Origin of the sequence: Ruegeria atlantica (genome assembly GCF_013032505.1) — a bacterium.
GTDB classification, from domain to species: Bacteria; Pseudomonadota; Alphaproteobacteria; order Rhodobacterales; family Rhodobacteraceae; genus Ruegeria; species Ruegeria atlantica_F.
The window spans coordinates 1-224054 of sequence record NZ_WQCG01000005.1; the positions used below are offsets into that span (position 1 = coordinate 1).

At 57.7% G+C, this 224054-nt stretch carries 232 protein-coding genes (1 of these 232 running past the window's edge); 128 read left to right on the forward strand and 104 right to left on the reverse strand.

Annotation, left to right across the window (positions count from 1 at the left end; all coding sequences use genetic code 11):
• Window positions 1-72 precede the first annotated feature (72 nt).
• The 5 genes from GOW92_RS17220 to glyA all read right to left on the reverse strand — a co-directional run bounded on the left by GOW92_RS17220 (window position 73) and on the right by glyA (window position 5577).
• Window positions 73-495, reverse strand: a complete 423-nt coding sequence (locus GOW92_RS17220; RefSeq protein ID WP_170562404.1) for a universal stress protein — start codon at window positions 493-495, stop codon at window positions 73-75.
• A 79-nt stretch (window positions 496-574) separates the two neighbouring features.
• Window positions 575-1945 (reverse strand): alanine/glycine:cation symporter family protein, encoded by a 1371-nt coding sequence (locus GOW92_RS17225; protein ID WP_170562406.1) that lies wholly within the window; start codon window positions 1943-1945, stop codon window positions 575-577.
• Between the two features lie 25 nt (window positions 1946-1970).
• Window positions 1971-2915 carry a lipoyl synthase gene (lipA, locus tag GOW92_RS17230; RefSeq protein ID WP_170562409.1) on the reverse strand — a complete coding sequence of 315 codons (945 nt, stop codon included), beginning with the start codon at window positions 2913-2915 and terminating at the stop codon, window positions 1971-1973.
• 14 nt (window positions 2916-2929) lie between these two features.
• The gene (gene lpdA, locus GOW92_RS17235) at window positions 2930-4312 is read right to left on the reverse strand and encodes a dihydrolipoyl dehydrogenase (protein ID WP_170562412.1); all 1383 of its coding nucleotides are present in this window, start codon (window positions 4310-4312) and stop codon (window positions 2930-2932) included.
• Window positions 4313-4323: 11 nt separating this feature from the next.
• Window positions 4324-5577 (reverse strand): serine hydroxymethyltransferase, encoded by a 1254-nt coding sequence (gene glyA, locus GOW92_RS17240; protein ID WP_170562415.1) that lies wholly within the window; start codon window positions 5575-5577, stop codon window positions 4324-4326.
• Between the two features lie 147 nt (window positions 5578-5724).
• On the opposite strand from glyA, the gene GOW92_RS17245 reads away from it, so the two are divergent.
• Window positions 5725-6327 (forward strand): helix-turn-helix domain-containing protein, encoded by a 603-nt coding sequence (locus GOW92_RS17245; protein ID WP_170562418.1) that lies wholly within the window; start codon window positions 5725-5727, stop codon window positions 6325-6327.
• A gap of 65 nt (window positions 6328-6392) precedes the next feature.
• On the opposite strand, the gene GOW92_RS17250 is transcribed toward GOW92_RS17245, so the two are convergent.
• The 5 genes from GOW92_RS17250 to GOW92_RS17270 are packed head-to-tail and all read right to left on the reverse strand — an operon-like array spanning window position 6393 to window position 10369.
• The gene (locus tag GOW92_RS17250; RefSeq protein WP_170562421.1) at window positions 6393-6776 is read right to left on the reverse strand and encodes a carboxymuconolactone decarboxylase family protein; all 384 of its coding nucleotides are present in this window, start codon (window positions 6774-6776) and stop codon (window positions 6393-6395) included.
• A gap of 17 nt (window positions 6777-6793) precedes the next feature.
• The gene (locus tag GOW92_RS17255; protein WP_170562424.1) at window positions 6794-7534 is read right to left on the reverse strand and encodes a sulfotransferase family protein; all 741 of its coding nucleotides are present in this window, start codon (window positions 7532-7534) and stop codon (window positions 6794-6796) included.
• 24 nt (window positions 7535-7558) lie between these two features.
• Complete coding sequence (locus GOW92_RS17260) at window positions 7559-8377, reverse strand: hypothetical protein (RefSeq protein WP_170562427.1); 819 nt, start codon at window positions 8375-8377, stop codon at window positions 7559-7561.
• Between the two features lie 19 nt (window positions 8378-8396).
• Window positions 8397-9485: an aromatic ring-hydroxylating oxygenase subunit alpha gene (locus GOW92_RS17265; protein WP_170562430.1), complete on the reverse strand. Its 1089-nt coding sequence runs from the start codon at window positions 9483-9485 to the stop codon at window positions 8397-8399.
• Entirely contained in the window at window positions 9482-10369 is an 888-nt protein-coding gene (locus tag GOW92_RS17270) for a MurR/RpiR family transcriptional regulator (RefSeq protein ID WP_170562433.1), read from the reverse strand. Before GOW92_RS17270 ends, GOW92_RS17265 begins: the two co-directional genes overlap by 4 nt.
• A 68-nt stretch (window positions 10370-10437) precedes the next feature.
• On the opposite strand from GOW92_RS17270, the gene GOW92_RS17275 reads away from it, so the two are divergent.
• From GOW92_RS17275 to GOW92_RS17310, 9 genes are read left to right on the forward strand one after another with little or no spacing between them, the layout of a single operon-like run.
• A complete protein-coding gene (locus GOW92_RS17275; protein ID WP_170562436.1) occupies window positions 10438-12891 on the forward strand; it encodes an FAD-dependent oxidoreductase in 2454 nt (817 codons plus the stop codon).
• Entirely contained in the window at window positions 12891-13973 is a 1083-nt protein-coding gene (locus GOW92_RS17280) for an alcohol dehydrogenase family protein (RefSeq protein ID WP_254453072.1), read from the forward strand. Before GOW92_RS17275 ends, GOW92_RS17280 begins: the two co-directional genes overlap by 1 nt.
• Window positions 13970-14548, forward strand: a complete 579-nt coding sequence (locus tag GOW92_RS17285; protein WP_170562439.1) for a dimethylsulfonioproprionate lyase family protein — start codon at window positions 13970-13972, stop codon at window positions 14546-14548. The genes GOW92_RS17280 and GOW92_RS17285 overlap by 4 nt, the downstream gene beginning before the upstream one ends.
• Window positions 14545-15651, forward strand: coding sequence for a mandelate racemase/muconate lactonizing enzyme family protein (locus GOW92_RS17290; RefSeq protein WP_170562442.1), 1107 nt, complete (start codon window positions 14545-14547; stop codon window positions 15649-15651). The genes GOW92_RS17285 and GOW92_RS17290 overlap by 4 nt, the downstream gene beginning before the upstream one ends.
• Complete coding sequence (locus GOW92_RS17295; RefSeq protein WP_254453073.1) at window positions 15648-15932, forward strand: cupin domain-containing protein; 285 nt, start codon at window positions 15648-15650, stop codon at window positions 15930-15932. Before GOW92_RS17290 ends, GOW92_RS17295 begins: the two co-directional genes overlap by 4 nt.
• On the forward strand, window positions 15929-17035 hold the full coding sequence (locus GOW92_RS17300) for a mandelate racemase/muconate lactonizing enzyme family protein (RefSeq protein ID WP_170562445.1): 1107 nt from the start codon (window positions 15929-15931) through the stop codon (window positions 17033-17035). Before GOW92_RS17295 ends, GOW92_RS17300 begins: the two co-directional genes overlap by 4 nt.
• Window positions 17032-17565, forward strand: a complete 534-nt coding sequence (locus GOW92_RS24995; protein WP_254453074.1) for a hypothetical protein — start codon at window positions 17032-17034, stop codon at window positions 17563-17565. The genes GOW92_RS17300 and GOW92_RS24995 overlap by 4 nt, the downstream gene beginning before the upstream one ends.
• Window positions 17466-18137: a mandelate racemase/muconate lactonizing enzyme family protein gene (locus GOW92_RS25000; protein WP_254453084.1), complete on the forward strand. Its 672-nt coding sequence runs from the start codon at window positions 17466-17468 to the stop codon at window positions 18135-18137. The genes GOW92_RS24995 and GOW92_RS25000 overlap by 100 nt, the downstream gene beginning before the upstream one ends.
• A 1-nt stretch (window position 18138) precedes the next feature.
• Window positions 18139-19416: an aspartate aminotransferase family protein gene (locus GOW92_RS17310; RefSeq protein WP_170562448.1), complete on the forward strand. Its 1278-nt coding sequence runs from the start codon at window positions 18139-18141 to the stop codon at window positions 19414-19416.
• 229 nt (window positions 19417-19645) lie between these two features.
• On the opposite strand, the gene hemC is transcribed toward GOW92_RS17310, so the two are convergent.
• A complete protein-coding gene (gene hemC / locus GOW92_RS17315) occupies window positions 19646-20605 on the reverse strand; it encodes a hydroxymethylbilane synthase (RefSeq protein ID WP_170562452.1) in 960 nt (319 codons plus the stop codon).
• A 108-nt stretch (window positions 20606-20713) separates the two neighbouring features.
• On the opposite strand from hemC, the gene hemE reads away from it, so the two are divergent.
• Window positions 20714-21757, forward strand: coding sequence for a uroporphyrinogen decarboxylase (gene hemE / locus GOW92_RS17320; protein WP_170562455.1), 1044 nt, complete (start codon window positions 20714-20716; stop codon window positions 21755-21757).
• Window positions 21758-21803: 46 nt separating this feature from the next.
• Here the strand turns inward: hemE and GOW92_RS17325 are convergent, their stop codons facing one another.
• Window positions 21804-22913, reverse strand: a complete 1110-nt coding sequence (locus tag GOW92_RS17325) for a CaiB/BaiF CoA transferase family protein (RefSeq protein WP_170562459.1) — start codon at window positions 22911-22913, stop codon at window positions 21804-21806.
• A gap of 66 nt (window positions 22914-22979) precedes the next feature.
• Here GOW92_RS17325 and GOW92_RS17330 point away from each other — a divergent pair, with 66 nt between their 5' ends.
• The 7 genes from GOW92_RS17330 to uvrC all read left to right on the forward strand — a co-directional run bounded on the left by GOW92_RS17330 (window position 22980) and on the right by uvrC (window position 31104).
• Window positions 22980-24302 carry a TAXI family TRAP transporter solute-binding subunit gene (locus GOW92_RS17330; RefSeq protein ID WP_170562462.1) on the forward strand — a complete coding sequence of 441 codons (1323 nt, stop codon included), beginning with the start codon at window positions 22980-22982 and terminating at the stop codon, window positions 24300-24302.
• Between the two features lie 101 nt (window positions 24303-24403).
• Window positions 24404-25333 (forward strand): ABC transporter ATP-binding protein, encoded by a 930-nt coding sequence (locus tag GOW92_RS17335; protein WP_170562465.1) that lies wholly within the window; start codon window positions 24404-24406, stop codon window positions 25331-25333.
• Entirely contained in the window at window positions 25330-26091 is a 762-nt protein-coding gene (locus GOW92_RS17340; RefSeq protein ID WP_170562468.1) for an ABC transporter permease, read from the forward strand. The genes GOW92_RS17335 and GOW92_RS17340 overlap by 4 nt, the downstream gene beginning before the upstream one ends.
• A gap of 119 nt (window positions 26092-26210) precedes the next feature.
• The gene (locus GOW92_RS17345; protein WP_170562471.1) at window positions 26211-27008 is read left to right on the forward strand and encodes a S49 family peptidase; all 798 of its coding nucleotides are present in this window, start codon (window positions 26211-26213) and stop codon (window positions 27006-27008) included.
• A gap of 168 nt (window positions 27009-27176) precedes the next feature.
• Window positions 27177-28139 carry a calcium/sodium antiporter gene (locus GOW92_RS17350; protein WP_170562475.1) on the forward strand — a complete coding sequence of 321 codons (963 nt, stop codon included), beginning with the start codon at window positions 27177-27179 and terminating at the stop codon, window positions 28137-28139.
• A gap of 20 nt (window positions 28140-28159) precedes the next feature.
• Window positions 28160-28939, forward strand: coding sequence for an SDR family oxidoreductase (locus GOW92_RS17355; RefSeq protein WP_170562480.1), 780 nt, complete (start codon window positions 28160-28162; stop codon window positions 28937-28939).
• Window positions 28940-29229: 290 nt separating this feature from the next.
• Entirely contained in the window at window positions 29230-31104 is a 1875-nt protein-coding gene (gene uvrC, locus GOW92_RS17360) for an excinuclease ABC subunit UvrC (RefSeq protein WP_170562483.1), read from the forward strand.
• On the opposite strand, the gene GOW92_RS17365 is transcribed toward uvrC, so the two are convergent.
• Window positions 31101-31985, reverse strand: coding sequence for a DMT family transporter (locus GOW92_RS17365; protein WP_170562485.1), 885 nt, complete (start codon window positions 31983-31985; stop codon window positions 31101-31103). The genes uvrC and GOW92_RS17365 overlap by 4 nt on opposite strands.
• Before the next feature lie 178 nt (window positions 31986-32163).
• On the opposite strand from GOW92_RS17365, the gene pgsA reads away from it, so the two are divergent.
• From pgsA to GOW92_RS17380, 3 genes are read left to right on the forward strand one after another with little or no spacing between them, the layout of a single operon-like run.
• A complete protein-coding gene (gene pgsA, locus GOW92_RS17370; protein ID WP_170562488.1) occupies window positions 32164-32832 on the forward strand; it encodes a CDP-diacylglycerol--glycerol-3-phosphate 3-phosphatidyltransferase in 669 nt (222 codons plus the stop codon).
• Between the two features lie 3 nt (window positions 32833-32835).
• Window positions 32836-33081 carry a molybdopterin converting factor subunit 1 gene (gene moaD, locus GOW92_RS17375; protein ID WP_109312976.1) on the forward strand — a complete coding sequence of 82 codons (246 nt, stop codon included), beginning with the start codon at window positions 32836-32838 and terminating at the stop codon, window positions 33079-33081.
• A gap of 4 nt (window positions 33082-33085) precedes the next feature.
• Window positions 33086-33529: a molybdenum cofactor biosynthesis protein MoaE gene (locus tag GOW92_RS17380; protein ID WP_170562491.1), complete on the forward strand. Its 444-nt coding sequence runs from the start codon at window positions 33086-33088 to the stop codon at window positions 33527-33529.
• A 51-nt stretch (window positions 33530-33580) separates the two neighbouring features.
• Here GOW92_RS17380 and GOW92_RS17385 read toward each other — a convergent pair whose 3' ends face one another.
• The 4 genes from GOW92_RS17385 to ubiA all read right to left on the reverse strand — a co-directional run bounded on the left by GOW92_RS17385 (window position 33581) and on the right by ubiA (window position 37562).
• Window positions 33581-34108, reverse strand: coding sequence for a hypothetical protein (locus GOW92_RS17385; RefSeq protein WP_170562494.1), 528 nt, complete (start codon window positions 34106-34108; stop codon window positions 33581-33583).
• 175 nt (window positions 34109-34283) lie between these two features.
• Window positions 34284-34604, reverse strand: a complete 321-nt coding sequence (locus GOW92_RS17390; protein WP_058273621.1) for a hypothetical protein — start codon at window positions 34602-34604, stop codon at window positions 34284-34286.
• 1 nt (window position 34605) lies between these two features.
• Window positions 34606-36534: an OmpA family protein gene (locus tag GOW92_RS17395; protein ID WP_170562497.1), complete on the reverse strand. Its 1929-nt coding sequence runs from the start codon at window positions 36532-36534 to the stop codon at window positions 34606-34608.
• A 65-nt stretch (window positions 36535-36599) separates the two neighbouring features.
• Window positions 36600-37562: a 4-hydroxybenzoate octaprenyltransferase gene (gene ubiA / locus GOW92_RS17400; protein ID WP_170562501.1), complete on the reverse strand. Its 963-nt coding sequence runs from the start codon at window positions 37560-37562 to the stop codon at window positions 36600-36602.
• A gap of 12 nt (window positions 37563-37574) precedes the next feature.
• Between ubiA and GOW92_RS17405 the strand changes: the two genes are divergently transcribed.
• The 12 genes from GOW92_RS17405 (at window position 37575) to GOW92_RS17460 (ending at window position 49866) form a co-directional block, all read left to right on the forward strand.
• Window positions 37575-38300 carry a 16S rRNA (uracil(1498)-N(3))-methyltransferase gene (locus GOW92_RS17405; protein ID WP_170562504.1) on the forward strand — a complete coding sequence of 242 codons (726 nt, stop codon included), beginning with the start codon at window positions 37575-37577 and terminating at the stop codon, window positions 38298-38300.
• Window positions 38297-39145: a GNAT family N-acetyltransferase gene (locus GOW92_RS17410; protein WP_368040302.1), complete on the forward strand. Its 849-nt coding sequence runs from the start codon at window positions 38297-38299 to the stop codon at window positions 39143-39145. The genes GOW92_RS17405 and GOW92_RS17410 overlap by 4 nt, the downstream gene beginning before the upstream one ends.
• Entirely contained in the window at window positions 39142-39669 is a 528-nt protein-coding gene (locus GOW92_RS17415) for a hypothetical protein (protein WP_170562507.1), read from the forward strand. Before GOW92_RS17410 ends, GOW92_RS17415 begins: the two co-directional genes overlap by 4 nt.
• 64 nt (window positions 39670-39733) lie before the next feature.
• A complete protein-coding gene (locus GOW92_RS17420; RefSeq protein ID WP_170562510.1) occupies window positions 39734-41104 on the forward strand; it encodes a glutamate--cysteine ligase in 1371 nt (456 codons plus the stop codon).
• A 119-nt stretch (window positions 41105-41223) separates the two neighbouring features.
• The gene (locus tag GOW92_RS17425) at window positions 41224-42291 is read left to right on the forward strand and encodes a Hint domain-containing protein (RefSeq protein ID WP_170562513.1); all 1068 of its coding nucleotides are present in this window, start codon (window positions 41224-41226) and stop codon (window positions 42289-42291) included.
• 65 nt (window positions 42292-42356) lie between these two features.
• The gene (gene pheS, locus GOW92_RS17430) at window positions 42357-43430 is read left to right on the forward strand and encodes a phenylalanine--tRNA ligase subunit alpha (RefSeq protein WP_170562516.1); all 1074 of its coding nucleotides are present in this window, start codon (window positions 42357-42359) and stop codon (window positions 43428-43430) included.
• Window positions 43431-43438: 8 nt separating this feature from the next.
• The gene (locus GOW92_RS17435; RefSeq protein ID WP_170562519.1) at window positions 43439-43750 is read left to right on the forward strand and encodes a hypothetical protein; all 312 of its coding nucleotides are present in this window, start codon (window positions 43439-43441) and stop codon (window positions 43748-43750) included.
• A 142-nt stretch (window positions 43751-43892) separates the two neighbouring features.
• Window positions 43893-44699 (forward strand): alpha/beta hydrolase family esterase, encoded by an 807-nt coding sequence (locus GOW92_RS17440; RefSeq protein WP_170562522.1) that lies wholly within the window; start codon window positions 43893-43895, stop codon window positions 44697-44699.
• Window positions 44700-44764: 65 nt separating this feature from the next.
• Window positions 44765-45172 (forward strand): cupin domain-containing protein, encoded by a 408-nt coding sequence (locus tag GOW92_RS17445; protein ID WP_170562524.1) that lies wholly within the window; start codon window positions 44765-44767, stop codon window positions 45170-45172.
• 88 nt (window positions 45173-45260) lie between these two features.
• Window positions 45261-47657: a phenylalanine--tRNA ligase subunit beta gene (pheT, locus tag GOW92_RS17450; protein WP_170562526.1), complete on the forward strand. Its 2397-nt coding sequence runs from the start codon at window positions 45261-45263 to the stop codon at window positions 47655-47657.
• Window positions 47658-47738: 81 nt separating this feature from the next.
• The gene (locus tag GOW92_RS17455; RefSeq protein ID WP_170562529.1) at window positions 47739-48185 is read left to right on the forward strand and encodes a YtoQ family protein; all 447 of its coding nucleotides are present in this window, start codon (window positions 47739-47741) and stop codon (window positions 48183-48185) included.
• A 73-nt stretch (window positions 48186-48258) separates the two neighbouring features.
• On the forward strand, window positions 48259-49866 hold the full coding sequence (locus GOW92_RS17460; RefSeq protein WP_170562531.1) for a GMC family oxidoreductase: 1608 nt from the start codon (window positions 48259-48261) through the stop codon (window positions 49864-49866).
• Here the strand turns inward: GOW92_RS17460 and GOW92_RS17465 are convergent.
• Window positions 49847-50545 carry a glutathione S-transferase family protein gene (locus GOW92_RS17465; protein ID WP_170562534.1) on the reverse strand — a complete coding sequence of 233 codons (699 nt, stop codon included), beginning with the start codon at window positions 50543-50545 and terminating at the stop codon, window positions 49847-49849. The two genes, GOW92_RS17460 and GOW92_RS17465, sit on opposite strands and share 20 nt — an antisense overlap.
• 210 nt (window positions 50546-50755) lie before the next feature.
• Between GOW92_RS17465 and GOW92_RS17470 the strand changes: the two genes are divergently transcribed.
• A complete protein-coding gene (locus tag GOW92_RS17470) occupies window positions 50756-51568 on the forward strand; it encodes a mechanosensitive ion channel family protein (protein ID WP_174822549.1) in 813 nt (270 codons plus the stop codon).
• A 194-nt stretch (window positions 51569-51762) separates the two neighbouring features.
• Here the strand turns inward: GOW92_RS17470 and ald are convergent, their stop codons facing one another.
• Window positions 51763-52881 (reverse strand): alanine dehydrogenase, encoded by a 1119-nt coding sequence (ald, locus tag GOW92_RS17475; protein ID WP_170562540.1) that lies wholly within the window; start codon window positions 52879-52881, stop codon window positions 51763-51765.
• A gap of 138 nt (window positions 52882-53019) precedes the next feature.
• Between ald and GOW92_RS17480 the strand changes: the two genes are divergently transcribed.
• Window positions 53020-53478, forward strand: a complete 459-nt coding sequence (locus GOW92_RS17480) for an Lrp/AsnC family transcriptional regulator (protein ID WP_170562543.1) — start codon at window positions 53020-53022, stop codon at window positions 53476-53478.
• A gap of 406 nt (window positions 53479-53884) precedes the next feature.
• Window positions 53885-54802, forward strand: a complete 918-nt coding sequence (gene ppk2, locus GOW92_RS17485) for a polyphosphate kinase 2 (RefSeq protein WP_170562548.1) — start codon at window positions 53885-53887, stop codon at window positions 54800-54802.
• Between the two features lie 58 nt (window positions 54803-54860).
• Here the strand turns inward: ppk2 and GOW92_RS17490 are convergent, their stop codons facing one another.
• Both GOW92_RS17490 and rpsU read right to left on the reverse strand, forming a co-directional pair.
• Entirely contained in the window at window positions 54861-56030 is a 1170-nt protein-coding gene (locus GOW92_RS17490) for a CAP domain-containing protein (RefSeq protein ID WP_170562551.1), read from the reverse strand.
• Between the two features lie 292 nt (window positions 56031-56322).
• Window positions 56323-56529 carry a 30S ribosomal protein S21 gene (rpsU, locus tag GOW92_RS17495; RefSeq protein WP_005614280.1) on the reverse strand — a complete coding sequence of 69 codons (207 nt, stop codon included), beginning with the start codon at window positions 56527-56529 and terminating at the stop codon, window positions 56323-56325.
• A 111-nt stretch (window positions 56530-56640) separates the two neighbouring features.
• On the opposite strand from rpsU, the gene GOW92_RS17500 reads away from it, so the two are divergent.
• Window positions 56641-57333, forward strand: coding sequence for a COQ9 family protein (locus tag GOW92_RS17500; RefSeq protein ID WP_170562554.1), 693 nt, complete (start codon window positions 56641-56643; stop codon window positions 57331-57333).
• A 55-nt stretch (window positions 57334-57388) separates the two neighbouring features.
• Entirely contained in the window at window positions 57389-58375 is a 987-nt protein-coding gene (locus tag GOW92_RS17505; protein ID WP_170562558.1) for an NAD(P)H-quinone oxidoreductase, read from the forward strand.
• A 34-nt stretch (window positions 58376-58409) separates the two neighbouring features.
• Here the strand turns inward: GOW92_RS17505 and GOW92_RS17510 are convergent, their stop codons facing one another.
• A complete protein-coding gene (locus tag GOW92_RS17510; protein ID WP_170562561.1) occupies window positions 58410-59267 on the reverse strand; it encodes a DUF2189 domain-containing protein in 858 nt (285 codons plus the stop codon).
• A 191-nt stretch (window positions 59268-59458) separates the two neighbouring features.
• On the opposite strand from GOW92_RS17510, the gene GOW92_RS17515 reads away from it, so the two are divergent.
• Complete coding sequence (locus GOW92_RS17515; RefSeq protein ID WP_170562564.1) at window positions 59459-60442, forward strand: quinone oxidoreductase family protein; 984 nt, start codon at window positions 59459-59461, stop codon at window positions 60440-60442.
• A 72-nt stretch (window positions 60443-60514) separates the two neighbouring features.
• On the opposite strand, the gene GOW92_RS17520 is transcribed toward GOW92_RS17515, so the two are convergent.
• From GOW92_RS17520 to GOW92_RS17550, 7 genes are all read right to left on the reverse strand, one after another.
• A complete protein-coding gene (locus GOW92_RS17520) occupies window positions 60515-60988 on the reverse strand; it encodes a YHS domain-containing (seleno)protein (protein WP_170562567.1) in 474 nt (157 codons plus the stop codon).
• A gap of 193 nt (window positions 60989-61181) precedes the next feature.
• A complete protein-coding gene (locus GOW92_RS17525) occupies window positions 61182-61457 on the reverse strand; it encodes a hypothetical protein (protein WP_368040303.1) in 276 nt (91 codons plus the stop codon).
• The gene (plsY, locus tag GOW92_RS17530; RefSeq protein WP_170562570.1) at window positions 61444-62049 is read right to left on the reverse strand and encodes a glycerol-3-phosphate 1-O-acyltransferase PlsY; all 606 of its coding nucleotides are present in this window, start codon (window positions 62047-62049) and stop codon (window positions 61444-61446) included. Before plsY ends, GOW92_RS17525 begins: the two co-directional genes overlap by 14 nt.
• Window positions 62049-63329, reverse strand: coding sequence for a dihydroorotase (gene pyrC / locus GOW92_RS17535; RefSeq protein WP_170562573.1), 1281 nt, complete (start codon window positions 63327-63329; stop codon window positions 62049-62051). The genes plsY and pyrC overlap by 1 nt, the downstream gene beginning before the upstream one ends.
• Window positions 63326-63712 carry a hypothetical protein gene (locus GOW92_RS17540; protein WP_368040304.1) on the reverse strand — a complete coding sequence of 129 codons (387 nt, stop codon included), beginning with the start codon at window positions 63710-63712 and terminating at the stop codon, window positions 63326-63328. Before GOW92_RS17540 ends, pyrC begins: the two co-directional genes overlap by 4 nt.
• The gene (locus GOW92_RS17545) at window positions 63697-64215 is read right to left on the reverse strand and encodes a hypothetical protein (protein WP_170562576.1); all 519 of its coding nucleotides are present in this window, start codon (window positions 64213-64215) and stop codon (window positions 63697-63699) included. Before GOW92_RS17545 ends, GOW92_RS17540 begins: the two co-directional genes overlap by 16 nt.
• Window positions 64212-65147 carry an aspartate carbamoyltransferase catalytic subunit gene (locus tag GOW92_RS17550; protein WP_170562579.1) on the reverse strand — a complete coding sequence of 312 codons (936 nt, stop codon included), beginning with the start codon at window positions 65145-65147 and terminating at the stop codon, window positions 64212-64214. The genes GOW92_RS17545 and GOW92_RS17550 overlap by 4 nt, the downstream gene beginning before the upstream one ends.
• A 759-nt stretch (window positions 65148-65906) precedes the next feature.
• On the opposite strand from GOW92_RS17550, the gene GOW92_RS17555 reads away from it, so the two are divergent.
• The 6 genes from GOW92_RS17555 (at window position 65907) to GOW92_RS17580 (ending at window position 73401) form a co-directional block, all read left to right on the forward strand.
• A complete protein-coding gene (locus GOW92_RS17555) occupies window positions 65907-66674 on the forward strand; it encodes a uracil-DNA glycosylase (protein ID WP_170563227.1) in 768 nt (255 codons plus the stop codon).
• Window positions 66671-67270, forward strand: a complete 600-nt coding sequence (locus GOW92_RS17560; RefSeq protein WP_170562582.1) for a metallophosphoesterase family protein — start codon at window positions 66671-66673, stop codon at window positions 67268-67270. The genes GOW92_RS17555 and GOW92_RS17560 overlap by 4 nt, the downstream gene beginning before the upstream one ends.
• On the forward strand, window positions 67267-67887 hold the full coding sequence (locus GOW92_RS17565; RefSeq protein ID WP_170562585.1) for a LysE family translocator: 621 nt from the start codon (window positions 67267-67269) through the stop codon (window positions 67885-67887). Before GOW92_RS17560 ends, GOW92_RS17565 begins: the two co-directional genes overlap by 4 nt.
• Window positions 67888-67893: 6 nt before the next feature.
• Window positions 67894-68436, forward strand: coding sequence for a molybdenum cofactor biosynthesis protein B (gene moaB, locus GOW92_RS17570; RefSeq protein ID WP_170562589.1), 543 nt, complete (start codon window positions 67894-67896; stop codon window positions 68434-68436).
• Window positions 68437-68542: 106 nt separating this feature from the next.
• Window positions 68543-69997, forward strand: a complete 1455-nt coding sequence (locus tag GOW92_RS17575; protein ID WP_170562592.1) for an efflux RND transporter periplasmic adaptor subunit — start codon at window positions 68543-68545, stop codon at window positions 69995-69997.
• Between the two features lie 5 nt (window positions 69998-70002).
• On the forward strand, window positions 70003-73401 hold the full coding sequence (locus GOW92_RS17580) for an efflux RND transporter permease subunit (protein WP_170562596.1): 3399 nt from the start codon (window positions 70003-70005) through the stop codon (window positions 73399-73401).
• On the opposite strand, the gene GOW92_RS17585 is transcribed toward GOW92_RS17580, so the two are convergent.
• Window positions 73398-73817, reverse strand: a complete 420-nt coding sequence (locus GOW92_RS17585) for an NUDIX hydrolase (RefSeq protein ID WP_170562598.1) — start codon at window positions 73815-73817, stop codon at window positions 73398-73400. The two genes, GOW92_RS17580 and GOW92_RS17585, sit on opposite strands and share 4 nt — an antisense overlap.
• Before the next feature lie 13 nt (window positions 73818-73830).
• On the reverse strand, window positions 73831-74637 hold the full coding sequence (locus tag GOW92_RS17590) for a protein-disulfide reductase DsbD domain-containing protein (protein ID WP_170562601.1): 807 nt from the start codon (window positions 74635-74637) through the stop codon (window positions 73831-73833).
• A 145-nt stretch (window positions 74638-74782) separates the two neighbouring features.
• Here GOW92_RS17590 and GOW92_RS17595 point away from each other — a divergent pair, with 145 nt between their 5' ends.
• Window positions 74783-75337, forward strand: coding sequence for a YqgE/AlgH family protein (locus tag GOW92_RS17595; protein WP_170562604.1), 555 nt, complete (start codon window positions 74783-74785; stop codon window positions 75335-75337).
• Here GOW92_RS17595 and GOW92_RS17600 read toward each other — a convergent pair whose 3' ends face one another.
• Complete coding sequence (locus tag GOW92_RS17600) at window positions 75338-76288, reverse strand: L-threonylcarbamoyladenylate synthase (protein WP_170563230.1); 951 nt, start codon at window positions 76286-76288, stop codon at window positions 75338-75340.
• Between the two features lie 137 nt (window positions 76289-76425).
• On the opposite strand from GOW92_RS17600, the gene GOW92_RS17605 reads away from it, so the two are divergent.
• The 7 genes from GOW92_RS17605 to GOW92_RS17635 all read left to right on the forward strand — a co-directional run bounded on the left by GOW92_RS17605 (window position 76426) and on the right by GOW92_RS17635 (window position 82936).
• A complete protein-coding gene (locus GOW92_RS17605) occupies window positions 76426-78129 on the forward strand; it encodes an acyl-CoA dehydrogenase (RefSeq protein ID WP_170562607.1) in 1704 nt (567 codons plus the stop codon).
• The gene (locus GOW92_RS17610; protein WP_170562610.1) at window positions 78129-79175 is read left to right on the forward strand and encodes an MBL fold metallo-hydrolase; all 1047 of its coding nucleotides are present in this window, start codon (window positions 78129-78131) and stop codon (window positions 79173-79175) included. The genes GOW92_RS17605 and GOW92_RS17610 overlap by 1 nt, the downstream gene beginning before the upstream one ends.
• Window positions 79176-79179: 4 nt before the next feature.
• A complete protein-coding gene (locus tag GOW92_RS17615; protein ID WP_170562613.1) occupies window positions 79180-79632 on the forward strand; it encodes a DUF6173 family protein in 453 nt (150 codons plus the stop codon).
• Between the two features lie 64 nt (window positions 79633-79696).
• Entirely contained in the window at window positions 79697-81535 is a 1839-nt protein-coding gene (locus GOW92_RS25380; protein ID WP_170562616.1) for a glycerophosphodiester phosphodiesterase, read from the forward strand.
• On the forward strand, window positions 81522-82082 hold the full coding sequence (locus tag GOW92_RS17625; RefSeq protein WP_170562619.1) for a hypothetical protein: 561 nt from the start codon (window positions 81522-81524) through the stop codon (window positions 82080-82082). Before GOW92_RS25380 ends, GOW92_RS17625 begins: the two co-directional genes overlap by 14 nt.
• A 68-nt stretch (window positions 82083-82150) precedes the next feature.
• A complete protein-coding gene (locus tag GOW92_RS17630) occupies window positions 82151-82285 on the forward strand; it encodes an aa3-type cytochrome c oxidase subunit IV (RefSeq protein ID WP_058273578.1) in 135 nt (44 codons plus the stop codon).
• Between the two features lie 18 nt (window positions 82286-82303).
• On the forward strand, window positions 82304-82936 hold the full coding sequence (locus GOW92_RS17635) for a hypothetical protein (RefSeq protein ID WP_170562622.1): 633 nt from the start codon (window positions 82304-82306) through the stop codon (window positions 82934-82936).
• Here the strand turns inward: GOW92_RS17635 and GOW92_RS17640 are convergent.
• Together GOW92_RS17640 and GOW92_RS17645 are read right to left on the reverse strand one after the other, a co-directional pair.
• On the reverse strand, window positions 82925-83257 hold the full coding sequence (locus tag GOW92_RS17640) for an AzlD domain-containing protein (protein WP_170562625.1): 333 nt from the start codon (window positions 83255-83257) through the stop codon (window positions 82925-82927). The two genes, GOW92_RS17635 and GOW92_RS17640, sit on opposite strands and share 12 nt — an antisense overlap.
• Window positions 83254-83970 (reverse strand): AzlC family ABC transporter permease, encoded by a 717-nt coding sequence (locus tag GOW92_RS17645; RefSeq protein WP_170562628.1) that lies wholly within the window; start codon window positions 83968-83970, stop codon window positions 83254-83256. Before GOW92_RS17645 ends, GOW92_RS17640 begins: the two co-directional genes overlap by 4 nt.
• On the opposite strand from GOW92_RS17645, the gene GOW92_RS17650 reads away from it, so the two are divergent.
• The 5 genes from GOW92_RS17650 (at window position 83969) to GOW92_RS17670 (ending at window position 88428) form a co-directional block, all read left to right on the forward strand.
• Window positions 83969-84910 (forward strand): formate dehydrogenase accessory sulfurtransferase FdhD, encoded by a 942-nt coding sequence (locus GOW92_RS17650; protein WP_254453076.1) that lies wholly within the window; start codon window positions 83969-83971, stop codon window positions 84908-84910. The genes GOW92_RS17645 and GOW92_RS17650 overlap by 2 nt on opposite strands.
• A gap of 110 nt (window positions 84911-85020) precedes the next feature.
• Window positions 85021-85974 (forward strand): AEC family transporter, encoded by a 954-nt coding sequence (locus GOW92_RS17655; RefSeq protein ID WP_170562631.1) that lies wholly within the window; start codon window positions 85021-85023, stop codon window positions 85972-85974.
• 59 nt (window positions 85975-86033) lie between these two features.
• A complete protein-coding gene (mobA, locus tag GOW92_RS17660) occupies window positions 86034-86678 on the forward strand; it encodes a molybdenum cofactor guanylyltransferase MobA (RefSeq protein WP_170562634.1) in 645 nt (214 codons plus the stop codon).
• Window positions 86675-87166, forward strand: coding sequence for a molybdopterin-guanine dinucleotide biosynthesis protein B (mobB, locus tag GOW92_RS17665; protein ID WP_170562637.1), 492 nt, complete (start codon window positions 86675-86677; stop codon window positions 87164-87166). The genes mobA and mobB overlap by 4 nt, the downstream gene beginning before the upstream one ends.
• The gene (locus GOW92_RS17670; RefSeq protein WP_170562639.1) at window positions 87163-88428 is read left to right on the forward strand and encodes a molybdopterin-binding protein; all 1266 of its coding nucleotides are present in this window, start codon (window positions 87163-87165) and stop codon (window positions 88426-88428) included. Before mobB ends, GOW92_RS17670 begins: the two co-directional genes overlap by 4 nt.
• On the opposite strand, the gene GOW92_RS17675 is transcribed toward GOW92_RS17670, so the two are convergent.
• From GOW92_RS17675 to GOW92_RS17685, 3 genes are all read right to left on the reverse strand, one after another.
• On the reverse strand, window positions 88429-89421 hold the full coding sequence (locus GOW92_RS17675; protein ID WP_170562642.1) for a hypothetical protein: 993 nt from the start codon (window positions 89419-89421) through the stop codon (window positions 88429-88431).
• 14 nt (window positions 89422-89435) lie between these two features.
• Window positions 89436-89906, reverse strand: coding sequence for a transcription elongation factor GreA (gene greA, locus GOW92_RS17680; protein WP_170562645.1), 471 nt, complete (start codon window positions 89904-89906; stop codon window positions 89436-89438).
• A 140-nt stretch (window positions 89907-90046) separates the two neighbouring features.
• Entirely contained in the window at window positions 90047-90427 is a 381-nt protein-coding gene (locus GOW92_RS17685) for a VOC family protein (protein ID WP_170562647.1), read from the reverse strand.
• An 88-nt stretch (window positions 90428-90515) separates the two neighbouring features.
• Between GOW92_RS17685 and soxR the strand changes: the two genes are divergently transcribed.
• The 4 genes from soxR to GOW92_RS17705 all read left to right on the forward strand — a co-directional run bounded on the left by soxR (window position 90516) and on the right by GOW92_RS17705 (window position 95381).
• The gene (gene soxR, locus GOW92_RS17690; protein ID WP_170562649.1) at window positions 90516-90971 is read left to right on the forward strand and encodes a redox-sensitive transcriptional activator SoxR; all 456 of its coding nucleotides are present in this window, start codon (window positions 90516-90518) and stop codon (window positions 90969-90971) included.
• 135 nt (window positions 90972-91106) lie between these two features.
• The gene (locus GOW92_RS17695) at window positions 91107-92753 is read left to right on the forward strand and encodes an electron transfer flavoprotein-ubiquinone oxidoreductase (RefSeq protein WP_170562651.1); all 1647 of its coding nucleotides are present in this window, start codon (window positions 91107-91109) and stop codon (window positions 92751-92753) included.
• Window positions 92754-92857: 104 nt separating this feature from the next.
• A complete protein-coding gene (locus GOW92_RS17700) occupies window positions 92858-94570 on the forward strand; it encodes a tetratricopeptide repeat protein (RefSeq protein WP_170562654.1) in 1713 nt (570 codons plus the stop codon).
• Window positions 94560-95381 (forward strand): 4-(cytidine 5'-diphospho)-2-C-methyl-D-erythritol kinase, encoded by an 822-nt coding sequence (locus tag GOW92_RS17705; RefSeq protein ID WP_170563237.1) that lies wholly within the window; start codon window positions 94560-94562, stop codon window positions 95379-95381. Before GOW92_RS17700 ends, GOW92_RS17705 begins: the two co-directional genes overlap by 11 nt.
• On the opposite strand, the gene GOW92_RS17710 is transcribed toward GOW92_RS17705, so the two are convergent.
• Window positions 95374-96372, reverse strand: a complete 999-nt coding sequence (locus GOW92_RS17710) for a polyprenyl synthetase family protein (protein ID WP_170562657.1) — start codon at window positions 96370-96372, stop codon at window positions 95374-95376. The two genes, GOW92_RS17705 and GOW92_RS17710, sit on opposite strands and share 8 nt — an antisense overlap.
• Window positions 96373-96428: 56 nt before the next feature.
• Between GOW92_RS17710 and GOW92_RS17715 the strand changes: the two genes are divergently transcribed.
• From GOW92_RS17715 to GOW92_RS17725, 3 genes are all read left to right on the forward strand, one after another.
• Window positions 96429-96644: a putative signal transducing protein gene (locus GOW92_RS17715; protein WP_037316655.1), complete on the forward strand. Its 216-nt coding sequence runs from the start codon at window positions 96429-96431 to the stop codon at window positions 96642-96644.
• Complete coding sequence (locus tag GOW92_RS17720; RefSeq protein WP_170562660.1) at window positions 96641-97414, forward strand: tRNA1(Val) (adenine(37)-N6)-methyltransferase; 774 nt, start codon at window positions 96641-96643, stop codon at window positions 97412-97414. The genes GOW92_RS17715 and GOW92_RS17720 overlap by 4 nt, the downstream gene beginning before the upstream one ends.
• 121 nt (window positions 97415-97535) lie before the next feature.
• Window positions 97536-97700, forward strand: coding sequence for a YdcH family protein (locus tag GOW92_RS17725; protein WP_170350663.1), 165 nt, complete (start codon window positions 97536-97538; stop codon window positions 97698-97700).
• On the opposite strand, the gene yddG is transcribed toward GOW92_RS17725, so the two are convergent.
• From yddG to GOW92_RS17775, 10 genes are all read right to left on the reverse strand, one after another.
• Complete coding sequence (gene yddG, locus GOW92_RS17730; RefSeq protein ID WP_170562664.1) at window positions 97697-98563, reverse strand: aromatic amino acid exporter YddG; 867 nt, start codon at window positions 98561-98563, stop codon at window positions 97697-97699. The two genes, GOW92_RS17725 and yddG, sit on opposite strands and share 4 nt — an antisense overlap.
• Complete coding sequence (locus GOW92_RS17735; protein ID WP_170562667.1) at window positions 98560-99507, reverse strand: transcriptional regulator GcvA; 948 nt, start codon at window positions 99505-99507, stop codon at window positions 98560-98562. The genes yddG and GOW92_RS17735 overlap by 4 nt, the downstream gene beginning before the upstream one ends.
• A 303-nt stretch (window positions 99508-99810) precedes the next feature.
• The gene (gene phbB, locus GOW92_RS17740; protein ID WP_170562670.1) at window positions 99811-100533 is read right to left on the reverse strand and encodes an acetoacetyl-CoA reductase; all 723 of its coding nucleotides are present in this window, start codon (window positions 100531-100533) and stop codon (window positions 99811-99813) included.
• A 187-nt stretch (window positions 100534-100720) separates the two neighbouring features.
• Complete coding sequence (locus GOW92_RS17745; RefSeq protein ID WP_170562673.1) at window positions 100721-101896, reverse strand: acetyl-CoA C-acetyltransferase; 1176 nt, start codon at window positions 101894-101896, stop codon at window positions 100721-100723.
• A 183-nt stretch (window positions 101897-102079) separates the two neighbouring features.
• Entirely contained in the window at window positions 102080-102913 is an 834-nt protein-coding gene (locus tag GOW92_RS17750; RefSeq protein ID WP_170562676.1) for an EAL domain-containing protein, read from the reverse strand.
• Window positions 102914-103015: 102 nt separating this feature from the next.
• Window positions 103016-103204: a hypothetical protein gene (locus GOW92_RS17755; protein WP_170562679.1), complete on the reverse strand. Its 189-nt coding sequence runs from the start codon at window positions 103202-103204 to the stop codon at window positions 103016-103018.
• Between the two features lie 91 nt (window positions 103205-103295).
• Window positions 103296-104267 (reverse strand): sterol desaturase family protein, encoded by a 972-nt coding sequence (locus GOW92_RS17760; protein ID WP_170562682.1) that lies wholly within the window; start codon window positions 104265-104267, stop codon window positions 103296-103298.
• On the reverse strand, window positions 104264-104650 hold the full coding sequence (locus GOW92_RS17765) for a hypothetical protein (protein ID WP_170562685.1): 387 nt from the start codon (window positions 104648-104650) through the stop codon (window positions 104264-104266). The genes GOW92_RS17760 and GOW92_RS17765 overlap by 4 nt, the downstream gene beginning before the upstream one ends.
• A 60-nt stretch (window positions 104651-104710) precedes the next feature.
• Window positions 104711-105040, reverse strand: coding sequence for a hypothetical protein (locus GOW92_RS17770; RefSeq protein ID WP_170562688.1), 330 nt, complete (start codon window positions 105038-105040; stop codon window positions 104711-104713).
• Window positions 105041-105371: 331 nt separating this feature from the next.
• The gene (locus GOW92_RS17775) at window positions 105372-105938 is read right to left on the reverse strand and encodes a TlpA disulfide reductase family protein (protein WP_170562691.1); all 567 of its coding nucleotides are present in this window, start codon (window positions 105936-105938) and stop codon (window positions 105372-105374) included.
• Between the two features lie 21 nt (window positions 105939-105959).
• Between GOW92_RS17775 and argH the strand changes: the two genes are divergently transcribed.
• From argH to GOW92_RS17800, 5 genes are all read left to right on the forward strand, one after another.
• Window positions 105960-107348, forward strand: a complete 1389-nt coding sequence (gene argH, locus GOW92_RS17780; protein ID WP_170562694.1) for an argininosuccinate lyase — start codon at window positions 105960-105962, stop codon at window positions 107346-107348.
• Entirely contained in the window at window positions 107348-107530 is a 183-nt protein-coding gene (locus GOW92_RS17785; protein ID WP_170562698.1) for an argininosuccinate lyase, read from the forward strand. The genes argH and GOW92_RS17785 overlap by 1 nt, the downstream gene beginning before the upstream one ends.
• A gap of 81 nt (window positions 107531-107611) precedes the next feature.
• Window positions 107612-107761 carry a hypothetical protein gene (locus GOW92_RS17790; protein ID WP_170562700.1) on the forward strand — a complete coding sequence of 50 codons (150 nt, stop codon included), beginning with the start codon at window positions 107612-107614 and terminating at the stop codon, window positions 107759-107761.
• Between the two features lie 53 nt (window positions 107762-107814).
• Window positions 107815-109080 carry a diaminopimelate decarboxylase gene (gene lysA, locus GOW92_RS17795; RefSeq protein ID WP_170562703.1) on the forward strand — a complete coding sequence of 422 codons (1266 nt, stop codon included), beginning with the start codon at window positions 107815-107817 and terminating at the stop codon, window positions 109078-109080.
• A 36-nt stretch (window positions 109081-109116) separates the two neighbouring features.
• The gene (locus GOW92_RS17800; RefSeq protein WP_368040305.1) at window positions 109117-111663 is read left to right on the forward strand and encodes a TIGR02302 family protein; all 2547 of its coding nucleotides are present in this window, start codon (window positions 109117-109119) and stop codon (window positions 111661-111663) included.
• 7 nt (window positions 111664-111670) lie between these two features.
• Here the strand turns inward: GOW92_RS17800 and GOW92_RS17805 are convergent, their stop codons facing one another.
• The gene (locus GOW92_RS17805) at window positions 111671-112408 is read right to left on the reverse strand and encodes a zinc-ribbon domain-containing protein (RefSeq protein WP_170562706.1); all 738 of its coding nucleotides are present in this window, start codon (window positions 112406-112408) and stop codon (window positions 111671-111673) included.
• A 184-nt stretch (window positions 112409-112592) separates the two neighbouring features.
• On the opposite strand from GOW92_RS17805, the gene GOW92_RS17810 reads away from it, so the two are divergent.
• The 4 genes from GOW92_RS17810 to GOW92_RS17825 are packed head-to-tail and all read left to right on the forward strand — an operon-like array spanning window position 112593 to window position 115501.
• Window positions 112593-113270 (forward strand): cell division ATP-binding protein FtsE, encoded by a 678-nt coding sequence (locus GOW92_RS17810; RefSeq protein ID WP_170562709.1) that lies wholly within the window; start codon window positions 112593-112595, stop codon window positions 113268-113270.
• A complete protein-coding gene (locus GOW92_RS17815) occupies window positions 113267-114166 on the forward strand; it encodes a cell division protein FtsX (protein ID WP_170562712.1) in 900 nt (299 codons plus the stop codon). Before GOW92_RS17810 ends, GOW92_RS17815 begins: the two co-directional genes overlap by 4 nt.
• On the forward strand, window positions 114166-114906 hold the full coding sequence (locus GOW92_RS17820; protein ID WP_170562715.1) for a lysophospholipid acyltransferase family protein: 741 nt from the start codon (window positions 114166-114168) through the stop codon (window positions 114904-114906). The genes GOW92_RS17815 and GOW92_RS17820 overlap by 1 nt, the downstream gene beginning before the upstream one ends.
• Entirely contained in the window at window positions 114893-115501 is a 609-nt protein-coding gene (locus tag GOW92_RS17825) for a pyridoxamine 5'-phosphate oxidase family protein (protein ID WP_170562717.1), read from the forward strand. Before GOW92_RS17820 ends, GOW92_RS17825 begins: the two co-directional genes overlap by 14 nt.
• An 8-nt stretch (window positions 115502-115509) precedes the next feature.
• Here the strand turns inward: GOW92_RS17825 and GOW92_RS17830 are convergent, their stop codons facing one another.
• Window positions 115510-116103 (reverse strand): NAD(P)H-dependent oxidoreductase, encoded by a 594-nt coding sequence (locus GOW92_RS17830; RefSeq protein WP_170562720.1) that lies wholly within the window; start codon window positions 116101-116103, stop codon window positions 115510-115512.
• A 102-nt stretch (window positions 116104-116205) separates the two neighbouring features.
• On the opposite strand from GOW92_RS17830, the gene GOW92_RS17835 reads away from it, so the two are divergent.
• A complete protein-coding gene (locus tag GOW92_RS17835) occupies window positions 116206-116772 on the forward strand; it encodes a TetR/AcrR family transcriptional regulator (RefSeq protein WP_254453077.1) in 567 nt (188 codons plus the stop codon).
• Between the two features lie 19 nt (window positions 116773-116791).
• Here GOW92_RS17835 and lpdA (GOW92_RS17840) read toward each other — a convergent pair whose 3' ends face one another.
• From lpdA (GOW92_RS17840) to mdh, 10 genes are all read right to left on the reverse strand, one after another.
• The gene (gene lpdA / locus GOW92_RS17840) at window positions 116792-118180 is read right to left on the reverse strand and encodes a dihydrolipoyl dehydrogenase (RefSeq protein ID WP_170562727.1); all 1389 of its coding nucleotides are present in this window, start codon (window positions 118178-118180) and stop codon (window positions 116792-116794) included.
• Between the two features lie 88 nt (window positions 118181-118268).
• Window positions 118269-118658, reverse strand: a complete 390-nt coding sequence (locus tag GOW92_RS17845) for an MAPEG family protein (protein WP_170562730.1) — start codon at window positions 118656-118658, stop codon at window positions 118269-118271.
• Between the two features lie 82 nt (window positions 118659-118740).
• On the reverse strand, window positions 118741-119010 hold the full coding sequence (locus GOW92_RS17850; RefSeq protein ID WP_170562733.1) for a hypothetical protein: 270 nt from the start codon (window positions 119008-119010) through the stop codon (window positions 118741-118743).
• Window positions 119011-119012: 2 nt separating this feature from the next.
• Entirely contained in the window at window positions 119013-120527 is a 1515-nt protein-coding gene (odhB, locus tag GOW92_RS17855) for a 2-oxoglutarate dehydrogenase complex dihydrolipoyllysine-residue succinyltransferase (RefSeq protein ID WP_170562736.1), read from the reverse strand.
• Window positions 120528-120530: 3 nt separating this feature from the next.
• On the reverse strand, window positions 120531-123488 hold the full coding sequence (locus GOW92_RS17860; protein WP_170562740.1) for a 2-oxoglutarate dehydrogenase E1 component: 2958 nt from the start codon (window positions 123486-123488) through the stop codon (window positions 120531-120533).
• Complete coding sequence (locus GOW92_RS17865; protein ID WP_170562743.1) at window positions 123485-124027, reverse strand: DUF805 domain-containing protein; 543 nt, start codon at window positions 124025-124027, stop codon at window positions 123485-123487. The genes GOW92_RS17860 and GOW92_RS17865 overlap by 4 nt, the downstream gene beginning before the upstream one ends.
• 41 nt (window positions 124028-124068) lie before the next feature.
• Window positions 124069-124950: a succinate--CoA ligase subunit alpha gene (gene sucD / locus GOW92_RS17870; protein WP_058278790.1), complete on the reverse strand. Its 882-nt coding sequence runs from the start codon at window positions 124948-124950 to the stop codon at window positions 124069-124071.
• A gap of 78 nt (window positions 124951-125028) precedes the next feature.
• On the reverse strand, window positions 125029-125691 hold the full coding sequence (locus GOW92_RS17875; protein ID WP_170562747.1) for a hypothetical protein: 663 nt from the start codon (window positions 125689-125691) through the stop codon (window positions 125029-125031).
• Window positions 125692-125736: 45 nt separating this feature from the next.
• Window positions 125737-126930, reverse strand: a complete 1194-nt coding sequence (gene sucC, locus GOW92_RS17880) for an ADP-forming succinate--CoA ligase subunit beta (protein ID WP_170562750.1) — start codon at window positions 126928-126930, stop codon at window positions 125737-125739.
• Between the two features lie 363 nt (window positions 126931-127293).
• Window positions 127294-128256: a malate dehydrogenase gene (mdh, locus tag GOW92_RS17885; RefSeq protein WP_058273532.1), complete on the reverse strand. Its 963-nt coding sequence runs from the start codon at window positions 128254-128256 to the stop codon at window positions 127294-127296.
• A 160-nt stretch (window positions 128257-128416) separates the two neighbouring features.
• Between mdh and GOW92_RS17890 the strand changes: the two genes are divergently transcribed.
• Window positions 128417-129172 carry a sulfite exporter TauE/SafE family protein gene (locus tag GOW92_RS17890; protein WP_170562753.1) on the forward strand — a complete coding sequence of 252 codons (756 nt, stop codon included), beginning with the start codon at window positions 128417-128419 and terminating at the stop codon, window positions 129170-129172.
• On the opposite strand, the gene GOW92_RS17895 is transcribed toward GOW92_RS17890, so the two are convergent.
• Window positions 129173-129472 (reverse strand): hypothetical protein, encoded by a 300-nt coding sequence (locus GOW92_RS17895; protein WP_170562756.1) that lies wholly within the window; start codon window positions 129470-129472, stop codon window positions 129173-129175.
• A 169-nt stretch (window positions 129473-129641) separates the two neighbouring features.
• Here GOW92_RS17895 and GOW92_RS17900 point away from each other — a divergent pair, with 169 nt between their 5' ends.
• The 13 genes from GOW92_RS17900 (at window position 129642) to GOW92_RS25210 (ending at window position 138736) form a co-directional block, all read left to right on the forward strand.
• Window positions 129642-130499, forward strand: coding sequence for an HpcH/HpaI aldolase/citrate lyase family protein (locus tag GOW92_RS17900; protein ID WP_170562759.1), 858 nt, complete (start codon window positions 129642-129644; stop codon window positions 130497-130499).
• A 6-nt stretch (window positions 130500-130505) separates the two neighbouring features.
• Complete coding sequence (locus tag GOW92_RS17905) at window positions 130506-131060, forward strand: NnrU family protein (RefSeq protein ID WP_170562762.1); 555 nt, start codon at window positions 130506-130508, stop codon at window positions 131058-131060.
• 12 nt (window positions 131061-131072) lie between these two features.
• The gene (locus GOW92_RS17910) at window positions 131073-131279 is read left to right on the forward strand and encodes a DUF1737 domain-containing protein (RefSeq protein WP_170562765.1); all 207 of its coding nucleotides are present in this window, start codon (window positions 131073-131075) and stop codon (window positions 131277-131279) included.
• Complete coding sequence (locus GOW92_RS17915) at window positions 131279-132307, forward strand: MaoC family dehydratase (protein ID WP_170562768.1); 1029 nt, start codon at window positions 131279-131281, stop codon at window positions 132305-132307. Before GOW92_RS17910 ends, GOW92_RS17915 begins: the two co-directional genes overlap by 1 nt.
• A gap of 57 nt (window positions 132308-132364) precedes the next feature.
• Entirely contained in the window at window positions 132365-133027 is a 663-nt protein-coding gene (locus GOW92_RS17920; RefSeq protein WP_170562771.1) for a DUF1194 domain-containing protein, read from the forward strand.
• Between the two features lie 200 nt (window positions 133028-133227).
• A complete protein-coding gene (sdhC, locus tag GOW92_RS17925; protein ID WP_170562774.1) occupies window positions 133228-133611 on the forward strand; it encodes a succinate dehydrogenase, cytochrome b556 subunit in 384 nt (127 codons plus the stop codon).
• A gap of 11 nt (window positions 133612-133622) precedes the next feature.
• Window positions 133623-133994 carry a succinate dehydrogenase, hydrophobic membrane anchor protein gene (sdhD, locus tag GOW92_RS17930; protein WP_170562777.1) on the forward strand — a complete coding sequence of 124 codons (372 nt, stop codon included), beginning with the start codon at window positions 133623-133625 and terminating at the stop codon, window positions 133992-133994.
• 24 nt (window positions 133995-134018) lie between these two features.
• Window positions 134019-135827, forward strand: coding sequence for a succinate dehydrogenase flavoprotein subunit (gene sdhA, locus GOW92_RS17935; protein WP_170562780.1), 1809 nt, complete (start codon window positions 134019-134021; stop codon window positions 135825-135827).
• A 133-nt stretch (window positions 135828-135960) separates the two neighbouring features.
• Window positions 135961-136572: a class I SAM-dependent methyltransferase gene (locus tag GOW92_RS17940; protein ID WP_170562783.1), complete on the forward strand. Its 612-nt coding sequence runs from the start codon at window positions 135961-135963 to the stop codon at window positions 136570-136572.
• Entirely contained in the window at window positions 136562-137263 is a 702-nt protein-coding gene (locus GOW92_RS17945) for a hypothetical protein (RefSeq protein WP_170562786.1), read from the forward strand. The genes GOW92_RS17940 and GOW92_RS17945 overlap by 11 nt, the downstream gene beginning before the upstream one ends.
• A gap of 73 nt (window positions 137264-137336) precedes the next feature.
• Complete coding sequence (locus GOW92_RS17950) at window positions 137337-138116, forward strand: succinate dehydrogenase iron-sulfur subunit (protein WP_170562789.1); 780 nt, start codon at window positions 137337-137339, stop codon at window positions 138114-138116.
• A gap of 88 nt (window positions 138117-138204) precedes the next feature.
• On the forward strand, window positions 138205-138453 hold the full coding sequence (locus GOW92_RS17955) for a hypothetical protein (protein WP_170562792.1): 249 nt from the start codon (window positions 138205-138207) through the stop codon (window positions 138451-138453).
• Window positions 138454-138604: 151 nt separating this feature from the next.
• On the forward strand, window positions 138605-138736 hold the full coding sequence (locus GOW92_RS25210; RefSeq protein WP_302477314.1) for a hypothetical protein: 132 nt from the start codon (window positions 138605-138607) through the stop codon (window positions 138734-138736).
• Window positions 138737-139016: 280 nt separating this feature from the next.
• Here the strand turns inward: GOW92_RS25210 and deoD are convergent, their stop codons facing one another.
• From deoD to GOW92_RS17970, 3 genes are all read right to left on the reverse strand, one after another.
• Complete coding sequence (gene deoD / locus GOW92_RS17960; protein WP_170562795.1) at window positions 139017-139727, reverse strand: purine-nucleoside phosphorylase; 711 nt, start codon at window positions 139725-139727, stop codon at window positions 139017-139019.
• 24 nt (window positions 139728-139751) lie between these two features.
• On the reverse strand, window positions 139752-140042 hold the full coding sequence (locus GOW92_RS17965) for an H-NS histone family protein (protein WP_254453078.1): 291 nt from the start codon (window positions 140040-140042) through the stop codon (window positions 139752-139754).
• 148 nt (window positions 140043-140190) lie between these two features.
• A complete protein-coding gene (locus GOW92_RS17970) occupies window positions 140191-142158 on the reverse strand; it encodes a protein meaA (RefSeq protein WP_170562801.1) in 1968 nt (655 codons plus the stop codon).
• 143 nt (window positions 142159-142301) lie between these two features.
• On the opposite strand from GOW92_RS17970, the gene GOW92_RS17975 reads away from it, so the two are divergent.
• From GOW92_RS17975 to GOW92_RS18005, 7 genes are all read left to right on the forward strand, one after another.
• Complete coding sequence (locus tag GOW92_RS17975; protein WP_170562804.1) at window positions 142302-143690, forward strand: 1-acyl-sn-glycerol-3-phosphate acyltransferase; 1389 nt, start codon at window positions 142302-142304, stop codon at window positions 143688-143690.
• A 112-nt stretch (window positions 143691-143802) separates the two neighbouring features.
• On the forward strand, window positions 143803-145089 hold the full coding sequence (gene ccrA / locus GOW92_RS17980) for a crotonyl-CoA carboxylase/reductase (RefSeq protein ID WP_170562807.1): 1287 nt from the start codon (window positions 143803-143805) through the stop codon (window positions 145087-145089).
• 206 nt (window positions 145090-145295) lie between these two features.
• Window positions 145296-145514, forward strand: coding sequence for a hypothetical protein (locus GOW92_RS17985; protein WP_170562398.1), 219 nt, complete (start codon window positions 145296-145298; stop codon window positions 145512-145514).
• Window positions 145453-146172 carry a helix-turn-helix transcriptional regulator gene (locus GOW92_RS17990; RefSeq protein ID WP_170562809.1) on the forward strand — a complete coding sequence of 240 codons (720 nt, stop codon included), beginning with the start codon at window positions 145453-145455 and terminating at the stop codon, window positions 146170-146172. The genes GOW92_RS17985 and GOW92_RS17990 overlap by 62 nt, the downstream gene beginning before the upstream one ends.
• 84 nt (window positions 146173-146256) lie before the next feature.
• Window positions 146257-146895 carry an acyl-homoserine-lactone synthase gene (locus GOW92_RS17995; RefSeq protein ID WP_170562812.1) on the forward strand — a complete coding sequence of 213 codons (639 nt, stop codon included), beginning with the start codon at window positions 146257-146259 and terminating at the stop codon, window positions 146893-146895.
• 60 nt (window positions 146896-146955) lie between these two features.
• Window positions 146956-148488, forward strand: coding sequence for an ATP-dependent DNA helicase (locus tag GOW92_RS18000; protein WP_170562815.1), 1533 nt, complete (start codon window positions 146956-146958; stop codon window positions 148486-148488).
• Entirely contained in the window at window positions 148485-149213 is a 729-nt protein-coding gene (locus GOW92_RS18005; RefSeq protein ID WP_170562818.1) for an SDR family oxidoreductase, read from the forward strand. Before GOW92_RS18000 ends, GOW92_RS18005 begins: the two co-directional genes overlap by 4 nt.
• A 7-nt stretch (window positions 149214-149220) precedes the next feature.
• Here the strand turns inward: GOW92_RS18005 and GOW92_RS18010 are convergent, their stop codons facing one another.
• The 13 genes from GOW92_RS18010 to trpS form a co-directional block, all read right to left on the reverse strand.
• Entirely contained in the window at window positions 149221-149985 is a 765-nt protein-coding gene (locus GOW92_RS18010; RefSeq protein ID WP_170562821.1) for a TIGR02186 family protein, read from the reverse strand.
• A 2-nt stretch (window positions 149986-149987) separates the two neighbouring features.
• Complete coding sequence (locus tag GOW92_RS18015; protein WP_170562824.1) at window positions 149988-150908, reverse strand: sulfite exporter TauE/SafE family protein; 921 nt, start codon at window positions 150906-150908, stop codon at window positions 149988-149990.
• A gap of 328 nt (window positions 150909-151236) precedes the next feature.
• Complete coding sequence (locus GOW92_RS18020) at window positions 151237-152205, reverse strand: ABC transporter permease (RefSeq protein ID WP_170562827.1); 969 nt, start codon at window positions 152203-152205, stop codon at window positions 151237-151239.
• Entirely contained in the window at window positions 152205-153299 is a 1095-nt protein-coding gene (locus tag GOW92_RS18025) for an ABC transporter permease (protein WP_170562830.1), read from the reverse strand. The genes GOW92_RS18020 and GOW92_RS18025 overlap by 1 nt, the downstream gene beginning before the upstream one ends.
• Before the next feature lies 1 nt (window position 153300).
• A complete protein-coding gene (locus tag GOW92_RS18030; protein WP_170562834.1) occupies window positions 153301-154830 on the reverse strand; it encodes an ABC transporter ATP-binding protein in 1530 nt (509 codons plus the stop codon).
• 89 nt (window positions 154831-154919) lie between these two features.
• Window positions 154920-155918, reverse strand: a complete 999-nt coding sequence (locus GOW92_RS18035) for a BMP family lipoprotein (protein ID WP_170562837.1) — start codon at window positions 155916-155918, stop codon at window positions 154920-154922.
• A gap of 159 nt (window positions 155919-156077) precedes the next feature.
• Window positions 156078-156491 carry a GNAT family N-acetyltransferase gene (locus tag GOW92_RS18040; RefSeq protein ID WP_170562841.1) on the reverse strand — a complete coding sequence of 138 codons (414 nt, stop codon included), beginning with the start codon at window positions 156489-156491 and terminating at the stop codon, window positions 156078-156080.
• The gene (tsaB, locus tag GOW92_RS18045; protein WP_170562845.1) at window positions 156491-157075 is read right to left on the reverse strand and encodes a tRNA (adenosine(37)-N6)-threonylcarbamoyltransferase complex dimerization subunit type 1 TsaB; all 585 of its coding nucleotides are present in this window, start codon (window positions 157073-157075) and stop codon (window positions 156491-156493) included. Before tsaB ends, GOW92_RS18040 begins: the two co-directional genes overlap by 1 nt.
• On the reverse strand, window positions 157065-157628 hold the full coding sequence (locus tag GOW92_RS18050; RefSeq protein ID WP_170562848.1) for a NifU family protein: 564 nt from the start codon (window positions 157626-157628) through the stop codon (window positions 157065-157067). Before GOW92_RS18050 ends, tsaB begins: the two co-directional genes overlap by 11 nt.
• 69 nt (window positions 157629-157697) lie before the next feature.
• Complete coding sequence (locus GOW92_RS18055; RefSeq protein WP_170562851.1) at window positions 157698-158291, reverse strand: 2-hydroxychromene-2-carboxylate isomerase; 594 nt, start codon at window positions 158289-158291, stop codon at window positions 157698-157700.
• A gap of 9 nt (window positions 158292-158300) precedes the next feature.
• Entirely contained in the window at window positions 158301-158756 is a 456-nt protein-coding gene (locus GOW92_RS18060; protein ID WP_170562854.1) for a universal stress protein, read from the reverse strand.
• A 65-nt stretch (window positions 158757-158821) separates the two neighbouring features.
• Entirely contained in the window at window positions 158822-159685 is an 864-nt protein-coding gene (locus GOW92_RS18065; RefSeq protein ID WP_170562856.1) for a branched-chain amino acid aminotransferase, read from the reverse strand.
• Window positions 159686-159744: 59 nt separating this feature from the next.
• Window positions 159745-160773, reverse strand: coding sequence for a tryptophan--tRNA ligase (gene trpS, locus GOW92_RS18070; protein WP_170562858.1), 1029 nt, complete (start codon window positions 160771-160773; stop codon window positions 159745-159747).
• An 86-nt stretch (window positions 160774-160859) separates the two neighbouring features.
• On the opposite strand from trpS, the gene GOW92_RS18075 reads away from it, so the two are divergent.
• Entirely contained in the window at window positions 160860-161546 is a 687-nt protein-coding gene (locus GOW92_RS18075; protein ID WP_170562860.1) for a rhomboid family intramembrane serine protease, read from the forward strand.
• On the opposite strand, the gene murJ is transcribed toward GOW92_RS18075, so the two are convergent.
• The 3 genes from murJ to GOW92_RS18090 are packed head-to-tail and all read right to left on the reverse strand — an operon-like array spanning window position 161547 to window position 167036.
• Window positions 161547-163088 carry a murein biosynthesis integral membrane protein MurJ gene (murJ, locus tag GOW92_RS18080; RefSeq protein WP_170562862.1) on the reverse strand — a complete coding sequence of 514 codons (1542 nt, stop codon included), beginning with the start codon at window positions 163086-163088 and terminating at the stop codon, window positions 161547-161549.
• Entirely contained in the window at window positions 163085-165904 is a 2820-nt protein-coding gene (locus tag GOW92_RS18085) for a [protein-PII] uridylyltransferase (RefSeq protein ID WP_170562864.1), read from the reverse strand. Before GOW92_RS18085 ends, murJ begins: the two co-directional genes overlap by 4 nt.
• Window positions 165864-167036 carry a penicillin-binding protein activator gene (locus GOW92_RS18090; RefSeq protein WP_170562865.1) on the reverse strand — a complete coding sequence of 391 codons (1173 nt, stop codon included), beginning with the start codon at window positions 167034-167036 and terminating at the stop codon, window positions 165864-165866. Before GOW92_RS18090 ends, GOW92_RS18085 begins: the two co-directional genes overlap by 41 nt.
• A gap of 88 nt (window positions 167037-167124) precedes the next feature.
• Here GOW92_RS18090 and rsmI point away from each other — a divergent pair, with 88 nt between their 5' ends.
• From rsmI to gshB, 3 genes are all read left to right on the forward strand, one after another.
• Complete coding sequence (rsmI, locus tag GOW92_RS18095) at window positions 167125-167982, forward strand: 16S rRNA (cytidine(1402)-2'-O)-methyltransferase (protein WP_170562868.1); 858 nt, start codon at window positions 167125-167127, stop codon at window positions 167980-167982.
• 1 nt (window position 167983) lies between these two features.
• Window positions 167984-168355, forward strand: a complete 372-nt coding sequence (locus GOW92_RS18100; RefSeq protein ID WP_170562871.1) for a YraN family protein — start codon at window positions 167984-167986, stop codon at window positions 168353-168355.
• Between the two features lie 61 nt (window positions 168356-168416).
• Entirely contained in the window at window positions 168417-169349 is a 933-nt protein-coding gene (gene gshB, locus GOW92_RS18105; RefSeq protein ID WP_170562874.1) for a glutathione synthase, read from the forward strand.
• Here gshB and GOW92_RS18110 read toward each other — a convergent pair.
• Genes GOW92_RS18110 through cobU form a run of 4 tightly spaced genes read right to left on the reverse strand, consistent with a single transcriptional unit; the run spans window position 169346 to window position 172945 of the window.
• Window positions 169346-170860 carry a YifB family Mg chelatase-like AAA ATPase gene (locus tag GOW92_RS18110; protein WP_170562878.1) on the reverse strand — a complete coding sequence of 505 codons (1515 nt, stop codon included), beginning with the start codon at window positions 170858-170860 and terminating at the stop codon, window positions 169346-169348. The genes gshB and GOW92_RS18110 overlap by 4 nt on opposite strands.
• A 45-nt stretch (window positions 170861-170905) precedes the next feature.
• Entirely contained in the window at window positions 170906-171790 is an 885-nt protein-coding gene (locus tag GOW92_RS18115; protein ID WP_170562882.1) for a glutathione S-transferase, read from the reverse strand.
• 58 nt (window positions 171791-171848) lie between these two features.
• Window positions 171849-172427 (reverse strand): histidine phosphatase family protein, encoded by a 579-nt coding sequence (locus GOW92_RS18120; RefSeq protein ID WP_170562885.1) that lies wholly within the window; start codon window positions 172425-172427, stop codon window positions 171849-171851.
• A complete protein-coding gene (gene cobU / locus GOW92_RS18125; protein ID WP_170562888.1) occupies window positions 172424-172945 on the reverse strand; it encodes a bifunctional adenosylcobinamide kinase/adenosylcobinamide-phosphate guanylyltransferase in 522 nt (173 codons plus the stop codon). Before cobU ends, GOW92_RS18120 begins: the two co-directional genes overlap by 4 nt.
• Window positions 172946-173045: 100 nt before the next feature.
• Between cobU and GOW92_RS18130 the strand changes: the two genes are divergently transcribed.
• The 6 genes from GOW92_RS18130 (at window position 173046) to GOW92_RS18155 (ending at window position 179636) form a co-directional block, all read left to right on the forward strand.
• On the forward strand, window positions 173046-173924 hold the full coding sequence (locus GOW92_RS18130; RefSeq protein ID WP_170562892.1) for an RNA polymerase factor sigma-32: 879 nt from the start codon (window positions 173046-173048) through the stop codon (window positions 173922-173924).
• Window positions 173921-174736: a ChaN family lipoprotein gene (locus GOW92_RS18135; RefSeq protein ID WP_170562895.1), complete on the forward strand. Its 816-nt coding sequence runs from the start codon at window positions 173921-173923 to the stop codon at window positions 174734-174736. Before GOW92_RS18130 ends, GOW92_RS18135 begins: the two co-directional genes overlap by 4 nt.
• A gap of 62 nt (window positions 174737-174798) precedes the next feature.
• A complete protein-coding gene (gene coaBC, locus GOW92_RS18140) occupies window positions 174799-175995 on the forward strand; it encodes a bifunctional phosphopantothenoylcysteine decarboxylase/phosphopantothenate--cysteine ligase CoaBC (protein WP_170562899.1) in 1197 nt (398 codons plus the stop codon).
• A 15-nt stretch (window positions 175996-176010) separates the two neighbouring features.
• A complete protein-coding gene (dut, locus tag GOW92_RS18145; protein ID WP_170562902.1) occupies window positions 176011-176466 on the forward strand; it encodes a dUTP diphosphatase in 456 nt (151 codons plus the stop codon).
• Window positions 176466-177515, forward strand: a complete 1050-nt coding sequence (locus tag GOW92_RS18150; protein WP_170562905.1) for a HesA/MoeB/ThiF family protein — start codon at window positions 176466-176468, stop codon at window positions 177513-177515. The genes dut and GOW92_RS18150 overlap by 1 nt, the downstream gene beginning before the upstream one ends.
• Before the next feature lie 105 nt (window positions 177516-177620).
• Window positions 177621-179636 (forward strand): M3 family metallopeptidase, encoded by a 2016-nt coding sequence (locus GOW92_RS18155; protein WP_170562908.1) that lies wholly within the window; start codon window positions 177621-177623, stop codon window positions 179634-179636.
• 5 nt (window positions 179637-179641) lie between these two features.
• Here GOW92_RS18155 and GOW92_RS18160 read toward each other — a convergent pair whose 3' ends face one another.
• Genes GOW92_RS18160 through GOW92_RS18185 form a run of 6 tightly spaced genes read right to left on the reverse strand, consistent with a single transcriptional unit; the run spans window position 179642 to window position 186209 of the window.
• The gene (locus GOW92_RS18160; RefSeq protein WP_170562912.1) at window positions 179642-180574 is read right to left on the reverse strand and encodes a 2-hydroxyacid dehydrogenase; all 933 of its coding nucleotides are present in this window, start codon (window positions 180572-180574) and stop codon (window positions 179642-179644) included.
• Between the two features lie 15 nt (window positions 180575-180589).
• Window positions 180590-181729, reverse strand: coding sequence for a rod shape-determining protein RodA (gene rodA / locus GOW92_RS18165; protein WP_170562915.1), 1140 nt, complete (start codon window positions 181727-181729; stop codon window positions 180590-180592).
• Window positions 181726-183675, reverse strand: a complete 1950-nt coding sequence (gene mrdA, locus GOW92_RS18170) for a penicillin-binding protein 2 (RefSeq protein ID WP_170562918.1) — start codon at window positions 183673-183675, stop codon at window positions 181726-181728. Before mrdA ends, rodA begins: the two co-directional genes overlap by 4 nt.
• Window positions 183672-184208: a rod shape-determining protein MreD gene (locus GOW92_RS18175; RefSeq protein WP_170562921.1), complete on the reverse strand. Its 537-nt coding sequence runs from the start codon at window positions 184206-184208 to the stop codon at window positions 183672-183674. Before GOW92_RS18175 ends, mrdA begins: the two co-directional genes overlap by 4 nt.
• On the reverse strand, window positions 184201-185103 hold the full coding sequence (mreC, locus tag GOW92_RS18180; RefSeq protein ID WP_170562925.1) for a rod shape-determining protein MreC: 903 nt from the start codon (window positions 185101-185103) through the stop codon (window positions 184201-184203). The genes GOW92_RS18175 and mreC overlap by 8 nt, the downstream gene beginning before the upstream one ends.
• Window positions 185104-185162: 59 nt before the next feature.
• Window positions 185163-186209 (reverse strand): rod shape-determining protein, encoded by a 1047-nt coding sequence (locus GOW92_RS18185; RefSeq protein ID WP_039523195.1) that lies wholly within the window; start codon window positions 186207-186209, stop codon window positions 185163-185165.
• A gap of 155 nt (window positions 186210-186364) precedes the next feature.
• Here GOW92_RS18185 and GOW92_RS18190 point away from each other — a divergent pair, with 155 nt between their 5' ends.
• The 3 genes from GOW92_RS18190 (at window position 186365) to GOW92_RS18200 (ending at window position 188750) form a co-directional block, all read left to right on the forward strand.
• The gene (locus GOW92_RS18190) at window positions 186365-187153 is read left to right on the forward strand and encodes a 23S rRNA (adenine(2030)-N(6))-methyltransferase RlmJ (protein ID WP_170562928.1); all 789 of its coding nucleotides are present in this window, start codon (window positions 186365-186367) and stop codon (window positions 187151-187153) included.
• Between the two features lie 181 nt (window positions 187154-187334).
• Window positions 187335-188234: a sterol desaturase family protein gene (locus GOW92_RS18195; protein WP_170562932.1), complete on the forward strand. Its 900-nt coding sequence runs from the start codon at window positions 187335-187337 to the stop codon at window positions 188232-188234.
• Between the two features lie 18 nt (window positions 188235-188252).
• Complete coding sequence (locus GOW92_RS18200; RefSeq protein WP_170562935.1) at window positions 188253-188750, forward strand: DUF2141 domain-containing protein; 498 nt, start codon at window positions 188253-188255, stop codon at window positions 188748-188750.
• Window positions 188751-188805: 55 nt separating this feature from the next.
• Here GOW92_RS18200 and GOW92_RS18205 read toward each other — a convergent pair whose 3' ends face one another.
• Window positions 188806-190380 carry a 2-isopropylmalate synthase gene (locus GOW92_RS18205; RefSeq protein WP_170562938.1) on the reverse strand — a complete coding sequence of 525 codons (1575 nt, stop codon included), beginning with the start codon at window positions 190378-190380 and terminating at the stop codon, window positions 188806-188808.
• A 287-nt stretch (window positions 190381-190667) separates the two neighbouring features.
• Between GOW92_RS18205 and GOW92_RS18210 the strand changes: the two genes are divergently transcribed.
• Window positions 190668-191333, forward strand: coding sequence for an SDR family NAD(P)-dependent oxidoreductase (locus GOW92_RS18210; RefSeq protein WP_170563243.1), 666 nt, complete (start codon window positions 190668-190670; stop codon window positions 191331-191333).
• 5 nt (window positions 191334-191338) lie between these two features.
• On the opposite strand, the gene GOW92_RS18215 is transcribed toward GOW92_RS18210, so the two are convergent.
• A complete protein-coding gene (locus tag GOW92_RS18215; RefSeq protein WP_170562941.1) occupies window positions 191339-192796 on the reverse strand; it encodes an MORN repeat-containing protein in 1458 nt (485 codons plus the stop codon).
• Between the two features lie 147 nt (window positions 192797-192943).
• On the opposite strand from GOW92_RS18215, the gene GOW92_RS18220 reads away from it, so the two are divergent.
• From GOW92_RS18220 to GOW92_RS18230, 3 genes are all read left to right on the forward strand, one after another.
• Window positions 192944-194602: an NAD+ synthase gene (locus GOW92_RS18220; RefSeq protein WP_170562944.1), complete on the forward strand. Its 1659-nt coding sequence runs from the start codon at window positions 192944-192946 to the stop codon at window positions 194600-194602.
• 333 nt (window positions 194603-194935) lie between these two features.
• Window positions 194936-195169 carry a hypothetical protein gene (locus GOW92_RS18225; RefSeq protein WP_170562947.1) on the forward strand — a complete coding sequence of 78 codons (234 nt, stop codon included), beginning with the start codon at window positions 194936-194938 and terminating at the stop codon, window positions 195167-195169.
• A 154-nt stretch (window positions 195170-195323) separates the two neighbouring features.
• Window positions 195324-196652, forward strand: a complete 1329-nt coding sequence (locus GOW92_RS18230) for an NAD(P)/FAD-dependent oxidoreductase (protein ID WP_170562950.1) — start codon at window positions 195324-195326, stop codon at window positions 196650-196652.
• 4 nt (window positions 196653-196656) lie between these two features.
• On the opposite strand, the gene GOW92_RS18235 is transcribed toward GOW92_RS18230, so the two are convergent.
• On the reverse strand, window positions 196657-197589 hold the full coding sequence (locus GOW92_RS18235; RefSeq protein WP_170562953.1) for an MBL fold metallo-hydrolase: 933 nt from the start codon (window positions 197587-197589) through the stop codon (window positions 196657-196659).
• 117 nt (window positions 197590-197706) lie between these two features.
• On the opposite strand from GOW92_RS18235, the gene GOW92_RS18240 reads away from it, so the two are divergent.
• Together GOW92_RS18240 and gltX are read left to right on the forward strand one after the other, a co-directional pair.
• Window positions 197707-198141 (forward strand): DUF1801 domain-containing protein, encoded by a 435-nt coding sequence (locus tag GOW92_RS18240; RefSeq protein WP_170562957.1) that lies wholly within the window; start codon window positions 197707-197709, stop codon window positions 198139-198141.
• A 60-nt stretch (window positions 198142-198201) separates the two neighbouring features.
• Window positions 198202-199527, forward strand: a complete 1326-nt coding sequence (gene gltX / locus GOW92_RS18245; protein WP_170562961.1) for a glutamate--tRNA ligase — start codon at window positions 198202-198204, stop codon at window positions 199525-199527.
• A 51-nt stretch (window positions 199528-199578) separates the two neighbouring features.
• On the opposite strand, the gene GOW92_RS18250 is transcribed toward gltX, so the two are convergent.
• A complete protein-coding gene (locus GOW92_RS18250; protein WP_170562963.1) occupies window positions 199579-200148 on the reverse strand; it encodes a gamma-glutamylcyclotransferase family protein in 570 nt (189 codons plus the stop codon).
• Window positions 200149-200243: 95 nt separating this feature from the next.
• Here GOW92_RS18250 and GOW92_RS18255 point away from each other — a divergent pair, with 95 nt between their 5' ends.
• Complete coding sequence (locus tag GOW92_RS18255; protein ID WP_170562965.1) at window positions 200244-200696, forward strand: RrF2 family transcriptional regulator; 453 nt, start codon at window positions 200244-200246, stop codon at window positions 200694-200696.
• On the opposite strand, the gene GOW92_RS18260 is transcribed toward GOW92_RS18255, so the two are convergent.
• Together GOW92_RS18260 and GOW92_RS18265 are read right to left on the reverse strand one after the other, a co-directional pair.
• Complete coding sequence (locus GOW92_RS18260) at window positions 200693-203221, reverse strand: ABC transporter permease (RefSeq protein WP_170562967.1); 2529 nt, start codon at window positions 203219-203221, stop codon at window positions 200693-200695. The two genes, GOW92_RS18255 and GOW92_RS18260, sit on opposite strands and share 4 nt — an antisense overlap.
• Window positions 203218-203913: an ABC transporter ATP-binding protein gene (locus GOW92_RS18265; protein ID WP_170562969.1), complete on the reverse strand. Its 696-nt coding sequence runs from the start codon at window positions 203911-203913 to the stop codon at window positions 203218-203220. Before GOW92_RS18265 ends, GOW92_RS18260 begins: the two co-directional genes overlap by 4 nt.
• 66 nt (window positions 203914-203979) lie before the next feature.
• Here GOW92_RS18265 and GOW92_RS18270 point away from each other — a divergent pair, with 66 nt between their 5' ends.
• Window positions 203980-204606: an arylesterase gene (locus tag GOW92_RS18270; RefSeq protein ID WP_254453079.1), complete on the forward strand. Its 627-nt coding sequence runs from the start codon at window positions 203980-203982 to the stop codon at window positions 204604-204606.
• 4 nt (window positions 204607-204610) lie between these two features.
• On the forward strand, window positions 204611-205225 hold the full coding sequence (locus tag GOW92_RS18275; protein WP_170562973.1) for an SOS response-associated peptidase: 615 nt from the start codon (window positions 204611-204613) through the stop codon (window positions 205223-205225).
• 5 nt (window positions 205226-205230) lie between these two features.
• Here the strand turns inward: GOW92_RS18275 and GOW92_RS18280 are convergent, their stop codons facing one another.
• The 3 genes from GOW92_RS18280 to ettA form a co-directional block, all read right to left on the reverse strand.
• Complete coding sequence (locus GOW92_RS18280) at window positions 205231-205791, reverse strand: L,D-transpeptidase family protein (RefSeq protein ID WP_170562975.1); 561 nt, start codon at window positions 205789-205791, stop codon at window positions 205231-205233.
• A gap of 179 nt (window positions 205792-205970) precedes the next feature.
• Window positions 205971-206177 (reverse strand): cold-shock protein, encoded by a 207-nt coding sequence (locus GOW92_RS18285; protein WP_039523244.1) that lies wholly within the window; start codon window positions 206175-206177, stop codon window positions 205971-205973.
• Window positions 206178-207190: 1013 nt separating this feature from the next.
• Complete coding sequence (ettA, locus tag GOW92_RS18290; protein WP_170562977.1) at window positions 207191-208858, reverse strand: energy-dependent translational throttle protein EttA; 1668 nt, start codon at window positions 208856-208858, stop codon at window positions 207191-207193.
• 138 nt (window positions 208859-208996) lie between these two features.
• Here ettA and GOW92_RS18295 point away from each other — a divergent pair, with 138 nt between their 5' ends.
• From GOW92_RS18295 to dacB, 3 genes are all read left to right on the forward strand, one after another.
• Window positions 208997-209467 carry an MOSC domain-containing protein gene (locus GOW92_RS18295; RefSeq protein ID WP_170562979.1) on the forward strand — a complete coding sequence of 157 codons (471 nt, stop codon included), beginning with the start codon at window positions 208997-208999 and terminating at the stop codon, window positions 209465-209467.
• Between the two features lie 32 nt (window positions 209468-209499).
• Window positions 209500-210120, forward strand: coding sequence for a nicotinate-nucleotide adenylyltransferase (locus GOW92_RS18300; RefSeq protein ID WP_438826359.1), 621 nt, complete (start codon window positions 209500-209502; stop codon window positions 210118-210120).
• A 65-nt stretch (window positions 210121-210185) separates the two neighbouring features.
• Window positions 210186-211664: a D-alanyl-D-alanine carboxypeptidase/D-alanyl-D-alanine endopeptidase gene (dacB, locus tag GOW92_RS18305; protein WP_170562981.1), complete on the forward strand. Its 1479-nt coding sequence runs from the start codon at window positions 210186-210188 to the stop codon at window positions 211662-211664.
• Window positions 211665-211666: 2 nt separating this feature from the next.
• Here the strand turns inward: dacB and GOW92_RS18310 are convergent, their stop codons facing one another.
• Both GOW92_RS18310 and GOW92_RS18315 read right to left on the reverse strand, forming a co-directional pair.
• Window positions 211667-212089, reverse strand: a complete 423-nt coding sequence (locus tag GOW92_RS18310) for a tellurite resistance TerB family protein (RefSeq protein ID WP_170562983.1) — start codon at window positions 212087-212089, stop codon at window positions 211667-211669.
• Between the two features lie 81 nt (window positions 212090-212170).
• Window positions 212171-212638, reverse strand: coding sequence for an Lrp/AsnC family transcriptional regulator (locus GOW92_RS18315; protein WP_170562985.1), 468 nt, complete (start codon window positions 212636-212638; stop codon window positions 212171-212173).
• 108 nt (window positions 212639-212746) lie between these two features.
• Between GOW92_RS18315 and GOW92_RS18320 the strand changes: the two genes are divergently transcribed.
• The 5 genes from GOW92_RS18320 (at window position 212747) to GOW92_RS18340 (ending at window position 218478) form a co-directional block, all read left to right on the forward strand.
• A complete protein-coding gene (locus tag GOW92_RS18320) occupies window positions 212747-213547 on the forward strand; it encodes a phenylalanine 4-monooxygenase (RefSeq protein WP_170562987.1) in 801 nt (266 codons plus the stop codon).
• A 7-nt stretch (window positions 213548-213554) separates the two neighbouring features.
• Window positions 213555-213908, forward strand: coding sequence for a 4a-hydroxytetrahydrobiopterin dehydratase (locus GOW92_RS18325; protein ID WP_170562990.1), 354 nt, complete (start codon window positions 213555-213557; stop codon window positions 213906-213908).
• A 121-nt stretch (window positions 213909-214029) separates the two neighbouring features.
• Window positions 214030-215604 carry a lysine--tRNA ligase gene (locus GOW92_RS18330; RefSeq protein ID WP_170562993.1) on the forward strand — a complete coding sequence of 525 codons (1575 nt, stop codon included), beginning with the start codon at window positions 214030-214032 and terminating at the stop codon, window positions 215602-215604.
• A gap of 48 nt (window positions 215605-215652) precedes the next feature.
• The gene (locus GOW92_RS18335) at window positions 215653-216054 is read left to right on the forward strand and encodes a DUF4864 domain-containing protein (RefSeq protein ID WP_170562996.1); all 402 of its coding nucleotides are present in this window, start codon (window positions 215653-215655) and stop codon (window positions 216052-216054) included.
• Window positions 216055-216189: 135 nt separating this feature from the next.
• The gene (locus GOW92_RS18340) at window positions 216190-218478 is read left to right on the forward strand and encodes a glycosyl hydrolase family 28-related protein (RefSeq protein WP_170562999.1); all 2289 of its coding nucleotides are present in this window, start codon (window positions 216190-216192) and stop codon (window positions 218476-218478) included.
• A gap of 21 nt (window positions 218479-218499) precedes the next feature.
• Here the strand turns inward: GOW92_RS18340 and GOW92_RS18345 are convergent, their stop codons facing one another.
• A complete protein-coding gene (locus GOW92_RS18345) occupies window positions 218500-219183 on the reverse strand; it encodes a hypothetical protein (protein ID WP_254453080.1) in 684 nt (227 codons plus the stop codon).
• A gap of 122 nt (window positions 219184-219305) precedes the next feature.
• On the opposite strand from GOW92_RS18345, the gene GOW92_RS18350 reads away from it, so the two are divergent.
• Together GOW92_RS18350 and GOW92_RS18355 are read left to right on the forward strand one after the other, a co-directional pair.
• Window positions 219306-219632 carry an antibiotic biosynthesis monooxygenase family protein gene (locus GOW92_RS18350; RefSeq protein ID WP_170563002.1) on the forward strand — a complete coding sequence of 109 codons (327 nt, stop codon included), beginning with the start codon at window positions 219306-219308 and terminating at the stop codon, window positions 219630-219632.
• 65 nt (window positions 219633-219697) lie between these two features.
• Window positions 219698-220105: a universal stress protein gene (locus tag GOW92_RS18355; protein WP_170563005.1), complete on the forward strand. Its 408-nt coding sequence runs from the start codon at window positions 219698-219700 to the stop codon at window positions 220103-220105.
• Between the two features lie 151 nt (window positions 220106-220256).
• On the opposite strand, the gene GOW92_RS18360 is transcribed toward GOW92_RS18355, so the two are convergent.
• Window positions 220257-220901, reverse strand: coding sequence for a DUF4376 domain-containing protein (locus GOW92_RS18360; protein WP_170563007.1), 645 nt, complete (start codon window positions 220899-220901; stop codon window positions 220257-220259).
• A gap of 12 nt (window positions 220902-220913) precedes the next feature.
• Window positions 220914-224054, reverse strand: the 3' portion of a protein-coding gene (locus tag GOW92_RS18365) for a host specificity factor TipJ family phage tail protein (RefSeq protein ID WP_170563009.1). It continues 2139 nt past the right edge of the window; 3141 of the gene's 5280 nt are visible here — the last part of the coding sequence; the start codon falls outside the window, past its right edge; the stop codon is at window positions 220914-220916.

A 224054-nucleotide genomic window follows, 5' to 3' on the forward strand; every position in this document is an offset into this window, starting at 1 on the left:
TACCTCCCAACTCAACATGAAGATCGTAAAGTGGCGTGCGTTTCAATTCGGTCATAATTCTCAACCTTTCAATCAGCGGGACTGGTCACGAACGACCATGACGGTGCAATGCGCGTTGCGCACGACCCGGGCCAAGTTCGGGCCAATTTCATAATTCGGGAAATCGCCTTTGGTCGACGCCATGACGATCAGATCAAAGCCGTCCTTGTAGGCCAGCTTCAGGATTTCGCGGTACACGCTGCCTTCTTCGACGTGAATTGTAACGTTGGAGGCTTTGGCATGATCCAGAATGGCCTGAACCGCATTGCGCACGTGATCTTTAGCGCCTGCACCATAATTGGCGGGCAGGTTCGGCAACTGGATGATCTCGGGGATGACGGCAACCGCATGCAGTTCGGCACCGTAGAATTTCGCTTGTTCCAGTGCGACCGGCAGGGCCAGTTTCCACGAGCGGTCGTCGGTGTGATCAATAGGCAGCAGGATTTTCGTGGCCATCACGTCTCTCCTCGAGATATGGAATTCTGTTTCAAAGGCGGGGGGCCGGGCTGGCCCCCCGTTTTTGTCGGTTCCGGGATTATTCGGCAGGTGAGCCGCCCGGTTCTTCTGACTTGCCGCCTGAGGCGAAGAACTCTTTCGTCAGTTTGAAGACGATCGGGCTCAACAGGGCCAGAGCGATCAGGTTCGGGATGGCCATCATGGCGTTCAGCGTATCCGCCAACAGCCAGACAAAGCCCAGATCCGCAGTTGCGCCGAAGTAGATCGCAACGATCCAAAGAACGCGGTACGGAAGCAAGGATTTGACGCCCAACAGGAACTCGACGCATTTCTCGCCGTAGAACGACCAGCCAAGGATTGTGGTGAAGGCAAAGATCGACAGCGCGATTGCGATCAGGTGACCGCCACCCGGCAGAGAAGTCGCAAACGCCAGCGAGGTCAGGGCAGCGCCCGATTCACCCGAGGTCCATGCGCCGGTCGAGATGATTGCCAGACCGGTAATCGAGCAGACGATGATGGTGTCGATGAACGTACCCAGCATCGCAATCAGGCCCTGGTTGACCGGACCCTTGGTTTCGGCTGCTGCGTGCGCGATCGGAGCCGATCCCAGACCGGCTTCGTTCGAGAACACGCCCCGTGCCACACCAAAGCGGATCGCGGCCCATACGGCTGCACCTGCGAAACCACCTTCGGCCGCCGAAGGAGTGAAGGCATAGGTGAAGACCAGCGACAGCGCGTTGCCAATCTCGCCGATGTTGATGATCAGAACCAGCAGGCCAGCGATGATGTAGGCAATTGCCATGGCTGGAACCAATTTGCCGGCAACCGCACCGATGCGGGTAATGCCACCCAAAATTACGGCCGCGGTCAGCACCATCAAGATAACGCCAGTGACCGAGGTGTTCACGCCGAAGTTCGATTCCAAAACCTGAGCAACACCGTTGGCCTGTACGCCGTTACCGATGCCGAAGGCCGCGATTGCACCGAACAGGGCAAATGCAACGCCCAGCCAGGCCCATTTTGCGCCGAGGCCGTTTTTGATGTAGTACATCGGGCCGCCTACAAAGTTACCGAGCTCGTCTTTTTCACGGTATTTCACCGCACAGACGGCTTCGGCATATTTGGTGGCCATGCCCACCAGGGCGGTCATCCACATCCAGAACAAAGCGCCCGGACCGCCCAGGAAGACAGCAGTGGCCACACCGGCGATGTTGCCGGTACCGATGGTCGCCGACAGAGAGGTCATCAGCGCGTTGAACGGGCTGATTTGCCCATCGCCCTGACCCTCACGGCCTGCAAACAAAAGCTTGAAGCCTGTGCCAATGCGCAGGATCGGCATGAATTTCAGCCCTACCTGCAGGAAGAAGCCGACGCCAAGGATGAGGACCAGCATCAGCGGCCCCCATACGACGCCATTGATGGCTCCTACGATTGAATTTAACGCTTCCATGGTTTCCCTCCCATTTGCGTTTGGTTTATGCCCCGTTGGCGATGGCCCGCTGGCGGGCTTGCTTGAGGGCGGTAAAGTCTTCGTCGGCGTGGAACGACGAACGTGTCAGCGGTGTTGCGGACACATGCAAAAAGCCCTTGGACCTTGCGATCTGTTCCAATTGGGCGAACTCTTCCGGTGACCAGAACCGGTCAATCGGGTGGTGTTTTGGTGTCGGCTGCAGGTACTGACCCACGGTCAGAAAATCGACCTTTGCTGCGCGCAGGTCGTCCATCACCTGTCGAACGTCGTTCAGGCTTTCGCCCAGGCCCACCATCAGGCCGGATTTAGTGAAAATCTCGGGTTTGGCACGTTTTGCATCGTCCAGGAGGCGCAGAGATGTGTAGTAGCGCGCGCCAGGGCGCACCGTTGGATACAAATGCGGGACGGTTTCCAGATTGTGGTTGAACACATCCGGTGCGGCGTCGAAAACCACGTCGGCAGCGCTGCCTTTGCCCAGAAAGTCGGGGGTCAGAACCTCGACCGTGGTTTCGGGGTTTTGATGACGCACAGCGCGGATTGTCTGGGCGATATGTTCGGCTCCGCCATCCGCCAGATCGTCGCGGTCGACAGATGTAATGACCACATGGCGCAAGGCCAGCTTCTTGACAGCTGCCGCGACGCGGCCCGGCTCGAACACGTCAAGTGCATCGGGGCGTCCTGTGGAGACGTTGCAGAAGGAACAGCCGCGCGTGCAGACCTCGCCCATGATCATCATGGTGGCGTGACGTTTGGACCAGCATTCGCCAATATTGGGGCAGGCGGCCTCTTCGCAGACCGTTGCCAGATTGTGGTCGCGCATCAGGCGACGGGTCTCGTAATACTCGGGCCCGTCGATCTTTTTCTTGCGAATCCACTTCGGTTTTCGCGGGATGACACTGTCAGCCTTCTTGGCTTTTTCCGGGTGACGGGTGCGAAGCTGGATGGTCATCTGGCTGTTCCCTCTCAGGCGTGGATTGCGCGGCCCATGGCATCGAGACAGGCTTCCTTGACGGCCTCGCCCATTGCCGGGTGAGCGTGACAGGTTGAGGCGACTTCAGCGACGGTGGCGCCCTTGGCCATGGCCAGAACCAATTCAGCGATCAGGTCACCACCGTGTGCACCGCAGATATGCGCCCCTAGGATGTTGCCTTTCGGGTCGGCCAGAACCTTGACCGCGCCGTCTGTCTCACCGGTCGAGCGCGCGCGTGAGTTGGCCATGAAGGCAAACTTGCCGACGGCGTATTCGGTCCCAGCCTCTTTCAGCGCTTCCTCGGTCAGACCGACCGAGGCGACCTCGGGGTCCGTGTACACAACGCCAGGAACGGTATTGTAGTCCACGTGACCGGATTCACCTGCCAGCATCTCGACACAGGCGACACCGTCTTCTTCAGCCTTGTGGGCAAGCATCGGGCCGGAAACACAATCGCCGATCGCATAGATGCCGGGGACCGAAGTCCGGAACGACTTGTCCACCTGGATAAAGCCGCGCGGGTCAAAGGCTATCCCCAGATCTTCCAGCCCAAGCCCGCGCGTTACGGGGCGGCGTCCGACGGCGATCAGGACCTTGTCAGCCTCGATCACCTCTTCCTTGTCTTTGCCGACCCGGTCCAATTTCAGCGTCAGTCCAACGTTGGTCTTGTCGATGGTTTTCAATGCGCGTCCCAGTTGGAACTTCAAGCCACGCTTGGACAACGCGCGCTGCGCGAGCTTCGCGATCTCGCCATCAATTCCGGGCAGGACGCGGTCCAGATATTCAACTACCGTCACCCTGGCGCCCAGTCGGGACCAGACCTGGCCAAGCTCCAACCCGATAACCCCGGCACCGACGACAACCAGATGTTCGGGTACAGCGTCCAGCGCGATTGCTCCGGTCGAGCTCAGGATGTCCTGCTCGTCAATCTCGATCCCGTTTAGCGGTGCTGGCTCGGAACCGGTGGCGATCAGGATGTTTTTGGCTTCATAAACATCGTCGCCAACTTTGACCTGCCCGTCAGAGGGGATACTGGCCCAGCCCTCGATCAGATCGACGCCGTTTTTCTTGAACAGAAACGCAATACCCTTGGTCAGATCGCCGACGATCTTGTCCTTGCGCCCCATCATAGAACTCAGATCGATGCTGGCCCCCTCGACAGCAATGCCATGGGAGGAGAGATGTGCAAGCTCGGCATATTTGGCCGAGGAGGTCAGCAACGCTTTGGAGGGTATGCACCCCACATTCAGACAGGTTCCGCCAAGCGAACCGCGGCCTTCAACGCAAGCCACTTTCAGTCCCAACTGTGCAGCGCGGATCGCTGCAACGTATCCGCCGGGTCCGCCCCCGATGACGATTAGGTCGTAGATGCTCATTTCGTGGTCTTTCAGTAGATCGGATAACTGGCGCAGAGCGCGCGGACTTTTTCGCGGGTTTCGGATTCGATCGTCGCGTCGCCTTCCGGCGACTGGGCCAGAGCGTCCAGCACATCACCGATCAGGTGACCAATCTGTTTGAACTCTTCCGGTCCAAAGCCGCGGCTGCAGCCTGCAGCGGTTCCCAAACGGATGCCGCTGGTCACGGTAGGTTTTTCCGGATCGCCCGGCACGCTGTTCTTGTTGCAGGTGAACCCGGCACGCTCCAACGCGGCTTCCGCGTCTTTGCCTGTCACGCCCAGCGGGCGTAGGTCGACCAGCATCAGGTGGTTTTCGGTGCCACCCGAAACGATGTCACATCCCCGTGCCATCATAACGTTTGCCAGCTCCGAGGCGCTGTCCACGACGCGCTGCATGTAGCTCTTAAAGTCTGGCTTCAGCGCTTCGCCAAATGCGACCGCTTTGCCGGCGATCACGTGCATCAGGGGGCCGCCCTGAAGGCCGGGGAAGACGGCTGAATTGATCTTTTTTGCCAGCGCTTCATCGTTGGTTAGGATGATCCCACCGCGCGGACCGCGCAGGGTTTTATGCGTGGTCGATGTGACCACATGTGCATGACCGACGGGCGAGGGGTGCAGGCCCGTTGCAACCAAACCAGCGATATGGGCCATGTCAGCCAGCAGCCAAGCGCCAACTTCGTCTGCAATGGCGCGGAAACGGGCGAAATCGATCTTCTGAGAATAGGCCGACGCACCTGCGATGATCAGTTTTGGCTTTTCAGCCTTGGCCAATTCCTCGACCTGATCATAGTCGATCAGACCTGCGTCCGTCAGACCGTACTGGATCGGTCGGAACCACTTGCCGGATTGCGCAGGTTTGGCTCCGTGCGTCAGGTGGCCACCTGCATCCAGCGACATGCCCAAAATCGTGTCACCGGGGCTGAGCAGGGCCAGTTTAACGGCGCCGTTTGCTTGTGCACCCGAATGCGGCTGAACGTTTGCGTATTCGCAGCCAAACAGCTGTTTCAGACGATCAATGGCCTCGGATTCAACTTCGTCCACGTATTCGCAGCCGCCATAATAGCGACGGCCCGGATAGCCTTCGGCGTATTTGTTGGTCAGGACGGACCCCTGCGCATCGATCACAGCCTGCGAGACAATGTTCTCGGATGCGATCAGTTCGATCTGTTCAGCCTGGCGTTTGCCTTCTCGCGCAATTGACGCTGCGACAACCGGATCAGCTTCGGTGAGCGACGTTTTGAACATGATTTCCTCCTCCAGCACCGAATCCTCAGTACGAAATTTTTTTTCCTATAGTGGAAATCGTGCAGCTAAAGCAACATATATCTCACATTTGTGAAGTTGTGCGCGGTGGGGGAAGTCAGTAACCTCTGATAAAACAGGGAGATTTTTATGGGCGACGAGACCCGTGGTGATGTTTCCTCACCGGAAGATCTGGATGAAGGTGAGGTTCTGGGGCGTTCCATTCGTGATGCACGCCGTGCAAAAGGCTGGACTTTGGAGGAGGCCGGACGCGCCGCGGGAATCGGCCGGTCCACCCTGTCGAAGATCGAGAACAACCAGACGCGACCAAGTTTTGATATTGTGCGCAGGCTGACGCAGGCGCTGGATATGAGCACGCCGCAGCTGTTTCTGCAGTCAGGGCAATCCGGAATCTCGGGCCGGCGGGATTTTACCCCCAAAGGAGAGGGCGAAGTCAAAAACACGCCGACCTATATGCACGAATTGCTGTGTCCGGAACTGACCAGCAAGCGGATGCTGCCCTATATCGCGACGATCAAAGCTCGCGACCTGTCAGAGTTCGAAACCTGGATCCGGCATACGGGCGAAGAATTCATGTATGTCATCAGCGGAGAGCTGATTTTTGTGTCAGAGCATTACCGCCCGCTGCCGATGAAGGCCGGAGATTCACTTTATTACGACAGTGGAATGGGGCACGGGTGTATTTCGACCAGTGAGGAAGACGCCAAAGTCTTGTGGGTTTCGCTCGAATAACCTTGGCGCCCAAGGCAGAAAAAAGCGGCCCAACGGGCCGCTTTTTGGGTTGGGTGTTGCTTGGGTTAGGTGTGGCCCAGAACCTTACGCGCAACGCGGAAACACTCCAGCGCCTGTGGGACACCGCAATAGATTCCGATGACGTGGATGATGGCCCGGATTTCCTCGGGCGAGACGCCGTTGTTGATCGCGCCTTTGCAGTGGATTTCCCATTCATGCATTTTCCCCAACGCGCCGATCATGGACAAGTTCATCATCGACCGCGTCTTGGCGTCGATCACGTCATCGCCCCAGCCAAATCCCCAGCACCAGGCGGTCATCGCCTCTTGGAACGGACGGGTAAAGTCATCTGCCGCCGCCAGGTTCTTTTCCACGTATTCCGCGCCTAGCATGTTCTTGCGCTGCTCAAGACCTTTCAGGAATAGGTCTTCGTCAAAAATGTCTGCCATGTCTTCTCTCCGGTGTATCAGCCCGTCAGGCGATGTTTGTACAGGTGGTCGTAGTGGGGTTTCATCCGGCGGTACACCTGTTTGACCCGATCCGGCGCGTCCGTGATCGAGATATGTTTACGGGGCTGCGGGGCCAACCCTGTCGAATTGGCCAGATTGGCGTGGAACGACCCGCCATCCCACCAAGAGTGCGCGGATGGGTCGCCACCGGGTTCCCAACTCAACGCGTCTTCCAGAAACGGGATGCCGACCGCTTCGCAAAAGCGTTCGGTCATGGCGTGCGGGTTTTCCAGCAGGTCATCACTGTCGATGACGGGCGGCGGCGTGCCGTTCAGGGCTGCAATCAGATCGAACAGGGCGCGCTGTTCAGGAAAGCCGACTTCCCCTTCGGCGAAGTCGGGCCACTGTTTGTACATCGAGGTGATCGTTTTTGCCGGATCGCGGATCAGGAAGGCGTGGTTGAAGTTCGACAGGAACTCGGCATTCCATATGTGATTGATGTAATGCGGGAAGTCCTTGATGAAGACAGGCCCCTTTTGCGCACGAGCTTGAATGTCGGACCACACTGTCTCCAGTGTTAGGCCCGGCGTCGTCACATCCCCCGGTTTGAACCTGTGCCACAGCGGGTCCTCCCCCTGATACCAAGCCTCGCCAAAAGGTTCGTGCAGACAGTCCAGATCTCCGCGCTGTCGCATCATCCATTCAAAAGCAGTGGACGTAGAGCGGGGCACCGCCCAGAGCGCGAGGATTTTGGTCATGGCGATGTTCCTTTGAAATGTGGTCTATAGCCGTCGGAGAAGTTCCCCGTGCGGTATTTCCGGCGCGAGGTTGAGAGATTTGAAGATACGCCAGTACAGCGCGATGTCGTGACCGATCACCGGTTTGCCAAGCGCGGCCTCAAGCGTATCCGCAAGATGCAGGGGGCGCTGTGGCAGACCGTTCGGCCCGGTGCGGAAATTGCACATGCCATTGATCAGGATCGCATCGGCCTGCGGGGCCTGTTCGGCCACGTATTCGAAACTTTTCATCGCGAGATCACCGTCAAACACCCATCTGTATGAATTGACCTCTTCCTGATTGTCGAACCATCCCTGATCGTGGAAATTACCGGCATACAGTACGTCGAACCCGGCTTCCTTCAGAAACCCAGCCGTGCCCTGCCACCATTCAGGCCAGTGATAGGCCGCGTTCAGTGCAACTTTTTCAACATTCATTTCGCGCAGCGCTTCGACCATGGCGTAACCGGCCATGTGGAACTGTGTGCCGTACTTGTCCGACAGATCCGCGCAATGCTGCCGGACCCCTTCGACGCCTAATCCACAGGCGTGGACCCAATTCGAACCGACCTGACCGCAGACATCGACACCGTTGCGGGACATGCAATGCACAAAGTCCTCGAGCATGCCAAAGTTCTGTTTGCGCTGGTCCAGCCCGTGCACGTAGTTCGGGACGTGCAGCATCCAGCCATGCACGCCAACCGTTTCTGAGCACATGCGCAGGAAGTCTGACGGGGCCGCATCGAAATCAAAAGGTGGGCTAGTAAACCCAACTTGATGGGGGAATAGCTTGTGTTCCGGGCGCCAGTCTTCGGGCATCAACATGGGTGGGTCACCTCGATCATTAATCCACAGCTTCGCGCATCCATTGCTGAAGTCGCGCGATCGAATGCTCCGACATCACGCCGCAGCCCGGGTCCAGTACCAGCGGCCCGGGGCGGTAGCCGCGGGATTTCAGGCCGCGGTGAACGCTTTCGACAAGATGGATGTCCTCCTCGACCGTGGTTTCGCGGTCCTGCACCGCCAGTTGCCGGATCACCGCGCTTTCCGATCCGCCCTCGGTGTACCAGCCACGCCAGACGGTGCAGTGGTCCGAGTCCACGGCGCGCCAGTGATAAGTGTTCAGCACATTCCCCGGATAGCACTGGAACGAGAACATCGGCCACAGGAACCACGATTGGTAATCGCCCGCGTGCGGCACCGACAGGTCGATGGGATAGGTCATCTTGTCGAGGCTCTGACACTCGGTCGTATGGCGCAGCACATAGCCACCGCCTGCGTCGGGTTGAATGTCATAGGTCTCGGGCTTGACCACGCCTTCGGCAAAGGTCGGGTGGTTGGTCGGGCAGTGATAGCATTCCGAGTAGTTCTCGATACTGACCTTCCAGTTGCAGTTTTCCGGAATCTCGACCCATTCCAGCGGTTCCAGATCGTCGATATGCGGAACAAAGGCGCGGATTTCCTCGCGTACGCCGGGGTACCATTCGTCCATCGGCGCGGCGTCGTCATCGAGGTTGACGAAGATGAAACCGTTGAACACCTCGGTGCGGACCGAGGTCAGACAGATGGCGCTGCGGTCGAAACCGGGGACAGATTTGATGTTGGGCCCGGCGCGCAGTTGGCCGGACAGCTCATAGGTCCAGGCGTGGTAGGGGCAGACGACGACTCGGGTGTTGCCCGCACCGGTCACCATCTCATGCGCGCGGTGCTGGCAGACGTTGTAGAAGGTGCGGATTTCCCCGTCGCGGCCGCGAATGCAGAACAGGTTCTGACCGGCGATCTCAAAGGCGAAATAGTCCCCCGATTCCCGCACCTGAGCCACATGACCTGCAAATTGCCATGTCCGGGCCAGAAGGCCCTGCATTTCCTGCGCGAAAACCGCCGGATCAGTGTAATAGCGCGCGTCCAATGAGTGGGTCAGGGGTGCGTTCATTCGGGCTCCTCCGCGTAGAGGCCAAGTTGGTGTCTGCGTTGGTGAAACCGTTCCACCCGCTCGACGATCTCATCGCTGGATACTGCGATCACGAAGGACAGCAGCGTTTCCAGCAACGCGATGGTCGAAACGGATGACGGAAAGAATTGCGGTGTGTCGGCGGCGACGACAAAGCCGTGATGGGCGTTCAGGATCACCGGGCTGGCCGGGCTGTCGGAAATGCCGACAACGGTCAGACCCTGTTGCCGCGCCAACTTGATCGCCTCAATGACCTCGGTGCGATAGGGGTGGCAAGTGATCGCGATCAGCACGTCCTGCTGGTCAGCCCAAGCCAGATCATCCACCGGAGTCGATCCGGGACGCGGGATGGCATGAAACTGCTTCATTCCCGTTGAGGCAAGGTAAGTGAAGTTGCGTGCATTCGAATTGTTGACGCCCACGCCCAGCGTGAAAATCTGGCGGCAGTTCCAGATATCTTCAGCAGCTGCTTTCAGGGATGTGGCGTCAATCCCTGCAAAGGTCTCTTCGATATTGCGGATCGCCGCGCCAATCATATCGGCATAAAGACCGCCCAGATCCCCTGACTTGCCAATGTCCTGCAGCCAGCGGGCGCGGTCAGGAAACGACACGGTGCCCCGCCGAATCGCATCGCGGAACGGGGCGCGGAAATCCTCGTACCCTTCGAAGCCCACCTGACGTGCCATCCGAACAAAAGTGTTGGGTTTGACCTTGGCCGCCTCGGCAATCTCGCGCACTGTTGAAACCCCAACGTCCGTTGGGTTTTCCAGCACGTATCGTGCGGCTTTCTGCGCCTCAGGGGTGAGGGCGTCCCACTCTTCGGTGAGGCGGTCGAGAACGATTGATGATACATTTGTGTCATTCATGATTGACGATGGTACATTTGTGGAATTAGCCTGTCGAGCAGAAACGCGACTCGGGAAGAGGAAAAATCATGTCCGAGAAGAATCTGCCGTCACATGCCCGCGTGGTCATCGTGGGCGGAGGTGTCATGGGGGTCGGTCTGGCCTATCACCTGGCGCATGAAGGGTGGGGCGGTGACACTGTCCTGCTGGAAAAGGCTGAGCTGACCAGTGGCAGCACATGGCACGCGGCAGGCCAGATCACGCATTCGACTTCGAGCTTTGGGCTGGGGAAATGCGTGGATTACAACATCGGCCTGTATTCCGGTCAGTTGGAGGCGGAGACCGGCCAGCCCGTCACATGGCATGGCTGCGGTTCGTTCCGTCTGGCTTATACCGAGGATGAAATGGACTGGCTGCGTCATACCCTGTCGGTGGGCTGTTCGCTTGGATTCAACATCGAACTGGTCGGGCCTGAAAAGGTGGCCGAACTGCACCCGTTCTATAATCTCGAAGGTGTTTTGGGGGCGTTGCACACGCCGGATGACGGCCATGTGGATCCGACCAACGTGACCATGGCGATGGCCACGGGGGCGCGTCAGAAGGACGTGCGCATCTTCCGCAATTGCCGCGCGACCAACATCACACAGGCTGACAATGGCGAGTGGGTGGTCGAATCCGAAATGGGCACCATTACTTGCGAGCATGTGGTGAACGCTGGCGGCACCTATGCCCGTCAGATGGGCGAATGGTCAGGGCTGCAATTGCCTATGACCTCGATGACCCACCACTACTTCGTGACCGAGCCGGTGCCCGAGTTCCAGAACCTGGACAAAGAACTGCCGGTGATCCGCGATGACCGCAAGGTCTCGGGCTATATCCGGATGGAGCAGCAGCGCGGGCTGATTGGAATCTATGAGAAAGAGAACCCGAACTCGGTTTGGCACGACCATTGCCCTTGGGAGTACGAAAACTGGCTGTTCGACGCGGATTATGATCGGGTGATGCCGTGGCTTGAGGAAAGCCTCAACCGCATGCCGATTTTCGCCGAGCTGGGTATTCAGCGCGACGTTCACGGGGCAATTTCGCACCCGCCGGATGGCAACCCGCTGATCGGTCCCGCGCCGGGCGTTCGCAACTACTGGTGTTGCTGTGGTACGCAAATCGGCATCGGCTGGGGGCCGGGCCTAACCCGCGAGTTGGCGCGCTGGATGGTTCACGGGGCAGCGGATATCTCGATGCGCGAATACGATCCGCGCCGGTTCGGCAGCTATGCGACCAAGGACTGGCAGGTGGTCAAGGCCGAGGAAGACTACTGCCTGCGCCACGAAATTCCCTTCCCGCATTTCAACCGTCTGGAAGGGCGCCCGATCAAGCCGTCGCCGCTCTATGAGTTGCTGAATTCCAAAGGCGCGGTGCATGAGGAAGTTTATGGTTTCGAACGCCCGCGCTGGTTCGCGCGGGACGGTGTGGAGCAGCGCGATCATTACTCCTTCCGCCGGACCCCTGCCGACGACATGGTCGCGGCTGAGGTAAAAGCGGTGCGCGAAGGCGTTGGCATCATGGATGTCACCGCCTTCACCAAGGTCGAGGTTTCGGGGCCAGATGCCTATGCCCTGCTGGATCGATTGACAGCCAACCGGATGCCGCAGAAAGTTGGCTCGATCACCCTGACCCACATGCTGAACCGCCGTGGCCGGATCGAGTTGGAGACCACGATTGTCCGCATGGCCGACGACCGGTTCTATCTGGTTTGTGCGGCCTTCTTTGAACAGCGCCTGCTGGATCATCTGGCGCAGCAGTGCGCGGATGAGGACGTGCAGATCACCGCTATGTCCTCTGACTGGTCCGCCCTGTCGCTGAATGGCCCTCGGTCACGGGATGTGCTGGCGCGCTGTACCGATGCTGATCTGAGCAATGCCGGGTTCCGTTGGCTATCCGCGCAGGAGATCACCATCGCAGGCCGCAAGGTTTGGGCCTTCCGTATGTCCTATGCCGGTGAGTTGGGCTGGGAGTTGCACATGCCCAACGCCGCCTGCCTCGACGTTTACAACGCGCTTTGGGCGGCGGGTGAGGCGTATGGCATCACCGACTATGGCAGCTTTGCCATGAACGTGATGCGGATGGAGAAGGGTTTCAAAGGCGCAGGTGAGCTGACCAACGAGGTTACTTTGGCCGAAGCCGATGTGCTGCGCTTTGCCCGCACCGACAAAGAGTATCTGGGCAAGGACAAGACCCTGAACACTGATCTGCCGTGGGTGTGTGCTTACCTCGAGATCGAGCCGGATGGTGAGATTGACGGGCATGGTGGCGAAGCTGTCATGTTAAACGGGAGGGTCGTGGGCTCGACCGCCTCGGTTGCTTATGGCCATACCGTCGGCAAGATCCTCGCCTTTGCCTACATCAAACCCGAGGCGGCCACTGCCGGGACCGAGTTGCAAGTTGTAATTCACGGCAAACCGCGCGCAGCCCGCGTTCTGGGGGAACCAGCCTATGATCCCGAGAGCCTGCTGCCACGCACCGACGCTGTATTGGAGACCGCCTGATGAGCCTGCCCGACAAAATGAAAGCCATGGTTACAATGGGCCATGGCGGCCTGGAACAGATGGTGCTGCACAAAGACTGGCCGCGTCCTGAACCCGCCGCCGGAGAGGTTCTGATCAAAGTTGCGGCCTGCGGTCTGAATAACACGGACGTGAACACGCGATCGGGCTGGTATTCCAAAACGGTCACCGACGCGACCACCGGCGGAGCGTTCGAAGAGGTTGGCGAAGAGGACCCCACTTGGGGCGGCAATCCTATCACCTTCCCTCGTATTCAGGGCGCTGACATCTGCGGTCACATCGTAGCCGTAGGCGAAGGTGTTGATCCCAGGATGATCGGCGAACGTGTCATCACCGATGGTTGGCTGCGCGACCCGTCGGACCCGGGCAACATGGATAAGACCGGGTATTTCGGCTCGGAGCGGGACGGCGGGTTTGCCGAATACGCCACAACTCTGGCTGTAAATGCCGTTCCGATCCAGTCCGACCTGTCGGACGCCGAACTTGCCACGTTCTCGTGTTCCTATTCGACGGCTGAGGGCATGCTGACCCGCGCCAATGTTAACGACGCCGATACAGTTCTGGTGCCAGGAGCCTCGGGCGGGGTCGGCGGCGCGTTGGTACAACTTGCCAAACGCCGGGGTGCACGGGTCGTCGCAATGGCATCGGAAGCGAAGCATGCGGATGTGGCGGACTTGGGGCCGGACGTTATCCTGCCGCGTGGGCCAGAAAACCTGCGGGCTGCGCTGGGCGACGAGAAAATCACGGTCGTCGCGGATGTCGTGGGTGGACCCTACTGGCCACACCTGATCGACATTCTGGAACGCGGTGGCCGGTATACATGCTCAGGCGCGATTGCCGGTCCGATGGTCGAATTCGACCTGCGTACGTTCTATTTGCGCGATCTGACCTTCACTGGATCGACCGTGATTGACCCTCAGGTGATGCGGAACCTTGTGAAATACATCGAGGCCGGAGAGATCAAGCCTGCGCTGGCAGCTACTTATCCTTTGGAAGAACTGCGCGAGGCTCAGGCCGCGTTCATTGCCAAACAACACACCGGCAACATCGTGGTGACCCCATGACGATAGACGACGTTCTCGAGGCTGTTCGACAACTGCACCAATCGCATGCCGAGCTATCAGCTTTTGGTGCCTGGCCTGACGACCTCATGGCCTTGGAATTGGAGCCGAACCAAATTCCAGCGGTGGAGCTGGTTCAGCAAACCGAGTTCCCGACCGAGGGTGCAACGAAATCCTTAACCGACGCGATCAGGGCAACCGCCCATCTGGCGCAATGGAAACACACTTATACCGAGGAAGAGGTGGGTGCCGATTTCCTCAATCGCTACGGTTACTACGAGTTGTTCGGCCCGAACGGTCATTTCCACTCGACCCAATTGCGCGGCTATGTCGCCTATTGGGGGGCGGGCCTGCATTATGATTGGCACAGCCATGAGGCTGAGGAGCTTTACCTGATCGTGGGCGGAGGAGCGACGTTCCGGGTTGAAGGGAACGAAGCCTATGTCGGCCCAAACCAGACACGCCATCACGAAAGCTGGCAAAGCCATGCGATGACCACAACCGAAGAGCCGATCCTGACCTTCGTTCTCTGGCGTGGTGAGGGAATGGGCGATTTGCCAAAAATGGATGCCGCATGAAAATCACCCGTATCCGCGTCTTTCAGACCGGCCTTCCTTATGTCGGCGGGGCCTATGTCTGGGGCGCGGGCAACGCGATAGAAACGGCCATCGCCTCGGTAGTTGTCATCGATACGGATGCCGGTCTGCAGGGTTGCGGCGAATTCACGCCCTGTGGTGAGAACTACATGGTTGCGCATTCCGAGGGCGTGGCGGCGCTGGCACGATTGGTTGCGCCTAAGTTACTGGGCGAAGATCCGCGACAGGTGGGGCGGATAGAACAGTTGATGGACCATTTGGTTCAGGGGCATGGATACGCCAAAGCTCCGTTCGATGCGGCGTGCTGGGACATTCTGGGCAAGGCCTGTGATCAGCCAGTCTGGATGCTGCTCGGCGGCAAGCTGACGGACGGCGCGCCGATGTACCGGGTCGCGCCACAGAAATCGGTGAATGAGACGGTGACCGAAATGGACCGATACCGTGCGCAGGGGTATCGACAGTTTCAGGTCAAAGTCGGTGGTGACTGGACCACCGACATTGACCGCATTCGTACAACTGTACCGCTGCTAAATCCGGGCGAGAAGGCGATGGCCGATGCAAATCAGGGATGGCGCGTCGACAACGCGATCCGGGTAGCGCGGGCAACGCGGGATCTGGATTACATCCTGGAACAGCCCTGCCGGACTTATGAGGAATGTCAGCAGGTGCGCCGTGTCGCCGAGCAACCGATGAAGCTGGATGAATGCCTCACTGGCATGCATATGGCACAGCGCATCGTCGCGGATCGCGGGGCCGAGATCTGCTGTCTCAAGATTTCGAACCTTGGCGGGCTCAGCAAGGCGCGGCGGGTGCGGGATTATCTGACCGAAAACCGCATACCGGTGGTCAGCGAAGACACATGGGGCGGAGAAATCGCAACCTCGGCTGTCGCCCATTTTGCGGCCTCGACACGGCCCGAATACCTGCAAAACACCACCGACCTGATGAACTACAGCACGCGATCTACCGGAATCGGCGGACCAATGTCGCGGAATGGCAAGCTCTATGCCTCAGATACACCAGGAATGGGCGTAGTGCCTGATTTCGAAAGCCTCGGTGCACCGATTGAGGAGTTCAGCCTATGAGACCGCAAGCCATTGCAACCCAGATGATCGATGACGCCCGCGTTCGGGTGACGCGATTTGACTTTGCGCCCGATGCCGAAACGGGGTGGCACCGTCACGCAATGGATTACGTCATCACGGCGGTCACCGATTGCCATATGCGGCTGGAATTGCCCGACGGCTCGGTCAACGAGGTTACGGTTCCTGCGGGAACCGCCTATCGCCGAGACGAGGGTGTCGAGCACAACGTGATCAATGCCGGGGACGAACCGATGTCCTTTGTTGAAGTGGAACTGAAATGAAAATTACCCGAATCTCGGTCTATCATGTCGATCTCCCGCTCGAGCATCCGTATTGGTTGTCCGGTGGCCGGCTAAAGTTCGAAGTGCTGGATGCGACGCTGGTCAAGGTCGAAACGGATAGTGGCCTGACCGGTTGGGGCGAAGGTACGCCTTGGGGGCACACATATGTTCCCGCGCATGGCCCAGGCATTCGCGCGGGGATCGAAACGATGGCACCGTTCACTCTGGGCCTTGATCCGCGTCGGGTGCTGGATGTCGAGCGGGCGATGGATATCGCCTTGCCCGGCCACCTTTATGCCAAAAGCCCGATCGATATGGCCTGCTGGGATATTGCCGGGCAAGCGGCGGGAATGCCGATTGCAGATCTGATGGGCGGCGGGTCGCGGACACCGCGTCCGATTGCATCCTCGGTGGGGGCCAAGACAGTGGATGAAACCCGAGAGGTGATGGAGCGCTATCGCAGCCGGGGCTATGTCGCCCATTCGGTTAAGATCGGCGGCGATGTGGAACGTGCTATTGCCCGCGTGCGGGATGTGGAAAGCATCCGGCGACCGGGAGAGATCGTCCTCTATGACGTCAACCGAGGCTGGACCCGGCAACAGGCCCTGCGCGTGATGAGTGCCTGCGAGGACCTGAACGTCACATTCGAACAACCCGGCGAGTCTCTGGACGATATCGCTGCCATTTCGGGCCGCCATGCCTCGCCCGTTTCCGTGGATGAGAGCCTTGTGACACTGCAGGACGCCGCGCGGATTGCCCGCGACGGGCTGGCCGAAGTGTTCGGGATCAAGCTGAACCGCGTCGGCGGTCTGACCAAGGCCGCCCGGATGCGGGATATCGCGCTGGCGCATGGGATCGATATGTTCGTGATGGCCACAGGCGGATCGGTTCTGGCCGATACCGAAGCGTTGCATCTGGCGGCCACCATCCCGGATGACAATTGCCACGCCGTCTGGGCCTGCCAGGACATGATCACCGTCGATATCGCTGGCGGTCGGGGTCCACGCAACATCGACGGCCACCTGCACCTGCCGGAAACGCCGGGGCTTGGCGTACACCCGGACGAGGATGCGCTGGGCGATCCGGTTGGAGTCTACCAATGAGGATCACCAAGATAACGCTTTGGTCCGTCGACCTGACCAGTCACGAAACCTATCATATGGCCGAAGGCAAATCCTGCGCGACGGTCAAAAGCCACATCCTGTGCCTGGAAACCGATACTGGTCTGAAGGGTTGGGGCGAGGTTTGCCCGATCCCACATTACTTGCCCGCCTACGCCGATGGCGTTCCTGCGGCCGTGACTGAGATGGGGCCGGAAATCCTTGGCATGTCGCCCTTCGGTGTCGATGCGCCAATGCGCAAGCTGGACGGGTTTTTGCTTGGGCATCGCTATGCCAAGTCCATGGTCGATATCGCCCTTTGGGACCTGTTTGGGCAGGCCTCGGGCCAGCCGGTGTATGCGTTGCTGGGGGGGGGCGGACGCGCAAGGACATGCCGCTTTATCATTCGATCACCTGCATCGCGCCGGATGACATGGCGCGGATCGCCAAGACAGCCTATCAGACCGGCATTCGTCAGTTTCAGGTTAAGCTGGGGGTCGAAGGCGACTGGCAGGCCGATGCGGAACGGCTGATCAAAGTGCGCGGGGCCGTAGGGCCGGGTCCGCTTGTTTATGGCGACTGGAACTGCGGCGCCTCGCGGCTGCAGGCTACGCGCACAGGACGGGCTGTGGCGCATCTGGATGTTATGCTGGAACAGCCCAGCAAAACGCTCGAGGATTGCGCGGCCGTCCGGCAGGCCACCGGCCTGCCGATGAAGATCGATGAAAATGCTCATGATCTGGCCTCGCTGCTAAGGGCGCATGAACTAGGCTGCATGGACGCCGTTGCGTTGAAGCTGTCGAAGTTCGGCGGCTTGTCGGCCATGCGCCGCGCGCGGGATCTGACCGTACATCTGGGCGCTGAGATATGCGCCGAATGCACATGGGGGTCGGATATCGTAACAGCCGCATCGCTGCACTTTGCGGCCTCGACCCCGCATGGGTCGTTGATGAACACCTGCGACTTGTCCTCTTATGTGTCTCCGCGCATCTGCCCGGACGCACCAAACCGTGACAACGGCCGGATTGCTCCGCCCGAAGGTCCGGGGTTAGGTGTTGTGCCAGACCCCGAAGTGCTTGGCCTGCCAATATTGGAGATCGTTTGACATGCTGAAAATCAACACCCAATCCGAATGGATCGCCCGCGCAAACGAGGTTCTGCCTGCCGGAGGATTCGGTAACTTCGATCCGGGTATCATCATCGCGCGTGGCGAAGGCAGTCATGTCTGGGATGAGGATGGCAACGAATACATCGATTACCTGATCGGGTCCGGCCCGATGCTGCTGGGTCATGGCCATCCCGAAGTGATGGAAGCCGTTTTGGAACAACTGCCCAAGGGCATGACGTTCTTTGCCAACAACGCCAGGGGCATCGAACTAGCTGAGGCCATCATCGATGCTGTACCGTGTTGCGAGCAGGTCCGCTTCGTGGCCTCGGGCGGTGAGGCGGACATGTACGCGATCCGTTTGGCGCGGGCTTACACCGGTCGAAGTAAGATCCTGAAATTCGAAGGTGGTTATCACGGCATGAGCGCGGAGGCACAGATGAGCTTGGCCCCCAGTCGTCAGGTCAACTTCCCGCAAGCTGTTCCAGACAGCGCTGGCATTCCCGACAGCGTGGCCGAGCAGATGCTCATTGCGCCTTTCAACGACCTGGAGGCCGTCGCCAACCTGCTGGCCGAGCATGATAATATTGCCGCAATCATGGTCGAGCCGTTGCAACGGATCATCCCTCCGGAGCCCGGCTACCTGCAGGGATTGCGCGATCTGTGCGACAAACACAGTGTTCTGATGATTTTCGATGAAATCGTCACCGGATTTCGCCTTGCTTATGGCGGTGCGCAAGAGAAGTATGGCGTGACGCCGGACATTTGCACTCTGGGTAAAATCACCGGTGGTGGCTTCCCCCTGGCCGCGACGGGGGCAAGTGCCGAGATTATGAAGCATTTCGACAAGGGGCAGGTTGGCGAGGAAGGCTGGCTGATGCAGCTGGGAACCTTGTCCGGCAATCCTGTCGCCTCGGTCGCCGGGCTGAAGACGATGGAAATCCTGCGGCGCGATGGCGTCTATGACCAACTGCGCGGGATCGGGTCGCAGTTGCAGCAGATGCAGGTGGACGAACTGAACAAGGCCGGTATCCCGCATCAGATCTGCGGCGACGAGACCCTTTTTGACGTCTATTTTACCGACAGGGATTGTCGCGATTACCGCAGTGCCAAACACGACGATCCGCAACGCAATGTCCTCTATAACGGTGCATTGCGCGCGAACGGGATCTTCAAGGCTCCGGGTAAACTCTATCCCTCGCTGGCTGTTACCCAGGCCGATCTGGATCAAACGCGGATGGCGGTCGAAAAGGCAGTTCAGGCGATCTGCGCTGAATAAGCGCCAAAACGTCATAAAAATAAAGTGGGCCGCTGTCTAATATGACAGCGGCCCTAACTGATTGGACTTCTGGGTCTGGTCTCGCCCCCTCGAATACCACTTAAAAGAGAACGATTTAAAAAAACTTTCGACTTCTTCGAGACCGACCCGACTTCTCAATCGGTATGAATTCTTTATGTACCATCTGCGGCACTGCCTCAGTGAAGTAGTTCACTTTTCATAAACTTTTTTATTTTTTCCAATCAAAAAACCCGGGTCCCGCCTGTTTCAAAAGGGATTCTGCCATGACGCGACCTATTTCCGGGCCGTCTTTGACCGAACCGGTGATGTCTTCGGATATGGATTCGGACCCATCGGGGCGCAAAACTTCACCGCGTAGACGCAATTGGTCACCTTGAATTTCAGCCAAACCCGCGATTGGTGTTTCGCACGACCCATCCAGTGCGGCCAGCAATGCGCGTTCCGCAGCCAGCCGTTTGCCGGTTGTATCGTGGTGGATGGCCTCAAGCATATTGGCAGCCCGAGAATCGTCGCTGCGGCGTTCGATGCCGATCGTGCCCTGTGCAATGGCTGGCAGCATGTCTTCGACGGCGATGGCAGTCGCTGGGACTTCATCCATATTCAGACGCCGGATGCCGGCCATCGCCAGAAACGTGCAATCGGCCACCCCATCCGCCAGCTTCTTGAGACGGGTTTGCACATTGCCCCGAAATTCGACCACGTTCAGGTCCGGGCGACGGTTCAGCAATTGCGCGCGCCGCCGTAGCGACGACGTGCCGACCACCGCGCCCTCTGCAAGGTCGTGGATCGAATTCAGACTGGGTGAGATAAAGGCGTCGCGCACATCTTCACGCAGCAGGAAAGTATCCAATACCAGCCCCTTGGGCTGTTCAACCGGCATGTCCTTGGTCGAATGCACAGCGATGTCGATATCTCCGCGCAGCATCGCCTCTTCGATTTCTTTGGTGAACAGGCCCTTGTTGCCAATCTCTTTCAATGGACGGTCTGCATCAATCATGGCGCGGTTGTCGCCGGTGGTTTTGATCACCACGATCTCGAACGCGTCTTCGAGCAGATCAAAGGCTTTGCCCAGTCGCTCACGGGTTTCATAAGCTTGCGCCAGCGCCAGCGGTGAGCCACGAGTGCCGATCTTGAGCGGTGATGCGGGGGTTGGCAGGGTCAGTGTCATATGCACAGCTTTAGTCGCGTCACATTGCCCTGACAATGGGGGCAGACCTTGACAAATTGACGCCGAAGGCAGACCCGTTTGCCGCAAACCAGACGAGTGGGGACAAAGATGGCCGAGACAAAGAAACTGCTGCGGGCGCTGGCTGGCGAACTACAGGACGTGCCACCGATCTGGATGATGCGGCAGGCGGGGCGTTATTTGCCGGAGTACCGCGCAACCCGGGCGCAGGCCGGGGACTTTTTGTCTTTGTGCTATAACCCCGAGTTGGCGGCTGAGGTGACGTTACAACCGATCCGCCGCTATGACTTTGACGCGGCTATTCTGTTTGCTGACATTCTGTTGGTGCCGCAAGCGCTGGGTGCGGATCTGTGGTTTGTCACAGGTGAGGGGCCGCGGTTGTCGACGATCACTCGGCAATCCGATTTCGATGCGCTGAAACCGGTATCGGATATCCATGAAACCTTGTCGCCGGTGTACGAAACAGTGCGAATCCTTTCGCGAGAATTGCCACCCGAGACCACCCTTATCGGGTTTGCAGGCGCGCCGTGGACGGTTGCGACCTACATGATCGCCGGGCGCGGCACGCCGGATCAAGGCCCGGCGCATGCGCTGCGCGAAGAAAACACGGCGTTGTTTGAGGCATTGTTGGAACGGATCACGCTTGCGACAATCGAATACCTTTCGGCGCAGATCGAGGCCGGTGCAGAAGCTGTCAAAATTTTTGACAGCTGGGCGGGGTCGTTGAAAGGCGTGGCGTTTCAGAAATATGCCGTCGAACCTTGCCGTGTCATTACGCAAGCCATCAAGGAACGCCATCCTGGAATCCCTGTAATCGGGTTCCCGCGCGAGGCGGGCGAAGGTTATGTCGGCTTTGCCAAGGCCACTGGCGTAGACTGTGTTGCACTGGACAATTCGGTTTCGCCGGAATGGGCAGCCAAGAATGTGCAAGCGGATGGCTGTGTACAGGGCAATCTGGCATCTTCACACATGGTGACAGGTGGCCAGGCGCTGGTGGATGAAACGCTTCAGATTGTTGAGGCGTTTTCGAAAGGACCGCATATCTTTAACCTGGGTCACGGGATCACACCCGATGCCGATCCTGACAACGTTCAGTTGATGATCGACACGGTGCGTTCGTGGCGGGACGGGTAGAGGGGTCAGCCCTTCTTGGCCTTCGGCCAATTCAACCCAGGTTTTTTCAGCCGGGTGAAGGTCTGGCGCGTGCGCTTCCGGAAAGCTGATCAAGAATGTCCTGCCTGTGTTCGCCCCGGCGGGGGCTGGGTTTGGGGCGCCAGGTTTCGGTTGAAAAGCGGGGCGCCGCAGCAGCTTGCAGTGCCCCGTGATGGTCGATCCAGGTTTGACGTTCGGTGTTCATGGGGTGAGCCTGTGCCTCGATCGGGTCGAGCACGGGTGCAACACAAGCGTCAGATCCCCAGAATATCTCGGCCCAGTGGGCGCGCGGTTTGGCTGCAAAAACCTCAGAGAGGCGCTGTGTGAGGTCCGGCCACAGTGCCGGGACAAATTGTTTTTGGAAATCGGGATCGTCGGTTAGCCCCAGTTTTTCCAGGAATTCGCTGTAGAACTTTGGTTCAAGACACTGAACTGTGATGAAGCCCCTGTCCAAGCACGTGTAGGTGCGGCTCCAATGCGGACCATCCAGCAGGCTTTGACCGCGGGTTTCGGATAGATTGCCGGTTTGCCGCAAACTCATCAGCAGGTTCATCATATGCGCCGAGCCGTCATAGATGGCGGCATCGACAATGGTGCCCTGTCCGGTGCGCTGTGCGTTGAGAATTCCGGCCAGAATGCCTGCGACAAGGTACATCGCGCCTCCGCCGATATCCCCGACCAGAGTTGCAGGTGTCTGCGGGGGGTGGCCTGCTGCTGACGCGTACCACAGTGCCCCGGACAGCGAGATGTAATTCAGATCGTGCCCAGCAGTGTCCGATAGCGGGCCGTCCTGGCCCCAGCCGGTCATGCGGCCATAGACCAATTTGGGGTTCGAAGCATTGAAGGTTTCGGGACCCAGACCCAATTTTTCCATCACGCCGGGGCGGAACCCTTCGATCAGCGCGTCGGCGGAATCGATCAGGCGTTTGGCGATGTCCAAATCAGCGGCATCCTTCAGATTCAAATCAATCGAGCGTTTGCCGCGGTCCAGGACAGACTGCTCGGGCATACCCGGTACAGCGGGCTGTCCCTTACGATGAATCGTGATGACGTCCGCCCCCAGATCGGCCAGTAACATGGCTGCAAAAGGGCCCGGGCCCAAACCTTCGATTTCAATAATCCGTAATCCGCTGAGCATGGGCCTTCTCCTTTCGGGGCAGGTTTTCGGGGATGCACAAGGATTGCAAGACTGGATTCTGCTTACTTGCCAGATGGTCACGCGGTCCTTAGCGTTCTGAACGGGATGGAGAGCGAGGCTCGGATGCGGTTGTGGGTCATTTTTGGTAGCGCCGTTGCGCTGGCTGTGTTGGTGGGCGTTTTGGCGCGCCTGCATCCGCCGGGCAGTTTGAAGTTGGCGGCGGGGCCTGACGGCGGCGCATATGCGGCGGTCGCGCAGGACTATGCGGCGATTTTGGCACGCGACAATGTTCAACTTGAGATCCTTGATACTGCAGGTTCTGTTGAGAATGCTGAACTGATGAACGCGGGTGAAGTCGATGCTGCGTTTCTACAAGGCGGTATCCGCGTTGACCCCAACAAGGCCGAGGCCATCGGGGCGGTGTTTTTTGAACCCGTTATTTTTCTGGTTAACGAAGGGGCTGACATACCGCGGAATCCGGCACTTTGGTCCGGTCTTAGGATCAACAGCGGCGAGCCGGGTTCTGGCACCGCTGCGGCCTTTCGGGACTTTGAAAAGGCGGTGGGTTTGAGTGAGGCGGATAACAGGCATCTATCGATCCCCTATGCCGATGCGGCAGCGGCCTTGTTAGCCGGAGACCTGGATATCGCTGTCTATGTTGCCCCCATCGAAGCCCCCTATTTGAAAGCGGCATATGAGGAACCAGGGCTGCGCGTGATGGCACTGGATCACGTTCAGGCAATCTCACGCCGGTTGGAATATGCCACGGTGGTAACGGTGCCGGCAGGAGGAATGTCGCTGGCCCCGGTTCTTCCGCCACGACCGGTGGAGCTGATCGCAATTGAGGCCCGTTTGGTCGTGCGGCCGGATTTGCACCCCGCGTTGATCAACCGCCTGACGATGGCGGCAATCGAACTGCACAGCACACGCGGAATTATCGCCGATCCGGGGGCGTTCCCCAATCTTGAAGGAGCGGGAATGACGGTAAGCAATACGGCCCGGCAGCTGATTCTTGATGGTCCTTCGACCTGGCATGACTGGCTTCCCTATTGGGTCGCGGCCCAGATCAACCGGGTTCTGCTGTTGTTGCTGCCATTTTTCTTTATCGTAGTGCCTCTGATCCGGCTCGTGCCATTGGCTTATGCCTATGCGATGCGGTGGCGGGTTTGGCAGCATTACCCCGAAATCCGGGACATTGAGGAAGAGCTGGCCAATAACCCCGATGTCAAAAAGCTGAGCGAGATGCAGGCGCATCTGAACGACCTGGACGAGCGCCTCGCGACGTTGAGGCTGCCTGCAGCTTATCGGCAAGGGCAATATGATGCACGATTGCATGTCGAACTTGTGCAAAAGCGGATCGCTGAATTGCAGCAGCACAGCGAGGCCTGATACAGTCGCGTATCCACAAAAAAGCGCAGAACAATGTGCGGAATTGACCTGTTCTGTAGTGATCTGTCGGGGTAGTGTCCCCGCCAGAACAGGGAACGTGCATGACGACAATTCTTTCCATCAGGGATTTACGCAAATCTTACGCCGGTGGGTTTGAGGCCCTGAAAGGTGTTTCGCTTGATATCGAGCAAGGCGAAATTCTGGCGTTACTGGGCCCAAACGGCGCCGGTAAAACGACCCTGATTTCCACCGTTTGTGGAATTACCACACCGACTTCGGGCACTGTTACCGTCGGTGGGCATGACATCCAGACTGAGTTCCGTGCCGCGCGCCGTATGATAGGTTTGGTGCCGCAGGAGATCGCACTTGAGCCTTTTGAGAAGGTCTGGAACACAGTTCGGTTTTCGCGTGGTCTGTTCGGATACAGCAGCGACAATGCCCGGATAGAAGAGATCCTGCGCAAGTTGTCGCTGTGGGACAAGCGTAAGAACGCGATCAAGGAACTCTCCGGCGGCATGAAACGCCGTGTGCTGATCGCCAAGGCCCTGGCGCATGAGCCGCGCGTATTGTTTCTGGATGAGCCAACTGCCGGCGTGGATGTCGAACTGCGTAAGGACATGTGGGAGATCGTGGCCGAACTGAAACAGGCCGGGGTCACCATCATTCTGACCACGCACTACATCGAAGAGGCCGAGGCCATTGCCGACAGGGTGGGCGTCATTGACAAGGGTGAGCTACGGCTGGTGCAGGATAAGGACACCCTGATGGCCCAGATGGGCAAGAAACAGATCGAGGTTATGCTGACCGATCCCATCCAGGTCATTCCCGATAGTCTGGCAGCGCATAACCTGACGCTGAACGGCAATGGTGATGCGCTGGTCTATACATATGACACCCATGCGGACCGTACCGGGATCACCACTTTGCTGAACGATGTGGCGCAGGCCGGTCTGGTGTTGCGCGACGTGCAGACCCGGCAGTCGAGTCTGGAAGAGATTTTCGTAAACCTCGTGTCCGGAGAACCCGCATGAACTGGTCTGCCATCGCCGCCATCTACCGTTTCGAAATGGCTAGGTTCTTCCGCACCATGGCGCAGAGTTTTCTGTCGCCCGTTCTGTCGACCTCGTTGTATTTTGTCGTCTTCGGCACTGCTATTGGCAGCCGCATTCAAGAGGTTGAGGGTGTGTCTTACGGCGCGTTTATCGTGCCGGGCCTGATCATGTTGTCGGTTGTGATGCTAGCGATTTCCAACGCGTCATTCGGGATCTATTTCCCCAAGTTTCTCGGCACGATTTACGAGCTGTTATCAGCACCCGTAAATTTCATCGAAATTGTAATCGGTTACGTTGGGGCTGCCGCCACTAAGTCGCTGTTTGTGGGGTTGGTGATCCTTGTGACGGCCACGTTCTTCGTAGACATACGCATCGAACATCCCTTTGCGATGGCGGCGTTTCTGATCCTGTCCTGCCTTAGTTTTTCACTGTTGGGCTTTATCATCGGGATATGGGCCAGCAATTTTGAGCAGATGTCTTTGGTACCTCAACTGGTGGTCACGCCGCTGATCTTTTTGGGCGGCACTTTCTATTCTATCTCGATGCTGCCGCCGCTTTGGCAAACAATCACCCTGTTCAATCCGGTCGTTTATCTGATTTCGGGCTTTCGCTGGTCGTTCTATGGGTTGGCAGATGTGCCGATTGGTTTCAGCCTGCTGGCGATTCTGGCGTTTACGGGGATTTGTTTGGCCGTGATCGGATGGATATTCAAAACCGGCTGGCGCATTCGCAGCTAGGGTTTGAGGCGAGGGGGCGTTGCATTTTTGCCCTTCATGTGTGGGAATTTGGTTCACGTCGCGTTTTAGGCCCGAACAGTCCCTTGTTTAGCGCAGACCCGCACTCTACATCGGCACCCATGAAACTCAGCCTGCCGTTTGTCAAAAAACAGCCCCTCGTGGCCGTGGTCCGTTTGTCGGGCGCCATCGGAATGGCGGGGCGTGGGTCGTTGAACGACACCGCACTCGCCCCCGTTTTGGAAAAAGCGTTTCGCAAAGGTAAGCCCGCGGCCGTTGCGCTTGAGATTAATTCGCCCGGCGGCTCGCCCGTGCAAAGCTCTCTGATCGGATCGCGTATTCGGCGGCTGTCAGACGAGCTTGACGTGCCTGTCATCGCCTTCGTCGAAGATGTCGCCGCATCGGGTGGATATTGGCTGGCCGCGGCCGCTGACGAGATCTGGGCTGATGACAGCTCGGTCCTGGGGTCGATTGGTGTGATTTCGGCCGGGTTCGGCGCCCACGTTTTTCTGGCGCGACAAGGTATTGAACGGCGGGTACATACCGCAGGCAAATCAAAGTCGATGCTTGACCCGTTTGCACCGGAAAAAGAAGAGGATGTCGCGCGGCTTCAGGGCTTGCTGGGCGATATCCACGAGAATTTCATCACCCATGTCAAAGACCGCCGCGGCGATAAGCTTGATACCAGTGCGGATCTGTTCACGGGTGAGGTCTGGCTGGCCAGACGTGCGCAGGAACTGGGCTTGATCGAGGGCATAGCCCATCTCAAGCCCATGATGCAGGACCGGTTCGGTGATAAGGTGAAGTTCCGCCGCTATGGCCTGCGCAAACCGTTCTGGTCGCGGTTTGGAGCTTCGCTGACCCAGGACGCAATAACCGGGCTTGAGGAGCGGGCGGCCTACGCGCGCTTTGGTCTGTGACGTGATTATCAAGATTGTAACCCTTTTCCTGATCGCTATGGGTGTCCTGGCGATGTTCGGCAAGCTGCGCTTTCCGGGGCAGAAAAGGCTGCAATCTGCAAGATGCCCACGCTGTGGACGGTTCAGGATCGGTAAAGGCCCCTGCGCCTGCGAAAAAGGAGGCCGTACATGACGGCATGGCTGTTATCCGGCCTTGGATTGCTGATCTTGCTGCTGGCGGGTGATGCTTTGGTGCGCGGCGCAGTTAACTTGAGCCTGCGTCTGGGCGTGCCTGCCTTGATTGTCAGCCTGACCATTGTGGCCTTTGGAACCTCGGCCCCCGAGCTGTTGATCGCAATCAGCGCGATCCAGGAAAACGCGCCGGGGATCGCACTGGGTAATGTTGTCGGTTCGAACACGGCAAACATCCTGTTGGTTTTGGGATTGCCGGCCTTGCTGGCCACGCTGCACACCAGCGAATGCAACACTCGAAGAAACTATGTGTTCATGCTGCTGGCCACAGTGTTGTTCATCGGTCTTGCATTCTGCGGCGTGTTCAATCTGGCCAGCGGCGCAATTTTGCTGGCTGCTCTGGGATTGGTCCTGTTCAACGCATTCCGAGATGCGCGCGCACATCGCAAAGCCTGTGGTGAAGCCTGCGCGGAAGAAGATGAGCTGGAAGGTCTGGAAGAAGCCGACCCGGACATGCCGTATTGGAAGCTGTCGATTTATCTGGTCCTGGGTCTTATCGGCCTGCCGATGGGTGCGCATCTTCTGGTCGACAACGCCACGATTATTGCCCGAACCTATGGCGTCAGCGAAACAATTATTGGCCTGACACTGATCGCGGTCGGAACCTCTCTGCCAGAATTGGCAACGACCGTGATGGCGGCCCTGCGCAGACAGGCTGACGTTGCCTTGGGCAACGTGATCGGGTCGAATATGTTCAACCTGCTGGCCATTGTCGGCATAGCCACGCTGTTTGGGCGCATCCCGGTTGACCCGGAATTCTTGCAATTCGATCTGTGGGTCATGCTTGGCGCATCGCTTCTTTTGATACCGTTTGTGTTCCTGAAGAAAGACATCACGCGCGGCTGGGGTCTGCTGTTGACCCTGCTGTATGCGGTCTACATTGTCTCGCTGTTGGCGTAACCGGAAGATAGGGGAAATCCATGGCCCGAGCGTTGGTGACCGGTGCAGGTATCCGTCTTGGCCGAGCAATGACCCTGTATTTGGCAAGGCGGGGGTATGACGTCGCTGTACACTACGCGACGTCCGAACAACCTGCTGCTGAGACTGTGGCTGAGGTGCAGGCGCTTGGGCGTAAAGCGGTTGCCCTGCAGGCTGATCTGCTGGACGAAGCACAGGTCGAAGCCTTGTTGCCCCGCGCGGCGGAGGCGCTTGGAGGGCCGATCACCTGTCTGGTGAACAACGCGTCGATTTTTGAATATGACAACCTTCGATCCGCCACGCGACAAAGCTGGGACCGGCATCTCGACAGCAACCTACGCGCGCCATTTGTTCTGACGCAGGCCATGGCCGCGCAGGGGCTGAAGCCAGGCACGGACGAGGCGGGCGAACCTGTTGCCACCGGTCTGATCGTTAACATGGTAGATATGCGGGTGCGCAAGCTCACGCCAGAGTTCATGACTTATACGATTGCCAAGATGGGTCTGTGGGCGTTGACCCGAACCTCGGCACAGGCGCTCACGCCAGCGATCCGCGTCAATGCGATCGGCCCGGGACCAACAATGCAGGGCCACCGGCAAAGCGAAGAACACTTTCAGGCGCAGCGTGCAAACACGGTTCTGGAACGTGGGTCGAACCCGTCAGATATCACTGCCGCCTTGGGCTATTTCCTGGATGCGCATGCGGTCACGGGGCAGCTTTTATGCGTCGACGGTGGGCAGCATCTGGGGTGGAAAACGCCGGACGTTCTGGGCCTTGAATAGGTAAAACTGCTGCAAGTTTTGCACCGCTCTCGTTTCTGTTACATGCGCGTTACAAAAATGTCTTTTTTTTCATACACTTGCCTTGTGAATGAAAATATTTACAATAAAAACAACAGGTTAAATATTTGCTTATTTTTTGTGCAAATCAAGGATTCCTTAATGAAACAAGGGAAATTCGCCAAGCTCAGAAACTTATCTTCACACTTATCCACAGAAACCGTGGATTTGTTTTCTCTTGATCTGAAGGCCACAAGATTGCAGCCATGGTCAGAGAATCATATCTCAGGCAAATGACAACAGACAGCGACCCGACCCAAGACACTCAAAAGACCGGCTATGCCTGCATTCAGCGGTATGTGAAAACGCTGGACAGCTCACCTGGTGTATATCGGATGTTGGATGCGGACAGCCGGGTTCTCTACGTGGGCAAAGCGCGTAATCTCAAGGCGCGTGTGTCGAACTATGCGCGGCCGGGGCATTCGGGGCGGATCGAACGGATGATCGCGGCGACAGCCTCGATGATGTTCCTGACCACAAGGACTGAGACCGAGGCGCTGTTGCTGGAACAGAACCTGATCAAGCAGCTCAAGCCTAAATACAACGTCCTACTGCGCGACGACAAAAGCTTTCCCAATATTCTGGTCGCCAAAGAGCACACCTATCCGCAGATCAAAAAGCATCGCGGTGCAAAGAAAGAGAAGGGGACCTATTTTGGCCCGTTCGCCAGCGCGGGTGCGGTGAATCGGACGCTGAACCAGTTGCAAAAAGCGTTTCTGTTGCGCAATTGCTCGGACTCCATGTTCGATAGCCGGACGCGTCCCTGTCTTCTTTTTCAGATCAAGCGCTGTTCCGGGCCTTGCGTGAACCTGATCTCGGAAGAAGAGTACAGCGAAAGCGTCAAAGATGCCGAGCGGTTCCTGTCTGGCCGGTCGACCAAAGTGCAGGAAGAACTGGCTGAACAGATGATGGCCGCGTCCGAGGCAATGGAGTTCGAGCGTGCAGCCGGACTGCGTGATCGCATTCGCGCGCTGACGCAGGTGCAGACATCTCAGGGCATCAACCCGCGTGGCGTAGCCGAGGCGGATGTGATCGGCCTGTATATGGACAGCGGGCAGGCTTGTGTTCAGGTGTTCTTTATCCGCGCCAATCAAAACTGGGGAAACAAGGATTTCTATCCACGTGTCGGTGCGGATGTGTCTGCGGCTGAGGTGATGGAGGCTTTCCTTGGCCAGTTCTACGACAACAAGGAACCGCCGCGGCAACTGATCCTTTCAGATGCCGTCGAAAACGCTGACCTGATGCAAGAAGCACTAAGCGAGAAGGCGGGGCGCAAGGTCGAAATTTTGGTGCCTCAACGGGGTGAAAAACAGGAACTGATCGCGGGTGCGTTGCGCAACGCGCGGGAGTCTCTGGCCCGACGGATGTCAGAGAGTGCCACGCAAGCCAAGCTTCTGCGCGGAGTGGCGGAGGCGTTTGATCTGGACAGCCCGCCGAACCGGATTGAGGTTTACGATAACTCTCATATTCAGGGCACCAACGCTGTCGGCGGGATGATAGTAGCAGGCCCGGACGGGTTTATGAAAAACGCCTATCGAAAGTTCAACATTCGGGGCGACGACCTGACCCCTGGTGACGATTTCGGGATGATGAAAGAGGTTCTGACCCGCCGCTTTACCCGCCTGCAAAAAGAGGATCCAGATCGTGACAAGGGGATGTGGCCCGACCTTTTGCTGATTGACGGGGGCGCGGGGCAGGTGAGTGCCGTGCGTGAAATCATGGTCGAGCATGGGGTCGAAGACATCCCCATGGTTGGCGTGGCTAAGGGCGTTGATCGCGATCACGGCAAGGAAGAATTCCACCGTACCGGGCAACGCCCATTTGCGCTAAAGCGCAACGATCCGGTGCTATACTTCATTCAGCGCCTGCGGGACGAAGCACACCGTTTTGCAATCGGCACCCACCGCGCGAAACGTGCCAAGGCCGTCGGAGCAACGCCGTTGGACGAAATCCCCGGAGTTGGTGCCGCGCGTAAGCGTGCCTTGCTGGCGCATTTTGGCAGTGCCAAAGCGGTCAGCCGGGCTAATCTGGCGGATCTGAAAGCGGTCGAGGGGATCTCAGCCGGGTTGGCGCAAAAGGTCTATGACTTCTTCCACGACAAAGGCTAGGCCTTGCGCCCGCGCCACAAGATGTACAGGCCCGAAGCCACGATCAGCGAGCTGCCGATCCACATCGTCTGGTCGAGATCCTCGCCAAAGAAGACCACGCCCAGGGCGACACCGAACAGCAGGCGGGAATAGCGGAATGGCGTGACGGCGGAAACCTCTCCCGTCCGCATGGCTTTCATCAAGGAAGCGTATGCGATTGCGCCAAGACCTACCGCTCCGGCGACATGCAGCCATGTTTGGAAGGGCACTGGTGCAATGGGGGCCTGTTCCCAAAAGCTGTAGGCGAGACCAGCGACAATCACGCTGACAAAGCCGTAGAACCCCAACACCTCGGTTCCAAGACTGGCGGGGGCAACCCGGCTGGCCAGATCGCGACCGGCAAATCCCAACATCCCGAGCACGGCCAGCAGGGACAGAATGGTAAAACTGTCTCCTGTCGGTTGAATGATGATCACTACGCCGATCAGGCCGACGAGAATTGCGCTCCAACGTCTCCAGCCCACGGTCTCGCCGAAAAGAAGCGCGGCGAAGGCAACGACCACAAGCGGCGTGGCCTGAAGAATGACGGTCGCGGATGATAGCGGTGTCAGTGTGATGGCCAGAACGTAGAACAACCGCCCGAGAATTTCGAAAACCGCGCGGATTTTCATTGCCGGCGACAGCACATCGGAGTGCAGCAACCGCGTGCCCCGCGCGATGGCGACACAGGCAAAGATCATCGCGCCGCCCGCTCCGAACAGGACCAGAATTTGCCAGATGGGTAAGGCAATTGCCGCCGCTTTCAGCAGCGCGTCTTCCAGAGCAAAACATGCCATCGCTCCGATCATCCACGCGCTGCCGATCAGGTTTGCGCGCGCGTCGGTCTTTATATTCGGGGTCATCCGGTCGTCTTCGCCATTGGGCCTTTTTGGCGGCACTCTGACGACAATCCGGTCCGAGGCCAAGGCCAATATCCGGTGCCGATCTAGGCTGCGGCGCTTTGACCAAGCCTCTGTGATCGGAGCAGTTTTTTTCCGCCTTGTCTTTTCTGTCCCTGACTGGCGATGTAGGGTCCGCTTCATGAAGTGGAACCTGCCGAATACCCTGACCGTCTTGCGCCTGCTGGCCGCGCCCGGTCTGGCCGTAATGTTTCTGTATTTCACCAGACCCTATGCGGACTGGTTTGCGTTGATCCTGTTCTTGTCTGCCGCGATTACCGACTGGTTTGATGGATACCTGGCGCGCGCGTGGAAACAGGAAACCAAGATCGGCGCCATGTTGGACCCGATTGCGGACAAGGCGATGGTGGTGATCGCGCTGATGATCCTCGTGGGTTACTCCGCTGAGCACTGGACGCCCTGGTTGGTGTTGCCTGCCACAGTGATCCTGTTCCGTGAAGTTTTTGTCTCGGGCCTGCGGGAATATCTGGGCGATACAGCTGGAACGCTGAAGGTCACGAAGCTGGCGAAATGGAAAACAACCGCGCAGATGGTGGCGATTGCCATTCTGTTTTCGCAGGGGATTTTCGAACACTACTTTGTGATGGCTACGTTCGGTATGGATGCCGCAACGATGGATCAGGTTCTGACAGGTCAATTGGAAGACCTGAATCACATGCGCTGGCACCTCGAGGCGATGTTCTGGTCCGGTCGCATTGGGCTGTGGCTGTTGTGGATCGCGGCGGCCCTGACATTGATCACCGGCTATGACTACCTACGTAAAGCCATGCCCCATCTGAAGGAGAGCTAAGGGATGGACGTGCTGTATTTTGCATGGGTACGCGAACGGATTGGCCTGCCGAAAGAGCGGATCGAAACCGAAGCCGCAACTGTATCCGATCTGGTCGCCGAGCTCAGTGCGCGGGAAGACCGCTATGCTGCCGCTTTTGCGGACCTATCCGCATTGCGTGTTGCACTGGACCAAGAGCTGTCTGACTTTGACGCATCCCTTACTGGCGTGCGCGAAGTGGCATTTTTCCCGCCGATGACTGGCGGCTGAAACGATGCGTATTTCGGTTCAGCAGGAAGAGTTCGATCTTGGGGCCGAAGCCAATGCCTTTGCCGCCGGAGACGATGCCAACGGCGCCATCGTGACCTTTACCGGCGTGGTGCGCGATCTGGCATCGGGTGATCTGGATGTGATGGAAATCGAACATTACCCCGGCATGACCGAACGTGCGTTGACCAAAATCGCGGAAGAGGCGCAGAGCCGCTGGTCGCTAGGCGATGTTCTGGTGATCCACCGGCACGGGCGTCTGGCTCCGGGTGATCGGATCATGATGGTCGCCACGGCTGCAAGACATCGCAAGGACGCGTTCGAGGCGGCCGAGTATCTGATGGATTATCTGAAATCCCGCGCCCCGTTCTGGAAAAAGGAAATCACGTCGTCGGGCGCGGAATGGGTTGATGCCAAGGATGAAGACGAAAACGCACTGAACCGGTGGTAGGTGCGTTGCCCGGCACCGGGTCAAACAGGTGCCGGGGCTGTTCAAAGCAGGTTAGGTGCTTTGTTCCGTGTTACATTGCCGTGCTGCTTCGATGGCTTTTTTGGTCCCATCAAGGCTTACGGTGAATGCGAACTCTTTTTTCGGAAACACCGTCATTTCGTATTTGTTCATGACGTCATCTACAAACTGGGCGTTATTCGCAAGGATGTACCCGCCGGTATAACCGTCAGCGAGATGCTTGGTCTTCTTGTGCGCTTCAGCTTCGTAGACGTTGCCGTCGAGTGACAGAAATATCTTTTCTTTCTTACCCTTCAGGCCAATGTCGTTCTTCGTGAAGACACCAAGATAGCCCATCTCGTGGTCCTTGGTCAGACCCATCTGAACGACGTTCTGGTTTTCGTCCATACGCTCGATCAGGCAGGACCCACGGGAGTCATCCACAAAGATTGTCCAGCCGGATTCTTCGCCCCAGTTGGTGAAGGTGTCATTCTCTGACGGGATTACATCACTTGACGCCCAGGCGGCAGCAGTGAAGATGCTTAGAGTTGCAGCAGCAGTTAATGATGATTTGAAATTCATAGTACACTCCAATTTTCTGGATAGTGAACAGTGATGTGCGTAGGCAAAAAACGCACCAATTCATAGTATTGAATTTGTTTTGAAAATTGAAGGCGACCGCCTGTGATCGGCTAATTTGTGCCGACGTATTCATTTGTCATAACCAAGCACAGGCCGCCTAAGACAGCAGTTGCGTTCAGTCCGCGTTGTTGATGCGACCGCGCAACTCTTCAGCCTCTTGCCGGGCAGCGCGCAGACCGTCCATTGCCGCGGCCAGTTCCGCTTCGGTCTGGGTCAGTTGGTTCGTCAGCTCTGCCTCTCGCTGCTGGAGGTATGTGATCGCTTGATCGCGCGTTTCCTCGGCCTCGTGCAGTTCCTGGCTCATGCGGTCCAGATCGGCCACGTCGCTTTGGCGGACGCGCGACAGGCGATGTGCCAGCCAGTTGGCGAACCAACCCATGCAAAAGGCGGCAAACAGTATGACGGCGGTGGCGATGATAAATTCAATTCTGTTCAACTTACTGGTCCCCTGCGCCCGAGTCTGTTTCCGTTTCTGTGGCTTCAGCCTCTGGCTCTGCGTCTTGTGACGTCTCTGTTTCGTCTTCCATCGCTTCCAGCGCGGTTTCGGAATCCGCAATGGGTTCGGGCCGGATCAGACGGAATTCGATGCGCCTGTTTTCTTCACGTCCGGCCTCGGTATCATTGTCGGCGATTGGCTGGGTTTCGCCATAGCCCATCGCGGTAAAGCTAGCTGTGGGCACGCGCCGCGCGCGCAGCTCATTTAAGATGGATTGCGCCCGCGACTGGCTGAGCTGCTGGTTCATCTCTTCGCGGCCCTGGCTGTCAGTGTGGCCCTGAATCTCCAGTCGGATGGGTCCGCATTCCCGCAGGATGTCGGCGATCTGATTGACCGTATCGCGCGATTCGGCGGCGACCGTGGCAGAACCTGGTTCAAACGCGATTTTGGAACCTGCCTGAACCTCGGCGATGCGCTCTTCGCAAACACCCGGGTCGGGCAGCTTGTCTGCGGGCTCGGGTGGTTTTTGATAGGTGATCGACAAGTTGAAATCCTGTGCTTCGCCCAACTTGTCCGACAGCAACCCCGAAATATAAGCTCTGGTTTTGGGATCATGGCTTATGCCACTCAGGGCCACTTCGTCCGGCGTCACGGTCAGCGCTCCGTTGTGCAGTTGCGACAGTGCCTCAAGCCCGCTCAGGACGCGAATGGGCCAATCTGCCGGTAAGTCGGGGGCGATGCGGGTAGCTGTATGGACGTGTTCATAACCAAATGCAGCACGTGCATAGCTGTCGACCATGTCGCGCAGAGTTTCATCACCCAATCGGCCTCGCATTTGCACCAGCCCTTCGGGGCTCCGCGTAGCTGAGAATTCGGGAGGGCCGGATTGGTCTTCCGTCTCGGGTTCCGGCAGAACCGCGTGCAGGGCAAAGACCTCGGGCAGTGCGTTTTCCAGTTCGCCGATCACCTGGTCGAACACCGCGGTACTTGTACCTTCAGCCGCGACCAAGGTGATATCGGCGTCTGATAACGTAACAGTACCCTGACCGATGTCCGACAAGGCCCGAATGCTGAGCACAGCGGCATCAGGCCAACGTGGAGACGGTTCGCCCAGACCGATGGTGCAGGAGTACGGGCCATGCAGACCTGCATCCTGAGCGGCCGCGACGATCCGATCCCGCGCCTTTTCATCCTGGGCTGAGCAGGCGTCGAAACGCCCGCCATTTTCATCGATCAGATAGCGCAGCGTAAAGGGCGTAATGACCGGGCGAGGTGCCGAGATCGACAGGCCAATGCGCAGGCTCGGCGGTGCCGCACGGGTCAACTCTTGCTCGAGCCGCTCTTTTTCCTGCTGGCTGTCGGCAATTGCGGTCACCTTCACAAGACCGGGGCTGGCCGAGATTTTGGCCCTGGGCAAACGGGTCAGCGCCTCGACCGCAAAAGTAATCGCTTCGTCCCATCCTTTCGGCTTTGGATAATCGGCGGTTTCCAACAAATCTGAGACCGGCCCGTCATTCAGCCTGCGCAATCTCTCTGTCAGCGCGTCGCGATCTTCGCTGACCGGGATCAGGCCAATAACCGATATTCCGCTGTCGTTGCGCAGAATCTCGGCTGAAAAGCGTGGCGAGGCCAGCTGCGTCGTGGGTGCGACTTCCATTTCGTCAATGACGCGCGAGGTGTCGACCTCGGTCCCTGCCGCTGTCAGAGCGTTGAATCGTGTGGCCTCATCCGAAGCCGTACCAGTCAGAACGACCCGCAGCCCGTCCGATTGGACCTCGGCCCAGTCATGGCCCTTCAGGTCCAGCGCACGTCGCACGGCGAACTCCGAGGCCTCTTCGACTTTTGTCACGGCAAAACTTGCCGCCAAAAGAGACAGCCCTGCGGACACAAGGAAGACAAATGCAACGACGAAGACATAAGGCAGGCGCATGTGCGGACTATCGACTCCTCGGGTGAGTGTTCGGAACTCTTACAGAGGGCTAGGCCAAGGTGCAATCAGAGCAACAAGGCGACGCAGAGGAAGATCAGCGGAATAAGGCCGGTGTCGCGGTTGGCGCGGAACAATTGCAGCAGTTTGGCGTTGTCCTCAATATCAAGTCCACGCAGTTGCCAGGCCATGTGCCACCCCATCGCCCATGGCCCGGCAAGGGCCACCACCAAGGCTATGATTGATGCCTGTGTCGTTGCCGCGTCGATTATTGCCAGCCCCATAAGCGCCACGGTGGCGACCAGGAAATACTTCAACCATCGTGCAGTGTCGGTTCCAAACAGGCGGGCTGTGGACTTGATTCCGATCAGCTCGTCATCCTCGGCGTCCTGATGGGCATAGATCGTGTCATAGAACAGCGTCCATGCAATTCCGGCCACGTACAGCGTGATTGCGGGTACACCTACGGTTCCCGTGTGCGCAGCCCAGGCCAGCAGGATGCCCCAGTTGAAGGCCAAGCCCAGAAATACCTGCGGCCACCAGGTGAACCGCTTGGCATAGGGGTAAATTGTCACCGGCAACAGCGACAGCACGCCCATTGCAATCGCGGCTTGGTTGAACGTCAGAAGAATCATCAGCGCCAGCAGGCATTGCAGCCCCATCCAAATCACGGCCTGACGCACGCTGACCTGACCGGATGGGATTGGGCGGGATCGGGTGCGTTCCACCTGCCCATCGAACTCGCGGTCGGTAATGTCGTTCCATGTGCAGCCTGCGCCGCGCATCAGAAATGCGCCGAAAGCGCAACCGATGGCGATCCAAAGGTCCTCCCATCTGGGGTTACCGTCACTGAGGATGGACAACGCCAATCCCCACCAACAGGGAATCAGCAGCAGCCAGGTGCCGATAGGACGATCCGCACGGCTGAGGCGCAGATAAGGGCGGGTGAACGCGGGCGCATAGGTGTCGACCCAGTTGCCGCCGACGGCGTCGGCAACTTGTCCGTCTGGTGTTGGCGCATTGCCTTGCATATGTAAGGTCTCATGAGTGCAAAGATTAGACTGTATGTAGAGCACCCTCTGGGGCAGGGGCAATCGGTTCCTTTGACGCGTGATCAGGCCCATTACCTGTTCGGCGTCATGCGTCTGTCCGTCGGCGGACAGGTCGCGTTGTTCAATGGGCAGGACGGAGAGTGGCTGACCGAGGTGACCGAGGCAGGTAAGCGGGGTGGCGTTTTAACGTGTTTGGAACAGACCAAACCGCTGCAGTTGCCACCCGATTTGTGGTTCCTGTTTGCGCCGATTAAAAAGGCGCGCACGGACTTCATCGTTGAAAAAGCAGCCGAAATGGGCGTGGCGCAGATCATGCCCGTGCAGACCGAATTCACCAATTCTGAACGCATCCGGCAGGACCGCTTGCAGGCTCATGCCGTCGAGGCGGCCGAGCAATGCGGCGGGACTTTTGTGCCCGGAGTTGCCACATTGCAGCGACTGGACCGCGTGTTTGACAGCTGGCCCGAGGACCGCCAGCTCATGTTCTGCGACGAGGCCGAGGTCGGATCGGCCCTGCGTCTGGCCGCGAATGAAAAGGGTCAACCTTGGGCTATTTTGATCGGCCCTGAGGGCGGCTTTTCCGATCGCGAGCGCGCTAGGTTGTCGGCTTTGCCTTTTGCCCATGTTGTCAGCCTCGGTCCGCGCATCTTGCGCGCTGACACTGCCGCTGTCGCGGCGCTGACCATGTGGCAGCAGGCCTTGGGGGATTGGTCGTGACGTGGCGGTTGGCGCAGGAAGAGGATGTGCCAGAAATCGACGGCTTCCTTTTCCGGCACATCCAGACCTCGATGTTCCCATTGGCCAACCTGCGGGATTTTGGCTTGCGCGGTTCCGACCCGCGCGCGGTCAATATGTGGGTTCTGGGCGATGGGCCGCGCGCGGTTTTTGGGATCACGAATGAAGGTATGGTCCTGCCGCAGTGTCCCGAATGCACGGACGAGGAACTCAGCCAAGCGATTCGCCTAATCCGGGGGCGCAAATTGTTCGGTCTGGCGGCAGAGGCCGGCCAGGCGCGCCGGGTTCTTCAACTTGCTGGCTGGGAAAACCGGCCTGCGACCCTGAACAGTGATGAGCCGGGTTTCTCGCTGGATCTAAAAGACCTTGTTATGCCGGACATCACTGGCGCGGAACTTGTATCGCTAGAGGATCTGGACCGGTCTACTGCAGTGGGTTGGCGGCAAGACTACCTGATCGAAGCAATGGGATTTGACCCTGAGCGGGCGGAACCACAGGCGCAAAAAGACATCGCAGCCTATATCGGACGTGATACCCATCGGGCTTTGCTGGTGGACGGTCAACCAGTTGGGATGACGGGGTTCAACTCGCGGTTAGCCCAAGTCGTCCAAATTGGGGGTGTCTACACGCCGCCGGACTTGCGTGGGCATGGCTATGCGCGACTGGCTGTCGCGTTGCATCTGCGCGAGGCGCGCAGCAACGGCGCAACCCGCGCTGTTCTGTTTGCCGCTAGCGATGCTGCTGCGCGTGCCTATATAGCTATTGGGTTCAGGCCAGCCGGCCACTATTCCCTGATTTTGTTCAAAAAACCTGAGGATACGGCATGAGTTTCATCCGACCCGAAGCCAAATTGGCCCTGTGGCGCTGGCGCGAAGTGCTTGCTGCTGGTGCTGTCCTGCTGGTTGGCCTTAGTTGGATCGGCGGACCCGGTGGGCTGCTGGGTTGGTTGGGTTGGGTTCTTATTGTCGTTTCGATTGCCCTGGCCATCGTTGGCGTTCAGCGTGCCCGCTTTCGTTCGGGCGCCGGTGGTCCCGGTCTGGTGACAATCGACGAGGGCCAGATCACCTATCTTGGCCCTTTGGACGGCGGAATCGTTGCCGCGCGGGAAATCGAACGCCTTGCGCTGGATCCGACTTCGTCCCCGGCGCATTGGGTTCTGGATCAACCGGGGCAGCCTGCGCTTCACATTCCTGTGAATGCGGAGGGGGCCGAAGCACTGTTCGACGTCTTCTCGGCCTTGCCTGGGTTAAAAACCGAACAAATGCTGTCGGAACTGAACGGTGGCGCGACGCACCCGGTGGTTATCTGGGAGCGCACTCCCTCGCGCCCGGCCCATTTGCGGTTGCATTGACACTGGCGCGGTTTAAGACCACGACTGACCAAACGACAGACACAGCAGGATCGGAGCACGGTTCATGTCCATCCCCCAGTCCGGCGGCGGACCGATCGAACGCCATGAGCAACTGGCCGAATATCTAGAATCGGGCTGCAAGCCCAAACAGGATTGGCGTATCGGAACCGAGCATGAAAAGTTCGGCTATTGTAAAGACACGCTGAAGCCACTGCCCTTTGAAGGCGAGCGTTCCATTCTTGCGGTACTTCAGGGCCTGCGTGATCTGCATGGCTGGGCCCCAGTGGAAGAGGCCGGCAAGCTGATCGGGCTGGAAAAAGACGGGGCGAACGTCTCGTTGGAACCCGGCGGGCAGCTGGAGCTGTCGGGCGCGCCGTTGGAGACCATTCACGAAACCTGTGACGAGGTGAACGCGCATCTGCGCGACGTGAAGGATATCGCGGACAAGATCGGTGTTGGGTTCATTGGTCTTGGGGCCGCCCCGATCTGGACGCATGAGGAAATGCCGCTGATGCCCAAGGGGCGCTATCGGCTGATGAACGACTACATGGAAAAGGTCGGCACAATGGGCCGGTCGATGATGCGCCGGACTTGCACGGTTCAGGTCAATATCGACTTTGGGTCCGAGGCCGACATGGTGCAGAAACTGCGCGTTGCACTGGCGTTGCAGCCGGTGGCAACCGCTCTGTTTGCCAATTCACCGTTCTTCGAAGGCAAGCCCAACGGCCAGAAAAGCTGGCGCAGCTATATCTGGCGGCATCTGGATGATGCACGCACCGGCATGCTGCCCTTCGTGTTCGAGGACGGATTCGGGTTTGAAGCCTGGGTGGAATACGCCTTGGATGTGCCGATGTATTTCGTCTATCGCGACGGTAAATATATCGACGCGCTGGGCCAGTCCTTCCGGGACTTTTTGCAAGGCAAACTGCCTGCGTTGCCAGGCGAAACGCCGACGCTGTCTGATTGGGCAGATCACCTGACGACAGCCTTCCCCGAGGCGCGGATCAAAAAGTTCATGGAAATGCGCGGGGCAGATGGTGGACCGTGGCGGCGCCTGTGCGCCTTACCCGCATTCTGGGTCGGTCTGACCTATGATCAGGGCGCGCTCGACGCGGCTTGGGATCTGGTAAAAGGCTGGGATGCTGAAACCCGCGAAGCGCTTCGGGTCGCTGCAGCTCAGGACGGTTTGCAGGCGCAGGTCGGCAAAATCAACATGCACGATCTTGCCGGCGAGGTCGTTTCAATTGCTGAGGCTGGCCTGAAATCCCGCGCCTTCCCCGGTGCCGGTGGGCTGGTGCCGGATGAGACACATTTCTTGAACGCGCTGAAAGACAGTATCGAAACCGGTAAGGTTCCGGCGGATGAGTTGCTGGATCACTACAATGGCGACTGGAACGGCGATCTGACCAGGATTTATCCCGATTTCAGTTACTGAGCCGTCTCTGGGTTCTGTTGCTCTTAAGTGAACTTTTGCCAATTAATTCGATGTGACCTTGCCAATCGGCGGGGTTCATCGGGTATTGTGGGCAAGGTTTTCCCGAGCGTGATGGCATAATGGCCCGTATCAGCGAACTGCACTATTCCAATGCTTACGCCGCGCAAAGCGGTGTGTCGGAGTTTCTTGAGGTCGCGCTGAGATCCGATGAGGATCCGGCTAATTTCACAGTGTCATTCTATCAGGCGAATGGCCAGGTTGGTATCGAGATCCCACTGGACCACCCGTCGGTTCAAGTCTCGATAGACCCCGACAATAATGAACGGGTCTTTGTGATATCCGCGGATTTCTTTCCGATCCTGCTGACAGATCCCAATGGCGGCGGTTCTAACAACTACGAAGCTTACGCGCTGACCAATACGTCCACAGGCGAGGTCATTGATTTCTATGATATCGGCGGTGGAACCACGAATATCGTAGCCCAAAACGGGTTGGCCGCAGGGGAAACATCGGAAAATCTGCCGGTTCTTGTGGGGCCGAACCAGACTACGACGACCTTGCAATTCAACCAGCCTGATCCCGACACACTGGTATATGCGCCGCTTTCGCCCGGCGATAGCGGCGCACAGTGTTTCGCAGCCGGTACATTGGTCGACACGCCGGATGGTCCGCGCAGGGTTGAAACTCTGATCCCCGGTGATCTTGTGGTGACGCAGGACGATGGTGCCTGCGCCATACGCTGGACTGGTGGCCGCACCGTATCCGGGCGGGGTCGTTTTGCGCCGGTTCGCATCCACGCCGGGGCGTTGGGGGCGGAAAGAGATGTGTACGTCTCGCCGCAACATCGTCTGCTGGTGGCGGGGTGGCAAGCGCAACTGCTGTTTGGAGAAGATGAAGTGCTTGTCCCAGCCAAGTCGCTGATCAATGACACCTTCATCACATCCGCGCCTTGCGACATTGTCCACTATGTCCATCTGTTCTTTGACCGGCATCAACTGGTGTCGACCTCCGGCCTGATCTCGGAGAGCTTCTTCCCTGGCGCGCAGGCTTTATCCAGCCTTGATCGTGACGCTGCTGACGAACTGTTCGCCTTGTTCCCCGAGCTTCTGGAACAACCTCAAACCTATGGCCCGACCATTCGCCCCGTGCAGTGCGGCCCGCAAGCGGCAATGCTGCGGGCGATCTGATCCGCCCCTCTTGCTTTCGCGGACTGCTGTGATAGCAGAGCCTCAACAGCATTCAGGGAACCGTCATGGACGATCTTAAGGCAAAATATCTGGGTCAGATCGCCGATGCAGGCGACGAAAACGCACTCGAAGCGATCCGTGTCGCGGCTGTCGGCAAAAAGGGTGAGGTCGCGCTGAAGATGCGCGAGTTAGGTAAGATGACACCCGAAGAACGCCAGGTTGCAGGTCCTGCGCTGAACGCCCTGAAGGATGAGATCAACTCGGCCCTGTCAGCCAAGAAAGCCGCTTTGGCCGATGCCGCGCTGGACGAACGCCTGCGCACAGAATGGCTGGATGTGACTCTGCCAACCCGCGCGCGCCGTCAGGGCTCCATCCACCCGGTCAGCCAGGCGACCGAGGAACTGACCGCGATCTTTGCCGAACTGGGCTTTTCGGTGGCCGAAGGGCCGCGGATCGAAGACGACTGGTACAACTTTGACGCCCTGAACATCCCCGGCCACCACCCTGCACGGGCCGAGATGGACACGTTCTACATGCACCGCGCCGAGGGCGACAATCGCCCGCCGCATGTGCTGCGCACCCATACCTCGCCAGTGCAGATCCGCTCGATGGAGAAACAGGGCGCGCCGATCCGCGTGATCTGCCCGGGTGGAGTGTACCGCGCCGACTATGACCAGACCCACACGCCGATGTTCCATCAGGTCGAAGGGCTGGCCATCGACCAGGACATCTCGATGGCGAACCTGAAATGGGTTCTCGAAGAGTTCGTGAAGGCGTTCTTCGAGGTCGACGATGTCGAACTTCGCTTCCGCGCCTCGCACTTCCCCTTCACCGAACCGTCGGCCGAGGTCGATATCCGCTGTTCATGGGATAACGGCCAGCTGAAGATTGGCGAGGGCGACGACTGGATGGAGATTCTGGGCTCCGGCATGGTCCACCCCAAAGTGATCGCCGCCGGTGGGATTGATCCGGACGTCTATCAGGGCTTTGCCTTTGGCATCGGTATCGACCGTCTGGCGATGCTGAAATACGGCATTCCCGATTTGCGGGCGTTCTTTGATAGCGACCTGCGCTGGCTGCGCCACTACGGGTTTGCAGCGCTGGATATGCCGAACCTGCATGGTGGTTTGAGCCGTTAGAGAAATGATTGGACGACTGGCTAACAGCATATCGCGATTGGTGGAAACTTAGGGTTTCCAAACTTCCACTGCTTTGGCTGTTATGTTTGTTTCTCGCGCTGTTTGTGTTGCCAACGCTCGCATCGCGGATTTGGGAAAGTGACTCGACTGCCGTCGTGATCGCTTTCCTTATGTCCGCGCTTCTGTTTCTACCGGGCATTCTTATTGCTGGGCTGGAGTTCGTGCGGACAGGAAGTTTCTTCCTGCGCGAAAGAACCCAAAGAGAGAAAACTCAAGACCAGATCAATAGACGGAACAGCGGTTTTTGGAAGTGGTGGTAGATAGTGTTTCTACTGGTGGTAAACCTTTCGAATTGATCGTTTCAAAGAGCATGCGCGGAGCAAAGCCCGATAGCGCGGCTTGTCACAATCTCGCACGGGGTTGTGACGTGACAGCGGGCGCAGTCTCGCTAGGGTTCGGCAGATGATTTACCGACTGCTCTGCCTTATCTTGCTGACCGTCACACCCACCTTTGCCATGGGGCCATGGAACACCGACTGCCACGGCGATACCGCCTGTGAGCTCGGTGACCGCTCATACCATGTGCTGGAACCTGAGGGTTGGGACGGGGAAACCCCTTTGCCGGTGTTGCTGCATTTCCACGGTTGGGCGCGGCAGGGGACCGTAGTGGTGAATCATGAGCGAATCGCAGGCGCGACCAAGCTGCGCGGTGTGTTGTTGGTGGCCCCGAACGGGTTGGGCAAAAGCTGGGATTTCTGGACCTCGGACACCGGCGACGTGCCTTTTGCCGACCGGGTGTTGGAGGACGTCGCCAAACGCTATCCGATTGACCCGGACCGCATCTATGTCTCTGGCTATTCGTTCGGCGGCGCGATGGCGTGGCGTTATGTCTGTCAGTCGGGAAATGACACGGCCGCTTTGCTGGCGGTCGCAGGCTCGATCCGCCAGACCGAGGACTGCCCGCAGGCCCCGGCCGAGGTGCGCCATGTGCACGGGACCAGCGATACCGTGATGGATTTCCCTTTTGGGCCGGGCGGGGATACGACCTATCCGGTGGCACTGTGGCGGCAGAAGTTCGGGTGTGAAACAGCGACGCCGCGCGGGGATTGGAGCGTGGTGCCGATCCTGACGCTCAGCCGGGTGGAATGGACCGATTGCGCCCGGGGGCAGGTTTCGCTGGATACGCATCCGGGCGGGCATTTCATCCCGCACGGCTGGATTGGGCGGCAGTTGGATGAGCTGCTGGGGCGTGAACCGACATACCCCTGATCATTTGACTTGGACGGGTATTTCCAGCTTGGTTGCCCGGAATGATCCGAAAATGGAACTGCCCGATGAAAGCCTTGCTCCTAAGCGCCCTGATCCTTGCCGCCACACCTGTTCTGGCGCGAGATACTTATCCGCCGGTTGAGGTTCTGTTGCAGACCGATAAATCCGTGATTGGCGAACCGCTGGAATACCCCGAAGGCAAGGCGCAGATAACCATGGCCATCGTGACCATGCAGCCCGGCCAAAAAACTGGCTGGCACCGGCACGAGACCCCATTGGCGGCTTACATGCTAGAGGGTGAAATCACCGTGGACTACGGGGATGCCGGGACCAAAACCTACAAAACCGGTGACGCGCTGGTCGAGGCATTCCGCTCACCTCATGCCGGGGTGAACTCAGGTGGTGAAATTGCACGGATTCTGGCCGTGTTTGCCGGTGCAGAGGGCGTTTCCAACACGGTCGCGGAAGAGTAGGCGCCCAAGCCCCCCCCACCCTCTTTCCCCTGTCCGCAATATCCGCTAAACGCGGTCTGACCCTAGATTTACTGGCGGATACCGACCGATGAAATTCACTCTTTCCTGGCTGAAAGACCACCTCGACACCGATGCGTCGGTGGATGAGATTGCAGAGACGCTGACCGATCTTGGACTGGAAGTCGAAGAGATCGTGAACCCTGCGGACCGTCTGGCAGGCTTTACGCTGGGCTATGTGAAGCACGCGGAAAAACATCCTGATGCCGACAAGCTGCGTGTGTGCACGGTCGCGACCGACGAGGGCGATCTGCAGATCATCTGCGGCGCGCCGAATGCGCGCGAAGGGATCACTGTCGTTGTCTGTAAACCCGGCATGTATATCCCCGGTCTGGACCTGACCATCAGCGTCGGCAAAATCCGCGGTGTCGAAAGCTATGGCATGATGGCCTCTGAGCGCGAGCTGGAGCTGTCGGACGAGCATGACGGCATCATCGAGCTACCCTCGGGCGAAGTGGGCGACAAGTTCGTCGACTGGCTGGCCGAAAACGAACCCGCGAAGGTCGATCCGATGATCGAAATCGCGATCACGCCGAACCGCCCTGATGCGCTGGGCGTGGCCGGGATCGCCCGCGACCTGGCTGCGCGCGGTGTTGGCACGCTAAAAGAGCGTGATTATGTGCCGGTGCCGGGTGATTTCGAAAGCCCGATCAAGGTGACAATTGATGAGGATACGCTGGACGACGCGCCGCATTTCACCGGTCGTCTGATCAAGGGCGTCAAAAACGGCCCCAGCCCGCAATGGCTGCAGGATCAGTTGAAGGCAATTGGTCTGCGTCCGATCTCGGCGTTGGTCGATATCACCAACTACATGACCTTCGACCAGAACCGTCCGTTGCACGTGTTCGACGCCGATAAGGTTCAGGGCAACCTGCGCGTTCACCGTGCCAATGGTGGCGAAAAGCTGGTGGCGTTGGACGAGAAGGAATACACCATGCAGCCCGGCATGATGGTGATTTCGGACGAAAAAGGTCCGGAATCTATTGCCGGCGTCATGGGTGGTGAGGAAACGGGCTGCACTGATGACACTGTGAATGTCTTCCTCGAAAGCGCATTCTGGGATTATGTGCAGATCGCTCTGACGGGCCGTGCACTCAAGATCAACTCGGACGCGCGTTACCGGTTCGAACGTGGCGTGGACCCGGAATACACGCTGGAAGGGTTAGAACACGCGACGCAGATGATCCTGGATATCTGCGGTGGTGAAGCCTCGAAAGTGGTCGAAGCTGGCAAGGTGCCGGATCATTCGCGTGCCTATAAGCTGGACGCTGAGCGTGTTAAGTCGCTGGTCGGCATGGACATTCCCGAGGCCGAGCAGCGCCAGACTCTGACGCGTTTGGGCTTCCGCCTTGAGGGTGAGATGGCGCATGTCCCCAGCTGGCGTCCCGATGTTATGGGTGAGGCCGATTTGGTGGAAGAGGTCGCCCGGATTGCATCTCTGACCAAACTGCAGGGTAAGCCGCTGCCGCGTATTACGGATGGTATTCCCAAGGCGGTGATGACCCCGTCGCAGCGGCGTCAGTCGATGGCACGTCGCACTTGTGCGGCGCTGGGGTACAACGAATGTGTCAGCTATACCTTCATCGATCAGGCCTCGGCCGCGTTGTTCGGTGGCGGGGATGAGGCGACGCAGCTTGAAAACCCGATCTCGTCCGAGATGAGCCATATGCGCCCCGATTTGCTGCCCGGCCTGTTGCAGGCTGCGGCACGAAATCAAGCGCGTGGCTATACCGATGTCGCGCTGTTCGAGGTTGGCCCGGTGTTTCACGATGGCGAGCCTGGCGATCAAAAAACCCAGATCACTGGCCTTTTGGTTGGGCGCAGCGGTCCCAAGGATGTGCACGGTGCTTCGCGCCCTGTCGATGTGTTTGACGCCAAAGCAGATGCCGAGGCTGTGCTGGCCGCAATCGGTGCGCCCGCTAAAGTGCAGGTCCTGCGCGACGGTGATGCGTGGTGGCATCCTGGCCGTCACGGCAAGATCTGTCTTGGCCCGAAAAAGGTGTTGGGCGTCTTTGGTGAGCTGCACCCGCGCGTGTTGCAGGCGATGGATATCAAAGGCCCTGCGATGGCTTTCACCATCTGGCCGGAAGAGGTGCCACTGCCACGTAAGTCCGGTGCCACCCGAGCGGCGCTGGAATTGCGCGATCTTCAGGCGGTCGAGCGTGACTTTGCCTTTGTCGTCGACGAGGGCGTCGAAGCGCTGACACTGGTGAACGCCGCAGCGGGTGCTGACAAGGCACTGATCGAGGACGTCCGGGTCTTTGACGAGTTTATCGGCGGTAGCCTGGGTGAGGGTAAGAAATCTCTGGCCATCACTGTTCGCCTCCAGCCGACGGATGCGACGCTAAAGGAAAAAGACATCGAAGCGGTGGCTGAGAAAATCATCGCGAAGGTCACCAAGGCGACTGGCGGCGTTCTGCGCGGGTGATGCCTGGCCGCATCCGGCTGGAGTTTTTTGAAAAGATGAAAGGGCGGCGGCGCCCTTTCTGTTTTTGCGGAGGAGCAAAAGATGCTGAACGTTTACCTATCCGGCGAAATCCATACCGATTGGCGGGAACAGATCATCGAGGGCGCTCAGGGTCTGGACATCACGTTCAACAGTCCTGTGACTGATCACGCGGCCAGCGATGACTGCGGTGTGGCCATTCTGGGGGCCGAGCCAAACAAGTATTGGCACGACCACAAAGGCGCAATGGTCAACGCGATCCGCACGCGCAAGGGCATCGCGGATGCCGATGTGGTCGTGGTCCGGTTCGGTGAAAAATACAAACAGTGGAACGCTGCATTTGACGCGGGTTACGCCGCGGCTCTGGGGAAATCACTGATTGTGCTGCACGGCCCTGATCACCAACACGCGTTGAAAGAGGTGGATGCGGCGGCGCTGGCCGTGGCCGAGCAACCGGGCCAAGTCGTTGATGTACTGCGCTATGTTCTGACGGGCGCGCTGCCAAAATAACTCACGCGACGTTTTCCTTGCGTGAATTCAGAGTGCTTTCTACCGTCTGCTTGGGCAGTACGGGGAGACATTCATGGAATTCGACTATGTCATCGTGGGCGGTGGGTCCGCCGGATGTGTTATGGCCGCGCGGCTGAGCGAAGATCCAGACACAAGCGTTTGCCTGCTTGAAGCGGGCGGAGCTGGCGAGGATCTGGTGATCCGGGCTCCGGCTCTTGTAGCAGCCATGGTTTCGGGGCGACCCAAGCTGAATAATTGGGCCTTTGAAACCGTGCGTCAGCCCGGGTTGAATGGTCGCAAAGGGTTTCAGCCGCGGGGCAAGGCATTGGGCGGGTCGTCGGCGATCAATGCGATGCTGTACGTGCGCGGTCACCCCAGCGACTATGATGAATGGGCGGATCTGGGATGCGAGGGTTGGGATTGGGAAAACGTCCTGCCCTACTTTCGAAAGTCCGAAGGCAATGAGCGCGGCGCGGATGACCTTCATGGCGGCGATGGTCCGTTGCAAGTGTCGAACCAGTCCGAGCCGCGCTCGATCTCACATGCCTTTGTGGAAGCCTGCGGCCAGCAGCAAATTCGCGAGACAGACGACTTCAACGGGCCGGAACAGGAAGGGGCGGGCTTGTATCAGGTCACGCAGTTCCACGGCGGAGAGCATAAGGGTGAACGTTGCTCGGCCGCGGCGGCCTATTTACGGGGCATCAAAACACGGCCAAATCTGACGATCATGACCGGGGTAGAAGCCGAGAAGATCCTTTTTGACAAAAAGCGCGCAACCGGTGTGTTGCTGCGTCGGAAGGGCAAAGCGGTCGAAGTGCGCGCCCGGCGGGAAGTTATCCTGTCCGGGGGCGCATTTGGTTCGCCGCAATTGCTGATGTTGTCAGGTATCGGGCCGGAAGCCGAGTTGAAGCAGCACGGTATCGCGGTTCAGCACGACTTGCCCGGCGTTGGTCAAAACCTGCAGGATCATCTGGACTATGTCCTCAGCTATCATTCGAAACGTAAAGACGTTGTTGGGCTTACACCTGGTGGCCTGTTGAAGTTGGCCAAGGCCGGCCTGGACTGGCGTCGCACCGGAGAGGGCCTGTTTGCCACCCCCTTTGCCGAAGGCGGCGCGTTTATCAAATCGGACCCTTCCGTCGCCAAGCCAGATCTTCAGCTTCATTTTGTTGTCGGCATCGTCGACGACCACATGCGAAAGATTCACTTGCCGCACGGGTTTTCGTGTCATGTCTGTGTCTTGCGCCCGTTCAGCCGCGGCAGTGTTGGGCTTAGCTCGGATCAGGCCGGAGAGCCGCCGCGCATTGATCCGGCTTATCTTAGCGATAACCGTGATCTGGATCTTTTGAAGCGCGGGGCGCGTGTTATGGAGTCAGTTCTAGAAGCTGAACCGCTTGAGCCGTGGCGGAAAAAGCGTCTCTATGCACATGACGGAAGCGACGAAGCGCTAGAAGCCGATATCAGGAACCGCGCCGATACGATTTATCACCCGGTCGGAACTTGTAAGATGGGGGTGGACGATATGGCGGTGGTGGACATCGAAGGCCGCGTTCATGGCGTTGATGGGCTGCGGGTTGTGGACGCATCGATCATGCCGACACTTATTGGTGGCAATACCAATGCGCCCACTATCATGATTGCAGAAAAGATCGCCGAAACAATCAATCGCGGGGCGGCGTAACCAAGCCTTTCTGCACCGCGGGGCGATTCAAGAACCGATCGAGATAAGCCAACAGATTTGCGTGGTCTTCCCAGCCGACAAGGTCGTGAGCATTGTAGAACTCAAGCCCGCGCAGCCACGGCGCGATTGCGATATCGGCAATTGAGTATTCATCGGCAATCCAATCGCGACCCTCAAGCTGTTGGTTCAGAACGTTCAGCAGCCGCTTGGCTTCGTTCACGTAACGCTCGCGCGGGCGCGGGTCCTCGATCTCGCTACCTGCGAATTTGTGGAAATATCCCAATTGCCCGAACATCGGACCGACGCCCCCCATCTGGAACATCACCCATTGGATCACGCGGTACTTGTCAGCTTTGGTCTGGCCCAGAAACTTCCCGCTTTTCTCTGCTAGGTAAATCAGGATTGCACCGCTTTCGAACAGGCTAATGGGTGTGCCATCAGGGCCGTTCGGGTCGATAATCGCCGGGATCTTGTTGTTTGGGTTCAGTGAAAGAAACTCGGGGCTTTTGACGTCCGTGTCTGAAAGGGTCACCCGGTGGGCTTCATAGGCCAAGCCGGTTTCTTCCAGCATGATTGACGCTTTGACGCCGTTGGGTGTGGGAAAAGAGTAGAGCTGAATCCTGTCTGGAAACTGCGCAGGCCAGCGGGCTGTAATCGGGTGAGAGGCGGTGTCCAGCATGGGGGCTCCTGTCATGGGTTGCCTGCAATAGTTAGGCATGGTGACCCTGTCTTGCCAGTGTTTGTGCTGTGCGTACCCGGTCAGGGCCTGTGTAATTGGGAACAACGGGGAAAACCTGTGTATCTCGCACCTAGACCGAAGCGCGCTTATGGACCACTATTCCGCCAATCCCGCGCCGAGAGACGCGGGTTCGCCGTGAATCGAAAGGAGATGCGCGTGGATGACGTCGTAACACAGGTGGGTGCATTCGCCCCGCTGATCATAAGCGCGGTCAAGGCGCTGTTCGTACTAATTCTTGGGTGGATCGTTGCTGGTGCCATTGCCGGCATGGTCCGCCGCCGGATCAATGCGACGCCGCAAATTGATCCGACACTTGGGAATTTTGTCGCCAGCTTGGTGAAGTGGGTCATACTGGCCATGGTGCTGGTTGCCGTCCTGGGCATCTTTGGCATTCAGGCGACAAGTATCGTCGCCATTCTGGGTGCTGCATCACTTGCCATCGGTCTGGCCCTGCAGGGAACTCTGAGCGATCTTGCTGCCGGTGTTATGCTGGTTGTCTTCCGTCCCTACAAGCTGGGTCAATATGTCGATATCGGCGGAACCGCGGGGACGGTGAAAGACCTGAACCTGTTCACGACTGAATTGGTGACGCCAGACAACGTCCAGATCATTGTGCCGAACGGCCAGTCCTGGGGATCAATCATCACCAACTACTCGGCTCATGACACGCGCCGCGTCGATCTGGTGTTCGGCATCGACTATGGTGACAGTGCAGATGAGGCAATGAAGATCATTCTGGATGTCGCCAAGGCTGATGAGCGCATCATGGATGACCCGGAACCGTGGGTTCGCGTGACCAATCTGGGCGACAGCTCGGTTGATCTGACAGCGCGCCTGTGGTGCGCGGCAGCGGATTATTGGGATGTGAAGTTCGATCTGACCAAAGCTGTCAAGGAAGCCTTTGACGCCAAAGGTGTTTCGATTCCCTACCCGCATTCGGTGGAAATCCACAAGGAAGGGTAAAGGCTCGCGCCCGTCGCGCGGGCATTGGAAATGCCCTCCTACGGTTGGGCCCGGCGCCGCGCTTTCAGCGCGGCGTTTCTTTTTGGGAAGCCAGGATCGTGGCCATAAACGAAAAGCGGCGCGCCAAAGGCGCGCCGCCATGCCCAACACTGTAAAGCAGCCGCTCTGCGGGTGCTTTCAGGGACGGGAGTGCTTCAGGCGTTGACGATTGCCTCGGGCGAGACAACGTCCAGACCCAGTGCCGTACCGACGGCTTCATAGGTCAACTGACCGGCATGTACGTTCAGGCCTGCCAGCAGATGCGGGTCGTCCTGACACGCTTTCTTCCAGCCTTTGCTTGCCAGCGAAAGCATGAACGGCATGGTCGCGTTGCCCAGTGCGATGGTCGAGGTGCGCGCAACTGCGCCCGGCATGTTGGCCACGCAGTAGTGCATGACGCCGTCAACTTCGTAGATCGGGTCCGCATGGGTGGTCGCCTTGGAGGTTTCAAAGCAGCCGCCCTGGTCGATGGCAACGTCAACCAAAACCGCGCCGGGTTTCATGGTGGACAACTGCGCGCGCGAGATCAGCTTGGGTGCCGCAGCGCCCGGGATCAGAACAGCACCGATAACCATGTCGGCATCCTGGATCAGCTCGGCCGTTGCGCCGGCTGTGGAGTACTGGCTTTTGAATGTGCCGCCGAAGACGTCGTCAAGGTAACGCAGGCGCGGCAGTGAGCGGTCCAACACGGTGACATCAGCGCCCATGCCTGCCGCGATCTTGGCCGCGTGGGTACCAACAACGCCGCCGCCGATCACGATGACCTTGGCCGGGCCGACACCCGGAACGCCGCCCATCAGAACGCCGCGGCCGCCATTTGCCTTTTGCAGGGTCCACGAACCAACCTGAGGTGCCAGGCGACCGGCAACTTCGGACATTGGCGCCAACAGCGGCAGGCCGCCGTTACGGTCGGTTACGGTTTCATAGGCAATTGCCGTGCAGCCTGATGCCAGCAGGTCGTGGGTCTGGTCTGGATCGGGTGCCAGGTGCAGATAGGTGAACAGCAGCTGACCTTCGCGCAGCATCTTGCGTTCAATCGCCTGGGGCTCTTTGACCTTTACGATCATGTCCGCGGTCGCGAACACTTCTTCTGCGGTGTCGACGATGCGGGCACCTGCAGCGATATACGAGTCGTTGTCAAAACCGGAACCCATGCCGGCATTGGTTTCAATGATAACTTCGTGGCCGCGCGCGACAGCTTCTTGCGCGGCGTTAGGCGTCATGCCAACACGAAATTCCTGGGGTTTGATTTCCTTGGGGCAACCGATTTTCATGTTTTGCTCCTCCATTCATAAACTGCCTAAATTATGGGCAACCTGGGATGCAATTTCTGTGAAACTCTGCCCGTCATTTGGTTTTTCTTTGCGATAATTTCCTGTAATGTTGCCTCATCTTGCAAAGGATGTGCGCGAATGAGCCTTGATACGACTGATAAAAAGATTCTGGCTGCCCTGCAGCGAAATGGCAGGATGTCGAATGCAGAACTGTCAGATCAGGTGAATCTGTCGCCCTCGGCCTGTCATCGTCGAGTCCAGCGACTTGAGGCCGAAGGGTACATTCGCAACTATGTGGCGCTGCTGGATGCACGCAAGATGAATGTCCCCACCACGGTGTTTGTCGAGATCACCCTGCAAGGTCAGGCAGAAGAGCTGTTGGACGCGTTCGAAAAAGCGGTGGCGCGTATTCCCGACGTTCTTGAATGTCACCTTATGGCAGGTACGGCAGACTATATTTTGAAAGTTGTTGCTGAGAATACCGAGGATTTCGCCCGCATTCACCGTCAATACCTTTCGCGGCTTCCCGGGGTGGCGCAGATGCAAAGCTCATTCGCACTGCGCACCGTGTTCAAAACGACCGCCTTGCCGGTGTGACTATCTGGCTGGCGCAGGGTGAACGGGGTCAGGTGCGCAGCTTCGAAACCGCACAGAGTATACCACCGATCCGTTTGAACTAAGCCATTTCGCTGGCAAAAGGGATGTAAAATGCCTCACCGCCATTGTGTGCTCATTTGTGTGGGGATACCGTCGGATACCCCCAAAATAGAACGGCCAAACGGGGACAGACCGGGCCAGTATGGCGGCATTGCGTCAATTCAGACGCTTGTATCCCGGCGCTGGTCAGTTCAATTATGGGAATGACCGTACATCTGCCTGTTTTCCGGCCCCGCGCCAACTTGGTATTGAACTTGCGCGGAGCGTTCATCAATTTATCTGATGACATCAGGCGGTCACACAACCTTGGTATGGTCGGAACCCGTTGACCAATAAGGAGCAGATCTTGGCTTACGAACACAATGATGCCCCCAAAGACTGGCTGGAAGCCGAGCTGGAAGACACGCTGGATGAAGATTTCGAGATTGAATTCAGCGAACCGATGCTGTCGATGGAAGTTCGCAAGATCTATAAGGAACAACATCCCGAAATGTTGGACCGCAAGGTCTATTTCCGGAACCTTCTGCGATTGCAGGCCGAATTGATCCGGGTCCAGGACTGGGTTCAACACACCGGTGCCAAAGTGTGCATTCTTTTCGAAGGGCGCGACAGTGCCGGTAAGGGTGGGGTGATCAAGCGCATCACCCAGCGCCTAAATCCGCGTGTTGCGCGTGTGGTCGCATTGCCCGCGCCCAGCCGCCGGGAGCAAAGCCAATGGTATTTTCAGCGCTATGTTCCGCATCTGCCGGCCGCCGGTGAAATCGTTCTGTTCGACCGGTCCTGGTACAACCGCGCAGGCGTTGAACGAGTCATGGGCTTTGCCAGCGAAGATCAGGTCGAACAGTTTTTTCAGGACGTTCCCGAATTCGAAAGAATGCTGGTGCGGTCGGGTATCATCTTGCTGAAATACTGGTTCTCGATCACCGACGAAGAACAGCAGTTGCGGTTCCTGATGCGCATTCACGATCCGATGAAGCAGTGGAAACTGTCCCCTATGGATCTGGAGTCGCGCATTCGGTGGGAGGCGTACACAAAGGCCAAAGAGGATATGTTGTTTCGTACGAACATTCCCGAAGCGCCGTGGTACATCGTCGAAGGCAATGACAAAAAGCGCGAACGCCTGAATTGTATCGAGCATCTACTGACTAAGATTCCGTATTCGGACGTACCGCAGGAAAAGGTCGATTTGCCGGACCGTAAGTACAATCCTGAGTATGAACGCCGGATTCTGCCGGACGAATTATACGTTCCTAAGGTCTATTGAAATCCCAGTTGGAATTGGTGCGAGGCAGGCTCATCCCCGCCTCGCACCATAGGGTTTGTTAAGCTGCGTCCATCATGCAGTCGAAGTCATAATAGTTGAACACAAAGACATCACCTGAATCGTTTCCGGACATGTCAGAACATGTGGTATCCACATCGTCCCCACCATTGTTGGCACCGGTCATCGTCATATCAAAGTCATCCGCTTCGGGTTCTGCATCGGCATAGTCTGAGTCGTTCCAGTCAAACTGGTCGAACTGTGCCTGCAGTGATTGGACAAAGGACCTTATCTCGGCAAGGAATTCCTGAACGTCAAAACAGGCGACTTGTTCCGGTTCCTCGGTTCCGGGTGTTTCCGGTTCTTCTGTCTCGGTGACATCGGTGTCGGGTGTTTCTGGCTCCGGTTCTTCTGTCTCGGTGACATCGGTGTCGGGTGTTTCTGGCTCCGGTTCTTCGGTTTCGGTGACGTCGGTGTCGGGTGTTTCCGGTTCCGGCTCCTCGGTCTCGGTGACGTTGGTGTCGGGCGTTTCGGGCTCCGGTTCTTCAGTCTCGGTGACGTCAGTGTCGGGCGTTTCCGGCCCCGGCCCTTCAGTCTCGGTGACATCAGTGTCAGGCGTTTCGGGTGCCGGTTCCTCTGGGTCGGTATCCGGTGTTTCGGCTACGGGTTCCTCTGGCTCGGTAACCTCGGGATCAGGTACTTCGGCCACGGGCTCTTCAGGCTGCGGGGTTTCTTCAACCGGTGGTGTCGGAGCCGGCGGTGTGGTGGAGCCATTGTCCAGCATAACTTCACCCTGGGTGGCGGCGAAGTTCTGCGTCACCATTACGGCATCGAAACCCTGCATGTCACCGGTTTCAATACCGATGCCAATGTATTTGAAATCCGGGTTCAGAATGTTCGCACGGTGACCGGGGCTGTTCATCAGGTTCTGATGAAGCTGCGCGACGTCATCGCTGATACCGGGCGCACCGCGCTCAGATTGCCAGGCGATGTTTTCACCTGATCGCCAGTTGCCCGAGAAATCGAACCCTGCCATTTCCATCCGCTGTGTGGCGCTGCTGCCACCCGAGCCGGTGTGGCTGAACCTGTCCGTTTCCAGCATCCACTCGCTGTGATCCTCGGACGAGTCGTTCAGGCGGGTTTCAAGCTGTAAGGGGTCCAGCCCGCGGGATGTACGCTCTTGGTTAATAAGCGCCAGCATTTCTCGTTCGATACTACTTGCAGTCGACATTTTTGCCTCCGATTGGTTTTTGTCGTGGTAGACGGCGCCAGTTACAAAGGCTGGATGCTGCGTTCATAGGGACGGAGTGCTTTAAGGCGAGTTTTGGCGGGGCAGTGCTACCGCCACGAGATTCGCTGCGCTGCAAAATGCCGGGCAAAATGTTGCTGAGGGGGAAATGGCAGCTTGTCGCGCGTAGGCGGCCCGAGTCGGCATAAATCATCCGACCCTGAAAACGACAAACCCCCGGGCGATGCCTCGGGGGTCGTCAAAAAGTGTCATCCAAAGCTGGACGAGCGAGGTTTTAGAGCAAACCTTCGCGCTGTGCTTTCTTACGTGCCAGTTTACGGGCACGACGGATCGCTTCAGCCTTCTCGCGCGCTTTTTTCTCGGACGGTTTCTCGAAATGTTGCTTAAGCTTCATTTCACGGAACACGCCTTCGCGCTGCAGCTTTTTCTTCAGGGCACGAAGCGCCTGATCGACGTTATTGTCGCGAACACTAACCTGCATGTGGTTGTCACCACCTTTCTAGATAGAGTTGCAAGGAAATTGCAGGAGTTGGCCGTATAGCAAAGCGCCTCTATCTTGTCTAGTACTGGCTCTGAGAACCGGAGAACCGCCATGACGACCACTTATGAAGATGCAAAACAGCAGCTTTTGGACGCAGTCTTGATCCATGTGCCGTTTGACGGCTGGTCCGAGGCCAGCTTTCGCGCGGCTATATTAGATTGCGATATGGATGACACTCTGGCGCGCGCGATCTGCCCCCGCGGCGCAGTTGATCTGGCGCTTGCGTTCCATGCGCGCGGCGACGCGGCGATGGAAGACCGCCTTAAATCCACGGACCTGAGCGATCTGAAGTTCCGAGAGCGAATCGCCGCCGCAGTTCGCTTTCGGCTTGAGGCTGTTCCGGACAAGGAACTGGTTCGCCGGGGCATGACGTTGTTTTCCCTGCCTACTCATGCAGCCGATGGGGCAAAAGCACTGTGGCAGACCTGTGATCTGATTTGGGACACGCTGGGAGATACATCGGACGATGTGAACTGGTACACAAAACGTGCGACATTGTCGGGTGTCTATTCCTCGACACTGCTGTTCTGGCTGGGCGACGATTCCCCCGATCACCAGAAAACATGGGAGTTTCTGGATCGGCGCATAGATAACGTTATGCAGATCGAAAAGATCAAAGCGCAGGTGAATGGTAACCCGCTGTTCAAACCGTTTCTGGCGGTTCCAAATTGGCTGGCCGGTCAGGTGAAGCCACCCTTGAAAATGAGGGCCGATTTGCCGGGGATGCTGAACCCGCGCAAGTAAGCGTCTGGGCCTTCCAGAAATTGCCTGCTAGGCATTGGGCAAAGGAGATTTGCCCATGACCCAGATGATGCGCGCTGTCGAAATCACCAAACCCGGTGGCCCGGATGTTCTGCAACTGACGGAACGCCCCGTGCCCGAACCGCAAGCCGGACAAGTGATCCTGAAAGTGGCCTATGCTGGCGTGAACCGCCCGGATGCGCTGCAGCGCGCCGGGGCATACGATCCGCCTCCGGGCGCCAGCGATTTGCCTGGGCTTGAGGCGTCGGGCGAGATTGTTGCCGTTGGTGCCGGGGTACAAGGTCTGGCAGTTGGCGATCAGGTTTGCGCATTGTTGCCTGGTGGTGGCTATGCGGAATATGTGGCCACCCCAGCCGCACATTGTCTGCCAGTTCCTTCGGGAATGGGGATGAAAGAAGCGGCCTGTCTGCCCGAAACCTTCTTCACTGTCTGGTCCAACGTCTTCACTCGTGGTGGGCTCAAAGCGGGCGAGCGTTTTCTGGTTCATGGCGGGTCAAGCGGAATTGGCACAACGGCTATTCAGCTGGCGAATGCGTTTGGCGCGCGGGTATTTGCAACGGCCGGGTCTGCTGAGAAGTGCGATGCTTGTGTGAGCCTTGGCGCCGAGAAGGCGATCAATTACCGGGACGAGGATTTTGTGGGTGTCATGCGCGCCGAAGGTGGGGCGAACCTGATCCTCGACATGGTTGGTGGCGACTATATCCCGCGTAACGTCAAAGCTCTGGCCGAGGATGGGCGTCTGGTTCAGATCGCCTTCCTGCAAGGTCCGAAGGTCGAGTTGAACTTTGCGATGATGATGGTCAAACGCCTGACCCTGACTGGCAGTACTTTGCGCCCTCAAAGTGATCTGGCAAAGGCGAAGATTGCGCAGGATCTGGGCGAAGCCGTCTGGCCATTGCTGGAGGCCGGGAAGGTGGCCCCTGTGATGGATAGTGAGTTCGATCTGGCGGATGCGTCAGCCGCCCATGCACGGATGGAAAGTTCGGGACATATCGGAAAGATCGTCCTGAAAGTCGCCGGCTAAAGCTTAGGCGCGGGTAGCTCCCGCGCTTTTTCAATCAGACCACCGCGCGGCGGTAGAGATGCCAGGTCGCGTGGCCCAAGACGGGCATGACGACGATCAGCCCCAACAACATCGGGATGGCTCCGATAATCAGCAAGGCCGCCACGATGAACCCCCACGCCAGAATGACACCTGGGTTATGCCGCAGCACCCGGACAGAAGTTACGACTGCAACCGGCAGGCCAACCTGACGGTCCAGCAAAAGCGGAAAGCTGACGACACTCACGGCCAATGCGACCAACGCAAACAGGAACCCGATCGCATTTCCGAAGATGATCATGGACCAGCCTGCTCCTGTGGTGAACACCTGAGTCACGAAGGCCCCGAATGAGGCGGGCAGATCAGGCCCTAGCGTATGCACGTATATGCTCTGTGCGACCATCAGCCAGACCAGCAACAGCATGACCAGATAAAAACCTAAAGCCAGAATCGCGCCAAACGATGGGGACCGGAATACGCCCAAGGCGTCCAACCAATGCACTTCGCCGCCTTGTTCACGTTTGCGGCTGATCTCGTAAAGGCCCACGGCGGCTATTGGACCCACAAGTGCGAATCCCATGATCAGCGGCGCCAGAAGCGGAACCATATTGCGGTTCAGGCCGAACCCGAACATCAACAAGCCCGCGATCGGGTAAACCAGTATGATGAAAATGGCATCCGCCCGCGTTTCCAGGAAATCGTTGTACCCGGCCTGTAAACAGGCCTTCAGATCCTGCATCGTCAGGGTTTGCACCTGCGGCAGATGCCGAGTTTCCGCGCTGCCGATGTGGTGCACGCTTTCGGTGATGTGATCGCCGGTTGCGCCAATGTTTCGGGCCGCCCAGCTAATTGGATTTCCAATTGTTTTGGCCATCTTGATCCCCTCCCTTTGCCAGTGCGCAGCGGGGTCAATCCGGCGTTGGTTGCCTTTGGCCGGACCAGCCGGCAACGCTCGGGACCTAGTATAGCACAGTTTTTCGCGCTGTGGTTGCGTGGCGGCAAAAACCTTCCAATTGCCCTGTTTCACAGTCGTGTTAGCTTGGCGTCAGGCAACAGGAGGTCAGCATGCAGCAAACGGCAAGAACCGTCGTCATTCACGAACACGGCGGCCCCGAAGTTCTGAAGATCGAAGACCGGCCCTTGGGCGATCCCGGACCCGGCGAGGTTCGCATTCGCCAAAGGGCATGTGGGTTGAACTTCATTGATGTTTACCAGCGCACCGGGCTGTATCCGCTGGATCTGCCGCATGCGCTGGGCATGGAAGCTGCAGGTGTGATTGAGGCCGTAGGTGAAGGTGTTACCCATCTGAAACCCGGCCAACGCGCAGCCTATGCCGCAGCCCCCGCCGGAGCTTATTGCGAAGCGCGCGTGATGCCTGCGGCGCAGGTATGCCCGTTGTCTGAAGGGATTTCCTTTGATGCGGCCGCGGCGATGATGCTCAAGGGGATGACGGTGGAGTATTTGTTTCATCGGACAACGCCCTTGAAACGCGGTGACACGGTTCTGTTCCATGCGGCAGCCGGTGGTGTTGGTTTGATTGCCTGCCAATGGGCCAAGTCCGAAGGTATCACCCTTATCGGAACCGCTGGAACGGATGAGAAATGCAGCCTTGCACAGTTCAACGGGGCCGCGCATTGCATCAACTATCGGACTGAGAACTTTGCCCAGCGTGTGGCAGAGATCACTGGTGGAAAGGGTGTGGATGTGGTGATGGACTCCATTGGCGCGGACACGTTCAATGGCTCGCTGGACTGCCTGAAACCTTTGGGGATGATGATCTCATTCGGCAACGCTTCGGGACCGGTTCCGTTGATGGATATCGGCATTCTGGGGAAGAAGGGTTCGTTGAAGATCACGCGGCCGACCCTGTTTACCCACATCTCGGACCATTCCGTCTGTCAGGCAATGGCGCGGCGGCTATTCGGTAAGGTCGAAGGCGGAGAGGTCAAAATCCACATCGACCAACGCTTTCCTCTTGCGGAAGTTGCCGAGGCGCACCGAGTGCTTGAAGCGCGTCAAACCACGGGCAGCACGGTTCTGGAACCGTAAGACTGCCTGGTCGCGAAACGGGAAGCGGCGGCAGAAAATCTGCCGCCGCTTTTTTTGGGGAATGTTTGCGATTTACTGCTGCAGTTCCGCCGGTGTCTTGTCGGAAATATCTTCCCAATTGGCGCTGGCCTGATCGATAAAGCCAGGGATGTCGCCTTCCCAGCGCTGCTGGATGTCCTGCGACAGGTTCAGGTACAGCTTGTTGTCGACGATCTTCCAGTAGTTCGGGTCACCGTCAAACTTGAAGCCCATCGCGGCACCAAAAGCGCAGTAGCCGCCGTATGCGGGCAGGTAGGCCTCGGGGTTTTCCTCGAATGCGGCTTTGTTTTCTTCATTGGCAAAGCGGTACATCGCGTCATTGTGCAGCGCGGTGATACGGTAGTCACCTTTCGTCGGCTGACCTTCGGTGAAATAGGCAACCGGGTCATAACCCTGCAAGGCCAGACCGGTCGAGCTTGCATTCAGTTCAACACCAGCGGCCCAAGCCGAACCTGCGATGGCAACAGACAGCGCAACGCCGCCAATAAGAGATTTGAACTTGTTCATTGTTTTCACCTTTCGTGAAGGGGCCGCCACGTCGCGCTGAAAATTGCGCCCAGACGACCCAAGAGTTTTTGTCCGTGAGACCCGCAATTGGTCGTCACGGAACCCAAGTGGGCAGGCAGGCCATCACGTTCAAAGCAATCAATTGTGAATGTGCAGAGGCGAATAGGTTCTGTTCACAAATGCAGAGTTGGCCTTAGGTGTCGGCCACGAACGCCAGAACGAATTCAGTAACTTTTTCGGCCGGCATTTCGCAGGGGCGAAGAAGTGATCCGTTTCTGGTCAGATAGATGTTCAGACTGATATAATCCCCGCCACCCATAGCGTGCGCGACAAGCTTCTGAGATTTACCGTCAGAGAATTCTGTTCGGTTGACGATGTATCGCTTGCCGTGGGCGTACCCGGTGATGAGCCCACCGGGATGGCGAAAAAGGCGGTCAGGAAGGCGTCCGAGGCGCTCAAGACTGTCCAATTTTTGGTTCAGTACCGGATTTGATGCGGGCGATATTCGCGCTGTGGCGCCAGTAGACCAACATGGTCAGGATACCTGTCAGTACCAGCGTCACTGAATTCGTCAGCAGAAGGACCCAAATAGTTGACATCGCGGCGGCTGCAAGTGCCGCAAGGGATGAGATACGCCATATTGCAGCAGCGACCAGCCAGGTCAGGCAACAGGCGACACCAACGCGCCAGTCCAACGCCAGCCAGATACCCAGGAACGTGGCGACCCCTTTGCCTCCCTTAAAGCCCAGCCAAACGGGGAAGCAATGACCCAATAATGCGGCCAGCGCTGCAATCTGCGCGGCATCCTCACCGGCAAGGGCACGCGCGACCAGAACAGCAACCCCGCCTTTTGCGGCATCTAAGATCAGGGTCAGGGCTGCGGCAGTTTTGTTGCCTGTCCGCAGAACATTGGTTGCGCCGATATTGCCCGAACCGATGTTGCGCAGATTGCCCAAGCCCATCACCTTGGCCAGGACCATGCCAAACGGGATCGACCCCATCAGATACCCAAAGGCCGCCCAGAGAATTAGCTGGGTCGTTGTGCTGTCAATGAAGGGCATCAGGGTCTCCGGTAAACTTCTTGGCCTGCAACGAAAGTTGCGGTGACCTTACCCTGCATCCGCTGACCGTCAAACGGTGTGTTCTGCGATTTCGATTTCAGCGAGAACCGGTCCAGCACAAAGGGTACATCTGGGTCAAATAGAACCAGATCTGCAGGTGCGCCTTCGGACAGGCGTCCGCTGTGCAAGCCCAGTCGTTTTGCCGGGTTCAGAGACATGGCACGGAACAATGTGGGCAGATCCAGCTGCCCGGCATGACACAGGCGCAGTGCCGCGGGCAACAACGTTTCAAGCGCCACCGCGCCCGAGGCCGCCTCTTCAAACGGTAGGCGCTTGCTTTCCTCGTCCTGAGGCGTGTGCATCGAACTGATTGTATCGATCAGGCCGGTCCGCACGGCTTCGATCACCGCTTGTCGGTCATCCTCGGATCGCAGCGGCGGTTTGACCTTGAAGAAGGTCCTATAGTCGGCCACATCCAACTCGTTCAGTGTCAGATGGTGGATCGACGTACCTGCGGTGATATCCAGACCGTTGCGTTTTGCGCGCTCAAGCGCGGGCAGGGCGCGGGCGGTGGTTATCTGGTCAGCGTGATAAGCGGCGCCGGTCATCTCAAGCAAGGCGATGTCGCGATCCAACCCCATCCGCTCGGCCATTGGGGAGACGGCAGGAAGGCCGCGCAGCACTGCAAACTTACCACTAGTCGCCGCGGCACCGTTGCTGAGAATGGGTTCTTGCGGGTGGGCGATGACCAGCGCCCCGCAAGCGCGGGCATAGGTCAGGGCGCGGGAAAACACCTTGGTGTTGGCGACGACATGGTCGCAATCTGTGAAAGCCACGGCTCCGGCATCCTGCAGGAACCCGATCTCGGTCATCTCGCGCCCTTCGCGGCCCTTGGTCAGCGCCGCCATAGGCAAGACATTGACAGGTGCGTCGGCCTGCGCTCGCCTGGTTGCGAATTCCAAGGTTTCCGGAGTGTCAACGGCAGGCAAAGTGTCAGGACGGGTCACGATCGTGGTCACGCCTCCGGCGGCGGCGGCCAGACCGGCGGACTTATAGCTTTCCTTGTGCCGCTCACCCGGCTCACAAACCTTGACGCCAATATCGACGATACCCGGGGCAAGGCAATGTCCTTTGCAATCAATGACTGCGCCGTCCAGCGCCGGAGCATCCCCTTCGCCGCGCCCAGCAATTCGACCCTCGGACACATGCAGCCACCCAAGGCTGTCTGTTCCGGCTTCCGGATCGATCAGGCGGGCGTTGGTGAAAATAGTGTTGCTCATGCCATTGCCCTTTCGATAGCGGCTTTGGTTGCAGCTGGATCTGCCTGATATTTGATCAGATGTTTGTCACCGCCCTTAGTGACAATCTGGACAAAACTGCCCATGATTTTGACCGCCTCAATCTGGTTCAGCGCCACATTGCGCGGGCCCGGGCCGGTTAGGGTGGTGTCCGTCATTTGCCACGACGCGGTCATTTCCTCCGAAGCCAGATACCATGCGCGGATACCGATTGCGGCCAAACCGGCAGGCGCCCCTGTCCAAGGATAGGGATTGCCGATCAACCACAGCACCATCATCGCGACGGCCATTGCCCCTGCGGCCAGCCATGTGTTTGTGCGGATATAGGCCCCCTTGTCGGGCGCAAAGGTCACAGGATCAGCCACAGGATGCCTCCGAGGACGAGCAGTGCCACCACCGCCAGCATGGCCGATCCGATGCGGCGGGGTTTGTCATCCTGTGTAGAAACTTGTGGGGCCGAGAACGGTTTTGCGCTATCGGTTTCAATCTTTCCGCCGGTCCAGTTTGTCGCCTCTTCGGTATAGAGGCCAATTAAGCGCATCTTCGGATTCGGTCGCAGCGTGGCTGCGCGCCCCTGAAACGCAGCACTGCGCACGACCATGACCCAACCTTCAACGCTCTCCAGTGCATCTCGATCCAGTTGATCTTTGGGTATGCCACATCCTTCGTTTAGATAGCCATAAAGACCCAGTTCCTCGAGGTCCGAGACAGGAAAGACGTCGATCTGGGCCAGATCCAGACCCTCGACACCCAGAATCTGGTCTGCCGCCCCGGGTTCGTGCAGGAACTTTGCCTCTTCCGGGCGCATGTCGAGTTGAAACAAGCGCAGGACGCCGTGTTCATGTGGGGCGACGTTCAGATCACTCATGCGGCCTCACCAAGGTTGCGGGCCAGCAGCTCCATTGCGGCCATGCGAACGGCGACGCCCATTTCGACCTGTTCCTGAATGACTGACCGGTTGATGTCGTCCGCCAGTGTTCCGTCAATCTCGACCCCGCGGTTCATCGGACCGGGGTGCATGACGATGGCGTCGGGTTTGGCCTGTGCCAGTTTCGCAGCGTCGAGGCCATAGCGGTGGTAGTATTCCCGCTCCGACGGGATAAAGCCGCCGTCCATCCGCTCTTTCTGGAGACGCAGCATCATGACGACGTCGACGTCCTTTAGACCTTCGTTCATGTCGTCGTAAATTTCGGCGCCAAAATCTGCGAATTGCGACGGAACCAATGTCGGCGGCCCGATCAGGCGAATACGGTTTTCCATCTTACCCAGCAGGATCAGGTTTGACCGGGCAACGCGGGAATGAGCGACATCGCCGCAGATCGCAATGTTCAGCCGGTGCAGGCGACCCTTGGCACGACGAATGGTCAAAGCATCCAGCAGAGCCTGCGTCGGGTGTTCGTGCTTACCATCGCCGGCGTTCAGTACAGCGCAATTCACTTTCTGCGCCAACAGATCAACGGCACCTGAATGTGGATGGCGTACCACCAACAGGTCTGGGTGCATTGCATTCAGCGTCATGGCCGTGTCGATCAGCGTCTCGCCTTTTTTGATCGAGCTGGCCTGCATCGCCATGTTCATCACGTCCGCGCCCAGCCGCTTGCCCGCGATTTCGAAACTGGCCTGCGTGCGGGTCGAATTCTCGAAGAACATGTTAATCTGCGTCAGGCCCGACAGAACGTCGGAATGCTTGGTCGACTGACGGTTCATGTCGACGTATTTCTCGGCCAGATCAAGGATGGCAGTGATATCGGATTGCGACAGATGTTCGATGCCAAGAAGGTGACGATGGGCGAAACGCATTGGCGGGCTCCTGTCTGACAATCGCGCCGCTTATAAGAAGCCACGCAGCCCAAGGCAACCTAAGGATCAGATCCTTCAGGCAGTTTCTCGCACCCGCCTTCGGGCAGACACTGTTCGCCGGGCTTGCACCACTTGCCGTATCCGCAGTCGATGGCCTTAACAGGAACACATCCTTGGTTTTTTGAACATTTGAATCCCTGACGGCACTGAGACCCGGTTTTTTCGCAGACAAACCAACCGGGGCGCGTGCATCCTCCCCCCGGCAGGCAGGACGATCCGGATCCGCAAATGCGACCGTCGTCACACGTCAGGGAAGGCAGTTCCAGAATGTCGGGCGTTATCTTCTCGCATTCCCCGCGGGCGTTGCAGGTGCTGCCGCCCGGGCAATCCAGACGCGATCTGCACTTATTTTGTCCGGCTGGGGCGCACCGGGTGCCGCCTGCCACGCAGCGTTCGAACGGGCCGCAGGTTCTGCCGCCACCGCAATAGGTGCCGCCCAATGGAATGCAGTGCCCGTCAAAGCTGCATCTTTGTCCGCCCGAGCAACACGTGCTGCCGCATTTGAATTGGCCCGCGCGACACTGGCCATATCTGTCTTTGAACTGCGCAGAAGCCGGACCGCTGAGAATGATCAGCAGCAAGCCAAGGAACAAGAATCGCAAAACAGACAACATGAATATGGCAATCGTCGGTGCGATGGACCGACCAATCAAGGTCTATCTGCTTTCCCTCGTTCAAAAGGTGGTTAGATTGAGGGATATGGAATCGGCTTTGGACTATCATACTGCCCGCGCCCTGCTGGAATGGCAGATCGAGCTGGGCGCAACGGATGCGATCGGTGACGCACCGGTTGACCGGTATGCGCTGCCTGATACAGCGCCCAAAGCCAAAAGAACCCAAAAAGCGCAGACCGCACCAGAAAAACCCAAACAGGTGGATCCGGTTGCTGTAGCAAGATCAGTTGCCCAAGCCGCGGGTACATTGGATCAGTTGCAGGCGGCCATGGACGCGTTTGACCATTGCGAATTGAAGAGAGGCGCACGACAGCTGGTCTTTGCTGACGGCACACCGGGTGCGAAGGTGATGGTAATCGGAGAAGCACCGGGTCGGGATGAGGACCGCGAGGGTAGGCCCTTTGTCGGGCGGGCCGGGCAATTGCTGGACCGCATGTTGGCTGCGATTGATCTGAACCGGGCGGAAAACGTCTATATCACTAACGTCCTGCCGTGGCGCCCACCGCAGAACCGGGATCCCAAACCCGAAGAGATTGGCATGCTGAAGCCGTTCCTGGAACGGCACGTCGCCTTGGCCAAGCCCGAGGTTTTGGTGGTGATGGGCAATATCAGCTGTCAGGCTGTTCTGGGTAAACGGGGGATCACACGGCTTCGCGGTCAGTGGGATCAGGCGATGGATCTACCGGTGATCCCGATGTTCCACCCAGCTTACCTGCTGCGACAGCCGCAGATGAAACGGCAGGCATGGGCCGATTTGCTGGAACTCAAAGCGCGGCTGGAGGGAAAGGCATGAAAATCCTCGCGTTCTCGGACCTGCATATGGCGCGCAATCGCGCGGCCGAGGTTGTCGCAGCCAGCGCCGAGGCCGATCTGGTGATTGGCGCAGGGGATTTCTGTAATATGCGGCAAGGGCTGGATGACGCGATGGCTATGCTTGCGGGTATTTCGGCTGCAATGGTCGTGGTGCCCGGCAATGCCGAAAGTGTGGAAGAACTGGAAGACGCCGCACCTGAAGGCGTGCACGTCCTGCACGGGACAGGTATGACGATGGATGGTCTGCGCCTGTTTGGGCTGGGCTACGGAGTGCCAGTTACGCCGTTTGGCGGCTGGTCTTGCGACCTGTCTGATCCCGAGGCGGCCGAGCTTCTGGACCGGTGTGACGGCACCGACATCCTGATCGCTCATTCCCCACCGAAGGGCCACGGCGATACTACGTCGATGGGCGATGCCGTAGGGTCGGTGGCGGTGCGAAACGCAATTGAACGCTTGCAGCCTCAATACGCGCTTTGCGGGCATATCCACGACAGTTGGGGATATCGCGGTACGATCGGAGTGACGCAGATCGCCAACCTTGGCCCCACGGTGAATTGGTTCGAGGTCACAACGTGATAGAAACAGTTACGTTGCTGGCGTTTATCCCAGCTGCAATTGCCCTGAATCTGACGCCCGGGGCCGATATGATGTTTTGCTTTGGGCAAGGTATTAGGTCCGGGCCTAAATCGGCAATCGCCGCCAGTGCAGGTATTTCTGCCGGGTCCATGGTTCACGTTCTGCTGGCAGGCCTTGGTCTTGGCGCAGCCGTGGCGACGATGCCCTGGTTGTTCGACGTGATCCGCTGGATGGGCGTAGCCTATCTGTTGTATCTCGCCTTGGGTGCATTTCGGAACGGGGTAGTCTCTGCGGACGCGCCGTCCGGACCCACGCAACTGGCATTCCGGGACGGTTTGGTCGTCAATCTGACGAACCCCAAAGTCATCCTGTTCGTTCTGGCCTTTATTCCGCAATTTGTGAATCCGGCAGCGGGCGCGATTCTGCTTCAGTTCCTGATTTTCGGATCAATCATTGCGCTGGGCGGCTTCGCAGTGAACGGACTAGTGGGAATTTTTGCCGGGGGTGCTGGGCGAGTGTTGATCGCGAACCCGCGCGCTTCGCGCATCATGGGCTGGGTGACCGGAGGGATTTTCACAGCCCTCGCGATCCGGCTTGCCATTTTGGAAAGGGCCTGAGGAAACATGTCGCGCATTGATGAGACCAAAGACTTCATTCCGGTCCGTATCGCCGTGCTAACCGTCTCGGACACGCGGTCGCTGGATGAAGATAAATCCGGCCAGACACTTGTGGACCGCATCGAACGCGCCGGGCATCACGTTGCTGACCGCAGCATCATTCAGGACGAACGCAGCAAGATCGCCGATCAGTTGCGGGCCTGGATCGCTAACCCGGAAATAGATGTGGTAATTTCCACCGGGGGTACCGGCCTGACGGGGCGCGACGTAACTGTCGAGGCGCATCGCGATGTCTATGAGAAGGAAATCGAGGCTTTCGGCACGGTGTTCACAATTATTTCCATGGAAAAGATCGGCACTTCCGCCGTTCAATCGCGGGCAACTGGCGGCGTGGCAGGCGGCACATATCTATTTGCATTGCCGGGCAGTCCGGGCGCTTGCAAGGACGCTTGGGACGGGATTTTGGAAAAGCAGTTCGACTATCGCCACCGTCCCTGTAATTTCGTCGAAATAATGCCCAGATTGGACGAACATTTGCGACGGAAGTAGACTGGTCGCGCGTTTAAACGTTCATAACCGCTTTGTGGCTTGGCATTTTTTATTGTCCAGCTACCTTTTGCGAATGGCAGCCTGATGCAACCGGGGTGAATTTTATATGCGATTTCTGAGGCAAAGCCTTGTTGGAGTCTTTCTGGCGTCGCTGACGCTAGCCCTGTTGTTTGTGGCGGCACAGATGATTTCGGGCGCTGTACAGGACGTTCTGACACGGGAAGAGTCCGCTCCGCAGTCGCGCGAACGTGTATTCGCGGTGTCTGTTCGGCCTGCGGAACTGGTAACCGTGACTCCTTATCTTGAAGCATTCGGTGAGGTGCAAAGCCGCCGCAGGCTGGAACTGCGCGCGGCTTTGGGGGGGCGCGTGGTCGGGCTGGCCGATGATTTCGAAGATGGCGGTGTTGTGACAGCAAATGAGGTTCTGGTTGAACTTGATCCTGCTGATGCCCAGTCCGCGCTGGACCGGGCAAAATCCGATTTGCTGGACGCGCAGTTTGAAGAGCGTGACGCTGAACGGTCGCTGCTGCTGGCGCAGGACGAGTTGAACTCGGCCGAGGCGCAGGCGGAGTTGCGTGGGCGTGCCTTGCAGCGTCAGCAGGATTTGCAGACACGTGGCGTCGGTGCCGCAGCTGCTGTGGAAGAGGCAGAGCTTGCAAAAGCAGCTGCCCAGCAAGCGGTGCTGGCGCGGCGTATTGCGCTGGCTCAGGCAGAATCGCGCGTCGATCAGGCGACCACCCTGTTGGCCCGCGCGCGTATTGCGCTTGAGGCCGCAGAGCGCGATCTGGACGACATGACAATCCGCGCCCGGTTTGCGGGGACGTTGACGGATGTAACGCTGGTCGAAGGTCGGCTGGTGTCTGCGAACGAAAAACTGGCTGAACTCGTCGACCCTGACGCGTTGGAAGTGGCTTTCCGCGTCTCGACCGCGCAATACGTTCGATTGCTGGACGCAGCTGGCGACCTGATCGACGCGCCGGTTACCGTCTCGCTTGAGGTTACCGGCACCGACCTGACCGCCCAAGGCCGCATCAGTCGTGATAGCGGCTCGGCGGGCGAAGGACAGACCGGGCGTTTGATCTATGCCCGCCTAGACGATGCGTCGGGGTTCAAGCCGGGCGATTTTGTTACGGTCACTGTGCAGGAACAACCGCTGGACAATGTTGTGCGGTTGCCCTCTTCGGCTCTGGATGCCGTTGGGACGGTGTTGGTATTGGACGATGGCGACAGACTTGAGGCACTGCCGGTGCAGCTGATCCGGCGTCAGGGCGATGAAGTCTTATTGCGTGGTGACGGTTTGGTGGGGCGCGAGGTTGTAATAGGCCGCACTCCGCTGTTGGGATCAGGCGTGCGTGTGCGGCCATTGCGGATAGATGACAGCGCCGGGGCTGCACCGGATATGGTTGAGCTGTCTGTGGAACAGCGCGCTAAGTTGGTAGCTCAGGTTGAGGCCAGCACCCGCATGCCCAAGGACGTCAAAGAACGGGTTCTGGGTCAATTGAGCGAGGCCAAGGTGCCCGCCTCGCTTGTCCAGCGGCTTGAAAACAGGGCGGGGGGCTAAGCGCCATGATGCGCGAGATCCCCAGCGCGGCAGGCGGTATCCTCAGTTACTTCACGCGTCACAAAACGGTGGCAAACCTGCTACTGCTGGTGATGCTGGTACTGGGTGCGGCGGCAATCCCGAATATGCGGGCGCAGTTCTTTCCTGATGTGGTTCTAGAACGTGTCGACGTCCGTGTTGATTGGGACGGGGCCGGTCCTGAAGACGTGGACAACGGGATCGTTCAGGTGCTCGAACCTGCCTTGCTGGCGGTCGAGGGCGTTGCCAGCACCGAGTCGACCTCGCGTGAAGGGCGCGCCAGCATCCAGCTGGAGTTCGAGCCGAATTGGGACATGTCCCGCGCCGTCGAAGAGGTCCGGACTGCCGTCGACAGTGTCACCAGCCTGCCCGACGATGCCGAGGAACCGACGATCCGCCGCGGTGCCTGGCGCGACAGGGTTACGGATGTAGTTGTGACAGGGCCAGTCGACCCCGATCATCTGGCCAAGTTCACCGACGAATTGATCAACCGTCTTTTTGCGGTTGGTGTTACGCGCACAACAATTCGAGGCCTCGCCGCGCCGCGTATTGTGGTTGAGATACCGACCGCACAACTGATTGCTAACGACATCACGCTGTCCGAGGTTGCGTCAGCCGTAGCGGCTGAGGTCAACGCAAACCCGGCGGGTGATGTGACTGGCGCGAATGCCCGTATTCGCACAGGCACGGAAAAGCGCACGCCCGAGGAAATCGAAGGCATAGCGCTGCGCAACTTTGCGGATGGATCCAAGTTGCTGGTGGGCGATGTAGCACAAATCCGGGTCGAAGGTGTCAATCGCAATCGCAGTTATTTCGTGGGCGAAAACCCTGCGATGTCGGTGCGGGTGGATCGCTCGAATCTAGGTGACGCGATCGAAATCCAGCACACGGTCGAAGACGTTGTGAAGGAAATGCAGGCCAGCGTCCCCGAAGGCGTGACAATCGAATTGATCCGCACCCGCGCCCAGGCGATCACCGATCGTCTGGATATTCTGGTGGACAATGGTCTCGTCGGATTGGGCCTTGTTGTCTGTCTGCTGTTTCTGTTCCTGAACGCGCGGATCGCTTTTTGGGTCGCTGCCGGCATTCCGGTTGCCATGTCCGCCGCGATTGCCTTCATGTATATCGGTGGGCTGTCGATCAATATGGTGTCCCTGTTCGGCTTGATCATCACGCTGGGCATTGTTGTGGATGACGCGATCGTCGTGGGCGAGCATGCTGATTTCCGCGCGCGCCGGCTGGGTGAGGCACCGATGGTGGCTGCCGAACGGGCGGCGCGGCGTATGGCGATGCCGGTTTTTGCGGCGACCCTGACGACGGTGATTGCCTTTTTTGGTCTGACCCTGGTTGGCGGCCGGTTTGGCGAGTTGATCCGCGACATCCCCTTTACCGTTATCGCGGTGTTGATTGCCTCGTTGATCGAATGCTTCCTGATCTTGCCGAACCACATGGCGCATGCCATCGCGCATTCCACCAAAGAACACTGGTATGATCTGCCGAACCGGGTGGTCAATCGCGGGTTCCGGTGGGTGCGCGATCATCTGTTCCGCCCGTTGATCGCCTGGGTCGTGTGGGCGCGCTATGTGGTGGTCGCATTGATGGTGGTGGTCCTGGCCAGTCAGATTGCCCTGTTCATTCGCGGCGATGTGAACTGGCGGTTCTTTAACGCACCCGAGCGTGGCTCGGTCACGGGCAACTTCATAATGGTCGAAGGCGCCACCCGCGCCGAGACTGTGGCCATGATGCACGAGTTGCAGCGGGCGACCGAAGAATTGGGCCAAATCTACGAAGAACGCCATGGTCGTAACCCGATCGACTATGTTCTGGCCGAGGTTGGCGGATCCGCAGGTTGGGGGCTGGCTGCTGCCGATGGCAAAGATGCTGATTTGCTGGGTGGTATTTCTATCGAGCTGATTGATGCGGATCTGCGCCCCTATTCCAGCTTTGAATTTGTGGGTGAGTTGCAGGACTTTGTGCCCCGCCATCCAAAGGTCGAACTGCTCAGTTTCCGAGGCTGGCGCTCGGGACCCGGTGGTGATGCCATTGATGTTCAGTTCTATGGCGCGGATGTGAACACGCTCAAATCCGCTTCCGAGGATTTGCAGACCGAGCTGTCAAAATACCCCGAGGTTTCGGCTCTGGAAGACAACCTTGCCTATGACAAGGAAGAGTACATTCTGGACCTGACGGCACAGGGTCAGGCGCTGGGTTTCCGGATTGAAACGCTGGGTCGCGTGTTACGTGATCGCCTGAACGGGATCGAGGCGGCGACCTTCCCGGATGGCCCGCGCAGTGCCGAGATCAGGGTAGAGTTGCCTGAAGGAGAGCTGACCGCCGATTTCCTGGAGCGCACTCTGATGCGTACACCCGATGGAGTGTATGTGCCGTTGGCCGATATCGTGTCGGTCGAGCGAAAATCCGGCTTCTCGACCGTCCGGCGCGAAAATGGCCTGCGTGTGATCTCGGTAAACGGTGACATATCGGAAGATGATCCGACGCGCGCGGCTGAGATTGCACGTGCCATGGGCGAGGAAATCCTTCCAAAAATTGCCTCGGAACGACAGGTCGAATGGCGAATGGCCGGTCTGAGTGAACAGGAAGATGAGTTCCTGTCCGAGGCGCGCACCGGCTTGATCCTGTGCTTGACCGGTATCTACCTTGTATTGGCCTGGGTGTTCGCCAGTTGGACACGGCCGCTGGTGGTGATGGCGATTATCCCCTTTGGATTGGTCGGCGCGATATGGGGACACTATCTGTGGGACGTCCCGCTGAGCATGTTCACGGTTGTCGGCCTGTTGGGGATGACGGGGATTATCATCAACGACTCGATCGTTTTGGTGACCACCATTGACAGCTACCAAAAAGAGCGTGGGCTTGTTCCTTCGATTGTCGAGGGCACGGCGGATCGATTGCGGCCTGTGATGTTGACCACTCTGACCACGGTGCTGGGGCTGACCCCGCTGCTTTATGAAGGATCGCAGCAGGCGCAGTTTCTAAAGCCCACGGTCATAACGTTGGTCTATGGGCTTGGCTTCGGGATGTTGCTGGTCTTGCTGCTGGTGCCGGCATTGCTTGCCATTCTAAACGATCTGACCCGTCCTATGACCGCGATGCGGCGTGCTGCCCGCGCCCCGGACCGGGTGGTGCAGGGCGCTTTAGCGTGCACGGGTCTTGCCCTGCTTTTGTGGTTTGCGGTTACAATGGTTTGGCCCGCGTTTACCGGTGCACCTCTTGGGGTGTTGTCCGGTCTCTATGCTGGCGAGAGTGGCATGGCGATCCTGCAGATGGGGCTGGGTGCATTCGTTGCCGGCGCTGCGTTGATCCTGTTCTTCAGCCTCGCAGCTTCCGGCCTGGTTTATGCGCGGTTCAAAAGATCCGCGACCTAAGTCCGGCGCAGGGCAGTTTCCAGCAGGTCGATGACGCGGTTGCTCATCTCCAATTCGCCACGGCGGATCTGATCCACAGGGAACCAACGCGCGTCGAGCGCGTCGTCACCTGCAATGGGGTCGCCGGTTTGATACTGACAAGCCACGCCTACCAGCAGGTAGTGTGTCTGGACGTCGCCGTTCGCGTCCCAGCGCAGCAAATCAAGATTGTCTAAATAGTGCTGTGGGTCTGCGATGACCGAGGTTTCTTCGCGCAGTTCTCTTTGCGCGGCTTGCAGGACAGTCTCGCCCCATTCCACATGACCCCCAGGGAACCCCCATAGCCCAGCATCAGGTTGCTTGCTGCGCTGAACCAGCAGCACTTGGTCCTTATGCAGGACAACCGCCAAAGCGCCGATTTTTGGGGTTTGTGTCATGAAATCACCGGGCTCAGCCTGCGCTGCAGCCCTGAATGTCGACCGCGTGATTTGCACCCAGAACAGTGATACGGATTTCCGATCGGTCCAGCGCAAATGGCCCTCCGGATGCGTTGATTACCTCGGAGGTTGCGACCAGAGTATTGCCCGTCCGTTTTGTTTGCGTCTGAGAGGCCCAGAGAGCAGGATTGCCCGGTTCGATCACCGCAACCTCGCGCCCGCCGGCAGAAGGCATGGTCACCCGTGCCTCGATCTGCATCCCGTCGGCTGTTGGTGACAGGTGACAGCTTGCCTGCGCCACATTGGCTTCTCGTTCAGAAAAGGGTCGCTGGGCAAGCGCTGCAGCGATGGTCGGGTTTCGCCCGGCTTCTGCGTCCAGAGTATGGTCGAATTCCAGTTGTTCGGGGATACAGACGTCCTTGCAGACGCCCAGATCCATTGTTCCTTGCAGCCGTACGGGCCGCGCCGGGTTTTTCGGTGTGATCTCGACCGGCAGAACTAGTTGGTTTTCATAGCCGATCGATTGCAGCCCGTTCTGGTCAAAGACATCCGGTGCGGGCCACGTAATCGACACGCCGCCAACATTGTCCGAGCGGGTCCAGTTGAATTCCGGCGGGATCCCAGCATCCCCCGGCGCACGCCAATAGGTTTTCCAACCGTCTTGCAGCGTCACACGCACGGCGCTCAGATATGTTCCTTTCGCTGTACGTCCGCCGTCCAGAATGTCCAACTCAGCAACAGGGCCTTTTACCTGCGCTGTCGCAGGTAAGGCCACGCCGATGGTAAGGGCGATCGCCGGAAATATCTTTTTAACGCTCATGGTTCATAAATGCGCGGTTGCGGCGCAGATTCCAAGTCACGTTCCGGTCACTGGGATGAAATCTGCGGAAATGTGTGCTGATCCCTTGCCATTCCGGGTGACCAAGGGTCATTGTTGAAACAGACCTGTTAAGAGATGTCCGCCCATGGATCTTACCGGAAAACTGTTGATTGCGATGCCCGGCATGGGCGATCCGCGTTTTGACCATTCAGTGGTGTACTTGTGCAGCCATGGCGAAGATGGTGCTATGGGCTTGATAATCAACAAACCTTCGGACTTGCGGCTAAAAACCCTGTTGAGTCAGCTGAACATCCCCTGCCGGATTCCGGTCGTGGGCGAACGTCTGGTCCATTTCGGCGGTCCGGTCGAGATGTCGCGTGGTTTTGTCCTGCACAGCTCGGATTACGAAGCGAACTTGCATTCCATGCACATCACGGATGAGTTCAGCATGACGGCAACGCTGGATATCCTCGAGGATCTTGCCTCGGGGCGCGGGCCTTTGAACTCAACTTTGGTGTTGGGCTACTCGGGCTGGGGACCCGGTCAGCTTGAGGACGAAATCGCCCTGAACGGCTGGCTCACGACTGAGGCGTCGTCACAGTTGGTCTTTGATGTGCCGGATGATGAGAAATGGAGCGGCGCTCTGGCGACTTTGGGCGTTGACCCCCTGATCCTGTCTGCGGAGTCCGGGCGCGCCTGATCAGCTGTTTCGCGGGGCTGCGGCGCGGCGCAGGCGGTCGTTAATGGCTGCACCCAATCCATGATCTGGAATTGGCGTAACCGCAATTGGCCTGCCGGTGTCATTCAGGCTGTGCAAAGCGGCGAACAGGTTCGCCGCCGCCTCGGAAAGATCACCTTTCGCTGAAAGGTTTAGATCGCAGTCTACCGGGCCAAACCCCAACAGTACTTCATCTCCCTGCGCGGTGCTTGCGTCCAACCGAACGGGCGCATCCGGAGCATAGTGCGATTGCAGCTGACCTGGCGCGCTCAGCGCATCACCCGGTAAGTGATGATGCAATTGAGTTCCCAAAACGGCCTCGATCTGCTCCAGCGCAACACCGCCGGGGCGCAAAAGCGCGGGCTCGCCGGAAAGACCCACAATGGTGCTTTCCAATCCGACCCCGCATGGACCGTCATCCAGCACCGCGGCGATGCGCCCATTCAATCCGGACAGGACGTGTGCGGCGGTCGTTGGGCTGATTTGTCCGGATGGGTTGGCAGAAGGCGCGGCGACCGGGCCGTCAAACTCGGACAGCAACGCGCGCGCCGCAGGATGGGCTGGAACCCGCACCGCGAGGGTTTCAAGCCCGGCAGTTACCAGCGAGGATATCCCGTGATCCGGCCGCAGCGGCAAAACCAAGGTCAGCGGCCCGGGCCAGAACGCGGCCGCCAAAGCTTCGGCATTATCGGACCATGTCACGAAACGCCGGGCAGCTTCGGTCGAGGCTACATGCGCAATCAGCGGGTTGAAACTGGGTCGACCCTTGGCGGCATAGATGTTGGCTACGGCTTCGCCGTTACGCGCATCCCCGCCCAAGCCGTAAACTGTTTCGGTCGGGATCGCGACTAAAAGCCCCTGGCGCAGCAGGTCTGCAGCCAGCGCGATTCCGGCCGGATCGGCGGATAATGTCAGAGTGCCGTTAGGGATCATGGGTGGTGACGCCGCGTTTTGATTGCGTATAGCATGTGGACCGATACGTAATCGGTTGAACCCAGATGCATAAAGATGGGCGGTGGAAATTCCAAGCCCGTCGGCGTAAATGCAATCAGACAGCTCCGAGGGAAGACATGCCATACCGCGCGCCAATCTCTGATTATGAATTCCTGTTCCGCCACGCGGTCGGCTTCGAACAGATCGCCGAGACCGAGAAATTCTCGGAAGCCAGCGAAGATGTCGTCAGTGCCATTCTGACCGAAGCCGGGAAAATGTGCGAAGAGGTGATGGCTCCGCTGCAGCGACCCGGTGATCTGGAGCCAGCACGGTTGGAAAACGGCGTGCTACGCACCTCGCCCGGTTATTCTGACGGCTGGAAAGCCATTGCCGAAGGCGGCTGGATCGGGATGAGCGGTGATCCGGAATATGGCGGCATGGGGCTGCCGATGACGCTGACCACCGCCGTGAACGAGATGATGTCAGCCGCCTGCCTGTCGCTGCAACTTGCGCCGCTGATGACGCAGGGCCAGATCGAGGCGCTTGAGCACCACGCCAGCGATGAGCTCAAGGCGCTGTATCTGCCCAAGATGATGGCGGGTGAATGGTCTGGTACCATGAACCTGACAGAACCGCAGGCCGGGTCGGATGTGGGTGCGTTGACTTCGAAAGCCGAAGCCAATGGGGATGGCACCTTTTCTGTGACAGGGCAGAAAATCTTCATCTCATGGGGTGACAACGATTTTGCTGAGAACGTCTGCCATCTGGTTCTGGCTCGGTTGCCGGACGGCGTTCCCGGAACCAAGGGGATTTCGCTGTTCCTGGTGCCCAAGTACCTGCCGGATGAGAACGGTAAGGCCGGCGTTGCGAATGATTTGAAGGTCGTATCGGTTGAACACAAGATGGGCCTGCACGGCTCACCAACCTGCGTGATGCAATTTGACGGTGCTAAGGGCTGGATCGTGGGCAAGGAACATGGCGGCATGGCTGCGATGTTCACCATGATGAACAACGCGCGTCTGGGCGTCGGTGGTCAGGGTGTGGGTGCAGCCGAAGGTGCCTATCAGCACGCGCTGGCCTATGCGCTGGACCGTAAGCAGGGCAAAACGCCATCAGGTACGATCGTTGACCACGCCGACGTGCGTCGGATGCTGATGAGTATGCGTGCCGACACGTTCGCCGCGCGTGCGATCATGCTGGCCAACGCTGCCGCCATTGATATGGCCAACGCGACCGGCGATGCAGACTGGGCAGCTCGTGCCGCCCTGCTGACTCCGATCGGAAAGGTTTTTGGCACCGAGACCGGTATGCGGGTGTCCGAAAACGGCGTTCAGGTCCATGGCGGCATGGGCTTTATCGAAGAATCCGGTGCCGCGCAGTACTACCGAGACGTCCGTGTGACTGCGATTTACGAGGGCACCAATGGCATTCAGGCCATGGACCTTGTCGCGCGCAAGATGATGGACGGCGGCGATGCAGCATCGCGTCTGTTGGACGAAATCGAGGATCATGCCGAGCAGGCGCGCGCAACCATACCCGAACTGGCTGGCCCGGTTTGGGAAGCCACGGAAAGCCTGCGCGAAACAACCGAATGGATGGTTGCGCAATCCGAGTTGAACAACCGATTTGCTGGTGCCGTGCCGTACCTTCACGCCTTTGCCCGCGTTCTGGGCGCGCATTATCATCTGATGGCTGCTTTAGCAGAACCGGGTGGTCCGCGCTTCAAACTGGCTCGTTACTACATCAACGCACTGTTGCCCGAATATGCCGGACTGCTGGCGCAAGCTCAGAACGGCGCAGATGATGTGTTCGGGCTCAGCGTCGAGGAGCTTTTGGCCTGATGGACGGAGATACCCCTTTGGCGATCCGGTATCCGTGGCCCGAACCTCCGGCCGAGGGTGAGGCGATCGAGGTCGCCGAAGGAGTGCTTTGGATGCGCTTGCCGCTGCCTATGGCACTGGATCACGTCAATATCTATGCGTTGGACGATGGCGACGGCTGGACCGTAATCGATACGGGCATGTCATCGAACAAGACCCGGCGTATCTGGGAAAAACTGATGGCCGGTCCGTTGGGTGGCAAGCCCATCAAGCGGGTGGTGGTGACGCATCATCACCCCGACCATGTGGGCAATGCGGGTTGGTTCCAATCCGAACACTGCGTCGAGCTGGTGGCTTCGCGCACCTCCTGGCTGTTTTCGCGTATGCTGCAACTGGATGTTCAGGAAAGCTGGCCGCAGGAAACTCTGGCTTATTATCGCAGCGCAGGTATGGCTCCCGAGGTTCTGGCCAAGCGGATGGCCGAGCGACCGTTCAATTATTGCGATACCGTTTATCCGATGCCACTGGGATTCACTCGGATCAAGCAGGGTAGTGTGATCCGTATGGGCGGGCGCGATTGGGACGTGCATATGGGCAATGGTCATGCCCCAGAACACGCCACGTTCTGGAGCCGCGACGACAACCTCGTGATCACAGGCGATCAGATACTCAGTTCGATCAGTCCTAACCTGGGTGTCTATGTCACCGAACCTCTGGCGGATCCGGTTGCTGAATGGCTTGAGGCCTGCGAACGGCTTCAGGGGCTGGCGCGGCCCGATCATCTGGCGCTGGGCGGGCACAAGCTGCCATTCACCGGGCTGCCCATCCGGATGAAGCAATTGATTGCCAACCATCACAGCGCGCTTGATCGGTTGCAGGACTATCTGGACCAGCCAAAAACCGCAGCCGAGTGTTTCGTGCCTTTGTTCAAACGGCAAATCAGTGGCGGCGAGTATGGGCTTGCGCTGGTCGAAGCGGTTGCACATCTGAACCATCTTTACCACATTGGTGCTGTCACCCGGACGCGCCGCGCGGACGGGGCGTGGGAGTTTCAGCGCAAAGGGTAAAGCCATGCAGGATCAGATCGAAACATCGGCCGAGGCCGCCGAAGCCGCAGCTCTGCCGCGTTGCTACGAAGTGCATGCGAACTCTGAGTCCGAGTCCGGTGCGAAAGACCTGCCTGGCCCGTTGCAAAAACCGGTTGAAACAAAAAGCCCCGCGCAATGGGCGTATGAACGTCTGATCCTCTATATCCAGAATTTCGAGAAAACCCTGACAGGTGACCAAGAAGTCGCGATGGGCTTCACTGGCGGAGACGCCGGTGTCATGCGGATCGAAGGGATGGGGTACTTCGACCCTGATATCATCACCTTTTACGGATCCGACGCGACCGGCGCGCGCACTCAGCTGGTGCAGCATGTCAGCCAGTTGAACGTGATGTTGCGGGCATTGCCCAAATCGGCCGAGGATAAACCCGCCAACCGGATCGGGTTCCGTCTGGCGGCGGATCTGGAAGAAAGCTGATCACCTGACTTGCAATTCACGTCTGCGCAGCCTTGAATGAGTCCACCATTCAAGGGGGCCTCACGTGACCACTTTCTCTGCCGTTACAAGTGCCTACAAAGGATCGTGGGCCCGCCGCCGTGTATTTGTGCCTATCTATCTTGTTGTGCGCCTGCTGTTGGTTGCGCTGATTGCGCCCGGCGTGGCGATCACGGTGAATCTTGCCGTATCGCTATCCAACCAGACGGCGCTGACTGATCAGGCGATCGCTGCATTCATCCTCTCACCTGCCGGGTTTATTGCAGCCGTTGTGGTTCTCAGCCTGTTTCTACTGGCCGAGGTGTTTGTCTTCTCGGTCATGGCCGGATCGCTGCGTATGGCAGAGTCGGACCCATGGCGCGCTGGCAGTTCTTCGATCAGGCTGATCCTGTCGCGGCTTCCATCCCTGTTTGGCTTTGCGGTGCGCTTTGTTGTGCGGGTTTTGCTGTTGGTTCTGCCTTTTGCTGTCGTTTCCGCTGTTATCGCGTGGTGGACGCTGACCGAATACGACATCAACTATTACCTGACTTTCCACCCGCCCTCATTCTGGGTGGCCGTGGTGCTGATTGGGGCCGTTGTTCTGGCTATGGCCTGGGTGTTGATCCGACGCCTGTCAGCCTGGGCTTTGTCGTTGCATTTGGTTTTGTTCGAGGGCGTTCACCCCGGACATGCGTTTGGCATCAGCGCCAGCCGGATGGAGGGTAAGCGCGGACGCCTCAAGATAGAATTGGCCATCTGGTTAGCTATGCGCCTTGCCATCGCCGCCATGATTGCCTGGGTTGCGGGGCTTTTGTTCGCACTGGTGCCGTTGCAAGGCGCAGCTAACCTGCGATTGGCCCTGATTTACAGCCTGGGCGTTGCCGGGATCTGGTCACTGGCCGGATTAGTTTTGGCGGCCACGGCGCTTGGCGCTTTGGCGGTGCTGCTCGATGGATTCTTTGACATCCAAACATCCGAACCACCGCATCCTGAGCCGCGCAACATACGCATATCGGTGTTCATGGCTGTTGGAGCCGCAGTCGTTGCCGTTCTTGTCGGGATATGGTTCGGCCAGCACCTTCTGGAAAGGGTACAGGCGCCGGACCGCGCCGAGGTTATCGGACATCGCGGCGCTGCGGCGCTTCGGCCCGAAAACACGATGGCCTCGGTTCTCAAGGCGATCGAGGATGGTGCCGACTGGGTCGAAATAGACGTTCAGGAAACGGCGGATGACGTGGTCATCGTCGCGCATGACAGTGACTTCATGAAACTTGCTGGCGTCAACCTCAAGGTCTGGGATGCCACGATGGAGGATATCGACCAGATCGATATCGGCAGCTGGTTTGGCCCGGAATACGCCGATGAGCGTACGCCGACACTGCGCGATGTGCTGGAGGCCGCGAAGGGCAAGGCCAAGGTCATCATAGAGCTGAAGTATTATGGCCACGACCTAGACCTTGAGAATCGCGTCGTCGCCCTCGTCGAAGAGCTGGATATGCAGGACGATATTGCAACGATGTCCCTGAAATACCCGGCTGTGCAAAAGATGAAGGCGATCCGTCCCGACTGGCGGGCCGGGGTTCTGGCCGCGACTGCGGTGGGTGATCTATCGGGTCTCGAAGGTGATTTCGTTGCTGTGAACGCCGCCATGGCGACGCCGGGTTTGGTCAATTCCGTTCAGGCGGCAGGTAAGGACATCTATGTCTGGACGGTCAACGACCCGCTGCAGATGTCGGCGATGGCCTCGATGGGCGTAGACGGTTTGATCACGGACCGGCCAGCGATGGCGAACGAAGTGCTGCGGGTGCGCGCAGAAATGGGTCCGGCAGAGCGCCTGTTGCTATGGCTGGCCACCACCTTCGGCATGTCCTTTGATACTGAGGCGGCGCGCGATGAAAGCCCTTAGGCTGGCAACGATCCTGTTGCTGAGTGCCACGGCCGCCACAGCGCAGGACGTCATGCGCAGCTTCGAGTTACCCGCGCACCGCAGCCTGATGGCAGAACGCGAAGGTGCAGAGCTGACCCCGTTTGAAACCGATGGCTGCTCGGGCGGTCTTTCGGCAAGCTGGCGCTTTGTCGCGGATACGTTCCCCAGCTTTCGGGCTTTATATGAGGCACACCCGCCCTGGGAATATTGCTGTGTGGCCCATGATCGCGCCTACCACCATGCGGGGGGGGCTTTGCGGGCCGAAGACAGCTATGAGGCGCGCCTTTCAGCAGATGATACCTTGCGTGCCTGCGTCAAACAGCATGGGGTTGAACATGACGAGGAATACGCCGAACGCTATGATATGACGGCCGAACAAATCCGTACTGCTCATTCCGTCACAGCTGAGGCGATGTATGCGGCGGTCCGGTTCGGCGGCGGCCCGTGTTCGGGCCTGCCCTGGCGCTGGGGTTTTGGGTATCCGGGGTGTTCGGTATTTCCTCCTTTGGCCCCTGCGCGCGAATGACGTGGTGACAGGCCCCGGATTTTCGATTATCCAACATTTCAAACACGCGAATTAGGATTCTGAGACTCATGGCTGAACACAAGCACGGCGAAATGGATATCACTGTTCAAACCAAAACTTTTGATGGGTTTGTCAAAGCCACCACATGGTGCGTGGTTGCCATCGCCTTACTTTGCCTGTTCCTGGCAGTCTTTGCCGCTTAATCCAAAACGGGGTTGACCGTGATCCGGATTTTGATTGCCTGCCTGCTGGCAGCAACTGTTGCTGGCTGCGCGGGATCGCAGCGTCCGCAGGCCGACCAGGCTGAGGTCGTTGCCCGATCCTATCGTGATCCGGGGCCCTCTACCCTGACGCTTTATACAATGATCAGCACGCGCACCGGATCTGGCGCGCATACCTCGTTGATGATCAGCGGCAGCGAGAGGGTGATTTTTGATCCTGCAGGGTCATTCCGGGCAGATGTCGTTCCGATCAAGGATGACGTTCTGTACGGCATAACCCCGAATGTCGAACGCGCCTACCGCAGTTCACACGCGCGCGAAACGCACTATGCGCGCATCCAGACCATTCAAGTCAGCCCACAACAGGCAGAGATTGCCTTGCAGCTGGCCAAGCAATCTGGTCCGGTTGCGGGTGCCTATTGTGCGAATTCCACCGCGTCCTTGTTGAAGCAGGTTCCGGGTTTCGAACAGATCAACGTGACCTTTTTCCCAGTCAAGCTGTCGGAGCAATTCGGTCAGCTTCCGGGGGTCGTGACCACTGAGTATCGTGAGAACGACGATGCCGACCTGCAAAAAGGTCTGGCCGCCAACAACGCGACGCTGAACCAACTGGAAACGGTCTCAACCCAATAAGTACAGCAACCCGTACAGGGTTGCTGCACCGCTGAATATGGCCGCCAGAACGTTTTTGGTCATCAACCCTATGGTCAACGCAACGGCGGCGGCCGCCATCCGTGGAATGTCGGGCTGCCCTTCGGTTGCGGTTGGCCAAACAACCAGCGGTGCAATCAGGGCGGGCAGGATGGCGACGGCGGTATAGCGCAAATGGCGCAACAGCCATGGCGGCATCGGGCGATCCCCGACGAGGCCGATAAAGACAAAGCGCAAGCTATAACTGCCGATGGCGAGACCGATAATAATGGTCCAGATCGTGACGGGATCAACGGGGGTCATGCCGCGGCCTTTCTGCGTTCAGCGTACAATTCGGCTTGCGCACCTGCCATCATGCCGGCACACCCGGCAATCAACAGGCCCAGGTTGTATGGAATGCCAACGGTCAGCAATGAAACAACAATGGCAACCAGCGCAGCCACCACATGGGGCAGGGTGCGCATCATTGGCCCAATCATGGCCAGAAATGTAATCGGCAAGGCAAAGTCCAGCGCCCAGCTTTCGGGAATGCGCGTGCCAAGCACTGCGCCCAGATAAGTCGCAAATATCCATAGCGGCGTGATGGGTGTGACCGAGCCAACAAAGTAGGCCATGCGCTGCGGGACCGTCATCCTGGGTTCTTTTTCGAATTGCACGATTGAACAGGCATAGGATTGATCGACCGTTAGATAAGCGGCACATGCGCGTTGCCACATCGGCGCAGCCCCCAGATAAGGGGTCAGCGACGCGGAATACATCGCCATTCGCAGATTTACTGCAAGGGCAGAGACGAGAATAATGGCTGTTGGTGTCTGATCCTGCAGCAATTGCAGTGCAGCAAACTGCGCAGCACCTGCAAAGACCGTGGACGTAAACGCCATGGTCTGCACGATGTTTAGTCCAGCTTCAGTCGCGAAAACGCCAAACAGGGTGCCAAACGGGATTGCCACAAAAATAAACGGGGTCCCGTCGCGAAAACCCTTCCAGAAGTATGACTTGGATGTGGTGTCTGCCATGGCTAAATCCTATGGTGATCCCCGCAGCAGTAGCGGTCTTGGGAAAGGGTTGCAATTGGGCACGGAACAGAACCTATCGGACTACATCATCGCCCCTGACCCCGGTGCGGCGCGCCTGACCCGCGCGGTCGAAGGCGTGGATCAGAATGGCGAGGTCAGTCAGATCTCGGTGGTCGAGGAGCGCCCGCTGACTATTTTCCTGAATTCACAGGAAATCGTGACCGCGATGACCATAGGGGACTATCCAGAATATCTGGCGCTGGGTTTCCTGCGCAATCAGGGGATGTTGCTGGCGGATGATGAAATCACGCGCGTCGACTATGATGAAGATCTGGAAACCGTGGTAGTACGCACGGCACGCGAGACGTCCTACGAAGACAAGCTGAAGAAAAAGACCCGTACCAGCGGCTGTGCGGTCGGCACGGTCTTTGGTGATATGATGGAAGGGCTTGAGGATGTGCGCCTGCCGCAGGTTCAGGTTCGTACTTCGTGGCTTTATGACCTTGCTGCCAAAATCAACCGAACTCCATCCCTTTACCTTGAAGCCGGAGCAATCCACGGCACGGTACTGTGCCGCGAAAACCGCCCTCTGGTCTATATGGAAGATGTGGGTCGTCATAACGCGGTCGACAAGATCGCGGGCTGGATGCTGTCCGCAAAAGAAACACCTGAGGACAAGATTCTCTACACCACCGGTCGTCTGACGTCCGAGATGGTAATCAAAACGGCGATGATGGGCATTCCGGTTCTGGCTTCTCGGTCAGGTTTCACCGCCTGGGGCGTCGAGATCGCGCGCGAGGTTGGACTGACGCTGATTGGCCGGATGCGTGGGCAACGTTTTGTGTGTTTGTCAGGAGAAGATCGTCTGGTGCGCGATGTTGATCCTTCGAGCGTTCCGGTCGAAGATAAGAAGCATAAAAGAAAAAGCTCTCAGTCCTGAATTTCCTTGGTGCGCTGTTACTTCGAAAAAACTCTGCGAATTCGGGAGGATATGCCCTAAGGTGGGGCAAATCGAAGTGATATATTGGGTGTTAGCAACCTGAGGGCGCTATGGAGTTAATCAGCTTAATTGCACCGGTCTTTGCGGTGATCCTGACGGGCTACGTGTTTTCGTGGACAAAACTTCTGAGCGAGGACACATCCGAGGCTCTGGTGCAATTTGCGGTGTATGTCCTGATCCCTGCGATCATGTTCTACCTGATTGGTCAGGAGGACTTTGAGAACCTTCTGAACTATGGGTTTTATCTGTCCTACGGCGGTACACTCCTGGTTCTTTTTGCTGTTTTATTCATCTGCCTGAAAACGTTGACGAGTTATCAGGTCGGATCCGCGACCGTGTTAGCCTTTGCTGGTGTCGCCTCAAACACAGCGCTGGTTGCGCTGCCCATTCTCCACGCGATTTTCGGGTCAAAAGGGGCTTTGCCGGCAGTTTTGGCGAACCTTGTTGTCGCCATTTTGCTGTTGGTTTTGACCACCATTCTCGAAACGTCTGCAGGGCATCAGGCAAGCAAGAGGACGCCCGTTTACAAGATTGTCGCCAATGTCCTGAAAAACCCGATTATCGCTGCAACACTGTTAGGAGTTGTCTATTCCTTTACGGGCATTGGGTTTTCTCAGGCTGTTTCGGACTATCTGGAGTTGATGAGTCAGGCGCTGGCAGCAGTTGCCTTGTTCGCGATCGGGTTCACCACAAGCGTGCGTACGATCCTTCAAACCGGTCCGATGATCTTGTTTCTGTCAATAATGAAGCTTCTCGTCGTTCCGGGGCTCGTGCTGCTTGCGGCACATCTGATCGGGCTGGACCCGCTTTGGACCATTGCGGCAACGGTTTCAGCGGCGGCCCCGACGGCTAAAAGCATCTTCCTCTTGGCTAAGCATTATGATCAGGAGCCGCAGCTTGCCGCTCATATAGTCTCCGCGACTTCGCTTCTGGCGGTGGTGACTTTGATCCTGTGGCTGTTTGTCCTGCACCAACTGCATCCAACAGCGTTCCAATTGAATTGAGTTCGATCTACAAAGTTGCGATCAATTGATCACTTGGATCTAGGCAACAAGGTACGGCAATGAATACCCCTCTTGGTGTTATCCTGGCGGGCGGTCTCGCCACCCGAATGGGCGGAGGAGACAAGGGCCTGCTGACAATCGGTAAGCAGAGTCTGCTGTCTCATGTGATCGATCGCTTGAACCCGCAGGTGGGCGGGCTGGCATTGAACGCCAATGGCGACCCCAAGCGGTTTGCAAACCTCAACCTGCCGATCCTGCCCGACACGATAGAAGGTTTCGCAGGACCGCTGGCTGGAGTTCTGGCCGGGCTTGACTGGGCGGCAGAGCAAGGCGCCGAAAGCATCGTAACCGCTGCTGCCGACACGCCGTTTTTCCCGCGTGATCTGGCCGCGCGGCTGATGCAGGCCGCCGAAGGTCAGGTGCATCCGTTGGTTTTGGCAACCACCCCCCGTACCAGTGATGAAGCTCTGAAGTCGGGCGGCGGTAAACGGGTGAACCGGCACCCGACCTTTGGCCTTTGGCCTGTCGCGCTGCGCGACGATCTGCGGGACGCTTTGAACGGCGGATTGCGTAAAGTCGTGCTGTGGACTGACAAGCACAACGGGCGCGAGGCGCTGTTTCCTGCCGATCCGTTCGATCCGTTCTTCAACGTCAACACACCCGACGATCTGGCACGGGCGCAAGAACTGCTGGAGCAGGCATGAGGGTTTACGGCGTTACCGGCTGGAAAAACGCCGGCAAGACCGGCCTGATGGAGCGTTTGGTTGCCGAGATCACCAAACGCGGTCTCACGGTTTCTACGGTCAAGCACGCCCATCACGCGGTCGATGTCGACCAGCCTGGGACTGACAGTTTCCGCCATCGAGACGCCGGTGCATCCGAAGTGCTTCTGGCATCGGGTAAGCGCATTGCGGTGATGCAGGAATTGCGCGGGGCACCCGAACCACCTCTGGCAGATCTTCTGGCGCGGCTTCTTCCGGTCGATCTTGTCCTGATCGAAGGGTTCAAACGGGAAAGACACCCCAAGATCGAAGCGTTTCGGGCAGAGGCTGGCAATGCGCTGATGGCCGGGGAGAACAATACGATCCGCGCCATAGCCAGCGATACACCGCTGCAGGTCGGGGTTCCGGTGTTTGATCTGAACGACACCTCCGCAATCGCAGATTTCATCTTGAAAGAGGTCGGATTATGACGCCGCCAAACATCACGCCTCCGCCCTTGCGAAATGATTGTTTTGCGTTGCCTGCCGGGGTCAATTGGACGCCCGTGGACGAGGCACTAGAGATGTTGCGGTCGAGGTTGACTGTTGTGACTTCGGTCGAAACCGCCCAGATCGGGCAGGCTTCGGGACGTATACTTGCAGAAGACGTTTTGGCAAAGCGTTCGAACCCGCCGCAACCGAATACGGCTGTGGATGGATATGGGTTTTCCGGAGCGGCCCCCGAGGGACCGCAGGTGATTCCGCTGCAGGATGGGCGCGCCGCTGCTGGAATCCCGTTTGACGGCGTAGTGGCGCTGGGTAACGCGCTGCGTGTATTGACCGGCGCGGCGCTGCCCGACGGCGTGGATACGGTAATACTGGAAGAGGATGTGACCGTTCAGGACGGCCATATCGCCTTTCATGGCCCGCTGAAGCAGGGCGCAAACACCCGCAAGGCCGGCGAGGACGTCGCAGAGGGTGAGATGGTTTTGCCCGCCGGGCGCAGGCTGACCCCGGCTGATGTCGCGCTTTTGTCGGCAACAGGGATTGCCGAGATTTCGGTTCGCAAAATGTTGCGGGTTGCGGTGCTGTCGACCGGGGATGAACTGGTCGAACCGGGAAACCTCGCCGGTCCGGGTCAGATTTTCGACGCCAACCGTCCAATGCTGTTGTCGATGATTGAAAGGCTGGGTTTTGAGCCGGTTGACATGGGTCGGGCGTCCGACGACAGGGAAGACTTGCGTGACAGGTTGGACAGGTCGGCAGCGCAGGCAGACGTCATTCTGACCAGCGGCGGCGCGTCTGCCGGAGATGAAGATCACGTCTCAGCATTGTTGCGAGAGGCCGGGGCAATGCAGGAGTGGCGGATCGCACTGAAACCGGGCCGCCCATTGGCGTTGGGTATGTGGAACGAAACGCCCGTGTTTGGTCTGCCGGGAAACCCTGTTGCCGCTAAGGTCTGCACTTTGATCTTTGCCCGCCCTGCGTTGGGTCTGATGGCGGGCGAAGGTTGGTCCGAACCGCAGGGGTTCGACCTGCCTGCCAATTTCGAGAAACGCAAGAAACCGGGGCGGCGCGAGTATCTGCGCGCCCGCGTCCGTGATGGCAGGGTCGAGGTCTTTGCCTCGGAAGGCTCAGGTCGTATCAGTGGACTTAGCTGGGCTGAGGGACTGGTCGAGATTCAAGATGGCGCTTGTCACATCGTGCCAGGTGATCCAGTGCGGTTCATTCCTTATGGCAGCTTTGGGTTGTGATCAGTCAAATGTACCCGCGACGCGCCCAAGCAGCATGAATGCACGGGCGGTTCGTGTGTCGCCCAATGCAGTCAGGTCCGCGTCGCTGGCCGACGGTTCAAATTCGACGATCATGTGATCAAAACGCCGCAGGAAATGATGCGCGGCGTCCCGGAATATCGGGTCCTGCTTCATCCTTGCGGCGGTCAGGGCCAGCGAAGAACGGTCTCTGATTCCGCCTAACGCGGCAACCGCGCGGCCGCGCGCGCCTTGCGCGAATTGCCGCCAGATTTCAGGGCGGGCCATATCCGGGCGCAGGTCATCCATATAGATGCCTTCTTGGCTCAGCAGTGTCAGAACGTCCTGTGAAGCCTGTACCAGTTGCGCGGTCTTACGATCCCGAAGCGCCAGCCTGAGTGCGTCGAACCCTTCGGCGTCATCCTGTGTTTCAGGGAAATTCAGCGCCCGAATGAAGGTATTGGTCGTCAATGGCGGCGCGATATCCTCGGCCGTGGTACCCAGTTCCAATGACGTCTGGTCACCTGCATCAACAGAGGTCTCGCCCCGAACCGGCTCGGTCCGTTTCGACGAAAACGTCGCCAGCGCTGTTTCCGCCTTTTTGGTGGCCTCGGCGATTTCATCTAGTTTTTTACTGACACCGGGTTCTTGCAGACTAGCAGCGCGCTGTTGCTGAATCACATAGGTCTGACGGATCGCGTCAATCGCGGTTTGTAACCGGGCGCTTTCCTCGCGCATGACGCGGCTGGCGCGCATTGATGTCGCGGCGACCCAGATCATCGCTACTGGCATGAACACCGCCAGCAGGGTCACGACGAATCCGCCACCTTCGACCTTGTCGGGAAGCACTAGGAACACAACAGACACGATCAGCCAGACCACGCTAAGCACGATCGCAACGATCTCGATCTCGGTCACCGAAGGATGCGAAGGCTTGTCATAGATACCCAAAGGGGTCGGCCGTTCGGGATCTTGCTCGGGATTGGGCTCTGACATGGTCAAGGCTCCGGTCAGGCATACTCGATACTTAGAACTTCATAGGACCGCACACCACCGGGGGTGCGTACTTCGACACTGTCGCCTTCTTCCTTGCCGATCAATGCCCTCGCGATGGGCGATTTGATGTTCAGCAGGCCGTTTTCGATGTTGGCCTCGTACTCGCCGACGATTTGCCAGGTCTTTTCCTCGTCAGTGTCTTCGTCCACCAGCGTTACCTTGGCGCCAAATTTGATTGCGCCGTTCAGCTTGGCCGGGTCGATCACGTCAGCCAGTGACAGGATGCCTTCCAGCTCTTTGATACGACCTTCGATGAAGCCCTGCTTTTCACGGGCCGAATGGTATTCGGCATTCTCTTTCAGGTCGCCCAGCTCGCGCGCTGTGGCGATGGCTTCGATGATCGCCGGGCGCTCGACCGACTTGAGGTTTTTCAGCTCCGCCGCAAGAGCGGCATTGCCCGTAGGCGTCATTGGAATTTTTTCCATGTTCTTGTCGTCCACGCATAAATTGTTTCGCCCCGCCGCATGAGACAAGCGTCGGGGCGATTTGATGGGTCATCAAATACCTGACCCAAATGAGGCGTGAATTGCAAGGGGGCTTGGTCGCGCGACGCGCGGATTACGGCCTAGTCGTAGCTAATGACTTCGAATTCGATGTCATTGTCGTCATTGAAGTAGAACCGCCGACCTGGCTCATAATCCGCATGGGACTTTGGCGTGAATCCTGCGGCTTTCACCTTTTTCTCGGTTGTATCGATGTCCTCGACCAATACGCCCACATGGTTCAGGCCGCCAACGATGTCATAGCTACTTTCCCCGGACGGTTGCGGATCGCTGGGCGCGTAAAGTGCCAAGTATGTGTGCTTACTGCCTACGTGAACCGTGTAACCGCCTGCAATTGCCGGGCCTTCCCAGCGGGTTTTCCAACCGAAAACCTTGTGCATCCACGCAGCTGAAGCCTGTGGATCGCGGACAGTGAAATTGGTGTGTTCAAGCGTCGCCATCATGGGATCTCCTTTGCATCTTGAGGCTTGTCCCGACTCACCGTAATTTCTAAACCTAACTTTAGGTCAAGGTAATAATTCGGAGGATGTGATGGTGGTTTCGGACGGGTTGGCAATTGGTGCATTGGCGCAGCGTACTGGGCTGGCTGTGTCGGCCATCCGGTATTACGAGGCGCAAGGCCTGATATCGCCTTGGCGTAACGCGGGCGGGCAACGGCGGTATCAACGCGCGGACATCAGACGCCTGAGCTTTGTGATGATTGCCCAGCAGTTCGGCCTGACCCTGCCCGAGATTCGCGATGTCCTGTCCGGCCTGCCTGGAAACCGCACGCCGACACCTAAGGATTGGCAGAAAATCAGCAAAGGGCTGAGGGCACATCTGGATCAGCGAATCGATACCCTGACGCGATTGCGCGACAATCTGGACGGCTGCATCGGTTGTGGTTGCCTTAGTCTGCCGAAATGCGCCTTGTACAACCCCGATGACCGCGCCAAATCAAATGGTAGCGGTCCCAGGTATCTGATGGGGGACTCACCCGAGGCATAACTGCCGCATTGCAGCAAAGTTACGCCGTGTTTTGATTGACCAACGTCTTTGAGACCATGTAATCAGCCGTGAAACAATATTGCGCAGACCACGCAGTGAAAGCGCCAATTCGGAAAGTTAGCTAAGGAGCCCGCGATGGCCGAGATTGAACGCGAAGCGATGGAATACGATGTGGTGATCGTGGGGGCAGGCCCCGCGGGCCTGTCGGCGGCCATCCGTCTGAAACAGCTGGATGCCGACCTGAATGTCGTGGTTCTGGAAAAGGGCTCGGAAGTGGGCGCGCATATCCTTTCGGGCGCAGTTCTGGATCCCTGCGGTTTGGACGCTCTGATCCCGGATTGGAAGGAAAAAGGCGCCCCGCTGAACGTGCCGGTGCATGAAGATAACTTCTACATGCTGGGTGAGGCGGGCAAGATCCGCATCCCCAACTTCCCGATGCCGCCGCTGATGAACAACCACGGAAACTACATTGTCTCTATGGGTAATGTTTGCCGCTGGATGGCTGAACAGGCTGAAGAGCTGGGCGTGGAAATTTTCCCGGGCATGGCGTGTTCGGAACTGGTGTATGGCGACAATGGCGAAGTCAAAGGCGTTGTTGCTGGTGTCTTCGGCCTGGAGCCTGATGGGTCCTATGGCCCGGGCACCGAGCCGGGCATGGAACTGCACGGCAAATACGTCTTCCTTTCGGAAGGTGTCCGTGGCTCGCTGTCCAAGGAAGTCATCGCCAAGTACGACCTGTCTGCTGGCAAAGAGCCGCAGAAATACGGCGTCGGCATGAAAGAGATCTGGGAGGTCGACCCCGCCAAGCACAAGGAAGGCTCAGTAACTCATACGATGGGCTGGCCTCTCGGCAGCAACGCGGGCGGCGGATCGTTTATTTACCACCTTGAAAACAATCAGGTCTATGTCGGTTTCGTTGTTCACCTGAACTACAAAAACCCGCATCTGTATCCTTACATGGAATTCCAGCGCTTCAAGCATCACCCGGTAGTGGCCGATCTGCTGAAAGGCGGCAAGCGCGTGGCCTATGGTGCGCGTGCAATTACCGAAGGTGGCTGGCAGTCGATGCCAAAGCTGGTTGCACCTGGCGTGGCGCTTCTGGGTTGTTCGGCAGGTATGGTCAACGTGCCGCGCATCAAGGGCAACCACAACGCAATGCTGTCGGGCAAGGCTGCGGCTGAAGCCGCATTCGACGCCATCAAGGCCGAACGTTCGGGCGACGAGTTGACCGCTTACGAGACCGACGTGCGTGAAGGCGCAATCGGTGCGGACCTGAAGAAAGTGCGCAATGTCAAACCGCTGTGGTCGAAATACGGTCTGACCGCCAGCCTGATGCTGGGTGGTATGGACATGTGGACCAACACGCTGGGCTTTTCGCTTTTGGGCACTCTGGGTCACGGCAAAAACGACGCCGAGGCGACCGAAGAGGCAAGCAAGCATCAGCCTATCGACTATCCGAAGCCCGATGGTACGCTGTCGTTTGACCGTCTGACCAACGTGTCCTTCGCGATGACCAACCACGAGGAAAGCCAGCCCTGCCACCTGAAACTGACGGACCCGGAGATCCCGGTACAGGTCAACCTGCCCAAGTTCGATGAACCGGCGCAGCGTTATTGCCCGGCGGGCGTGTATGAGATGGTCGAGGATGAAGACGGTCCGCGATTCGTCATTAACTTCCAGAATTGCGTCCACTGCAAAACCTGCGACATCAAGGATCCCAGCCAGAATATCACATGGACCACGCCACAGGGTGGAGACGGACCGAACTATCCCAACATGTAAGCGAAAACACGGGCAATGGCAGGGTCGTGAAGGCTCTGCCATTGCCTCTTTCCGGTCAAAGCCCTAGCTTGTTGCCCAGTCAACGATAGCAAGGCAGGATTTTGGTGGCTTCCCTCGTTCGTCGCGCGGCATTGGTCGCGCTGTTAACCTCGTCATTTGCATTCCCGGCGCTGTCGGATTCTGGCTCTGGGTCGTATCTGGCCGGACGTCAGGCGATTTATCAAAGCGACTATACCTCTGCCGAGAAGTATTATGCGCAGGCCCTGCGGGCCGACCCTGAAAACGGAAAGCTACTGGAAAACGTCGTCGTAGCACGCCTTGCGTTGGGTGAGGTTGAGCGTGCGCTGCCGGTTGCCCAATCCATTGAAGCGCTTCAACTGCCAAGCCAGGCGGCGAAAATGGTCATCATGGCCAACCTGATCGCCGACGAAAAGTTGGATGAACTGCTCGCGCGCGATCCTGAGACGCAAGGCGTCGGACCACTGGTTGATGGGCTGGTTCTGGGCTGGGTCTATGTGGCTCAGGGTGCCATGACCAAGGCTATGGAGAAGTTTGACGAGGTCAGCACGCAAGAGGGCTTGCGGGAATTCGCCATGTTCCACAAGGCGCTGGCGCTTGCTTCGGTTGGTGATTTCGAAGGTGCCGAAGAGATTTTTTCTGCCAACAATGGCGCGGTCTCTCGTTTCTCGCGGCGTGCAGCGCTGGCCCGGACCGAGGTGCTGTCGCAACTGGACCGCAACGAGGATGCGGTGCAATACCTAGATGATGTTTTCGCGGCTGGCAGCGACCCGTCGATTGAAGGGTATGTAGCCCGTCTGAAGGCTGGTGAAACGCTGCCGTTCACACATGTTCAGTCCGCTCAGGACGGTATGGCCGAGGTCTTCTTTTCTGTCGGTGCAGCGCTCAGCAGCGAAGCGTCACAAGATTACGTTCTGCTCTACGCCCGGATTGCAGCGTTCCTGCGCCAGGACCATGTCGATGCCATCCTTCTGAGTGCCGAGTTGCTGGATTCGCTCGAACAATATGACCTGGCCGTCGAAGCCTATCGCATGGTGCCTTCAACCAGCAGTGACTACCACGCGGCCGAGTTGGGCCGAGCCGAGGTTCTGGGCCGTTCGGGAAAAACAGATGCAGCGGCCGAAGTTCTGCAGAACCTTGCGGCGCAAAGCCCTGACCTACCCAGTGTGCACGTGGCCCTGGCCGATCTGCAAAGACGGCAAGAGAACTATACTGATGCCGTTACGACCTATGACACGGCTATCGAACTGACCGAGCAGGGCGTCAGCGGTAACTGGTTTCTGTACTACGCCCGCGGTATCTCGCATGAGCGTCTCAAGAACTGGGATTTGGCCGAAGCTGATTTCAGGCGCGCGCTGGAATTGAACCCCGATCAGCCGCAAGTTCTGAACTATCTGGGCTATTCGCTGGTTGAACGTCAGGAAAAGCTGGACGAAGCGCTGGACATGATCGAACGCGCTGTCGCTGCGCGCCCGGACAGCGGCTATATTGTTGACAGTCTTGGTTGGGTCCTGTTCCGTCTGGGTCGCTACGACGAAGCCGTTGCACATATGGAGCGCGCGGTCGAGTTGATGCCTGTCGATCCAGTAGTGAATGATCACCTGGGCGATGTGTACTGGGCTGTGGGGCGCGCCCGCGAAGCTGAATTCCAGTGGAAACGCGCGCTATCTTTTGTCGACCCAGAAGACTCAGATGGTGAAGCTGATCCGGACCGCATCCGTCGCAAGCTTGAAGTTGGGCTGGACGCGGTTTTGGTGGAAGAAGGCGCCGATCCCCTGAATGTCGCTAATGAGGGTTAAGGGCTTCGCGCCTGCAAAGATTAACCTGACCTTGCATGTGACCGGCCGCCGCGCGGACGGGTATCACCTGTTGGATTCGCTGGTCGTCTTTGCGGATGTCGGTGACGCGCTGGAGTTCACACCGGGGCCTACGTTGTCGATGTCCGTCATAGGTGAACACGCCGAAGGGGTGCCGACAGACGACCGAAATCTGGTTTGGAAAGCTGCTGCTGCTGCCAGATGGACCGGGCACATCAACCTGAACAAAGTGTTGCCGCACGGAGGCGGGATTGGCGGGGGATCCTCGGACGCTGCGGCGACGCTACGCATGATTGCAGATCACGGTGGTGCGATCCCTGACGAGACAGCCCTGACCCTTGGTGCGGATGTACCGGTTTGCGTGGCGGCCAATGCCACCCGGATGAAGGGTATCGGCGAACAGTTGCAGCCCGTTTCACTGCCGCGATTGCCAGCTCTTTTGGTCAATCCCGGTGTGGAGGTTCCTACCGGTTCCGTCTTCTCTGCTCTGCAGAGTCGCGACAACGCGCCAATGCCTGAAAAAATCCCGGCCTTTGAGACGCCTGAAACCTGCAGTAATTGGCTGCTGGCACAACGCAATGACCTTGAAACACCAACAAAGAACCTAGCGTCCGAGGTCGCCCGCGTTCTGGATGATCTATCGGATACAAGAGATGCTTTAATGGCCCGTATGTCAGGCTCTGGTTCGACTTGTTTCGCGCTTTATCCGACCATGAATGCGGCCCATTTTGCCGCTTATGAGATTGGCGCGGCCCATCCTGACTGGTGGTGCCGCGCAACGCTGCTCAATTAAGGCGCGAAACCACGTAATCGGCCAGATCGCGCAGTAACGACCGGATCTCGTGATCCGGCAATGCGTCCAGCGAAGATTTGGCTTTGGCGGCCCACCCAAACGCATCCGTGCGTGTGGCGTCCAACGTGCCGTATTTGTTCATCAAGCTCAGCGCTTGGTCCAGATCGCCGTCTTCCTGACGGCCGCGGCCAATTGTGCGCTCCCAAAAGGCATGCTCTGCCGGGGTGGCCTGTGCGATGGCCTTGATGACCGGCAAAGTCAGCTTACGCTCACGGAAGTCGTCGCCGACATTTTTGCCGGTCGCCTTGCTGTCCCCCTGATAATCCAGCAGGTCATCGGCGATCTGGAATGCAATCCCCAGCGCATCGCCATAGTCGTACAGTGCCTTAACCTGATCTTCTGACGCCCCGGCGATCACGCCGCCCACCTCGGTTGCGGCGGAAAACAGTGCAGCGGTCTTGCCACGCACGACCTGCAAGTAAATTGCCTCGGTAGTGCCCAGATCGGTGGCGGCGGTCATTTGCAACACCTCGCCCTCGGCAATGGTCGCCGAGGCATTGGCCAGAATGTCCAGCACACGCAGGGAACCGGTCTCAACCATCAGCTGGAAACTGCGGGAGAACAGGTAGTCGCCTACCAAAACGCTGGATTTGTTGTCCCACAACAGGTTCGCAGTGGGGCGGCCACGCCGCTGAGCGCTTTCGTCAACGACATCGTCGTGCAGCAGGGTTGCGGTGTGAATGAATTCGACCGTTGCGGCGAGGCGCACGTGGTGATCGCCCGGATAATTGAACATCCGAGCGGCTGCCAGCGTCAGCATCGGGCGCAGACGCTTGCCGCCCGCCTCAACCAGATGCGCTGTCACTTCCGGTATACGCGGTGCATGTTCCGAGGCCATACGCGTGCGGATCAACTGGTTTACGGCGTCCATTTCGCCGTCCAGAATCTCGGCCAGTCGCTCATGCGGTTTCGAGATCGTGTCGATGTTCATCACTCTCCTGATACAAGGCTCGACTTCCGCCTTGCCTTGCCCTTACATCAATCCCCATGAAAGAACTACTGCGCAGCACCGATCCGACGATTCTGGCTTTTGCTTCCGCCCTTCTTGAGGGCGAGGATATAGACTGCTTTCAGATGGACGTAAATATGAGCATCCTCGAAGGAGGCATAGGAATCTTTCCGCGCCGCCTGATGGTTCGGGCCGATGACCTGACCCGCGCAGAACGGGTCATGCGTGACAACGAAATCCCGCTTGGCAGATGAGCCTGTTTTCCGACAGTGAATTGACCCAAAACGACTTTTTGGGCGGACGTGTGCGTCTGTTGCAGCCGCGCACGGGATATCGCGCGGGCGTTGACCCGGTTCTACTGGCGGCGGCGGTCCCGGCGACACGTGGTCACACCGTGTTGGAACTGGGCTGCGGTGCAGGTGCCGCGATCTTGTGTCTGTTGGCACGTGTTTCGCACTTGCAGGCCGTTGGGGTCGAACTGCAGGCAAGCTATGCTGATTTGGCGCGCCGGAATGCGGTTGAAAACACTGCGCCGCTGGAGGTTGTCGAGGCTGATTTTGGTGCCTTGCCGGCTGGGCTCAAAACACGACAATTTGATCACGTGATCGCCAACCCACCCTATTACCGTGCCGGTGCTCATAGCCCGGCAGATGATGCGGGGCGTAGTATCGCATTGGGCGAGCAAACGCCTTTGGAAAACTGGTTTGACTGCGCATCCAAGCGCCTTGCGCCGCGTGGGTATTTGCACATGATTCAGAAAGCCAATCGTCTTCCTGACATGTTGGCGGCATGCGACGGGCGGTTGGGATCGGTTGAGATCCTCCCATTGGTCGCCAGACCTGGCCGCAAAGCCGAATTGGTGATTTTACGGGCTAGAAAGGGTGGTCGCGCCGATTTTCAGCTGCATGCGCCAGTGGTTTTACACAGCGGGGATCGGCACGAACGTGATGGCGAAAGCTATACGCCGCAGATATCGGACGTATTGCGCAAAGGGGCTGCGTTGCCTGGGTTTTCCGTTCAATAGGCATTAACCAGCCGAATTTGTCGGATTTATTACAGATTCTGTGCGTCTGCAGCGTGACAGGCTGGAAACGATGTGGTCAAATTCTTACGTGAACCTGAGACACCAACGAAGGAGTATCGCCATGAGCGTGAGCGCACATCTGACCGAACTGAAGAAAAAGCACGAAACTCTCGGTCTTGAAGTTGAACAGGCCCAACGCTCGCCAGGCATCGATGATCTCCATATCGCGCAACTCAAAAAACAAAAACTAAAGCTAAAGGAAGAGATCGAACGCCTGTCAGCCTAGGTTTTCATACTAGCTCGCGCAGCAATACACGCGCCGCCAGTAATTAACACGGCCGCGATCGCCAGACCCCAGGACGGGGCGGCGATCCCGGCAACAACCAATGCCAGCGTAGACAACAGGGGTGCTGCGTACGATGCCGTGCCCAGTATCTGAATGTCGCCTTGCTTGACCCCGATATCCCAGACATAGAACGCCAGTCCCACCGGCCCTAAGCCCAGTGCGATCACGGACGCCCAGCCAAAGGCGCTGGGGGGCCATACGGTATCCTCGACTGCGAGATGCAGAGCACCAGAGGCTATAGCCGTAGCAATGCAGAAAATGGCGACAGAGCTGGTAGGTGTATTCCCCAGTCGACGCGACAGAACTGAGTAGCCGGACCATGTAAGCGCGCATAGCAAGGCCAACCCGTAGCCGGGCAGGTGGTTGGTCTGAAACCCTGTGCTGCCAGCACCGCCGATAATCACGGCGGCCCCTGCAAATCCAAGGCAGGCGCCGAACAAATGTCCGATGCGCAGATGTTCGCCCGGCAAGAGGCCGGAAAACAAAACGATGAGCAAAGGCCAGAGATAGGCGATCAAACCAGCCTCGGCTGCAGGAGCCATGCGCAGGGCCGAGAAATAAAGCGCGTGATAGCCGAACAACCCGGCTGTGCCGAACAGATAGGTGGTCCATGGAATCTCTTTTAACTGCCGCAATCCGCCACTGCGCCAGGTCCAGATCAGACCCAAAACTCCACCGATCGAAAAGCAGATTGTATTAAGTAACAGTGGCGGCGTAGGGGCCGACCCGACTGTGAAAAGGGCCAGCAGAGACCACAGCAGGACGGCCACAAACCCGATGGCCGTGGCTCGGGATTTGGTCATAGGCTCTGAACCTCTTCGACCGGGATAATGTTGAATTCGTCCGAGATATGCGCGGTCTTTTCGATCTCGGCCATGAACCAGTCACGGAACGCAGCGATCTGAGGTCTGTTTTCTGCGCCTGGTAAGCACAGAAACCGAAACCGCCCCCGCGTTTCAATGGCCGTTTTGAACGGTGCGACAAGGCGACCCTCGGTAAGGTCCTTCAGGATCATCGCGCGGCGTCCCAATACAACGCCAACTCCGGCAACCGCAGCATCAATCGCGTGGTCTGCGTTCGAAAAATGAGCTCCGTGGGCAGGCGCAAAATCAACTCCGACTGCTCGAAACCAGGTTGGCCAGTCGCTGGGCGGCTGCAGGAACGCAATTGAATCATCAAAGATCAAGGGAGCATCTCTGAGGCTGTCGGGCGTTGGGAACTGCTCGGCCAGTTCTGGCGTCATCACCGGGGTCAACCATTCCTTGCGCACGGGCAGGGAATACAGACCTTCATCGCCTCCGTAGCCAAACCGAATAGCGACATCCACGTCATCACGTTCAAGGTCCATGATCCGCAATGTTGCCGAGAACTTGAGATCAATCTCGGGATGCGTACGCGCAAACTCATAAAGGCGTGGCGCCAACCATTTTGCGGTCAACGCTGGTCCGGCGGTCACTGTCAGAGAGGTATCGTTGCCCTGCCGCCGCACGGTTCGCCATGCGGCCTGCAGCGCTGCGAATCCTTCGGCGGCACCAGGAGCAAGGACGCGTCCCGCTTCGGTCAGTTCCACCGCGCGGTTCAGTCGGTGAAACAGGGGGCGGCCCAGATGTTCCTCCAGTGATTTGATTTGGAAAGACAGGGCCGCAGGGGTCACACGCAATTCTTCGGCGGCCTTGGCAAATGACATATGGCGTGCAGCGGCATCAAAAGCGCGTAAAGCTGTCAGAGGGGGAAGATAATCGCTCATAGGTGCACAAGAATATCTTAACTGAAATTCCAATAAAGCTCGTTTGTCACCTTGATTGATAAGGCGCATATTGCTCGCGTGTCAAACCAAGCTGAACTGAAAGGACGACTGCTATGATCGAAATGACGACCAACCCCGCAGCTGCCCGCGCCTTTCAGCGGGCGCACGCTGAACGCGGCAAGATGATCAAACACGCCATTAACTGGCTATTCGGTTCCCGCTGAGCGTAGCGCGCGCGTTCTTACGGGATAAAAAAGGGCCGGTCCGCAAGGGACCGGCCCGTTGTCTTTTCAGCGCTTCGGATCAGGCGAAGAACTGTGCTCCGTTGGCCGAGATTGTCGAACCATTGATGAACTGAGAATCGTCGGATGCCAGGAACGCCACGCAACGCGCGATTTCTTCCGGCTCACCCAGGCGACCTGCTGGGATCTGGCCGATGATGGATTCGCGGACTTTTTCAGGAACAGCCATCACCATCTCGGTTGCGATATAGCCGGGGCAGATCGCGTTGGCGGTAATGCCTGCACGCGCGCCTTCCTGCGCCAGCGATTTCACGATGCCCAGATCGCCCGCTTTGGTCGCAGCATAGTTCACCTGAGCGAACTGGCCCTTCTGACCGTTGATCGAGCTGATGACGATGACGCGGCCAAACTTACGCTCGCGCATACCGTTCCAGACGGGGTGCACGGTGTTGAAAACGCCGGTCAGGTTGGTGTCGATAACCTGGTGCCACTGTTCGGGCGTCATTTTATGGAACGGCGCATCGCGGGTGATACCTGCGTTTGCAACGACGATGTCGATCGGGCCAACATCGGCTTCGACCTTTTCGATGCCTGCTTTGGATTCGTCATAATCGGCCACGTTCCACTTGTATGTGGCGATGCCTGTCTCTTCGGTGAATTTCGCGGCGGCTTCGTCGTTCCCCGCATAGGTGGCCGCAACATTGTACCCTTCGGCCTTGAGCGCCTTGGAAATTGCTGCGCCGATGCCGCGGGAGCCGCCGGTAACGAGTGCTGTACGTGCCATTTAGGAATCCTCCAATTTAAGTCGTCTTGGTAATGCTGTTACTTTGAGAGGTGATCGTGCGCAATATTGTTTCGTCATGAATTTTGAATTTCCGCTTGGCAATATCGTCGCATCTTTGGGTTAAGGGCCCAATGTAACAAAAAAGGGCGCCCAATGGACGCCCTTTTCTATTTGCTTGTCAAAGCACTTAGTCGCGCTCCACACACAGGGCGACGCCCATGCCGCCACCGATGCAGAGAGTGGCGAGACCTTTCTTCGCGTCGCGGCGTTTCATTTCGAACAGGAGCGTGTTCAGAACGCGGCAGCCCGAAGCACCGATCGGGTGACCGATGGCGATAGCGCCGCCGTTCACGTTTACGATCGACGGGTCCCAACCCATGTCCTTGTTCACGGCGCAGGCCTGTGCGGCGAAGGCTTCGTTGGCTTCGACCAGATCCAGATCGTCAACCGACCATCCTGCTTTTCCCAACGCCTTGCGCGACGCGTAGATCGGGCCAACGCCCATGATCGACGGATCCAAACCAGCAGTTGCGTAGGATGCGATGCGGGCCAGAGGTTCAATACCACGCTTTTCAGCGTTCTCGGCAGACATCAGCAGAGTTGCCGCGGCGCCGTCGTTCAGGCCAGAAGCGTTTGCGGCCGTGACCGAACCGTCCTTGGTGAAGGCCGGACGCAGTTTGCCCATGGCTTCCATGGTAGCGCCGTGACGGATGTATTCGTCGGCGTCCATCACGATATCGCCCTTGCGGGTTTTGATGGTGAAAGGCGTGATTTCGTCGGCGAATTTGCCAGCCTTTTGCGCGGCTTCAGCCTTGTTCTGCGAGGCGACGGCGAATTCGTCCTGCATATCGCGGCTGATTTGCCATTTCTCCGCGACGTTCTCAGCGGTCTGACCCATGTGATAGCCGTTGAACGCATCCCAAAGACCATCGCGGATCATCGTGTCGATGTATTTCATGTCGCCCATTTTTTGACCGGCCCGCAGAGCGGCGGCATGGGGCGACAAGGTCATGTTCTCTTGACCGCCGGCAGCAACGATCTCGGCGTCGCCCAGTTGGATGTGCTGTGCGCCCAAAGCAACCGCCCGCAGACCCGAGCCGCACACCTGGTTGATACCCCAGGCTGCGCTTTCCTGCGGCAGACCAGCATTGATATGTGCCTGACGGGCGGGATTCTGACCCTGAGCAGCTGTCAGCACCTGTCCCAGAATGGTTTCGCTGACTTCGCCCTTTTCCACGCCTGCGCGTTCTACTACGGCCTCCAGTACGGCGGCTCCAAGATCATGCGCAGGTGTGTTTGCAAACGAGCCGCCAAAGCTGCCCACTCCGGTACGCGCGGCGGATGCGATTACTACGTTGGTCATTTAGACAATCCTTTACCGTCAAGGTCCTGCGGGATATTCGACGGCGCGGATCGCACAGAGAGGGCCCTGTGGCAGTAAGAGCGCCTCATGTTCCCCGCTCCAACTCTCAATGGCATAGCGCAACGCTGCAGTTGCAGCAACGGTCAGCTTGTCTCAGCCCGGGTGTGGACCGGCACATTCCTTCTAACTGGCTGTACGTGCGCGCTTTTCCGCCTTCCATGGAGCGGAAACAGTTGGTGCGCCAAACAGGAACCCCTGCAGGCAGTCGACGCCGTTAGCGATGAGGAATTCGGCATCGCTTTGTGTTTCGACTGATTCGGCGGTGACCAGAATCTCGAATTCCCGGGCCACGGCGATCAAGGCCCGCACCAGCGCCTGATTGTCCGGGTTTTCGCTGATACCGTGGATGAACTGGCCGTCGATCTTTGCGGCATCAAAGAAAAACTCCCGAAAATTGCGAAAGCTGAAGTTACTGGCACCAAAGTCATCAAGCGCAAAGGCGACGCCGCGCGGCTGCAGCCTGTCCATGAAGTCGATCACAAGTTCAGGCACCGTCATGGCCGAACTTTCAGAAATTTCCAAAATCAACCTTTCGCCGATACTGGCATCTTTCTTCAAATACCGCTCCAGTATACGCGACCATCGCGCATACCCAATCGAACGGGCGGACATGTTGATGGACAGGCGAATGTCGGGGTTTTTGGTCAGCGTCCGCAGGCCCATTTCAAGCGCGACACAGTCTAGTTCGCGTCCGATTGGAGTGTTTTCCAGTTGTGGCATGAATTCGCGCGCTGGAATGACCCGACCGGTTTCGTCCAGCACCCTGATGAAGCCTTCGTAGAAGGCGACACCATGTGGCGCGTTCGCCTGCATCACGGGTTGAAAGGCCAGTTTGCACTGTTTGTGCTTCACAGCCTCGGCCGCGGTTTCAAGAGTCGAGGCATCACGGGATTTAACGGCGGCGTTTAGAGGGTTGTCGCCACCCTCGGGCAAATCTGCCAGTTCCTTTTTCCGCATGAGCAAAGCGTTTCCCTTACTGTCGTCGGTCCGGTGACGATTTCAGAGGAAAGGTATGAATCTGTGGTTAAGGAAGACGCGATTGGTGTAGGTCAGTACAAGTCAGCGTGTCGTTTCCCAGATGCGACCCAGCGCAGCAAAGCCGCCGATCACCGCGCCCATGAAGCCCAAAAGCATCATGCCAAAGCCCAACGCGACAATCTCAGACGCACCACCACCAAGGGCGGTCATCATCGCCAACACCATACCGGCAAGACCCATTACGGTGGACAGGGTTGTCAGTCTGATCATCTTGGCCTCCGGTTACTCGCACTGCTCACATCGGATCGATATGGGGCGCAGGGGCCGGATTTCAAGAATCAGGTCGGGCTGGTCGGCGGGATCAGGCCTGTTTTGCCTGCGTATTGGGCTGTTTGGCGTCGAACTGCTCGAATCCGGGCGTTCCGCGATCTTCCGGGTGGCGGGCCAGATGCTTGGCTTTGATCTGTTCGGAATTATCTCGGCTGCCATCATGGCTGTAGCCCGGAGGGGCAAAGCAATAGGCCAGCCGCTGGCGCATCGTCAGCCCCGGTTGGGTAGCGTCACGCCAGATGCCGACCCATTCATGAAAAGCCACGCGCAGCGGGTTGAACGTGCCGATGTTGTGCACCAGCCCATAGTCCACTTGGTCATCTTCCTGTTCGGGAACGAAAGTTCCAAACATCTTGTCCCAGATGATAAATACGCCGGCGTAGTTGCAATCCAGATAGCGTGCGTTGCGACCGTGATGGGCGCGGTGGTGGCTAGGCGTGTTCATCACCGCCTCGAACCAGCGGGGCATCTTACCGATGGCTTCGGTGTGTATCCAGAACTGATAAATCAGGTTCAGACCACCCACGAACAGCACCATCGCCGGGTGAAAGCCCAGAAGGATGAGCGGAGCACGAACCACCATCATGAAGGTGAACGTATAGGTCCAGGTCTGACGAAGAGCTGTGGTCAGGTTGTAGTGTTGCGAGCTGTGATGGTTCACATGGCTGGCCCAGACCCAGCGGATTCGGTGACCAAATCTGTGCACCCAGTAATAACGCAGGTCATCCAGTACAAAGCATAGAATGATGACGGGTATAGACGTCCCCAGGTTCAGCGGTGTGATTTGCCAAAGCCACATGAAAAACGCATAAGCGATGAATCCCAGTAAAAAGCCGGATGCGATATTGCCCGCGCCCATGATCAGAGATGTGACGGCATCCCGTGTCTCATAGCGCCCTCCACGCCCCTTGACGGCGATCCACAGAAACTCGGCCAGAATGGCGGCAATAAAAAGGGGGACGGCCCATTGCACGGCGTCCGGGAAGGTCACTTGGTCGATCATGCGGGCTCCATCAGGTGCTGCCAATGGCGGCGTTCTGTTTCGTCAAGGTGGATGACGGCTTTTGGCGTTCCGAAGTCGTGGAACCGGACTTCGACCCCTTGTGGATGGTCCATCACGTCAAAGTCCAGCAGATGTCGGGCCACGGTGTCTGCGCCAAAGGACCAAAGCACGCCATTGCCTTTTTCGGTTCGAATCAGCGCCGCGTGGCCATCATTGGCAACTGTGACGTCGATAACCTCATCATCCGGGGCATGGCGAAGCCATTCTGACCGTGCGATTTCTGGTGTCAGCCTACGCAACCGCGACCTGCCGGTCATGTGCAACATCACCGTTATCCCGGCGATGCCTCCGACCACCAGAACCAGTAGAATTTCAAGCGGCATTCCGTCCTCCTGCGCGGCAGAGTGCAAAGCGGCAGGCAGGCTGTCAAAGGTGGCGTGGCGTCAGCTATGCTCCAGACTGTCCAGAATTTCATACTGCACGACCCGTTGCACAAAGGGGACCAACCCTTCGGGACCGGAAGCCCGATCCTTGAGGTGGATACAGATATCGGGCCTGCGCGCGGCGATGATGCCCACCATCTCGCCGCGTATCCTGTCATCAAGACCCGCTCCCATGATCGCGCAAGAGATGCGCGGTTCTTCGTCCAACTGCCGTTTGACTTCTTCCTGATCATGCGCGCCAAGCCATTGGATCGGAAGGTGATCAAGTTGCCGCGCAACGTCTCCGATCACATTTGGCAAGCGTCCAATCAGTAACACCACTGGTCTCATCGTCGCCTCCATTTCAACCGTACAGATTGCCCTGCCCAGAAGAAGGGCAGGAACAGTGTATCACGAGATTGAGCGTGGAGGTGGACCCTAGGCCGAAATCCTGTAAACTTTTGTTTTTCAGTACCCTTTTTGCGGGTCATGCGCGCCGAATTTTCGTCAAACTCCCAAACCTGACAATCGGTCCCCAGCGCCTTGCCGTCCAGCACGCCGTTGCGGCATCAGCTGCCGCAACAAGAACTGAAATTGTAGTTGTTGAATCAATACGGTTTACAACAACTCTCCCTGATCAAACATAAGGGAGAGTTTCATGATTCGCTGAACGCGTGGTCAGTTAGCCTTCGGCACCAACTAAGGTTGAAACAATCGCCTTGGCACTGTCCGAGTTCCATTCAGCATCGCCAATCAATCGGGCAATCTCGTTGCCGTCGGGGTCCAGAATGACCGTGATAGGCAGAGCGATTACGCCCATTTCCCTGGCAACAGCCGATTTAGGGTCCTGATGACGGGGTAAATTGTTGATGCCGTTCTCTTCGAAGAACTTCTTTATACCAGCTGGTGAATTGCGCCCGGTTGCCAGTGTCAGGACCTCGAATTTATCTCCGCCGAACTCTTCCTGCAGCTCGGCAATCTGGGGCATTTCCTTGCGGCAGGGTGCACACCATGTGGCCCAGAAGTTCAGCAGGACATACTTGCCCTTGTAGTCTTCAAGCGTCGCGACACCGCCATCATCTTCAAGCTGGAACTCTACTGCTTCAACGGGTTTCGGTTCTTTGTGCAGGATCAACCGTTTCAGGGTGTCCTCCCGCAGCGGTGCCAGAGTTTCGGCATCCGTGGCCAAAGCCGCGTTTGCACCCAACGCAAGGGCCATATAAAGGGGGATCAGACGAAATAGGCGCATATCAACTCCGGGTTTTCTTACATGACCGATCAATCTTCGAACCAGATGTGGGGCGGCCGCTTTGCCGCCGGTCCAGACGCGATCATGGAGGCGATCAATGCCTCGATCGGGTTCGATCAGCGGATGGCAGCCCAGGACATTGCAGGCTCGCGCGCCCATGCCGCCATGCTGGCTGCCACAGGCGTTATAACTGATAGTGATGCGCAGGCTATTCGGGAAGGGCTACTCACCGTTTTGTCAGAAATCCAGAACGGAGAGTTTCAGTTTTCGACCGCCTTGGAAGACATCCACATGAATGTGGAGGCGCGCCTGAAAGAGGTGATTGGCGAGCCTGCGGGCCGTTTGCACACGGGCCGGTCGCGAAATGACCAGGTGGCGACCGATTTTAAGCTCTGGGTCCGCGATCAGTTTGATGCGGCTGAAACGGGCCTGTTGGCCCTGATCCGCGCGCTTTTAGCGCAGGCCGAGGCAGGCGCCGATTGGGTCATGCCCGGGTTTACCCACCTGCAAACGGCGCAGCCGGTGACTTGGGGCCATCACATGATGGCCTATGTCGAGATGTTTGGCCGTGACCTGAGTCGCGTCCGCGATGCCCGTGCGCGGATGAATGAATCCCCTTTGGGGGCGGCCGCATTGGCCGGGACTTCCTTTCCTATCGACCGCCACATGACTGCAGAGGCGCTGGGTTTCGATCGTCCCGCAGCAAACTCGCTGGACGCCGTAAGCGATCGTGATTTTGCGTTGGAGTTCCTTTCGACCGCTTCGATCTGTGCCGTGCATCTGTCGCGCTTTGCCGAAGAATTGGTAATTTGGTCCTCGGCTCAGTTCCGGTTCGTCACTCTGTCCGACCGGTTCTCAACCGGGTCTTCGATCATGCCGCAGAAGAAAAACCCCGACGCGGCTGAACTGATCCGCGCCAAAGTGGGCCGTATCTATGGGGCCAACACCGCGCTGATGATGGTGATGAAGGGCCTGCCGCTGGCCTATTCCAAGGACATGCAGGAAGACAAAGAACAGGTCTTTGACGCTGCCGACAACTGGATGCTGGCATTGGCGGCGATGGAAGGCATGGTCAAGGATATGACAGCCAACCGGGACAGTCTTGCCGCCGCTGCCGGATCCGGCTTCTCGACCGCGACCGATCTGGCCGATTGGCTGGTCCGAGTGCTGGGACTGCCGTTCCGCGATGCGCACCACGTGACCGGATCGCTGGTGGCGATGGCCGAAAGCAAAGGCTGTGATTTGCCCGATCTGACACTGGAAGACATGCAGTCGGTCCATGCAGACATCACGGATAATGTCTATTCTGTCCTTACCGTCGAAAATTCGGTAAACTCGCGCCAGTCTTATGGTGGCACTGCGCCCGATCAGGTGCGTGCCCAGGTCAAGCGGTGGAAGGCGCTGGTGTGATGCTGATACTACGTGTGGTCCTTCTGATGTCGGCAGGGTTTTTTCTGGCGGGTTGCGGAGCGGATGGCGAACCCATTCAACCCACGATGAGCGCAAATATCGGTGTCGGTAGCAGCGGCACCTATGGTGGGGTCGGAGTCGGCCTAAGTCGCGGCGGGTTCGGGGTTTTCCTGGGACTTTAATCGCGGATAGCAATCTTGCAAAACCATGCTTATCTGCATGGCAGAACGGCCCTGCGCCAAACACAACAAGAAGTTTAAACAATGAAAATCATTGGCCTGATCCTCGCGCTGTTCGTTCTGGCAGCCTGCGACCCGACGTATAAACCCCGCCCGGAACCCGCAGAGACGTCAACCGGGACCGGCGTCAAAATCTCGGGCTATGGCAGGGTCGGAATTTCTACATCGAACTGATCTTGCGCGGAATCCATTGATCCGCGAGGCCATTTTGGTCTAAGCGCGCTGTCATGGATCACTTTCTCTACCGCGACGGCGCGCTTTACGCCGAGGATGTTCCGATCTCCGAAATCGCAGCCGCGGTCGGAACCCCGTTCTATGTCTACTCAACTGCGACCTTGTTGCGGCATTTCCAGCTGTTCGATGATGCGCTGGACGGAACGGATCATCTGGTCTGCTATGCGATGAAAGCCGCCAGTAATCAGGCGATTCTGAAGACGCTGGCGCGCGCGGGCGCTGGAATGGACGTTGTCTCGGGCGGGGAATACCTGCGCGCCAAGGCTGCGGGTGTTCCGGGAGACAAGATCGTGTTTTCCGGCGTCGGTAAAACGGCCGATGAGATTCGCACTGCGCTGACTGGAGGCATCCGCCAGTTCAACGTGGAATCCGAGCCTGAGATGGAAGTGATCAACGCCATCGCGCTTGAACTGGGTGTGGTCGCGCCGATCACCGTTCGGGTGAATCCGGACGTAGACGCCAAGACCCATGCTAAGATTGCCACCGGTAAGTCCGAAAACAAGTTCGGCATTCCGATTGCGCGCGCCTCCGAGGTCTATGGACATGCGGCCAGCCTTCCGGGTCTGGAGGTGATCGGTATCGACGTACATATCGGCTCGCAACTGACCGAGTTGGAGCCGTTCGAGATGGCCTACACTAAGGTCGCCGAACTCACGGAAAAGCTGCGGTCTGAAGGTCACAATATTCGCCGTCTGGATTTGGGCGGGGGCTTGGGCATTCCATATACCCGCGCCAATGACGCACCGCCGCTGCCAGTGGAATATGGAGCGTTGATCAAGAAAACGCTGGGCCATCTGGGCTGTGAGATCGAGATCGAACCCGGCCGCCTGATTGCCGGAAACGCCGGTCTGATGGTCAGCAAGGTAATTTACGTGAAATCTGGCGAGGGCCGTGACTTCCTGATTCTGGATGGCGCGATGAACGACCTGATCCGTCCGGCGATGTACGAGGCGCATCATGACATCGTTGCCGTAGATGAACCTGCTCCGGGCGTCGAACAACAACCCTATGACATTGTCGGCCCGGTCTGCGAAAGCGGTGATACTTTTGCCAAGGAACGCAACATGCCGCCCCTTGCGCCAGGCGATCTGGTCGCCTTCCGCAGTGCCGGAGCCTATGGTGCGGTGATGTCCAGCGAATACAATACCCGGCCCCTGATCCCAGAGGTTCTTGTGCATGGGGATCAATTTGCAGTTATTCGTGAACGCCCAAGCTTTGACGAAATCATAAACCGCGATACCATACCTGAGTGGCTTTGACGCGATAGGCGCGTGGGCCCGATCAGGAGGCCCGCTTTGCGCGCAAAACACAACCTGCCGATCCCTAGACTGTCCCTGTGGCTGACGCACGCAGGGATGCTGGCCGAGCAGTTCTTGCGTGCATTTTGGCCGTTTTTCTCAGTTTTGATGGCAATTCTGGCGGCTTTGATGCTGGGTTTGCAGGACGAGGTCCGCGTTGAAATCGTCTGGGGAGTGGGGGCTGTCGCATTGTTGGGGCTGGTCGCTACGCTGTTTGTTGGTGCAAGGCGATTCCATTTCCCTTCACGGGCCGAAGCGCTGATGCGGCTGGACGCGGCGATGCCGGGGCGGCCTATCCAAGCTTTGATAGATGATCAGGCCATCGGCGCGATGGACGCGGATTCTGTTGCGTTGTGGCGCGCGCATCAGAATAGGATGGCGCGACGCGTTGCCCTGGCGGAGCCTGTCAAACCCGATCTGCGGCTGGCAGACCGCGACCCGTATGCGCTGCGCTATTCAGCGCTGCTGGCGCTGGTGATCGCGGCAATGTTTGGATCGTTCTGGCGGATTGGCTCGGTGGCCGAGATGACGCCGGGCGCCGCCGTGGCAGGGCAAGGTCCCAGCTGGGAAGGCTGGGTTGAACCGCCCCGTTACACCGGGTTGCCGACGCTTTATCTGGCCGATCAATCTGATCCAACGTTGTCTATACCGCAGGGTAGTCGCATCACGTTGCGCTTTTACGGAGAAGTCGGCGCGCACAGTTTGACCGAAACCACCACTCCTTTGGGTACTGAAGCGGCGACTGAACCGGAACAGGATTTTGTCGTCGAACGCTCGGGCCAGTTAAAAATCGACGGCCCATCGGGCCGGGACTGGGCGCTGAACGTCATCTCGGATACACGTCCTCAGGTGGCCGTGACAGGTTCAGCCGAGTCAGAGGCGGGTGGCCAAATGAAACTGCCATTTGCTGCCAGTGACGATTACGGCGTTGTTTCCGGTTCGGCGGTGATCGAACTGGACTTGGCTTCCGTAGACCGCCGGTATGGTTTGACCTCTGCGCCTGAGCCGCGCGAGGACATCAAGGTTGAACTGCCGATGCCGATCACCGGCGATCGGGCGGATTTCAACGAAGACCTGATTGAGGATTTTTCGCAGCACCCCTGGGCACATTTGCCTGTGAAAATCACTCTAATGGCCCGTGACGCGGCTGATCAGGAAGGACAATCCGAACCTTATGCGGCGACGCTGCCTGCACGCCGCTTCTTTGATCCCTTGGCGGCTGCCGTGATCGAGCAGCGCCGCGATCTGCTTTGGACGCGCGAAAACGCGACACGGGTGTCGCAGGTATTGCGGGCGGTCTCGCACCTGCCTGAAAACCTTTTCCGTTCAGACACCGCCTATCTGCGTCTGCGTGTGATCTTGCGCCGGTTGGAGATGTTTAACGAATACGGACTGAAACCCGAGCAACAGGCGGAAATCGCCGAGGCGCTTTGGGAACTTGGCGTACTGATTGAAGATGGCACCCTTGCAGACGCGCTGGAGCGTATGCGCCGGGCGCAGGAGCGTTTGACAGAGGCGATGAAAAACGGCGCCACCGACGAAGAGATCGCCGAGCTAATGCAGGAACTGCGTGAAGCGACGCAGGACTATATGCGCCAATTACAGCGTCTGGCGCAAGAAAACGGCGAGTTCGACGAGAACCAGCAGGGCCAGGACGGCGAGTCCATGCAAATGACTCAGGATGACCTGCAGCGCATGATGGACCGAATTCAGGAACTGATGGAACAGGGCCGCATGGCTGAGGCGCAGCAGGCGTTGGAAGAGTTTCAGCAGATGATGGAAAACATGCGAGTCACCCAAGGCCAGGGTCAGGGGCAACAGTCCGAGGGCCAGCAGGCGATGGAAGGACTGGCAGAAACACTGCGTGAACAGCTGGGCTTAAGCGATCAGGCGTTTCGTGATCTGCAGGAACAATTCAACCCCGGTGCACAATCCGGCGAAAGCCAAGGCAATGAGGGCCGCTCGGGCGGGCAGGGTCGAGGCCAGAGCCACGAAGGGCAAGGCGGGGAAGGTCAGGAAACCGACCAGCAGGGCGGCGGTGGCCAGCAAGGGCAGGGATCACTTGCAGACCGCCAACAGGCCCTGCGCGATGAACTGAACCGCCAGCAGCAAAGCTTGCCTGGGGCCGGGACCCCTGAAGGTGATGCGGCACGCGATGCGCTGGACCGCGCCGGACGTGCGATGGAAGGGGCCGAAGATGCATTGCGCGGCGATGATCTGGCCGAAGCCATCGACCAGCAGTCTGAGGCGATGGAGGCCCTTCGCGAAGGTATGCGCTCTTTAGGCGAAGCTTTGGCTCAAAATCAGCAGAACCAACCGGGACAGGGTTCGCAAGAAGGCGATATGCAAGCCAACAACCGTGACCCATTGGGTCGCAGCCCGGGGGCGAATGGCACCATCTCAACCGACGAAAACCTGCTGCAGGGTGAGGATGTCTACCGCCGTGCGCGCGAGTTGCTGGACGAAATCCGCCGCCGGACTGGGGAAACGGATCGCCCCCAGATCGAACTGGAATACCTCAAACGTCTGCTAGAGAGATTCTGATGTTAGGTCAGTTCTGAGATGTGCCTGAGCCAGCTTGAGTCTCAATCCACAAACGTGCCTGATCGACCAGCGAGACATAGCTGCTGAGAACCGGGTCAGCCTGCGGAACCGCTTCGGAAATCTTCTGTGAGTTGCTGTAGATCAGCAGCAGGATCACACCGATGATCAAAATCAGCAGAAACCCGCGCCGAAATCCGCCTGACTTTTTCGGAGGGGGCACATCCTCGTCCAGCTTTGGCAAAGGATCTTCACTACGTAGGCTGGAATTGATTGCCTCGACATCGGGCAGTGCGTCTTTCTGACCAGAATCTTTCGCCGTTTCCGTCGCGATCAGGTCCTTGGCGGCCTTTTCCACTTCGGGCGGAGCGTCTAGCGCCAAATCGGTCTGTGTTTCGAGGCTGCCGCCTTCTTGGGCACGTAGGTCCGCTTCCCGCTCTGCCTCTTCCTTGAGGATATTGGCAACAGCTGGGTCGACATTCCCGGTTGAGGATGCCTCGGCGGGCTCTGGCGTTGATTTGTGCTCTTCGACAGGCTTCGCGACAATCTCTGGGGTTGCTGCCTTTGCCGCAGGTTCCACCACGGGCGTAGCGGGTTCCGGCTTTACCGGTTCAGCCGCAGTTTCAGGGTGCTTAGCCTGAAACCATGTCTTTTCGCAGTTGGAACACTGCACATCGCGGCCTTCCTCCGGAATGACCTCGTCTGGCACTTCGTACTGAGCACCACAATTCGGACAAGTAAGACGCATGCTGCCTCCCGGTCGGGGCCCCGACCTGATAATAGTTTTTTCAGGAATGATATTCCGTTAAGACCTGACCGCAAAGGGTGTTTTCGGTTTCATGCGACAAGTGTCACCAATTCGACCCGGTGCAGGCATTGAAACCACAACCACGCTCGGGCAAGAAGAGCGGCAACAATAAACGGGGGCCCTTGTGATCGAGCTGGAAAACGTCAGCTACACCTATGGTGATGGTGAGTTGCTGAGCGACGTGTCGCTTCAGTTGCAACCGGGTTCGTTCCACTTTCTGACCGGTCCATCGGGTGCGGGCAAGACCACATTGCTCAAGCTTTGCTACGGCGCGTTGCTGCCCACATCAGGGCGGCTGAGCGCATTTGAGCAGGACATAGCCCGCCTGGACCGGGATCAAATGGCACTGCTGCGTCGCCGGATTGGGGTGGTGCATCAGGATTGCCGGTTTCTGGACCATATGACGCTGGCTGAAAACGTGGCTTTACCGTTGATGGTGTCAGGCAAGGGCGAGAATGCCCAGAAAGAGGACCTGCTGGAATTGCTGAACTGGGTCGGGCTGGGTGCACGGCTTGATGCGCTGCCACCTGAGCTTTCAGGGGGTGAACGCCAGCGCGCCGCACTGGCGCGGGCTGTCATCCTGTCACCGGACGTTGTGCTGGCCGATGAACCGACCGGAAACGTGGATTGGGAAATGTCCCAGCGATTGCTGCGCTTGCTGGTCGAGTTGAACAAGATGGGCAAGACCGTGCTGATCGCGACCCATGATCTTAGCCTGATCCGAGCGGCCAAAAGTCAGGTGCAGGCCCGGGTTCTGCGAATCTCGCAGCGCCAGATTCAACTTGCGGGGGCGGATCTATGATAAAGGGAACCATCCGCAGCATGCTGGTGCGCGACAAACGCGCGGATCGGGTTGTTCCACCGTCGGGCTACACCGCGCAACTGACCCTTTTTGTTTCCGGCGCGATGGCATTTCTGGCCGTTTTTGCGCTTGCTTTGTCGTTGGCATCAGGCCGACTGGCCGACCGTTGGGCATCAGAACTGGCCGGTGCCGCGACTTTGCGCATCAACGCACCTGCCGAGCAGCTGGCAGCCCAGACCGAAGCTGCACTGACCGTGCTGGCTCAGACTCCTGGTGTTGCATCCGCCCGCGCCCTTACAGCTGAGGAACAGGTCGCGCTTCTGTCCCCATGGTTCGGTCCCGACCTGCCAATTGACACCTTGCCGGTGCCACAGCTGATCGAAATCATCGAGGGCGAACCGGGGCTGGATGCCGCGGGTTTGCGCTTGCGGCTAGGCGCCGAAGTACCCGGAGCTGTGCTGGACGACCACTCGCGCTGGCGCGAGCCGCTGGTCGAGGCGGCAAATTCGCTGCGCCGCTTGGGCTGGGTGTCTATCCTACTGATTGGCGGTGCAACGGCGGCGATGATTACGCTGGCGGCCAATGCCTCACTCGCGGCCAATGCGCAGATCATTGAAGTTCTCCGCCTGATTGGGGCCCGAGATCGGTTCATTGCCAGCGCATTTGTAAGGCGATTCACATATCGCGCTTTCTTCGGCGCGTTGGTCGGTGTTCTGTTCGGCATGACTGGCGTTCTGCTTTTGCCCGAAGCCTCGATTGAGGGCGGGTTTCTGACCGGATTGGGTTTTCAGGGGGTTGGCTGGCTGTTGCCTGCGCTGATACCTCTGCTGGGGGCTGCGGTGGCATTCTTGGCCACATGGACAGCGGCCGCGCGAAAATTGAAGGAGCTTTCCTGATGGCTACAGCAATCCAATGGGTGCGCTCTTTGATCTTTATGATCGTGATTTATGCGTGGATGCTGATCCTTGGTATCGTCTTCGCCCCGTACGCGTTGTTTGCAAAACGTGGGGCATTGCAGGCCTGTAAAACCTACGCGCGTTCGACGATTTGGATGGCTAAGTGGATGGTAGGCATCCGTTGTGAGGTTCGCGGAAACGTTCCCGTGGACGAAGTCGTGATCGGGGCCAAACACCAGTCCTTCCTGGACATCATCATGATCTTCAACGCCATTCCGCACGGCAAATTCATCATGAAAAGGGAACTGCTATATACCCCGGTTATCGGACTTTATGCCCGCCGCCTTGGGTGCATCCCTGTCAATCGCGGAAAAAAGGGCGCCGCGGTCGCCAAGATGGTCAAGGACGTAGCCAAGGAATTTTCAGAGCCCGGCCAACTTGTAATCTATCCGCAAGGTACGCGTGTCGCTCCGGGGGTAAAGAAGCCCTACAAGGTCGGAACAGCAGTTCTGTATGAAGGGTTGGGCTTTCCATGCGTGCCTGTCGCGACGAACGCAGGTGTGTTTTGGCCACGCACCGGGGTTATGCGTAAACCGGGTTTGGCAATTGTCGATTTTCTTGATCCGATCGAGCCGGGTGTTGGTCGGAACCAATTCCTCGGGCGTCTGGAGGATGTGATCGAGACACGATCTGATGCATTGATGCGAGAAGTGGGGTTTGATCCGGATGGAGTTCATTAAGAACATCGAAACACTCGAGGCGCTCTATGGCACACCGGCCGCGCCGTCACTGCGCAAAGTGGCCAGACACCTCACACCGCTTTACCGAAAATGGATTATGGCCGCGCGCTTGTGCATCCTTAGCACCGTCGGGCCTGAAGGTGTCGATGGCAGCCCGCGTGGCGACGACGGTCCGGTTGTGCTGGAGCTTGACCGGAACACGCTGGCGATGCCCGACTGGCGCGGGAACAACCGGTTGGACAGTCTGCGCAACATCGTGCGCGACCCGCGCGTATCGTTGATGTTCATGGTGCCGGGGTCAAATAGCGTCGTACGGCTGAATGGAACGGCGCATGTAACGGATGACCAAGATTTGCGCGCTCGGTTCGAAAAGAACGGCAAAACGCCGGCAACAGTTATCGTCATCGAAATCGCCGAGATTTATACGCAATGCGCCCGTGCCCTGATGCGGGCCTGTACTTGGGTCAGCGCCGACGAAACTACGGACTTGCCGACTGTCGGCGAAATCCTAGCCGAGGCATCGGACGGTGAGGAAGGCGGCACGCAATATGATCTGGAATGGGGTGCGCGGCGCGCCGCCAAGACAATGTGGTAAGCACTCAATCAAGCCCCAGCAGCGCCGATCCTGGCCACCTTTGATATCCAGCGATCCACGCTGCCTGGTTTGGGATAGCTGGCACCCGCAAAATAAGTGAACCGGGTCGGTTTGAACCCGACAAATCCCAGTATCTGATCACGGATCTGGCGTATCAGTGCTTGCCTGTAGATCAGACGCATAAACCAACCCGGCGTGTCAGAGGTCAGGATGACCCGTGCCGTGCGCCCTGTCAGCATGGGTGCTGGAAATCCAATCCTTGTTGTATTTCGCGTGTCGAAAGTGCGTCCGGGGATGAATGCCCGGTCGATCAGCCCCTTTAGTTTTGCCGGTAGGCCGCCCCACCACATCGGTGCCGTCAGGACAAGGTGCTCGCTCCATTCGAAATCCTGCAGGACTTGTTCCAAAACGGGTTCAAGCGGTTTGAAATCTTCGTAATTCCCCTGACCAAAGTCGTGGTCGAATTGCAAATCGCTGAGATGAATCATGCGTACGTCGTGCCCCTGCTTCTGGGCTGCATCGGCATAGGTCTCAGCAAAGGTGCGGGACAGGCTGGCTTCACCTGGGTGCCCGTCGAGGATTAGGATTTTCTTAGGGTGCATAAGGATTCTCCAAAATTGACCATGGTCAGTTAATAGAATCAAAAAGTGACCACGGTCAATTATAAAATTTGACCATGGTCAAAAAACATGCAAATAAAGCGTATGCAAAAGAGAACCCTCAAAACCCGCGCGCGATTAATCGAGGCGGCAGAAGAAGTTATCGAGAGAGGCGGCTATCAAGCCCTACGCGTCGAAGACGTGGTTCAAGCGGCTGGTGTCGCCAAAGGAACCTTTTTTGCCCATTTCCGGGACAAAGACGCGTTAATGGAAATGCTGATAGGTGAGAGGCTGATCGCCTGTTTTGATCAGGTCGAACAGGGATCCACCCCACGTACAGCCCCCGAAATCGCCAGCGCGTTGTTGCCAATCCACGCATTCATGACGTCTGAACGTTATGTGTTTGATCTGATCATCCGGTACTCCGGAGCGGCGGCGATTACCGAAATTGGCCCAATTGCGCGCTGTTTCGAACGCTATATCCGACTGGTTTCTGGCTGGTTGGAAACCGCAAAAGTGCGCCACGACATTTCCCCCGATCTGCTGGCCGAAGGTGTTCAGGCTTTTGCTATTCAGTCGATGTCGTTAAAGTTTTGTGCTCTACATGAAGCAGAGAGTTTCTCAGACAGGTTGGAAATCTATCTGGACGCGTGGTTAACCCCGGCAACCTGACGGCAGCCGGGGTTTCATTTTAACTGTGAATCGGTCCGTCGCCGCAAGCCAAGGCAGCCTCGCGGACGGCCTCGGAATAGGTCGGGTGGGCGTGGCAGGTCAGCGCCAGATCCTCGGCCGAGGCACCAAATTCCATTGCCACACAAACCTCGTGGATCAGATCACCCGCGCCGGGGCCGATGATGTGGCAGCCCAGAATGCGATCCGTTTCCTTGTCGGCCAGGATTTTTACAAACCCGTCGGTCATCAAGTTGGCTTTTGCACGACCGTTGCCCATGAACATGAATTTGCCGACCTTATAGGCGCGGCCCTGTTCTTTCAGGGTTTCTTCGGTCTCGCCCACATTTGCGACCTCGGGCCAGGTGTAGATCACACCCGGAATGACGCCATAATTCACATGGCCGTGCTTGCCCGCGACTTGTTCGGCCGCGGCCATGCCTTCATCCTCGGCCTTATGGGCCAGCATGGGGCCTTCCGTCACGTCTCCGATAGCATAGATGCCCGGGACGTTTGTCTGCCAATCAGTACCGACCTTAATCTGACCACGCGGCGACATTTCGACGCCCAATGCCTCAAGACCCAAACCGTCGGAATAGGGTTTGCGCCCGGTTGCGACCAGCACAGTGTCGGCCTCGATCACATGCTCGCTGTCATCCTTGCGCAGCTTGTAGGTCACTTTGGCCTTGGTCTTGGTGGCTTCGGTCTTTTGGACCGCCGCGCCCATGACAAATTTCAGGCCCTGTTTTTTCAAGATACGTTGGAATGTTTTTTGAACCTCGGGGTCCATGCCCGGAGTGATCGCGTCCAGGAATTCGATCACAGTCACCTCAGCCCCCAGCCGTTGATAGACCGAGCCCAATTCCAGTCCGATCACACCGGCGCCGATTACGACCATCTTTTTCGGGATCTTGTTCAGGGACAAAGCTCCGGTCGACGTCACGACAACCTTTTCGTCCACTTCGACACCGGGAAGCGAAGAAGGCTCGGATCCGGACGCGATGATGATGTTCTTGGCGGTGTGAACTTCATCACCCACTTTGACCTGACCGGCTGCGGGGATCGAGCCCCAGCCTTTCAGCCAGTCGATTTTGTTCTTTTTGAACAGAAACTCGATGCCTTTGGTGTTGCCATCGATCGTTTCCTGCTTGTAGCCCTGCATCTGTTTCCAATCGACCGAGGGACTTTTGCCCTTCAGGCCCATCTTCGCAAAGTTATGTTCGGCCTCATGCAGTTGATGGCTGGCATGCAGCAGCGCCTTGGAGGGGATACAGCCGACGTTCAGGCAGGTTCCACCCAGAGTTTCACGCCCTTCGACGCAGGCAGTCTTCAGACCCAGCTGCGCGCAACGGATGGCGCAAACATAGCCGCCGGGGCCTGATCCGATTACGATAACGTCATAATTTGCCATATGTCAGGTCCTTATCGTTTACGGGGATGGCGACATTTAAAGCGCGCCAGGGCGTTTCCCCATTACATTATCCACGCCAGCGACTGAATCAAAAGACTGCCGCCAGCAACATTACAGTGTTGGCCGATAGGCCAACGATCCAAAATACGGTTCGCCAAGGTGTCCAGCCCAAAGCGTAGGCCGGGACATAGAGGATGCGCGCGATCAAGTAGACCCAGCTACAAACGGCTGTGAAACCGTTTGCTTCACCAGAAACCGTCACAACAAGCGCCGCAATTGCGAACAGAACCAAACCTTCGGTGTGGTTGCTCAGCGCACGGTGCAGCCGTCCAGAAACCCCCGGTTTGTCAAAGGGGACATCCCGGGGGCCTATCGCGTGGCGCAGGTCAATCTTACCGTGTCCGGCGGCCAAATATGCCACGAATTGCGCGACCCAAAGCAGTGCGGCGAGGGTCAGGACGGTCAGTTCCGTGGTCATCCAGCGGTTCCCATTGAGCAGTCGAAAGTCATCGCGTTACCCGTTCGTGCCACGTCCCCGTTAGGGGCGCTGCCTTTTGCCGTCAGACAGGTGTCAGAACCTTTGTCTGGATATGCGCCACGCCGCCACGTTCGTGGTGCATGGCCAGCTCTTCGGATTCGATGAAGCTCTGGGCCCGGTCGAGATCGGTGATTTCGAACAGCGCAACTGCGTGGTCCTTTTGATCGGGGTCCTTCCAAACGTGGAGGTCGCGGATGCCCGCGGCCTCTCTCATTGGTTTGTCTTCTTCGAAAACCTTCAACCAGACATCAAAGTCGGCCACGTCAGCTTGCCAGAGTACATGTGTTGCCATGATTACAGATCCATCAGCAGGCGGCGCGGATCTTCCAGCGCCTCTTTCACACGTACAAGGAACGTCACGGCGCCCTTGCCGTCAACAATCCGGTGGTCATAGGACAACGCCAGATACATCATCGGGCGGATCTTGATCTCACCATTGATGACCATCGGACGGTCCTGAATCTTGTGCATGCCCAGAATACCCGATTGCGGCGGGTTCAGGATCGGTGAAGACATCAGCGAGCCATAGACACCACCGTTCGAGATGGTGAAGGTGCCGCCCTGCATTTCAGCCATGCTAAGTTTGCCGTCGCGGGCGCGCTTGCCCTTTTCGGCAATGGCCTTTTCGATATCGGCAAAGGACATGCTGTCGGCGTCGCGGATGACCGGAACAACCAGACCCTGAGGCGTACCGGCGGCGACGCCCATGTGAACGAAGTTCTTGTAGACGATATCTGTGCCGTCAATCTCGGCGTTGACTTCGGGAACCTCTTTCAGCGCGTGACAGCACGCCTTGGTGAAGAAGGACATAAAGCCCAGCTTCACACCGTGTTTCTTTTGGAACAGGTCTTTGTATTCGTTACGCAGGGCCATCACCTCGGTCATGTCCACCTCGTTGAAGGTGGTCAGGATTGCAGCCGTGTTCTGCGCATCCTTCAAACGCTTGGCGATGGTCTGGCGCAGGCGGGTCATCCGTACGCGCTCTTCACGGGCCGCATCCTGCGCAGCAACCGGCGCCCGTGGCGCTTGTGCCGGGGCCGGAGCTGCCGCAGCGGGGGCCGGGGCAGCTGCTGTTGCCGCTGCTCGGGCCACATCTTCTTTCATGATCCTGCCATCCCGACCGGTGCCGGTGACCTGATCGGCGGACAAACCAGCCTCTGCCATAGCCTTTTCGGCGGACGGGGCGTTGGCAATGTCCTTGCCGGTGCTTGCTGCTGCAGCCGGGGCCGCCGTCGCAGGAGCCGGAGCGGCAGCTGTCCCAGCCGCTGCGCCTGAAATCACCGCCAATTTGGCCGAAGCTTCGACTGTCGCGCCTTCGGGGGCGACGATTTCTGCCAGAACGCCTGCAGCCGGGGCGGGAACCTCGACCGAGACCTTGTCTGTTTCCAGCTCGCACAGCATCTCATCCTGCGCGACGCTGTCACCGACCTGTTTGAACCATGTCGAAACAGTCGCTTCGGTCACGGATTCACCCAAGGTTGGCACCATCACGTCGACACTGCCGCCCGACGCCGCCGGAGCTGCCGCCGCTGTCGGGGCCGGAGCTACTGCCGGGGCAGGGGCTGCGCCTTCGCCTGCGGCAATAGTGGCCAGCAGCGCGTCAACGCCAACGGTTTCACCTTCGGCGGCGACGATTTCGCCCATCACGCCAGCAGCGGGAGAAGGAACTTCGACTGTGACCTTGTCGGTCTCCAACTCGCACAACATTTCATCAACGGCTACGGCGTCGCCGGGTTTTTTGAACCATGTCGCAACCGTGGCTTCGGTCACCGACTCGCCAAGCGTGGGAACTCGAACTTCAATGGACATCGATTATTTTCCTTCAATGCTCAGCGCTTCGTCGACCAGCGCTTCTTGTTGGGCTTTGTGTTGGCTGGCCAGACCCGTCGCGGGAGAGGCCGATGTGGCGCGGCCGACATAACGCGGCCTGGTGTGCTTGGCTCCGATGCGGGTCAGAACCCACTCGATATTTGGCTCGATAAAGGTCCAGGCGCCCTGGTTCTTGGGTTCTTCCTGGCACCAGATCATCTCGGCACCCTTGAAGCGTTCAAGCTCATTGATCAACGAATGCGCAGGGAAGGGATAGAACTGCTCGATCCGCATCAGGTAGACATCGTCGATACCGCGCGCATCACGTTCTTCCAGCAGGTCATAGTAGACCTTGCCGGAACACATCACCACGCGCTTGACCTTATCGTCTTTCAACAGTTTGGTTTCCGAGTTTCCTTGTTGCGCATCGTCCCACAACACGCGGTGGAAGCTGGAGCCTGTTGTGAACTCTTCTGCCTTGCTGACCGCCATCTTGTGGCGCAGCAGCGATTTCGGCGTCACCAGGATTAGCGGCTTGCGGAAGGTCCGGTGCAGCTGACGGCGCAGGATGTGGAAATAGTTCGCCGGGGTCGTGCAGTTGGCCACGATCCAGTTGTCCTGACCACACATCTGCAGGAACCGTTCAAGACGTGCGGACGAGTGTTCCGGTCCTTGCCCTTCAAAGCCATGAGGCAACAGACAAACCAAGCCGGACATCCGCAGCCACTTGCTTTCGCCAGAGCTGATAAACTGGTCGAACATGATTTGCGCGCCGTTGGCAAAATCGCCAAACTGTGCCTCCCATAGGGTCAGCGCATTCGGTTCGGCAAGCGAAAACCCGTATTCAAAACCCAGAACTGCATATTCGCTGAGCATCGAGTCGATCACTTCGTATTTCGACTGGCCTTCGCGAATATTGTTCAGCGGATAGTACCGCTCTTCAGTTTCCTGATGCACAAAACCAGAATGACGCTGGCTGAACGTCCCGCGTGTCGCATCCTGCCCTGACAGGCGGACAGGATAGCCTTCTGTCAGCAGCGAGCCGAAGGCCAGTGCTTCTCCAGTGGCCCAATCAAATCCTTTGCCGCTTTCGAACATCTGTTTTTTGTGATCCAGAAGACGCGCGACGGTCCGGTGCACTGCGATATCTTCGGGCGCATGGCTCAACGCGTTGCCAATCTGAGCAAGCGTTTCAGGTTTAATTGCGGTGTCGCCGCGGACATATTCTTCTTTGTTTTTGTCCAGGTGCGACCAACGCCCGTCCAGCCAGTCGGCCTTGTTGGGTTTATAGTCCTTGCCTGCCTCGAACTCATCATTCAGATGGGCCTGAAAGGCCGCTTTCAAATCCTCGATCTCGCCCTCGGGGATCAGGCCATCTTTGACCAAACGCTCAGTGTACAGCGACAGCGTGGTCTTATGGGTCTTGATCTTCTTGTACATGATCGGATTGGTGAACATGGGCTCATCGCCCTCGTTATGCCCGAACCGGCGATAGCAGAAGATATCGATGACAACGTCTTTGTGGAACTTCTGGCGGAACTCGGTGGCCACTTTGGCAGCGTGTGTCACAGCCTCGGGGTCGTCACCGTTTACATGGAAGATTGGCGCCTCAACCATAAGGGCGATATCTGTGGGGTAGGGGCTGGAACGGCTGAAATGTGGTGCGGTGGTAAAGCCGATCTGGTTGTTCACCACGATATGCATTGTGCCGCCTGTCTTGTGGCCCTTGAGGCCGGACAGGCCGAATCCTTCGGCTACAACACCCTGACCAGCAAAAGCCGCATCACCGTGTAGCAGGATGCCCATGACCCTGGTACGATCTTCGTCGCCCAACTGATCCTGCTTGGCGCGGACCTTGCCCAGTACGACCGGGTTTACCGCCTCGAGGTGAGAGGGGTTTGCTGTCAGCGACAAGTGGACGGAATTGCCATCAAACTCGCGGTCGCTTGAAGCCCCGAGGTGGTATTTCACATCTCCAGAACCATCTACATCTTCGGGTTTGAAGCTGCCGCCCTGAAACTCGTTGAAGATGGCGCGATAAGGCTTGCGCATCACGTTGGCCAAAATGTTCAGGCGGCCACGGTGGGGCATGCCGATCACAATGTCGCTGACACCCAGCGCTCCACCACGCTTGATGATCTGCTCCATCGCAGGGATCAGCGCTTCGCCACCGTCCAGACCGAACCGCTTGGTTCCCATGTATTTCACGTGCAGGAACTTTTCGAAGCCTTCAGCCTCGACCATCTTGTTCAGGATCGCCTTGCGGCCTTCTTTCGTGAACTGGATTTCCTTGCCATATCCTTCGATCCGTTCCTTCAGCCAAGCGGCCTGTTCAGGGTCGGAAATGTGCATGTATTGCAGCGCGAAAGTGCCGCAATAGGTCCGTTTCACGATCTCGACGATCTGACGCATGCTGGCCATCTGCAGCCCTAGCACGTTGTCGATAAAGATCGGTCGATCCATGTCGGCTTCGGTGAAACCATAGGTCTTGGGGTCCAGCTCGGGATGAGTGCTGGCGGCACGCATGCCCAACGGGTCCAGATCAGCGGCCAGATGGCCCCGGATGCGATAGGCCCGGATCAGCATCAGGGCGCGAAGACTGTCCAGAACCGCACGTTTGATTTGATCTTCGCTGACCTGAACGCCTTTGGCCTGGGCCTTGTCCTTGATCTTGTCGCCCGCTGCCTTTGCGTCGATCTCAGCCCACTCACCTGTCAGTGCGCCAGTCAGGTCGTCCGCCGGCATCGGAGGCCAGTCAGTCCGAGCCCAGGATGGGCCCTCGGCCTCGCGCTGGACGTCCGGTGTGGCGTCGCCCATCTGCCGGAAGAACTCGACCCAGGCAGCATCCACCGCATTCGGATCCTTGGTGTACTGGGCATAAAGCTGCTCCAGATATTCAGCATTATGCCCCTGCATAAAGCTTGAGGCATGAAAGGCAGAGTTGGGCGTATGTTCGGTCATTGGGCTACCTCATGTGGGTTGGGACCGTATTGATTGGTGCCTGGCTGGCTGGGGCGGGTCAGCCACCACAGAACCAGGAGGGGTGACACAAACAGAACAAGCAGTGTCGGGATAACGACCAGCAAAGTGGCGCGGGTGAACAGGATGTCCAGATTGCCGCCATGCTGGAAACTGGAGGCAAGGCCGATACCAAAGATCAGAACCGCAAAGGCCCCGAGGATCAGCAGGATCGGCAACAGAGCATATAGCCCGCTGCGCCCGGTATCATGCATCCGCCGCCAAGCGACGGCCAGATGCGGGAAAAAGACGATCAGGCCGACGATGCTTTGTACTGGCGCAGAGGACGTCGCAGTTACGGCTTTGACCTCGTCAGTCTGACTTACCGAGACCTGAGTGAAGAACTGCCAGTCGATGATCCCGGCGATGATGTTCCAGATTACGATGAACAGAAAAAAGAACCAGTATTCGGGCCGCGAGGCACGGCCCGAAAAAGTGAAGAAATTGGAGAAACACGTTCTGACAGCCTCACCAAAGGTCATGTGTTCCGTTCCTCCCAGATTAGACGGCCGAAGCCGCCATATCAGCCAATTGCTTCCAGCACTGCCTCACCCAGCTGCGCCGGGCTTTCGGCCACGACGATACCGGCAGAGCGCATGGCTTCGATCTTGTCCTCGGCACCGCCTTTGCCGCCGGCGACAATTGCGCCCGCGTGGCCCATGCGGCGGCCCGGAGGGGCTGTGCGGCCTGCGATGAAACCCGCGGTCGGCTTCTTGCGGCCCTTCTTGGCCTCATCCGCCAGGAACTGCGCGGCTTCTTCTTCGGCCGAGCCACCGATCTCACCGATCATGATGATCGACTCGGTCTCGTCATCGGCCAGGAACCATTCCAGCACGTCGATATGCTCGGTACCTTTTATCGGGTCGCCGCCGATGCCCACACAGGTGGACTGGCCCAGACCCACATCGGTGGTCTGTTTGACGGCCTCATAGGTCAGGGTGCCCGAACGGGACACAACGCCGACCGAGCCGCGCTTGTGGATGTGGCCGGGCATGATGCCGATCTTGCAGGCGTCGGGTGTGATGACACCGGGGCAGTTCGGGCCGATCAGGCGAGATTTCGAACCTTCCAGCGCGCGCTTCACCTTCATCATGTCGAGAACCGGGATGCCTTCGGTGATGCAAACGATCACTTCCATCTCGGCATCAATCGCTTCTAGGATCGAGTCGGCTGCAAACGGCGGCGGAACATAGATCACCGAGGCATTGGCTTCGGTCACATGCTTGGCTTCGTGGACCGAGTTGAACACGGGCAGGTCCAGATGGGTCATCCCACCTTTGCCAGGGGTCACGCCGCCGACCATCTTGGTGCCATATGCGATGGCCTGTTCAGAGTGGAATGTGCCCTGCGAGCCGGTAAAGCCCTGACAGATCACTTTGGTGTTTTCGTCGATGAGGACTGCCATTTTAGGCCTCCGTAGTGATTGTTGTTAGCGCGCCGTTTTCTGACTTCTGCGGCACAGCGAGTTGTTTTTGCGTCTTGATCAATCTTCACGCCGTTCCAAAGCGTCGATCACCTGATCTCTGGACCAAATTCCAAGAGAGCGTTGTTTCCGACCCTCAGGCGTTTCCAGAAAATCCGGGTTGAGGTTGATTTCACCCGTTTCACTTACCGTTTCGATAGGATCCGGGAAGTTGAACGGAGCGGCGCACGGGTTGAACTTTTTGAAGTCTCCATTTCTCTGAAGCCGTGGATTGCGCGGAACATAGTCCATCGTGGTCATGAGATATGGAATCTCACTTTCAACAAAGTTCTCGAAGAATGCCCATCTCAACCACCATTTTAGATGAAAGAGACAGTCCCGACACATCATGAGATCCGCTTTAGGCAAGGCGTCCGAAGTTATGTCCAGATGGATAAACTCGCGACCGGGTGCTGCATGCTGATCTTTGACCTCAGTCAAAACTTCCGTCGAGATATCGCCCCCGATATATTGGATACCATTCAGGTCCACATCTTGCATCCAAGTCCAATCCCCGCACGGTGCGTCAAGAAAGGTGCCGATCTTGTAGTCGACAAAGATACGGGGAAGCGCAGTGCGCAGGGCCGCAGTAGCAGCAAGAGTGGATCCGGGTCCTGAACGCGGTCCATTCCGCCGGCCGGCCCAACTCTTGCTTTCGAATACTGATCTGACACTGTCTCGCATTGCGGCTTCCCAATGTGTAGCAAAATCTCAAGCTAATCAGTCAGATTAACCCTTAACCGCTTTCACGATCTTCTCGGCACCGTCTTTCAGGTTGTCCGCCGCGATCACGTCCAGGCCAGAGGTGTTGATGATCTCTTTGCCTTTCTCGACATTTGTGCCTTCCAGACGTACGACCAGCGGAACCTTGAGGCCGACCTCTTTCACGGCAGCGACAACGCCTTCAGCGATGACGTCACAGCGCATGATGCCGCCGAAGATGTTGACCAGAATGCCTTTGACCTGTGGGTCCGAGGTGATGATCTTGAACGCTTCGGTCACTTTCTCTTTGGTGGCACCGCCGCCCACGTCGAGGAAGTTCGCCGGTTCAGCACCATAGAGCTTGATGATGTCCATCGTCGCCATTGCCAGACCAGCGCCGTTGACCATGCAACCAATCTCACCATCCAGCGCGATGTAGTTCAGGTCATACTTGGAGGCTTCCAGTTCCTTGGGATCTTCCTCGGTGGTGTCGCGCAGTTCGGCGATGTCGGGGTGGCGGTAAACTGCGTTGCCGTCAAAGCCGACCTTGGCGTCCAGCACCTTGAGGTCGCCGCTGTCCGACACGATCAGCGGGTTGATCTCCAGCATCTCCATGTCCTTCTCGACGAAGGCGTTATAGAGCTGGCTCATCAGTTTCACGCATTGTTTGATCTGTGCGCCTTGCAAACCCAGCGAGAATGCGATGCGGCGGCCGTGATAGGGTTGATAGCCGGTCGCCGGGTCGACCGAGAAGGACAGGATTTTCTCGGGCGTCGCTGCGGCCACTTCTTCGATGTCCATGCCGCCCTCGGTCGAGCAAACGAACGAAATGCGGCTGGTCTGCCGATCCACCAGCAGAGCTAGGTACAATTCACGCTCGATGCCGGAACCAGCTTCGATGTAAATGCGGTTGACCTGCTTGCCTGCGGGACCGGTCTGATGTGTCACCAGCGTGCGGCCCAGCATCTTTTTGGCTTCTTCGGCTGCTTCTTCCACTGACTTGGTCAGACGAACCCCGCCTTTTTCGCCGGCATCAGCTTCTTTGAAGGACCCCTTGCCGCGGCCACCCGCGTGGATCTGTGCTTTGACAACCCAAAGCGGGCCATCCAGTTCACCGGCTGCGGTTTTGGCTTCCTCAGCGCGCAGAACCGCGCGACCTTCGGAGACCGGAGCGCCATAGCTGCGAAGAAGCGCCTTGGCCTGATATTCGTGAATGTTCATCGAAACTGTCCTGTCTGACTACGATTACTCCGTTATAGGGGTGTCTACGGGGCAAGTTTAAAGGGTTTTTTGCCAGTGAAGCAGTTTTTCACGAAGATTTTCATCATTTGTGATCACGGTTTTTTTGGGTGTGATCACAAATTGAAAGGAAGGCCGCCCGTTTGATTCGTTGCCGGTGACGGCCTTTAGAATAAAGAGAGAATTCAGCTAGCGCTAAACCAAGTCGACCCGTCGAGACGGCAAATTCGCAAGACTGTAGGCCGCTAGCTTCGATAGCGGATCGATCGAAGAGCGCAGAAGTCGCCCAAAACAAAACCCGGCTCACCAAAGGTGAACCGGGTTCTGATTTTCTTTACGTATGGATCACGCCAGCGAGCTGTCGATACCCTTGCACGCTTCGATCAGGCCTTTGACGGCGTTGACCGAGTTGTCGAATCCGGCCTGCTCGTCTTCGTTTAGCTTGATGTCCACGATCCGCTCGACGCCACCGGCGCCGATGACGGTTGGAACGCCTACATACAGACCGTCCACGCCCAGTTCCCCGCTGCAATAGGCGGCGCAAGGCAGTACGCGTTTCTGGTCTTTCAGATACGCTTCGGCCATTTCGATCGCCGAAGTGGCAGGCGCGTAGTAGGCCGATCCGGTTTTCAGCAGGCCAACGATCTCGGCACCGCCGTCACGGGTACGCTGAACGATGGCGTCCAGCTTGTCCTGCGTGGTCCAGCCCATCTCGACCAGATCGGGCAGCGGGATGCCAGCAACGGTCGAGTAACGAACCGAAGGAACCATGGTGTCGCCGTGACCGCCCAGAACGAATGCGGTGACGTCGCGCATCGATACGTTGAACTCTTCCGACAGGAAGTGTGCGAAACGCGCCGAGTCCAGAACGCCTGCCATGCCGCAGACTTTGTTGTGCGGCAGGCCCGAGAACTCGCGCAGAGCCCAAACCATCGCGTCCAGCGGGTTAGTGATGCAGATCACGAACGCGTCAGGTGCGTGGGCTGCGATGCCTTCGCCAACCGACTTCATGACTTTCAGGTTGATGCCCAGCAGGTCATCGCGGCTCATGCCGGGTTTCCGGGCAACGCCAGCGGTGACGATGCAGACGTCCGCGCCTGCGATATCGGCATAATCGCTGGTGCCGGACATGGCTGCGTCGAACCCTTCCGAAGGGCCGGATTCAGCGATGTCGAGCGCTTTGCCTTGCGGCAGCCCGTCTGCGATGTCGAACAGGACAACGTCACCCAGTTCTTTGACAGCCGCGAGGTGCGCAAGCGTGCCGCCGATGTTCCCTGCGCCGATCAGCGCAATCTTGGGTCTGGCCATTTGGAAAATCTCCGGTCGGAATTGAAATCGCGGCTGTGCTAGTCGCTAAATGGCTTTCGCGCAAGTGTTCAGCGGCGCGGCATGCAACCGCATACTGTTTGCACGGTCCGGTCTGATTGCGCTAAACGGCCTGTGATACAAGCCTAAACCGGGACGTTACATGTTCGAATTGAACCTGATGTTTTTTGCTGTGTCGATCCCGGCCGTGATCTTTGCGGGTATTTCAAAGGGCGGCTTTGGCTCAGGGGTGGCCTTTGCATCTTCGTCGATTCTGGCGCTGATATTGGAGCCGGGTCAGGCGCTTGCCTTGATGTTGCCGATCCTGATGGTGATCGATGTCGCAACGCTTGGACCCTATTGGAAACGCTGGAGCTGGACGGATTCGCGCCTGTTGATCATTGGGGCTGTACCCGGCGTAGCGCTGGGGGCATTGCTTTATCGCGCCACGGATGACGATCTTTTGCGTCTGCTGATCGGTGGGATTTCTGTGGGCTTTGTCGTGTGGCACGTCGCCCAGACCCGTGGCTGGGTGCGTGGGTTTGCCAATCGCTTACCGCCGGCAGCGGGGTTATTCGCTGGGCTTGTCGCCGGGTTCACAAGCTTTGTCAGCCATGCAGGCGGTCCGCCCGCCGCTGTGTATCTGCTTTCGCAACGATTGACGAAAACCGAGTTTCAGGCCAGCACCGTTCTGGCGTTTTGGGTCATAAACATTACGAAATTTGTGCCTTACGCGTATCTCGGCATGTTCACTTGGCACACCGCGTGGGCCGATCTGCTTTTGACACCATTTGCGATTCTTGGTGCCTGGCTGGGCGTCCGGGCGCATTTCATGCTTTCTGAGCGTCTGTTCTTTGGCATCGCCTATGTGCTGCTGACGCTCACCGGCAGTAAACTGATCTGGGACGCGCTGACCTGATCAGACGTTTGGTGGCAATGTTTCGGCGATCATTTCATATGCCTGACCCGAGGCGACAAGGCAGGTCGTGCCATCTGGCAGGGTCACCGTGATCGTCCAGCTGCCGCTATGATCTGAGGCAAAAACCTCCATCACAGCGCCCCGTCGTGCGATTCCGATTCCCTGCCGCCTTTCGCCATAGGTCTCTGTCAGCCGTTTAATCACCTCTTCACGCGGCGCGCAGGTGCGGGCATGGGCCTGTTGTGCAGCCAGAGCCATGATTCCAAGGCCCATCGTCATCTTCAGTAATGTCTTTTGCATCTTCACCCCTTTCGATTGCGTTTGCGATCCAGGGTGCCGACCGCGAACCGAAATTCCGTTAAAAGAACGCACGTTGCGTCGTGAATGCTGCGATGCGGCGATTTTGCGCTTGAACTTTCCGGCAAAAAATGCCCCATTCCGCGCAACTTTATTTCTTCGGGAGAAGCCAATGGATCCGCGCCAGCGCCCCTATCGCTCTGTTCTCTACATCCCTGGTTCAAAAGACCGGGCGCTGGACAAGGCGCGTACGCTGCCTGTGGATGCGATCATTTTTGATCTCGAAGACGCGGTGTCCGCCGACGAAAAGAACAATGCGCGCGAAACGCTTAAGGCTGCACTAACTGCAGGCGGATATGGTGATCGGGTCAAGATTGTCCGCATTAATGGCCTGGATACCGAATGGGGTCACGCCGATGCCGAAGCTGTGCGCGAGATGGACGCCGACGTTGTTCTTTTGCCCAAGGTGAATTCTGCAGCGGATGTGGACGCGCTTGCCGCAATCACCGGCGATATCCCGATCTGGGCGATGATGGAGACCCCACGCGGCATGCTGAACGCCGCTGAGATCGCCGCTCATCCGCTGATGGCAGGTTTTGTCATGGGTACCAATGATCTGGCGAAAGAGCTGCAAACCCGCTTCCGCCCGGATCGCCTGCCACTAATGACCTCGCTGGGCCTGTGCCTTCTGGCCGCAAAGGCCGAGGGTCTGATCATTGTTGATGGCGTCTATAACGCATTCAAGGACGCCGAAGGTCTGGCCACCGAATGTGAGCAGGGCCGTGACATGGGTTTTGACGGCAAGACCCTGATCCATCCGGCGCAGGTCGACGTTACCAACGCAGCCTTTGCGCCGTCGGAGATCGAGATTGATCTGGCGCGTCGCCAGATTGCTGCTTTTGAAGAGGTTGAAGCGCTAGGCCAGGGCGTCGCCGTGGTCGATGGGAAGATTGTCGAAAACCTGCACGTTGTAACTGCCCGCGAAACTCTGGCAAAAGCGGAGGCAATTACAGCTTTGCAAGCGGGGTAAGCCAGCATGGGCTTTGTTCTTCTGATTCTCGGTGTGGCACTTTGGTGGGCTGCACATCTGTTCAAACGCGTGATGCCAGAACAGCGCGCAGCGATGGGCGATGCTGGCAAGGGTGCTGTTGCTCTGGCGCTGGTCGCGTCCATCCTGTTGATGATCTTCGGCTATCGCATGACCGATTTCATCTATGTCTGGGCCCCACCGTCCTTCATGATCCACATCAACAACCTGCTGGTGTTGATAGCGATCTACATGATGAGCCCAGCCGGAACCAAAGGGCGGATTCTGAATAAGTTTCGCCACCCGATGCTGGGCGGGTTCAAACTGTGGGCTTTCGCGCATTTGCTGGTGAATGGGGATCTGGCTTCGATCATCCTGTTCGGCGGTCTGTTGGCTTGGGCCGTTGTCGAAGTGATCGTAATCAACAAATCGCAGCCTGACTGGACCCCCGGTGAACCCGGAACCTATGGCAAGGACGTGATGTTCTTTGTGGCCTCGATCGTGCTGCTGGGCATCATCGGATATATTCACGGGCTTGTCGGTCCGTCGCCATTCCCATCGTAAGGACCAGACACTATGGCAAAACTCTATCGCCTGCTGACTGAAGAGGACACATCCGCATTCTGTCACAAAGTATCTGACGCGCTGGCAAAAGGATGGGTGCTTTATGGCGACCCGTCCTATGCCTACGACGCCACGAATGGCGTTATGCGCTGTGCGCAGGCTGTGACTAAAGAGGTCGAGGTCGACTATTCACCTGACATGAAACTGGGACAGCAATAATGGCAAAAACCAATTCGGGCCGCTTTTTCGAGGACTATTCCATTGGTCAGGTGTTGCACCATGCCGTGCCGCGCACGGTGACCACTGGAGAGCGGGCGCTGTACCATGCGCTCTATCCGGCGCGGCATGCGCTGTATTCTTCCGACGAATTCGCCCGGAACTGTGGCCTGCCACAAAGCCCGATTGATGATCTTGCGGCGTTTCATGTCGTCTTTGGCAAGACCGTCCCTGACATCTCGCTGAATGCGGTTGCCAATCTGGGTTACGCAGAAGGGCGCTGGCTGAAACCGGTTTATCCGGGCGACACGCTGCGTTCGGAATCCGAGGTGATTGGCCTCAAGCAGAACTCGAACGGCAAGACTGGTGTTGTCTGGGTGCGTACGCGCGGTCTGAACCAGCGCGATGAGGTTGTCATCGAATACGTGCGTTGGGTCATGGTACGCAAATCGGATTTGGATGCGCCCGCACCCGAAACCGTGGTGCCTGAACTGAAAAAGGCGCTTGACGCGAAAGATCTAGTGGTGCCCGAGGGGCTGGATTTTTCAAAATACGATTTTGCTCAATCCGGTGAAGCGCATCGCTGGGGTGACTATGAGATCGGCGAGACTATTGATCACGTCGATGGCGTCACCGTCGAAGAGGCCGAGCATATGCTGGCCACCCGCCTTTGGCAGAACACCGCCAAGGTGCATTTTGACCTGACCTTCCGTCCGGACGGGCGGCTGATCTATGGCGGTCACGTAATTTCGATGGCGCGAACCCTATCGTTCAACGGTCTGGCCAATGCACAGTTGATTGTAGGCCTAAACGGTGGCGCACATGCGAATCCCTGCTTTGCCGGCGACACGATCAAGGCTTGGTCTGAGGTTCTGGATAAGGCGGAAACCTCTGTGCCGAGCGTCGGCGCTGTGCGTCTGCGGTTGGTCGCCACCAAGGGCGGCGCGCCTTTTGAGTTGAGGAACGAAGAAGGTCGGTATTTGCCGAACGTTCTTCTGGATCTCGATTATTGGGCCTTGATGCCGATCTAACTGCGGTCCTGACATTCATTTGATCGCAGCCGGCACCAATCGTGTTAGGCTGTGGTCATGACCCTGTTTCGCACGATAGCTGCCTGCGTCTGCCTCACGCCGCCTGCCTATGCTTGTGACCTGGCATTGGCGCTCGCCGTGGATGTCTCAGGTTCTGTAGACACGACCGAGTATCGTATCCAGATGGATGGTCTTGCAGCAGGTTTGCGCGACCCGATTGTGTCCGAGGCGCTGGTGCGCGGGAAAGCTCGTGTGATGTTGGTGCAGTGGACGGGGTCCTCTCGGCAAATGGTCACTGTTCCGTGGACACAAATAGACAGCTTCGAAGCAATTGATCAGTTTGCGGTCAAGGTGGCCAACGATCCAAGGGTTTGGCGCAACTTCTCCACCGCAATCGGCGAGGCGCTGGAAACGACAATGTCCTATTTCGATGAGGTGTCGGACTGCAAGCGCCACCTTATTGATATCTCAGGCGATGGCGTGTCGAACGAAGGGGTTGAGCCGTCAAAGGTGCACCGGATTCTGCGCACACGTGGCGTGACGGTGAACGCCATTGCAATCGAAGAAAGCGAGCCTGATCTGACCGCATATTTTTTTGAGAATGTCATCGTAGGAGAGGGTGCGTTTGTCGTTTCGGCCTCGGGGTTTGCCGATTATCCCGAGCGTATTCGTAAGAAACTTCTACGGGAAGTAACCCAGCAAACCGCTGAATTGAAATAGCCGTTCAACAGATTCGGGACTGCAGGCGCTAACATCACGAACGATGAAAAACATTTTGTGATCACGAGTTTATTTTGTGTGATCACATAATGCAAATATCCGTCATTTTGGGTCAATTATCAGCTTTTTTGCATCTGCAGCACGTGACAGAACCGCAAAAAACAGTAAAACCTTCGGGAGCCAACCGTAAAGGAGCCAACATGGCCGATGTAAATCGGGGCAATCGCCCTCTTTCACCTCACCTCACGATCTACCGCCCCCAACTGACTTCGATAACGTCGATCCTTGTGCGGATCACCGGTATTGCATCGCTTATGATCGCATTTTTTGTCGTCTGGTGGTTCCTGGCGGCGGCAACATCCGAGACGGCATTCAATTTTATCGACGGGCTGATGAGAAGCTGGCTGGGTGATCTGGTGATGTTCGCTGCGACCTGGGCAATTTTCTATCACATGCTGGGTCGTCTGCGTCACGTGATCTGGGATCTGGGATATTGTGTGGATGTCCGCATTTCCGAAAAGTTGGGGATCGGCATGTTGGTGCTTGCCACCATCCTGGCCTTCATCACAGCAATTGCGGTTTAAGGAGAATGGCCATGAATTACCTCACTGACCGCAAACGTGCGCAGGGTACTGGTGCCGGAGGCGAAGGGACGCATCATCACTGGCAGATGATGGTCAGCTCGGCCGCTCTAGTCGTTCTGGTGCCACTTTTCGTTTTTGTCTTCGCAAGCGGCTTGGGCAGATCATACGAAGAGGTTCTGACCTACTACAGCCGCCCATTCCCGGCGATTGTAACCGGCCTGACTTTGGTCGTCGTAATCATCCATCTGGTACGAGAGACGCAGGTTGCGATCGAAGACTATGTCCATGGTGTCGCAGAAAAGCTGAGCCTCATGGCCGTCGCGGCGTTTGGCTACACATTGATAGCTGCCGGGCTGTTTGCCCTGATCAAGCTAGCTCTGTGAAACGCGCGGTAAGGAATTAATAAAATGACAGCTGCATACGAATACGAAACACACGAATATGACGTGGTTGTTGTCGGCGCTGGCGGCGCTGGTCTGCGCGCCACGCTCGGCATGGCTGAACAGGGTCTGCGTACAGCGTGCGTGACCAAAGTGTTCCCGACGCGTTCGCACACAGTTGCTGCGCAGGGCGGTATCGCCGCATCTCTGTCCAACATGGGCCCAGACCACTGGCAATGGCACATGTACGACACCGTCAAAGGGTCGGACTGGCTGGGTGACACCGACGCGATGGAATACCTCGCGCGTGAGGCGCCCAAGGCCGTCTACGAGCTGGAACATTATGGCGTGCCCTTCAGCCGTACCGAAGAAGGCAAGATCTATCAGCGTCCCTTCGGCGGCCACACGACCGAATTCGGCGAAGGTCCTGCCGTGCAGCGGACCTGTGCTGCTGCGGACCGGACCGGTCACGCGATCCTGCACACGCTGTACGGTCAGTCGCTTAAGAACAACGCCGAGTTCTATATCGAATATTTTGCCATAGACCTGATCATGTCCGAGGACGGTCAGTGTCAGGGTGTCGTCTGCTGGAAGTTGGATGACGGCACGATGCACGTTTTCAACGCCAAGATGGTGGTGCTGGCGACCGGCGGCTATGGCCGCGCCTATTTCAGTGCGACCTCGGCCCATACCTGCACTGGTGACGGTGGTGGCATGGTGGCCCGCGCAGGGCTGGCCCTGCAGGACATGGAGTTCGTTCAGTTCCACCCGACCGGCATTTACGGTTCTGGCTGTCTGATCACCGAGGGTGCGCGTGGCGAGGGTGGTTATCTGACCAACTCGGAAGGCGAGCGGTTCATGGAGCGCTACGCGCCCCAGTACAAGGATCTCGCACCTCGCGATTACGTCTCGCGCTCAATGACTATGGAGATCCGCGAAGGTCGTGGGCATGGCGAGGGTGGCGACCACATTCACCTGAACCTTAGCCACTTGCCCGCTGAGGCGCTGGCCGAGCGCCTGCCGGGCATTTCGGAATCGGCGCGCGTTTTTGCTGGCGTGGACGTCACCAAAGAGCCGATCCCGGTTCTGCCGACCGTGCACTACAACATGGGCGGTATCCCAACGAACTATTGGGGTGAGGTTCTGAACCCGACGGCCGAGAATCCGACCGCTGTGGTCCCCGGCCTTATGGCCGTTGGCGAGGCAGGCTGTGCCTCGGTGCACGGAGCGAACCGTCTGGGCTCCAACTCGCTGATTGACCTTGTGGTCTTTGGCCGCGCGGCAGCTATCCGCGCAGGTAAGGTTGTGGATGCTGAAGCGCCGAACCCTGTGCTAAATCAGGCGTCCGTCGACAAGGCGTTCGACCGCTTCGACGCGGTGCGTAATGCCAGCGGCGAGATTGCGACAGCCGATCTGCGTCTCGAAATGCAGAAGACCATGCAAGAAGATGCCGCTGTGTTCCGTACAGCCAAGACTATGGCCGAAGGTGTCGAAAAGATGACAGCGATTGCCGCCAAGATGGACGACCTGAAAGTCAGCGATCGCTCTCTGGTTTGGAACAGCGATCTGATGGAAACGTTGGAGTTGACTAACCTGATGCCAAGCGCCTTGGCCACGATTGTCGGCGCCGAGGCGCGTAAGGAATCCCGTGGCGCGCATGCGCATGAGGATTTCACCGAGCGTGATGATGAGAACTGGCGCGTTCACACGGTCTCGCGTGTTGATGGCAACCAGGTCGAGCTTAGCTATCGCCCCGTCATTGCCGATCCGCTGACAACCGAGGATGAAGGCGGCATAAGCCTGCAGAAAATCGCGCCCAAAGCGCGGACGTTCTGACGTCACTTAGCCTAAAGACGCGACATAAACCGAAAGGCCGCGCAATGAATAGTATCGTTGAGGGAAAAGGACTATACGCACTCACAGACCGTGGAACCAAGATCTGCGGCCTTGTCAGTGTTGATGTGCCGACATGAGTAGTTTTTCCTCAAACGAATACTGGACCAACCGATATGCGCGGGGCAGAAACTCTGGCGCCGGGTCATACGGCAGGCTGGCGGTTTACAAGGCCAATTTCATCAACACCTTCGTCGAAGTTGAAGACATACAATCGGTAGCCGAACTGGGCAGTGGCGACGGCAACCAGGCAAGCTTTTTTGATATTCCTCAATTCACAGGGCTGGATATCTCGGAAGATTGCGTGCGCAAATGCAACACGCAATTCAGTGGGCGTTCAGGTTGGACGTTTCTTTCGGCAGATGCAGAGGTCGAGCCGCACGACGCCGCTCTGTCTCTGGACGTTATTTACCATCTGGTCGAGGATGACGTTTTTGAGGCCTATATGAACCGGCTGTTTTCTTTGGCAAAACGGTTTGTGGTGATTTATTCGTCCGATTTCGATCTTGAAACAAACAACGTTCATGTGCGCCATAGGGCATATTCGACCTGGGTCGCGGACCGGTTCCCAAATTGGAAGATGTATTGCGGCGAGACAAACCCGTTCAATCGAGATGGCCATGGTAATGCCAGCAGGTACAGTTTCGCTTCGTTCAAAGTCTTCGAAAGGATGAGTGATGGCGGTTAGAGCACATATGGCCTCGTACCCATTGCGGGAGAAAATGTTACCCCTTGCGGTGCAATCGATCATCGATCAGGTGGATGCGCTGTACCTTTGTCTGAACGAATGGGGCGAGGTTCCGGCGGAATACAAAGAAAACCCTAAGATACACGCCTTTGTGCCGGAAGAGGATCAGAAAGATGTCGGTAAGTTCTTCACGACACCCGACCCGGACGACATCGTTTTCTTCGTCGATGATGATCTGATCTATAGCGAAATTTTCGTAAAGCACATGGTGCAGCGGCTTGAGGAGAAGGGCCCGGAGAAGGTGGTTTTTGGAACTCACGCTTCGACCTACACCGAAAAGACTCCGACCAGCCATCGACAACGAGATGTTGTCAAAGTTGGCCGACCACTGCGCCGGATGCAGCGCGTTGACCAGCTTGCAACATGTGGCATGGTTGCGATGGGCAAGAACGTCGCCCCGTATGAATTCATGAAAGACAGTCAGAAATTCGTGGATGTGCGATATGCGCGTTGGCTATACGAAAATGGAGTTGAAAGCTGGGCAATTGACCGGCAACGGGGTTTTGTGGGCCGTATTCCAGCGGAAAGAGATCACGAGACTATCTTTAAAACATTCACTAGACGAACACCTCCGGCCGTACTTGCAGAAATATCCGTATTTGCGTCCCGGTCCAAAGAAGGAGTGGAGTGAATATGCGCGTTCATTGCATTAGCATGTTGGTGCTTCAAATGTCGTCTAAGCAGCACGCCAAAGGACTTGACTGATGGTACAATTAACCCTCCCCAAGAATTCTCGGATTACCACTGGCAAAACTTGGCCCAAGCCTGAAGGCGCGACCAATGTTCGTAAGTTTCAGATCTATCGCTGGAACCCGGATGATGGGCAGAACCCGCGCGTAGACACTTATTTCGTTGACATGGACAGCTGCGGTCCGATGGTTCTGGACGCGCTGATCAAGATCAAAAACGAGATTGACCCGACGTTGACGTTCCGCCGGTCCTGCCGCGAAGGCATCTGCGGATCCTGTGCGATGAACATCGACGGGATCAACACGCTGGCCTGTATCTACGGCATGGATGAAATCAAGGGCGACGTGAAGATATATCCGCTGCCGCATATGCCGGTGGTCAAAGACCTGATCCCCGACCTGACGCATTTCTACGCGCAGCATGCCAGCATCATGCCGTGGCTGGAAACCAAGACAAACCGTCCCGCGAAAGAGTGGAAGCAATCCATTGAGGATCGCAAGAAACTGGATGGATTGTACGAATGCGTGATGTGCGCCAGCTGCTCAACCTCGTGCCCCAGCTATTGGTGGAACGGGGATCGCTATCTTGGCCCCGCCGCTTTGCTGCATGCGTATCGCTGGATCATCGACAGTCGTGACGAAGCCACCGGTGAGCGTCTGGATGAGCTGGAAGATCCGTTCAAGCTGTATCGCTGCCACACGATTATGAACTGCGCCAAGACTTGCCCGAAGGGTCTGAACCCGGCCAAGGCGATTGCCGAAATCAAGAAGATGATGGTCGACCGCGCGGTTTGAACACAGTTGAAGATTTTATTGAAACCCGGGATGGAAACTTCCCGGGTTTTTTCGTTTCTTGCAGATATTGAAGTATCGGAGAACACTAATGAATCAAACACTTATCAAGGCGCTGTCCGTTGCAGTGATCGCAACTCTTTCGGCCTGTGGCGGATCAGGCAGCAATCGGGCGGATACTGTATTTAAGCAGGTGGATTGTGCCGGGCAGGCAGGGATCACTGGTTCATTTACGACGCAATACGAACTGCAGGGCGGCAAGCAAACTGAAGTGTTTGTTCCTGGTGATGGCGTAAGCGAGGCTCAGGCCGCCAAAGCGAATGCCTGTATGGCAGCTTAAAGGGCACTAAGTTCAAGGCTGGCAGGTGTACTGCCGGCCTAAATTGCGTCCTGAACATACCGAGACTGCAAAAAGATGTGGTGAATCCGCCAGTATCTCCGCCTACTTTCCACTCAGGGAGGAGCGATCGAGACACAACAGGATCACTCAGATGGAAAAGCTGAACACCAGATCAGAGGCTTTGAAAGCACTGGAACAAGCGTGGTCATATTACACGCCCGCACCTGTAAAGCCCGAAAGTGACCGCACGCCAGATATGTTCGAATACGCAAACGCGGCCTGAACCAACAACTGTAGACTTGCGACCAAGGGGTAAAATAGGCGATGCATTGGCATGCCCATTTTGCTTCTTGTTTTGGCAGGCGGAGTGTTTGCCTATTTCCTGTGGCGCTCGCGCACTTCCTCTTTGACTCGGGACTGCCGATGGCGGCAGCACCGCAAGGAAGGCATGTGGGTGTGTGCATTCTGTGGCGCGCAGCAGCAAGGCAGCGACGCGCCCACTCAGTGTTTGAAGGGGCAATAACACCGCAATCAGGACGGCAACCTATCCAGAATTCCTGCGTTTAAGTCGCCGGGAATGCCGCCTGCAAGGCAATTTCAACCATATCGCCGAAGCTGCGTTCGCGATCAGCCGAGGGCAGAGCTTCGCCAGTCAGCAAGTGGTCGGAAACGGTTAGAACGGCCAGGGCGCGGCACTTGTGGCGGGCGGCAAGAATGTATAGTTCGGCCGCTTCCATCTCGACCCCGAGAATGCCGTGTCGGACCATCTGTTCGTTAAGATCAGGACGTTCATCATAGAATACATCCGACGAATAGATGCCGCCGACATGGGTAGGAGTGCCTTTGGCCGCTGCCGCCTTAGCCGCCGCTTGCAACAGTCCCCAATCCGCACATGGTGCAAAGTTCAGCTCTTTCATTATGCCGCGTGACGGTGTGCTGAGTGTGGTTGATGTCATCGCAAGGATCACATCGCGGACATTCACGCTGTCTTGCATTCCCCCGCAAGAGCCGATGCGGATCAGCGTTTTGGCCCCATAGTCCCGGATCAGTTCGTTGACGTAGATCGACAAGGACGGCATGCCCATGCCGCTGCCCTGAATGGTAACTGGATTCCCTTTCCAGCTTCCGGTGAAGCCTAGCATTCCACGCACATCATTGACTTGCTTTACGTCGTCCAAAAACGTTTCGGCTGCCCATTTTGCACGATAGGGATCGCCGGGCAAAAGAACAGTTTCTGCGATGTCGCCTTCTTTGGCTCCAATATGAATTGTCATTTTGGGGTCCGTTCCAATTAGATATTAAATTTCCAGATCCGAAATGTCCGCCCCGGATTTCAGCGCGTCATGAATCCATTGCGGTTTTCGGCCGCGTCCTGACCATGTCTGTTTTGGATCTGCAGGGTTTTTGTATTTTGCTTTCGAGGTTTTTCCGGTCGACGGATGGTCTTTTGCCAATTCAGACAACGAGAATCCGAATTCTGCGGCGGCTTTTTCCGCAGCCTTTAACGCCTCTTTCCGTTCGCGTTTTTCGGCGCCAATTAACGCTTTTTCGACCTTGTCGCGCAATTCAAGTAGTTCTTTACGCGACATTTTTTCAAGATTTGCCCCCGACATTTTCCCTCTCCCTGGAATTAGTCATTACCGTTGTGCCCGAAGGCACACCGTAATTCCAAAGTAAAGAATTATCTATCCCCTTTCATTCAGGGGATAGATTAACGGCCGATGAAATTGATAGGGATCACTCAGCCGCGAGGTTTTGTGGATCAACCAGAGTCACGATATCGCCCATAATTGCGTTCAGCTCAAAATTCTTGGGCGTATAGATCTTTGCGACACCCATTGCGGTGAGCTTTGCGGCATCGTCATCGGGAATAATGCCGCCGACAATTACTGGAATACGATCCAGTCCGGCTTCGCGCAGCCGGTTCATAACGTCCTGAACAAGTGGAATATGGCTGCCGGACAGGATTGACAGACCGATCACATGCGCGTCGTCTTCGCCTGCGGCGGCCACGATTTCCTCGGGTGTCAGGCGAATACCTTCGTAACTGATATCCATACCGCAATCTCGCGCGCGGAATGCAATCTGCTCCGCTCCGTTCGAATGTCCGTCCAAACCCGGCTTTCCGACCAGGAATTTCAGGCGGCGGCCCAGCTTATCGCTGACCGCATCCACTGCCGCTCGCAGATCTTCCAGGCCCTCGGTCTTGTTCGAGACCGAGCCCGAAACGCCGGTGGGACCCCGATACGTGCCGTAGACCTTGCGCATCTCTTCGGCCCATTCACCTGTGGTCACACCGGCTTTGGCAGCCGCAATTGACGGCACCATGACGTTGCTGCCGTTTTGCGCCGCTTCACGTAGCGCGGTCAGGGCCGCGGCGACAGCCGTATCGTCGCGATCTGCGCGCCACTCGTTCAGTCGGTTGATCTGTTCCTGTTCGACAGCCGGGTCAACGACCATGATGCCGCCGTCTTCGGTTTGCAGGGGCGACGGTTCACCTTCGATCCATTTGTTCACACCGACAACGACAGTTTCATTCCGTTCGATCCGGTTCAGGCGTTCGGCGTTTGAATCGACAAGCCGCGACTTCATGTATTCGATCGACGCCACCGCGCCTCCCATTGAATCCAGATTGGCCAGTTCGGCGCGCGCGCCCTCTTTCAACTCTTCAACCTTCGCATCCACGGCAGGGTTGCCGTCGAAGAGGTCACCGTATTCCAGAAGGTCGGTCTCATACGCCAAAATCTGTTGCATCCGCATTGACCATTGCTGATCCCAAGGACGAGGCAGGCCCAATGCTTCGTTCCATGCAGGCAATTGCACCGCACGGGCGCGGGCCTTTTTCGACAACGTCACGGCCAGCATCTCGATCAGGATTCGGTAGACGTTGTTTTCAGGCTGCTGCTCGGTCAGGCCCAGCGAGTTTACCTGAACGCCATAGCGGAATCGGCGGAACTTCGGATTTTCTACCCCGTAGCGTTCGTGCAGGATTTCATCCCAAAGATCGACGAAAGCACGCATTTTGCACATTTCAGTGACAAAGCGGATACCTGCGTTCACAAAGAAAGAAATCCGCCCGCAAAGCGCCGGGAAGTCCTCGGCGGGGACGCGGGGGCGCAGTTCGTCCAACACGGCGATGGCGGTGGCCAATGCATATGCCAGCTCTTGTTCCGGTGTCGCGCCGGCTTCTTGCAGGTGATAGGAACACACGTTCATCGGGTTCCATTTCGGCACGTTGGTATAACAATACTCGGCCACGTCCGCGATCATCTTGAGCGACGGTTTGGGCGGGCAGACATAGGTTCCGCGGCTCAGGTATTCCTTGATCAGGTCGTTTTGTACCGTGCCCTGCAATTTCGAGACATCGGCACCTTGTTCCTCGGCCACAGCGATATAGAGCGCAAGCAGCCAAGGCGCCGTCGCGTTGATCGTCATCGAGGTGTTCATCTGTTCCAGTGGAATCTGGTCGAACAAAACACGCATGTCGCCCAGGTGGCAGACAGGTACGCCAACCTTGCCCACTTCGCCGCGTGCCAGAGTGTGGTCGCTGTCATACCCTGTCTGGGTCGGCAGATCGAAAGCCACCGACAGGCCCGTCTGGCCTTTTGCCAGGTTCCCGCGATACAAGGCGTTCGACGCTTTGGCGGTGGAATGACCGGCATAGGTTCGGATGAGCCAGGGGCGATCTTTCTGCGTCTGCGTCATAGCGGGCCTCGTGAGTTGGGTGGGCAACAAAATTACGTTCCCGGCTTCTAAAGCGCAATTTTCGGGATATGTCAATTCGCTGCGTCGCGGCATATTAGGTTCTTCAGATTGTAGGACGCAGCGTTTGGTGGCAGGGTGCCCGCATGACTCAGACCGTGGAACTTCCGCTTTGGCTGTTTTTGCTGATCCTGGTGTTTGCCGCGGTCACTTTAGCGTCGCATTTTCTGTTCCCATCGGTGCGGTGGTTTTTCAGGCGCCGCCTTGAACGTGCCGTGAAACGTTTGAACACTCGTCTGAAACGGCCGATCCAACCGTTCAAGCTGGCACACCGTCACGATATGATTCAGCGCCTGATCTACGACCCACAGGTTGGTCAGGCCATTCAGGACCGTGCACGCGAAACTGGTGTTCCTGAAGCTGTGGCGTTTGAGCAGGCGCGGCGATACGCGCGCGAGATAGTGCCCTCGTTTTCAGCCGTTGCCTATTTCAGTTTTGCGATCCGTGTCGCCCGATTGCTGAGCAATGCGTTTTATCATGTGCAGCTCAGTTATCAGGACGAGGACGCTGTCGAGAATATTGACCCCGACGCCACGGTCGTTTTCGTCATGAACCATCGCAGCAATATGGACTATGTGCTTGTCACCTATCTTGCAGCGCAACATTCTGCCTTGTCCTATGCGGTAGGTGAATGGGCTCGGGTCTGGCCACTAAGCCGTCTGATCCGTGCGATGGGTGCGTACTTTATCCGACGTAAGTCTGGCAACGATCTCTATCGTCAAGTGCTGGCCTGTTATGTGCGCCACGCGACTGAGGCGGGTGTAACTCAGGCCATGTTCCCCGAGGGAGGGCTAAGCCTGACAGGCGCCCTAGGTCGTCCAAAGCTGGGTTTGCTCAAGTATATCATCGACGGGACCACGAAAGGCGGGCGCGATGTCGTGTTTGTTCCCGTGGCGCTGAACTATGATCGTGTGCTCGAAGATACGGTTCTGACGCGGGCCGCATTGGGGAATGAACGGCGGTTTCGTGCGCGAATCGGAGTAATCACCAGGTGGATCCTCAAACAGCTCTGGCGACGCGTGATCGGGCGCTACAAGCGATTTGGGCTGGCCTCGGTCCGGTATGGTCAGCCGGTTTCCCTACAAACATTTCGGGCCGATCATCAGCGCGATCTCATGACCGATTTGGCGCGCGAGCTAATGACGCGTCTGCGCGCCGCTATCCCTCTGGTGCCCGTTCCGGCCGCCTGTTGGTTGATACAGAAGCATAAAGAGATGCCTGAGGCCGATGCCGTTCAGGTGATTGTCGAGCTTATGCGTCGCAATGGGATAGCCGACCAAAAAAACCGGATCTCGGTTGAGGCTGCGATCGATCAATTGGTCGAACGCCGGATTCTCAAGCGAAGTAACGGTAAAATATGCTCCTCCGGTCAAAGGGTTGATCTGCTGGATTATTATGCAGCTTCGGTTCCGATGGGGCCGGATGAAGAAAATGCTGCGATCGCGAAAGAAATTTCTGCGCCCGCAGGGTCATAAAATTACAAAACAGCGCTGAATTTGGTTGCATTGTTTCTTCAGGGCCAATATTCCATCGGTTAATGCACGCGATTCTGCATCGCGGCAAAGGTTTTGAACAAAGGAGGCCAACATGGCTCTGGACACCGACAGCGGCATCGCGTCGTACGAGGCACCGGAAAAAGACCTCTATGAGATGGGTGAAATCCCTCCGATGGGTTTTGTGCCCAAAAAAATGTATGCATGGGCGATCCGCAAGGAACGCCACGGCGAGCCGGACACCGCGATGATTCAAGAAGTCGTGGACGTCCCCGAGCTGGACAGCCACGAAGTGCTGGTTCTGGTGATGGCGGCTGGCGTGAACTACAATGGTGTCTGGGCATCGCTGGGTAAGCCAATCTCGCCTTTCGACGGCCACAAGGCACCTTACCATATTGCTGGTTCGGACGCTTCGGGCATCGTTTGGGCTGTTGGTTCGAAGGTCACCCGCTGGAAGGTCGGTGATGAAGTTGTCATCCACTGCAACCAGGATGATGGCGACGACGAGCATTGTAACGGCGGTGATCCAATGTATTCGGACAGCCAACGTATTTGGGGCTATGAAACCCCCGATGGTTCGTTCGCACAGTTCACTAACGTCCAGGCCCAGCAGCTGATGCCGCGGCCCAAGCACCTGACTTGGGAAGAAAGCGCTTGCTACACGCTGACGCTGGCGACCGCCTACCGGATGCTGTTCGGTCATGAGCCACACGACCTGAAGCCGGGCCAGAACGTTCTGGTTTGGGGCGCGTCGGGTGGTCTGGGTTCCTATGCGATCCAGTTGATCAACACTGCAGGCGCAAACGCCATCGGTGTGATCTCGGACGAAAGCAAGCGTGACTTTGTGATGGGTCTGGGTGCCAAGGGCGTTCTGAACCGTAAGGACTTCAACTGCTGGGGTCAGCTTCCCACAGTCAACACACCGGAATATGCCGAGTGGTTCAAAGAGGCCCGCAAATTCGGCAAAGCGATTTGGGACATCACTGGAAAAGGCAACAACGTCGACATGGTGTTCGAGCACCCCGGCGAAAGCACCTTCCCGGTTTCGACCTTTGTTGTGAAGAAGGGCGGCATGGTTGTGATTTGCGCTGGTACCACCGGCTACAACCTGACCTTCGACGTGCGCTACATGTGGATGCACCAGAAGCGTCTGCAGGGTTCGCACTTTGCTCACCTGAAACAGGCGGCCGCAGCAAACCAGCTGATGGTCGAGCGTCGACTGGATCCGTGCATGTCCGAAGTGTTCACCTGGGCTGATCTGCCTGAGGCGCATATGAAAATGATGCGCAACGAGCATAAGCCGGGCAACATGTCGGTACTGGTCCAGGCACCACAGACCGGAATGCGTACTCTGGAAGAGGTTTTGGCCGCGCGCGACTAAACCCGGACCGGACGAATTCAAAACACCCGCGAATCGGTTTCTCGGTTCGCGGGTGTTTCCTTTTGGGCGGTGATGTATTTATTTTCAATGACTTAGTCGAAATCCCTCCGCTGTTTTTGGGGAGTAGAAACCAGTGAATAGGCTAAAAAAACTTGTTCATGCTATGGTTGTGTTAACCCTTCGTTAACCGTTTCGGAGAGACCCTGATGGCGCAAAATGAGTGGATACTGGACGTTCTGTCGGACCTCAGCGCCTTTGCTGTTGAAAACGGTTTGACCGCGCTTGCCGAGCAGCTGGATGATACCAAGCTGGTCGCCGCAGCCGAAATCTCGTCCAGAAAGAATGAGGTTCAGGCACCCGCGGATGGCAACAAAACTCGATATGAGCCAAGTTCTGGAGGACTTGGAAAACACCAGCACGCTTGACGAGCTGGGCGATGTCGCCATTCGCCTGCGGGACAGGCTACGGATCGAAAATCTGATTTATCATTGGGTCGATGGGGCAGGTGATCAATATGGCTACACTACCTATCCCGATGTCTGGGCCGAACGGTATCGCGAGCGCAATTATCACAGGATAGATCCGGTCATTCTGGGCTGTTTCCAACGGTTTCACCCGGTGGATTGGAAGACGCTGGATTGGTCCGGCAAGGTTGCCAAGACATTCCTGAAGGACGCGTTAGAGCACGGTGTTGGCAATCAAGGCTATTCCATTCCGATCCGTGGGCCGAATGGGCAGTTCGCCTTGTTTACCGTCAACCACACCTGTGATGATGAAACCTGGCAGAAATTCATCGAAACGCATGGGCGTGAGTTGATCCTGATCGCTCATTACTTCAACCGAAAGGCGCTGGAGTTTGAAAGTGACCGCCAGCCCGACTCTGCGCGAGGATTGTCGCCGCGTGAAGTGGACGCCATGACCTTGCTCGCCCTGGGCTACAGCCGGGCACAAGTGGCTCATTCCTTGTCGATCTCGGAACACACACTGAGGGTCTACATCGAAAGCGCCCGCGCCAAGCTGGGCGCGCAGAATACAACCCATGCCATCGCAACGGCGCTGAGCCGAGGGTTAATAGTCGTTTAAGGCACGCGCGCCCTCAAAACCGGAAATTAACCACGACTCTGTACCCCCTTTGTTCCTGCACAGGACGACAAGGGGAAAAGAGTCATGTTGCGCTATGTTTATGCTGACGAATTGCACAAATATCCAAAATTGGCCCAGGGAATGTTTCGGGACCGTGCCGACCAGTTCAAAACCCGGCTGGGTTGGGATGTTCATGTCAATGCCAAGGGGGAAGAACGGGATCAGTACGATGATCTGAACCCGATTTACGTCATTTGGGAAGAACCGGATGGCAGCCACGGTGGATCCATGCGCGTTTTGCCAACCACTGGCCCGGTCATGGTGAACGAGGTGTTTGGGCACCTGACAGGTGGCGAACCAATCTCCAGCCCTGTGATTTGGGAGGTGACGCGCTTTTGCCTGTCGCGCACGGCCAGCCCGCACACCGCCGGGGCTATCATGCTTAGCGGTGGCGAGATGATGGAGGGGTTTGGTCTAACCCACATTGCGGGTGTTTTTGATGCGCGCATGATTCGGATATATCGCCTCATCGGATCGTCTCCGATTGTGCTGGGTGAGGAAGGCAAGGGGCGCGATCAAATCTCGGTCGGGCTGTGGCCTTATTCGGCCGACGACTGCAACCGCGTGGCCGAGCGCGCGGGCATTCCGCGCGAACTGTCGCGGCTGTGGTTCAAGACCGCCTTTGGCGTCGGAAGGCAGCACCGGTTTGCCATGTCGGCGTGACGGGGCGAAAACATAAATCCGCATCTGGTGATAGCTGGCGCGGCCTTGTAGGGTCGCGCCATGTCTTTGCCCCCCGTGACTTTCTCTGACGACCAGGCCGCCGCTTATGACAACATCTCTGAGATGTTGAAATCGGCGGGTGTTGACCTTGATGATGACGCTCTGCTGAAACTTCCGGGGGCGGGCAAATCCGGAGTGATGGCCGTGATCGGCAAGGCGGGATCTGGGAAAACCCTGCTTTTGGCCGAGCTTTACAAGGCTCTTGCCCAGACCGGCGTTCAGATTGTGTCTGGTGATTTCGAAAGCCGCAAAGCCCGCGAAAAACGCAGCTTGGCCATTCTTGCCCCGACGAACAAGGCTGCCAGTGTGTTGCGTCTGCGTGGGGTGCCGGCCACCACGATCCACCGTATTCTTTATACACCTGTTTACGACCCGGAATACGAGCGCATTGCTGAATGGTTGGCTGGCAATGACGAACGCCCCGAGATCGAAGGTCTGACAGACGAAGCCCTGGATCGCGCGGCAGCATTTTATGAAAACAACAAGTCCATTCCCGGAGCATTGGCTGCTGCAGGGTTGCGGGGCTCGGATTTCATTACTGGCTGGAAACGCCGGGATGAACCATTGGATATCGGGTTTGTGGACGAAGCATCGATGCTGGATGACCGTCAGTTCGAAGACTTGCAGGAGATCTTCCCGACTTTGTTGTTGTTCGGAGACCCGGCGCAGCTTGCTCCGGTTAATCAGTCGGGCAGCATGGTGTTTGAAGCGCTGCCAGAGCCGCGCAAACAAGTTCTTCACCGGGTTCACAGGCAAGAGGCGGACAATCCCATTCTCGACCTCGCTCATGCGCTGGCTGACCCGCAAATGGGGTTTGAAGATTTTGAACGCATGATTGAACAAACCGCGCAGCGCGACGATCGTGTTGTGTGGGGCCAGCGGGTCGAAGTTGATCTGATGGCCCGCAGCCCTGTTTTGGTTTGGCGCAACGCAACGCGCATTCGGCTTATTCAGGCTTTCCGAAGTGTTCACGATGCGCCGGACACCGAGCTTTTGGAAGGCGAACCGCTTATCTGCGATGGTATCGAACTGCCGTTGAAACATCGCAAGAAACGCCTGGATCTTGAGGCGCGTGGCCTGATCAAAGGCGCGCAGGTCATCTATCTGGGGCCTGGGCGCAAACCGGGGTTTTCTAGATTACACGTGATGGGGGCAGAAGACCCGCAGGTCAGTGCCGCATCGATCGTCAAGATCGAGAAACCGGACGAGGAAGAGCCGTTTATTCCCTTTGCCGCGCGCATGGGCGCCACCTTTTTGCACGGTGCAGCAGTCACCATTCACAAGGCGCAAGGATCACAGTGGGACACCGTTCAGGTTTTCGCTCCGGATATTTATGCCGCTGCCCGTATGGGTCGCACTGAGGCGGGACAGCCGCTGTGGAAGAGGTTGGCTTATGTAGCTATCACACGCGCGCAGGAGAGGCTGATCTGGGTCGTACGCAATCGGCTGGCCAAGCCGACTTATCCGTTGCGAGTGGACGACCTGCGCGCGGTTCCTGCGGCCTCGCTGACATTGGAGGCGGAAGAGACATGACATCCATTATCGTTACCGGCGCAAGCTCGGGCATCGGGCGGGCCACGGCTGAATTATTTCTGACACAAGGATGGACAGTTGGCCTTTTGGCGCGCAGTGCGGGCACACTGAATCAAATGGCCGGGGAATATGCCAATGCGGTTCCGTTGGTTGCGGATGTCACCGATGCACAAGCAGTCGAGGCCGCTTTCGTTACCTTTCAGGACAAGGCCGGCCATTTGGATGTTCTGTTCAACAACGCGGGAATCTTCGCGCCGGGGGGAACGATTGACGAAATTGCCTTGGACGACTGGTACCAAAGCGTCAACGTCAACCTGAACGGTATGTTCCTATGCGCCCGCGAAGCCTTTCGGATCATGCGACACCAGTCTCCGCAAGGTGGGCGTATTATCAATAACGGCTCTATTGCAGCGCACGTGCCCCGACCGAACTCGGTGCATTACTCCGCGACGAAACACGCCATAACGGGCTTGACGCGCAGCCTGTCCCTGGACGGGCGAGCATTCAATATCGCTTGTGGTCAGATCGATATCGGCAATGCGCGAACACAAATGGTGCAGGGGCTGGTCGAGGCGGCCATTGCAGACGGGAAGCAGCCAGACCCAACAATGGCCGTCGAAGACGCGGCTCGGTCCGTTCTTCACATGGCGAACCTGCCGCTTGAGGCAAACGTTCAGTTCATGACCGTGATGGCCACGACGATGCCCTACATCGGACGCGGGTAGCGGACAGTTACTCGCGCAACAGGCGGAACGCGGTTGAAGCACCCCAACCTGCAGCAATAGCAATGACCAGTGACATCAAGCCGTACCAGATCGGTTGTTGGCGGGACATGTTGTACAGGAACCGCTCCAACCCCACCTTGCGCACGTCGATGGTGGTCTCAAACTGTGAAACAACCGCACCGCCGCGGGTCAGGTATATGCGCGCCACGTAGTCGCCTTCGGTCAGGTCCGCAGGCATCTCGATTGAGGTACGGAACAGGGTCTGTTCATCAACGGCGACGGTGTCCTCGCGAATGGAATACAGCCCTTCGTCCTCGCGGATACGAATAACGGCGTCTGCAAATTCCTGGGCGCCGCGAATGTTCATTGCCGCACCAACGGACCGAATGGCACGTTCGATTGACACGCTGTATCTCAGGTCTTCGGTGTCTGACAGGATCTCATCCAAGGGTGCACTGGTCGCAACGGCATAGAAGCTGGGGGCTTCGTCTACCAGAACACTGTCAGTATTGACCCAGATTCCAAGCTTGCGCGCTTTACGGCGAACGGTGACAGGGCCGGATGGACCGGACACTGCGACAATCACTTCCAGCGGTGGCCCCGGTGGAATAGGGGCCTCACGTTTGACTGCGCCAAAGACAAGGATCTCAGAGCCATCGAAATTGGCGGTGATTGCCACACGGTCCTGGCTCAGGCCCAGAACAACTTGTTCATCAACGGCCAGTGCGGGGCTGGCGCACAGCGCAAGCGCAAAAAGCAGGCGTTTCAGCATGATCAGTGCCCTCCGCCGGTGCCAAGCGAGTACAGCTCGGATGGTTCAATCAGCAGATCCAAAGCCAGCTTCCCGCAGACCGCAAGAACAAGGGCTGCAAGCAACACCCGCAATTGTTCCGCGGGCATACGAGCGCCGATGACCGTTCCGATTTGTGCGCCGATGACGCCGCCAACCAGAAGCAGAACGGCCAGTACGACATCCACCGTGAAGTTGGTCGTTGCATGCAACATGGTCGTAAAGGCGGTGACAAAGATGATCTGGAACAGGGATGTCCCGACCACGACCTTTGTGGGCATTCCCAAAAGGTAGATCATCGCAGGAACCATGATGAACCCGCCGCCAACGCCCATAATGGCAGACAGGATGCCGACGAACAGGCCGACAAGCGCAGGCGGAATGACCGAGATATAAAGGCCCGAGGTCCGAAACCGCATTTTGAACGGCATCGCATGCACCCAGCCGCGCTGACGGCGCTTGGGCGGTGCGGACACGCCTTTCTTGGACTTACGCAGCGCATTCAGGCTCTCGATAAACATCAGGCCGCCCACGACGCCAAGAAACACGACGTAGCAAAGTGTGACCAACAGATCGACTTGCCCGAGGCTTTTGAGATAGTTGAAGATCACCACCCCGACCGCAGCCCCAGTTAAGCCTCCTATCAAAAGGACGGTCCCCATTTTCAGGTCCACCGTCTTTCGTCGAAAATGCGCCAATACGCCCGAGAATGAAGACGCGACAATCTGATTGGCTTCTGTTGCAACCGCAACGGCTGGCGGAATGCCGATAAAGAACAGAAGGGGTGTCATCAGGAAACCACCGCCAACACCGAACATGCCCGAAAGAATGCCGACCATCCCTCCAAGTCCCAATAGAAGGAAGGCGTTGACAGAGACTTCGGCGATAGGAAGGTAAATTTGCATATCGAGCTACTGGAAGAGGGTGACCGCGGTCGCCTCAAGGCAAAGTGGTATAGGTTTAATGCAGCGCGCGGCGGCAATGCCCCGTGACCACATGGCGAATGTCGGTTCGCTGGGCGTCATGCCAGCTGCCTGATAAGGCTGGTGATCTGATTTTCCCCAGTATTGAGGTTTGCAAGCGTTTCCAAATTCACGATCCGGACCGCTTCCGAGTCGCGGGGTATGTTTGGAGACACCTGCATACCCCTTTAGAACGGTTGCGGCATGCAAAATCAACTCTGCATGCCGCTCTGCAGCGAACAGGACTGAACTGAGTCCGAAACTGGACTTATCAGCGCTCTTTCACATAGGGTTCGCCACCGGCGCGGGGCGGGACCGCCTTGCCGACAAAGCCAGCCAGAATGACCACGGTGAGGACGTAGGGCAGGGCATCCATCGCCTGCACAGGGATAACCACACCGCCCAGATCAATGTTCTGGAACCGCAAGGCAATGGCTTGCAGCAGCCCGAATAACAGGCACGCGCCCATTGCATGCCAGGGCCGCCATTTTGCAAAGATCAGGGCAGCCAGTGCGATGAACCCACGGCCCGCGGTCATGTCTTTGACGAACCCGGCCTGCAACGCAGTAGCCAGATACGCCCCGGCAATGCCGCACAGCACACCGCAGATGGCAACCGCAGCATAGCGCAAGCCAACGACCGAGACACCAGCTGTGTCCACGGCAGCCGGGTTTTCACCCACGGCACGCAGGCGCAACCCGAACCGGGTGCGGTACAGAACCCACCAGGTTGCCGGCACCATCAGGAACGCGACATAGACCAGGATCGAATGGCCCGAGAGTAGCTCGGAATAGATCGGTCCGATGATCGGCACTCCGCTCAGCGACTCGGCAAAAGGGAAGTTGATCGGTGTGAAGCGACCGCCGCCAAACAGTGAGGGCGTGCGCCCACCCTGTTCGAACCAGCTTTGTGCGACAAGGACCGTCATACCTGCCGCAAGAAAGTTGATCGCGACCCCGGATATCAACTGGTTGCCCCGGAAGGTGATCGAGGCCAATCCATGAAGTCCTGAAAGCACAAGAGAAGAGGCAACCCCCGCTAGCAAGCCCAGCCAGACCGATCCGGTCACAGCCGCGACTGCCGCCGAAAAGAAGGCGGCCATCAGCATCTTGCCTTCCAGACCGATGTCGAAAATGCCCGCGCGTTCAGAATAAAGGCCAGCCAGACAGGCCAGCAATAGCGGTGTGGCCAAACGGATGCTCGAGTCCAGGACCTGGATGAGTGTTATAAAGAACTCCATCACTGCGCTCCCTTCCGCAGGCTCAGGAACAGCTTTTCAAGCGGCATCCGGACCATGTTGTCCAGTGCCCCGGTGAACAGGATCACCAGCGCCTGTATGACAACGATCAGTTCGCGAGGGATCGACGTCCAGAAGGCCAACTCCGCACCACCCTGATAGAGAAACCCGAACAGGATCGCCGCAAGAAACACACCGAACGGGTGCGACCGCCCCATGAGGGCCACGGCGATGCCGATGAAACCCGCGCCTTCGGTCGCATTCAAGACCAAGCGCTCTGCCTCACCCATCACGTTGTTGATCGCCATCAGCCCCGCCAGCGCGCCTGAAATCAGCATTGCAATGATCGTGATCCGCACCGGTGAAATGCCTGCATAGACAGCGCCGGTTTCGGTTTTGCCGTAGGATCGGATTTCATAGCCCAATCTTGTCCGCCAGATCAGCGCCCAGACAACAAAACAAGCCAAAACCGCAATGAAGAACGTAATGTTAACCGGAGTCCCCTTGAACACCACGTTGTCGGCGCTTGAGAACATCGACTGAAATGTCGGCAGGTGTACAGCCTCGGGGAAACGCGCCGAGGACGGGTCTTGCGCGCCCGGTGGCCGCATAAGGTTGACCAGAACGTAGTTCAGGAATGCCGCCGCAATAAAGTTGAACATGATCGTTGTGATCACGATGTGGCTGCCGCGTTTGGCCTGAAGATAGGCCGGAATGGCGGCCCATGCTGCGCCAAACAGCATTGCGCCTGCGCTTGCCGCTAACAGAGCAACGCTCCAATGCGGCCATGGGATGTAGAGACATACCAGGGCGACGCCCAGCCCACCCAGCATGGCCTGTCCTTCGCCCCCGATGTTGAAAAGCCGGGCATGGAAGGCGACGGCCACGGCCAACCCGGTGAACATGAAGTTGGTGGCGTAATACAGCGTATAACCCCATCCATAGGTCGACCCGAGCGCGCCGGTCACCATTAGCTTCACCGCTTCGACCGGGTTTTCCCCAATCGCAAGAATGACCAGAGCGGACAGGATTGCGGCCAATACCAGACTGATCAGCGGGATCAGTACTACATCGGCCCATTTGGGCATCTTTTCCATGTTACGCGGCCTCCCCCGCAACACCGGCCATCAACAGGCCAAGTTCTTTTTCATCAGTTTCATGGGGCAGTCGTTCGCCCATGACATGTCCGTCAAACATCACTGCAATACGGTCCGACAGTGAGAAGATTTCTTCCAACTCGACCGAGACCAGCAGGATCGCTTTGCCTTGATCGCGCAACGCGACGATCTGTTTGTGAATGAACTCGATCGCGCCGATATCGACGCCTCGGGTGGGTTGTCCGACCAACAACAGATCCGGGTTTCGTTCAATCTCGCGCGCGACAACAATCTTTTGTTGATTCCCGCCCGAGAAGCTTTTGGCTGCAAGCCATGCATCAGGTGGCCGAACGTCGAATTTCTCGATCTTGCGCTCGGTATCCGCGCGCAGGGCGGCATTGTTCATGAAAATCCCGCTCTGATAGGCGGGATCACGATGATAGCCGAAGGCCACGTTCTCCCATGCGTGAAAGTCCATCACAAGGCCTTCGCGCTGACGGTCTTCGGGCACGTGCGCGATATGTTGCGCCCGACGCGCCTGACCGTCCGATCCCGGACCGCTGAGCGCGAGCGGCCTGCCATTCAGTTTGATTGAACCCTGGCCCGGGCGCATACCGCCCAAAACTTCCAGAAGTTCCGATTGCCCGTTGCCAGCCACGCCTGCGATGCCGACGATTTCCCCGGCCCGAACAGTTAGATCGATACCTTTGACCCGTTCGACTCCAGCCGAATCGAAAACACTCAGCTTTTCAATTTCCAATACAGGCTTGCCGGGTTGTGCGGGCACTTTGTCGACCTGCAAAAGAACTTTGCGGCCTACCATCAGCTCGGCCAGTTCTTCGGGGCTGGTTTCAGCTGTTTTCACCGTAGCCGTCATCTGGCCGCGTCGCATCACCGAAACCGTATCGGTGTTTTCCATGATTTCGCGCAGCTTGTGCGTGATCACGATGATCGTTTTCCCTTCGGCCCGAAGCCGGTCAAGAATGCGGAACAGCTGGTCAGCTTCGGCTGGAGTCAGAACCCCGGTCGGTTCGTCCAGAATCAGGATTTCGGCCTTGCGATACAGCGCCTTAAGAATTTCGACCCGTTGCTGCATACCGACGCCAATCTCGTCGATACGCTTGTCGGGATCAACGAACAGCTCGTATTCTTCCTCCAGCGCTTTCAGTTCCTTACGCGCTTTGGACAAGGACGGGGCCAGTAGCCCGCCATCTTCGGCACCAAGCACGATATTTTCAAGAACGGTGAAATTTTCAACCAGTTTGAAATGTTGAAAAACCATGCCGATCCCGGCAGCAATGGCCGCCTGGCTGTCAGGGATTTCGGTCTTGTTTCCGTTGATCCAAATTTCACCTTTATCGGCTTTGTAAAAGCCGTAGAGAATGCTCATCAACGTGGATTTGCCCGCACCGTTTTCACCGATGATCCCATGGATCGTACCGGGGGCGACGCTGATGGAAATGTCTTTGTTGGCCTGAACCGGCCCAAAGGCTTTGGATATCCCTTTGAGCTCAATGGCGGGGACGGTCATGTCTTGTCCTCAATTGCCGAAAGGGCCGCGGTGTCATTCGCGGCAGAGTTAGGGCCGAGGCGGAGGTTGTACCCCCGCCTCGCGCGATATTAGAACTGCAGTGCGGGGCAGCTGTCGTTCTCGTAGTAGCTGACGACCGAGACATTACCGTCGATAATGTCCTGACGTGCCTTGTCGACGGCGCCCTTCATCTCGTCCGAGACCAGAGGTGCGTTGTTTTCATCCATCGCGACGCCAACACCTTCTTCGGCCAGACCCATCTGGAACACGCCAGTTTCCAGACCTTCACCTGCTTTCATCGCGTCATAAACGGCGACATCAACACGCTTGAGCATCGAGGTCAGAACCTTACCGGGGTGCAGGTGGTTCTGGTTGCTGTCCACGCCGATCGACAGGATGCCTTCGTCTGCTGCGGTTTGCAGAACACCAACACCGGTGCCGCCTGCGGCCGCATAGATCACATCAGCGCCCTGGCTGATCTGTGCTTTGGTCAGCTCGGACCCTTTAACCGGGTCGTTCCACGCCGCCGGAGTAGTTCCGGTCATGTTGGCAACAACGTTGATGTCAGGGTTCACGGCCTTGGCACCCTGTGCGTAACCACAGCCAAAGTGGCGGATCAGCGGGATATCCATACCGCCGATAAAGCCCACGGTACCGGATTCCGATGCCATCGCGGCCATCATGCCAACCAGATATGACCCTTCATGTTCGGCAAAACCGATCTGACGGATGTTGGGGATGTCCAGCCAGTTGACGTCAACCGCAACAAATTTGGTGTCGGGATAGTCGGCGGCGACGGCCGAAAGCGGATCAGCCATACCGAAACCCATCGTAATGATCGGGTTCGAACCGGATTCAGCGAAACGGCGCAGAGCTTGCTCGCGCTGTGCTTCGGACTGGATCTCGATCTCGTTGTAGCTGCCGCCTGTTTCTTCTGCCCAACGCGACGCGCCGTTATGGGCGGCTTCGTTGAACGATTTGTCGAACTTGCCACCAAGATCAAAGATCAGGGCAGGATCTGCAAGCGCGGCGCCAGCCGTAAGTGCGACTGCGGCGGTGGCACCCATCAAGGATTTCATCAGGGTCATTTCTTACTCCCGTTTGTTATTATCGATCGAGGCAAAGATAGCCCCGTTCACCCACTGTGAGCGAGCATAACTGTTGTGATGGCGGGAATTAAGGCCGTTTGCAACCGCCGTGGTCAACAGATTTTTGACCAAATGGTCTAAAAAATTGACCGAAGGCAGTTAATTCAGCGCGATTTCCATCACGATGGCGTCGATTTTCTGATTGTTTTCGCGAAGATAATAGGCCTTGCGCAAACCACAGGCACGATAGCCGCTGTTTTCGTACAACGCGATTGCTGGCAAGTTATCTGCAGCAACGTCCAGGAAAGCGCGTGTTGCGCCCAAAAATTTTGATTTGGAATGCCACTCTTGCATGCACGCTCGGGCCAGGCCCTGCCGCTGAAAGTTTGGATGAGTGGCGATCGTCAGCAATTCGGCCTCATCACCGATCACCTGGAATAACGCGAAAGATTTAGCATTTCCAACGGCATGGATGAACCGGTTGCTTAACAGGTCTTCGAATTCGACCGCAGCCCACGCACGTGATTGGGTAAATGCCGCCGCGTGTGTTTTGGCAAGGATTTCTGGGGTCATCAGTCCAGCAAAACCGGGGGGGAGTCTTTTGAAGGTGCCGCATCCGCGGGCCGAACATAGAGCGGGGCCGGCTTTGGGGTATGCGTCTGCCACCTTTGCCCGGCGATCCGGGCAATTGCGCGGATTTGCGCATCCGGGTCGTCATTCAGGAACAGGGGGCCAAGTGATTCTGCCTCGGTCTGAGGCATAAGCACGGGACCTTTGTCGGGCAACGCAACGTAAACCTGATCACGCGGAGCGCGGATGGCGGGTAGGGCGTCTTTGGACGTTTCGGCCAAAGCGTCAAACCCCGTAACGCCTACAGCAGGCACTCCGAGTCCCAAGGCCAAACCACGCGCTGCAGAAACCGAGATTCGAATACCTGTAAAGTTTCCCGGTCCGACACCGACACCGAGCGCGGACAGGTCTTTCCAGTCATAACCGGTTTCTGCCAGAATCTCTTCCAGCAACGGCATCAGACGTTCGGCCTGACCCCGTGACATGGTTTCTATGCGCGATGTGACGATTTGGTCCCCGCACAACAAAGCGGCCGCGCAATGCGCGGCCGATGTGTCAAATGCCAGAATGATCGGGTCAGACGGCAACAGGGCGCACCTCGGTCACTTCGGGGATGTAGTGGCGCAGCAGGTTTTCGATACCCATCTTCAGCGTCAAGGTCGAAGACGGGCAGCCTGCGCAAGCGCCTTGCATGTGCAGGTAGACAACGCCGCGGTCAAACCCGTGGAACGTGATATCACCACCGTCCTGAGCAACCGCCGGGCGGACGCGGCTATCCAGCAAGTCTTTGATTTGGTTCACGACTTCGGCGTCCTCGCCGGTGTGCTCTGCATGGCCCGACGCGGCCGTAGCGTCAGCACCGATGACCGGTTGACCGGACTGGTAATGTTCCATCACCGCACCCAGGATCGCGGGCTTGATGTGATCCCATTGGACGTCATCAGATTTGGTGACGGTCACGAAGTCATTGCCGAGGAACACGCCGGTCACACCGCCGACCGAAAAAATCCGTTTGGCCAGGGGTGATTTCTCGCCAGCTTCAGCCGATGGGAAATCCGCAGTTCCAGCTTCCAGCACGGTTTGACCGGGCAGAAACTTCAAGGTTGCAGGGTTCGGCGTGGATTCGGTCTGGATGAACATGTCACGGCTCCGTTTCAGTTGGTTCTGATATGCGGGTCCGGGCCGAATAAGTCAAGATTTGGAACGATTCTAAATTTTGGCGGCCAACCGGATCGCATCATCCAACCGGTCGTCACCCCAATATAGTTCATCACCGACCACAAAGCTGGGCGCGCCAAACAACCCCTTGGACTGAGCTGATTTGGTTTGTTCGATCAGCGCAGACTTGATTTCGGGGTCTTGGGTTCTGTCCAAAAAGCTCTCTGGCAAATCGGTAGACTTCAGGCAATCAACCAGAACTGCATCATCCGATACATTTCGACCTTGCGCAAATTCGGCTGCATAGACCGCCCGGACAAAACGCGCCTTCTGGGCCTGATCCTCAATCGCCAGTGTAAGACGCGCAGCCTTCAGGCCGTTTTGCGGAAACGGGTCCGGCTGTCGGAAGGGCAGGCCGCGCTGCGCCGTCAACCGTTCCATATCGCGCCACATATAGCGCCCCTTGGCTGGGTAGAGGTTGAATGGAGAATTGTCCCAACCCTGTGCTGCGAAAATGGGCCCCAGTAGAAAGGGGTGCCACTCAACAAAGACGTCTTGCTGTGCCGCAGCCTGCTCGATTCGCATTGCGCTAAGGTAGGAATAGGTCGATGCGAATTCGAACCAGAACTGGATGCGGTTCTGCATTAGGTGGCCTCAGGTGATGGCTTCCAGCTTTTCCTTGCTCAGGTCGCCGGGCACGATTGTGATCGGAATTGGCAAACTGCCCGAATTTTTGGTCAACTGCGTCACTAGGGGCCCGGGCCCCTTCTTTTCAATGCCGGCACCCAGTACCAGAACGCCGATTTCCGCGTCTGACTGGACATGTTCGATAATCTGAGGGACCGGATCGCCTTCGCGAATGGACAACTCGGGGTCGATCCCTTGTTTGTCGCGCATCCATTTGGCGAACACTTCGTAGTGCGCGTGAATGCGTTCACGTGCCTCTTCGCGCATGGTTTCAGCGACACCGATCCAGTGGTTGAACTCATCCGGTGGGATCACGGACAGGATCGTGACGCCGCCGCCGGTATGGGCGGCACGCATTGCCGCGAAACGCATAGCGTTCAGGCATTCGCGGCTGTCATCCAGAATGACTAGAAACTTACGCATGGTTGTCCTCGTGTATTTAGGGGGATCATGCCCGACCAGATGCGGGCTGGCAACACGGTGAGTCCCTACCGCTTGCTTGCTGCCCAGTCCCAGTAGAGCTCGCGCGCGCGGCGCGCAATTGGTCCAACCTGATATTGTGTATCTTCCAATGCGGTGACCGGCGTTAATTTGTTCATGTTGCCGGTCATAAACACTTCGTCCGCCTTGTGAAAATCTTCAAAGCTGAGGACAGATTCGTGGACTGTCACGCCGTCGGCGCGCAGGTTTTTGATATGCCGCGCGCGGGTGATTCCTGCCAGGAAAGTTCCATTTGGGGTGGGCGTGAAAACCTCGCCATCGCGGACCATGAAGATGTTTGCAGTAGCGGTCTCTGCCACGTGACCCAAAGCGTCCGCCACCAAAGCATTCGAGAAGCCTTTGGACCGGGCTTCCTGCAGCATGCGGGCGTTATTGGGGTACAGGCACCCGGCCTTGGCATTCACGACGGCTGATTCCAGAACCGGACGGCGGAACCGCGTGGTGGATAGGGTGACCGAGGCTGTTTCCGCCGCCATCGGTATTTCTTCCAGACAAATGGCAAAGCCCGTGCTGTTCTGCTGAGGCACGATGGCCGTGGCGTCGCCGTCAATCCCCCAATACATGGGCCGGATATAGACCGCAGCCCCTTTGGCATAGCTTTCCAACCCTTCCCGGACGATCTCGACCATCTGTGCGGTCGTGACGGTCGGCGTCAGCAGCAGCGCCTCTGCGGAACGGTTGACTCGTTCGCAATGAGCAGCCAGATCTGGGGCTAGCCCGTCAAAGTAGCGCGCACCATCAAAGACCGAAGACCCTAGCCATGCGCCATGATCTGCCGCGCGCATAATCGGGGCGTCCCCGTTATGCCACTGACCATCAAAATAGGTGCGGATATTCTTGCCGACTGCCATGACGCCCTCCTTTGCCCTTGGGGCAACCTAGGAAGGCGTCACAGGAAGGTCCAGCGCAATCAGCTTCGTTTTGCGCCAACCATGCCCACGATTTCGTAGGTCTGTTGCAGGATCGGGGCCGCAATTGCCCGTGCCTTGTCCGCACCGATGGCTAGAATCCGATCAATCTCGGCCTCTTCGCCCATCAGGCGTGCCATTTCTGTCGAGATCGGAGCCAGTTTGGCTACCGCCAATTCGGCCAGCATTGGTTTGAACTCGCCAAACTGCTTGCCGCCAACCTCAGCCAAAACCTGTTCCGCGGTCTGATCGCTGAGCGCAGCATAGATGTTGACCAGATTGCGCGCCTCGGGACGTTCGGACAGGCCATCGGTTTCCGATGGCAGCGCATCCGGGTCCGTCTTGGCCTTGCGGATTTTCTTGGCGATCGCGTCGGCATCGTCAGTCATATTGATCCGGGTCATGTCGGACGGGTCCGAAGATGACATTTTACGAGAGCCGTCGCGCAGGTTCATCACACGCGGCGCGGGGCCGCCGATGACCGGTTCGGTCACGGGGAAGAAATCGACGCCGTAATCATGGTTGAACTTGATCGCGATGTCGCGGGTCAGTTCCAGATGCTGTTTCTGGTCCTCGCCCACTGGCACATGCGTCGCGTGATAGGTCAGGATGTCAGCTGCCATCAGCGCCGGATAGGCAAACAAACCCAACGATGCATTCTGCGCGTTCTTGCCCGCTTTGTCCTTGAACTGTGTCATACGCTGCATCCAGCCCATGCGAGCGATACAGTTGAAGATCCATGCCAATTGTGTGTGCTCTGCCACCTGGCTCTGGTTGAACAGAATAGACTTTTCCGGGTCCAGACCAGCAGCAATGAAGCCGGCGCAGACTTCGCGAGTCTTCTCACGCAGACGGGCAGGGTCTTGCCAGACGGTGATCGCGTGCAGGTCGACCATGCAATAAATGGTCTCGTAATCTTCGCCCTGCATATCCACAAAACGCTTGAGCGCACCCAGGTAGTTGCCAAGGTGCAGGTTTCCCGAAGGCTGGATGCCGGAAAACACGCGCGGCGTGAACTTGGTTTCGGTCATCGAAGGGAACTCCCGTCTGGAAAAATCAGCCCCCGTCGCTTACCCATGAGGTCAAGGGACGTCAACAGCCGCGAAAGGCCAGCCCAATGAGCAGTGAGCATTATACACCCGCCGTGAACCCCTTGCCGCCGGTCGTGGTGGCGTTGGTGTTGTTTATCATGGGGATCGAATTGGCGTTTACGCTGGGTTCGCGCGGCCTGGTCGGAGGACCTGGCGCAGTGGGTTGGCGCCTGGATGCCTTGCAGAGCTATTCATTTTCCCCGGACATCTTTCACTGGATGATCGAGAACGGGCGCTGGCCGTTTGAACACGTGATCCGTTTCGTGACCTATCCGTTCGTCTCGGGCAGCTTTACGCAAGCGGTGTTCGTCAGCGTCTTCGTTCTGGCCATGGGCAAAATGGTGGCCGAAGTGTTCGGTGGCCTGCAGATGCTGATCATTTTCGTTGTGTCTGGGGTTGGCGGTGCGTTGATCTATGCGCTGCTGCTGAACCCAAATTACCCACTGGTCGGAGGGTTTCCCCCGGTCTATGGGCTGATTGGTGCATTCACGTGGTTGCTGTGGCGCAAGCTGTCTCTGGTCGGTGAGAACCAATCCCGCGCATTCAGCCTTATCGCGGTCTTGATGGGCATCCAGCTGGTGTTCGGGCTTTTGTTTGGCGGCACGTCGGATTGGGTCGCAGACCTTGGTGGATTTGCAACCGGATTCGGTTTGTCGTTTTTTCTGGTTCCCGGCGGATGGGCGCGGATCGTGGGACGTATCCGTCGCGAATAATCAGGACCGGCGTAGCGCTTTTCTGAATTCGGACACCTCGAACGCTTTGAGTAGGTGCCCAAGGAAAAAGTACGCAGTTGCGGCCACGACGATCAGGGCAAGCAACGCCGCATAGCGCCATCCCGGTATCTGGAATACCCAGCCAAAGAGGTGAAGGGCGGCGAAAAGCACAACGCCCATACCCAACGACGCCGCGACGATGCGCCAGGCGCGCCGTTTGAACCGTTCGTCAAACCGCGCCTCATCACCGAAACGGCGCGCACCGATGGCCAGTAGCGCAACCATTGCCCAGCCCGCCGCCGAGGCTGCGATAGCTGGTGCGATCCACCCAAGAAATGGAAACAGGCCGAAAGCCAGCCCGGCATTCACAACCATCGCAACCACCGCATACCGGAAAGGGGACTTCGTGTCCTCGCGGGCGAAGAACAATGGTTGCAAAAGCTTCTGCAGCATGAAGGCCGGCAGGCCGATCCCGTAAATCGCCACGGCCAGTGCCGTTGCCGCGGTGTCTTCGGGGCCGAACTGACCGCGTTCGAACAGGACCGACACCAGAGGTATGGGGATGATCATAAAGGCCACCGTCGACGGCAGGGTCAGTAGCAACGTGAACTCGCCGGCGCGGGAATATGCATTGCGGGCACCGTCCTTGTCGCCTGCCCGCAGGCGACGGGAAAGGTCCGGCAGCAGCACGATCCCAACCGCGATGCCGACCACTCCCAAAGGCAGCTGATACAACCGGTCAGCTGCGAACAGCCAGCTGACGGCCTTTTCAGTTTTAGAGGCAACAAGCTGACCAACCACCAGATTGACCTGCGTAACGCCCATCGCCAAAGCGGCGGGAACGGCAATGCGCACCATGTGCCGCATTTCCGGGCTGAGATTGGGTTTGCCGGGGCGAATTCGAATGCCTGCGCGTTCCGTCGCAACCCAGACGAGCGCGAGTTGCGCGACCCCGGCCAGCGGGATCACTGCGATCAGCCATCGGATCACCTCACCCCCGGACAGGGCGCCTGCGATCAGGGCGGTACAGGCAAAAATGTTTAGCAACACCGGAGCTGCGGCAGCGGCAGCGAACCGCCCGGTGGCATTCAAAACGCCGGAAAACAGCGCCGCCAGCGACATAAACAGGATGTAGGGAAAAACTACATAGCCATAATCAACGGCCAGATCGAACCGTTCGTCGCCGTAGAACCCTTCGGCAGTGAGCCAGACAAGCCCGGGCATGAAAACCATCGCCAGTCCGACCAGCGCCAGCACGGCCACGGCTAAAAGGTTGAAGGCATCCTGCGCAAAGCTTTGGGCGTTTTCCTCGCCCTCCAGGCGTTTCGAAAACATCGGTACAAAGGCGGCGTTGAAGGCACCTTCGGCAAAAAACCGTCGGAACATGTTGGGCAGGCGGAAGGCGGCAACAAAGGCGTCCATCACCGGACCCGGCCCAATGAAAGCCGTTAGCAGAATCTCTCGTAGAAATCCCAAAATCCGGCTGGAGAGTGTCCAGAATCCGACTGTAAACAGTCCTGAAAACAATCGGATTTGTTTCATGAAATTGCGCGCTCCGCACCTTCGGTGATGGCTGTGCGCAGCTTGGTTTCAAGGCCGCGTTGTTTGCTTTCCGAGTGGTATTTCAGGCCGAACATGTCCTTGACGTAGAAGGTATCGACAACCTGTTCGCCATAGGTCGCAATGACCGCATTGGCGATATAAACGTTGGCGGCGGCCAGCGTCCTTGTCAGGTCATACAGCAGGCCGGGACGATCACGGGTATCAACCTCGATGATCGTGTAGATCTCGGACCCGTCATTGTCGAAGATTATATGGGTCGGCACGTTGAAGGCGCGTTCGCGTTTCTTGATCTTGTCGCGCGATTTCAATGCGTCCCGCGCGATCACTTCACCCTTTAGCGTCTTATGGATCATTTGCGTCAATCGCGGCAGGCGGCTTGCTTCAAAAGGATGACCGTCGGCATCCTGGATCCAGAATGCATCGGTGACGTATCCGTCCTTTGTCGTATAGCTCCGGGCGTCGACCACGTTAGCCCCGACCAAAGCAAGCGCACCGGCGATGCGCGCAAAAATCCCGGGGTGGTCTGCCATGGCAAAACAGGCACGGGTGGCGTCGCGGTCGTCATCCGGGTGCAGGTGAATTTCCATCGCTCCAGGGTCGCCACTGTGTTCTAGCGCGCGCAGCATTTTCGCAAACTCAACATGCGTGGACAGGTTCAAGCCCTGCCAATACGGCGCATAGTGCCGTCCCGTTTCAGCCTTCAGGTCAGCCTTGGACCAGTCGCTGAGTGCCGCGCGCAACGCCTTTTTGGCCTCGGCTCCGCGGTTGGCCCGGTTCAGGTCCTCCATGCCGGTTTCCAGCGCCCGCTTGGTTTCTGTGTGCAAAGCGCGCAGCAGAGTTGCCTTCCAGTTGTTCCAGGTGTTGGGCCCTACGCCGCGAATGTCACAAACGGTAAGAACCGTGAGTAGATCCAACCGTTTGACCGTCTTCACTGCTTTGGCAAAGTCACGGACCGTACGCGGATCCGAGATGTCGCGTTTCTGTGCCATATCCGACATCAGCAAGTGATACCGTACCAGCCATTCCACGGTCTCCGAGTCGGATTTGTTCAGGCCCAAACGCGGAGCCACCTTGCGCGCGATCTGAGCGCCAAGGATCGAGTGATCTTCTGGTCGCCCCTTGGCGATGTCATGCAGCAGCAACGCGACGAATAGAACCTTGCGATTAACTCCGCGTTTCAGAATCGACGAGGCCAAGGGCAGAGATTCGACCAATTCACCGCGTTCAATCTGGGCCAGATTGACGATGGTCTGGATCGTATGTTCGTCCACGGTATAGCTGTGATACATGTTGAACTGCATCATCGCCACGATGTGCTCGAACTCTGGCAGAAAGGCCGACAATACGCCCAATTCGTTCATGCGGCGCAGGGCGCGTTCCGGGTTGCCGTGCTTCAGCATCAGGTCCAGAAAAATGCGCTGCGCCTCTTTGTTTTGGCGCATGTCGTCGTCGATAAGTTGCAGATTGGCAGTCACAAGCCGCATTGCATCCGGGTGGATCAGCATTCCCGTACGCAAACCTTCATCAAACAGACGCAGCAGGTTTAGTTTGTCCGATAGAAAGGTCTTGGGGTCTGCCACATCCAGACGGCCGTGAACCACCTTGTATCCCGATTTGACACGCGGCCTGCGCCGAAAGATGCGCTCCAGTAAGGCCGCGCCTTTCACGTGCGAGGCTTCGAGCTTGGTCAGGAAAATCCGGGTCAACTCACCGACACGCGTTGCCTCTCGGAAGTAACGCTGCATGAAAACTTCAACCGCCCGACGCCCTGCACGATCCTCATAGCCCATGCGGTCGGCCACCTCGACCTGCAGGTCGAAGGTCAGTTGCTCTGTGGCGCGCCCTGTCACCAAATGCAGATGCGATCGGACGGCCCAAAGAAACTCTTCAGCCTCAACAAAGGTGTTGAACTCTTCGGGTGTAAAAAGACCCAGGGGAACCAGTTCGGCCACGTCCTGAACGCCATAGATGTACTTGGCGATCCAGTAGAGAGACTGCAGATCGCGCAGTCCTCCTTTGCCTTCTTTGACATTGGGCTCAACCATATAGCGTTCACCCTGTTTGTGGTGACGCTCATCCCGTTCCTGCAGTTTGGCCTCGATGAACTGACGTTCGCTGCCTTTGAAGAGTTCGGTTTTCAGACGATTATCAAGCTCTTGGGCAAGGGCCGCGTCGCCAGCCAGGTAACGCTGCTCCAGCATGGCGGTGCGGATTGTGAAATCTTCTGTGCCCAGACGCAGGCAATCCTTGATCGTTCGGGATGAATGGCCAACCTTCAGGCGTAGATCCCAAAGCATGTAGAGCATGGACTCGATGACGCTCTCGGCCCAGGCGGTGATCTTGTACGGGGTCAGGAACAGCAGATCGACGTCTGAGGCCGGAGCCATTTCACCCCGCCCGTATCCGCCTACGGCCAGAACCGCGATCCTTTCGCCCTGCGTTGGTGTTGCCAGAGGATGCAAGTGCACGCTGGCTACCTGCATGGCAGTGCAGACAAGGCCGTCGGTCAGATAGGTATAGGACCGGGTCAAAGGTCTGGCGTCGAAGGAGCGTTCGGCGAAGGCCTCTGCAATGGTCTTGCGCCCAGCCTTTTGGGCATCACGCAGGATGCGCACGGTTTCATTGCGCCGTGCGGCATTGTCCTGAATATTATTAAAGGCTTCCGACAGCTGGGCCATGACGGCGGCACTGTCGAAAATTTCATCAGCCGGGCAAATCAGTTCACCCTGAGGGGTGAGCGTCAGCTCTGGCTGATCAGAAACCGGCGCCTGAGAAGCTTTGAGGGGCGGAGTCAATCACTACTACCTGTTTGTTCTGGATCGTGGCAACGGCCAGACCGCGTTCGTTCGTACCGTTGGGCCGCAAGCGGAAGATGCCGCCAACACCCTGGAACCCTGCGTTCTGAGTCAGGGCCGAGGCGGTCAGTGCATCTGACTTACCCTGACTAACTAGTGCTGCAATTGCCGCGATCCCATCATAGGCTAAGCCGCTGATCGGATGGGGGGCCTCGCCATAGGTGTTGTTATACCGCTGGCGATAGGCCTGCGCCTTTGCCGGATCGGGCAGAGCGAACCAGCCGCCTTGTACGCCGGGCAGTTCCAGCGTCTGAGCCGGAATATCCCAGCGCGTCAAGCCAATGAACTGGGTGGTGGATGGCGATACACCTGCTTCGGGCAGCAATTGGGAATACAGCGGCAATGCACCAGCCGTCGTCGCTGTCAGAAACACGGAATCTGCACCTGCTGCATCTACCGTCGCCTTGATTGTGGGCACCGAGTTGATGACACCTTGCTGAGACCGGTCATAACCAACCGTCCCTGCGTTCGCTACGCGGCTGCTGGCAAGCGCCGTTGCGATAGCCGACTGTCCCAGCTGCCCAGCTGAGTCGTTGCTGTGGACAATGACCATGCTGTTCTTGCCTTGGGATCCGGCGAAGTTGACCAAACGATTTGCCGTGTTCTGAAAGGTCGGACCCAGAACAAAGACATTGCCACCCGCGATACTGGTATTGTTTGAGAAGGACAGGACGTTGACCTGATTGTTCAGCACCGCCAATCCGGCCGAGTTTGCTGCCTGTGCGTAAACCGGGCCAATGATTATCTTTGCCCCGTCTGCGACGGCCTGTTGCGCCACCGTCGCTGCCGTGTTCGAGCTGCCCCGCGTGTCGTAAACACGCAGATCAATCTGCACGTTTTGCAAGTCTGCCATTGCAAGGCGCGCAGCGTTTTCAAGGCTCCGCGCCAGTTGTGCGTCACCGGAATTCCCCGATCCTGCCGGAACCAACAGCGCGACCGGTACGGGTTTGGATGTATTGATCGACGGGCCTCCGCCAAGACCTCCGGGCTCACACGCGGCGAGGAATGCTGCGGTTGCCAGGATCGCGGCGGATTTCGCCAGCTTGCGAACGGGCTTGCAAACGGTAAACATCTAAATGAAAACTCCCTGTCCCGGCGGCTTGGGGTACCACCAATCTGTTATGCCGCGATAATAAACGTCACGCTGTGAGGGTCCAGCTTTGAATTTCCAAAAAGTAAGATTGGGCGCTGGCCTGTATTTTGTTGCCACTCCGATCGGGGCGGCGCGCGATATCACGCTTAGAGCGCTGGATGTGCTCGCTTCGGCGGATGTCATCGCCGCCGAAGACACGCGCAGCTTGCGCCGGTTAATGGAAATCCACGGAGTCCCGCTGGAAGGACGTCGGATCCTAGCCTATCACGATCACAGCGGCGCAGGTGCGCGGGGGAAAATCCTTGATTCTCTGCAAGACGGGAAGTCTGTGGCTTATGCGTCCGAAGCTGGTATGCCAATGATCGCTGATCCCGGTTACGACCTGGGGCGACAAGCAGCAGAAGCCGGCCACACGGTGACCTGCGCGCCCGGACCGTCTGCTGCGCTAATGGCATTGACCCTTGCGGGATTGCCGACGGACGCGTTTTTCTTTGCGGGGTTCCTGCCCAATGCAAAAGGCGCGCGCCGCTCACGGATCGAGGCGTTGCGGGACGTACCGGGTACTTTGGTTTTTTACGAGTCGCCAAAGCGCGTGGCGGCGTGTCTGTCTGACCTTGCTGATGTTCTGGGCGGAAATCGTCAGGCTGCTATGTGCCGGGAACTCACTAAGAAATTCGAAGAAGTTCGTCGCGGGTCGCTGGAAGAACTGGCGACAGACCTGCAAGGTCAGACGGTCAAAGGTGAAATCGTGCTGCTCGTGGATCGCGGCCATTCGGAAACTGTTAACGAATCCGACATAGAAGAGGCTTTGACACGAGCCTTGGAAACCCACTCGGTTCGGGACGCGGCTGATTTGGTATCAGAAATGTACAAACTGCCGCGGCGCCCGATCTATCAGAAGGCTCTGAAGCTGGGAAAGGGATGAAATGGGTGCACAATCCGTTCGAAGTTCTGTGTCATATTATGCTGGGCAAGCAGCAGAGCAACAGGTTGCAGCAGAATACGAACGGCATGGATTTTCTGTTGCCCACCGCCGCTGGCGTGGCGCCGGCGGGGAAATTGATCTGATTGCGCGTAACTCGGACGGGATTGTTTTTGTCGAGGTTAAGAAAAGCACCAGTTTCGATGCGGCTGCAGCCCGGATCAATCGGCGTCAGATGGATCGTATCTGCGCATCTGCTGCCCAATATCTGGAAACTGAGCCCAGCGGACAACTGACGAGTGTTCGGTTTGACGCGGCTTTGGTTGACGCGTCGGGCGCCGTTCAAATTATCGAAAACGCTTTTGGTTTGGCGTGATCACCATTGAACCACCGGCGTGGCTGGGCCATGTATCTGGCGTGAAACTGAGGGACACGCCATGAAAATCGCCTTTCAGATGGACCCGATCGGGGCCGTGGATATCAATGCCGACAGCTCATTCCGTCTGGCGGAAGAGGCGCAGGCGCGCGGACATACACTGTTTTTCTACAGCCCGGATCAACTGGCCTATCAAGAGGGGCGGATCACCGCGCGCGGTCAGGACATGAAAGTTCAGCGAGTGGAAGGCAATCCGGCGGAACTCGGCCCGGAACGTGAAGTGGACCTGGCCGAGTTTGACGTGATCTGGCTGCGTCAGGACCCGCCGTTTGACATGCATTACATCACATCGACCCACCTGCTGGACCGTCTTAAGGGCCAGGTTTTGGTTGTAAATGATCCGTTTTGGGTGCGGAACTACCCTGAAAAGCTGCTGGTTCTGGATTTCCCTGACCTGACGCCACCAACAACGATTGCGCGTGACCTAACGACGATCAAGGCGTTCAAGGAAAAGCACGGCGACGTCATCCTGAAACCGCTCTATGGCAATGGTGGTGCCGGTGTGTTCCGGCTGGACGCAAATGACCGCAACCTGACATCATTGCACGAGCTGTTTACCGGATTTTCGCGCGAGCCACTAATCGTGCAGAAGTTCCTGCCCGATGTCAGCAATGGCGACAAACGCGTTATTCTGGTCGACGGTGAAGCCGTCGGCGCGATCAACCGGGTACCCGCTGCAGGCGAAACACGTTCGAACATGCATGTAGGCGGACGGCCTGAAAAAATCGGCCTGTCTGAGCGCGATCTGGAAATCTGCGCCGCGATTGGTCCGTTGCTGAAAGAAAAGGGTCAAGTATTCGTCGGGATCGACGTGATCGGCGACTACCTGACGGAAATCAACGTGACCTCGCCAACCGGCATTCAGGAACTGGAACGGTTCAACGGCGTGAACATCGCCGAGAAAATTTGGCAGGCGATCGAGGCCACACTCTAAAGCGTGGCCTTGGCGCTGATGCGGAAGCTCAGCGCTTCGGCAATATGGGGGCGTCGGACATCCGGTGCGCCGTCTAGATCAGCGATAGTGCGTGCCACGCGCAGGATGCGGTGAAAGGCGCGGGCGGAAAGGCCAAAGCGTTCGGCGGCCTTTAGCAGCAGTTCTTTCCCTTCGGCATCCGGCGCCGCTATTTCGTCCAGCAACTTGCCCTCGACGTCTGCGTTCTGACGGGTGGACGGCATATCGCGAAACCGCTCTGCCTGAATAGAACGGGCCTGTTCAACCCGCGCAGCTACTGCGGCTGAACCGTCGCCCGAGGGCGGCAAATCAAGATCGGTGAACCCAACCGGAGGCACTTCGATTCTTAAATCGAACCGATCCATCAGTGGTCCGGAGATTCGGCTCAGATAATCCTCACCGCAAACCGGCGCACGCGAACAGGCGCGACCAGGGTCAGTCAGGTATCCGCATTTACAGGGGTTGGCCGCGGCCACGAGCATGAAACGGCAGGGGTATTTCACGTGCGCGTTTGCCCGTGCGACCATGACTTCTCCGGTTTCGATCGGCTGGCGCAAGGTCTCAAGAACAGTGCGAGGAAACTCGGGGAACTCGTCCATGAACAGAACCCCGTTATGGGCCAGTGATATCTCACCTGGTTTGGCTCCTCTACCGCCACCAACGATTGCGGCCATCGACGCCGTGTGATGCGGTTCGCGGAAGGGGCGGCTGCGGCTGATCCCACCTTCGTCCAAAAGCCCGCAAAGCGATTGAATCATCGACGTCTCCAACGCTTCGGCCGGTGTGAGCGGGGGCAATATTCCGGGCAACCGCGCGGCCAGCATGGATTTGCCTGAGCCCGGTGTGCCGGTCATGATCAGGTGGTGCCGGCCCGCTGCGGCAATCTCCAAGGCACGCTTTGCGCGTTCTTGCCCTTTTACGTCGCGCAAATTCCGCACGCTGGGCTCAAACATGACTTCGCCGGGCTGGGCGGCGGGCAAAGGCGACTGGCCGGAAAAATGTCGCACGACATCACCCAGAGATCCCGCCCCGATCACCTGAGTTGCGTCGACCCACGCGGCCTCGGCGCTGGACGCACGCGGGCAAAGCAAAGCGCGATCCTCTGCTGCTGCGGTCATAGCGGCAGGCAGGGCGCCGACAACAGGTACCAGAGAGCCGTCCAGAGACAATTCGCCCAGCGACACCGATCCTTCGGCGGCGTCCCGAGGAATGATCTCTAACGCAGATAGCAGCGCGACCGCGATGGGCAGGTCGAAATGGCTGCCTTCCTTGGGCAGGTCGGCCGGTGACAGATTGATCGTGATCCGTTTTGACGGCAATGCGATGGCCATGGAACTTAACGCGCTGCGGACGCGGTCCCGCGCTTCGGACACGGCTTTGTCTGGCAATCCTACAATGGAAAAGGCGGGCAAGCCCGGCGAGACGGCGCATTGCACCTCGACCGGGCGGGCATCAACCCCTTGAAAAGCAACGGTATGGGCGCGGGCAACCATGAATGACCTTTTTGGTTAACAGGTCGTTGCTGCCACAGTGGCGGTTTAAGAATCGTTAACGGCGCGGGTCATTTCGGTGAATTTTGGCCAGGCTCCGGGATCAGCGACAGTTTTGTCACGGCAGAACGAATTACAGAACCCCCAGCGTTGGCCGTCGAGTTCAAGAACTGCAGTAATGGCTTTGCCGGAATAGGGGCAGGTGTCATTGATTGACGTCGTGCCATTCACCGCCTTTGCCTGCGACGTGTCGCCGATTGGCCAAGGTTCTGATTGCAGATCCATTGGGTAGGGAAATGGGTCGTATTCGACGGTCAGTCCCATCGCACGCCATTGGCGGACGGGTCCATCTGACAGCAACTCAAGACAGTATTCGCGACTGGCGTCAGACACGGGCAAGCCGTAGCCGATGATCCGCGCCGCGACTGGTGTGTAGAACACGTCAGCCAGCGAATAGCGACCGAACAAACGACCGGTATCCGCGCCTGACACATCACGGGCATGAGCCCACAAGGTCTCGATCCTTGCTAGATCGGTGCGCGTCTCAGACGAGGGAACGAACCCTTGCCAACACTGTTTGAGTTGCATCGGACACTGCCCGCGCAATGCGCCAAATCCAGCTACCATTTCCGCGCAAAGCCATCGCGCGGTGGCGCGCGCGGCAGGATCTTCGGGCCACAACCCGGCTTCCGGATGCAACTCGGCCAGCGTTTCCGCCATCGCCAGACTTTCCCCAACCGCGGTGCCGTCAGGCAATCGCAGGGCAGGGACAAGGCGGGCAGGGGCGAGGGGTTTCATATCCTCGGCCATGGTGCCCGAATAAAGGCCGATCATATTGGAACGATAGGGCAGGCCGAACTTTTCCAGCATCAGCCAGCCACGCATAGACCAGCTGGAAAACAAGCGGTCTCCGATAAACAAATCATAAGTCATGCGGCAAGGATGGCGTGGCAGACCCGTTCAGTAAATCAGTGAATTGTGCGCGGTTGCATCACGGAAGATGATTGATCCGCCCAACGGACCAGTGTTTTCCGTTGTGAGTGATGTCGGTAACCGAAAGGTTGTCGATGCGATGGCTAAAGGCTTCTTGCGCGTCGACGTTAAGCGCCCTTTGGACCTGTGTCAGGATCACGCCAAAATGCGCCACGACCACGATATCGCGCCCGCTGTGTTGCGCGATCAATTGGTCAACGGCTGCGTTGACGCGTCCGCGAACCTCGTTCCAGCTTTCCCCGTTTGGGGGACGTACGTCGCCGGGGTTGTCCCAATATGCGAATGCAAGCTCGGGGTCTTCGGCCTCGATCTCTTTGAAAGCACGCAGCTCCCACGTGCCGAAATTGATTTCGCGCAGCGCGGGTCGATGCGGTAGGCGCTGGCGGTTACCCTGTATGGCTGAGGCGGTATCTGCGGCCCGGCTCAGATCAGAGGAAACAACAAGTGCCGTGGCGGGTAGGTGGTCATGCAAGCGGGTAACGGCTGCCCGATCGCTCAGATCGGCGGGAAGGTCGGACCAACCGACCATCGTTTTGGCATGAGTTGGGCCGTGACGCACAAGATGCAGACGTGTCAATCCAGTTGTCCCTTCAATACCATTGGCAAGCCGGCCGTGACCTGCACCACCAGATCGGCCTCGGCGGCCAACGCGATGTTCAACCGCCCCTGCGCCTCGCGGAATCGGCGGGATAGTGCATTGTCAGGGACGATCCCGTGTCCAACCTCGTTCGAGACGATGACGACTTGTGAGGAACACAGGCGCAAGGACTGCAAAAGCGCGCTTTGCGCCTGTTCCAAATCGTTTTCTGCAAGCAGGTGATTGGTCAGCCACATAGTGGCGCAGTCGATCAGACAAACAGAGTTCGGGGACAAATCCGCCAATGTCGGGCCAAGGTCAAACGGTGCCTCGATCGTCTTCCAGCCTTCGCCCCGTTGAGAAATATGGCGCTGAACCTTACCTCGCATCTCATCATCAAACACTTGTGATGTCGCAAGGTAAACTCTCTTTTTTCCTGATGAAACAACAAGATGTTCGGCAAAAGCCGACTTGCCCGAGGCCGCGCCGCCCAACACAAAGGTTAAATCCGGACTCACGATAATTACCTTCCATGTGATCCACCCGGTTTTGTTTTGCGTATCGTTCATAGGTCGGCAAAGCAACCCCGGCCCGCGCCTGTGAAAAGGGGAGATTTCAATGGCACTGGACAATGCGAACGACTTTTCGATGTCCCGGAGGGCAATGAAAGCTGAACTTCTGGATGCGGAAACAGAATTGAAGTTGGCATATGCGTGGCGGGATGACCGCGATGAACAGGCCCTTCACCGGTTGATCACAGCCTATATGCGCCTGGCTATTTCAATGGCGGCCAAGTTCAAACGCTATGGCGCGCCGATGAATGACCTCATCCAAGAGGCAGGTCTGGGCTTGATGAAGGCCGCCGACAAGTTTGATCCCGATCGGGGAGTGCGGTTTTCGACCTACGCGGTCTGGTGGATCAAGGCGAGCATTCAGGACTATGTGATGCGCAATTGGTCCATGGTTCGCACCGGGTCCACATCTTCGCAAAAATCACTGTTCTTCAACATGCGACGTGTGCAAGCCCGGCTGGAGCGGGAAGCCGCGACCGAGGGCATGGATCTTGACCGTCATCAATTGCACCAGATGATTGCCGCAGAGATCGGCGTTCCGCTGCGAGACGTGGAAATGATGGAAGGCCGTTTGTCCGGTTCTGATTTTTCGCTGAATGCCGTTCAATCGGCTGATGAAGACGGCCGCGAATGGATCGATGCGCTGGAAGATGAGCGCGAACAAGCTGCAGAAGCGGTCGAAAACAGTCACGATACCCAGCAATTGCGTGAATGGCTGGTGACGGCAATGCAGGCATTGAACGATCGCGAACGGTTCATTGTCCGCGAACGTAAGCTGCGCGAACCGGCCCGCACGCTGGAAAGCCTTGGGCAGGAACTGAGTTTGTCAAAGGAGCGCGTGCGTCAGCTTGAGGCTGCGGCTTTTGTGAAAATGCGCAAGAACCTTGAAGCTCAATCGCGTGAGGTGCAACACTTCATCGCATGAAACATCTTGCGATTCTGCTTTGTGCACTGGTGGTTATGGCCAACCCTGGCCATGCCGATGACCTGATACCTGACGACGTTGTGTCCGCGATGACTTCAGCGGACGTCGTCATATTGGGTGAAATTCACGACAACCCGCAGCACCACATTGTTCAGGCCGAGGCGTTGAAGGCAATCAATCCCTCGGCGGTTGTCTGGGAAATGGTGACTGAAGAAGGTGCTCAGAGATTGGCGGATAAGGCCGTCTCTGATCCAGAGGAGCTTGCCAGGATTTTGAAGTGGCTCGAATCCGGCTGGCCGCCCCTTAGCATGTACTATCCGGTATTTCAGGCGTCGGACGCGCCGGTGTATGGTGCGATGGTTCCGCGCGCGGCGGCGCGAGCAGCCATGGAACGCGGCGCGGCCACAGCGTTGGGCGCAGATGCCGCGCGCTACGGTCTGACTGTCCCACTGCCAAGGGATGAACAGGCGGCGCGTGAAGCCGATCAATTGGCGGCTCATTGCAATGCGATACCCGAGACCGCTTTGCCGCAATTGGTTGCAATTCAGAGGCTGCGGGACGCGGTTCTGACCAGGGCCATACTACAAGCGGTGGACGATACCGGCGGTCCCGTTGCCGTGATCACTGGCAATGGTCACGCTCGCAAGGACAGGGGCATCCCAACTTTTCTGTCACGTCTGCGCCCAGGCTTGAAGGTTTTCGTGTTGGGTCAGTCCGAGGATGGTGTTGTAGACGGTGTGTTTGACGCAGTTATCGACAGCCCCGGCATTGAGCGTGAAGACCCCTGTCTGGCTTTTCAGACACAGAATTAACCGCTGGAACTGTCCGTTGGCCTTCCCTAATGTCGGGCCGACCGGTACGGGAAGGGCACAACATGCTGGCATCGAAACGCATTCTTTTGATCATCGGCGCAGGGATCGCGGCCTACAAGTCGCTGGATCTGATCCGGCGACTGAAAGAGCGCGGTGCCTCAGTGACACCGGTTCTGACTGGCGCGGCAGAAGAGTTTGTAACCCCGCTGTCGGTCTCGGCACTCGCCGGAGAGAAGGTATACCGCGAACTGTTTGACCTGACCGATGAGGCCGAGATGGGCCATATCCAACTGTCGCGGTCCGCTGATCTGATCGTAGTCGCACCGGCCACGGCGGATATGATGGGAAAGATGGCTGCAGGTTTGGCCAACGATCTGGCTTCGACCTTGCTGATGGCGACGGATACTCCGGTTTTGTGTGCACCGGCGATGAATGTCCGGATGTGGGACCATCCCTCGACACAACGCAACCTCAAGCAATTGCAGGCAGATGGCATACGCTTTGTCGGCCCCAATGAGGGTGACATGGCCTGTGGCGAATACGGTCCAGGCCGCATGTCTGAACCGCTGGAAATTGTGTCTGCGGTCGAGGCACAGCTTGGTGACGGCCCTCTTAAGGGCAGGCGTATTCTGGTCACTTCGGGCCCGACCCATGAACCAATTGACCCGGTGCGCTACATCGCAAATCGATCATCCGGCGCGCAAGGTACTGCGGTGGCACGGGCGTTATCTGCGCTGGGCGCAGACGTGATTTTTGTCACCGGCCCTGCGGATGTTCCGCCGCCCGACGGTGTGCAAGTGATCCGCGTGGAAACCGCCCAGCAGATGTCTGATGCAGTGGATGCTGCAATGCCAGTGGACGCGGGTGTCTTTGCAGCTGCAGTTGCGGACTGGCGCATGGCGACGGCCTCGGACAAGAAATTGAAGAAAAGCCGCGATGGTCTGCCGGTGCTGGAGTTTGCCGAGAACCCGGATATCCTCAAACGCGTGTCGCAGCTGGATGCAATTCGGCCGTCTCTGGTGGTTGGTTTTGCCGCAGAAACCGACAACGTGCTGGAACACGCCACCGCAAAACGTGCGCGAAAAGGCTGTGATTGGATCGTCGCCAATGATGTCAGCCCGGCGACCGGCATCATGGGGGGCTCGGAAAACGCGGTTACCCTGATCTCGGACGATGGGGCAGAAGAATGGCCGCGTATGGACAAGGATGCCGTGGCGCAACGTTTGGCGCAAAAGATCGCCGACGCTTTGACAAGCTAAACAAGAGGTGCAGTGATGGTAGCAATTCGTGTGATCCGCGAAGACGGGGCTGATCCGGCCATCGCTTTGCCCTCTTATGAAACGACCGGAGCGGCGGGGGCGGACGTCCGGGCGAACCTGCCCGATGGAGCGCCGATCACGCTGAAGCCGGGGCAGCGTGCCTTGGTTCCCACCGGGTTGCGGATCGAAATTCCAAACGGGTACGAAGTACAGGTTCGACCCCGATCCGGCCTAGCATTAAAACACGGGATCACCTTGCCCAACACGCCCGGCACGATCGACAGCGACTATCGTGGTCCGTTAGGTGTAATATTGCTAAATGTAGGCCAGGAAAGCTTTGAGATTGCGCATGGCGAACGCATCGCGCAATTGGTTGTTGCTCCTGTCATGCAGGCGACGTTTGAAGCTGTTGAAGCGCTCAGCGATACAGATCGCGGTGCCGGCGGTTTCGGCTCGACCGGACGCGGCTGATGTTTCTGGTTCTTATCCTTGCTGCCGGTCTGTGGGGCATTGGGTATATGGCCGGCGTGTCCCGAACTGCCCGATCCGTATCGGTCGGTGTTTTGTTGATCGGGGTACTGGTCATTCAGTTGACCTTACCGGACGGGCACCCGCTGCGTGAGGCAACCGGCGGGTCCGCGGCCTTGTGGTTGATCCTGGCTGGTACGGTGGTTCTGGTTCTGATTTACGGCAGAGTGCTTAATGCGCTGCGCAATCGCGCTGCGCCACAGTCAGCCGAGGAAACCGCGATGCCATCAGACAACTTCTCTGAGACCGAACTGGAACGCTATGCACGCCATATCGTCCTGCGAGAACTTGGCGGGCCGGGGCAAAAAAAGATGAAACAGGCCCGCGTTCTGGTTGTCGGTGCGGGTGGGCTTGGCGCACCTGCTTTGCAATACCTTGCCGCGGCCGGTGTGGGTACGATCGGTGTGATCGACGACGATATTGTTGAAAACGCCAATCTGCAGCGGCAGGTGATCCATCGCGACGCTGATATCGGGATGCCTAAAGTTTTCTCGGCCCAGCAGGCCATGCAGGCTCAAAACCCAAACGTCGTTGTACTGCCTTACCATCGCCGCCTGACCGATGAAATCGCAGCGGACCTGTTCGACGATTTTGACCTGATCCTCGACGGGACCGACAATTTCGAAACGCGCTATTTGGCCAATCGTACTGCGGTGGCGCTGGGTAAGCCGCTGATTTCGGGTGCTCTGTCACAATGGGAAGGTCAGCTAAGCGTCTTTGACCCGGCCAACGGTGCCCCGTGTTATCAGTGTATCTTCCCCGAGGCCCCGGCCCCTGGCTTGGCCCCATCTTGTGCCGAGGCCGGCGTCATTGGCCCGCTGCCCGGCGTTGTGGGCTCGATGATGGCGGTTGAGGCGATCAAGGTAATCACGGGCGCCGGGCAGGCGCTGCGCGCAGAAATGCTGATTTATGACGCACTTTATGGCGAAAGCCGCAAGATCACCCTGACGCGACGTTCGGATTGCCCCATTTGCGGAGCAGAAGACGCGTAGGGCAATCGTCGCGCCAGCATTGCAGTAGAATTTCGATGTATTGCAGGCACCGCCTCTGGACCATTCCACCCCGCCTCCCTAGCTTGACCAGCAAAGGAGATCCGCATGACCAATCCGATCCTGTCCGACTGGACCACCCCATTTGAAATCGCGCCATTCGCCCGGATTTCGGATGACGATTTCGCACCTGCTTTGGAACAGGCGATGGCAGCCCATAACGCGCAGATCGACGAGATTGCAAACAACCCCGAACCAGCCAGTTTTGCCAATACAATCGAGGCACTTGAAGCGGCCGGAGAGCAGATGGACAAGGTTTTGTCTGACTTTTTCACCGTTGCAGGGGCTGACAGCAACCCGGCGCGGGAAGAGCTGCAGCGTGCATTTTCGCCCAAACTGTCGGCGCATTTTTCGGGGATTTCTTCGAACAAAGCACTGTTTCAACGGGTCGCAGACCTGTGGGCGCGCAAGGATCAGTTGACGCTGACCGATGAACAAGCCCGCGTTCTGATGTTGACGCATCGTGGTTTCGTGCGTGCAGGTGCCGCATTGGATGGCGACGATGACACCCGCATGCAAGAGATCAAGTCGCGCCTTGCCTCGCTGGGGACTTCGTTCACCCAAAATCTTCTGGCGGACGAACGGGAATGGTCAATGGACTTGCCCGAAGATGATTTGGAAGGGTTGCCGGACTTCGTTGTGGATACGGCACGGGCCGCCGGGGATGAGAAGGGGGCTGATGGACCTGTTGTCACTCTATCCCGGTCGCTGATCGTTCCGTTTCTGCAATTCTCACCCCGTCGCGATCTGCGAGCGAAAGCCTACCGCGCCTGGACAGCACGCGGGGCCAATGGCGGCGACACGGACAACCGCGAGATTGCGGCCGAGATCCTGAGCCTGCGCGAAGAGCGGGCCAAGCTTTTGGGGTATTCCAGTTTCGCGGACTACAAGCTGGAAACCGAAATGGCCCGAACGCCGGACCGTGTTCGCGATCTGTTGATGCAAGTTTGGGAACCTGCAAAAAAGCGGGCGGACGCGGATGCAGAAATCCTGACCACCATGATGCAGGAGGATGGCGTGAATGGCCCGCTCGAGGCTTGGGACTGGCGCTACTACGCCGAAAAACGCCGCAAGGCCGAACATGATTTGGATGAGGCAGCGCTGAAACCTTACCTGCGGCTTGATCGCATGATCGAGGCTGCCTTTGCCTGTGCCAACAGGCTATTCGGGTTAGAGTTTACCCCGCTGGACGTGCCGCTTTATCACCCCGATTGCAGGGCTTGGGACGTGACGCGCGACGGGCAGCATATTGCGGTTTTCATTGGCGATTACTTTGCGCGTGGGTCAAAGCGCTCGGGCGCATGGTGCAGCGCCATGCGGGGTCAGGCAAAGTTCCCCAAGGAACAGGCCCCAATCGTAATCAACGTCTGCAATTTCGCCAAAGGTGACCCCGCGCTGCTGTCGTATGACGATGCGCGCACGCTATTCCACGAGTTTGGCCATGCCTTACATCAGATGTTGTCCAACGTGACCTACGAAAGCATCTCAGGTACCAGCGTTGCACGTGACTTCGTAGAACTTCCCAGTCAGCTCTTTGAACACTGGCTGGAGGTACCCGAGGTCCTGGCGGAATTTGCGACCCATGCTGAAACCGGTGAGCCGATGCCTCAAGACATGCTGGACAAGGTATTGAAGGCGGCGAATTTCGATCAAGGGTTCCAGACCGTGGAATACGTGGCCTCGGCACTGGTTGATCTCGCGTTCCATGATGGCGCAGCGCCATCTGACCCGATGGCAAAACAGGCCGAGGTACTGGCCGGTATTGGAATGCCAAAAGCCATTGGTATGCGCCATGCGACACCGCATTTTGCGCATGTCTTCGCGGGCGACGGCTATAGTTCTGGCTACTACAGTTACATGTGGTCCGAGGTCATGGATGCAGACGCATTTGCTGCATTCGAAGAAGCCGGCGGAGCCTTTGATGCGGAACGGGCAAAAGCCCTAGAGGACAATATTTTATCTACAGGCGGGTCCCGCGAAGCCGAAGACCTGTATCTTGCGTTCCGCGGACGTTTGCCAGGGGTTGAAGCGCTGTTGAAAGGCCGCGGGCTAATCGCGGCCTGACCGGATCAGTAGCCCAGATGGCGGTCAACGAGGTGCAGGAAGGGCTTTCCTTCCTCGCCTCGGATAATGTTCTCACAGATCACCTGAGCTGCGGTCGCCGGGCGGGTTTCCGACGCGATATGCGGCGTGACCGTCACGTTGGGATGCGCCCAGTAGGGGTGCTCTGACGGCAGGGGTTCCACGCGAAACACGTCCAGCGTGGCGTGGCTTATGTGCCCCGAATCCAACGCGGCCAGCAGCGCATCGTCGTCGATCAATGGTCCGCGCCCGGGGTTGATGATCCGCGCACCCTTGGGCAGAACGGCCAGAGTGTCCGCATTCAGTGCATTCACCGTCGCCGGGGTATCGGGCAACAATAGAACCACGATCTCGGCACTAGATAAGGCGGTACGCAAGCCGTCAGTGCCGTGCAAGCAGGTCACGCCGGGGATGTCCTTTGCGGTTCTGCTCCAACCCGTGACTTTGAAATTCAGCGCGGCCAGCGCCGTTGCGGCGGCTTCTCCTAATGCACCTAGGCCCAGCACACACACATTCCGCTCGCTGGCGAGCGGCGGGGCGTCAGGTGTCCAGACACCGTCCTGCACCGTGATATAGCGGTCCATGCCCAGATGATAGCGCAGCACCTGACCGATGACCCATTCCGTCATGCCGTGCTTTAGCCCGTGGTCAACCATTCGCGCCAGCGGAACGGTCAGCGTTTCATTGCCCGCAATTTTCTCAACTCCTGCCCAAAGGCTCAGAACCGCCTTCAATCGTGTGTAGGGTGAAAAATCCAGCAGCCCGCTTGTTGGTGCATAAACGACGTAGTCGACCTGATCAGGCTCAAACTCAGTTGCCAGACGGAAGTCCAGATCGGCCTGCGACAGCCCTTTTGTAAGTAGAGGTTCATACACCGGCCATTGTTCTGGGCGCGCGGAAAACAGGACGTTTACGGGCATGAGGGGCCTTTCAATTTAGCGGGGGCGGTGAATATGCGCGCTTTGAACAATGCCGAAGGCGGCCATTAGAACCAGCATGGCGGACCCTCCGTAGCTGACCATCGGTAGTGGCACACCCACAACCGGGGCAAGGCCCATGACCATTGACATGTTGACCGCGAAGAACAGGAAAAAGTTCAGAGCGACGCCCAATGTGACCAGCGATGAGAACCGGTCTTTGGTCGCTAAAGCAGTGACCATGCAAAAAATGATGATCAGGGCATAAAGGGTCAGCAGAGTAATGCCGCCGACAAAGCCGAATTCCTCGGCCAGCGTGGTAAAGATGAAGTCGGTGTGTTTTTCGGGCAGAAAGTTCAGGCGCGATTGCGTTCCTTGCATGAATCCGCGGCCGTTCCAGCCACCCGACCCCAGCGCGATTTTGGACTGCGTGATGTGATAACCAGCCCCAAGTGGATCGGTTGACGGATCAAGAAAGGTGTCTATTCGACGGAACTGGTAGTCCTTGAGAAGCTGCCATTCGGTGCCCCTGCTGTTGAACACGGTGGCAATCAGGCCGACTACCGCTGCGATAACGGCGGCGAAATAGGCCCAGTGAACACCTGCCAGAAACATCAGGCCACCGCCCGCTGCCAGCAAAAGGATCGAAGTGCCCAGATCGGGTTGCTTCAGGACCATTGCCGTGGGGATCAGGATCAGGACGACCGGAATCAAAACCCAGAGCGGGCGCGATGTTTTGTGAGAGGGTAGCCAGTCGTAATATGCCGCCAGCACCATAACCAGCGCCACTTTCATGACTTCGGAAGGTTGCAGCCGCATGAATCCAAGGTCGATCCAACGTTGCGCACCCATGCCGATGGTGCCAAAAAGTTCCACGAATACCAGAAGAACGATCGCGCCAAGATAGGCCACAACCGACATGTTGCGCCAGAACCAGATTGGTACCAGCGCGATGATGAACATAACTGTCAGTCCCAGTCCGAACCGTTCAATCTGCGGCTCGGCCCAAGGCATCCAGGATCCGCCCGCAACCGAGTACAGCATCAGAAACCCGGCGCTGGCTACACTGATCAGCAACAGCGTCAGCGGCCAGTTCATGTAGAGGAACTTGCGAAACCCCGTTGGTGTGGATTTGACGGCGTACTCGAGATAGCTCATGCGCGGTCCTTTTCATCGGGTCGCGCTTTGGGGCGGCGGTCGCCCTCCAGCCGTTTTTGTTGTTCCTTGATGCGCTCACGATCTGCTACCGGGTACGCTTCCAGCGGCGGGGTACCGTTGTACAACGCCTGCAACATGATGTCCCGTGCGACAGGGGCCGCTGCTTTGGATCCGCCGCCGCCATGTTCCACCACCACTGCAACCGCGTATTTCGGGTTGTCATAGGGCGCAAAGCTGACGAACAACGCGTGGTCGCGCCGTTCCCATGGCAGGTCTTCGTTGCGGATCACGCCAGCGGCGCGTTCCGCCTTGGTGATGTTGCGTACCTGACTGGTTCCGGTTTTGCCGGCCATGCGGAATTCGTCTTCGATTATCCGGCTGCGATAGGCGGTGCCACCCCTGTCGTTTGACACCGAGAACATCGCTTTGCGCACCTGTTCCAGATTGAACGGATTTACGTCTAGCGGCTCACCCGCGCCAGATGGTTCTTCGATGCCGTTGACGGATCGCACCAAACGCGGCTTCACGGCCCGGCCAGTGGCGATCCTTGCCGTCATGACCGCAAGCTGCAGGGGAGAGGCCAGCATGAACCCTTGCCCGATCGAGGCATTCGCGGTGTCGCCCACCAGCCAACCTTCACCGTGGACCCGCTCTTTCCATGCCTGATTGGGGGCTAAACCAGCTGCAACTGCTGACATCGGGATGTCGTGTTTTACGCCCAGCCCGAACTTGCGCGCCATGTCCGAGATTTTGTCGATGCCGGTGCGCACCGCGACATCGTAGTAATAGACATCGCAGCTGCGTTTCAGTGACAAATTAAGATCCACTGTCCCATGTCCGCCACGTTTCCAGCAGTGGAAACGGCGGCTTCCAACCTTCAGGTGGCCGGGGCAATAGACGGTGTTGCCGGGGCCAACAACTCCGGCCTCAAGTGCGGCTAGCGCTGTGATCATCTTGAAGGTTGAGCCGGGCGGATAGGTGCCTTGAACCGTCTTGTTTGCCAGCGGGCGGTATTTGTCTTCAGTGAGTGTCCGGTAATCCCCAACCGAAATCCCGCGCACAAAAAGGTTCGGATCGAAACTGGGTGCAGAACTTATGGCCCGGATATCGCCGGTTTCACAGTCGATGACGACCGCGGCGGCGCTTTCACCGGCCAGGCGCGCTTGGGCGTATTGCTGCAGGTCCGCATCTACGGACAGTTGCAGATCAGCCCCGGCCTCGCCTTCCTGCCGGTCAAGTTCGCGCATGACACGACCTGTGGCGTTGACCTCGACACGCTTTGCGCCCGCTTTGCCGCGCAATGTGATTTCTTGCTTGGATTCCAGTCCGACCTTGCCGATCTGGAAACGGGGGATACGCAATACTGGCTCGGGGTCTGTGATCTGGCTGAGGTCATAGTCACTGACCGGCCCTACATAGCCGACAACATGGGCGAAATCCTCGTATCGGGGATACTGACGAGCCATTCCGACTTCGGGCGTAACGCCGGGAAGGGCGGGCGCGTTGACGGCGACTTTGGATATGTCTTCCCACGTGACCTGATCGGCCAGGGTGACAGGCAGGAACGGGGCAGATCGGCGCATTTCGGTCTTGGCGCGATCAATCTCTTCCTGAGTTAGCGGGATAAGGTCTGAAAGCTTGGCGATAACTTTGTCGACATCGCCTGCATCCTCGCGGACCATCACGATACGATAGGACTGCGTATTCTGGCCGATGATTTGACCGTTCCGATCATAGATGCGTCCGCGCGTTGGGGGGATCAAACGGATGTTGATACGGTTTTCTTCGGCCAGCAGGCGGTATTCGTCGGCCTGATCGACTTGCATAAAGCGCATACGAGCGGCCAGCCCGCCGATAAACGCAGCTTGCAACCCGCCAACGATCAACGCGCGGCGGGGCAGGCGTTTGTAGGCCAAGCCTTGAGCTTTGGGGTTGCGTTGCTTCATGCCCGGGCCCCTCTTGTGCCGGGATCAGATACAGATACCCGCCGTACACCCAGCATGTTTTGGCTGAGAAAAACGATTAAAGGATAGACCGCAATTGTCAGAACAACTTGTATCACCACAGGACCCAATGCCGCTTGCTGTACAGATACAATAGCAAGAATGACACGGTTCAAAACGAAAACTCCAGTGATCACTACGGCAGCTGTTGTCCATTCAGCCATAAACCCGGAATCACGCAGTACGAACGCAGCCGAGCGCAGATAAGCGGCTCCCAGGACCACAAGCGCGGCCAAAAGGCCCGGTGGCCGCTGCAGAAGCAAATCCGCCATCAACATTACCGCCGCAACCAGAAATATGGGAACGTACTCTGGTCTGCGGAGAACCCAAGCGAACGTAAGCGCGATCAACAGATCCGGAAACGGCCAGCGATCCGGCTGCGTGTTCAACGGCAGAAGATGCAAAAACATGATTACTACTGCCAAGAATACAAACAAACTGCGTTTGATCCAAAGATGCGTGGTTTGCTTATCCATCGCCGACCTCCGGCGGGGTCAAGGCAGCCTCTGGTTGCCGTGGACCCACGATACCGCCGGGATCCGAGATCACAGGGGCCGAATGGAATCTCAAAACCCGAAGGAACTCAAGCCGTTCGAAATCTGCCGACAAACGCACCCGCAAACGTCCGCCGGGGTCTTCGGTGATTTGTCCGATCAGCAGCCCGCCTGGGAACACACCCCCATCGCCGGAGGTCACAACGCGATCGCCCGGACGTACCAGTTCGCGGTTCTCGAGGAACTCCACCGAAGGGGATTGGGTGTTGTCGCCGGTGATCAGGGCGGTTTGGCCAGACGGTTGGATCGTGGCCGGTATAGCGCTGGATGCATCCGTCATCAGGATAACGCGCGCTGTGTCCAGGCCAACGCCCGAGATGCGGCCGACCACGCCGATCCCATCCATTGTTGCCCAGCCGTCCCTGATCCCATCTCTCTCGCCGACATTTAGCAGGACCGACTGACGGAAAGGTGAGCCGCTGTCGGCCATGACCACCCCGGTGATATAGGTCAGGCGAGGATCCAGTCGGACATTGTTCAGGTCCAGAAGCCGGGCATTTTCCTGCTCCAGCTGCAAAGCGGCCTCTTTCCAGGCGCGCATAATGCGCAACTCGCTGCGTAATTCCTGGTTCTGGTCGCTAAGCCGTTGATAGCTTTGGAAGTCGCGGACCAGATTTACGGTGGCGGTGACCGGAACCATGGCCCATTCCATAGACGGCACGACCCTGTCTACGACCTGTGCGCGAAACCGTTCTACGCGGGGGCTGTCGATCCGCCAGATCAGGAAGATTCCCAACAGGCACAACACAACAATCCCCAGCAGCAGGCGGCGCAAGGGGGTTGTGTATTCATCGCGCTGTGATCGGTCTTTTGCCACAGGACTCCTTCCCGTGCTGCTCGTGCCGAATTTACCCTATGTGGTTAAGGGTGCGCGCCTTAGCTTTCGTAGTCAATCGCGTGGCGCAGTTGTTTTTCGTATTCCAGCGCCTTGCCGGTGCCCAAAGCCACACAATTCAGGCTTTCGTCGGCAATTGACACGGCCAGGCCGGTCTGTTCGCGCAGGGCAAGGTCCAGATCACCCAACAGCGCACCGCCGCCGGTCAGCATCACGCCCCGGTCCACGATATCCGCCGCCAGATCGGGCGGAGTGGTTTCCAGCGCGGTCATCACCGCCTCGCAAATCTGCTGGACAGGCTCAGACAGCGCCTCGGCCACCTGAGCCTGGCTGATCTCAATTTCCTTCGGGACGCCGTTCAGCAGGTCGCGACCGCGGATGTGCATCGACTGGCCGCGGCCGTCGTCGGGCATGCGCGCAGTGCCGATGGTAGTCTTGATACGTTCGGCGGTGGATTCGCCGACCAGCAGGTTCTGCTGACGGCGCAGGTATGAGATGATGGCCTCGTCCATCCGGTCGCCGCCAACGCGGACCGAGCGCGCGTAAACGATGTCACCCAGCGACAAAACGGCCACCTCGGTTGTACCACCACCGATATCGACGACCATGTTGCCGGTCGGGTCGGTGATGGGCATACCTGCACCAATCGCGGCTGCAATAGGTTCGGCAATAAGACCGGCGCGGCGCGCGCCAGCGGACAGAACCGACTGACGGATCGCGCGCTTTTCAACAGGTGTCGCGCCATGAGGTACGCAAACGATAATTTTCGGTTTCGAAAACGTTGAGCGTTTGTGCACTTTGCGGATGAAATGCTTGATCATTTCTTCAGCAGTATCAAAGTCGGCAATGACGCCTTCGCGCATCGGGCGGATCGCCTCGATCGAGCCGGGGGTTCGGCCCAGCATCAGTTTGGCGTCTTCACCAACGGCCAGAACCTTTTTAACGCCGTCTTTGACGTGATAAGCAACGACAGAGGGTTCAGACAGGATAACACCGCGCCCCTTGACATAAACCAGCGTATTTGCCGTTCCAAGGTCGATAGCCATGTCCGCTGTGAACAGGCCGCCCAGATTGCCAAAGATCCCCATGTTTCCCCTGATCCTGTATGTCGGTTTTTCTACTGCCCGCGACTCGACGGTTCCGGGACGGATGACTTATAGGGTGCCAACTCGCCCGGTAAAAGGGCTGATTCCGCGGCAATCAGCACCTTTCCGCCTTAATTGCAGGGACTTTAGAAGGCATCATGCTCTCATATCAACATATTTACCACGCCGGTAACCTTGCGGACGTCCATAAGCACGCAATTTTGGCAGAAACGCTGGCCTATCTGACCCAAAAAGACAAACCGCTGAGCTACATCGAAACCCATTCGGGGCGGGGGCTGTATAAGCTGGACTCGGATCAGGCCGTTCAGACGGGTGAAGCAGCAGCAGGAATCGAACGTGCGTTGACCGAAGGCTGGTTTCACGCCGATCATCCCTTGAGCCAAGCCATTGCCGCTGTGCACGACCGATACGGCACATCCGCATATCCGGGGTCGCCTTTGATTGCTGCGAACCTGTTGCGCTCATACGACAAGATGCACTTTGCCGAATTGCACCCGCAAGAATACCGAGCACTGTCCGACGCATTGATCACGTCTGACGCCCGAACCTATCGGCAGGACGGCTTTGACCTGGCCCAATCTTTGCTGCCCCCGACACCGCGCCGTGGCGTATTGCTGATTGATCCAAGCTATGAGATCAAATCTGACTATGACCGAATGCCCGGTATTATCGCCTCGTTGAACCGGAAATGGAACGTCGGTGTCATTGCGTTGTGGTATCCGATACTGGCCAATGGGCGGCATCAGGGCATGCGCGACGCTTTGGAGAAACGGGATTTCCCCAAAGTTTGGCATCACGAGGTGCGCTTTCCGGCCGCACGTGAAGGGCACGGTATGGTTGGTTCGGGCATGTTTGTCGTGAACGCGCCTTATGGTCTGAACGAGTCCGCTAAAACGCTGGACGGCTTGTTCGGCAAACTTCGTTGAAGAAAAACCGGTGATTACACGGGATTTTGCCTGAGAGTGAACTTCTCAGGAGCAAATTCTGATGCCACAGCAATGTCTTTGCCGGAAGGTCCCGCTTTTCTGATGCCGGGATCTTGATTTTTAATATTGGCTCCGTACATAAGTTGTCACATATGACAGCGAACGGAATCGGATTACTTCGATGGACTTTCTAACCCGCCATATCAGTGACTTTCACCTGAGTTACTGGGAAACTTTGATCAACGACTGGTTCTTTGTCTTCGCAATGGGCTTCCTGGCCTTCGAATTGGTCCGCTATGCAGTCGTCAAAAAACTGAACTGGCAGATGATGGGGGATACCGTCACCAACTTTATCACGCTGGTTTTCTTCATCGGAATCAGCTTTGTATTATTGGCCGGGTTTTACATCGGTGCATATGTCTGGGCTTCGCAATTTGCCGTGTTCGAAATTCCGACGACATGGGCCTCGTTCATCATTGTGCTGATACTTGCAGACCTTGCTTACTACTGGGAGCATCGAATCCTGCACCGGATCAACTTCCTTTGGGCTACACATTCGGTTCACCACAGCTCGCCCTTCTTCAATATCTCGGTCGCCTATCGCCATGGCCCGCTGGATGGTTTCTGGCCGCTGTTCTTTCACATTCCGCTGGTTCTTTTGGGCTTTAACCCGTTCATGGTGTTGATCGCAGAACTGCTGGTGCAGCTGTATCAGACGATCCTGCATACCGAAGTTATCAAAAAGCTGTGGCGGCCGATCGAGTATATCTTCAACACGCCGTCGCACCACCGCGTTCACCACGGGTCCAACCCGAAATACCTGGACAAGAACTATGCCGGGATTCTGATCATCTGGGATCGCATGTTCGGTACGTTCGAGGAGGAAAAGGAAGAGGTGGTCTATGGTCTTGTTAAACCGATCGACTCGATCAACCCTTTCGTCGCTTTCCTTCACGGTTTTGCCCGTCTGTTCAAGGATGTCTGGAATATGCCGGGGTTCAGCAACAAGCTGGGTGTTTTCTTCGGACCGCCGGGCTGGCAGCCAAAGAACGGTCGGAAACTGAACAAACCCGCCAAGTAACTCGAGGGAGTGTAAAATATGCCAAGCAACACTCAACGCATCGTGGCGGCCATTGTAACAGCAGGTTTGTTTGTCGGTGGTGCCTGGGTCGCCTCGGGGTTCACCACGGATATTGACCAAGCAGCGGCTTCGACCGCGGAGGCTGCGCAAAACACGGGCCTGACGGTCAATCTGCACGGTACGCGCAGCGCCAAGGGCAACGTTATCGTCATGGCGTTTGATCAGGCGGCAGCGTTCGACAACATGGATTACACCAATGCTGCCGGGTATCTTGAGGCACCAGCCTCTGATGGACCGGCCCGGTTCGATTTCCCCGACCTGGAAAGCGGGTACTTCGCTGTTATCGCCTTTCACGACGAGAATGGCGATTACGATCTGAACTACGATGCGAATTATTTGCCGACCGAGGGATATGCAGTGTCCGGGCTGAACGACCTCAACGATACGCCTGTGTATGAGTATTCGCTGATCGGGACGGAAAAGCCAGTTGATCTGACCTTGTTCTATTGGCCGTAATCTGGCTGGAGATGAATGAGAGGGGGCGGTCGACAATCGACCGCCCCTTTTTTGTTTATGTAAGATCTTTGTAAGAGATCTCGCGGGTGTCAGCGCCCGGACCGGCCTTTTGACGCCGCACGATCAGGCGGTTCAGCGCGTGGATATACGCCTTGGCCGAGGCTACGACCGTATCGGTATTGGCGGATTGGCCCGTTGCGATCATGCCGTCCTCTTCCAGACGCACCGATACCGTGGCCTGCGCATCTGTGCCTTCGGTCACGGCATGCACCTGGTAAAGCTGCAGATGCGCCGTATTCGGATGCACAACGCGAATGGCACGAAATGCAGCGTCGACTGGGCCGTCGCCTTGTTCGGTGGCGATGATTTCCTTGCCGCCCACTTCCATTTCGATTGTGGCTTCGGCCTTGCCGACAGTTCCGCACGTGACTTTCATCGAAACCAGCTGCAGGTGATCGCTACCGTCGTCGTCATCCAATGTCATCAGCGCGATCAGGTCGTCGTCGAACACTTCTTTTTTGCGGTCGGCCAACTCTTTGAACCGAAAGAAGATATCCTTGAGCTGGTTGTCACCCACCTCATAGCCCAGCGTGTTCAGCTTGTCGCGAAGCGCCGCGCGGCCCGAGTGTTTGCCCAGCGGCAAAGACGTGCCGGACAGTCCAATATCCTCGGGGCGCATGATCTCAAAGTTTTCGCGGTTCTTAAGCATGCCGTCCTGGTGGATGCCGCTTTCATGCGCGAACGCGTTTTTACCGACAATGGCCTTGTTGAACTGCACGTTGAAGCCGGACACGGTCGCGACGCGGCGCGAGATATGCATGATCTTGGTCGTGTCGATACCGGTGGACCAAGGCATGATGTCATTGCGGGTGCGCAGCGCCATTACCACCTCTTCCAACGCGGTATTTCCTGCGCGTTCGCCCAGACCGTTGATAGTGCATTCGATCTGACGTGCACCACCCGCAACCGCAGCGAGGGAGTTCGCGGTCGCCAGGCCAAGGTCGTTGTGGCAGTGGGTAGCGAAGACCACCTCATCCGCGCCGGGAACCGTTTCGATCAGGCGTTTGATCAGGTCGGCGGATTCCATCGGTGCGGTGTAGCCGACCGTGTCGGGGATGTTGATTGTCGTTGCACCAGCTTTGATGGCGATCTCGATCACGCGGCAGAGGTAATCCCATTCGGTCCGCGTGGCATCCATCGGTGACCACTGCACGTTCTCACACAGATTGCGCGCATGGCTCACGGTTTCGTGGATTTTTTCGGCCATCTCGTCCTGCGTCAGGTTCGGGATCGCACGGTGCAGCGGTGAGGTGCCGATGAAGGTGTGAATTCGGCTCTTGCCTGCGTGTTTCACAGCTTCCCAACAGCGGTCGATATCCGCGAAATTGGCACGGGCCAAACCACAGATGCGGCTGTTTTTGGATCGTTCGGCAATTTCAGAGACGGCCTTGAAGTCGCCCTCGGAAGCGATTGGGAACCCGGCTTCGATGATGTCGACGCCCATTTCGTCCAGCAGCTCAGCAATCTCAAGCTTTTCGGAATGGGTCATGGTCGCGCCGGGGCTTTGCTCGCCGTCGCGCAGGGTTGTGTCAAAGATCAAGACGCGGTCTTGGTCGGTCACATTGGTCATGGGAATCTCTTTCTTGTCTGTCCTAAAGCCATTTGGCGCGCGGGCGTCCTCCTCTGAGCGGGCGCGCCGGATGGCACGCTCAGAGGCGGATTAGGATCAGTAGGCCACGCAGAGACGCACCGCGAAGGGCGGTGTCGGCAATCAGGATATCTGCGCGGTTGATCATGGGGTTGAGGTTATACATCGCGCGGCGGGAATGAAAAGAACGAATTTTCCTCGATCACATGGTTAGATTTCTTTTTTCCGCGCGTGTTGATCTGGAATTACCTACGGCTAGTTCGTCCTGCATGGACACAGCACTCATTATTGGTGCCTCAGGCGGGATCGGAGGCGCAATCGCCAACAGGCTTAGGCAGCAATCGGTCAACGTCACAACCTTGTCCAGGTCGCAGGACGGGTTTGATCTGACTGACCCCGAGATCGTGGATCGGACAATGGCAGGTGTTACTGGACCGTTTGACCTGATCTTGGTCGCGGCTGGCGCGCTTGAGATAAACGGTGCGACCCCCGAAAAAACCATCAGGATGCTATCGGCGCAGGCGATGATGGATCAATTTGCGCTGAATGCGGTGGGACCTGCGTTGGTTCTTGCTCATGCTGCGCGCTTGCTGCCGCGCGACCAGCGCGCCGTCTTTGCGGTTTTGTCCGCGCGGGTGGGGTCTATTGGTGACAACCGGCTAGGCGGATGGATCAGTTATCGGGCGTCCAAGGCGGCGGTGAACCAGATTGTCCGCACATCTGCGATCGAATTGGCCCGGACCCACAAACACGCAATCTGTGTCGCCCTGCATCCTGGTACGGTCAATACGGCCTTCACGCGGAAATATGTCGGAAAGCACCCAGCGGTTGAACCTGATGAGGCCGCCCAAAACCTGCTATCCGTAGCAGCCGCCTTGAACTCTGCTGATACAGGTGGGTTCTTTGACTGGGCGGGGAAGCCGGTGCCCTGGTAGTTTGATCACCCGTCAGAAGAAGAGGTGTCAGGCTCGGGTTCGGTATCCGTCGCATCTGGTGCGCTTACGTTTTCTGGAGGCAGAACACCGTTTTCCCAAACGCCTGTTTCTTCCTGACCATTGGCATAGCGCATGGTGCCATTGCCGTGTCGCTTGTTGTCGAGGAATGTGCCTTCGTACACGTCACCGGTCGCATAGGTCGCGACACCCTGACCGCTGATTTTGCCTTCCGCCCAACCGCCGGTATAGCTGAACCCGCGCGGTGTTTTTATAGTCCCTTCGCCGTGACGCTGACCGTCCTTGAAATCGCCTTCATAAGCGGTTCCGTCAGGGAATGTCGCTTTGCCTTTGCCCTGGCGCGCGCCATCTACCCATTCGCCTTCGTATCGATACCCGTTGGCGAATGTCAAAACGCCGGTGCCATGGCTGAGGCCGTTCTTGAACTGGCCCTGATAGACAACACCGTTGGGGTAGGTGGCCTTTCCATTGCCTTCGAAAATACCGGCCGTCCATTCGCCGTCATAGACGGTGCCATCCGGATAGGTTTGAACCCCTTTGCCGTGCGGCAGATCTGCGCTGAAATCACCTGTATAGGTGGCGCCGTCGGGGTACGTGACCTCACCCAGCCCTTCAATTTGACCGTCCACCCATTCACCGGTGTAGTCAAAGCCGTCGGTCCCAAGAAAGCGTCCTTTGCCATGGCGGCGGTCATCGGCATATTCGCCTTCATAGGTCGCGCCGTTGGCATAGGTCGCTTTGCCATTGCCCTCGCGGCGGCCGTCCACAAGATCGCCTTCGTAGAGGTCACCATTGGCCTGCAACAGGCGGCCCTTGCCGGTCATGCGGTCCTGAGACCATTCGCCAGTATATGTCATGCCATCCGGGATGGTCAGTGTGCCCTGGCCATCGCGCAGACCGTTCTTGATTTCCCCTTCATAGATGCTGCCTTGTGTCGAGGTGATTTTGCCCTCGCCATGCTTTACACCATCGGCCCAGTTGCCATCGTAAACGTAACCACTGGGGTCCGTCAGGACGCCTTTGCCGTGATAGCGAGCGTCCTTGAAGCTGCCCTCGTACCGGACGCCATTCGTGTATTTTGCGACTCCGGTTCCATTTATCGACCCTTCGGCCCATTCCCCTTCATAGCTGCCGCCGTCGGGATAGATGATCTTGCCTTGTCCTTCGGGTTGTCCCTTTGAGAACATCCCCTCATAGACTGAGCCGTTGACATAGCGTGCAATGCCTTTGCCCTGGATTTCGCCTTCGACCCATTCGCCGACATATTCGAACCCGTTTGGCAGCCGATAGGTGCCTTCGCCGTGGCGCAGGCCGTTTAGGAATGTACCCTCGTACACGCCGCCGACGTCATCATCCGCAACGATAACCTGCCCGTCCTGCGCAGAGGCGGATGCGGCCAGCAAAGCCATCGCCGTGGCGGCAAAAGAAGTGCGGATAGCGTTCATGGTTTTTCCTGCCTTGCCCGATTGTCACTTGTTATTGCAAAACTAAGATACCCGTGCGGACAGAGCAACGTGTTTTGCCGCATTTGACTTTCACTCGCGGTGCGATCTGCTAAATGGCATTAGGACTGACGAGGGCAAGAGGGCAGCATGGCCAACCGTTTCCGCATTACTCTGGCACAACTCAACCCTGTTGTTGGGGACATCCAAGGCAACTTGGACAAGGCGCTTGCGGCGTGGGAACAGGGGCGCGAGGCAGGTGCCGACCTTGTGGCTTTCCCTGAAATGTTCATCACCGGTTACAACACGCAGGATCTGGTGATGAAGCCGGTCTTTCACCAGGCTGCCATGGCTGCGGTTCAGAAGCTGGCTGCCCAATGTGCCGATGGGCCGGCCATTGCAATCGGTGGTCCGTGGACCGAAGACGGCAAGCTTTTCAATGCTTACCTGATCCTCAAGGCCGGTCGTATTGGTAGCAAGGTGTTGAAGCACCACCTGCCGAATGAAACAGTGTTCGACGAGGTGCGCTTGTACGACGCTGGCCCGTTGGGCGGCCCGTACTCGGTTGGGAACTCGCGGATCGGTAGCCCGATCTGCGAAGACAGCTGGCATCCGGACGTCTCGGAAACTCTGGAAGAAACCGGGGCCGAGTTTTTGCTGATCCCCAATGGCTCGCCTTATTTCCGCAACAAGTATGATGTGCGTCTGAACCACATGGTTGCTCGTGTGGTCGAAACCGGCCTGCCGCTGATCTACCTGAACATGGTGGGCGGACAGGACGATCAGGTCTTTGATGGCGCAACCTTCGGCCTTAACCCGGGAGGAGAGATTGCGTTTCGGATGCCGGTCTTTGACGAGGCTGTAACGCATGTTGATTTGGAGCGCGGCGATGAAGGGTGGCGTATTGTGCCACGCGAGATCGTTCCGCAACCGGATGAGTGGGAGCAGGACTATCGTGCCATGGTCCAATCTCTGCGCGATTACATGGGTAAGACCGGATTCAAGAAGGCGCTGTTGGGCCTTTCGGGCGGCGTGGACTCGGCGTTGGTTGCCGCAATAGCAGTTGATGCAATCGGGGCGGACAACGTACGTTGTGTGATGCTGCCGTCGGAATACACCAGCCAGGCTTCGCTGGATGACGCCGAAGCCGTCGCCAAGGCGCTTGGCGTGCATTTCGATTATGTTCCTATCTCGGACAGCCGGGCGGCGGTGACAGACACTCTGGCACCTTTGTTTGCCGGGCTCGAGGCGGATTTGACCGAGGAAAACATTCAGTCACGCTTGCGCGGATTGCTGTTGATGGCGATCTCAAACAAGTTTGGCGAAATGCTGCTGACCACAGGCAACAAGTCCGAGGTAGCCGTGGGTTATGCGACCATTTATGGCGACATGAATGGTGGCTATAACCCGATCAAGGATCTGTATAAAACGCGTGTGTTCGAAACATGCCGCTGGCGAAATGGCAACCATCGTGACTGGATGATGGGACCTGATGCCGAGGTGATCCGCCCGTCGGTGATCGACAAACCCCCCAGCGCCGAGTTGCGTGAAGACCAGAAAGACAGCGACAGCCTGCCGGACTACCCGGAACTGGACGCCATTCTGGAAATCCTGGTCGACCGCGATGGTTCGATCGCCGACTGCGAAGCGGCAGGCTTCGATGCCGATGTCGCCCGCCGTGTCGAGCACCTGATTTATATCAGTGAGTACAAGCGTTTTCAGTCCGCTCCGGGCACGCGACTGACTAACAGGGCCTTCTGGCTGGACCGGAGATACCCGATCGTAAACCGTTGGCGGGATCGGTCTTAAATCGAAACCGCGCGGATTCTTAGATTTCGGTGGTTTCCGAATTGTAGCGCCTTTTGGTGATATTTTGCATATTGTCTCCGCCTTGGGGACAGTGTGAACCTAGATTCTGCTTCATCCGTTCAACACGCTTGAAATCAGGACATTTTTCTGACACATTTTAGCTTAATTGCCGCCTCAAGTGGGGCAGATGCGGCGCATTCTTGAATGGCTCGGTGTTTTAGATCGGGTTTGGTTTGTTACGCATCATTAATTGGGTGTCTGTGTTAACGATTTGGTGTGAAAATGCGTGAGCAATATGATAGGCCACTCCACTCGCCACTTCCGTGGCGTTCGATGGAATCCAAGGGCCATGATCTAGATGAAGAGCAGATAGATTCTGCCATTGCCGACCTTTTGGGGGCTGAGACGCCGCCAGAAAACGGTGCGGTGCAGGTAGAACCAGCTGCTTCTTTGATTCTTCCCGAACTGCCGTCACAGGAAAGTCTGGCCGAAGAAACTTCCGGCAATGATGCTGGCCTGACAGCCACATTGCGTCAGAAGTGGGCTGAACTCTGCGGCGCTGCTTAAGGGCCAGGGCCTGATAAAAGAAATAGTGCCAGGGATCAAACTGGCACTATAACCACAGCTTGCAAAAATTGTGATTCGCGCGTTAGGCGGCATGTTGCCTAATAGCTGATACCGCGCATTCATTGCGGTCCAAGCAATGAAGTAAGAGCGGCGAATGCCCGGTCCTAAACCAAATCCTGTAGAACCCGATTTGCATCTTCCCAAGTCCGTTGACGTTGTGGTCATAGGTGGGGGAATCATTGGCGCTTCGACGGCTTTGGAGCTGTCAGAACGGGGCGCCTCGGTTTTGCTGTGCGAAAAGGGCCAGATCGCGGGCGAGCAAAGTTCGCGAAACTGGGGGTGGGTACGTTTGGGTCTGCGGGACCCGCGTGAAATCCCGCTTATGTTGGAAGCGCAGCATATCTGGCAGCATCTTGATCAACGTACCGGACGCCAAACTGGTTTTTCGCGGTCTGGCATCCTTTTTGGTGCCTCAGGAAAGCGAGATCACGCAAACCTTGAACGCTGGATGTGCAATGTTGAAGGTTTACAAACCGGCGCACAGATGGTTTCAGGGGCCGAACTGGATGCTCTGTTGCCCAACAATCAATCGGGGTTGAAAGTTGCCTTGCACATGCCGCGAGACGGGCGAGCCGAACCGCAATGGGCCGCCCCCGCGATTGCGGAGGCCGCACGCGACAAGGGCGCGTGTCTGATGACCAACTGCGCGGTTCGCAGCGTTGACATTGAGAACGGCCATATCTCAGGTGTGTTTACCGAACGTGGCCGGGTGGCTTGTGCACGGGTGGTTCTTGCCGGAGGCGCGTGGTCGCGCCTGTTTGCTGGAAACGCAGGGATTGAACTGCCGCAGCTTAAGGTTCTCAATACGGTATTGCGCACGTCACCGGTGAATGGGCCAGAAACCGCAATGTGGTCAGATGATTTCGCGATGCGAAAAAGGGCTGATGGCGGCTACACTATTGCGTCCGGGCACGAAAATACTGTGGATATCGTACCGGACAGTTTCCGGCTTGCGATGCAGTTTGTACCGGCGTTCCGGCAAGAATGGCGATCCTTGCGGTTCAGGCTGTCCAAACGCTGGGCTGCAGAGGCCGGAGAGGACCGATCATGGTTGCCAACCGACGTCACGCCATTTGAACTTTGCCGCGTGCTGGACCCCGAGCCCTCTGGCAAAGTCCTGAAGAGGACATGGGCGCGAGCGCGCAAAGGGTTCCCGGTATTGGAACAGGCAGAGATCGTTCAAAGTTGGGCCGGGTTGATCGATGTCACGCCCGACGCCATTCCGGTGATCTCTGCGGTTGATACGCTGCCGGGAATGTTTATCGCCACAGGGTTCTCGGGCCACGGCTTTGGGATTGGCCCCGGAGCGGGTCGTTTGATGGCCGATTTGGTTTGTGAAACCACGCCATGTGTTGATCCGGCCGCCTTTCGCCTGTCCCGTTTTTCGGATGGTTCGAAAGTACGGCCGGATGCCGGTTACTGATGCGTCAGCCCATCATCTGATAGCTGACTGGAACAAAGCGGAAGCCTTCCCCCCGGCTTTCCACGAAACCGGCCGCCGGGAATGGCATGTGATAACCAATCATCGGAACTTTGTCCGCGGCCAGCATCCCCAGCACATTGCGACGTGAGGCTGTTGCTGCAGCCTTGTCCATATCAAAACGGACCTCCCATTCGGGGTGCGCAAAGGACCAGACATAGTGATTGGCCAGATCGGCGGTCAGAACGAGACGCTGCCCATTGCTTTCCAGGTGATACACGGTGTGACCGGGGGTATGCCCATAGGCAGCCACTGCTGTGATACCCGATGCAACCTCGCCACCATCTTGCAAGAAGGTCATCTTTTCGGCCAACGGCGTTACCTTGGCGGCAACCAGATCACCAACTCGGTTGCCCGCGTCCTGCGCTGCCCAAAAGTCGTACTCTGGGGATGATGTCACATAGCGCGCATTCGGAAAGGTGGGCGCGTCATTTGTTGTCATGCCGCCGATATGGTCGGGGTGCATATGGGTGATCACAACGACGTCGATCTGATCCGGCGTCACGCCAGCGTCTGCCAACGCGGCCTGTATGCCGCCCTGTCCCAAACCTGTGTCGAACAGAACCAGTTCCGACCCGGTGTTCACGAGCGTCGGGGTAAAGAAGAATTGTGCGACATCGGGCGAGATGAAATTGTCTGCCGAAACTTTTGCAAAGTCTTCATCCGACGCGCCGCCGCCAAAGATTTCCTGGGCGCCGTCGCGCGGCAGGCTGCCATCCAGCAGTGTCGTTACTGTGAAATCGCCCAATGCAAAGGACTTGGCGATGGTAGAATTTGCCTTGGTCTCGGCCCCAGCCGCCAGAACCGGTGCCGCAGCCGCGGCAAAGGGTAATGCTGCCGCGGTTCCCAGCGCTGCGCGGCGTGTGAATTTGATGGTCATTTTGGTTCTCCCTGTCAGAACAGCATTCAGTGAGTTTAGGTCGGCGCGAGTCTCTTGCCAGTGTATACCCTTTTCAAATGGGCTGCGTTGATGAACATTACGTGTTAATTTTTGTTTATGGCGCGATCCGAAAACAAAACCGTTCCCACAGGGCAAAGCGTCGAGAGCTTTTTATTGACCGTTCAACCGGCGAAGAAGGCGGATGATGCGCGTGCGCTGAATACTCTTTTTCGGCAAACAACCGGTTTCGAACCCGTCATGTGGGGACCATCTATCGTGGGTTATGGACGTTATCACTATCGCTACAAGTCAGGGCGTGAGGGCGAATTTCTGGCAACCGGATTTTCGCCACGCAAGACTGCACTGTCGATCTACATCATGCCCGGTTACGCGGATTTTGGGGATATCCTGTCGCGGTTGGGCAAGCACAAGCTGGGCAAATCCTGCCTCTATGTGAACAAGCTGGCGGATATCGATATGGACGTGCTGTCTGAACTGATCCGCGCGGGGTTAAAGGACCTGAATGGGCACTGGCCCGTTAAGCCAACCTGAACGCCTTTGCTGGACAATTGGTCAATCCTGTGACATGAGCCGCGCCAACAGGAGACACCTATGACAACCACCCGTTTTGCCCCGTCGCCCACCGGTTACATCCACGTGGGCAACCTGCGCACCGCCCTGATGAACTACCTGATCGCCCGTAAAGCTGGCGGCACGTTCATCTTGCGGATTGACGACACCGATCCAGAACGGTCGAAAGAAGAATATGTCGACGCCATTAAGCAAGATCTGGAGTGGTTGGGCCTGCATTGGGACAAGGTCGAGCGACAGTCCGAGCGTTTGGACCGTTACGCAGAGGCTGCTGACAAGTTGCGCGAAATGGGCCGCTTTTATGAGGCATTCGAGACGCCCACCGAGCTGGACCTCAAGCGTAAAAAACAACTGAACATGGGCAAGCCGCCGGTCTATGACCGCGCGGCGCTGAACCTAAGTGATGCTGAGAAAGAAGCGCTGCGGGCTGAACGCGGCAATGGCGTCTGGCGGTTCAAGCTGGATCACGAGCGGATCGAGTGGAATGACGGTATTCTGGGCGACATCTCGATCGATGCGGCCTCGGTTTCCGACCCGGTTCTGATCCGCGGCGATGGTCAGGTTCTATATACGATTGCGTCCGTGGTGGATGACACAGAAATGGGTGTCACGGATGTTGTGCGTGGCTCGGACCACGTGACCAACACCGCAACGCAGATTCAGATCATCGAGGCGCTGGGTGGCACTTGCCCGCGCTTTGCCCACCATTCGCTGCTGACCGGTCCTCAGGGTGAGGCGCTGTCGAAACGTCTGGGAACGCTGGCGCTGCGCGACTTGCGTGAGCAGGGTGTTAAGCCGTTGGCTTTGCTGAGCCTGATGGCGCGTTTGGGTTCGTCTGATCCGGTTGAGCTTCGGTCCGATATGGCCGAATTGGTCGAAGGGTTCGATATCAACCGCTTTGGCGCGGCCCCGACAAAGTTCGATGTGCAGGATCTGTTCCCGCTGACCGCAAAGCACCTGCAATCCCTGCCTTTGTCCGATGTGGCCGATGCCGTTGCAGAAGCTGGCGTTCCCGCCGAACTGGCCGAACCTTTTTGGGCGATGGCACGCGAGAACATCACAACCTTGGCTGACCTCAAGGGCTGGTGGGAATTGTGCCGCGATGGGGCAGAGCCATTGATCGCGGATGAGGATCGTGACTTCATCGCTGAAGCTATGACCTTGCTGCCCGAAGGTCCCTTCGATGGCGAAACCTGGAGCAAATGGACCAGCACAGTAAAAGAGGCGACCGGGCGTAAGGGCAAAGGCCTGTTCATGCCATTGCGAAAAGCGCTGACCGGCATGGAGCGTGGGCCTGAGATGGCCACGCTGCTGCCGCTACTGCAGGTTATTCGCGCAAAAGCCTGAGCGTTTTGTAATAGAATGAAGAGAGGCGGGATCATTCGATTCCGCCTTTTTCTATGCGTTCTGCACAATTCGGGCTGAAAGAAGGCTGAGACGGTCATCCACGAATTTTGTCTCAACCGATTTCAATTGCTGATGGCGCGGGTACCGTGGCGTGGACCGGTCGTTCAGGATCGGCGCATCCCATCCATCGGTGGTGGCAAAGAAACGATCTGCGCCGTCTTCACCAAATGCGCGCAGGTATCCTTGTACGACCACGTCAATGTAACTCAGAAGCAAGGGATGGTGGTTGCTTGGCGCGTTGTGCCGGTCATGAGGCACAGCATAGACGGCAATCTCGACCTCATGCTTCAGGGGGTGGGTAACGGCTTGGGTGGCGGATATCCGGTCATAGGCCCATTCACGGTCGTCCAGTGCAACCCAATCGTTTTTTGGCACATGCGCAATCATACCTTCGATTTCGGACTCGGGGTCTGGAACCGCCGTCAGGAAGGCGACAGGTCGTAGGTCAGTGTGCTTCCATGCACGCCGCCAGCCTTTGAGACGCGCAGGGCGCGGATCGGGAAAGTCGTGGGTCGACAGGTTCACGAGGCTGCCGTAGCCAAAGAAATAGGGATCTGCCATGTGCCCACATGTCCTTTCTTGACGATTGATGTATGTCAAACCGCTTTTTGATCAGACATGCAATAAGTCTGCATCTTGAAATCTGGGAGGTCACGATGCGGATAACCAAACGGACGAACATTGCGGTGCGGCTGCTGATGTATTGTGCAGCGCATCAGGACAGGCTGGTCACCAAGTCCGAGATTGCCGAAGTGTGCAATATCTCGGAGAACCATCTGGCGCAGGTAATCAACCAGCTTAGCCAGTTGGACTATCTTAGCACCCAACGCGGTCGCAACGGCGGTATGGTTCTGGCGCGTTCGGCCGAACAAATTCGGATCGGATCGGTGTTTCGTGATGTCGAAGGCAACCTGCCGCTGGCAGAGTGTTTTGCGGATGCGGACAACACATGCCCGTTGACCGATGCCTGCCGCCTGCGTTTGGCGCTGCAAGACGCGGCTGAGGTTTTTTACGCCTCGTTGGACGAGATTACTCTGGACGCCCTTGTGTGCGACAACGATCCTTTGCTGCAGATTCTGCAACCGGTTGCCTGCGCACGCGTCGGTTAATCGCTGGCGCGCAGGATGCGGGCCGGGCGGACGGCCAGGGGGCGCAAGGCAAAGATCAGCCCTGCGCCGAGCGTCACGAAGATACCCGCCAGAACAATGCCGATGGCGGATGGCCAGATAACCGAGAAATTCGTGTCGAAGATATAGGTGGCAACGGCCCAGCCCCCCAGAATGCCAGTTAGCAGGGCAACGCCACCTGCGGCTGCGCCCAACAGTGCTGCGCGTAAAGCAAAACTGACCAAGATGCGCCGTCGGTCCGCACCGAGTGTCTTGAGGATCGCGGCCTCGTATCGGCGGGCAGGTTCTCCGGCTGCGGCAGCACCGATGAGCACCAAAAAACCGGTCAGAAGGGAAATTCCTGCGCCATAGGACGTCGCTGCGGCGATGCCTGCCAGCAAGCCCGAGACCCGGTCAATCGCATCGCGAACGCGGATCGCCGTTATGTTGGGGAATTTCCCGGCGAGATCGCGCAGAATTGCTGTTTCCGCCTGTTCTTCGGCATATACCGTGGCAATGAAGCTGTGCGGGGCACCGGCCAGGGCTGATGGGTTCATCGACATGATAAATCCCATACCGGCGTTCGAGAAATCAACTTCGCGCATTGAAGTGAGTTCAGCGGTAATGTCACGGCCCAGAATATTCACGGTCAGCTGGTCGCCCAGTTTCAGGCCCATTTCTTCAGCTTCTTCGGCAGCGAAACTGACTTGCGGTGTGCCAGCATAGTCTTCAGCCCACCACTCACCCGAGGTGATACGCGCGTTTTCGGGGGGCTGGACCGAGTAGGTTACGCCCCGGTCGCCATCCAGAACCCAATGATCACCTGCCACCTCGCGGGCGGGCGTGCCGTTGATCTGCGTGATGATCCCGCGCAGCATCGGCGCACTTTCTATCCGGCTGACGGCGGGGTCTGAGTTCAGGCGCTCGGTAAAGCCAGGCATCTGCTCTTTCTGAATGTCGACGAAGAAATACGAGGGGGCGACATCCGGCAGGTTCCCGGAAATTGCATTGCGCAAGGTGCCGTCGATCTGCCCGACTGCCGCCAGAACCGAAAGCCCAAGACCCAGAGACAGAACCACGGATGCGGCACCCTCGCGCGGGTCTGAGATGGCAGATAAGGCCCACCTTAGGGCGGGGCGTCCGCGCGCCGAAGACGTGCTGAGACGGGCAAGTCTTCGCACCGCATAGGCAGCCAGGGAAAGCAGCAGTAAAGCGCCCGCCAACCCTCCGGCGGTCCAGATTGTCAGGCGCGCTGAGCCGCTGAACAAGGCTGCGCATCCGATCAGCAACGTGAGGCCCGCGCCAGTTGCAATAAGGTATGCACCCCGTGGAATCGCACGAGCCGAGGTCAGGGCATCCCGAAACAGAGTTGCTGCGCGGACGTCTTCGGTACGGGCAAGGGGCCAGAGCGTAAACAGAAATGCCGTCAGTATGCCGTACAAAGCTGCTTCGGCAAGCGGGGCCGGGTAGAAGGAGAACACCGCAGGCACCGGCAGGCGGGCTTCGATCAAGGGGGCCAGCAACAGGGGCAGTAAGCCACCCAGCGCGACGCCCAGCAAGATGCCGATCCCCGACAGAACTCCGATCTGGATCATATAGGTTTGGAATATCGTCGCCTTATCAGCGCCCAGTGTGCGAAGTGTCGCGATGGTCTCGGTTTTTTGGGACAGATAGGCGCGCACAGCCGCTGATACTCCGATGCCGCCGACGGCAAGGCCCGACAACCCGACCAGCACCAGAAATGCGCTGAGTCGTCCGACGAATTCCGCAATTCCCGGCGCGCCGTTGCGCGCGTCGGTCCATCGCATGCCAGTGCCCTCAAAATTCTGGCGTGCTTCTACCGACAAGTCTTGCAGATCGGTTCCTTGTGGCAGGGTCAGGCGGTACTTGGTTGAAAACAGGGTTCCCGGTTCCAACAGGCCGGATTCTTGCAAGTCTTGGGTTCGGACAAGCGTTCGGGGACCCAGACCAAAGCCATCCGCGGCCCCGTCAGGTTCGTGGATCAAGCCAGCGGCCAGTATGAACTCTTGAGTTCCCAGTGCAAACCGATCTCCGACGGAAAGGCCTAGCCGATCAATAAGGGATGGGTCCATCACCGCGCCGGGAAGACCTTGATGCGTGCCCAAAGCCTTGGACAAGGGCATCGCAGGTTCCAGAACCGGAGCCCCCAACAAAGGGTAAGTGTCATCGACCGATTTAACCTGCGTCAGGGCGCGCTGCGTTTCTAAACCCTGATCAGCAACAGCCATCGACCGAAAATCGACCACTTCTGACACGTCTGTCCCGGTCTGGTCCATCCAGGCGCGTTCTTCATCTGTTGCGAACCGATAGGTGAATTCTAGTTGTGCATCCCCACCCAAAAGTGAGGCGCCTTCCTCGGTCAAACCTGCCTGTATCGCATGGCGCACCGACCCAACTGCTGCGATTGCTGCAACACCCAGCGCCAGACACGCCAGAAAAACACGAAACCCATGCAGACCGCCCCGCAGCTCACGGCGTGCCAGCCGACCAGCCAGCTTAAGGCTCATTCTGCGGCCTCTTGCTGGCTGTCTTCCGAAATCCGCCCATCACGCAGCCGGACAACGCGATCGCACTTGCGCGCAAGACTATGGCTATGCGTCACAAGCACGAGAGTGGCCCCGTGTTTGTCGCGCAGGCTGAACAGTAAATCGACGATGGCCGCGCCGTTGGTTTCATCCAGATTTCCAGTCGGCTCATCCGCCAACAAAATCTGCGGACGTGGAGCCGCGGCACGGGCTAGTGCGACGCGCTGCTGTTCGCCACCTGACAATTGTGCCGGATAGTGATCACGGCGATGCGCCAGCCCAACTGCGTCCAGCTCCGCCTTTGCGCGTTGAAACGCATCCTTATGGCCGGCCAATTCCAGTGGGGTCGCGACGTTTTCCAAGGCGGTCATGGTAGGGATCAGGTGGAAGTTCTGAAAGACCACTCCCATCGCGTTGCGCCGGAAACGGGCCAGCGTGTCCTCATCCATGCCAGTCAGGTCCTGACCCAGGGCCGTGATTTTGCCTGCAGTTGCCTGCTCCAGCCCGCCCATCAACATCAGCAGCGAGGATTTGCCAGACCCGGACGGCCCTACAAGCCCCAGCGTTTCGCCTTTTTCGACAGTCAGGTTAATCTCATGCAGGATATCGACGCGACCGGCATTGCCATCCAGTGACAAAGCGGCATTTTGAAGCGAAAGAACAGGTGTCGTCATAGATATTTCCACACGGGGGCAGTCAAATTGGGATATGGAGCGGTTCAAAAAATGCGCAAGGCCTTGATGCCCGTACTGTTTGCATGTTGCGGCTTTACCGCCACAGCGGAGCCGGTGGTCATCGCTGCGCTGGGGGACTCACTGACGCAAGGATACGGATTGCCGGAACAGGACGGGTTCGTACCACAGTTGGACCAATGGCTAAAGGACCAGGGCACTGAGGCGCGCTTGATCAATGCCGGAGTGTCCGGTGATACGACCGCTGGCGGTGCGGCGCGTGTCGATTGGACCCTGACGCCCGACGTGGACGCGATGATTGTGGCGCTGGGCGGCAATGATCTTTTGCGGGGGATCGACCCGGCTGTGTCGCGCGAGAACCTTGAGACAATCGTGGCGTCCGCCCAAGCGGCCGAGGTCGAGGTTTTGCTGATCGGAATGCAGGCGCCTGGGAACTACGGAGCCGAATACAAGCAAGCTTTTGATGCGATGTACCCGGATTTGGCCAAGGCATACCAACTTGTATTTGCAGAGAGCTTTTTTGAGGGATTGCAGCCAAACGGTGACCCGAATGCAGTAAGGCAATTCATGCAGTCGGACGGAATTCACCCCAACAAAGAGGGTGTGGCACGGATCGTTGCGGCACTTGGACCTTATGTGTTGGAGCTGGTCGAAGCCTCGACCAATCAGGACTGAGAAGATGCCCGGGCGATTTTTCCTGACACGGTCGATGTCCGAAATAGCCCAGGTATTGAACGTCCCTTATGATGAGGACCCACAACCACCCCGAAGGAACATTCAACCGGGGCAGGAGGTGATAGTCCTGACTGCGGACGGCCTGACGCCCATGCGTTGGGGGATGATCCCGGTCGGGCGTGTCAACGCTCGCGGTCGACCCGTGATGGAAACCATAATCAACGCAAGGTCTGAAACCGTCTTTGACAAGGCCGCATTCGAAGGCGTTGGCCGGGCCGTTGTCCCGGTTGACGGGTGGTACGAGTGGACCGGCAAAAAACGTCACAAAACTGCGTGGCGTATTGCTTCGGCAGATGGCGCAACTTTGTTCTTTGCTGCGATTACAGACAGCTGGCAGGCCCCAGGTGGCCTGCGTGTCGATCAGTTTGCGGCAGTGACCTGCGCACCCAATGCTGATCTGGAACCGATACACCATCGAATGGGCGTCCTGCTGCATCCTGCCGATATTCAGACATGGCTTAATGGCTCAGAAGGTGACGCTAAGGCTTTGGCGCGACCTTGGCCGGACGGGTTATTGCGGATCGAAGAAGCGACGGACGTCGATTGGTCCGCGCCGTAAAAGCCTCAGACTACTGTAACCACAGTTCCAACCGGTACACGCTCATATAAATCGATGACATGCGAGTTCAGCATGCGGATACACCCGTTTGAGGCAGCACGCCCGATGGTTTGCGGCTGGGTCGTTCCGTGGATGCGGAAATAAGTGTCGACCCCATTTTGGAACAGATAGAGCGCGCGCGCGCCAAGCGGATTATCCCCTCCACCCGGCTGGACATAATCATTGTCCTTGAACCTGGCATAGGTGGTCGGTTCGCGTTCGATCATTTCGTCCGTGGGGCGCCATGTCGGCCATTCTTTCTTGACATCGATGGTGGCCGTACCGGTGAATTCCAGTCCGGCTTTGCCGACGCCGCACCCATAGCGGATCGCCTTGCGCGGTTCGGTGATCAGGTACAAGTAAAACGATCGCGGAGCGACCAGAAGCTGCCCCGGAAGAAACTGTTTCTTGACCCGAACGAACTGCGGCGTGGGATCGTATTCAACGGCTTTTTTCTTGGCCGAAGCAAGGCCGGGCGTCAGGCCAGCGGCTGCAGATGCTGCAAGGAAAGTGCGACGTGTGAACATATTGGTTCTCTTCAGGACAACAGGAAAAATTGTAAACCAGTGTCGGAATGATAACCGATCTGGTCAATCATCTGCCAAGAGTAACCGTATTGTGATGTAATCGCAGGGACACACTTATGTTGCAGTTTTGCCCCGCGTGATGCGAAAAGGGCAGAGTTAACCTCTGCCCTTCTGTGGCCTTAGGCCAGTGCGATGTCGTCGGCGCTTTCGCGGCCGTCACGACCCGAGCGCAGCTCGTACGTGACTTTCTGGTTGTCGGCCAGACCGGTCAGGCCGGAACGCTCGACAGCCGAGATGTGTACGAAGATGTCTTTGCCGCCATCTTCAGGTGCGATAAAGCCGTAGCCTTTGGTGGTGTTGAACCATTTTACGGTGCCTGCGGGCATATCCGTTGTCTCCTAATTGGTGCTGCCCACGGAGTTGCGGCAGCCCGGCGTCGTCGTCTGTATCGATAGACTGAGCGCCGGAATCGGAGACAGTGGGTCGAAATAGAAAAACGTAAGCGCCATTGATATGGCATTGGGGAGGGCCTGTGGCAAGGGTGGATTACGACAGTGGCTACTAACTGCTTAGAAAACTGATGGTATCGCCGCTTGCCAAAAGTCTCGGCTCTGGATCTGGGCAATGCCCAAAAGAAGCCCCAAACCGATCAGCAGCAAAGAAGTGTCGTAACGTCATATTCGAGGCAGCAGCGTGAGCTTTAGGTCGCAAGGCTGCATCACAAAATGACTTTTTGACGGGCTTTTCAAAAATGACGCGAAACGCGGTTTTCTTCCCCGTTGGCGCGCGATCTTTCCTTCATATGTACGCCGCACCGCTGCGGGTGGCCACTCACGGAAATACGGTCCTTGAGCCGACCTCCACCGCACGCTCGGATCGGCCCGCAGCGGAACATTAATACGAATACTTAGTTTCTTACAAAAAAGAGAAATCCGATACGCAAGGTGAAAGACATGCTTTTTAAGTCATTCTTTAACAGTATTTTCAAATCAGGCGAGCTGGCACATTCGGTGCCAAACGAGCACACTGAGAAAACGCAAACAGCATTTTCTCGATCAGTAAACAAAGAAGAACTGACTGTGCTTTTTGGGGACGTTCTAAGTGAGGAACATGCTCAGAGTGGAGAAAACCAAAGGACAGGCGGCCTGTCGCAAAAGTAACTGATATCCGCAAGCTATTGTAAGAACAGACCGGTTATGCTCAGACAAGGTGCTTTGGTTTGTGCGACGCTAAATTTTGATCGGGTGTTTGAAGCTCAATAACGGTCTGTAGAAACCAAGAAAGGTAGCTGCACATACCGGTCAAAGCGTATTCCCGATATCACCGAAACCATTCGCTCCAAACAGTCTACTTCAGGCCCGCAACCATATCCATTGGTTGCGGGCCTGAAGCAGAGTTTCTACCGCGCAAACTTCTTGTGCTTCAATCGTTTGGGCTCCAGTGCATCTGGGCCTAGGCGGCGCTTTTTGTCCTCTTCGTAATCCTCGAAGTTGCCCTCAAACCATTCCACGTGCGCATCTCCCTCAAACGCCAGAATATGCGTGCAAATCCGGTCAAGGAAGAAGCGGTCGTGCGAGATTACGACGGCGCAGCCGGCGAAATCGACGAGGGCGTCTTCCAGCGCGCGCAGGGTCTCGACGTCGAGGTCGTTGGTCGGTTCGTCGAGCAGCAGCACGTTGCCACCCTCTTTTAGCAGACGGGCCATGTGGACGCGGTTGCGCTCACCGCCTGACAGCAGCGAAACTTTCTTCTGCTGGTCGCCGCCCTTAAAGTTGAAGGACGAGCAATAGGCGCGGGAATTAACCTGCGCGTCACCCAGTTGGATGATCTCGGCGCCGCCGGTGATCGCCTCCCATACGGTGTCGTTGTCTTTGAGGTCGTCGCGGGACTGGTCGACATATGACAGCTCAACCGTGTCGCCCAGTGTGATGGTGCCGCTGTCGGGCTGTTCCTGACCGGTGAGCATCTTGAACAGGGTCGATTTACCGGCGCCGTTGGGGCCAATGACGCCGACGATGCCGCCGGGGGGCAGGGCGAAGTCGAGCCCTTCGATCAGTTGCTTGTCGCCCATGTGTTTCGACAGGCCCTCGACCTCGATCACCTTGCCACCAAGGCGCTGGCCGTTGGGTATTACGATCTGGGCGCGGGTCAGCTTTTCGCGCTCGGACTGTTCGGCCAGCTCGTTATAGGCGTTGATCCGGGCCTTGGACTTGGCCTGGCGCGCCTTCTGACCCTGACGCATCCATTCCAACTCGCGCTGCAGGGTCTTCTGCTTGGACTTGTCCTCGCGGGCTTCCTGCTCCAGCCGCTTGGCTTTTTGCTCCAGCCATGCGGAATAGTTGCCCTCGTAAGGAATGCCGCGGCCACGGTCGAGTTCCAGAATCCAGCCGGTGATGTCATCCAGGAAGTAACGGTCGTGGGTGACGATCAGGATGGTGCCCTTGTAATCGATCAGGTGCTGTTGCAGCCAGGCGATGGTCTCGGCGTCCAGGTGGTTGGTCGGTTCGTCCAGCAGCAGCATGTCGGGTGCTTCCAGCAGCAGCTTGCAGAGCGCCACCCGGCGTTTCTCACCACCCGAGAGGTTGGCGATATTGGCATCGTCCGGCGGGCAGCGCAGCGCCTCCATCGACACGTCGATCTGGCTGTCGAGGTCCCAGAGGTTTTCGGCGTCGATCGCGTCCTGCAGGGTGGTCATTTCCTCCATCAGCTCGTCCGAGTAGTTCTCGGCGATTTCCATGGCGATTTCGTTGAATCGGTCGACCTTGGCCTTTTTCGCGGCGACGCCCAGCATGACGTTCTCGCGGACGGTGAGCGTTTCATCCAGCTGCGGTTCCTGCGGCAGGTAACCGACCTTGGCGCCTTCGGCGGCCCAAGCCTCACCCGAGAAATCTGTATCCAGGCCCGCCATGATTTTCATCAGCGTCGACTTACCCGCGCCGTTAACGCCGACAACACCGATTTTTACGCCGGGCAGAAAGCTCAGGTGGATGTTTTCAAAGCACTTCTTGCCACCGGGATAGGTCTTGGAGACACCCTGCATGTGGTAGACATATTGATAGGCGGCCATGTCGCGTCCTCTGGGTCGGGGAAATTGGGTTGAAACGCTTGATATCCAAGCGGGGCGGGCGGGGCAAGCTGGTGGTTTCGTGATTTTTGCTTAGACCTCGTGCGGGCTAGAGTGGCTTCGGTTTGAGAGGCGGATGAGATGTCAGAACTTGCGGAATTGATTGCTGGGTGGGCAAAGCCCGGTCGGGTCGATTGGATCGGAGTGCGTCCAGCCCGGCGGACGGAGATCGTCACTTTGGGCGACGCTATGATTTCCGCCGATGGATTGGGCGGAGATCGCAGTCGAGCGGGCAAGAGGGCGGTGACGCTGATCCAGCAGGAGCATTTGGCAGCGATTGGTTCGTACCTTGGACAAGGGCCGATCGCACCGGACGTGCTTAGGCGCAATCTGGTGGTCTCTGGGATCAATCTGGCCGCACTAAAGAGTCGTGAGGTGCAGGTAGGTGAGGCGGTTCTGCGCGTTGCGGTGATCTGTGCGCCCTGCAGTCGGATGGAGGAAGCGCTTGGCAAAGGGGGCTATTCTGCCGTGCGTGGGCATGGCGGCTGGTGTGCGAAAGTGGTGCGCTGTGGACGCGTTCGGGTGGGCGATACGGTGCAACCGATTGATTGACAAGCTGCTTCAGTTCTGAACATCAGCTAGGAATGTTGCGCAGCCAGATACCCTATGCACGGCCCGGACAGGTCATTGGGCTGTTCGGAGGTTCCTTTGATCCTCCGCATCAGGGTCACGTGCATGTGACGCTTGAGGCGATGAAGGCTTTTGGGCTGGATCGGGTTTGGTGGCTGGTGTCTCCGGGCAACCCTTTGAAGGTACAGGGGCCTGCGCCTCTTACGCGGCGGATGGCTGCTTCGCGGGCGTTGATGCTGCACCCGCGGGTCGAGGTGACGGATATCGAGGCACTGACCGAAACGCGGGCGACAGCGGATACGCTGGCCGAACTGCGGCGCTTGTATCCCAAAGTAAAGTTTGTCTGGATCATGGGCGCGGACAATCTGGCGCAGTTCCATAAGTGGAAAGACTGGCGGCGGATCATGGACAGCGTGCCGGTGGGCGTGATCGCGCGGCCGGGCGACCGGATTTCCGCGCGGATGTCCCCTGCGGCACGTCTGTATGCCAGATACCGAATAGATGGGCAGGCGCCGCGCCTGTTGGGGCGCGTTGACGCGCCTGCATGGTGTTTCGTGAACGTTCCGATGGTCGAAGTCAGTTCGAGCCAAATCCGGGAGCGGGGCGGCTGGGGCGCTGAGGTGTTGCCGGAATAGCCACATGCGCGCATAATCCATATCAGTGGTTGTGCGTATTTGATCTGTGAGATTTTATCCGACTTATGACTGATCGATTTTCTCGAAGAGGATTTTTGGCAGGGCTGGGAGCGGCTTTGATCCCCTCTGCGGTTTTGGCCGAAGCGCCTGTGGCCTCGTTGCGGCCGCAATTGCGCGGCGACGTGCCGACTGGAGTCGAGAGGCTTGTCCAGGCTGCGGGCCTGCGTGGAGAGGTGGTGTTCGCGGTGGCGGACGCAACAACTGGTACCCAGCTGGAGGAGTTCAGTGGTAACCAGGGGTTGCCGCCAGCAAGTGTAGCCAAGGCGTTGACGGCTCTCTATGCGTTAGATGTTCTGGGATCGGACTATCGGTTCGAGACCGCCCTGATGGCGGACGGACCGATTGAAAACGGTATCCTGAAAGGTGACCTGATCCTGGTGGGTGGTGGCGATCCGTTGCTGGATACGGATGCACTGGCCACTATGGCGGCTAACCTGCGTGAGGCTGGAATTTCCGAGGTTCGGGGCGCATTCAAGGTTTATGAGGGTGCGTTGCCCTATGTGTTCAGCATCGACCCGGGGCAGCCGGATCATCTGGGGTATAGTCCATCCATCAGCGGCATATCGCTGAACTTCAACCGGGTCCATTTTGAATGGAAGCGCGACGGTGCGCGTTATGACGTGTCTATGGATGCGCGAAGTGCGCGATATAACCCTTCGGTCGACATGGCTTCTATGCGGATTGAAAGCCGAAAAGTACCGATTTACACCTACGAATCCAGTGCAAGGCAGGACCGATGGACCGTAGCAAAAGGTGCGCTTGGCGCAGGTGGGGCACGTTGGCTGCCTGTGCGAAAGCCCGCACTTTATGCGGGGGATGTGTTTAAGACGTTGGCGCGCGCGAATGGTATCCAGTTGGGGCGCGTTCAGATCACGCGAGAGGTACCAAAGGGAACGCTGCTTGTGGTGCATCAAAGTGACCCGCTGGATAGTATTCTGCGCGGCATGTTGAAGTATTCGACCAACCTGACGGCTGAGATGGTCGGTATGGCGGCCTCGCAAGCGCGCGGAGCAAAATTGCAAACACTTGCGGATTCGGCGGCCGAAATGAACCGTTGGGCGACCGAGACATACGGTGTGACTGGGATCGCCATGGTGGATCACTCGGGCCTGGGCGATGCGTCCCGAATGGCACCGGGAGATTTGGTGAAAGCTCTGGTTGCTGCGAAACAGGCGGGCGCATTGAAACCTTTGCTGAAAAAATTCACTCTCGCGGACAGTCAGGGACGGCCCGTCAAAGACCACCCGATCAAGGTTGATGCCAAAACCGGTACGTTGAACTTTGTATCCGGCCTTGGCGGTTTCATCACAACGCCGGGCGGTTCCGAGCTGGCCTTTGCCATTTTCACTGCAGATGTCGACCATCGCGCCACGATTCCGCGCGCGCAACGTGAACGCCCGCAAGGCGCGCGTAGCTGGAACAATCGCTCGCGCAAATTGCAACGTGCGTTGATCGAGCGCTGGGGCTCACTGGCCGGAAGTTGAGATCAGGTGGTGTGACGAGCCCGCGCGCCGCGTTCGATCGCGGCGGCATGCAGGCGATCAATGTTCAACTCATAGCGGATTTCTTCAAGCAGCCGTAGTTCGGATTCCGCCAAAGACCCGTCAGCAGCGGCCACATCACAGGCCAGTGCATAGGCGGTTTCGTTTAGCCGTTCGGGCAGGTTGTCGCGGATCAGGCCGAACAGCGCATCCAGCCCGTCTTCTTGTTCAAACAGGTCAAACACGGTTTGCGAAACACGGCGGGTGCGGTCGATGTCATACTCCGCAAAAACCGGTAGCATATTGACCGCGCCTTCGATCTTGACCAGCTCAGCTGTACGGATGGTTTCATCAGACGCAGAGACCGCAACCATGATCGCAACTAGGCAATCCTGAGGGGACATCGGGTGGGGTACTTGTTCGGTCATGGTGTCGTCCTGATTAGGCTTTCTGCATCAGCACGATAGGTGGGCAAGCGTGCAGGTTCAACGGGTTTCGCATCGCCTAAGCTAGAGAATGGGCAAAGGACCGCGGGTTTTGTTCTGTCGCAGTACGAAGTTGCTGCGCGTGTCACGCACTAGCCCGGATTTCAAAAGCCGCTGCATAATAAAGTGCTCAAGTTCCTCTGGGGTTTTGGCGTAGACTTTCAGAATGAAGTCATGATCTCCGGTGATCGACGCACACTCAACAATCTGAGGTTCGGTTTCGATCAGGCGCAGGAACGCGTTAATGCTGTCCTCTTGATGTTCGCGCAGAGCCACGTGGACGTAGGCGATGGCGTTCAGCCCAACGGATTTGGCGCGCACCTGCGCTGTGTAGCCAGAGATTATATCAGTGGCCTCAAGGTCGCGCACTCGCCGCCAGCACTGCGACGCGGATAGCCCTGTGCGATCTGCTAGGTCCTGCATGGACTGGCGGCCATCCATTTGAAGCTCTTGCAAAATGGCGATGTCAGCGGCTTGAAGCGTTTGTTTCATGAATTGTCACTTAATGATGCATATTTGCCAAATTTTTCACATTTATCTGCTATTTTAAACCAATTTCCTCAACTCACGGGGGTAAACTTTTTACATGGAGGAAGAGTGATGCCCAAATCGACCAAATATGTCGCCAAGATCGCCGATGCGCGCGGCCATATCGCGTACACGCCAGAAGAGGATGCGGTTTGGGCCGACCTTTATGCAGCCCAAGAGGAAAATGTTCAGCGATATATGGCGCGGGACTATCTCGACGGGTTAAAAAGACTGGACTTGCCAAAAACCACTGTGCCGTCCTGTGCCGATATCTCTGAACGGCTTTTGGATATGACAGGGTGGCGCGTTCAGCCGGTTCCAGCGCTGATCGGGTTTAAGACTTTTTTTGGCATGTTGGCGGACCGGGTTTTTCCCGCGGCATCCTTTATCCGGTCGCGCGAGGATTTCGACTATATCGAAGAACCTGACATTTTTCATGAGATTTTCGGCCATACACCTCTGCTGAGCGATCCCCGCTTTGCAGCCTTTAGCCACGCCATCGGAAAAGCCGGGGTTCAGGCCGGCGAGAAAGACTACTCATGGCTCATCCGACTATATTGGTTCTCGATCGAGTTCGGGTTGCGCCTTCAGGATGGTAACATCAAGGCGCTTGGATCCGGACTTGCGTCTTCGCCGACCGAGCTTGTCTATGCTGTCGAGAGTGATATCCCCGACCGGGACCGGTTCGATGTCATGACGATTCTGCGTACCCCCTATCGGATCGACATGCACCAGATGGGCTATTTCGTGCTAGACTCGCCGGAGGAGTTGTTCGCAGCCGCCGATCGTGACCTGTTGGCGGATGTGCGCAGGGCACAAACCCTTGGGTTGCTGCCGAACAAGTTTCCGGAAAAAGTAACCGCAGCGGAGTGAACGGATCATGTCATTAACAGGAGAAACCTGCAGCCTTTCGGACCGTACCTGTGTTCCTTGTTCCGGCGGCATCCCGGCTTTAACGCGCGATGAGGCTAACAACCACATGGCCGAGCTTTCCGATAATTGGCAGTTGGATGCAGGTGCAAAGATGCTGAGCAGGCATTTCAAGTTCAAGGGTTTTGCCAAAGCAACCTATCTAGCAAATCTCTGCGCGTGGCTGGCTGATCAGCAAGGACATCATCCTGACGTCAGCTTCGGGTGGGGTTACGTGGAAGTCAAACTAACGACCCACGAAATAGATGGTCTGAGTGAGAACGATTTTATCTGGGCTGCGAAACTGGATCAGTTGACCGCTTAAATCGGCCTTTCCATCAGGAAAAACAGCGCGCTTTATTGACTCATGCTGCACCGGCACAATAGGAGGGGTCGGTCGGTTGCATGGGGCGACCGGCACTGTTTTTCCCGATGGAGCAAATCTGATGTCTGAACTGCGAGAAACCGCAATGTCGTCCAAGGCCTGGCCTTTCGAAGAGGCGCGCCGGTTGCTCAAACGCTATCAGAAAGGTGCTCCGGAAAAGGGATACGTGCTGTTTGAAACGGGCTATGGTCCCTCAGGTCTGCCCCATATCGGCACGTTTGGCGAAGTGGCGCGAACGACGATGGTCAAACGCGCGTTCGAGGCGCTGTCGGACATCCCGACCAAACTGATCTGTTTCTCGGATGATTTGGACGGCATGCGCAAGGTGCCAACTAATGTGCCAAACCCTGAAATTTTGGAACAGCACTTGCAGCGTCCGTTGACCTCGGTGCCGGACCCGTTTGGCACGCATGACAGCTTTGGTGAACATAACAACGCGATGCTGCGGAGGTTTCTTGATACCTTTGGATTCGAGTATGAGTTCTATTCGGCCAAGGAATTCTACGAATCCGGTCAGTTTGACGAGATACTGAAACGCGCGGTTGAGCGTTACGACGAGATCATGGCGATCATGCTCAAAAGCCTGCGCGATGAGCGTAAGCAGACCTATTCTATATTCCTGCCACTGCATCCTGAAAGTGGGCGGGTGATGTATGTTCCGATGAAAAAGGTCTGTGCAGAAACCTACACCGTGACCTTTGACGATGAAACGGGCAAGGAATGGACCGTTCCGGTCACAGGCGGCCACGTCAAGCTGCAGTGGAAGCCGGATTTCGGCGCGCGTTGGGCTGCGCTGGGCGTTGATTTCGAGATGTACGGCAAGGAACACGCCACGAACGAAAAGATCTATGACGCGATCTGTCGTGCGCTGGGTGGGCGTGCGCCCGAACATTTCTCGTATGAATTGTTTTTGGATGAGAACGGTCAGAAGATTTCCAAATCGTCGGGCAATGGTGTGTCGATCGACGAATGGCTGACCTATGCGCCGACCGAGTCGCTGGCATACTTCATGTATCAAAAGCCCAAGACGGCGAAGCGTATGCATTTCGACGTGATCCCGAAGGCCTATGATGAGTATCATCAACAGTTGCGCGCCTATCCAGGGCAGGATCTGAAGGCACAGCTGAACAATCCTGTCTGGCACATCCACGGCGGGAACGTTCCCGCGTCCACACTGATTGTGCCCTTTGCGATGCTGCTGAATCTGGCGTCGGTTTCCGGGGCCGAAGACAACGACGCCCTGTGGGGCTTTATCCGTCGCTATGCACCTGAGGCCACGCCCGAAACGCATCCTGATCTGGATCAGGCGGCCGGTTTTGCCGTGCGTTACTTCAACGATTTCGTCAAACCAACTCGTCAGCACCGCGCGCCGACCGATCAGGAACGCGAAGCCCTGGAGGCGCTGAAAGCCGCGCTTGAGGCTTATGATGGTCCGGTCGAGGACGAGGCGCTGCAATCCGTGGTTTACTCCATCGGACGCGAACGGTTCGACCCGATGCGCGGGTGGTTTACAGCACTTTATGAGGTGCTGCTGGGTGCCTCGCAAGGTCCACGTTTTGGGGGGTTCATCGCGCTTTACGGCGTGCCCGAAACCATCGCGCTGATCGAAAAAGCACTGGCCGGAGAGCTGGTCTGATTTGACCTCATACCGTGTGGGGCTACCCTTTCATCAGGAGGTGGCCCCATGCGTCGTTTACTACTTGCTGTTTCGCTCAGTGCCGGACTGGCCTCGGGCGCGTTTGCCCAAAATGCCGAGATTGAGGCAAATATTGCGGCGCAGATACAGGCCTTCAAGGCAGATGACTTTGTCACGGCCTTTACCTTTGCAAGTCCCAATATCCAGAACTTTTTCGGAACGCCCGAGAACTTCGGAGCCATGGTTCGCAATGGTTATCCCATGGTTTGGAGACCTGCGGAGGTCCGGTTTCTCGAGTTGCGAGAGGTTGCTGGCGCATTGTGGCAGAAGGTCATGATCACGGATGGCAATGGACAAGTGCACGTTTTGGATTATCAGATGGTCCAGCAGGAAAACGGCTGGAAGATCAATGGTGTGCAACTTCTGGGAAACTCCGATCCGGCCGCTTGATGCAACACCACCGTCACGGTGATATGAGCGGCGGTTAATCCCTATTCGGTACTCAGACTTTTGCGTTCGGGCAGCCCCGGACACTGGGTTTGTGCGCGCGGCGACCTGCTGCGGGCGATTGGGAAAGGGATTTCTATGAATAAGGCAATCACCGACGGTATCGTCTTCATGCCGCCTGCTTTCGCGAATGGTCTGAGCGTCTGGTCCAGAGGCGACGGGACACCGGGTTCGCCAACCTATAACGGGGCACCGAATGGGGCATTCGTTCCGGCAGACCCGGATTTCGGCGGCTGTTTGGAAATCCTGAAAGTGCAGGCAACGCAACAGCTTCGCTATATGGGACAGACGCCCCTGATCCCGGGATGCTATTTGCAAATCAAGGCGCGGGTCAAAGCGATCAGTGGTCCCTTGCCGCAGGTTCGAATTGCGGCTTGGGCGGGCGGGGCCGGAGACCAGCAGGTAACCGGTGTGGTTGATCAGGGGCCGGTTACGCAGCTTTCCGGTTACGGCACCGTGCATGAAATTTCTGCCATCGTTGGCAATGGCAAACGCTCTGGTGTTGATATGCCTTGGGGCGTCGCGGCGCTTTATGGGCACTTTGGTTTGAACATTGACGGAGCAAACGGTTCGGTCATTCGGGTTGATGATATCGAGATCACCGATGTCACCAGCATTTTTCTGCGCGAGATGATCAGCACTGTCGACGTGCGGGACTATGGTGCACTCGGCGACGGCGTCACTGACGATTCCGTGGCGTTCGAAGCAGCGGATCAGGCGGCTGGTGGCCGCCGGATTTATGTCCCGAAAGGGACGTATTTGCTGGCACAGAACACGTCGATGTCGTCCGAGATGGATTTTGAAGGCACCATTACCATGCCTGACGACAAGATGTTGCTGCTGACCAAAAATTTCGACCTTCCGGCTTATATCGCAGCATTCGGGGACGAGGAGCTGGCGTTCAAAAAGGCGTTTCAGGCGCTACTGAACAATTCTGACCATGAGTCGCTTGATATGGGCGGGCGTAAAATTTCGGTGACGGCGCCGATCAATATGGCGGCCGCTGTTCCGAACCGGCAGGGCGGTTTTTCGACCCGTCGCGTCATCCGCAATGGGCAGTTTGACGTCAAGAGCAGTACGGCATGGGATACCGAGACGTTCACGTCGGTTGCAACGTACAACCCGGCGGATTCGACCAAACTGACCAACGTTGAAAACATCGCCAACATTCCGGTTGGCGCACTGGTACAGGGCAGTGGCGTCGGCCGGGAAATCTATGTGCGCTCAAAGGATGTCGGTGCCGGAGAGATTACACTGAACGACCCAATCTATGATGCGGCGGGAACGCAGGTATTCACGTTCCAATCGTTCAAATACCTTCTTGATTTCAGTGGCTTCAGTACGTTGCGAAAACTTGGAATGGAAGAGATCGAATTCCAGTGCAACGGACGCAGCAGTGCGATCCGACTTGCGCCGTCCGGCAGTACCTTCGCGGTTACGAATTGCTTTATAAGCCGGCCTAAAGACCGCGGCATCACTTCGCACGGGACCGGGTGTCAGGGGATGCTGATCGACAATTGCCAGTTCCTGTCGACCGAAGAATCCTTCAACGTGTCCGACCGCAAATCCATCGCGTTGAATGCTAACGCAAACGATATCAAGCTGCGCCACAATCGCGCTGTGCGGTTCCTGCATTTTGCGGTGTTGGCTGGAACCAACAACTTGGTTCTGGGCAACCATTTTTTCCAGGGCGACAGTATCCCACAAGGTATTCGCAGCGCCGGGCTGATCATGATCGGAACTTATAACAGTTCGACCATTTCCGAGAACTACGTCGACAACTGCTTTGTCGAGTGGACCAATGAGAGGGATGCGAACCCTGTTTACACCAGCGGGTACTCTTTCAGTTCGATGACCATCTCGGACAACATCTTTTATGCAAGCGAAGTTGCGCCATGGTTCAGTCAGATCGTCATTCGACCGCATGGGGCCGGGCATTACCTGAACGGAGTGGTCGTGACCGGAAACAAGTTCCGTTCAAGCAGCGGCCGCATTGACCGGTCCGACCGTGTCGACACCAGTTTTGCCGATCTGAACCATTCCGCGCACCTGAACGTGATTTTCGAAGACAACACGTTCAACGGCATCAATGCAAAGGTGGAAAACCCGCTACGTGTCCGAAGCTCGGAACAATCGGCGTCTTCGGTTTGGACTATTCCTTCGGACAGCCGGTTGCCCTTTGGTGGCAAAGCGCGTGGGTGCGATGCGGTCACGGTGTTGGGGCCGCTCAGAAATGCGGGCGGGCAGATCGTTCACGCCACGCCTTATGTCGAGTTGGAACAGGGCGCAAATCAGGACACTATCCAGTTGCGCTGGCCTTTGCCCGTAAGCGGATCGGTGTCGGCCATCATGCGTATGGAATACTAATCGGCACCCATCACGGGCGTTTTAGAATGTATTCCAGATAGCCAGCCTGATGCCCGTATTTTTGCGGGCATCGTTACGCTCCAGGCCCAGAACCCATGTGGTGGGGCTGTTCGGTGTACGTATCATGACCGAAGGCCTGATCCGCCAGTGTAGTGGGCGGTCGCTTTGATACGCGGTTTCGATCTGTAGTAGGGGGCTCACTAAACGTGGGGACGACATGCCTGCAGTCAGGTCCAGCTTGCGATAGACCGCATCATGCGTTCGAAATTCCAATGCGGCATCAATGGCAAACCAGCCATTGCCCCAGCCTGTTTGAAATCCTTGCCCATACGACAATGTGGCTTTGTACACCGCCCAAGTGCGCATCTGGCGATGGTGGGCGCCGATTGCAATTTCAGCTGCAAGACGCCCTGCGTTGTCGAAATTGGCGACGGGCAGGCGCGCAAATACCAGAGCGTGTCCAAATAAATCACGGTGTTCTTCGACGTCCAGACCAAGCGTTAGCTTTTCGCGCAATCCGTACTCGGCGTAAAACGATCCTTTGTAATCGTATCCGTAATCCGGTTCCTTAAACGCCGTTACAGCGGTGGAAACAAAAGCCGTACCCTTGTCCCGCAACCAAGCACCGGACCAGGCTGGTGAGGCTGCCAACAACAAGATAAAAATGATTGAAACCCGCCGCATCAGCGTAGCATCCGCCAGCATGGTTAACGGATCGTTAGGATTTCGTCTGATTTTCGCAGGAACTCTATGCCGCTGAAAAGCAAAGGAAACACAAGACCTTTTCAAAACTATGCTAAGTTTGAAAAAGACAAAGGAGAATCCAGATGCCGAAGATTGCCAAAGACACCAGCGTCCAGACAGTTATCACGACCTTTGAAATGACCCCCGGCACTTGCCAGGACCTGCTGGAAGCTTTGACGGAAGCCTACTCGGAATTTATCTCGAAGCAGCCCGGATTTGTTGCCGCGGGATTGCACGTGAATGACGCCCAGACGCGGATCGCCAACTATTCACAATGGGAACGCCGCGAGGATTTTCTGGCAATGCTGCGCACTACAGAAATGCGAAACCGCAATCGTCAGATCAACGAGCTGTGCAAAAGTTTTGAGCCCGTGATGTACGACGTGGCCGAGACATTTGGTGGAGCGTGATCTGAATCAATGCCTAATCGGCTGAATTGGTGCAGGATCCAGATGTGAAAACGGAGGTGCGCGTCATGTATCACAACATTCTTGTCCCCATTTCCTTTGATGCCGAACGGGATATCTCAGGGCCATTGAAACTGGCCGAAATACTGGCGACGCCGGATGCGCAGGTCACGCTGCTGCACGTGGTCGAGCATATTCCGAACTATGCCATATCCTACATGCCGCCTGAGTATCTGACCGAGGCACGTAAGGCTTTGCAGATGGAACTGGACACACTCGCAGAGAAACTGCCCAACGCCAAAGGCGTTCTGGTCGAGGGGCATTCCGGCCGGACGATCCTTGACTGGGCGGATGAGCATAAACCGGACCTCATCATCATGGCGTCTCATCGCCCGGGGATGCAGGATTTGTTGCTGGGTTCTACGGCCAATCATGTGGTACGCCATGCGGCCTGTGCCGTTCACGTAGTGCGCTGATCGGGCCAGATATCAGTTGGGGCAAGGCGCCATGCTTTGCCAAATCCGCCGTTTAGAACGGCGTCAGAAACTGTAGCGCGCCACAATTATTGATCAATCCGCGACAGTTTTGTGATAAATCCGGGTGATTTTGCGCCGGAAATTCTGAGCATTAATCGTCGATATCCGGCCACCCTGTGGTGACGTCGATGGCGTTGATCTGTTCGGGAGTTGTTGCGCTGTGGATTGCGTCCTTGAGGGTTCGGGCGCGCATGCGCCGTGCGTCGCGCCACTCTGACAGGGCGGTGGCGAGGCCGATGATACCGGCGGCGGTCATGGGGATCCGGTTGTTGTCAACATCGATCCAGACAACGCCTTCGGGCCAGCTTGTTGTCTGGGTGGCGCGCAGTGCGGCGATGGCAATATCGGCGGCGCTTTCTCCATCTCCCTGCCAGGAGCGGTTGTCATAGGTGAAGGTGATGCGGTTGGCGAGTTCGGAGGCCAACTGGTCCTGTTTGGCCTTGCGGGCCTGTGCACAGGCGGTGCGGGACGCTTCTGCCAGGATGTCTTCCCAGGAGGGCTTGTCCGGTGCTGCGCCGTCTGTCTCGCCATAGAGCTCCGGCTGGGCCGCGGCTGCGAACTCTGGTGGGTTCCAGGAATAGGTGGACCACATGTCTTCGGTGACGGTTTGGGGCGTATTCATGCCTTCAGGGAACGCGGTCCAGGGCAGGATGCCGTGAGGCAGGCCTTGGCCGCTGTTTGCGATGAGCGCAAGCAGGGCCTGGGTGAATGCGTCATAGTGCAGGGTCTGTGGCATATCGGGTTCCTGTCAGGCAAAGGGCCGGGCTTCACGGGCGGCGAGTGTCAGATCGGCGCGCACGTTCCACTGGGTTCTGGGGTTTCTTTCGTCCCACTTCCCGTAGCGATCCCTTGTGCCGACCCTGTTAGCAGACACCGCGTATTGCATACCGAGCCTTTTCTGGACGCCAATCGGCGTGAGGTGGGTGGGCAGGACGCCCTGGCCGAGCGTGACATGTGACGTGCGATCGGTATGAGACCATGGACGGCTTAGATTGACGAACGTCACCCCGTCCAGCTGGATCGCGACGGAGAGGGTGAACGCGAATCGAAAATCGGAATATCTGATTCTGTAAACGGGGTCGTCTTCGGAGCTACGATTTCGATAAAGGTACCGGTACGAGTAATTGCCTGGACTGACGTACAGGTTCGACAGGGTGAGCGAATACCGCATGACCTCACCTGCGCTGTCGCGCCGAACGACGATATCCGAACCTCCGTCTATGCGGGACGGAGTAAGCCATGATCCGATATAATTATTATTGCTATTGGCTACATTCACCCGCCAGCGCCCGCCCCGCGCGATATCGGCGATCAGACTGTTATCGAGATGGGCGAAGGTGATCAGTCCGCTGCCAAGTTGCAGGCCATTGGTTATTACGGCGCGATTTGCGTTCAGGTGCCTTGCTTCGATCTGGCCCGCAGCGAGTGCGTTGGCCACAAGCGTGCCGGGGATCACGGTGTTGCCGTCGATGACGTGCTCGACCGCAACCCATGCGGAACCCGACCAGGCGCGGGTCTCGGCCCATCCTCCGGCGGCGTTGGACAGCGTCACTACGTCGCCGATGACATTGTGCCCCGGCGTCGCGCGATTGGCGACGGTGTCGATCCAGCCGCGTGAGCTGATGGTCGCGCGGAAAATACCCGCCCCACGCGGGCCCCGGCTGCCCGGCTTTCCGGGCGCTCCCGGCTCGCCATCCGACCCGTCGCGTCCCGGTTCGCCATCCTGTCCATCCGAGCCGTCGCGGCCATATCTGGACCAGAGCACAGGCCTGGAGAAGGCGCTCCAGTTGCCGGAGGAGCCGGTGCGCTTGCTGGCCCAGAGGTAGGGCATGCGGGCGTTCACACCGGGGGCATCATCGAACCAGCCGTCGGGGACGTGATCATCGATACGGCGCGCCTGGGCAGTGCTGCGCGGTGTTGGTGGCCGAACCGGGCTGGAGGTGACGCGGAAGATGAACTCGGATCCGGGCCCGTCGCGTCCTGGTGGACCACGTTCCCCGTCGCGGCTGTATTTGGCCCAGAGAGCGGGTGCGGAAAAGGGGCCCCGGTTGCCGGGCCGCCCTCGACGCTCACTGACCCATTCGTATGGCTCGGACGGAGTGACACCCACCGGATCATCGGACCAGCCGGCGGATACATGATCGATCTCATCCGGCGGATCGATGAGCCGCCAGCCGCTGACGGGGGTCGCTTCATAGCGCACGTAGACGGTCTCACCCTGGCGGATGTGCCCGGCTTCAAGGGTTCGCCCGTTTGCGTCAAGGACAGCACCCCGTTGTAACGGTTCACTATCAATTTCCCGGACAATCAGCCGCAGGTGCGCGGCCGAATCCACTGGCGCGACCAGCCCAACGATCACACCGTCTGTGATCTCCGGCAGGGTGTTGTTGGCAAACCATACGTTCCAGTACAGTGCGCGGGTGTGGGGCGCGACGAAACGGCGGCGCGCGAACGGAATAACCGGCGCTGCAGGGACCTGCGGCGGAGCATTGTCTGCGGTGCGGCGGAAGATCATCTCGACCCCGGTGCCGTCCTGCCCGTCGCGCCCCGGCTCACCGTCCTGTCCATCGGTGCCATCGCGACCATCGGCCCCGGCACGCCCGTCCGCCCCGTCGCGGCTGTACTTGGCCCAGAGAGCGGGTGCGGAAAAGGGGCCCCAGTTGCCGGGCCGCCCTCGACGCTCACTGACCCATTCATAAGGCTCGGACGGACCGACACCCGCCGGATCGTCGGACCAGCCAGCGGGGACATAATCATCGGTGCGGCGCGCCTCGGCGGTATCGCGCGGCGTTGCCGGAGCCAGGGCGCTCGCGGTGCGGCGGAAGATCATCTCGACCCCGGAGCCGTCGGCCCCGTCATCACCCAGGCTTGACCAGAGCGCAGGCGCGGACCAGTTGGTCCAGGGCCCGCCACCGGTGCGGCCCTTGCGTTCAATGATCCATTGAAACCGGTTCGGCACGCTCAGGCTGAGGGGCGCGCGGGACCAGTACCGCGGCACATGGGTATCGCTGCTGTCGCCGCCCCGGGCTGGCCGCCGGGGAGCCTGATCCGTGGCGGTGGCGTAGAACGCATACTGCGTGACCGGGAGTTTGACAGCATCGGGCAGATCGACGGGGCCAAAGAATGCGGGTGTGCCGGGCACGCCATCCTTGTCCAGGGCCGCGATGGCGAAGCGCCAGCGCCCGGCGGGCGGCAGGCGTGTCTCGACCGGCAGGGTTGTGACCCGGCCATGCATGAGGGGTGTGAGCGCATCCCAGCTTTCGGCGGTGGATGCGGAACCGTAGCGCAGGGCATAGCCTGCGACGCGGGTGTTGGAAGGTGGCGTGGCGGTGAAGCGCCGGCTGCCGTCCCCCAGAAACTCGACCGCGAAGTTCCCGGGTGCCGCGATCGGGACGGTGCGGTCGCCGATGAGGCTGTGGCGGGTGACAAAGACCGCACCTGTGGGCGCGGCGCGGCTCCCCGGCGTGATCTCGATATCTATTGTGCTGCCCGGCGCATCATCTGTGTCCCAGGAGCAGATCTGCGTGGCATCCGTGATCTCCGCGACCACGCGCCAGCCATGGCTGTCCTGGGCTCGTACCGTGGCACCGCGCCATGGACCCGCGGTGGTCAGGCGCAGGGTGATCCCGATCGAGCCGTCCGGCAATGTGCGATCAGTGACCTGGGCCGAGAGCACACGCGGGCTTTGCGGGATGGGCAGCGGCAGAGGCGTGGAGAGATCGGCGCTGGCTGCATTGTGGTAGGCGGCGACCTCGTCGATGGCCTCAAGCCGGGCGCGGTTTGTTTTGGCTACCGGTTCGAACGCCACGATCCGGACCGGCGCAGGGGGCGCGTTGCCGGGATAGACCCGCCAGATCACATCCTCCGGCGCGTTCTCCTCGCCCTGCCA

Excerpts from the sequence above, each read along its gene's own strand:
- GOW92_RS17805 (WP_170562706.1), bottom strand. The coding sequence starts at position 112,408 with ATGCGTCTTACTTGTCCGAATTGTGGTGCTCAGTACGAAGTGCCAGAC.
- GOW92_RS17920 (WP_170562771.1), top strand. The coding sequence starts at position 132,365 with ATGACCCTGTTTCGCACGATAGCTGCCTGCGTCTGCCTCACGCCGCCT.
- GOW92_RS17300 (WP_170562445.1), top strand. The coding sequence starts at position 15,929 with ATGAAAATTACCCGAATCTCGGTCTATCATGTCGATCTCCCGCTCGAG.
- mrdA (WP_170562918.1), bottom strand. The coding sequence starts at position 183,675 with ATGAAGCAACGCAACCCCAAAGCTCAAGGCTTGGCCTACAAACGCCTG.
- GOW92_RS18255 (WP_170562965.1), top strand. The coding sequence starts at position 200,244 with ATGCGGATAACCAAACGGACGAACATTGCGGTGCGGCTGCTGATGTAT.
- GOW92_RS18035 (WP_170562837.1), bottom strand. The coding sequence starts at position 155,918 with ATGACCCTGATGAAATCCTTGATGGGTGCCACCGCCGCAGTCGCACTT.
- GOW92_RS17865 (WP_170562743.1), bottom strand. The coding sequence starts at position 124,027 with ATGACCTTTGGTGAGGCTGTCAGAACGTGTTTCTCCAATTTCTTCACT.
- GOW92_RS17515 (WP_170562564.1), top strand. The coding sequence starts at position 59,459 with ATGCAGCAAACGGCAAGAACCGTCGTCATTCACGAACACGGCGGCCCC.
- GOW92_RS18330 (WP_170562993.1), top strand. The coding sequence starts at position 214,030 with ATGTCTGAACTGCGAGAAACCGCAATGTCGTCCAAGGCCTGGCCTTTC.
- GOW92_RS17745 (WP_170562673.1), bottom strand. The coding sequence starts at position 101,896 with ATGACCAACGTAGTAATCGCATCCGCCGCGCGTACCGGAGTGGGCAGC.
- GOW92_RS18075 (WP_170562860.1), top strand. The coding sequence starts at position 160,860 with ATGAGCAGTGAGCATTATACACCCGCCGTGAACCCCTTGCCGCCGGTC.
- plsY (WP_170562570.1), bottom strand. The coding sequence starts at position 62,049 with ATGCCCTTCATTGACAGCACAACGACCCAGCTAATTCTCTGGGCGGCC.
- GOW92_RS17480 (WP_170562543.1), top strand. The coding sequence starts at position 53,020 with ATGAGCCTTGATACGACTGATAAAAAGATTCTGGCTGCCCTGCAGCGA.
- GOW92_RS17280 (WP_254453072.1), top strand. The coding sequence starts at position 12,891 with ATGAGCCTGCCCGACAAAATGAAAGCCATGGTTACAATGGGCCATGGC.
- GOW92_RS18225 (WP_170562947.1), top strand. The coding sequence starts at position 194,936 with ATGGAATCCAAGGGCCATGATCTAGATGAAGAGCAGATAGATTCTGCC.
- GOW92_RS18350 (WP_170563002.1), top strand. The coding sequence starts at position 219,306 with ATGCCGAAGATTGCCAAAGACACCAGCGTCCAGACAGTTATCACGACC.
- GOW92_RS18235 (WP_170562953.1), bottom strand. The coding sequence starts at position 197,589 with ATGACCATCAAATTCACACGCCGCGCAGCGCTGGGAACCGCGGCAGCA.
- GOW92_RS18060 (WP_170562854.1), bottom strand. The coding sequence starts at position 158,756 with ATGCGTAAGTTTCTAGTCATTCTGGATGACAGCCGCGAATGCCTGAAC.
- GOW92_RS18315 (WP_170562985.1), bottom strand. The coding sequence starts at position 212,638 with ATGAAACAAACGCTTCAAGCCGCTGACATCGCCATTTTGCAAGAGCTT.
- GOW92_RS17760 (WP_170562682.1), bottom strand. The coding sequence starts at position 104,267 with ATGATCGACCAAGTGACCTTCCCGGACGCCGTGCAATGGGCCGTCCCC.
- yddG (WP_170562664.1), bottom strand. The coding sequence starts at position 98,563 with ATGACCAAATCCCGAGCCACGGCCATCGGGTTTGTGGCCGTCCTGCTG.
- GOW92_RS17420 (WP_170562510.1), top strand. The coding sequence starts at position 39,734 with ATGTCCATCCCCCAGTCCGGCGGCGGACCGATCGAACGCCATGAGCAA.
- GOW92_RS17585 (WP_170562598.1), bottom strand. The coding sequence starts at position 73,817 with ATGACACAAACCCCAAAAATCGGCGCTTTGGCGGTTGTCCTGCATAAG.
- GOW92_RS18000 (WP_170562815.1), top strand. The coding sequence starts at position 146,956 with ATGTCTTTGCCCCCCGTGACTTTCTCTGACGACCAGGCCGCCGCTTAT.
- coaBC (WP_170562899.1), top strand. The coding sequence starts at position 174,799 with ATGCTGGCATCGAAACGCATTCTTTTGATCATCGGCGCAGGGATCGCG.
- phbB (WP_170562670.1), bottom strand. The coding sequence starts at position 100,533 with ATGGCACGTACAGCACTCGTTACCGGCGGCTCCCGCGGCATCGGCGCA.
- GOW92_RS18115 (WP_170562882.1), bottom strand. The coding sequence starts at position 171,790 with ATGACTTATGATTTGTTTATCGGAGACCGCTTGTTTTCCAGCTGGTCT.
- GOW92_RS17465 (WP_170562534.1), bottom strand. The coding sequence starts at position 50,545 with ATGCTGGACACCGCCTCTCACCCGATTACAGCCCGCTGGCCTGCGCAG.
- GOW92_RS18300 (WP_438826359.1), top strand. The coding sequence starts at position 209,500 with ATGTTGCGCAGCCAGATACCCTATGCACGGCCCGGACAGGTCATTGGG.
- GOW92_RS17705 (WP_170563237.1), top strand. The coding sequence starts at position 94,560 with ATGAGGGTTAAGGGCTTCGCGCCTGCAAAGATTAACCTGACCTTGCAT.
- GOW92_RS17225 (WP_170562406.1), bottom strand. The coding sequence starts at position 1,945 with ATGGAAGCGTTAAATTCAATCGTAGGAGCCATCAATGGCGTCGTATGG.
- GOW92_RS17470 (WP_174822549.1), top strand. The coding sequence starts at position 50,756 with ATGCGCGTGGATGACGTCGTAACACAGGTGGGTGCATTCGCCCCGCTG.
- pyrC (WP_170562573.1), bottom strand. The coding sequence starts at position 63,329 with ATGAGCAACACTATTTTCACCAACGCCCGCCTGATCGATCCGGAAGCC.
- GOW92_RS17405 (WP_170562504.1), top strand. The coding sequence starts at position 37,575 with ATGAGTGCAAAGATTAGACTGTATGTAGAGCACCCTCTGGGGCAGGGG.
- GOW92_RS17310 (WP_170562448.1), top strand. The coding sequence starts at position 18,139 with ATGCTGAAAATCAACACCCAATCCGAATGGATCGCCCGCGCAAACGAG.
- GOW92_RS17505 (WP_170562558.1), top strand. The coding sequence starts at position 57,389 with ATGACCCAGATGATGCGCGCTGTCGAAATCACCAAACCCGGTGGCCCG.
- GOW92_RS17675 (WP_170562642.1), bottom strand. The coding sequence starts at position 89,421 with ATGTCAGAGCCCAATCCCGAGCAAGATCCCGAACGGCCGACCCCTTTG.
- GOW92_RS17385 (WP_170562494.1), bottom strand. The coding sequence starts at position 34,108 with ATGAATTTCAAATCATCATTAACTGCTGCTGCAACTCTAAGCATCTTC.
- GOW92_RS17850 (WP_170562733.1), bottom strand. The coding sequence starts at position 119,010 with ATGGCAACACATGTACTCTGGCAAGCTGACGTGGCCGACTTTGATGTC.
- moaD (WP_109312976.1), top strand. The coding sequence starts at position 32,836 with ATGGACGTGCTGTATTTTGCATGGGTACGCGAACGGATTGGCCTGCCG.
- GOW92_RS17835 (WP_254453077.1), top strand. The coding sequence starts at position 116,206 with ATGCAAAAGAGAACCCTCAAAACCCGCGCGCGATTAATCGAGGCGGCA.
- GOW92_RS17520 (WP_170562567.1), bottom strand. The coding sequence starts at position 60,988 with ATGAACAAGTTCAAATCTCTTATTGGCGGCGTTGCGCTGTCTGTTGCC.
- mdh (WP_058273532.1), bottom strand. The coding sequence starts at position 128,256 with ATGGCCAGACCCAAGATTGCGCTGATCGGCGCAGGGAACATCGGCGGC.
- GOW92_RS18195 (WP_170562932.1), top strand. The coding sequence starts at position 187,335 with ATGGACTTTCTAACCCGCCATATCAGTGACTTTCACCTGAGTTACTGG.
- GOW92_RS18335 (WP_170562996.1), top strand. The coding sequence starts at position 215,653 with ATGCGTCGTTTACTACTTGCTGTTTCGCTCAGTGCCGGACTGGCCTCG.
- GOW92_RS17950 (WP_170562789.1), top strand. The coding sequence starts at position 137,337 with ATGGTACAATTAACCCTCCCCAAGAATTCTCGGATTACCACTGGCAAA.
- GOW92_RS17825 (WP_170562717.1), top strand. The coding sequence starts at position 114,893 with ATGGAGTTCATTAAGAACATCGAAACACTCGAGGCGCTCTATGGCACA.
- GOW92_RS18295 (WP_170562979.1), top strand. The coding sequence starts at position 208,997 with ATGTCAGAACTTGCGGAATTGATTGCTGGGTGGGCAAAGCCCGGTCGG.
- ubiA (WP_170562501.1), bottom strand. The coding sequence starts at position 37,562 with ATGCAAGGCAATGCGCCAACACCAGACGGACAAGTTGCCGACGCCGTC.
- GOW92_RS17790 (WP_170562700.1), top strand. The coding sequence starts at position 107,612 with ATGAAAATCATTGGCCTGATCCTCGCGCTGTTCGTTCTGGCAGCCTGC.
- GOW92_RS17415 (WP_170562507.1), top strand. The coding sequence starts at position 39,142 with ATGAGTTTCATCCGACCCGAAGCCAAATTGGCCCTGTGGCGCTGGCGC.
- rodA (WP_170562915.1), bottom strand. The coding sequence starts at position 181,729 with ATGAGCTATCTCGAGTACGCCGTCAAATCCACACCAACGGGGTTTCGC.
- GOW92_RS17735 (WP_170562667.1), bottom strand. The coding sequence starts at position 99,507 with ATGAGCGATTATCTTCCCCCTCTGACAGCTTTACGCGCTTTTGATGCC.
- pgsA (WP_170562488.1), top strand. The coding sequence starts at position 32,164 with ATGAAGTGGAACCTGCCGAATACCCTGACCGTCTTGCGCCTGCTGGCC.
- GOW92_RS18275 (WP_170562973.1), top strand. The coding sequence starts at position 204,611 with ATGCCCGGGCGATTTTTCCTGACACGGTCGATGTCCGAAATAGCCCAG.
- GOW92_RS17345 (WP_170562471.1), top strand. The coding sequence starts at position 26,211 with ATGAAACTCAGCCTGCCGTTTGTCAAAAAACAGCCCCTCGTGGCCGTG.
- dacB (WP_170562981.1), top strand. The coding sequence starts at position 210,186 with ATGACTGATCGATTTTCTCGAAGAGGATTTTTGGCAGGGCTGGGAGCG.
- pheS (WP_170562516.1), top strand. The coding sequence starts at position 42,357 with ATGGACGATCTTAAGGCAAAATATCTGGGTCAGATCGCCGATGCAGGC.
- GOW92_RS17650 (WP_254453076.1), top strand. The coding sequence starts at position 83,969 with ATGGCTAAATCCTATGGTGATCCCCGCAGCAGTAGCGGTCTTGGGAAA.
- GOW92_RS18065 (WP_170562856.1), bottom strand. The coding sequence starts at position 159,685 with ATGGCAGTCGGCAAGAATATCCGCACCTATTTTGATGGTCAGTGGCAT.
- GOW92_RS17830 (WP_170562720.1), bottom strand. The coding sequence starts at position 116,103 with ATGCACCCTAAGAAAATCCTAATCCTCGACGGGCACCCAGGTGAAGCC.
- GOW92_RS18250 (WP_170562963.1), bottom strand. The coding sequence starts at position 200,148 with ATGGCAGATCCCTATTTCTTTGGCTACGGCAGCCTCGTGAACCTGTCG.
- GOW92_RS17655 (WP_170562631.1), top strand. The coding sequence starts at position 85,021 with ATGGAGTTAATCAGCTTAATTGCACCGGTCTTTGCGGTGATCCTGACG.
- moaB (WP_170562589.1), top strand. The coding sequence starts at position 67,894 with ATGTCGCGCATTGATGAGACCAAAGACTTCATTCCGGTCCGTATCGCC.
- GOW92_RS17640 (WP_170562625.1), bottom strand. The coding sequence starts at position 83,257 with ATGACCCCCGTTGATCCCGTCACGATCTGGACCATTATTATCGGTCTC.
- GOW92_RS17985 (WP_170562398.1), top strand. The coding sequence starts at position 145,296 with ATGGCGCAAAATGAGTGGATACTGGACGTTCTGTCGGACCTCAGCGCC.
- GOW92_RS17910 (WP_170562765.1), top strand. The coding sequence starts at position 131,073 with ATGGCAAAACTCTATCGCCTGCTGACTGAAGAGGACACATCCGCATTC.
- odhB (WP_170562736.1), bottom strand. The coding sequence starts at position 120,527 with ATGTCCATTGAAGTTCGAGTTCCCACGCTTGGCGAGTCGGTGACCGAA.
- GOW92_RS17990 (WP_170562809.1), top strand. The coding sequence starts at position 145,453 with ATGGCAACAAAACTCGATATGAGCCAAGTTCTGGAGGACTTGGAAAAC.
- GOW92_RS17775 (WP_170562691.1), bottom strand. The coding sequence starts at position 105,938 with ATGCGCCTATTTCGTCTGATCCCCCTTTATATGGCCCTTGCGTTGGGT.
- GOW92_RS17995 (WP_170562812.1), top strand. The coding sequence starts at position 146,257 with ATGTTGCGCTATGTTTATGCTGACGAATTGCACAAATATCCAAAATTG.
- GOW92_RS17625 (WP_170562619.1), top strand. The coding sequence starts at position 81,522 with ATGAAAGCCCTTAGGCTGGCAACGATCCTGTTGCTGAGTGCCACGGCC.
- GOW92_RS17325 (WP_170562459.1), bottom strand. The coding sequence starts at position 22,913 with ATGCTCAGCGGATTACGGATTATTGAAATCGAAGGTTTGGGCCCGGGC.
- GOW92_RS17250 (WP_170562421.1), bottom strand. The coding sequence starts at position 6,776 with ATGGCAGACATTTTTGACGAAGACCTATTCCTGAAAGGTCTTGAGCAG.
- GOW92_RS17940 (WP_170562783.1), top strand. The coding sequence starts at position 135,961 with ATGAGTAGTTTTTCCTCAAACGAATACTGGACCAACCGATATGCGCGG.
- GOW92_RS17605 (WP_170562607.1), top strand. The coding sequence starts at position 76,426 with ATGCCATACCGCGCGCCAATCTCTGATTATGAATTCCTGTTCCGCCAC.
- GOW92_RS18185 (WP_039523195.1), bottom strand. The coding sequence starts at position 186,209 with ATGGGGATCTTTGGCAATCTGGGCGGCCTGTTCACAGCGGACATGGCT.
- GOW92_RS17630 (WP_058273578.1), top strand. The coding sequence starts at position 82,151 with ATGGCTGAACACAAGCACGGCGAAATGGATATCACTGTTCAAACCAAA.
- lpdA (WP_170562727.1), bottom strand. The coding sequence starts at position 118,180 with ATGGCAAATTATGACGTTATCGTAATCGGATCAGGCCCCGGCGGCTAT.
- GOW92_RS17860 (WP_170562740.1), bottom strand. The coding sequence starts at position 123,488 with ATGACCGAACATACGCCCAACTCTGCCTTTCATGCCTCAAGCTTTATG.
- GOW92_RS25210 (WP_302477314.1), top strand. The coding sequence starts at position 138,605 with ATGGAAAAGCTGAACACCAGATCAGAGGCTTTGAAAGCACTGGAACAA.
- GOW92_RS18190 (WP_170562928.1), top strand. The coding sequence starts at position 186,365 with ATGCTCTCATATCAACATATTTACCACGCCGGTAACCTTGCGGACGTC.
- GOW92_RS18200 (WP_170562935.1), top strand. The coding sequence starts at position 188,253 with ATGCCAAGCAACACTCAACGCATCGTGGCGGCCATTGTAACAGCAGGT.
- GOW92_RS17340 (WP_170562468.1), top strand. The coding sequence starts at position 25,330 with ATGAACTGGTCTGCCATCGCCGCCATCTACCGTTTCGAAATGGCTAGG.
- GOW92_RS18215 (WP_170562941.1), bottom strand. The coding sequence starts at position 192,796 with ATGAACGCTATCCGCACTTCTTTTGCCGCCACGGCGATGGCTTTGCTG.
- GOW92_RS18010 (WP_170562821.1), bottom strand. The coding sequence starts at position 149,985 with ATGCTGAAACGCCTGCTTTTTGCGCTTGCGCTGTGCGCCAGCCCCGCA.
- GOW92_RS17380 (WP_170562491.1), top strand. The coding sequence starts at position 33,086 with ATGCGTATTTCGGTTCAGCAGGAAGAGTTCGATCTTGGGGCCGAAGCC.
- GOW92_RS18135 (WP_170562895.1), top strand. The coding sequence starts at position 173,921 with ATGAAACATCTTGCGATTCTGCTTTGTGCACTGGTGGTTATGGCCAAC.
- trpS (WP_170562858.1), bottom strand. The coding sequence starts at position 160,773 with ATGACCGAAACCAAGTTCACGCCGCGCGTGTTTTCCGGCATCCAGCCT.
- GOW92_RS18155 (WP_170562908.1), top strand. The coding sequence starts at position 177,621 with ATGACCAATCCGATCCTGTCCGACTGGACCACCCCATTTGAAATCGCG.
- GOW92_RS17815 (WP_170562712.1), top strand. The coding sequence starts at position 113,267 with ATGATAAAGGGAACCATCCGCAGCATGCTGGTGCGCGACAAACGCGCG.
- GOW92_RS18360 (WP_170563007.1), bottom strand. The coding sequence starts at position 220,901 with ATGCCACAGACCCTGCACTATGACGCATTCACCCAGGCCCTGCTTGCG.
- GOW92_RS17545 (WP_170562576.1), bottom strand. The coding sequence starts at position 64,215 with ATGAGTGATCTGAACGTCGCCCCACATGAACACGGCGTCCTGCGCTTG.
- GOW92_RS17695 (WP_170562651.1), top strand. The coding sequence starts at position 91,107 with ATGGCCGAGATTGAACGCGAAGCGATGGAATACGATGTGGTGATCGTG.
- GOW92_RS17295 (WP_254453073.1), top strand. The coding sequence starts at position 15,648 with ATGAGACCGCAAGCCATTGCAACCCAGATGATCGATGACGCCCGCGTT.
- GOW92_RS18240 (WP_170562957.1), top strand. The coding sequence starts at position 197,707 with ATGGCGCGATCCGAAAACAAAACCGTTCCCACAGGGCAAAGCGTCGAG.
- GOW92_RS18320 (WP_170562987.1), top strand. The coding sequence starts at position 212,747 with ATGCCCAAATCGACCAAATATGTCGCCAAGATCGCCGATGCGCGCGGC.
- GOW92_RS17750 (WP_170562676.1), bottom strand. The coding sequence starts at position 102,913 with ATGCGGAAAAAGGAACTGGCAGATTTGCCCGAGGGTGGCGACAACCCT.
- GOW92_RS18150 (WP_170562905.1), top strand. The coding sequence starts at position 176,466 with ATGTTTCTGGTTCTTATCCTTGCTGCCGGTCTGTGGGGCATTGGGTAT.
- GOW92_RS17560 (WP_170562582.1), top strand. The coding sequence starts at position 66,671 with ATGAAAATCCTCGCGTTCTCGGACCTGCATATGGCGCGCAATCGCGCG.
- GOW92_RS18130 (WP_170562892.1), top strand. The coding sequence starts at position 173,046 with ATGGCACTGGACAATGCGAACGACTTTTCGATGTCCCGGAGGGCAATG.
- GOW92_RS18210 (WP_170563243.1), top strand. The coding sequence starts at position 190,668 with ATGGACACAGCACTCATTATTGGTGCCTCAGGCGGGATCGGAGGCGCA.
- mobA (WP_170562634.1), top strand. The coding sequence starts at position 86,034 with ATGAATACCCCTCTTGGTGTTATCCTGGCGGGCGGTCTCGCCACCCGA.
- gshB (WP_170562874.1), top strand. The coding sequence starts at position 168,417 with ATGAAAATCGCCTTTCAGATGGACCCGATCGGGGCCGTGGATATCAAT.
- GOW92_RS17610 (WP_170562610.1), top strand. The coding sequence starts at position 78,129 with ATGGACGGAGATACCCCTTTGGCGATCCGGTATCCGTGGCCCGAACCT.
- sdhC (WP_170562774.1), top strand. The coding sequence starts at position 133,228 with ATGGCCGATGTAAATCGGGGCAATCGCCCTCTTTCACCTCACCTCACG.
- GOW92_RS17575 (WP_170562592.1), top strand. The coding sequence starts at position 68,543 with ATGCGATTTCTGAGGCAAAGCCTTGTTGGAGTCTTTCTGGCGTCGCTG.
- GOW92_RS17265 (WP_170562430.1), bottom strand. The coding sequence starts at position 9,485 with ATGAACGCACCCCTGACCCACTCATTGGACGCGCGCTATTACACTGAT.
- sucD (WP_058278790.1), bottom strand. The coding sequence starts at position 124,950 with ATGGCAGTCCTCATCGACGAAAACACCAAAGTGATCTGTCAGGGCTTT.
- ccrA (WP_170562807.1), top strand. The coding sequence starts at position 143,803 with ATGGCTCTGGACACCGACAGCGGCATCGCGTCGTACGAGGCACCGGAA.
- GOW92_RS18175 (WP_170562921.1), bottom strand. The coding sequence starts at position 184,208 with ATGGATAAGCAAACCACGCATCTTTGGATCAAACGCAGTTTGTTTGTA.
- GOW92_RS17220 (WP_170562404.1), bottom strand. The coding sequence starts at position 495 with ATGGCCACGAAAATCCTGCTGCCTATTGATCACACCGACGACCGCTCG.
- GOW92_RS17255 (WP_170562424.1), bottom strand. The coding sequence starts at position 7,534 with ATGACCAAAATCCTCGCGCTCTGGGCGGTGCCCCGCTCTACGTCCACT.
- sdhD (WP_170562777.1), top strand. The coding sequence starts at position 133,623 with ATGAATTACCTCACTGACCGCAAACGTGCGCAGGGTACTGGTGCCGGA.
- GOW92_RS18205 (WP_170562938.1), bottom strand. The coding sequence starts at position 190,380 with ATGACCAATGTGACCGACCAAGACCGCGTCTTGATCTTTGACACAACC.
- GOW92_RS17555 (WP_170563227.1), top strand. The coding sequence starts at position 65,907 with ATGGAATCGGCTTTGGACTATCATACTGCCCGCGCCCTGCTGGAATGG.
- GOW92_RS18260 (WP_170562967.1), bottom strand. The coding sequence starts at position 203,221 with ATGAGCCTTAAGCTGGCTGGTCGGCTGGCACGCCGTGAGCTGCGGGGC.
- murJ (WP_170562862.1), bottom strand. The coding sequence starts at position 163,088 with ATGAAACAAATCCGATTGTTTTCAGGACTGTTTACAGTCGGATTCTGG.
- GOW92_RS17355 (WP_170562480.1), top strand. The coding sequence starts at position 28,160 with ATGGCCCGAGCGTTGGTGACCGGTGCAGGTATCCGTCTTGGCCGAGCA.
- lipA (WP_170562409.1), bottom strand. The coding sequence starts at position 2,915 with ATGACCATCCAGCTTCGCACCCGTCACCCGGAAAAAGCCAAGAAGGCT.
- GOW92_RS17915 (WP_170562768.1), top strand. The coding sequence starts at position 131,279 with ATGGCAAAAACCAATTCGGGCCGCTTTTTCGAGGACTATTCCATTGGT.
- GOW92_RS17440 (WP_170562522.1), top strand. The coding sequence starts at position 43,893 with ATGATTTACCGACTGCTCTGCCTTATCTTGCTGACCGTCACACCCACC.
- ald (WP_170562540.1), bottom strand. The coding sequence starts at position 52,881 with ATGAAAATCGGTTGCCCCAAGGAAATCAAACCCCAGGAATTTCGTGTT.
- GOW92_RS17685 (WP_170562647.1), bottom strand. The coding sequence starts at position 90,427 with ATGATGGCGACGCTTGAACACACCAATTTCACTGTCCGCGATCCACAG.
- GOW92_RS18055 (WP_170562851.1), bottom strand. The coding sequence starts at position 158,291 with ATGCAGAACCGCATCCAGTTCTGGTTCGAATTCGCATCGACCTATTCC.
- deoD (WP_170562795.1), bottom strand. The coding sequence starts at position 139,727 with ATGACAATTCATATTGGAGCCAAAGAAGGCGACATCGCAGAAACTGTT.
- GOW92_RS18015 (WP_170562824.1), bottom strand. The coding sequence starts at position 150,908 with ATGCAAATTTACCTTCCTATCGCCGAAGTCTCTGTCAACGCCTTCCTT.
- GOW92_RS17955 (WP_170562792.1), top strand. The coding sequence starts at position 138,205 with ATGAATCAAACACTTATCAAGGCGCTGTCCGTTGCAGTGATCGCAACT.
- sdhA (WP_170562780.1), top strand. The coding sequence starts at position 134,019 with ATGACAGCTGCATACGAATACGAAACACACGAATATGACGTGGTTGTT.
- GOW92_RS17590 (WP_170562601.1), bottom strand. The coding sequence starts at position 74,637 with ATGAGCGTTAAAAAGATATTTCCGGCGATCGCCCTTACCATCGGCGTG.
- GOW92_RS18160 (WP_170562912.1), bottom strand. The coding sequence starts at position 180,574 with ATGCCCGTAAACGTCCTGTTTTCCGCGCGCCCAGAACAATGGCCGGTG.
- GOW92_RS17425 (WP_170562513.1), top strand. The coding sequence starts at position 41,224 with ATGGCCCGTATCAGCGAACTGCACTATTCCAATGCTTACGCCGCGCAA.
- rpsU (WP_005614280.1), bottom strand. The coding sequence starts at position 56,529 with ATGCAGGTTAGTGTTCGCGACAATAACGTCGATCAGGCGCTTCGTGCC.
- GOW92_RS17500 (WP_170562554.1), top strand. The coding sequence starts at position 56,641 with ATGACGACCACTTATGAAGATGCAAAACAGCAGCTTTTGGACGCAGTC.
- GOW92_RS17710 (WP_170562657.1), bottom strand. The coding sequence starts at position 96,372 with ATGAACATCGACACGATCTCGAAACCGCATGAGCGACTGGCCGAGATT.
- GOW92_RS17270 (WP_170562433.1), bottom strand. The coding sequence starts at position 10,369 with ATGAATGACACAAATGTATCATCAATCGTTCTCGACCGCCTCACCGAA.
- lpdA (WP_170562412.1), bottom strand. The coding sequence starts at position 4,312 with ATGAGCATCTACGACCTAATCGTCATCGGGGGCGGACCCGGCGGATAC.
- GOW92_RS17965 (WP_254453078.1), bottom strand. The coding sequence starts at position 140,042 with ATGTCGCGTAAAGAACTACTTGAATTGCGCGACAAGGTCGAAAAAGCG.
- greA (WP_170562645.1), bottom strand. The coding sequence starts at position 89,906 with ATGGAAAAAATTCCAATGACGCCTACGGGCAATGCCGCTCTTGCGGCG.
- GOW92_RS18230 (WP_170562950.1), top strand. The coding sequence starts at position 195,324 with ATGCCCGGTCCTAAACCAAATCCTGTAGAACCCGATTTGCATCTTCCC.
- GOW92_RS18030 (WP_170562834.1), bottom strand. The coding sequence starts at position 154,830 with ATGACCGTCCCCGCCATTGAGCTCAAAGGGATATCCAAAGCCTTTGGG.
- GOW92_RS17970 (WP_170562801.1), bottom strand. The coding sequence starts at position 142,158 with ATGACGCAGACGCAGAAAGATCGCCCCTGGCTCATCCGAACCTATGCC.
- GOW92_RS17715 (WP_037316655.1), top strand. The coding sequence starts at position 96,429 with ATGAAAGAACTACTGCGCAGCACCGATCCGACGATTCTGGCTTTTGCT.
- GOW92_RS17275 (WP_170562436.1), top strand. The coding sequence starts at position 10,438 with ATGTCCGAGAAGAATCTGCCGTCACATGCCCGCGTGGTCATCGTGGGC.
- GOW92_RS18090 (WP_170562865.1), bottom strand. The coding sequence starts at position 167,036 with ATGTTTACCGTTTGCAAGCCCGTTCGCAAGCTGGCGAAATCCGCCGCG.
- dut (WP_170562902.1), top strand. The coding sequence starts at position 176,011 with ATGGTAGCAATTCGTGTGATCCGCGAAGACGGGGCTGATCCGGCCATC.
- GOW92_RS18005 (WP_170562818.1), top strand. The coding sequence starts at position 148,485 with ATGACATCCATTATCGTTACCGGCGCAAGCTCGGGCATCGGGCGGGCC.
- GOW92_RS17720 (WP_170562660.1), top strand. The coding sequence starts at position 96,641 with ATGAGCCTGTTTTCCGACAGTGAATTGACCCAAAACGACTTTTTGGGC.
- GOW92_RS18110 (WP_170562878.1), bottom strand. The coding sequence starts at position 170,860 with ATGGTTGCCCGCGCCCATACCGTTGCTTTTCAAGGGGTTGATGCCCGC.
- GOW92_RS18355 (WP_170563005.1), top strand. The coding sequence starts at position 219,698 with ATGTATCACAACATTCTTGTCCCCATTTCCTTTGATGCCGAACGGGAT.
- GOW92_RS17260 (WP_170562427.1), bottom strand. The coding sequence starts at position 8,377 with ATGTTGATGCCCGAAGACTGGCGCCCGGAACACAAGCTATTCCCCCAT.
- GOW92_RS17445 (WP_170562524.1), top strand. The coding sequence starts at position 44,765 with ATGAAAGCCTTGCTCCTAAGCGCCCTGATCCTTGCCGCCACACCTGTT.
- GOW92_RS18220 (WP_170562944.1), top strand. The coding sequence starts at position 192,944 with ATGGCCAACCGTTTCCGCATTACTCTGGCACAACTCAACCCTGTTGTT.
- argH (WP_170562694.1), top strand. The coding sequence starts at position 105,960 with ATGACCGATCAATCTTCGAACCAGATGTGGGGCGGCCGCTTTGCCGCC.
- GOW92_RS18345 (WP_254453080.1), bottom strand. The coding sequence starts at position 219,183 with ATGCTGGCGGATGCTACGCTGATGCGGCGGGTTTCAATCATTTTTATC.
- gltX (WP_170562961.1), top strand. The coding sequence starts at position 198,202 with ATGACAACCACCCGTTTTGCCCCGTCGCCCACCGGTTACATCCACGTG.
- GOW92_RS17615 (WP_170562613.1), top strand. The coding sequence starts at position 79,180 with ATGCAGGATCAGATCGAAACATCGGCCGAGGCCGCCGAAGCCGCAGCT.
- glyA (WP_170562415.1), bottom strand. The coding sequence starts at position 5,577 with ATGTTCAAAACGTCGCTCACCGAAGCTGATCCGGTTGTCGCAGCGTCA.
- GOW92_RS17455 (WP_170562529.1), top strand. The coding sequence starts at position 47,739 with ATGCTGAACGTTTACCTATCCGGCGAAATCCATACCGATTGGCGGGAA.
- GOW92_RS17490 (WP_170562551.1), bottom strand. The coding sequence starts at position 56,030 with ATGTCGACTGCAAGTAGTATCGAACGAGAAATGCTGGCGCTTATTAAC.
- GOW92_RS17245 (WP_170562418.1), top strand. The coding sequence starts at position 5,725 with ATGGGCGACGAGACCCGTGGTGATGTTTCCTCACCGGAAGATCTGGAT.
- GOW92_RS18025 (WP_170562830.1), bottom strand. The coding sequence starts at position 153,299 with ATGGAAAAGATGCCCAAATGGGCCGATGTAGTACTGATCCCGCTGATC.
- GOW92_RS25000 (WP_254453084.1), top strand. The coding sequence starts at position 17,466 with ATGGCGCGGATCGCCAAGACAGCCTATCAGACCGGCATTCGTCAGTTT.
- GOW92_RS17725 (WP_170350663.1), top strand. The coding sequence starts at position 97,536 with ATGAGCGTGAGCGCACATCTGACCGAACTGAAGAAAAAGCACGAAACT.
- GOW92_RS17645 (WP_170562628.1), bottom strand. The coding sequence starts at position 83,970 with ATGGCAGACACCACATCCAAGTCATACTTCTGGAAGGGTTTTCGCGAC.
- mobB (WP_170562637.1), top strand. The coding sequence starts at position 86,675 with ATGAGGGTTTACGGCGTTACCGGCTGGAAAAACGCCGGCAAGACCGGC.
- GOW92_RS17905 (WP_170562762.1), top strand. The coding sequence starts at position 130,506 with ATGGGCTTTGTTCTTCTGATTCTCGGTGTGGCACTTTGGTGGGCTGCA.
- GOW92_RS18270 (WP_254453079.1), top strand. The coding sequence starts at position 203,980 with ATGCCCGTACTGTTTGCATGTTGCGGCTTTACCGCCACAGCGGAGCCG.
- GOW92_RS18285 (WP_039523244.1), bottom strand. The coding sequence starts at position 206,177 with ATGCCCGCAGGCACCGTAAAATGGTTCAACACCACCAAAGGCTACGGC.
- GOW92_RS17765 (WP_170562685.1), bottom strand. The coding sequence starts at position 104,650 with ATGCCGCTTGAAATTCTACTGGTTCTGGTGGTCGGAGGCATCGCCGGG.
- GOW92_RS17900 (WP_170562759.1), top strand. The coding sequence starts at position 129,642 with ATGGATCCGCGCCAGCGCCCCTATCGCTCTGTTCTCTACATCCCTGGT.
- uvrC (WP_170562483.1), top strand. The coding sequence starts at position 29,230 with ATGACAACAGACAGCGACCCGACCCAAGACACTCAAAAGACCGGCTAT.
- GOW92_RS17945 (WP_170562786.1), top strand. The coding sequence starts at position 136,562 with ATGGCGGTTAGAGCACATATGGCCTCGTACCCATTGCGGGAGAAAATG.
- GOW92_RS18310 (WP_170562983.1), bottom strand. The coding sequence starts at position 212,089 with ATGACCGAACAAGTACCCCACCCGATGTCCCCTCAGGATTGCCTAGTT.
- GOW92_RS18040 (WP_170562841.1), bottom strand. The coding sequence starts at position 156,491 with ATGACCCCAGAAATCCTTGCCAAAACACACGCGGCGGCATTTACCCAA.
- GOW92_RS17595 (WP_170562604.1), top strand. The coding sequence starts at position 74,783 with ATGGATCTTACCGGAAAACTGTTGATTGCGATGCCCGGCATGGGCGAT.
- GOW92_RS17365 (WP_170562485.1), bottom strand. The coding sequence starts at position 31,985 with ATGACCCCGAATATAAAGACCGACGCGCGCGCAAACCTGATCGGCAGC.
- GOW92_RS17875 (WP_170562747.1), bottom strand. The coding sequence starts at position 125,691 with ATGCGAGACAGTGTCAGATCAGTATTCGAAAGCAAGAGTTGGGCCGGC.
- hemC (WP_170562452.1), bottom strand. The coding sequence starts at position 20,605 with ATGACACTGACCCTGCCAACCCCCGCATCACCGCTCAAGATCGGCACT.
- GOW92_RS17550 (WP_170562579.1), bottom strand. The coding sequence starts at position 65,147 with ATGCGTTTCGCCCATCGTCACCTTCTTGGCATCGAACATCTGTCGCAA.
- GOW92_RS18340 (WP_170562999.1), top strand. The coding sequence starts at position 216,190 with ATGAATAAGGCAATCACCGACGGTATCGTCTTCATGCCGCCTGCTTTC.
- GOW92_RS17755 (WP_170562679.1), bottom strand. The coding sequence starts at position 103,204 with ATGATCAGACTGACAACCCTGTCCACCGTAATGGGTCTTGCCGGTATG.
- GOW92_RS17335 (WP_170562465.1), top strand. The coding sequence starts at position 24,404 with ATGACGACAATTCTTTCCATCAGGGATTTACGCAAATCTTACGCCGGT.
- soxR (WP_170562649.1), top strand. The coding sequence starts at position 90,516 with ATGGTGGTTTCGGACGGGTTGGCAATTGGTGCATTGGCGCAGCGTACT.
- GOW92_RS17290 (WP_170562442.1), top strand. The coding sequence starts at position 14,545 with ATGAAAATCACCCGTATCCGCGTCTTTCAGACCGGCCTTCCTTATGTC.
- GOW92_RS18280 (WP_170562975.1), bottom strand. The coding sequence starts at position 205,791 with ATGTTCACACGTCGCACTTTCCTTGCAGCATCTGCAGCCGCTGGCCTG.
- GOW92_RS17785 (WP_170562698.1), top strand. The coding sequence starts at position 107,348 with ATGCTGATACTACGTGTGGTCCTTCTGATGTCGGCAGGGTTTTTTCTG.
- GOW92_RS17600 (WP_170563230.1), bottom strand. The coding sequence starts at position 76,288 with ATGATCCCTAACGGCACTCTGACATTATCCGCCGATCCGGCCGGAATC.
- GOW92_RS17845 (WP_170562730.1), bottom strand. The coding sequence starts at position 118,658 with ATGACCACGGAACTGACCGTCCTGACCCTCGCCGCACTGCTTTGGGTC.
- lysA (WP_170562703.1), top strand. The coding sequence starts at position 107,815 with ATGGATCACTTTCTCTACCGCGACGGCGCGCTTTACGCCGAGGATGTT.
- GOW92_RS17395 (WP_170562497.1), bottom strand. The coding sequence starts at position 36,534 with ATGCGCCTGCCTTATGTCTTCGTCGTTGCATTTGTCTTCCTTGTGTCC.
- sucC (WP_170562750.1), bottom strand. The coding sequence starts at position 126,930 with ATGAACATTCACGAATATCAGGCCAAGGCGCTTCTTCGCAGCTATGGC.
- GOW92_RS18020 (WP_170562827.1), bottom strand. The coding sequence starts at position 152,205 with ATGGAGTTCTTTATAACACTCATCCAGGTCCTGGACTCGAGCATCCGT.
- GOW92_RS17975 (WP_170562804.1), top strand. The coding sequence starts at position 142,302 with ATGACTCAGACCGTGGAACTTCCGCTTTGGCTGTTTTTGCTGATCCTG.
- GOW92_RS18325 (WP_170562990.1), top strand. The coding sequence starts at position 213,555 with ATGTCATTAACAGGAGAAACCTGCAGCCTTTCGGACCGTACCTGTGTT.
- GOW92_RS17770 (WP_170562688.1), bottom strand. The coding sequence starts at position 105,040 with ATGAGACCAGTGGTGTTACTGATTGGACGCTTGCCAAATGTGATCGGA.
- GOW92_RS17510 (WP_170562561.1), bottom strand. The coding sequence starts at position 59,267 with ATGGCCAAAACAATTGGAAATCCAATTAGCTGGGCGGCCCGAAACATT.
- GOW92_RS17350 (WP_170562475.1), top strand. The coding sequence starts at position 27,177 with ATGACGGCATGGCTGTTATCCGGCCTTGGATTGCTGATCTTGCTGCTG.
- GOW92_RS24995 (WP_254453074.1), top strand. The coding sequence starts at position 17,032 with ATGAGGATCACCAAGATAACGCTTTGGTCCGTCGACCTGACCAGTCAC.
- GOW92_RS17460 (WP_170562531.1), top strand. The coding sequence starts at position 48,259 with ATGGAATTCGACTATGTCATCGTGGGCGGTGGGTCCGCCGGATGTGTT.
- GOW92_RS18100 (WP_170562871.1), top strand. The coding sequence starts at position 167,984 with ATGGGTGCACAATCCGTTCGAAGTTCTGTGTCATATTATGCTGGGCAA.
- ettA (WP_170562977.1), bottom strand. The coding sequence starts at position 208,858 with ATGGCCGCCTATCAATATGTCTACCACATGCAGGGTGTCTCCAAGACC.
- GOW92_RS17670 (WP_170562639.1), top strand. The coding sequence starts at position 87,163 with ATGACGCCGCCAAACATCACGCCTCCGCCCTTGCGAAATGATTGTTTT.
- GOW92_RS17580 (WP_170562596.1), top strand. The coding sequence starts at position 70,003 with ATGATGCGCGAGATCCCCAGCGCGGCAGGCGGTATCCTCAGTTACTTC.
- pheT (WP_170562526.1), top strand. The coding sequence starts at position 45,261 with ATGAAATTCACTCTTTCCTGGCTGAAAGACCACCTCGACACCGATGCG.
- hemE (WP_170562455.1), top strand. The coding sequence starts at position 20,714 with ATGGCCGAGACAAAGAAACTGCTGCGGGCGCTGGCTGGCGAACTACAG.
- GOW92_RS17285 (WP_170562439.1), top strand. The coding sequence starts at position 13,970 with ATGACGATAGACGACGTTCTCGAGGCTGTTCGACAACTGCACCAATCG.
- GOW92_RS17890 (WP_170562753.1), top strand. The coding sequence starts at position 128,417 with ATGTTCGAATTGAACCTGATGTTTTTTGCTGTGTCGATCCCGGCCGTG.
- GOW92_RS18050 (WP_170562848.1), bottom strand. The coding sequence starts at position 157,628 with ATGTTCATCCAGACCGAATCCACGCCGAACCCTGCAACCTTGAAGTTT.
- GOW92_RS18265 (WP_170562969.1), bottom strand. The coding sequence starts at position 203,913 with ATGACGACACCTGTTCTTTCGCTTCAAAATGCCGCTTTGTCACTGGAT.
- GOW92_RS17820 (WP_170562715.1), top strand. The coding sequence starts at position 114,166 with ATGGCTACAGCAATCCAATGGGTGCGCTCTTTGATCTTTATGATCGTG.
- GOW92_RS17895 (WP_170562756.1), bottom strand. The coding sequence starts at position 129,472 with ATGCAAAAGACATTACTGAAGATGACGATGGGCCTTGGAATCATGGCT.